This is a genomic window from Mucilaginibacter sp. RCC_168 (genome assembly GCF_041355315.1).
Taxonomy (GTDB): domain Bacteria; phylum Bacteroidota; class Bacteroidia; order Sphingobacteriales; family Sphingobacteriaceae; genus Mucilaginibacter.
The window spans coordinates 1-172,177 of the sequence record NZ_JBFUPN010000018.1 but is presented as its reverse complement, the minus strand read 5'-3'; the positions used below and the strand labels follow the sequence as shown (position 1 = coordinate 172,177).

Below are 172,177 nucleotides of genomic sequence, written 5' to 3'. Positions count from 1 at the left end.
CAGATCGTTCGTGTTAATACGCATAACTTTAAGTTACACTAATCTGTCCTCGAATTATCTGACCTTTACAATTGCGAGGAGGGACGACGAAGCAATCTCGTAACTATTCTTATTCAATACGCGAGGAAATTGCCAGGCTTCGTTCGCAATGACATATTTTATAAGTTGCGCATGCTCTTTCATTTTACTTTTCAATCTGCACATCTCAAATCCGCACACCTGCACATCTACCTTTTGTCATACTTACCTAACAATTTGCTTTAGTATCTGGCAAACCAAACTTTTAATAATAATTATCCGTTTCTTTATGTAAGAAAGGACACGATATGCGCGGTTTTGGATTTTCCAAATTTAAGCCAAACCAGATCCCCAAAGGTGGATTTGACGAATTATTAAAATTATTCCTGGAACTGCTCAACTATACATCGGGCGATGCAGGCGAAGCTTTAGCCTGGCTTAACGAACTCGATAAACAATACAACCTTACCAATGATGATTATGGTATGGGTGACTTTATCGATGAACTAAAACAAAAAGGTTATCTGGACGAGGATCGTCAGAACGGTGGTTTTAACATCACCGCCAAAACAGAACAAAGCATCCGGCAATCAGCACTGGAAGAGATCTTCGGCAAGCTCAAAAAATCGGGTAAAGGCAATCACCGCAGCCCACAATCAGGTCAGGGTGATGAAAAAAATGCCGAGCGCCGGGAGTTTGAGTTTGGCGATAGTTTGGATCAGATAGACATGACCCAATCTATTCATAATGCACAGGTTAATCATGGCATTGGCGATTTTATGATGACCGAACGCGATCTGGAAGTAGAAGAAATGGATTACAAAACCCTTACCTCTACTGTGTTGATGATTGACATCTCGCACTCCATGATCTTATATGGCGAGGACAGGATAACCCCCGCTAAAAAAGTGGCTATGGCTTTGGCCGAACTGATCCGTACCAAATACCCAAAAGACACATTGGATATTGTTGTTTTTGGTAACGATGCATGGCCCATCACTTTGCAGGATCTGCCTTATTTACAGGTTGGCCCGTACCACACCAATACCTATGCCGGTTTGGAACTGGCTACCGATCTGCTCCGTCGGCGTAAAACACACAACAAACAGATCTTTATGATCACCGATGGTAAGCCTACCTGTTTAAAGGAAGGCACCCGGTACTATAAAAACAGCATCGGGCTCGACAGAAAAGTGGTGAATAAAACACTGAATATGGCCGCCCAATGCAAACGCTTAAAAATACCCATCACCACTTTTATGATAGCTAAAGACCCCTATTTGCAGCAGTTTGTTCGTAAATTTACGGAGACCAACGGTGGCAAGGCTTTTTATAGTTCTTTGAATAATTTAGGGGAGTATATTTTTGAGGATTATGCCAGAAACAGAAGAAAATCGGTGAGGTAAGATCAGATACAAGAAGTTAGAGTCAGGAATCAGGACAAAGACAATCGGTGAAATCAAAAAAGCATCAGTGAAATCAAAGAAATGAAGATTGATCGTATAGATCACCTGGTTTTAACCGTAATAGACATAGAAGCAACCTGCATGTTCTATGCTAACGTATTAGGCATGGAAATTGAAACATTTGCCGGGGGTAGAAAAGCGCTAAAATTTGGCAATCAAAAACTCAACCTGCATCAAAAGGATAAGGAGTTTGAACCGAAGACACATATGCCAACTCCGGGAGCCATTGATATTTGTTTTATCGCAACAGACACTATTGAACAGCTTAAAGCAGAACTCGAAAATAAGAACATACAAACACAGGGAATATTTGAACGTACCGGTGCTACCGGCAAAATACGGTCAATCTATTTCCGGGACCCTGATCAAAATCTGATCGAGGTTAGTAATTACCTATAACAAAGCATTTAGATGAATAAACTACTGGATATAAAAACGCTCGGTGAGTTAAAAAAAACGGATTACAAAAGTCGATCGGTAAAAGATGAATTACGTGCCAACCTGATTACCCAATTAAAAAAACGCGAAGGCGGCTTTGAAGGTATTGTTGGCTTTGAAGATACCGTTATACCCGATTTGCAAACCGCTATCTTGTCAAGACACAACATATTATTGCTGGGTTTACGCGGTCAGGCCAAAACCCGTATAGCACGCCTGCTGGTGAATCTGCTGGATGAATATATACCTTATATTGAAGGATCGGACTTGTTTGATGATCCGTATAACCCCATTTCATGGTATGGCCATAATGCCGTAACTCAGTTGGGCGATGCTACACCGATAGGCTGGATTCATCGTTCAGAACGTTATACCGAAAAATTGGCCACGCCTGATGTTACCGTTGCCGATCTGATCGGTGATGTCGACCCTATCAAGGCTGCCACACTAAAACTAACTTATTCAGACGAGCGGGTTATCCACTTCGGATTGATCCCACGCGCACATCGCGGTATTTTCGTAATCAACGAACTTCCCGATCTGCAGGCCCGTATCCAGGTATCGTTATTTAATATCCTACAGGAACGGGACATCCAGATCCGTGGTTTTAAACTGCGTTTACCATTGGATATTCAATTTGTATTTACTGCCAACCCTGAAGATTATACCAACCGCGGCTCTATCGTTACGCCTTTGAAAGACCGTATCGAAAGCCAGATATTAACGCATTATCCCCGCACGGTTGAAATTTCACGTAAGATCACCCAGCAGGAGGCATCTCTTACTGACGAGCAAAAAGCCAACATTGAAGCCGATAGCCTGGTAAAAAACCTGGTAGAGCAGATTGCTTTTGAAGCGCGCAATTCCGAATACATCGATAAAAAATCGGGCGTATCGGCACGTTTAACTATTTCGGCATTTGAAAACCTGATCAGCAATGCCGAACGCCGCATGATCATTAATAACGAAACCAACACTTTTGTACGTATCACAGACTTTTTAGGCGTTATTCCGGCCATTACCGGCAAAATTGAACTGGTATATGAAGGCGAACTGGAAGGCCCTGGAAAAGTAGCTAATATCCTCATCGGCAAAGCCATCAAAAGTTTACTGCTGGAGTTTTTCCCTGATCCGGAAAAAGCGAAAAAAGCAAAAGGGGTTAACCCCTATGCCAGTATCATTAACTGGTTTGGCGAAGGCAACAACCTGGCATTAGTTGATGACCTGTCTTTACAGGATTATAAAAAAGCACTTAACGAAGTTGCAGGCCTTAAAGACCTGGTTAAAAAGATACATCCGCGCCTAACCGAGAATCAACAGCTGTTATTGATGGAATTTGTGCTGCATGGCCTATCTGAATTTTCGCAGCTCAACAAAGGTTTCCTGGATAACGGCTTCGCATTCTCCGATATGTTTAACAGTTTGTTTAACTTGCAGCCTGATGACGAAGACGATCTTGATTTAGATGATGATCGTTATTAATTAATTGAAAAAGTATCAAGTTGTTATTTTAGTATCAAGTAATTAGTATCAAGTATCACGACAGCTACAAAATTTTCATTACCAATCAAAAATCTTGATACTAATTACTTGATACAAACTACCCGATACTAAAAACAAAATGAGAGAACAGGTTCTCAACATTATACTGATCATTGCGATACTGCTGCTTATTGACCTGTACGTATTGCACGGCATACGCGGCGCGTTTAAAAAATGGAGGTTGCCTCACTCGGGCGACTTTACTTTTTTTTACTGGTTTATTTCTGTTTCGTTAATAGCCGGTTTACTATTGGCTGTTTATGTCAATGTAGGCATGGGTGCCCGTGCCGCATTTTTACTGGGATTTTTCCTGATCTTTTTAGGCAAAATATCTTTTTTGCCCTTCCTGATGATCGACGATCTCAGGCGGATGCTGGTGCTGAGGCGCGACCGGTTAAAAAGAAAACCCGAAGACATCAGCATACCACCTAAAGAACATGCCATACCCCGCTCGGAGTTTTTGATGAAAGCTGGTTTACTCGCTGGCTCTATACCCCTGGCGGCTATCAGGATCAGCATGCCCAAAGGTTTGTATGATTATCATGTAAAATATCAAACAATGTACCTACCCAATTTACCAAGAGCCTTTGATGGCATCAAACTGGGGCAGATATCTGATATTCACTCAGGTAGTTTTTACAATAAAAAAGCAGTACTTGGCGGTGTTGAACTATTGTTGAAAGAAAAACCCGATCTCATATTCTTTACAGGCGACCTGGTTAATGGCCAGGCCTCTGAAATGAAAAATTACCAGGACATTTTTTCTAAAGTAAAAGCCCCGCTTGGTGTTTTCAGTTCATTAGGCAATCATGATTATGGCGATTACGGCAAATGGGACTCATTGGCAGATAAAAAGAAAAACCATGACGATCTGATAGCCACTCATAAAAACATGGGTTGGGATCTGCTGCTTAATGAGCATCGCCGGCTGAAGGTAGGAGGTGAAGAGATAGGTATTTTAGGTGTCGAGAATTGGGGCGAACTTAATATGTTCCCCAATTACGGCCGGATGGAGCTGGCTACCAAAAATACGGATGACCTACCCGTGAAACTGCTGCTATCCCATGATCCGTCACACTGGCGCGGCGAGGTGTTACCTCAGTACCCTCAAATAGATGCCATGTTTTCCGGACATACTCATGGCATGCAGTTTGGCGTACGCACCGAGCATTTTCAGTGGAGCCCTATCAAATATGTTTATAAAGAATGGGCAGGTCATTACCAGGAAGGCAAACAACAATTATATGTAAACGTAGGTTACGGTTTTGTTGGTTTGGCCGGCAGAGTTGGAATATTACCGGAGATTACGATATTTACATTAAAAGCCGGCCAGGAACCTTCGGGATACCGATCCTAACAGATTAAATGCAGGCGGATATTCATAACAAATGAAAAAAATATTTCAACCTGTTTTTGATTTTCTGCTATTCAGTAATATTTTCATGTCGCTCTGTGCTGTTTCGCAGGCCTTGCTCACCTTTCAACTCATCGGTGAAAAACCAATGTTCCCGGTTTTGGCATTGTTATTTACATCAACCCTGGGTATTTACAACTTTTGTATACTTGTAACAAGGCCAAAGCAGCCCGAGTCATCCCCATATAAACGCGTACGCTGGTTTTTTGCGCACTACAGGCTCATGGTAACTTTTACCATTGTGTCTTTATTATCCCTCGTGCCCTTATTCTTTTTAATTACTACCGAATCAAAAATATTGCTCATTTTCCTGGGCTGCCTGTCATTTACCTATGGCCTGCCATTATTCACTATTGGCGATCATAAATTTGGCCTCCGTAATATACCTGGCTTAAAACCATTCCTGATCACGCTGGTATGGACATTAAGTTGCGTACTGTTCCCGGTATTGGAGCTATTACACCAGCATACCAATGATATCTCCATGCACGATATTACCATACTGATTGCCAAGCGCTTTCTGTTTATCGGGGCGCTTACCATTCCTTTTGATATTCGCGATTTGTTTGAGGATCGTAAGCAGGGGTTAAAAACTATACCGGTTGCCTGGGGCGAAAAAAATGCCTACCTGTTTTGCCAGGTTCTGCTTGCCGGCTATGTTGTTTTATTGTTTCTGTTCAAGGCCAACGGCTTTAGTACTGATTTTTGGGCCTTAACCGCTACCGTTATTTTAACAGGCTGGCTCATATTTAAATCGGCCTGGGAAAAGAATGAGTATTACTATTTCTTTTACATGGACGGCGTGCTCATACTACAGTATGTGATCCTGATGGCATTCCGGTTCCTTTTTGGCCATTAAAGCAATGGCGGCTAACTTCAACAATTCAGCCTTGTTTTATGACCGTCTTTCCCGGTTGATATATGGCCGTGCGTTGATAAACGCTCAATTATATCTGCTGCATTTTATTGAGCCTGGCTCCCGGGTACTTATTGTGGGCGGCGGAACCGGATGGATATTGGAGGAACTTGCAAAAATACATTCCTCTGGTTTGCATATCACTTACGTGGAAGTCGCAGCAGCGATGATGGACTTATCAAGAAAAAGAGACACGGGCAGCAACGAGGTACACTATATTCAAAGCGCCATTGAACAGGTAAACCTTACGCCTGATTTTGATGTGGTGATCACCCCTTTCCTGTTTGATAATTTTACGGAGCAAACCTTGCATACTGTATTCACTCATATCCATACTTTACTAAAAACAAGGGGTTTATGGCTCAATGCAGATTTTCAGCTTACCGGCAGATGGTGGCAGCAGTTCTTATTGAAAAGCATGTTTATTTTTTTCAGGCTGGTTTGTGGCATTGAAGCCAGCCGGCTACCAGAGATAAAGATGCATTTCATCACTAATAACTATGCTATGGTAGATGAAAAAACTTTTTTTACTGATTTTATTGTGGCGAGTGCGTATAGAAAAAGTCCCTAACCCCCTAAAGGGGAACAACGAATTCAATTTATTAGCACATAAACTCCGGCTTGCATTTAAAACCACTCTGAATCTTTCACAAAGTATCTTCGCAATAAATTTGGGCTGGAAATCCCCCATCTCCAAAGGAATAAATAACATGGTTTACAGTGTAGGCCCACTTTTATATTATCTTATTTTCAGATATATATAAAAATATTAACCATAAAAAGTGTAAACCATGTAAACCCATTAATTAGCAAAGAAGCTCCCCCTTTAGGGAGTCGGGGGGCTACTGATTATATACAAACTTATATCCAATTCCCCTTACCGTTTGCAGATATTGCGGCGAGTCGGCATTGGTCTCTATCTTTTTACGCAAACGTACAATGTGCATATCAAGGGTACGGGTATTTACATCGGCATTGTAACCCCAAACCTCCATCATCAGCTCTTCGCGGTTAATCACCTTGTTTTTATTTTTCAGAAAATAAAGCAATATCCTGTTCTCCAGTATAGTCAGTTCAATTTTACGGTTATCCCTGATCAATAAATGCGTATTGGGCAAGTGCTCCATATTGGCAAAGCGATACGATTCCGATTTCTCACTATTTAATGAGAATTTGATCTTATTGTCGATCATCGCTACCAGTACATCCATATTAAATGGCTTGGTAATATAATCGGATACGCCAAAGTTGTAAGCCTCTATCTTATCCACATCCTGGGCTTTAGCCGTCATCATAATGATCAGCTTATCATAGCCTTTTTCTCTAATGCTGCTGCATACCTGTGATCCAGGTTTGCCGGGCAACATCCAGTCGAGCAATACAATATCCGGTTGTTCATCCAGTATAATGCTTTCAGCATCATCGCCATTATCCGCTTCCAGTACTTTATATCCTTCTGACTGTAAACGTTCTGCCACCAGGAAACGCAGGTTTTCATCATCTTCAACCAGCGCGATTTTAATTTCTTTGTTCATATTTTAATTTTCATATGGAAGCGTAACTATAAACTCCGAACCTTCATTAACTTTACTATGAACCACTATATCGCCATCCATAAAATTAACCAGTTCTTTACAAAAAGCCAAACCCAAGCCCACGCTTCCGTTTTGGTTATATTGATTTTCTATCCTGTAAAATTTCTTAAATATATTATTTAACTCCTCTTTAGGTATACCTATACCCCTGTCGATAAATGAAAATACAATATCACCCTTTTTATGCGCAATATTTATATTCAGTTCCTTTTTTTGTGGATGCGAGTACTTATAAGCGTTTTCGATCAGGTTTTGGAACACACTGCCTAACAATACAGGGTCGGTATAAAAAGTATCCACACCGTTTATTTTACAATTTAATTTAAAGTCGGGATACTTTATTTTAAACGTCTCGGTATACCGGCTTACAAAATCATCCATCACTATTTCTTCCTTTTTGAGGGTGATGGATTTATTTTCCAACTGGGTAAAGGACAGCAGCTTATTCATCAGATCATTAAGTTTATCGGCTTCTTCATCCAGTATTTTGCCATAATGCTTACGCTGCCTTTCGGTAAGCTCCCCGTCGCCGCGCAGGTTTGATCCCGCAATTTTTATAACACTTACAGGTGTTTTAAACTCATGCGTGAAATTATTGATAAAGTCATACTGCAATTTAAACAGTTTGATATTGACATTTAAATTGCGGTAAATAAGCCAGCCGATCAGCACCAAAAAAAGTGATATCAGTAAAATGATCGCTCCAATGGGCATAAAACGCTTGTTAATTTCATTAGCAAGATAACCATGCTCCGAACTAAAAAATAATTTATAATCAGAAAACGAAACAGGGAGCGAAACTTCGGTTATCAACTTATCACCTTCGCTGTCAACAGGATCATAAACAACAGGTTGTATGGATACACTCTGGTACAACTCATGCCTGGTGTTTTTTATCTTTAACCGGTAGGGGTCAAGATGAAAAGTCATCATGTTTTGTTTGTACGATGCCTTGACGGTATTGCGTTGCTGTAAATCACGGTATATTTTAATATCCTCTCGCCGCAATATATTAGTGTAAGTGATTTTATTTGGCTTTACATCCCAAAATGTCTTGAACAACTCATCAGTGTTGGATACACGGGTTGTATCAGAAAAAGCGATATAATTATTGAGCTTAACCGCCATTTCTTTAAAATCAGATTCATCAGACGGACTGATCCTTTTAGCCCCAAACACCTTCCCTTTTTTATACCAATATTCATATATCGCTTTGACAGAGATATCCAGATTATTTCTGCGGATAGTGATAGGAGCTTTACTGCCTATCAGTACATCATAAAAAACGATACTTCTCACAAATGCATAATCATGAAAAACCGATGCAGCATATTTAGCTGCCGAAGCGGAGTCTAAAAAACCCTGGTAAGAGGTGATCTCAGGTATTTTATTCTGATAAAAATCATAATAAGGTTTTATAGTTTGCTCCAATACCTCTATCTTTTTTGAACCAAATTCATTCTCCACATATTTTGCCGTAAGGTTATACGATACAAAAAGCGCTACAACAAAAGTTACCGATATGAGCACCAAAAATATGATGATCAGCAAAAAACTTTTGCGGTAAGCATTTTTATGTACAGGCATATTTTAAATGTCGGATTTCGGATTTGTTTTGATTTATTATTCTGTTAATTTTTAAGTTCTGCTTCAGAAAAATTCCGAAATCGAACATCCGAAATCAAAATAAAGATATTAGGGTTTAACCCGCATGTTATAATCCAGGAACTTTTCAATCTCGGTGTACATTTCCATGCGGTTATGTTCATTTTTGAAAAAAGCCCGTTCATTGGGTTTTAAAAAGTATTTAACATCAACATTTCGTTTACGCAGTTCACGCACAAACTGGTTCAGCTCGCTGATGTTGGCCCGCTGATCCTTGGCTCCCTGGAAAATAATTAATGGGGCCTTTATCTTATCGGTATGAAACACCGGCGAAATAGCCCGTAGCTGATCAGCATCTGTTTCGGGATTACCAACCATTTCATATATCATTTTTAAATAGGGCTTTAAAAATGGCGGTGCATCCTTAATAAAAGTAAAAAAGTTAATGAGCCCGTTTTGTACAACGGCACAATTATAAAGCTCGGGATGAAATGATATACCATACAAAGCCGAGAAACCACCAAAGCCATTACCAAAAATGGCTATCTTTTTGGGGTTGGCTATTTTTTGCGCTATAAGCCAGTGTACACCATCGGTTATATCATCCTGTATTTTACCGCCCACCTGCTTAAACCCGGCACTCCTGAAAGCTTTCCCATATCCCGTTGAGCCACGGTAATTCACCTGGAAAACAGCATATCCCCTATTAGCTAAAAACTGTACACGCTCATCATATCCCCAGGAATCCCGGTTGCGCCAAAGCTCATCATGCGGTATAACCACTACAGGTAAATTTGTATGTTTACTACCTTTGGGCAATGTTAAATATCCGTTTAGCAGCAAACCATCGCGCGCTTTGTAGGATATAGCTTGCATGGAGCAAAGCTTTTCCCGTGTTAAAAACGGGTTAACATCACCCAATTTGGTTAACTTATCGGTGTTTTTTTCATACAGGTAATAAGAGCCGGGGTTACGATCAGTATAAGTATTCAGTATAAATTTGTTTTCGGCGCTGTCCCTATCTATTATTCTTATCTCATTACCCTTCAAATCGGGCCGTTGCAGCAGGCTGTTATATATTTGCTTAACAGCAGGAATCAGGAAGTGCTTATGCGGTATCGAATCCTCCCAGGAGGCAAACTCAGCCCGGTGCTTATTTCTGGAGTATTCTACATTCAATATGTCGGCCTTGTTACAGCTAAAAATAGTTTTTTGCTCTTTACCATCTTCAGCATTGATCTCAACCAGAGCCATTTTGTCGCGGTTAACGTTCGATAGGGCGTAGAAATAGTTTTTTATCCCTGTAAACGCAATTGGTCTTACTGAGTTTTTAAAGTTATTTTCAATAATAGGCTTAAAAGGGGCATCATCCCCGGTTCGGTAGGAGATCGTTTCATTTACACCGTCTGATGATTTAACCAGGCGTATCTTACCATCGGCATCAGGAAACCACTCTGTTATATTACCCGGATTGATGAGATAAGGCTTTAATTCGCCAGTTTTTATATTGAGACGATAGATATCAAAATTCGCGGGATCGCGCTTGTTCATTTTGATAGTGATCACATCAGGTTCGCTCTTACTGCGGTTAAGCATGCCTACCTTTACCCTGTTCAATGTCAGTACAGTACGTAGCTTTAGGGATTCCACGTCAATGGCATACATCTCAAAGCTGTCAAAATCAATCGCTTCATGGCTAAAAACCAATTGATTATTATAGGTCCAGAAATAATCAGAGCGTACAGAAAAATCATCAAAAGAGGTCAACATATGCTCTTTACCATCGCTAAGTGATTGTACAAAAAGATTCCTCTTCTCTTTATACGATTTCAGATAAGACACGTACTTGCCATCGGGCGATAGCTTATAAACCATCTTTTCCGGGGCCTTAAAAAAATCGACAATAGGAATTGGCCTTACTTTATTCTTGCAGGAATATAAGGTTAGTACAAAAACAATTAACAATAGATGTCTTACTCGACCCAACATGGTAATCACCCCAATTTTATTATTCTGGTCAAATTAGCTAAATAACTTAATGTTATCAAAATGTCACTACAATTTTACCCACCTGTAACGTTATATAATATTAAAATAAATTCCCCGAAACATAGTAATTATTAATTGACTATTTTTGAGCAAATGAGGGCTTTATTAAATACTGTTATTATTGTTTTGGTGATAACCACCCAGCTTTTTGCGCAGGATAATGACCTGCAATTAGCTAAACAATACGCCACCAATGGCGAACCTCAAAAAGCCCTGGAAATATACCAGAAACTATATAAACAGAACAACGAAGGTTATTACTCCTACTATGTGAACACCCTGCTCAGCCTCAAAAAATTTGATGAGGCCGAAAGTGTGGTAAAAAAGCTGGTACGCAAGCACCCAAACGAACATCAGTACCAAATTACACTGGGCACAGTTTATACCCAACAAGGCAACCTAAACAAGGCCGACGCCATTTATGACGACCTGATCAAAAATCTGCCTGCTGATCGTAATGAGATATCCATGCTCGCCAGTCAGTTTTATCAGAGTTCTAATCTGGATTATGCGATAAAAATATTTCAGCAAGGCCGCAAAACGCTCAATAATAACGAAGCGTTTACTTATGAGCTCATTAATCTTTACCGTTTTAAAAGAGACAAGGTAAACCTTACAGAAGAATACTTGAATTTTTTACCGGCAAACCCCAATTTTATTTCTCAGGCCGAAAACGCATTCTCAACCATTTACGAAGGCGGTCCCGATTATAATATGCTAAAATCGAACCTGCTGCGACGCATACAAAAAGATCCGCAGCAAACGATATATGCTGAGCTGCTTACCTGGCAATTTATGCAACAAAAGGAGTTTGATCAGGCCCTGAACCAAGCCTTAGCTTTAAGCCGCAGGCAAAATGACGATGGCACCAACATTTTTGAGCTTTGCCGCACCCTAAACTCCAATGAAGCTTATGATGCCGCTATCCGTGGATACGAGTATATTATTAGCAAGGGTAAAACATCGCCCATGTACATACCCTCCAAAATCGAGCTCATCAACACGAAGAATTTAAAAGTAACCTCGGGCAAATACCTTCCTGCTGATCTGACCAGTCTGGAGCAGGATTATACCGATCTGATTACCGAATTCGGGCGTAACAACAGTACCGTTTTTGCCATGCAGAAACTGGCTAACCTACAGGCTTTTAAACTGCATAAACTTAGCGAAGCCCAAAAGCTTCTTGAAGACGCGGTAAACATTCCCAATATCAGACCTGAGTTATTAGCTTCCTGCAAGCTCGACCTGGGCGATATATACCTCATCAATAAACAGCCTTGGGAAGCTACCCTCTTATACAGCCAGGTTGAAAAAGATTTCCCCAATACCGATATTAACCAGGATGCCAAATTCCGGAATGCCAAGCTTGCTTACTACACGGGCGATTTTACCTGGGCTAAAGGGCAGCTTAATGTGTTAAAAGCTGCCACATCGCAATTAATTGCCAACGACGCCCTTAATTTACAGCTGTTGATTAATGACAATACCGCTGCCGACAGTGTAGGCAATGCTCTGAAAATATACGCCCGGGCTGATCTGCTGATATTTGCCGAACAATCCGATAAGGCGGTGATGACGCTGGACAGTATCGACAAAAAATTCCCGAACAACAGCCTGGGCGACGATATCCTGATGTCAAAATCAAGGATACTGATACAGCAGAAGAATTATTCCGCCGCCGTACCTCTGCTGAAAAAAATAGCTGAGGATCACCCAAACGACCTCTGGGCCGATGATGCCGTTTTTATGCTGGGCGATATTTATGAAAACCGCCTCGACGACAAAGCCAGCGCCAAAGTCTGGTATGAAAAGATCGTTAAAAACTACCCTGGCAGCCTCTGGATCAACGAGGCTCGCAAACGTTTCAGGCTGTTGCGGGGCGATAATGCGGATTCGTAATTAGTTTATTGGTTCATTAGTTCATTAGTTGAACTCCTATTATCCCAAATGAGCTATTTACCAATAAACTAATGAACTAGTGAACTAATGAACCAATTAATTACTTTTGCACCATCATGATTGTATACAACGATACTATAATAATTGAGGAATCCATTCACGATGAGTGGCTTAACTGGATCAAGACCGTTCATATACCTGCTATAATGGCTACGGGCTGTTTTCAATCCTACAAGATACTAACGGTTATTGATTCGCCGAATGAGGGGGTTACCTATTGCATCCAGTATAATGCTGAAAGTATTGAGCAGTTTCAGCAGTTCTATATGAACCACCTGCATAAATTCCAGGCTATCCATCAGCAGCAGTTTGATGAAAAGTTTGTGATGTTTAATACCCTGATGAAAGAGATGTAATAAAACTTTTTAAACCTTAATTTTTAACACTTTTCGGCCCGAAAATGAGCAAAAATCGCTCGAAAAATACTTAAAAACCATCGTTTTAACATTTTTTAACAAATTTTAATACAGTTTTGAGCAGTTTCAAAAACTTTAAAAAGTATTAATTTATTAATCTGTTTGTGACTATTTTTCCTCTTAACAGAATAGCCCGGCTCTCTAAGATAAGAGCGCTGGGCTATTTTTTTGTATAAATACGCAATGTTCATGGCAGTTCAAATAGCAACGCGAGGAGATTGCTTCGTCGTTCCTCCTCGCAATGACATATTTTTATACATGCGCCCTTCATTCCCCCTTCAGGGGGTTAGGGGGTTATTTGGTGATCAAATTATACAGCTCATCTAATCGTGGAGTGAGCACAATTTCGATGCGCCTGTTTTTGGCGCGGGCCTCGTTGGTTGGGGCCGGATCGATGGGCTGAAACTCGCTTTTGCCGGTGGCTGTTAACCGGTGCGGATCAACTTTTTCAACTTCGGTTAAGTAGCGGGTAACCGAGGTGGCGCGCAGTACGCTCAGGTCCCAGTTATCTTTGATCTGCCCCAGGTTAATTACCTTTTTATCATCGGTATGACCTTCAATAGCCATGTTAATATCGGGTTCTTTGTTCAGTACAACGGCCAGTTGTTTCAGGGCGGCTTTACCTTTATCGTCAATAACAATACTACCCGATGGAAACAGCAGCTTATCGGCCAGCGACACATATACTTTGCCGTTACGGATATCAACCGTTAAGCCGCTCTGCTGAAAGCCCAGCAAGGCCTGTTGTAATTTATTTTTGAGCGCATTGGCGGCTTCATCGCGTTTACGCAAAATATCTTCTACCTCTTTTAAACGGGCCTCGCGTTTTTCCAGATCGGCGGCCAGACGTTTTAATTTTGACGAGCTTGTGTTCAGGTTACTGTTCAGGGCGCTGTTATTATTGCTTAAACTGGCCAGCTCACGGTGCAGGCGCATGGTATCGGCCTTGAGCTGAAAAACCTGGGTTTCCAGTGTTTCGGTTCGGGTGGTTAAGGAATCTCGCTCGGCAATCAAAGCTTTGTAAGCCTTTGGCGACATGATCTTACAGGAGGAGTAAAAAGTAAGACTCAAAGCCAGGGCTAACAGGTAGTAGGTGATCTTCATTGTGATTATGTTTATTTCGGATTTTTAACAGTTATTAATTTTTAATGGTGTTAAAGAGGGGCTTCGCCGTTTCGGATGTTCAAATTCGGATTTATCCTAATTTAGGATTTAGAGCTTAGTATTTAGAATTAAAAAAAACAACTACGCCATCGCATTCCTTAAAAAAACGTTAAGCGGATAGATAAGCTTACAGTCCTGGGCAATTTGTGCCGCCGCGTTCTTCTTAACGATATCTTTATCACTTATCTTATGCCAGGCTATAAAACTTTTAAGCTTCAGCAGATCGATATTTTCGTTATCGGGACTGTACCCCTGCGGAGCGGTTTTTAATTGCTCCTGCGCCCTGAAATCGCCAAACAGCTTAACAAATTCCGGGGAGTCAATGATCTGTTTCAGATCATGCGCGTTGTAATCAATTTCCTGACGTATGGCTTTTAAGTGCGCGGCTTCGGGCATCCAGTATCCGCCGGCTATAAAGGAGTTACCACCAGGCTGGATCTGCAAATAATATTCAGCTCCGCCAAGCTTTGTACCCTGTGTGGGCAGACTGATGCCAAAATTAATTTTATAAGGTGTTTTATCTTTCCGGAAACGGATGTCGCGGTAAATACGCATCACGCATTTTTTGGGATCGAGTGTTTCATCGATCGCCGGGTCTACCCGGTGCATTTCGGTCAATAGCTCAACTGTAAATTCAATTACATTTTCGCGGGCTTTTTCATAGCGCCCTTTGTTTTCTAAAAACCATTCCCGGTTATTGTTTGCTGCGAGATCCTTTAAAAATTCAAGACTTTCCTGGTTTATCATCGGTATCTAAATATGGCTGGTAATGTATCTTGGGTGATAACCAATATAACAATAGTACCCGCGAATATCTGAAATTTATAGGTGCCAATGCAAAGCAACCCAAAATTATGACACTTAGATACAACCAGGGCGAATCGGCATTATGGGTGATGAGAAAGGTGAGCCAGGCCAGGCCCAAAGCTTCGCCTACATTTAAGGCATAGCTTACGTACATAGCGGCATAAAAGTATCCCGGCTCAATTTCAAAGTGTAAATTACAATGCGGGCAATTGAGGTTTATTTTATTAGAAAAGCTGTAGGCACCTCCCTGGAACATATCCCCCCTGCGGCAACGCGGACATTTACAGTGAAGCATAGCCCATGATTTGGGAGTTGGAGGCATGATGATTTGTGTGTTGTGTGGGTCGGGGTTCGAGGAACGAGGTTCGGGGAATGTCAAACATTACACGCGACCCTCGCAACACGAAACGCGCACCTTAATTCAGATGCAGTTTTTCCTTACGGATATTAAGATCGACGTTTTTACGGCGATATTTTTTGTACCAGATAAAACCAACAACGCCGGCTGCCAGGTAAGGCGCCCCTAATAAAAACAAAATACCATTGTTTAAACCTTTGGCAGCATTACCACCGTTTTTGGCATTGGTTTCAACCGTGGCGGCGCATTGCGCGCATTGAGCTTTTACAGGTTGCCTGCTGCAAACCATAAGGCCCAGGGCAAATACAAACAATATAATTTTAAAACCTGTTTTCATACGGGCAAATTTAACTAATTATTCATGTCGCAGCAAGTGGTTTATCAGTATCAAGTAGCGAGTATCAAGTATCAAGACTTTTTACTTTAGCGTATTGATATTTTCATCTTTTCTTTATGCACAATGTTTAAAATCGCGGATCTCCTGTCTTGATACTTGATACTAACTACTTGATACCATCCGATCAAAAATGATAATAAGGCCGTATCATTAAATAAACAATAACGCCAGATGCGGTTACATACAACCATATCGGGAAAGTCCAGCGTACCAGTTTTTTGTGTTTGGCCACCTGCATCTGTAAGCCCCGGTGAAAGCTGAGCAAAATAAGCGGCAATACACCTGCCGCCAGTATAATATGCGGGGTAAGGATACACAGGTACAAAGTACGCATGCCACCGGCAGCGGCTCTTTCTGAATCAGACAGCAAGCCATCGCCATTGATATCGCCGTATAAGATCTCGTTACGCATGAGGTAGTGAAACAACACGTACGATATCAGGAATAATGCCGACAGGCTAAAAGTGAGGATATTCAGATTTTTATGCACTTGGATATTCCCCTGCCTGATAAAGTACAGCGATACCAGTAACAGTATGGTACACGTGCCATTCAACACGGCATTAAGCATGGGCAAATAAGGTGTAAACGATGGCGCAACGGCAGGGCCCGGTATCAAGTGCCTGTTGAGCAAAACAACCAGCGCTATCACTACTATGGTAATCACCGCTACAAAGCGGAATATAAATTTATCAGACATATTATAAATTGTAAATTCTAAATGCTAAATCCGAAGCACTAAACTCTAAATACTAAGAACTAAACTCTAAATACTAAATCCTAAACGACGAAAGCTTCTTTAACACCGGCAAAAATCCGAAATCGAACATCCGAAACGGCGAAGCTCTCTTTAACACCATTAAAAATTAACAAAAGTAAAAAATCCGAAATCAATACAACGGTTTATCAACTTTGCGTAGTTCCTCGGCTATTAATACTTTAATCTCGTCGGTAAGGCGGTTGATATCGTTGGTATTGGCGCCCTTGTAATAGCCGCGGATGCGTTTCTCGGAATCAATCAGTACCAGGTTATCGCTATAAATAAAATCGTCGTCACTTTCCTTCAACGCGTTTACCAGGAAACCCTGGCGGGCAAGTCTGTAGATAGACGTGGTATCGCCGGTTAAAAACAGCCAGCGGTTTGAGGCCGGCTTAAAGCTGTCGGCATATTTTTTCAATACCGATACCGAATCGCGCTGCGGGTCGACAGTGATCGAAGTAAAATATACCATCTTATTTTTACGGTAGGTATCCACCAAATAACTCATATTACGGTTAATGGTGCTGCATACCGCCGGGCAATGGGTATAAAAAAATCCGGCTACAAATATTTTACCCTTAAAGGTTGAATCACTTACCGGTTTACCATCCTGCGCGGTAAGCTTAAAGGCGGGCAGCTGGTGATAGATGGTATCGGGTATGTACTTACCGTGAAATTTGTGCCCGGTTTTGGCCACTATTTTTTGACCGTAAATAGCCAGTGGCTTATACCTGTTCTTACCTTTAGCGGTAAGTAAATAATACAAAAATCCTGGTACTGCTAATATGAGCACCAGGATTACAATTTTTTTCGCTATTGCGGCCATTATCCCCTCAGTGTAATCCAGTGATGGCTTTCGTTAGTCAATACCAGGATCAAACCTATAATAAATAGTATCGGCACAATGATAGACAGGGCTAAACCCACTTTTTCAAACTTTAAGTGCATGAAGAAAGCAACAATATAAAACGCTTTAAACAATGTTAAAACAATGTATACCGGGTTTGCATACTGTATGGCTAAAATTCCTTTTGGCACCAATATTAAAGCGATGATAAACTCTACTGCAGTAATAGCCGATAAGATAAGAGCCACTTTAATGATTCTTCCTTTGGTCATTGTTGCGTGTTCGCCTTCTTCGTGGTGAACTTCTTGTGAATCTGATGACATATAAATATTTTTTATACTAAGTAAAAGAATGTAAATACGAATACCCATACCAGGTCTACAAAGTGCCAGTAAAGGCCCACTTTTTCAACCATTAGATAGCTACCGCGTTTTTCGTAAGTACCCAACAGTACATTAACGGTAATAATGATATTGATGATAACTCCGGTAAATACGTGGAAACCGTGAAAACCAGTGATGGTAAAGAATAAGTTTGCAAATTCCTGCGCCGTTAAATGACGCGTTGCATCAGTACCTGCACCTTCGGTAAAAAACTCTTTTAATTCATGTAATGCTGGAGTACTTCCCCACCAGAAACCTTCATGATGTAAGTGAGCCCACTCCAAAGCCTGGCAACCCAGGAACATAAAACCACCTATAACAGTAGCTATCATCCACCAGATCACTTCTTTTTTAGCGTTACGATGACCTGCTTCCACAGCTAATACCATGGTAACAGAGCTCAGGATCAGGATGAAGGTCATGATACCTACGAAAACCAGTGGCGCGCCATGGTCAATCATACCTGGTACCGATTGGAAAACCTTATCAGCCGCCGGCCATACGCTTGCGCTGAAACGTAATGCACCATAAGAAATCAATAACGATGAAAAGGTAAATGCATCCGAAAGGAGAAAGAACCACATCATTATTTTTCCGTACTCCACATTGAAGGGTGATCTCCCTCCAGACCATGGAGTTGTTTTTATTTCATCAATTTGTGATACTGCTGTACTCATTTGTACTTAATATATGGGTGTATTAATTTTGGTTCAAAAGTAAAAAAACATACAGATAAATCCATATAATTCCGAGAAAATGCCAAAAAATAGAGGTCATTTCCATTTTAAACAGGTTACGCACCTGCGGAATGTTCTTATAGGTACCTATAAGGGTATTCAATAATAACAATATAGCTGCAATTATGTGTAATAAGTGCATCCCCGTAAATATATAAACAAATGAGCGGGACGCGTTTGGATCTGTAAGATACACATTCATTTTGTAGGTTAATACATACCAGGCATAAACCTGTATAGCAAAAAACGCTACACCCAGCGCAAACGTAAGCCATAAAAATAGCTGCTGTTTGGCAAACTGTAATTGTTTGGCGGCTTTGGAGGCCAAAAACAGGGTAATACTGCTGATAATAATTACGGCAGTGCTGTATTTAAACGCATCGGGCATAATTACATTAAGGCCATGCCCCTTCCCACCACTATAAACGATAAACCCGCTGGTTAAAGCCGCAAAAAACATAAACGACGTGAATATAAATATCCACATGTTGAATTTTTTGGGAGCCAGATCAAGCCTGTCGTTATCTTTTTGAATCTGAGCCATCATTTCACTTTTCCTATAAAATCAAACAAAAACATTAACTGCACTACAGGTAAATACATAAAGGAGCCGAACATTAATTTACGGGCTGTCTCTATGGTCTGTGCGCGTAACAGGCCAAAAGCCTGGTATAAGAATATTAAACTGCAAATTAAGGATACCCCGCCTACATAGTAACCGCCATAACCGTAAAAGGTTGGCAGTAAACTTACCGGCAGCAATATCAATGCAAATATAAAGGTAATTATGGCACTTCCTGCATTACGGTTACCGGTTGGTAATAGTCTGAAGCCGGCCAGTTTATAATCATCATCCAACACCCAGGCAATAGCCCAAAAATGCACAAACTGCCATACAAACTGTATCCCGAACAGGATTAGGGCGATCTCATCAATTCTTTCGTGAGCTGCTACATAGCCAATCAGTGGTGGCAATGCACCCGGAATAGCGCCAACAAACACCGCTATAGGCGATTTACGCTTTAATGGTGTATAAGCAAAGGCGTATAACAAAATAGAAAATACAGATAGCAAACCGGTTAGCAGGTTAAGGCTGCCTAACAAATAAGTACCAGCCATGCCCATACCCAAACCCAAAACAAGGGCCTGACCGGTATTCATTTTTCCAGACGGAATCGGGCGATCCATGGTACGCTTCATGAGCTTATCCAGGTCTTTCTCGATGATCTCGTTAAAGCAATTTGCCGCCGAGGTTACCAGAAAACCGCCTACAATTAATTTCACCCAGTTGATCCAGTCGATATGACCGTTAACCTTACTCCCAATCAAAAAAGATATAGATGCCGAAAACACCACCAAAAGGGTGAGCCGCATTTTTACCAGTTTTGAAAAATCCTTCCAATTCATCGGCTTATCCCCCTAACACTAACTGGTTTATATAAATTTAACAGCAAATAAAATTGTGCCCCGAAAATAAGGCTCGCTAACACAATGTGTGCGGCTTGCGCCGCTGGTGGCAAAGCCCAGTATGACAATAATATACCGGTTACTATTTGCAGCATGATCATTAAAAAAGTAAAGCTCATCAATTGCTGATGTACAGAATGACGACCGAAATTCTTGCGTATTAAAGCGTATAGCATTATGTTGAGCACCAATACTAACACGGCCATATCGCGGTGGTGAGTAAAAATATCACCCACGCTGCTGATCCAGTTATTACGATACCCTCCCTGAAAGTGAGCAGCCACCGCATCAACTTGTTCGCGTACCTCGGTGCCAAAAGCTATCTGGAAAATACTGGCCAGTAAAGCAAGTAATGTGATAACGTATACCAGCGTACCGGTATTTATTTTTTTTGTATCCAGTACTTTCGCTCTGTGATAAGTATAGATCAAAATAGCTAATATAGCCAGCGCCAGCAGCATATGTACGGTAACTATCCACGCTACTAAATTGGTAGAAACCACGATAGAACCTAACCATGCCTGAAAACCTACCAGTACAAAGTTAAACAGGCTTAAAAGAGCTATTCGCTTGCTTTGGCTCCAGTAGCTGAAAGCGTATACAGCTGATAAAAACAGGAATAAGCCGGATATGGCACCGATAAGACGGTTGATGTATTCTGTCCAGGTTTTTTCGGCGTTAAATTCTTCGGGAACTAAGATCGATTTATCCTCACGGATCCGTTTGGCCAGGTCGCTGTAACCAAATACATCCAATGTTTTAGCAAAACGTTGATTTTTGGCTAAACGCTGGTCTACATATTTCTGCTTGTAATCTTTTGGCAGATCGGCGCTGCTGGTGGGTGGGATATATCTTCCGAAGCATTTGGGCCAGTCGGGGCATCCCATTCCTGAGCCTGAGCTACGCACAACTCCACCGGCCAGTATCAAAACAAAAAGGATAATGATTGTTGTGAGCGTGACTTTCTGGAACCGGATTTTTGATGCTGATATACCCATTGAAATAGTAAGTGGTGAATAGTGAGTGGTGAGTAGTGAGCGGGAGCGGTGAGCAGTGAGTTTCAGATTAAAACTCACCACTCACTACTCATAACTCAATCACTATTCACTGCTCACTACTCACCACTCCTCAATAAATTATTTTACTTGTTCGTTTGCTTTCAGCGTGCTGTTAAACTTGTTCAGTTCTTCTAAACCTTTAGGGTTATCTTCAAAGTCATGAGGTAAGTTCGAGCTCATGGTTTGCGAGAAAGGAACTGTTTGAGGGATATAATCCTCTTCGGCACCTGGCTTGCTATAATCATATGGCCAACGGTAAACAGTTGGTATTTCGCCAGGCCAGTTACCATGTAAATGTTCAACAGGTGTTGTCCACTCCAGGGTATTTGCTTCCCATGGATTCTGAGTGGCTTTTTTACCGATGAAGATAGAAGATATAAAGTTATACAGGAAAGCTACCTGTGCACAAGCCGCCATAATAGCCGCCCATGTAATAAAGGTATTTACGGTTAACCAGCGTTGCATGCTTACAAACTCGGTAAAGGCATAGTAACGACGTGGTACACCATCCAGACCCATAAAGTGCATTGGGAAAAACACCAGGTAAGCACCGATAAAGGTTAACCAGAAGTGCAGATAGCCCAATTTCTCGTCCATCATTTTTCCAAACATTTTAGGGAACCAGTGATAAACACCCGCAAGCATGCCAAATATAGCTGCCGAACCCATTACCAGGTGGAAGTGAGCAACCACAAAGTAAGTATCATGCAGGTTAATATCCAGTGCGGCGTTACCCAGGAATATACCTGTTAAACCACCTGATATAAAGAATGACACCATACCAATGGCAAACAGCATAGCAGGTGTAAACCTGATGTTACCGCGCCATAAGGTGGCCAGCCAGTTAAATGTCTTTACCGCCGATGGCACCGCGATGATCAGCGTAGTGATCATGAACACACCACCCAGGAACGGATTCATACCCGTAACAAACATGTGGTGACCCCATACGATAAATGATAATACGGTGATACCTATAAGAGAGTAAACCATCGCATGGTAACCGAAGATCGGTTTACGTGAGTTTACTGACATGATCTCTGATGAAATACCCATTGCCGGCATAATTACGATGTATACCTCCGGGTGACCGAGGAACCAGAACAAGTGCTGGAACAGGATTGGGCTACCACCTTCATAAGGTTGTTGTACACCGTTCAGCACAATGTCTGACAGGTAGAAACTGGTACCAAAGCTGCGGTCAAATATCAGTAACACCACACCTGCTACTAATACAGGGAATGCCAGGATACCTAATATGGCGGTAAGGAATAAAGCCCAGATAGTTAAAGGCATTTTCCAAAGGTCCATACCTTTTGTACGCATGTTCAATACGGTACTTACATAGTTAATACCACCCATTAATGAAGATGCTACGAACATTACCATACTGATGAGCCAAAGGGTCATACCTTCGCCCGAACCCGGCATCGCTTTTGGTAGTGCCGATAATGGCGGATAGATCGTCCAGCCACCGCTGGCGGGCCCTTTTTGAACCAGGAACGATGACAACATCACCACACTGGCTAAAAAGAAGAACCAGTAGGATAACATGTTCATGAACGGAGATGCCATATCACGTGCACCCACCTGAAGAGGTATCAGCAAGTTGGCAAAAGTACCGCTCAAGCCGGCTGTTAACACAAAGAATACCATGATGGTACCATGAATGGTAACCAGCGACAGGTAAAAATCGGCGCTTATACGACCGTTAGGTGCAAAACGACCCAACAATGTGGTTAACAATGGGAAAGTTTTTTCAGGGTATGCTAACTGGATCCTGAACAAAATAGACAATATCATTGCAATAACTGCCATGGTGATCCCTGTGATCAGGAATTGCTTGGCAATCATTTTATGATCCATACTAAATACATATTTAGACAGGAACGATTGGTTATGATGATGTTCGTGACCGTGATCGTCGTGATGTGCTACTCCGTGGTCGTGAACTGCTAATGTTGACATATCGCTTCTCTTTCTATATTAATTATTTAACGCTAACCTATTTTGTGACTCTTTTTTTGGCTGATCCGCAGCGGCAAAATGTAATTCCTTTCTTAAAGCATCGCTCAAGTAAGGTTTTTGTCTTGACAGCCAGGCCTGATATTCGGCTTCGGTAACCACACGTACAACTTTTTGCATGTTATAGTGACCGCCACCGCATATTTTGTTGCAATAAACCAAGTATTCAAATTTAGGATCGTCAAGCTGGGTGCGCATTTGCGCGGTAGTAATAGTTGGGGTAAACTTAAAGAAGGTTGGTAATCCCGGAACCGCGTTAAGCTGAACCCTGAAATGAGGCATGTATACAGAGTGTATTACATCTAACGCCTGGATATTTAACCTAACTGATTTATTAACCGGAAGATACATGGTATCAACCTGCAAGTCATCAAAGCTGCTGCGTTTTTTAAAGTTAACACCTAATTTGTTGGCGGCAGTTACCAGCCTGAAATCTTTAGGCCCTAACTTGCCGTCTTTGCCGGGGTAACGTAGTTCCCAAGCAAACTGATGACCGGTAATGTCAACATTGATAGAAGCAGGTTCACCTTTGGCATCGGTGTTATCCATAATTTTTTGCCAGGTGAAAAAGCCAAACACAACCAGTATAGTTAAAACGATGGCCGGTGCAATTGTCCAGATCTTTTCAATGGTATTGTTATGCGGCAGGAAGTGAGCCCGGCGCTTATCAGAATGCCTGTATTGGAATAAAAATCCAAACAACAATATCTGGGTTACGAAAAACACGATCATGGTTAAAACTGTAGTGACGGTGAACATCTCATCAATTTTAACACCATGTACAGAAGCAGCCTCTGGCAGGGTCATGCTACCTTGTACTGTAAACGACCAGTAGGCACCGTATAAACCTGCTATCAGGAACACCAGGCAAACTACGGCCATAACCGTGTTCCATTTCATGCCTTTTTTGCCTTGTATTTTAAGTGTAAGATCGTATATCTTCAGAATTTTACCTATTACAGCTACGCCAAGGCATACCAGGAAAAATAAAAGCAAATAGTACGCAACACCGGTCCAATCAACCTGAGGTGCATCCGGTTGTCCTCCGGTATTTGCTGTAGCTTCTGTTTGCGCCATCAGCAGGTTTGTGCCCAAAAGCATAAACGCTGTGATAAACGATAGTAATGTTTTAGACTTTATAAGTTTTCTGAATCCCATTTTAATGTCAGTTTGGTATTCTGTATTTTGTTGCAAAAATAACAATTATTATATGTGATGATGAAGGCTCTCCTGCAGGAACGGATGTTTTTTAGGAACAAGCGACTTGAACTTGCTTAAAGCATTCAACATCAAGTAAGTAAACAAACCGGCAAATCCTATGGCAACACCAATTTCAATAGGCGTTATCTGAGACCACCATTCGCCATGCGCACCTATAGTACCCGGCATAATCATGATAAAATAATCAAGCCAGTGACCAACGATCAAAATGATACAGGTAGCTTTCAATACGCTTGTAGCACGTTTTGAATCACGTGACATGATGATCAGCAACGGTGCCATAAAGTTCAGGATAATGGTTAACCAGAACCATGGTTTAAATTCAGGCTCCCATCTTCTCAGGAAGTAAACACTTTCTTCGGGGATGTTAGCGTAGTAGATCAGCAGGAATTGTGCAAACCATACATAGGTCCAGAATATCGAGAAACCAAACATTAACTGGCCCAGGTTATGCAGGTGATCCTGTGTGATCCATTGCATGTAACCGCTCTTTCTTAATAATATAATGGTTAAAGTGATAATTGATAAAGTACTTACCCACATGGCAGCAAAGTTATACCAGCCAAACATAGTGGAGAACCAATGTGCCTCTAATGACATTACCACGTCAAATGAAAATACCGGTTGAGTAAAACCAAAGATTACCAGGAATGCAGCCGAAATAGTGAAGCTCTTTTTGTAATAGAACAAACCACCCAATTCGTCTTCAGTTTCAGAATATTTAGCCAGTAACCAGCCAAATATGGCATAGGCACCTAAAAACACAACTATACGGATCAAAAAGAACGGCATGTTCAAAAACCCGGATTTACCTGCCAAAACAGGATCATAGTTTTCACTGCCCGGAGTAGTAACCCCCTCTAAGTGCCATAATTTATATAAATAAGGGGCCACAGCTTCCTTACCTTCTCCAACTTCGGTATGGTGAGTTAAATTTAAACCCGCTATGATGATAACAAGTAATATTACCGCAGCTATTGGCAATACCCTGGCAAAGGCTTGTGGTACACGCAACAAAGATGCCGACCAACCTGCTTGCGCTACATACTGCAGGGCGCAGAAAAATACACCGGCCGTGCAAACGCAGGCAAAGTAATAACCACACAGCAATAAATTAGCAAATGTGCGCTCACCATGACCGAGTAAAAAACCACCGGCTATGGTTATTACACCAACAACTATGGCAGCTAAACTCCATGTTTTTGCCTTACCGGTAAAAACAAATTGCTCGTCTAAACTATTATGAGTATTCATTCAGTTCTAATTCTTATAAAGTTTGTAAATGGTGAACATACATGATCACTTTCCAGCGTTCTTCCGGGGCCAGCTGTGAAGCGTATGAACCCATTGCATTTACACCGTAAGTAATGGTATGGTATATTTTACCGTCTGTTAAGTCTTTCATGGCACCACCACGTGATGATTGTCCTTTTGAATAGGATGGCGGCGGCGGATAACCATGCTGTGTTACCAAACCATCACCCTGACCATTAACACCATGACATGGAGAGCAAAAATGTTCAAACAAAATTTTTCCTTCTTTATAGTTTGCCTGGGTTTGGGCCAGTACACTTTTTACTTCAACGCTTGCCAGTTCATATCCATCTTTTGTGTTTGGATAATCAAACTTGGTAAAACCTACCGGTATAGTTCCGGCTGGCGGTACCTGCGCGGTTTTGCCATCCTTAAAATTCGGGTTCTTTTGATCCGGATCGTATGCGATATGCTCGTACATATTAGGCGCGTACTCCCATCCGGTACTCCTTTTATCTTTGCACGACGTTACTACAATCGAAGCAGCGATAATGATAACTATTGTTCCTAATATTCTAAATTTATTCATAGCTAACATATTTTCTGTCGTTATGCTTAACTTCACTTGCCCCTGCTTCTTTTAATATTGTGTTGATATCCTCGTGTGGAACATTTCCTTTTGCGTCAATAGCTATCACAAACTTGTCGTTGGTAGCTCTCAGGTCCATTACTCTTGGTGCACGACCCGGGAAAAGGTGCGTAGCGAAAAAGAAGGTAAAGGCCATACCGTATGATGCGAATAATACTGTCCACTCAAAAGTTACGGGGATAAAATCGGGGATAGCGAAAAAGTTTTTACCGCCGATATCCATTGGCCAGTCATGTACCAGGAAGTAATAAACCAAAGTAAAAATGGTTGTACCGCCCATACAGCCGAACATAAAGGCCGCGTAACCTAATCTGGAATCCCTGATACCCAGTTTAGCGTCGATACCGTGGATAGGCATTGGCGTGTAAACATCGTAAATAGGAACACTATTTTTTTGTAGTTTGTCAATCCCGTGCATCAGATCATCGGGATCATCAAAAATGCCTAATATATATTTGGTGCTACTCATCTTTATTATGCTTTTTCGTATTCAGAATGGTCAATACTATCAAATTTGATCAGGTTCTCTTTGTAGAACTCTACATGGGCCGGATCAAGGTGACCTTCGGCAATTTGTTTCTTCTTAGCCTGCTCACTCGCGCTCTTCAGCAGTAATTTCACTTCCGCAATCGCTACAGAAGGCATCACCCGGATGAACAACAGGAACATGGTAAAGAATATACCGATCGATCCAACAAACACACCTACGTCAACCCAGGTTGGGTAAAACATGGCCCAGCTTGAAGGAATGTAATCGCGGTGTAAGGAAACAACGATGATCACAAAACGCTCAAACCACATACCTATATTTACAATGATAGATAGTACCCATGAAATTGGGATATTGGTTCTAACTTTCTTTGACCACATCATCTGGGTCATCAATACGTTACAGCCATACATCATACAGGCAGCCCACCAGTACGGACCGATAAACCTGTTTAAGAAGGTGTATTGCTCATATTCGCCACCAGAATAGTAAGCGATAAAGAACTCCGTGATATACGCCACACCTACTACCGAACCTGTTACCAGGATAATCTTGTTCATCGATTCGATGTGGAACATGGTGATGTAGTTTTCCAGACCTAATACTTTACGGGTTACCAGTAACAGCGTTTGCACCATGGCGAAACCTGAAAAGATAGCTCCCGCAACGAAGTATGGAGGGAAAATGGTAGTATGCCATCCCGGTTCAAGGGATGTGGCAAAGTCCATAGATACGATGGTGTGTACCGAAAGTACCAGTGGTGTTGATAAACCTGCTAATATTAATGATACGGTTTCAAAACGCTGCCAGGTTTTAACTGAGCCTGTCCAGCCGAATGAAGCTACCGAATAAATACGGCGGCGGATACCGGTTGCGCGGTCACGGATAGAAGCCATATCCGGCAATAAACCTGTGTACCAGAATACCAGTGAAACCGAGAAGTAAGTTGATATCGCGAATACGTCCCAAATCAGCGGTGAGTTAAAGTTAACCCATAATGAGCCGTACTGGTTTGGTAAAGGCAATGAATAAACAGCCATCCACGGGCGGCCCATGTGAGCGCCGATATAGGTGGCCGCGCAAATTACCGCGAAGATAGTCATCGCTTCGGCCGAGCGGTTAATAGAGTTACGCCAGTTTTGACGGAATAGTAATAACACAGCCGAGATCAGCGTACCGGCGTGACCGATACCTACCCACCACACGAAACCGGTAATATCCCAGGCCCATCCTACTGTTTTATTTAATCCCCATGACCCGATACCGTACCAGAAGGTGTAGCTGATGGAGAATACCCAAAGTAATGCTCCGAGTGAGGCTACCGTAAAACCGATCCACCAAGCTTTACTTGGCATATTTTCTACGGGACGTAATATATCGTCAGTGATCTGACCATAGGTAATGTCATTACCCGTTATTAACGGTTCCCTTATTATTGATTCACTATGAGATGCCATATATTTTAATCTCTGTATATAAAAATTTTAAGCCTCTAATTCAACTGCGTTTCTAACCTTTACCTGGTAACCGATACCTGGCTGTACGTTTAACTCTTCCAGCACGTAGTAAGTTCTTTCGCTCTTCAGTGCTTTTGAAACTTCTGAATTAGGATCGTTTCTGTTACCAAAAACAATAGCGTTTGCAGAACATGTTTGCTGACAAGCCATTTTGATCTCGCCGTCTTTAAGCGGGCGTTTTTCAATTTTAGCTTTCAGTTTACCAGCTTGTATACGTTGTACGCACATAGAGCATTTTTCCATTACACCGCGGAAACGGGTAACAACATCCGGGTTTAACACCAGTTGAGTATGCTCATTGTTCAGGTAGTTATCAAAACGTGAATCGTTCCAGTAGTTGAACCAGTTAAAGCGGCGTACTTTGTAAGGGCAGTTATTTGCGCAATAACGGGTACCCACACAACGGTTGTATGCCATCTGGTTTAAACCTTCTGATGAGTGTACGGTTGCTAATACCGGGCAAACTGTTTCGCAAGGTGCGTGGTCACAGTGCTGACAAAGCATTGGCTGATGCACTACGGTTACGTTATCAAAGGCATCATCCTTTAATTTGTCTATTTCGTACTCCTCGGTAATGTTTTCACCTTTTTCTTCGTAGCTGTAATAACGGTCGATACGAATCCAGTGCATTTCGCGGCGGCGGCGTACCTCGTCTTTACCAACTACAGGAATGTTATTCTCCGCGTTACAAGCTACCACGCAGGCACCGCAACCGGTACAGGCGTTCAGGTCGATAGCCATAACCCAGTCATAAACCGGGCGATCGTGGCTTGGTACATCCCATAAGCTCTCTTCGTCATAGTTCTTATGGCCTTTTTCATTACCACTGTGAACAGCTGGGTTCTTTTTGTATTCGGCAAATTTAGCTTCGCGGATTACACTACGACCCTCGTAAGAGTGGTGCGTTTGTGTTTGCGCAAGCGGTGATTTGATACCTGTTGGATTAAATTCGGTAACTACAGCGGTAGTTTGGAAAGTTCCGTTACGGAAGCTGTAGAAAGGGAACGCGTTTTTACCTACGTTATCACCTACCGGACCGGCATTGGTACGACCATAACCAACAGCTATAGATACAGTACCTTGCGCCTGACCAGGTTGGGCCAGTACAGGTAACTCAACAGTGTAACCGTTAGCGGTTATTTTGATCACATCACCTTCGCTCAGTTTTAATTTTTTGATATCGGCAACAGAAACAGCTACAAAGTTATCCCAGGTAACTTTCGAAACCGGGTCTGGCAATTCCTGTAACCATGGGTTGTTGGCACGTTTACCATCGCCTATGGCAGGTGATTGATAAACCTGCAATTCAAACTTACCATCACCAGCCGCGATTGAAGCGCTGTGTGTCAGGATAGTTTGCGCTACAGCATTCAGATCACGGTTAAAAGTGTAAGTACCTGCAGTGTTCGGTGTAGTTTTGATCATACCGGTCTGCAACAGGGTTTCCCAGCCTTTTTGGCCAGATAAACCACCTTTGGCAAGCAGGTTATCGTTCCAGTTGTTACGAACGAAGGTATAGTAATCTTTAACCGGGTTTTGTGCCCATACCAGTAAGCTATGCTCGGCCTGGCGGGTGTTATATACCGGGTTAATGGTTGGCTGTATAACAGTATAGTAACCTTCAACGGCGTTAGCATCGCCCCATGACTCCAGGTAATGGTGGTTTGGCGCTATTACATTGGATACTAAAGCGGTTTCATCATCATGATCGGCAAAGGATACTCTCAAACGTGCCTTAGCCAGCGCGTCTTTAAATTCTTTCGCTTTAAAGTAATCGTAAGCCGGGTTAACGTTCAGGAATAATACACCTGCAACTTCACCTCTGCCCAACTCATTTACAAACTCAACAAACTCAGCATCGTTACCGGCGTATTGTTTTGATGGATTATCCAGATCGATAGTAGTACCGTAGCTGCCCAGCAGGGAGTTGATGGCATTTACTAAAACCTGTGTAGCTACATCATTTGAACCTGCTACTACCAAAGCTTTTCCTTTAGCGGCAACCAATTCTTTAGCGGCAATAGTAATAGCGTTCTCCGCTGCTTTGCTGCTTAATTTTTTTGAACCAGGTAAAGTAGTACCAGAAATAGCATTGTATAAGTTGATGATAGCGATACCTTCTTCTGATGGTTTGATCGCTAAACGGTTATCGGCATTGGTACCGGTAAGGCTCATACCGCTTTCAAACTGGATGTGACGTGACATCTTTTTGCTTTCCAGCGATTTGTTATTACGGTTTGATACGTACTGACGGGTAAACTCTTCACCAGAGATCCAGGTTCCCAGGAAATCGGCGCCAAAGCTTACAATTACATCTGCTTTATCAAAGTTGTAATGTGGTATTACGGCTTTACCAAAGCTGTTTTGGTTGGCTTGTATAATGCCTGTGTAGGATACGGCATCGTAAGTAACATGTTTAGCAGTTGGATATTGCTTAATAAATTCGGCAATTACAGCTAAAGTAGAAGGGCTGTTGATGCTTGATGTTACCAAACGGATGTTTTTACCGGCTGCTTTGATAGCGGCCAGTTCTTTGATCACAAAAGCATCGATCTCAGACCACCCGGCTTCACCGCCGTTCAGTTTTGGATCTTTTAAACGGTTTACATCATACAGATCCAAAACCGAAGCCTGAGCCTGCGCGCTTAAGCCGCCTTTTGAAAAAATATCGTTAGGGTTACCCTCAACCTTAATAGGGCGACCTTCACGTGTTTTAACTAATATGGCCTGTCCCTCGTAACTTGAAGAATAGTAGTTTGCTACGCCCGGTGTAACCTCTTCAGGTTTGATCAGGTAAGGGATTGATTTATGTACAGGTACACGCTGACAAGCTGCCAGGGTAACCGCTCCTACACCAAACCCAAGCGCCTTTAAAAAGTCGCGACGTGGGGTTTTAGCAGATAAACCATCTCCGCTGAGTATTTCCTCAATTGGAATAGGCTCGGCAAATTCGTTTTTATTTTTCTCAACAAATTCTGGTGTTCTGTTTAGTTCTTCTAAACCTTTCCAGTATTTTTTATTGCTGTCCATTTAAGTTATATAAACTGTAATGCTAAAATTCTTATTTATTAATAGTGGCACTTGCCGCACTCGATACCGCCTAACACTGCGGCTGTAACTTTCTCGCCCTTCTTGATCTTATCGTGAGCAGCAAGTATGCTATCGTAGTAAGCGTTTCCTTTACCGTTAACTTCTGTACGTTTGTGGCACTGGATACACCATTTCATAGTTAATGGCGAATACTGATAAACCTCTTTCATGGTTTGAACCGGGCCATGGCAGGTTTGGCATTTGATGCCGCCAACCTTAACGTGCTGTGAGTGGTTAAAGTAAGCCAGATCCGGCAGGTTGTGAACGCGTATCCACTGGATAGGTTTAGCCTGGGTGCTGTCATACTTTTGAGTTTTTGGATCATAACCCAAAGCATCGTATATTTTATGTATCTCCGGCGACTCGGTTTTAACAACCTTGTGGCAGTTCATACAAACGTTAAGCGAAGGAATAGAAGCGTTCTTTGATTTGTAAGCGCCTGAGTGGCAATACTGACAATCAATTTTCATGGTACCTGCGTGTAACTCATGTGAGTATTTAATAGGCTGTACCGGTTGGTAACCTGTGTGCACGTTAGTGTTCCACAAGGTAACCCATCCCCAGCTGCCCATAGCAAGTGTACCGCAAAGGATAATGAAGAATACCAGCTTCTTATTTTTAAGGATCCTTTTGATCAGGTCTTTTTTCTTAGCCTCGGCTACTTCTTCGGCAGTTGGTTCAGCTTCTTCGTCAATTACAACACCTTTACCTTTTAACAGCAGGCGCTCTAAAGTGGCTACAACCCTGTTTAATACCAGTATTACAATAAATGCAATAATGATAACAGCTACCAAACCCCAGATAACCATACTGCTTGGACCGGTTTCAGCAGCCGCAGTTTTACCATCGCCGGCACCTGGTTTTGGAGCAGACTGCATGGTTTTCCATTCAGTACGCACATAATCTATAACGTTAGTTACATCAGCGTCAGAAAGTTCGGTAAATACCGTCATCCCTGCCTGATTGAACTTGTTATAGATCGCCAAAGCTTTAGGATTCTTGGCAGCGATCAAAGCCTGGTTGTTCTGGATCCATTTGATCAGGTACTTGTCGTCCGTTTCTTCAGTAAGCTGCGGACCCAAAGCAGGGCCAATTAATTGCTGATCGATCTTATGACAGGCAGTACATTTGGATTTGAAGATGGCTTCGCCTTTAGCCGCGTCGGCCTGAGCATAAGCATTTGAAAAACCCCAAAAAGCAAACCCGGCAATTAGAAGAACCGACCTTGAGAATTGTTTAAAAATCAATGAGAAATTTCTCATAAAGTGTATTTATGCTAAATAATTTTTATATTAATGTTTGAAACCGCTGTAAAGATGTACGCTCCATCTCATTATTTCAGGCACAAAAGTAAAATTTATTACAGTATCGCTGACACATAAATGACAGTAACCTATAATTTATAATCGTTCTAAATAACTACAAAAAGCCTTTTAAACAACGCAGGGAGGCTTTTTGGCCAACAATGCAATTTTTCAAACACCAAACTGCATTGCCGGCATATTTGAATTTTAAATTATTGTTTTAATATCCAGGCAAATATCAATGGTGCAACAATGGTTGCGTCGCTTTCTACAATAAACTTAGGGGTATGTATATCCAGCTTGCCCCAGGTTATTTTTTCGTTGGGTACCGCCCCTGAATAAGAGCCATACGAGGTAGTTGAATCTGATATCTGGCAAAAGTAGCTCCAGAACGGGACGTCATGCATCTCCATATCCTGGTAAAGCATCGGTACCACGCATATCGGGAAGTCGCCGGCTATGCCGCCGCCTATCTGGAAAAACCCTATTCCCTTGCCCGATGAGTTTTTGGTATACCAGTCGGCAAGCCAGGCCATATACTCAATACCGCTCTTCATGGTTGAGGCTTTGATCTCACCTTTGATCACATAGGAGGCAAAGATGTTACCCATAGTACTGTCTTCCCATCCTGGTACAACAATAGGCAGGTTTTTTTCGGCAGCGGCCAGCATCCAGGAGTTCTTTGGATCTATTTCATAATACTGCTCCAATTCGCCGCTTAATAATATCTTGTACATGTATTCATGCGGAAAATAACGCTCACTGCTGTTATCAGCATCTTTCCATATTTTATGGATATGTTTTTGTAAACGACGGAAAGCCTCTTCCTCAGGGATACAGGTATCGGTAACACGGTTATAATGGTTCTCTAGCAGATCCCACTCTTCCTGCGGACTCAGGTCACGATAGTTAGGCACTCTTTTATAGTGTGAGTGCGCCACCAGGTTCATGATATCCTCTTCCAGGTTGGCGCCTGTACAGGAAATAATGGCGATTTTATCCTGACGGATCATTTCGGCCAGCGAAATGCCCAGTTCGGCCGTACTCATGGCACCGGCAAGGGTAACCATCATTTTGCCACCTTCGTCAAGGTGTGTTTCATATCCTTTTGCCGCGTCCATTAATGCTGCCGCGTTAAAATGCAGATAGTTTTTTTCAATAAACTGCGAAATAGGTCCTCTTGTGATGCTCATAGTATATCAATAAAATTTCGGCACAAAAGTAGGGATTTTTATAATGTGCAGATGTGCAAATTTCAGATGTGCAGATGAGTTAATGATGTGTTGATGAAATATTGATGTGCAGATATGCGAATTTCAGATGTGCGGATGTTTTATTGATGTGCGGATGTACAAATTTCAGATGCGCAGATGAAAATATTGATTAAATGTACACATCACCAAAATTTGCACATCTGAAATTTGCACATTTGCACATCTGAATACCATATATGAAAAAACTTATTACCGTTCTCTTTATATTGATCAGCGTTCCATCCGCGTTTTCGCAAACACATCTCCTGCCCAAATTTATCAGGAAAATGTATTTTGATAAAGATACCACCAAGAAAAGCAGCTTTGTTATTTTACCGGTGTTAAGTTCCGCTCCCGAAACCGGGCTTGAGGTGGGCGGTGCAGGCTTATATTCTTTTTACACCGATACCGTAAGCCGTAATACCCGGGTATCCAACATTTTCGGATATGCTACCATAACTACTAAGGGACAAAACAGGCTAAGCCTGAGCACCAGTTATTGGACTCCGCAAAACAAATATCATTTTACAGCAGGTATTGGTTATATTAACTTTCCTTTTGATTTTTATGGCATTGGCAATAATACCCTCAAAGCAAATACCGACCGGATTGGCCAGAAACGTGTTAAACTAAACTTCGCCGCTGAAAAAAAGGTAGCCGATAATTTTTATGTGGGTTTGGTTGCCGGTGGCGATCACTACAGTTTTAGCGACGGACAACCCAACAGTATTTTTTATACCGCCCCTCGCGTACAGTTCCGAACCGGTGGCACCAGTGTTTACATAGGCCCAAGCCTTATTTTCGATAGCCGCAACAACAACACTTACACTACCCGTGGTGCATTGATCTCCACTTCCTTACAGTTAACCAAAGGCTTATCCGGTTTTGATTACAAAGGGGGCTTTTTTAATATTGAGTACAGTCAGTTTTTCTCGCTGAGTAAAAAATTGGTATTGGGGATAGACATACAGGATCAGAGCCTGATAGGCGGCCAGTCGCCATTTTTTATGATGCCGACTTTGGGTAATGACGAAATTATGCGCGGCTATTACAATGGCCGTTACCGTGATCGTAACCTTACCGTTGGGCAAACCGAGCTGCGTTACCGCCTCACTGAGCGGATCGGCGTAGTAGGTTTTATAGGGACAGGCGAGGTGTTTAATAAAGATTTTAGTTTTAGCGACCTGAAACCAAACTACGGCGGCGGTCTCCGTTACTTTTTCGACATAGAAAAAGGCCTGAGCATACGTGCCGACTATGGCATTGGTCAAAAAATTGCCGGCGAAGCCAGACAAAGTGGATTTTATGTAGGATTAGGGCAGGCGTTTTGATTTTTGAGTAAGGATTTTTGGAACAAAGAGCAAGGATTTTGTATCCTTTGTCTTGTTCATTGCTCCAAAAATATTTATTCTTCCAGTCCTTGCTCTTTGTTCCAAAAATCCTTGCTCCAATCAGTACCTAATCAAAAAATGCTCCTTCTCGGCTCTGCCTGATTTGAAGAATACCAGTCCGATCCAAAACAGATCAACCGTTACGGTAACCTGCGGATGCGCTTTGATCTGCGTCCAGGCTTCCTTCATACCTTCGCTCCAGTAAATATCATCAAATATCAGCAGAGTATCTTCATGCACTTTTGGCAGGCACCATTCAAAATATTTCAAAGTGGCATCTTTTTGATGGTTTCCGTCTACAAACACAAAGTCGAGCTGGTCGAGCTGGCTGATAATGCCCGGTAGGTTGTCATCAAAGTTGCCGGTGATCAGTTCAATCTCATTAAAACCAGCCTGCGTAAATGTTTCTTTAGCTACCCCGGCCGTTTGCGGACAGCCTTCCATGGTATAAATATGGGCGCTGGGGGCACCCTCCTGCAGGTAAAGCGTGGTGATACCCAGGCAGGTACCCAGTTCAATAATATTGCGTGGTTTAAAGCGGGCAACCAGCCGGTAAAGCAGTTGCGCCAGCTTGGGTTGCTTTAAAGCATTGGCGGCAATGTCACCAATTCGCTTTTGGCGGTTATTATTCAAATGTGATCCTGCGCCCAGATCAGTCACGGTGATCACACGATTGTCAACAAGTAATTTTTTGCGGATATTTTCGATCTCGTGGTATGTTTTTTGGGCGGTATGATCGTAAATAACTGAATCAACCAGCTGATAAACAAACGGAGAGTGTAAGCCGTGCCTGTTTTTAGCCCGGATGCGGTGCAACAGGTAATCCTTAACAAACCTAAAATTTAACATCGCTGTAAAAATAAATAAAGGTTTAGTATTTTAGCATTACGGCGTATGATTAATCCAACTGAAGTAAATTCCCTGATCCGCTTACTTGACGACCCTGATAGTGAGATATATGAGCATGTGCATGACAAACTATTGGCATATGGCGTGGAGGCCATCGCTTATTTGGAAAGCGCTTTTGAACAAGCTTTTGACGCGATACAGCAAGAACGTATAGCCAACCTGGTTCATGAAATCCAGTTCATTACTCTAAAGAACGACTTAAAACTCTGGCATCAGAGCGGAGCGTTTGACCTGTTGCAGGGTATTCTGATTATTAACCGCTATCAGTACCCTGATCTGGACGAGCAAAAGATCATTAACCAGATAGAAGGCATTAAACGCGACATCTGGATACAGATGATGCACGAAGCCAGCCCCAAAGAGCAGATCAAGCTGATCAACCATGTGTTTTATAATATCTATGGTTTTAGCGGCAATACCTCTAATCACCTCGATCCGCAGAACAGTTATATAAGCCAGGTGCTCGACATCAAGAAGGGTAACCAGATATCGCTGGCCATCATTTATTCTATAGTGGCTCAAAAGCTGGATATACCGGTGTATGGTGTAAATCTGCCGCAGCATTTTATTTTAGCGTATCTGGATGAAAGTCAGCAAAGTGAATTTGAAAGCGGCATCCTGTTTTACATCAACGCTTTTAACAAAGGGTTTATATTTGGTCGCCGCGATGTGGATATGTTCCTGAAACAGCTAAACCTGAAAGCTGACAAGCAGTTTTATGAGCCCTGCTCCAATACCGATATCATCCGCAGGGTGATCCGCAACCTGATCAGCGCGTACGAGAATTTAGGCTCGGCAGAAAAGGTTGATGAGATGAACGAGTTGCTGTTGATTTTGGAATAATCAAATCCCCTACCCCCATTGATGCATACACCATTGGATGATATCATTACTCCGCGATTGATACTTCGCCTCATGAGCAGTGATGTTGTTGAAGCTTGTTTGGCCGGTAATTTACGAAGCGCCGGGCGATTGCTTGGAGCCAGCATTCCCAAAGAACTGCTGGAACACACCAGCAGTTTTGAATATGGTCGGCGACAGCTCAACAATGATCCGGACTATTTCCCCTGGTCGGCCCGGGCTGTTATTTTACCCGAAGAACAGGTGATGATCGGCCTGATCCGTTTCCACAGCCGCCCAGATCCGGAATACCTGCATGCTTATGTTCGGGATGCGGTTGAATTAGGCTACCGGATCTTTAAAGGTTACCAAAGGCTTCGTTATGCTACCGAAGCTATAACCGCCATGATGACCTGGGCACAAACCGAGTTTGGTGTTACTAAATTTGTTGCTTCTGTATCCCCGGAGAATATACCATCCATGCAATTGGTAACCCGTTTAGGTTTTACAAAAATTGGTGAGGCGATGGATGATGTGGATGGTTTGGAGTATGTGTTGTTATATGAAGCACAAGAGGTATTATAGGCTGGATTATAAACTAACTACTTCATATCCCCTACTTATCACAAACCCTTCAACTCCTGTGGAAGTATGAATGGAATAGTATTTTAAATCTTGGTCTATCCTGATACTTTCAAGAAAACCCGGATTAAAATAATTGCGCATTCGCTCTAAGTATAATTTTTGTTCGACCGAAAAATCATCGAAGCTTTCGGATTCGGTTATATCAAATACAATATTGTCTTGCTGAAAACTGCTAAACTCCTGTAAAACTACGCCATAAAAGCTGAGCTTACGCTTAATAGTTAAGCCGTTAGGTCTATCGTTTTCTAAAAGATAATTTTCTAAGGTTAACGCCGTAATCTTCTTGCGAAGACCTATGCAGATGTCCTGAATAATACCGTCATGAAAATTCTCTGGAATCGATTTTATCATCCTGTTTACTTTCCCTTCAAAAACCCATTTTCGTCCAACCAGTTGGTGGCCCAGTCAAACCATTTGCCTTTGTTTTTGGAATTGTTTAGGCCAAAGCCGTGACCGCCTTCCTGAAACAGGTGCATTTCGGCCTTTACGCCATTTTTAAGCAGGGCATCATAAAACAGCAGACTGTTTTGCACAGGTACGGTTTTATCATCTTCGGCATGTATTAAAAATGTTGGTGGGGTATTGGTTGTAATTTGTTTTTCATTGGAATACAGATCGACCTGTGCCGCTGATGGTGTTTTACCGATCAGGTTCTCGCGCGAGCCTACATGAGCCTGCTCACCAAAAGTGATCACCGGGTAAATCAGCATCATAAAATCCGGACGAACACTAATCCCGTTATTTTCAATAACAGGTTTATCAAAATGAGTCCCCGCGGTAGAGGCCAGGTGCCCCCCTGCCGAAAAGCCAATGATACCGATCTTGTTGGGATCGATACCCCATTCTGCCGCCCGTTTGCGCACCATCATAATAGCAGTTTGCGCATCCTGCAGCGGACCAATGGATTTGTCCTGCATAATCTGGTCACTGGGCAGGCGGTATTTTAACACAAAAGCTGTAACACCTATTTTATTAAACTCCTGTGCAATGGCCATACCTTCATGTCCCGAAGCCAGGCCCGAATAACCACCACCCGGAATAACTATTACTGCCGCCCCATTAGCTTTATCTTTTGGCAAAAAACAAGGTGTAAGCGTTGGTTGGCTTACATGGTCTATCCAGGATCGCTGATCAGTTTTTTCGACATAAGCGGCAGGAGTGGGTTTGGAATTGGGTACGCCTTTGGGATATAAGGCGATTGCCTTTTCCTGGCTATAAGCCGCCGTTGTTGCTATCATTAAAATAAAGGCTGATAAAATGGTTTTCATAAATAAAGTTTGTAAATGGGTTTGGCAAGTTACAATTTCTGTTTAAAACAAAAAACGGTGCTTTCAATTATGAAAGCACCGTTGAATTTTTAATGCGACATAGGGACTTGCATATGCATTACTTAACTTTTAGGCCCGCCAAATTCCATCAGATAAGCTTTTAAAAATTCGTTAAGCTCACCATCCAGCACGGCCGCGGCATTGGATGTTTCATGATCGGTACGCAGATCCTTCACCAGTTTGTATGGGTGTAGTACGTAGTTTCGGATCTGTGAGCCCCATTCAATTTTCTTTTTGTTGCCTTCAATGGCGTTGGTGATCTCCATGCGTTTACGCATCTCAATTTCATACAGTTGCGATTTGAGTAAGCGGATAGCATTATCCTTATTTTGTAGCTGCGAGCGCGACTCCTGGTTTTTAATAATGATGCCTGATGGCTTGTGGTATAAACGCACGGCGGTTTCCACCTTGTTCACGTTCTGGCCGCCGGCACCGCCAGAGCGGAAGGTTTCAAACTCAATATCAGCCGGGTTAATATCAATTTCGATGGTATCATCAACCAAAGGATAAACATATACCGACGCGAATGAAGTATGGCGCTTAGCATTGGCATCAAACGGCGATACCCGCACCAAACGGTGAACCCCGTTCTCGCCCTTTAAATAACCATAAGCAAAATCACCTTCCAATTGCAGGGTTACGGTTTTTACACCGGCTACATCACCTGGCTGATAATCCTGCTCGGTAACTTTGTAGCCGTTTTTTTCGCCCCACATAATATACATACGCATAAGCATGCCCGCCCAGTCGCAGCTTTCGGTACCGCCGGCACCTGCTGTAATTTGCAATACGGCATTAAACTGGTCTTCCTCGGCCGAAAGCATGTTTTTAAATTCCAGCTCTTCTACTACCTTAATGGCGGTGTTATATTGCTCCTGCATTTCTGCTTCGGAAGCATCACCACTTTGATAAAATTCAAAAAGCACGCCGGTATCATCAATTACCGATGATACTTTCTGAAACTCATCTGTCCATACTTTTTTGGTTTTGATGGATGCCAGTACTTTTTCGGCTTCTTTGGGCTGATCCCAAAAATGGGGGCCTACGGTTATTTCCTGTTCTATTTTTAATTGGTCAAGCTTCTTGTCGATGTCAAAGATGCCTCCTCAGGGAAACTAATCTATCCCTTAAATCCTGAATCTGTTCTTTAGTCATTTGGCAAATATATACAATTTGATAATCGGCATAAATAAAAAAAGGGGCATTTTAGATTGCCGCATAGTAGACTCACTCTGTCATCGCTGCGCTCATCATCCCTCTCTCTGCCCACGGCGCAAAGAGGGCGTTTAAAAATTGATCAAAGATAAAAGGACAGAGGAGCAAAGACTTTTCCCCCACCTTCTTTCCAGCGAAGCTGAAGAGAGGGTCGTCCAGCGAAGCCCAAACGGGGTGAGTCGATACCGAGCTACAATTTGATAATCGGCATAAAATAAAAAAGTTCCGAAGCTATACTTCACCGAGAGCATGAAACATGATTCTTAAGCAGACGGGCTATTTTTCTAAAAAGACGGTTAACATGGTTTACACTTTTCATGGTTAACACTTGCCCTTAAAATAGTGTAAATCATAATTTCGGCATTTACCTCAACAAAAAAGACCCGCAAATTTGCGGGCCTCATCAGGGGTTATTATTTTATTAAGCCACCATCAGTTTATCAAGCAATAAACTCAGGTCGGCTTTGTTACCATTTAGTTTGGTAAGCATATTAGTTAAGCCAAATTCTTTAATCTGTTCGCTTTTTGATGCCTTTACCAACTCCTGCATCACCTGAGGTATCAGCGCGTTTGCTGTGGCCAATGCTTGTACCGGGTCAATATGATAAAAAGTATTCAACCGGTTGGCAAAGCGGTTTACGATGCTTGACACTAAAGAATGATTGTAAATACCCGACGACTGAAAGTACTTGATCAGCTCTTTCAATTTTCCATTTTCCATCTGGCCTTTTAAAACCTCAATGATGGAACTTGATGCTTCGATCATCACTGCTTCGCGGTGCTTTGCAGGTATTACAGGGTTGTTAACAACAGCCGTCCCGGCGTTATTTTTTATAAGCAAAAAAAGTTTTTCAAACATGACCTCTTTTATTTTTACTTTTAAATTTACAAATTGATGATAAATTACTCATTTGATTACCAACAAGACAAATATATCAAATAATCATTTGAAATATCCAAACGATTGTCAAATATTTTTAAAATTTTCGTAATTTTTAGGTGTAAAACAAACACTATGTAAACAGTGTTAAAACAACACTAAGAATTGTTAGTTTCATATTTAATATCCACCTAACAATTAACTTGTTACTTTTGTTAAAAAACACTTCAATTATGCTGCCAAACATCGATTTTACCACCACCCAGAGTTATAAATATTTAACCGATCATTACATCGACATCGTATCGAAAAGCCTGAAAGAGCTATTTGACACTGATAAAGAGCGTTTTAAGAAATTCTCTATCCAGTTTGAAGACATTTTGTTTGATTATTCCAAAAACCGGATAGACGAGCAAACTATCGCTTTATTGATACAATTGGCCAAGGAATGTTCAGTAAATAAGGCAATTGAAGCCATGTTCTCGGGCGAAAGGATCAACGTTACCGAAGACCGCCCGGTGCTGCATATTGCCCTGCGTAACCGCAGCAACAAACCTATTTACGTTGACGGTAAAGATGTGATGCCCGATGTAAATAAAGTGCTTGACCACATGAAAGATTTCAGCCACGCTATTATATCCGGCGACTGGAAAGGCTATACCGGCAAACCGATCACCGATGTGGTGAACATTGGCATAGGCGGATCTGACCTGGGTCCGGTAATGGTTACCGAAGCATTAAAGGCTTACAAGAACCATTTGACCCTGCACTTTGTATCTAACGTTGATGGCACCCACATTGCCGAAACCCTGAAAGTTGTTGATCCGGAAACTACTTTATTCCTGATCGCTTCAAAAACTTTTACTACACAGGAAACTATGGCGAATGCGCATAGCGCCCGTGATTGGTTCCTGGCTGCCGGCGCAAAAGAGGCCGATGTGGCTAAACATTTTGCTGCCCTGTCAACCAATTCTGCCGCTGTAGAAAAATTCGGTATCGACACCAAAAACATGTTTGAGTTTTGGGATTGGGTTGGCGGCCGTTATTCTTTATGGAGCGCTATCGGTCTGTCTATCTCTTTAAGCATTGGCTTTGATAATTTTGTAAAACTGCTGGAAGGCGCCCATGCTACCGACGAGCATTTCCGCACTACCGAGTTCGACCAGAACATCCCGGTGATACAGGCCTTAATTGGCATTTGGTATAATAACTTCTTTGAATCAGAAACCAATGTGATATTACCATACGACCAGTACATGCACCGCTTTGCCGCCTACTTTCAACAAGGCGATATGGAAAGTAATGGTAAACATGTGGATCGAAATGGGAAAGAGGTTGATTACTCTACCGGCCCGATCATCTGGGGCGAACCAGGCACCAACGGTCAGCACGCTTTTTATCAGCTGATACACCAGGGTACTAAACTGATCCCTGCCGATTTTATAGCGCCCGCGCAATCGCACAATCCGCTTGGCGAACACCATAACATGTTACTGTCAAACTTCTTTGCACAAACCGAAGCTTTAATGAACGGTAAAACCGAAGAAGTAGTGATCGACGAGTTAAAAGCCGCCGGTAAATCTGAGGCAGAAATAGCGGAGATAGCTCCTTTCAAGGTATTTGAAGGTAACCGTCCTACCAATTCATTCCTGCTTAAAAAGATCACTCCGCATAGCCTGGGTTCGTTAATTGCGATGTACGAACATAAAATATTTGTACAAGGCATTATCTGGAACATTTACAGCTTTGACCAATGGGGTGTTGAACTGGGCAAACAACTGGCCGGCAAAATTCTTCCAGAACTGAAAGATAACAGCGAGATCAGCAGCCACGATTCATCAACCAATGGTTTGATCAATCAGTATAAAGCCTGGAGGTAACCTCCAGCCCCAGCCAATTGGCGGAGGAGCTTTTGATTTGCATATTCATTTTATAATAAAAGAGCCCACAATTGTGGGCTCTTTTATTATAAAATTCTTCACTGTTCGAAGTCTCTGACTTCGGACGACTATGTCTGTAGTTTAAAACTGCAGACAGTTGGCTGGTTCAATGTTTTCCTGTAGTCTGAAGACTACAAGCATAATGGTTCGAAGTCAGAGACTTCGAACAGCGCGAGGGCGTTTTTTTATTTTTTCCTCGCTTAAACTTTAGCGCTAAAATAGTCTCTATACCTGTATAATTTAAGAGCAATTCATATGACCAAACCTTTTAAACCTATCATAATAGTACTGTTGACTGTTATGCTTGCATCATGCGGCGCAATCCGTGAAAGCCTGGATGCAGCGAGACCTGTAAATCTGAGCGCACTAAAATTAGGGATGAGCAAAGATGAAGTACAGCAATATTTAAACAAAAAACCAGATAATACCATAGCCGCGAAAAACTACCCTGATACTAAAACTTTTATTGAGGTAGTACAATATAGCCAGCAATACTATCAAAATGGCGATACAAACCGGCCCGTTCGTGACGCTTACTGGCTATATTTTGTAAACGATAAGCTCGACAAATGGGAAAAGGCCAGCCCACATCACACGCCCTGGATTTAGCCCCAAGCACCTCGCTGTTCAAAGTCTCTGACTTCGACGACTATGTCTGTAGTTTAAAACTATAGACAGCTGTTAATAGCCTATAAAAGGATTATTAGTAGAAAGGTGGGCTGTCACCCTGAGCTCCGTCGAAGGGTCGAGCGCAAAGGCCTGCCACCGTGCTTCGACGGAGCTCCATGAACACCCTTTTTAAACAAAGTCTTTTAATAAGTTATTACTCCCTTTAGAAGCTATTGCTTCACAATCTTTATCTGGTACAAATGCGGCCACTTTTTGCCGGTTACAAACAGGCGTTTGGTAGCGGCATCATAGGCTATACCATTAAGTACATTATTTCCCCAATCCCGGTCTTGCGGGCGACTGGCCATAGGATAAAGGTTTTTCATATCTATCTTTTGTAATACCGCGCCTGTGTTAGGGTTAATTATTAATATATCATCTGTTTGGTATACATTCGCATACAATTTACCATCAATATACTCTAATTCGTTTACAGAATCTATCTTAGCTTTATCATCATATACATCGATAAAACCTGTTTGTTTGTAAGTGTCCTTATCCAAAAACCAAATACGGTTGGTGCTATCATCCATATATAGTTTTTTGCCATCGAAACACATGCCCCAGCCTTCTACCCCCACATTATTGGTAAATGTGCTTAGCAGCTTTAATGAATTTTTATCATATACAAACCCAACCTTTTCCCGATAAGTAAGCTGCACAACCTTATCACCTATAACAGATAGCCCTTCTCCAAAATATTGCGATCCAAGTTTGGTTTCTTTTAATATCTTTCCAGTCTGCAGATCAACTTTTCTGATGGTAGAATGACCCGGCTCACCGGTACTTTCGTACAGAACACCATCTGCATACTGCAGGCCTTCGGTATAGGCGCTGGTATCATGCGGAAATATTTTTTCAACCTTATAGGTCAGCATCTCCGGTGCTTTAGCAGCCGTTAAAATAATATTAGTGGTTACATCCTCGCTTTTACCGGCCGTATAAACTTTAGCGGTGATCACTTTAATACCCAGCGGAATGGTATCTGTTTTCAAACTGATACCGGTTGAATCTTTACCCACGCCTAACTTCAGCGCATCCAGCATATATACGATGGAATCGGGCTTTGCATCCGCAGGCAGGCTCACTTTAACTTTTACTTCATCACCAGATTTGTAAGAGGTACCAGCTTCGGGGCTGATGGTATAGTCAGCGCCGCTTTCTTTTGGTTTATTATTGCAGCTACAGCCAAACGCCAATAAGGCGCAGGCGGCAAAAAGTATTTTTATTTTATTATTCATAAGTATATTAGGTGGCCGAAGGCCAAAACGCATCTTCAATGTGGTTTAGTATATAATTTTTATCCCTGTCAAACAAAATGGCGATAATATCAAACCGCACATCACCCTGGTGGTTCATGAGGTAAATATATTCATCTGCGGCATCAGCCAGTAATTTTTGTTTACGGGCATCCACAAAATCTTCGGGTTCACCAAAACCGTTACCGGTACGGGTTTTTACTTCGGTAAATATAATAACCTTGTCTTTATATGCAATCAGATCTATCTCGGCTTTTCCGTGGGTCCAGTTCTCATCCAGTATTTCATAACCGGCATTTTCCAGGTGGGTTTTAGCTAAAGCTTCGCCGGCGCGGCCCAGGTCAAGGTGTGTGGCCATTATTTAGAGTTAAGAGTCAAGAACCAAGAATTAAGACAGTAGCAAAACAAGGTAACAAGAGCGTAGCCAAATGGATTTGCTTTGTGCTTATCTTGATTCCTGACTCTTATATCTTGATTCCTATTTTGCATTATTTGATAATTACCGAGCCTAAAAAGTCGGAGATCATTTTCTCGACCTTTTTCATGCGGATATACTGATTCAGTAATATTTCCTGGTCGGCTTCGGTCTCGGCCTTTTGCAGCTCATTGCGCAGGTTTTCGAGCATTTTACCCACCTTATGTTTCTTGAGATGGAATATGGCGCCTAAAATGGCAGCCTTCATGTTATCCTGCTCATCATGTATCATGATCCTGTGCATCTCGTACCAGTTTTCGCTCAGCGTATACTTGGAGGCCAGCATGGTTACCGTGAGGTCAACAATCCCTTTATCCTGATGATGAATAAAATAGGTATCATCGGGCAGCACACCATTTTCTACTTCCTGCCGGTATATATCCGTAAACATTTTACAAACCGGGTGTTCAAAAGTAACATCTCCCAGTTCGGCTATCATAAACGGACCAATATAGGTATTGGCGATGCCATCCCAGTCGATCATTCTATTGCCGTACAAGAGCAACAGCCTAATGATCTCTTTTTCCTGCGCACTCTCATCTTTTGCTTCCTGAACCTCAGGCTCGTCAAAAAAATTGGGCTCGTCTGGTGGTTGCTGCGGCGAGTACCTGGTGTTTTGCTGCTGTTGACCATCCTTTTTGGCTTTGGCCTGCCGCATTTTATTGAGTTCGGACAGTAACGACCGCTCATCTATCTGTAATAGATAGCTACACTCCTTAATGAAAACCGAAGCCTTGATCGAGTCGGGAATCTTGGCAATACTCTCTACGATTTCACGGATGATCTCGGCTTTCTTTATCGGATCGTTACCTGCATCTTTTAAAAGCAGGTTGGCTTTATAAAGAATAAAATCTTTTTTATTTTCCTCTATATGCTTTTTGAAAGCGCTGGTACCTACCAGGCGCACGTACGAATCCGGGTCATGTCCGTCGGGAAAAGAGACCACTTTTACGTTAAGTCCCGCTTCCAGTATCATATCCAATCCACGCAAAGATGCTTTGATACCAGCCGCGTCGCCATCATACAAAATGGTAATATTCTGCGTAAAACGACTAATCAACCTGATCTGTTCGGTAGTTAACGAAGTACCAGATGATGCTACCACATTTTCGATGCCGGCCTGGTGTACCGACAGCACATCGGCATAACCTTCTACCAGGTAACAATTATCTTCATCACGGATCGCTTTTTTGGCAAAATACAAGCCGTAAAGCACGTTTGATTTATGGTAGATCTCGCTCTCGGGCGAGTTAACATACTTGGGTACGTTTTTATCTTTTTTGAGCGTACGACCGCCAAAAGCTATCACACGACCGGTAAAACTATGTATCGGGAACATCACCCGGCCCCGGTACCTATCATACAGCGTACCATTATCGCGTTTAACCGATAGCCCACTTTCTTCTAAAAACTGCTGCTGATAACCTTCACTGATGGCAGTACCGGTAAAAGCCTCCCACTGATCGGGAGAATAACCAAGCTCGAACTTTTTAATCGTTTCGGTACTAAAGCCGCGCTCTTTAAAATAGCTCAGGCCTATATTCCTGCCTTCTTCGGTATCCAGCAAACTTTCATGAAAAAATTTGGCAGCAAAGGCTGTCACGATCATGAGGCTTTCACGGCGCAGGTCCTCTTCCTTATTTTCGGGATGATCAACGGTTTCTTCAACCTCAATACCGTACTTTTTGGCCAGCCATTTTAAAGCTTCGGGATAGCTGAATTTCTCCAGCTCCATTAAAAAAGTGACCGCAGAACCACCTTTGCCTGTCGAGAAATCCTTAAAAATGCCTTTCGCCGGCGATACCGTGAACGATGGGGTACGCTCATTGGCAAATGGCGACAAGCCCACGTAGTTTGCACCGCGCTTTTTTAACTGCACAAACTCCCCTATCACCTCCACAATGTCGGTGGCTTCCATAATACGGTCGATAGTGGATTTTATGATCATGCGCTAAAATGCAAAGGTAGAGTATCGGGTATCAAGTATCAAGTAGTTAGTATCAAGTATCATGGGTTCTTTTATAAAAAGAATTGCGTTTGTCTTGATACTTGATACTAACTACTTGATACTAACCGATTGCTTTCCTTTTAAAAATGTAACAGCTATACCGGCAAGCACAATCACGCTGCCTATTATTTCTTTCAGCTGTAGGCTTTCGTGCAGTAAAATTACGGCTATAATACCGGCAAGTACTGTTTGCCCTAAAAGTGCTATAGCCACCTTGGTACTCTCCAAAAATCGCAGTGAATAGTTAATGGTTATCCAGCCGGTTAACTGGCAAAGCAAACCCATTCCCAAAAAACAAAGCCAGCTGTTTAAAGAAAAACTAACCAAATCATTACCCTGCCAGCAACTGATGATCAAGAGGAAAACACAGGCCGCAAGCATATTATAAAACATGAACGACAGGGTGCCAATCCGCTGTAAAATATTATTGGTTATCACAATGTAAACCGAATAAAACACACTGGCTAAAAGTGCCAGCACAATGCCAATATTAAATTTAAGGCCCAGGATATTTTGATAACCCACTAAAATAACCATTCCTGCCATGGCAATGGCCGTACCCACCCAATACAGCATCCCCGATTTTTTGCGCAAAATAAAAAAACTGATGAGCCCAACCCAAACCGGAGCCAGGTTAGCCACCAGGGTTGATACAGTAGCACTGATATGCTCTAAGGAAATATTCCACACGGCAATATCCGAGGCAAAAATGAGTCCGCCCAGGAAAGCGGTTAGCAGGTCTTTAGTAGCTATTTTAAGCTTAACTTTCCAGAAACACCACGGAGCCAATACCAGCCAGGCCAAAAACACCCTGTAAAAAGCCGCAGTAATTGGAGGCGCCCCGCAAAGTTTTACAAATATGGGCGAAAAGGCGATACATAAAATACCAATGGCAAGACTTATTCTGGGATTCATAGGGGTAACAAATGAGGGCCAAATTTAGTTAAATAGCTTATCATTAAGGCCAAAATTACCCGTACCGTTACATAAATAATTGTATTTTTGCGGCTCTAAAAATATATTTATATGAGTCAGCGAGTAAAGATTAAAGCATTGCTGCAAAGTCAGCAAACCGACATTGATGTAACTGTAAAAGGATGGGTGCGTGCATTCCGTTCCAATCGTTTCATTGCTTTAAATGATGGCTCAACAAATAATAACATCCAGATCGTTGTCGACTTTGAAAATACTGATCCGGCCTTGTTAAAACGCATTACCGTGGGCGCTGCGTTAAGCGTTGGGGGTAAATTAGTTGCGTCACAGGGTAAGGGTCAAACCGTTGAAGTTATAGCTACCGATATTGAGATACTGGGCGACAGCGATCCTGAAAAATACCCTATCCAGCCAAAAAAACATAGTCTGGAATTTTTGAGGGAGAACGCCCACCTGCGTTTCCGTACCAGTACTTTTGGAGCGATTTTCCGGGTGCGAAACAGCCTGGCCTTCGCGGTACACCAGTTTTTTCAGGAGCGTGGCTTTGTTTACCTGCATACTCCTGTGATTACCGCATCTGACGCGGAAGGGGCCGGCGAAACTTTCCATGTAACCAATTTCGACCTGGATAACATCCCGAAAACAGATACCGGTGAAATCGATTTTAAGCAGGACTTTTTTGGCCGCCCAACCAATCTTACCGTATCCGGACAACTGGAAGGTGAGCTTGGAGCAATGGCCCTGAGCGATATTTATACATTCGGCCCTACTTTCCGTGCCGAAAACTCCAATACCACCCGCCACCTGGCCGAGTTTTGGATGATTGAACCGGAAGTTGCCTTTAGTGACCTGAATGATAACATGAACCTGGCAGAGGACATGCTGAAATACGTGATCAGATACACCCTGGACAAAAACGCCGATGATATTGAGTTTTTAACCCAGCGCCTGGCCGAGGAAGAAAAACAAAAACCGCAGAACGAACGCTCAGAGATGACTTTGCTCGAAAAGCTGCAATTCTGTTTAACCCATGATTTTGAACGCCTTACTTATACCGAGGCTATCGAGATATTGAAGGAGTCGACTCCGAACAAAAAGAAAAAATTCCAGTACCCTATCGAGGGCTGGGGAACTGATCTGCAAAGCGAGCACGAGCGTTACCTGGTGGAGAAACATTTCAAAAAACCGGTGATCCTGACCGATTATCCAAAGGAGATCAAGGCATTTTACATGCGCCAGAACGACGATGGCAAAACCGTAGCCGCCATGGATATCCTGTTCCCCGGTATTGGCGAAATTGTAGGCGGCTCACAGCGTGAAGAGCGTTTGAGCAACCTGGAACAACGCATGGACGAAATGAGTATCCCTAAAGATGAACTTTGGTGGTACCTGGATACCCGTCGCTTTGGCGCTTGTCCGCATGCTGGTTTTGGATTGGGATTTGAGCGCCTGGTGTTGTTTGTAACCGGCATGGGCAATATCCGCGATGTGATCCCTTTCCCAAGGTTCCCAAAAAATGCTGAGTTCTAAACAAAATTACAGGATTTACTTAGATTGACAGGGTTTTGAGGACTGCATTATTCAACCATGAAAATCATATCAATCACTAACGAATCCTCAAGTTGTGCTGCGAACGTATTGCATTTTCAAATAGGACTACATAATTTTAGATAGATTAACAGGACCTCCGCTGAATCAATGATGCAGCCTCAAGAAATCCTGTTAATCTTTAAATCGTGTCATTGTGCCTGTAATTGAATTAGCTACCCACATCAACGCGCCCATCGGAAAATGTTTCGATTTGGCCCGGAACATTGATGTGCACGTGGCCTCAACCCGGCATACCGGCGAAACGGCAATTGCCGGCCGCACCAGCGGACTCATTGAACTGGGTGAATGGGTTACCTGGCGCGCCAAACACTTTGGCATTTGGCAAACCCTCACTTCAAAGATCACCGAGTTGGAATATCCCAACCATTTCACTGATGAAATGGTTCAAGGGGCCTTCAAAAACTTCAGACATGATCATTACTTTTTTGCGATAAAAGAAGAAACCCTGATGAAGGATATTTTCCGGTATGAATCGCCTTATGGCACTATATTCGACCTTGTTATTTTGCAAAATTATATGCGCCGGCTTTTGCAAAAACGCAACCTGGTGATCAAAGAAATAGCCGAGGCCCCCAGCCCCCTGAAGGGCGAACAGTTAGTAATTTAAAGTAAAAATATCGTATTTCGAATATCGAACACCGAAGTACTTCGAAATTCAAGATTCGGTGTTCAGTATTCTTATTTAAAGCATTTACTATGACCTTTAACTCAACTATTCTTATCCATCCTGGATTGGGCAACTCCGGTCCGGCGCATTGGCAGTCGCTTTGGGAAAAGCAATTTAATTTTGGTCGCATTGAACAGCAGGACTGGGAAACCCCGGTTTGCAGCGACTGGATAACAACGCTCAACAGCTATGTGCAGCAATATGATTCCAAAAACGTAATTCTGGTTGGTCATAGCCTTGCCTGCACCACAATAGCCTATTGGGCACAAGCGTATAATATCAAAATTAAAGGTGCCCTATTAGTTGCCCCAAGCGATACCGAAGCCGATACTTATCCCCCTGGTACCAGCGGTTTTACGCCCGTACCACTGATAAAACTGCCTTTCAAAAGCATCACCGTAGCCAGCAGCAACGACTATTATGTAACCAGTGAACGAGCCCGGTTATTTGCCGACAGCTGGGGAAGCGAACTGGTAGAGATAGGTGATGCCGGCCATATTAACCTGGCTTCAGGCTTTGGCGAATGGGCACAGGGATTGGAGTTGCTGAAGCAATTGGATAATCTTTATTAAATGTGCAGATTTCAGATGTGCGGATATGCAGATGATTGTCCATACATTGGTTAATCATCTTTACCTTTATAATTTGCATATCGCAACTCATTTGTATATCTGAAATCTGCATATTTGCACTTCTAACCTCATATATCATGCTGGTAAGCCCATCCACCCTCCGCGTTTTTACCGAAAATATTTTCAAGGCCATTGGCTGCAGTACGGAGCATGCCACGCTTGCCGCTGATGTTTTGCTGCGTTCTGATCTGCAGGGAATAGACTCGCATGGGGTAGCCCGCCTGAGCGGCTATGTGCGCCTCTGGGAAAAGAACCGTATTAATGCCACACCCAACATCCGGATAGTACACGAAACACCCACCACGGCCACCGTTGATGGCGATGCAGGTCTGGGACTTGTGGTAGCACCCTTTGCCATGCAGGTAGCTATCAAAAAAGCCGAATTATATGGTTCGGGTTGGGTATCAGTACGCAATTCCAATCATTTTGGCATTGCCGGTTACCATGCCCTGATGGCCGTGGAAAAAGACATGATCGGCTTTGCCATGACCAATGCCAGTCCTCTGGTGGCGCCTACCTTCTCAAGCGAGCGCCTGTTGGGTACCAATCCTATGTGCTACGCCTTTCCGGCAGGACATTATCCGCCTGTGGTGGTTGATCTGGCTACTTCGGCAGCGGCCAATGGCAAGCTTGAAATTGCCCAGCGCCTGGGAAAACAAGTGCCTGAAGGCTGGATACAGGACCAGCATGGCCATTATACCACCGATCCTCATGCTCTTAAAACCGGTGGAGCACTGTTACCCCTGGGTGGCGACCGCGATCATGGCAGCCATAAGGGCTTCGGATTGAGTGCCACGGTGGACATTTTGTCGGCAGTGCTATCTGGTGCCAATTATGGGCCCTGGGTGCCTCCTTTTGTGGCTTTTCTTGATCCGCCGGCTAACCCGGTAGGGCAAGGTATAGGGCATTTTGTGGGCGCTATGCGGGTTGACGGCTTCCGCCCGGTGGATGAGTTTAAGAGCCACCTGGATAACTGGATAGCCCGGTTCAAGACCTCGGCAACTGTCGACCCCACCCAGAAGGTCATTATCCCCGGTGAGCCCGAGCTGGAGGCCGAACACCATCGTGGTACCCACGGCATCCCCCTGGTTGACGCCGTGGTTGCCGACCTTCATATTTTAGCCGAGCGTTTTGGTGTGGAACCCTTGCAGGGTTTGTAATTACTTTTTAAACCTTAAATTTTAACACTTTTCGGCACGAAAGACGGGTAAAACAGGCTTAAAAATTGCTGAAAAGCCCTCATTTTAACACTTTTTAACAAATTTAAATGCCGTTTTAACGCGTTTTCAAAACTTTAAAAAGTATTAGCTTATTGATTAAATAAATGCATTACCAAACGGTCGATTTTTGGCTTGGTTTTGGTTTTAAACAAACAGCCCGGTTTTCCTTTTTGCAGAAAAACCGGGCTGGTATTGACATGAAGATACGAAAAGTTTGTGACAATAGCTAACCTCATGCCAAACATGTTGTTTCAGCATACCATAAGCCAGGTTTACAGCATGCTGCTTAACCTGTCCTGAGAGATCATGAAACAAGTTCAGGACGACTTTTCTTTTCTATTAACTCCCCAAGTTTTTAACTCGTAGGACGCATGGTCTCAGCTTTCGGCTGAAACTGTAAGCCGGAGGCTTTGGCCATGCCAGCCACGGGATCCGCTGCGCTAATCTCGCGGTAACGAATAGCTAAGCTTCATCAAGCTAAAGCGAATTCAGACCCAGGATTGTCATATCATTATGCCGTGCTGCTTTAGGCAGCAAGGCGGCCACACCTTTTGTTATTTTAATACCACCTGCCACAGTAATTAACGCTGAGGTAAGGCCTATGAAAACCGGCCTGCTGTTAGGTGTTCCAAATAATGCTCCCGGACGAATTAAAAGAGCCCCAAATCCAAACAACGAAAAAAGAATTGACCACAGATCAACGCCGCTATCCTTATCCAGGGCAACGTAAATTAAAGCCAGTATTCCTTCTGCTCCGGTTAATACGCCCGTAGCCGCAATTTTATATTTCTTTTCGTTCATTGATGAGTTAGTGTCGAAAAAATTATAGCTCAGTATGATAACATCGCCCAATAAACCTGCTGTAGAGATTCCCCATAAAAGTGTATTAAAAACAAGCAAATTAGGCTTATTATAGTTCGCATAAATATCCAGAGCAAGCAATATCGAACGAATCACTCCACCTACTACCAATGTAATTCCAATGCGCACCTGCTGAAAAGTCGTTTTCCCGGTACCCGGTATGGCTTCATAAGCCATCGCCTCAGCACCAAGTAACGCACTAAAACCGGCCCATATTATTTCGCCAACACCACTGGCTATTGATAATATCGGCGCTACCTTAGAAGAAGCATCTGAAGTTTTTGATAGTGCAGGTGTAGCGTTATAAGTTGAGGGCGACACAAGCTTTACAATAAGCTGTGTGGGAATGGCTATCAGCAGGCATACCAGATCCAGCATTGTAAGCACATCGCCCTGTGGCTTTTTAGGTGTAATTGTAATATACCGGTACAGATCAGAAATGAAGGGAATGTTTGGAAGATGCTGAGTGATGTAACCTTGCAGTACAACGATCAAACCTTTCAATAAAATCATGATTGTATCAAAAACTGCCTGTACTATGTCAATCGCTATATCCACCGCTCCACGCAACAGTTCGATAAAGAATTTCATGGTGCTGGAGAACAGGTCGCCGACATTTCCGAAAATATTGCTCTGGATCTCTTCCAATGTTTTTTTTGCATCGCCGGTTACCTTTTTTTGGAGTTCCTTTAACAGCTTTTCCATTTCATTTGATAAGCTGTCAGGCAATTTAATTTCAGGAAACATCGCTCCGCTGAGTTGCCCGGAATTGTCCAGCAACCTCGCCTGTTTTTGGATGGCTTCACTGGAGATCACCTGCTCATTTAATTTGGCCTGAAGCCAGTTTGCATTTGCTCCACCTTGCGCCGGGTTTGCCATACCCGATTTTTTGGCCATCTCATCCTGCGTTGATTTACCCGAATAATTACCGATCTTATCCTCTAAACTTTTGAGGCCACTATCCACCTTTGATTTTAAGCCGGTGAAAACACTATCGCCCTTTTCCTTCATCTCATCAAAGAGGCTTTTTTTCCCTTTGCCTGCCGGTTTTAAAAGCGTGTCCAGCGCATTGCTAACCTGCAATTTCAGCATATCTTTGGTTTCCAGAATGTCCTGCCATTCAAAAAGGAAGCTGAACATTTCAATCACCTTATTGATGGCTCCTGCAATGGTATTAAATATCCCCTGGGCTACCAAAATGGCTTTTTCCAGGGTATCGATCACCAGGTCGATAGTATGTTCGATGTTATTGATAATAGCCGATATCCTGGCCTGAACCTTTTTTGCTGTATACACAATGGCATCGCTTATGGCGGCCGCACCACTTTTTACAGCATCCCAAAAATCGTCCCACCCCATGGGCGCCGGATCTGTTGTGAGAGGATGATCGTTTAGCCATTGTTGCACCTGGGCATCTGTCAGCTGGTCGGCAAAAGCCGGGTTATCATTTCTTTTGGTACTATTGCCCAGATCAAAAGAAAAATTATTGGTGCATAGCACCGGGCAATGGTAATTACCATCGGCACAACAACAAATAGTATCCATATTACATCCTTTTGCCAGGTAACGCTGCCCGCCGGCTGACAATAATTTATTTTTATGCTCAACAGATTGTTTCACCATTACTGCCGTTGTGCTGATGGCTTTAGCAACGTCCGTCATTGCACCATCGTTATTACGGTACTCCTTCTTTACCACAGGGTTGCCATTAAAATCTTTCCCGTTAACCAGTGTATCCTTAGTAACACCGGCCAGTACATCATGCAGTTGCGCCTCGGGCCGTATCAGGATGCTCAGGTCGCTCGCCATAAATGTGGTAAACATGGTTAATCCCGGGCATGCCAAACCATCATGAAATTTGCCCTTACTATCAGTATAACCAGGTTTCATGGAAAGCCTGATGCGGCCATTGGCATCAGTGGTGATATCTGCGTAGGTTGATGGCCCTACCGTATAATCGATACCCTGGCATTGCAATATCGCAGGACCGGTAGCTCCAAAACGCACATGCTGCAATAACCTCGGGCTCCCGGATTCATCAAACAAGGTGATCTCGGTAATCACCCGTGCTTTTTTTACTGGTGCTGTTACAACACCAGTTTTCTGTCCCGGAAATTCCATTTCCTGCATCAGTATGGTCTCGGCATAAAACTCACGCGCTAAAGTTGACATCCGCACGGAGTGTATAGCATAAAATAAATCGCCATATTGATCTGTAGTTTGATCAACATAATAAAGTACGCCGTTATCAATGGCCAGCAATATCGGAAAAAGACCAGTTTTCATTTTTACCATGATCCCGGTTTGCAGGTTAATGGCGTACACACATCCAGCGGTTGCGCTCTCTTCAACGGCTACATACAGGATGCCTTCCTGCTGCAATACTTGTTTTTGGATGGCACCTCCAAGTTCAAAGGGCCCTACCTGTTTTCCGTTATATTTTGCCTGATCGCCTGTAAAGATATCAAGTACCATTAAGGAGCCATTTACCAAAGGAACATAACAATATTGTTCGTCGGTTAAAAGTGCGCTACTTTCATTTACAGACACTTTAAGCGATGTTGTCCATAAAACCTTGGGCTTATCTCCGGTTGAGATGGCTGAAATGGTCTTGTTGGGTTTCTCTTTATTGGTAACCACACAAACCACTTGCCCGGCACATGATGATCGAATACCCGGAATGCCATTACCACTTAATTTAAGGGAGTGTTGCTTATTCAAAGTAGCCTGGTCATATATATTCAGTTGCTTTCCCTTTGCCCAATATATCCCTTCCGAACCTAAAACAGGGTATGGGGGCGTACCCTTTTCAATACCGCCAATAATAGCGGGTTGATTTTCAGTTTTAGCAGGCAGTCGCATCAAACCGTTCTTAGTAGAATATGCATATACGGATCCAAAACGGGCTTCCATCCAAAGTACGGAATCATCGGCTTTAAGTGAAGCGACGTGTACCGGAACAGGAGGAGTTGCACTTAGATCGATGTAATAAAAGCCAGCATCGCTACAGGCAACCAGAACACCTTCTTCAAACGGTTGAACATATTGCACCACCGTACCTTCTTTGTTACCGAAAGTGACAAAGGAATGCTGCTGTAAGCCTGTAAACTGATCGAAACCATACAGGCCTCTCGCCGAGCAATACCAGATTTCATGATTAGCAATGCATGAGGAAAAGAATGGGCCGATGGGGTCGGTGGTTGACCAATTCTTGATCAATGATGGTGATACATCGTTTTTTTGTGTTTTTGTAAGTTTTGGATGAGGAGAATTAGGTTTATTTTTCATAGCCGTGTTTTTTATGCGCCGGTATCATGAAGCTGTTTTCTGCGTATTACCTGCGCTACCATAAATAGATATATAATGAAAAACTGATACGCTTAATCAACAAGCAGCTGCCACATACATGTTTATTTTGAATGGGCTGAATAAATTTATTAAATTAACTAATAATATAAAATTAAATTAATAAATAATATTACCACAATATCATAAGGCCTATTACATTATTATTTCTGATCTTAAAAAAACTAAGAATGTTTAATAACCCCACAAAAAAGCCTGCCCGGTTTACCGGACAGGCTAAGCAATTTTTTTATTCTCCCGCCGGCTGGCGGGGTTAAGGGCTTAATGGATAATGTTAAACAACCGGCTCCATCTGATCTTGTTCAGGAAGCTGGCGCTATCGTCAATACTCATCCAGATGAACAGGGCCTTGCCTACAATATGGTCTTCGGGTACAAATCCCCAGAAACGGGAATCTTCGGAGTTGTGACGGTTATCGCCCATCATAAAGTAATAGTTGAGCTTAAAGGTGTAGCTGTCTGCTTTTTTCCCGTTGATCAGGATCTCGTTTCCAGATACCTGTACTTTGTTGCCTTCATAAATTTCAATAGCACGACCGTAAACGGGGAAGGTTAAACTATCCAGTTTCACGGTCCATCCTTTTTTAGGTACGATGATAGGGCCGTAATTATCCACGTTCCATTTATAATCCGGGAATTTAGGCGTGATCTTATAAGCGGGGAATTTTACCGGGTAAACATCATTCAATGGGTCGCGCATGCCGGCCGGTGTGATGTTTGGTGTAACCGATTTGATATTGGAATAACCCCTTAAAGTATTGGCCGATGCCAGGGTTGTATTGGTCGTAAATTCAGCGCCTGCTCCCTGCGGAATATCAGATAGGTGGAGCTCGTTAACCAGCTGCGGGTTAATTTCGCTGCCGTCTGATCTTACCAGGTAGCTCATTTCGCCATGCGGTGGTGTAATGGCAGGCTTACCGTTAATAACCACCTGCGCGTTAACTACACTCAGCGTATCGCCGGGTGTACCCTGGCAGCGTTTAATATAGTTTTCGCGTTTATCAACCGGGCGGTACAATGGCGAATCGGCATCCATAGGGTAGTTAAACACCACCACGTCGCCTTTTTTCACATCGCTTAAGCCGGGTAAACGGTAATACGGCAGTTCGATGCCATCCCAGTACGCTTTAACCGGGATCAACGGCATGGTATGGTGCGCAAATGGAAAAGCCACCGGTGTCATGGGCAAACGGGCGCCGTAGTTCACTTTACTTACAAACAGGTAATCGCCAATGAGTAAGGAGCTTTCCATGGAAGCGCTGGGAATCACGTAAGCCTCAATAAACAGCGTACGGATCAATGTGGCAGCTATCACCGCGAAAATAATGGCATCGGCCCATTCACGGGCGGCAGTCTTTTTCAGCGCTATTTTATATTTTTCCCTGAACTCCGGACTTGCCGATTGACCCAGGTATTTGGTATCCTTATCAAAGCCCCATTTAGGTAAAAATATAAATGGCAGGGCTACGCCCAAAATATGATCGAGCAAACTGAATTTACCAAACGACTTGATAAAATCAACCGTAAGGCCAATCATTACCAGTATGTTCAGTCCCGGTATCAGTACCAGCACAAACCACCAGGCGGGCCTGCCGCTCAGCTTAATCATGCCGTAAATATTGTATAAAGGTATTACGCCTTCCCAGCCTGGTCTGCCGGCTTTTTCAAACAATTTCCATAACCCTACGTAAGGCAGTATAACCAGTAGTATAATAGCAAGTATAATGTTCACTTTTTTGTATTTAAATTCTAATTATCAATGTATTACTAATAGTTTCTCAATCGGTGGCAGTTCAAAAGGCTGTCATGCTGAGCTCCGTCGAAGCATGGTGGGCAGGCCTCTGCGCTCTACCCTTCGACGGAGCTCAGGGTGACACCCTCCTTTATGAACACAATCAATGTATCCCTCTAAACAACCTGTTCCAGCGGATCTTATTTACGAATGAGGCGGTGCTGTCTACACTCATCCAGGTAAATAAGGCCTTGCCTACTACGTGGTCTTCGGGTAAAAAGCCCCAATAACGCGAATCTTCGGAGTTATGGCGGTTATCGCCCATCATCCAGTAGTAGTTGAGTTTAAAAGTGTAAGTATCGGCTTTTTTATCGTTTATGTAAATATCCCTACCCACAACTTTTACTTTATTGTGCTCATAAATTTCAATAGCCCTGCCATAAACCGGGAAGGTTAAACTATCCAGCTTCACCGTCCAGCCTTTTTTAGGGATAATAATGGGACCGTAATTATCCACATTCCAGGTATAATGCGGAAAATTTGGCGTGTTCTTATACCTTGGATATTTAGCGGGATAAACCGGGTTCAGATCGTCGGCGATGCTTTTAGTAGCAATATCCGCAGTAACCGATTTTATATTGGAATAACCTTTTAATATTTTGGCAGATTCAACCGTGGTATTGGTTTTAAATGTGGTACTGTCGATAATACCGATGTCGCTTAAATGGAGCTCATTGATGAGTTGAGGGTTTATCTGGCTGCCATCGGTTTTTACGATGTAAGCCATTTCGCCTTTGAGTGGAGTAGTTTCGGGTTTGCCATTGATATAAACCTGGGCATTCACCAGGCTCAGGGTATCGCCGGGAGTTCCCTGACAGCGTTTGATGATATTTTCGCGTTTATCAACCGGACGAAAATAAGGCGAGTCGGCTTCTATCGGTGCGTTAAACACCACAATGTCGCCTTTTTTAATATCGCTGAAACCCGGCAGGCGGTAATAAGGCAATTGGATACCATCCCAATAGGCTTTGGCATTGGTAGTATACGGTATGGTATGGTGCATAAATGGTATAGCCACTGGGGTTATAGGCATACGGGCCCCATAGTTAACCTTGCTTACAAATAAATAATCGCCAATGAGCAGGGAGCTTTCCATCGATCCGCTGGGGATAACATAAGCCTCAATAAAAAGGGTACGTATTAACGTGGCCGCAATTACCGCGAAAATGATAGCATCGCCCCATTCACGCAGGGCGCTTTTTTTCTTTTTGGTTTTGCTTTTATCTTTTTTCCAGAATTTCCAGTTCATATGTTTCTGATGTGCAGATTACGCAGATGTGCAGATTTCAAATGTGCAAATGTGCAGATTTTTTAAATGTATGTATTTATTTTTTATTCCCTATGACTACTGTGTAAGCTATATGTTACTAAAAACTGATGTGCAGATATGCGGATGTGCAAATGTGCAGATGATTCATTGATGTGTGGATGATTTTATTTGCACATCTGCACATTCACACATCTATTTGCACATCTGCATATCTGCACAGTCACACATCTATTTGCACATCTGCATATTTGCACATCTGCACATCTGAAATCCATCTACCTAATTATTCTCATCAGCCTGCTCCACCTGATGTGGTGGGTTTCGGCGTCCCAGCTCATCCATACAAACAGGGCCTTGCCTACAATATGGTCTTCGGGCACAAAGCCCCAAAAGCGCGAATCTTCGGAGTTGTGGCGGTTATCGCCCATCATAAAATAATAATTGAGCTTAAAAGTATAGCGATTGACTGCTTTGCCGTTGATACTGATGTTATTACCGGTTGCCTGCAGCTTATTGTGTTCATAAACCTCGATAGCACGGCGATAGATAGGCAGGGTTAGGCTATCAAGTTTTACCGTCCAGCCTTTTTTGGGGATAATGATGGGACCAAAATTATCTACATTCCATCTGAAGTGAGGATCATGCGGAAATACCTCCGGGTCATAAACCCCATTGAACCGGATGTTTGGCCTTACCGATTTAATATCCGGCTGTTGCTTTAACAAAGCAGCCGACCGGGCCGTGGTGTTCAGCATAAAATCCTGGTTGGTAAACTGCTGAATGTCTGACAGGTGCAGATCACGCGCCGCTTGCCGGTTAAAACTACTGCCATTGTTACGCACCATGTATTCCATTTCGCCATTTGGCGGTGTAATGGCGGCCTTACCATTTATATATACCCGTGCATTAAGCAGGCTCAGCGTATCGCCGGGGGTTCCCTGGCAGCGCTTGATATAGTTTTCGCGTTTATCAACCGGGCGGTACAAGGGCGAGTCGGCATCCATGGGATAGTTAAACACCACCACATCTCCCTTTTTCACATCGCCAAAACCGGGCAGCCTGAAATATGGTAGTTTAATGCCGTCCCAATACGCTTTGCCACCGGTAAGCGGCATGGTATGGTGGGCAAAAGGAAAGGCAACGGGTGTCATGGGCAGGCGTGCCCCATAATTTATTTTGCTCACAAACAAAAAGTCGCCCACAAGCAGGGAGCTTTCCATAGATGGAGTGGGTATAGTGTAAGCTTCGATAAAAAGTGAACGGATAAGCGTAGCGGCGACTACCGCGAAAATAACGGCCTCTGTCCATTCGCGGGTGCTGGATTTTTGAAGATTGTCCTGGTGTTCTTCATAAAAATCGACACTTGCCGATTGACCCAGGTAACGGGTATTTTTGTCAAAACCCCATTTAGGCAGATAAATAAACGGCAGCAGGGTAACCGCAGCGTTCTGGCTCATTTTGAATTTACCGTATGATTTGATAAAATCGATCATGATACCCAACCCCACAATAAGGTTGATGCCCGGTATAAGCAACAGCAGCAGTAACCACCAGGGCCTGCCGCTGAGTTTAAGGATGATATACGTATTGTAAACCGGAATGAGTGATTCCCAGCCGGGGCGACCGGCTTTTTCAAACAGTTTCCACAAGCCTATAGTAACTAATACTAATAAAGGACCTGTAATTAAGTAAAAACCTATATAGCCTGCTATATCCATTTAAAATAGCGCGGCTATTTAAAATCAAACATGGCATCAACCGAATAGAAACCTTTTTTTCCGATCACCCACTCGGCAGCCAGTACGGCGCCCAGCGCAAAGCCGTTGCGGTTGTGGGCGGTATGCTTAAATTCGATAGTATCCACTTCCGAATCATAGATAACAGTATGCGTACCTGGTACGCTGTCAATACGTAAAGATTCAATGAGCAGCTGGTTGTTTGAAACGGTGTCGTCATCGTGCTTGTCATCGGTAGTTAACACATTAACCCATTCAGATTTGGTTTCGAGGTTATCCAGGATACCTTCGGCAATGGTGATAGCGGTACCGCTGGGCGAATCGAGCTTTTGGGTATGATGAATTTCTTCAACCTGTACATCATAATACGGATAGCTGTTCATTACTTTGGCCAGCAGGCGATTAACATGAAAAAATATATTTACACCCACGCTAAAGTTTGATCCGTATAACAGGGTATTGTTGCTTTGCTCACAAAGTTGCTTTATTTGAGGGATTTGATCATACCAGCCTGTGGTACCTACTACAATGGGTACACCTGCATCAAAGCAATGCTTAATGTTGCCCAATACCGATGCCGGCATGGTAAAGTCAATAACCACATCGGCTTTCTGCAGGTTTTCAACCGTCAGATCATCCAGCGTGTCGTGATCAATCGTTAATACAATTTCGTGTTTGCGGCTAATGGCGATCTTTTCGATGATCTTACCCATTTTTCCATAACCCAGTAATGCTATTTTCATTCTTTTTAGTATCAAGTAGTTAGTATCAAGTATCAAGACAGCTGCCCCTTTTATATATAAATAGCGTGTATCAAAGCGCTCTCAATTGTTTAATCTCTTAAAAAATCTTGATACTTGATACTATCTACTTGATACTATCTAAAACGTAAAGGTAATTTTTATCGACGGAATATAAGAAGAATTAGCACTTTGCGCGTAAAGCGGCTGGTTTATTAAACCGGGAGTGACCTTCATATTCATGCCCAGGTTATTGTCAACCGTATAGGAGTGTATAAACTTGGCATCGATATAGGCATCAATGGTTTGGATACCCCAGGCAGCTAAAATACCCAGGATACTCAGGTCCCGGTTACGGCGATAGCCATCCATTTCGCTGATGATACTGGCATCGGGTACGTTATATTGGGCGTATAACTGGTATTCCTTATAATACGCCTGGCCTTGTGTAGGGGCTATACCCTGCTTTCGGTAATTGTATATCGCTATATCCTGGTTATAATATTTCTGGTTAAATATCACCGCCGAAACCAAAAGACCTATACCGCCATAAACGATAGGCACTTTCCACCAGCGGTGGTTGTATAACTGGCCCCATCCCGGCACCATTAAAGAGTGCATAACCGCCTTGTGCGGACTATGTAAGCTATCGGGGTGATAAACTTTTTCTTTTTTAATAGGCGGTGCAAAAGAACCAGGGGCCGTATTCGACGCTTTTTTTAAAGTATCACCTTTACCACTCTTCGCGGTATCCGGCCCAAGCCCCTGCGCTTTTACCGTTAAGGCAAATACCGAAACCAAACCAATAACAAGCAGGAATTTATACATCATTTAATATAATTTATATGTATCAAGTAGCTAGTATCAAGTATCAAGACCGCTACCCAAATCGAGAATCAAAGTTTTCAAAAATCTTGATACTTGATACTAGCTACTTGATACTAAATTCTGATACTAAAATCCGATACTAAAACTTACCAATCCAGCATCTCGAGGATACGGCCCAGATCATCATCTGAAAGAAAAGGAATTTCGATAACACCGCTTCCTTTGCTGCCTACCTTGAGTTTTACCCTTGTACTAAATTTTGAAGCCAGATCGTCCTGTATTTTTTGCAGCTGGTATGATACCGGTTCGGGTTGTTTACCTTCCTTCTTTACCGGCGGCTTCTGCATATCGCGAGCCAGTTCTTCAGCTTTACGAACGGATAAACCTTGCTGAATGATATGTTGATGTAAATATAATTGTTTGGCGGGGTCGTTAATAGTGATCAAAGCCTTGGCATGGCCCATAGTAAGGGCTCCATCGCGGATGGATGCCTGTATACTTGGCGGCAATCTTAACAAGCGCAGATAGTTGGTTACAGTTGAGCGGTTTTTGCTCACACGGTCGCCCAGTTCTTCCTGTTTCAGGTTACACTCTTCAATCATGCGCTGAAAGCTGAGGGCCACTTCAATGGCATTCAGGTTTTCGCGCTGGATGTTCTCGATGAGGGCCATTTCCAGCATTTGCTGGTCGTTGGCAGTACGCACATAGGCAGGCACCTGTGTTAGGCCGGCTATTTTTGAAGCACGGAAACGGCGCTCGCCCGATATGAGCTGATATTTATGCGCGTTGATACGCCTTACCGTAATGGGTTGTATCAGCCCCTGCAGTTTAATGGAGTCGGCGAGTTCGGCCAGGGCCTGTTCGTCAAAATCGGTACGGGGCTGAAAAGGGTTCACCTCAATTTCGGCCAGCTGTATCTCATTTACCGAGCCCAGACTGTTAACCTCCACAGCTGATGTGGAGGCTTCTTTATCTTTGTCCTTAGTTTTATTATACGGTTGTACGTTTACAGAGTCATTCAACAGCGCACTTAATCCTTTGCCCAGGGCATTTCTTCTTTCACTACTCATGGGTTACACTGTTGCTGTCGCGGCTTCCGACTCGTTCTTGGTGAGGCCGTTCTTTTCAATAATTTCGCGGGCCAGGTTTAAATAATTGATGGCACCCTTACAGGTGGCATCGTGCATAATTACCGATACACCAAAACTTGGCGCTTCGCTTAAACGGGTGTTACGCTGAATGATAGTATCAAAAACCATGTCCTCAAAATGCGTTTTTACCTCGTCAACCACCTGGTTGCTCAAACGCAGACGCACATCGTACATGGTAAGCAATATACCTTCAATTTCCAGCTGCGGGTTAAGGCGCGACTGTACAATTTTGATGGTATTGAGCAATTTACCCAAACCCTCTAATGCGAAGTACTCGCACTGTACAGGAATGATTACCGAATTGGCTGCTGTTAACGCGTTAATAGTGATCAAACCTAATGAAGGCGAGCAGTCGATAATAATAAAGTCATACTCGTTTTGTATGGCTTCAAATACCTGTTTCATTTTATACTCGCGGCCGCTCAGGTTGATCATTTCGATCTCGGCACCTACCAGATCGATGTGAGCTGGCAGCAAGTCCAGATTAGGGGTATCCGTTTTCTGGATAGCCTCATGCGGGTCAACCTGGTTAATGATGCACTCGTAAATACTGTTCTTGATGTTACGGGGGTCGAAACCTATACCCGATGTTGAATTAGCCTGCGGATCCGCATCAACCAACAAGGTTTTAAAATCTAATACGGCCAAACTTGCGGCCAGATTTATAGATGATGTAGTTTTTCCTACGCCACCTTTCTGGTTGGCTAAAGCAATTATTTTACTCATTCTATATCCTTACAAAATTTATATTACAATGATTTATAACAACGAAAAATAGATTCAGAAATTTCTACTTTCGTAAAGTTTTTGTCCGGTGATAAAGATACGGATTTAAAACTATTCCGAAATCCACAGGTTTTGGCAATTTACAAACAAATTTCAATTAGTGAATTAGTGATTTAGCGAATTAGAGATAGCCTTAATGGCTGATTATCAATACCCAAGACGTTGAATTTATTATTAATTAAAAAATCACCATTTCAACAAAAAAAATAATTCACTAAATCACTAATTCAATAATTCACTAATTAAAAACATGGTTACTATTATATCATCAACCAACCGTCCCGGGAGCCATACGCTTAGGCTTGCTCAATATTATCAGCAAAAATTGAGTGAAAAAGGCGTTGAGGCGGGTATATTTTCACTCTCCGATCTGCCGGCTAACGTGATACAGACCGATCTGTATGGCAAACGCAGTCCAGAGTTTCTCCCCATACAGGATCTCATCAATCGCACGGACAAATTTATATTCATCATTCCCGAATATAATGGCAGCTTTCCCGGTGTGTTGAAAGTTTTTATGGATGCCTGCGATTTTCCGGGTACATTTTATGATAAGAAAGCCGCGCTGGTAGGTCTGTCATCTGGCAAATACGGCAACATCCGGGGCATTGATCATTTTACAGGGGTTTGCCATTATATGCACCTCAATATCATGTCACTGAAAATCCATATCTCTTCCATTAATAAAGAAATGGACAAGGAGGGCAATCTTTTAAATGCCGATACTTTGAAGTTCACTAATGAGCAAATAGATAAGTTTATTAAATTCTGATCATCATTTAACCGTAGAGACGCATATTTGCGTCTCCAAACAAGTCAAGCAATCGGGAGACGCAAACATGCGTCTCTACGTAAGAATATTATCCGCTGATCAGCTTGGCCATGCCAAATGCCGCAGCGGCGGCCAGGGCTCCTATCAACAATACTTTCAGCGCTCCTTTAATGGCAGGCTGCCCGGTTACCCTGCTCTTGAAATAGCCAAACACAAACAAACAGATCATCGTAATGCCGCAGGAGTAATACAAAGCCTGAGTTGAATCGGCAATAAAAAAATAGGGCGACAGTGGTATAATACCACCAACAATATATGATAAACCTATGGTGATGGCGCTTTGAGTAGCCCGGTTGGCTTTGGGCTCTTCCAGTCCCAGCTCGTAACGCATCATAAAATCTACCCATTTATCTTTGTCTTTAGCCATTTCTTCGGCAACCTCAGTCTGTAACTTTTCCGAAAGACCAAAGGCAGCGAACACTTCCTTTACTTCCGCTTTTTCCTGCTCGGGTACTTTTTCAACCTCCTCATATTCCCGTTTCAGCTCGGAGGCATAATGGTCTGCTTCGGTACGCCCGGCTAAAAAACCACCCAGGCCCATAGCAATGGAGCCCGCTACAATTTCGGCTATACCGGCCGTAATCACAATACTTGATGAGTTTACGGCCCCGCTTAAACCTGCGGCCAGCGCAAAGGGTACTGTTAACCCATCAGACATGCCAATAACAATATCCCTGATGGTGTCTGAACTTTGTAAATGATGTTCGTGATGCATAGGATAAATGTACCTGCATTAAGGTTAGTAATCGGTATAAATAGCTATTTGTTATTAGTTTGAATTAATTTTCCCCTGTAACCTCAACTCCATATCGTATGGCCGCTTCCAATATATCCATGTTGATATCTTTTAGCTTTTTGAACCTGATGCAATACCCGGTCACGCTTGCCTTGCCTATTTCTTTCCCATACGTTTGGGGCAGGTACGTCTTATCTTCAATACCGAGGATGTAGACAGAGATCCCGCTTTTGTTTACACTCAAACCAATTTGAAAAAAATCCCTCGTCTTTCCATCAGCATATTTTATAGTGTGAAATCCATAGCCTATAGTAGGATTAGCGACCGTTTTACCTTCGCTGTTTTTACCATCATCAAACCACAGTTTACAACCGGGTAAAACCTGAAGTGTGCGATTGTGCAAGGCCTGCATATCAATACGCTTTGGTTCAGGCTGACTGACGATATATCCGTTGATTTGTTCTTGCAAGTTCATACGCAATATTGATTATGGTTTACTCAAGCTGTTTTTTCAAATTTCGCTTTATTTTTAATTATACCCTAATTCATTCTTTTCCCTTCATCTTTACTGTTTTTGAATGCACCAGGTGGTCATACAACGCAGGTTTTGCACATTGGTAGTTTTAATGGGTTCATAAAGAGAGCCGTCAAGTTCGGCAGTGTAGCGGAGCAGCGTTTGTTCGTTCACCAGGAAACGTTCGGAACCATCAGGTAGCAGGTAGTTGCCGTTACCGGTACTTACTACCAATTCCTCGATACCGATATCCGATGCCAGTCGCGCAAACAAATAGCCGCCGGGTTTCAGTACCCGCCACAGGGAGCGCACCATGCTATCAAAATGCTGTTCGTTTTTAGCAAAATGCAATACGGCGCTGCAGATCACCAGGTCGAAAAAATCACCTGCCCAGGGCATGTCCTCCACTCCCGATACCCGGAACTTATTGAGCGCATGTGTTGATGAAAGTTTGACCGAGAGCTGCCTTACCGCCTCAATAGCTTCTGCGTTTTGATCTATGCCGTATACATCAAAGCCGTTTTGCATAAAATATACCAGGTTGCGCCCGCCACCGCAGCCGGCATCCAGTATGGTTTCGCAATGATCAAAGCGTCCTTTCAATAACTGATCGAACAAATAGATATCAATATTGCCAAAGCTTTGCTGCAGGTTGTTTTGCATGTGGTGATTGTTTAGAGGGGAAAATTAAGGAATTTTATAAGACAGTTTAGGCAATTGTGGCAGGCAGGCTAAGGAGAATCTATAAAACCACGTCATTGCGAGGTACGAAGCAATCCCCGATTAGCAGGTTTGCTCTGTATAGTTTGGGATTGCTTCGTACCTCGCAATGACGCGTAACTAAGAAAGGTTTATAATTCCCCTGTAACATTTCCTGCCAAAATAAATCTCATAGGTATGGAAACCTTCATCTACCTCAGCACAAGAATTATCTCGGTATGTTGTCTGGCTGTAATCGCCTTTACCTCCGTTCCATTTGGCAATCTCCTGAAATGTTCGCGGGAATAATAGTTCCATCCTGTTTTCTGCCATAAAACCACTAATTTTAACCCAATGATTTTTGATTTCAGGTTAAAGGTTTTTTATACGGTTGCTCAGAGGCTCAGTTTTACCAAGGCTGCCCATGAGCTGTACATTACCCAACCGGCGGTTACCAAACATATTAAAGAGCTGGAACAGCAGTTGAACATACAGCTGTTTAAGCGCAATGGCAATAATATTGCGCTTACCGTAGCAGGCAAGGTATTGGTGCAATATGCCGAAAAGATCTTCCAGACTTATACCGAACTCGAAACCGAACTGGCCCAGCTTAACAATATGGAGGCCGGTACGCTGCACATCGGCGCCAGCACTACCGTGGCCCAAACCATTTTACCCAAGATCCTGGCGCTTTTCAAAAAGACCTATCCCGATGTTACCTTCAACTTTATACAGGGTAATACCGATCATATTTCGCAGCTGATCCTCGACGAAAAAATTGACGTGGCCATTGTTGAAGGTGCAGCGCATTCGCCCCAGCTGGCCTACGCCCCTTTCGCTAAGGACGAGATTGTGCTGGTAACCCGGGCCAACAATAGGTTATCTAAAAAACAAGAGATCAATCCCAAACAATTATTGGAGATTCCCTTAGTGCTGCGTGAAGCCGGTTCGGGCACATTGGATGTGATCTTTAATGCCCTGGCCGATATACAGATCAACCCCAAGGACCTTAACATCGAGATTCAGCTGGAAAGCAGTATTGCCATAAAACAATACTTATTATACTCGGATACCGCAGCCTTTCTGTCTATCCAGTCGGTATTAAGTGAACTGAAATACAATGAGTTGAGTATTATTGAAATTAAGGGAATGGAAATTTTCCGCACTTTTCAATTCATCCAATTACACGGCAAAAACAGCAAATTGATCGATCTTTTTAAGCGTTTTTGCCTTGCCAACTATAACTTAAAGTAATTATACATTACTAAATATCATTTGATTTTTGAATGACCTATTACCATATTTGAGTGCTTAGTAAAAAGCATTTTTATGGAACACATCAATACCGATATTTGCATTATAGGCGCAGGGCCTGTTGGTTTATTTGCTGTTTTTGAAGCGGGTTTACTCAAGATGCGCTGCCATTTAATTGACGTGCTGCCGCAGGTTGGCGGTCAGCTTTCTGAAATATATCCTCATAAACCTATTTACGATATTCCGGGCTATCCGGATATCACCGCACAGCAGCTGGTTGACCGGCTCATGGAGCAGGGCGCACCCTTCCATCCTACTTTTAGTTTAGGTGAACGGGTAGAAACATTAACCAAAAACGACGATGGCTCTTATTTTATAAAAACCAACGACGGTACCACCGTAAATTGTCAGGTAGTAGTAATAGCCGGCGGACTGGGCTGTTTTGAACCCCGCAAGCCAGAAATTGACCGCTTACTGGAGTTTGAAGGCAAAGGTGTGGCCTATATGGTTAAAAACCCGGAAGCTTTACGCGACCGCAAAGTGGTGATTGCCGGTGGTGGTGATTCGGCTTTGGACTGGACTATATTTTTGGCCGATGTGGCCGAACGTGTTACGCTGGTGCACCGGGGCGATACCTTCCGTGGTACACCCGATGCTGCCGAAAAGGTTTTTGAACTGGCCAAACAAGGCAAGATCGACCTGGTACTGAAATCAAACGTGGTAGCATTAACCGGCGAAGGGCACCTGCAGGAGGTCACTTTATTGGATCGTAATAACAATGTAAGCCATATTGCTGCCGATAACCTGATACCATTGTTTGGCCTGAGCCCTAAGTTAGGACCAATTGCCAATTGGGGCCTCAACATTGATTTTTCGGCTATAGTAGTAAACACCCGCGATTACAGCACCAGCGTGGAACGTATTTATGCCATTGGCGATATCAATACTTATCCGGGTAAATTAAAGCTGATCCTTTGCGGTTTCCACGAGGCCGCGCTGATGGCCCAAAGCGCCTTCAAATACGTTTACCCCGAACAAAAACTAAGTTTTAAATACACCACCGTTTACGGTGTAACCGAGTTTTAGCCATGATCAACTTAATTATTGAAGACCGCGAAGGCAATCGTGCACCGGTAGAGATCCCCGAGGGCATCAACCTGAGTTTAATGGAGGTGCTCAAAGCGTCGGAATATGAGATACTGGCTACCTGTGGCGGCATGGCCCTGTGCGCCACCTGCCATGTACAGGTGGTGGAAGGTCCCGAACAATATTTTACCCCAACAGATAATGAGCTCGACATGCTGGATACCCTGCCCAATGCCGGTCCGGACAGTCGCCTGGCTTGCCAGATCCACCTGAGTGAGGATATGGACGGGATGGTGTTTAGATTACTTTAAGTTATGCGCAAAATTTTGATACACTAAGTAAATTTAACTCATTTTAACAATTTAAGGGATCAAAAAGATCGCTTTTTGATGTAAAAACGTTCAAAAATGGGCCATTTTAACACTTTTTAACAAATAGGGGAAAATAGGTGCAAAATTGATACACTAAGTTATCGCAGTAAAAAGCGGGAGATTTGTCCTGACCGTGAAGACTCACCAATCTTGCGCTCGTTTGCAACGAGTGCTTAACATGGGTTTGCGTTTAAAACGCAAGGGCGATGCAATCGCCGCACCACAATAAGCACTCGTTGCAAACGAGCGCAAGTAGAGTCTTCAAAAAAAATATTTTAAAGTCCTCTCCTTTGGAGAGGGTTGGGTGAGGCTCTCCCCCACACTTCATCCCAACCCGAAATATTCCTCATCAAACTACGGTACCTTTGATCTGTAACATCATCTAAAACCAAAACAAATAAAATGGTAGCCGTAATTTTTGAAGTGATGCCAGCGGAGAACAAAAAGCAGGAATACCTGAACATAGCCGCCGATCTGAAACCAACGCTGATAACTATTGATGGCTTTATTTCGATAGAGCGGTTCCAGAGTTTGACCGATCCGGGTAAAATATTGTCCTTATCCTTCTGGCGCGATGAGGAAGCCGTAAAGCAATGGCGCAATGTGGAAGTTCACCGGGATGCCCAGGCCAAAGGCCGCGATCATGTATTTAAAGACTATCATTTACGGATAGCCCATGTGGTACGTGATTATGGTATGTTTGATAGAAAGGAAGCACCTCAGGATAGCAGGCAGGCTCATCATGGATAACGAAAAAGGCCCGTCAGTCTGAGCTTGTTGAAGACGCGTGCGCAGAGGCCCGCCCTACGCGCCCCGTGGGGAGGGAATTAAAATGAATTCTTAATCAAAAGCTTTTTGCTTTTATCTAAAGCTCAGCATGACATCCCTCCTTCATGTTCATGATGACGCAAAGCTGATCAAACTCCGCAAGTTCCGGGTTTCATGAAGGCGCATCATTTGGCAATTTTGAATAAGCAAATAAGCGTATTTAACAATTACCAAAATGTATCATTATGCATAAAATAAGCGAACCCGCCATCCTGTACTTCGGTACCCCGGTAGTGCTCATTAGTACGTTGAACGAGGATGGAACCTATAATTTAGCGCCTATATCGTCTGTTTTCTGGCTAGGCTGGCGTTGTATCATCGGTATGGCTACCACCTCCAAAACGGTGCAAAATCTGCGGCGTACCGGGCAATGTGTTTTAAACCTGCCATCGGTAAATGAGGTGCAGGCCGTTAATAACCTGGCCCTTAAAACCGGCATGAACCCGGTACCTCAGGCCAAACAAGGCAGGGGTTATTACTATGAACCCAATAAATTTGGTGTTGCCGGATTAACACCTGTGCCATCGCAAAAAGTGGCCGCACCGCGGGCCATGGAATGCCCGGTACAAATGGAAGCCCATGTAGCCGAGATCCACCCCATTGGCGAAGACAATGAGCAACAACGCGGCCGCATTGTGACCATGGAACTAAAAATAGTACAGGTTTACTTAGAGGAATCCATCATCATGAATGGCGACCCTAACCGTGTTGACCCCGACAAATGGCGCCCGCTTATCATGAGTTTTCAACAGTTTTATGGTCTTGGGAACAGGTACATGACTCATCGCTGGCCAGCATTCCGGAGTATAAATACCGGAGTCCGGATATAGAGATAGCCCGGAACATGAAAAATATCATGGACCCGGTAGATGCCTTGACATAGCCTCAGGATCATCTTCGAGAGACCCTGAGGGGATGAGACGAAAAAGGCCTGTCAGTCTAAGCTTGTCGAAGACTCGCGCGCAGAGGCCTGCCCATCATGCTTCGACAGTGTTCAGCATGACATCCATCAAAAGAACCAAGGCCTTGTGCGATTCCTTCCCTTGGGAAGGGGGAGGAAGGGGTTTATGGAACAGGATGATCATCGCGCGTAGAAACCCCTCCCTGCCATTACACCTGCCCAACGCGCCCCTCCCGTGGGGCTACTGTGTGGACACATCTTTTAATGTGCCCTGTAGGGGCTGAATGTCGGTAGAAGAAGGATCAAAAGAAATTTTTACGTGCCGTAGGTACGTCACTTTTTAACTTCGTGGGGCAAATAATAATGCATTAATAGACCCTAAGTCGGTTAGTGTAGTACCTATGGCACTAAAAGAGGTTAACTTTTATTATTGCTACCGACATTTTGCTCCTCTGGAGCAGCTCTTTTTAACTATTAGTGCATTGAAAAGATGTGTACACACAGTAGCCCGTGGGGAGGGAATTAAAAATCCTTTGCTTTTATCATAGAAATCACGATGACACCTGAACCATGATAATCTAAAGGAAATGACAGATTTTTTGAACTATTAAAGACACCATTTCGCAAGATAATCCATAGTCCCTACCTTCACCCTTATGGAAAAAATACGGGAATACTTTGAGCGCATAGTTCCCCTGAGCGATAGGGATTGGCAGCTGTTTTCGTCGAAGTTGACCAGGCATGAATTTCCGAAGAAAGCGGTGCTTTTAAAAACCGGACAAACGGAGAATCACCTATCGTTTATAGAAACGGGCATCGCGCGTTATTATATCCCTAAAGACGAGAATGACGTAACCTTTACCTTTGCTTTTGCCGATAGCTTTATCAGCGCCTACGACTCTTTTTTAACCCGGCAGCCATCGCGCTATCAGATCCAGGCATTGACTGATACCACATTATGGCGATTAACTTATGATGATCTGCAGGCTATTTATAACGATACAGAAGCTGGCCAAACCATCGGTCGCCATGCCAGCGAAGCTATCTTTCTGAGCAAATCCAAACGCGAGCTATCCTTGTTAAATGATAGTGCCGAACAACGTTATCTGAATTTATTTACCGAGCAGCCGCAGCTCATCAGGCAAATCCCGCTAAAGTATATCGCCTCCTACATCGGCATTACACCACAGGGGTTAAGCCGAATCCGTCGGCGTATTACTTAACTTAGGTTCATTGTTTGTTGCCCGGGGTATATCCACATTTGTATCAAACAAAACACACACATGAAAGTATTGATCATATTGCTCGGCACCTTTGGCATAGGCCTCGTAGTTACTAAATTATCCGGTGATTTTAGCATAAAACTATCCGCCCAGATAGCTATGGCCGTGATGATGGCGTTTACCGCACTCGGGCATTTTAAATTTACCCGAGGCATGGCCATGATGCTGCCCTCATTTATCCCCTACAAAAAACAAGTGGTATATATTACGGGGGTGATAGAAATAGCAGCAGCCGCAGGTTTGCTTATTCCGGCTACACGTACACTGACGGCCTGGTGCCTTATCCTGTTTTTTATTGTGCTTACCCCGGCCAATATCAATGCTGCTATGAAACATATCAATATGGAAAAAGGTACGTTTGACGGCCCCGGGCCAGCATATTTGTGGTTCCGCATCCCCTTACAGCTTTTGTTTATGGCCTGGGTTTCCTGGAGCTGTTTGTTGTAATTACTTTTTCACAAACTGCTTTAATACTTTGCGTTCCATACGGCTATCGGGCCACATCGTTATTTTATAGTGATCCTGACCTTCGTCGCCCTCCGGATCCACATTGCTTAAAGCGGACGAATAAACCCTTACGCGATATTTGCCAGGTTTGATGATGAGCTTGAGGTATGATTTATAATCCGGAAAGTTAAGTACCTGCAACAAACCCGATTGAATGGTGATGCCAGCTTCGACCACATGATCATACTGGCTGAAATCTGTTTGAGGATCGGCACTGTCCAGTATTTCCAGTTCGGCTTTTACATGGCCGTAACTTTCAATACCGATGCCCAGGATATCGTAATCAACACCCAGTCTGTCGTGATAAGCCTCAGGCGTCCAGAAAGTATCGGAACCGGTATTACTTTTATAAGCAGAATCGCAGAGGTAAAACTGGTTATGTTTGGTAAAAAAATCGAGCCGGTATTTACTGGAAGGTTTTGTGGTGAATGCCAGGTTGGAGAGTGATAAAAGAATAAGGATGCAAGGAACCAGGAGAAAAGCCCGGTACTTTATTTTTCCTGATCTTTTACTCTTAATTCCTTGCATCTGTTTTTAATTTCTGATTTTCAAAATAGTCCTTTTGTTCCTTGATCCAAAGAGTCTTTGCTCCCCCTACAAAGGGGAATAGCCCATGAAAAGACAGCATCTATACTAATTCAAGAGGTGTAGCCCCTAATGGGGCAAAAAACCTTTTGGTTCTATTTCTACAAATATGTAGTCCCTACGGGACATGAAATACAGCCACATTTGCAGCTTAAATTGTTGCTCTATGTCCCGTAGGGACTACATATTTGTAGAAAATAATTGTAAAAATTTGGTGTGCCCCGTAGCGGGCTACCCCTCCTGTCATTTGATGGGCTATTACTCTCCCAAGGGGAATAGCCCATCAAAAATCAAACGCGCGGTATCGACTCACCCCGACATCGCTGCACTCGTCACCCCTCTCTCCGCTTTGCGCATAGAGGGGTTTTCTTTCTTTTTTTCTTTACCCTCTTTGTGGCGAAGCCGGAGGGTGGTCCAGCGAGGCGCAGACCGGTGAGTGTTGACTCACCCCGACATCGCTGCGCTCGTCACCCCTCTCTCCGCTTCGCGCATAGAGGGGTTTTCTTTCTTTTTTTCTTTACCCTCTTTGCGGGGCAAAGCCGCAGAGAGGGTGGTCCAGCGAAGCGTAGACCGGTGAGTATTGACTGCTACTACCTCTACAAAGCTCCCGCCCTGATCTCATCGACAACAGCCGGATCAAGCAACGTTGAAGTATCACCTAAATTAGAGGTATCGCCTTCGGCTATTTTACGCAATATGCGGCGCATGATCTTGCCTGAGCGGGTTTTGGGTAATCCGGTTACAAACTGGATCTTATCGGGTTTGGCAATAGCGCCGATAATGCGCGCTACGGTCATCATAATATCTTTACGCGTCAGGTCATCATCTGCATGATGTTTAGGGCATACTACGAAGGCATAAATACCTTGTCCTTTAATATCATGCGGATAACCCACTACAGCCGATTCAACCACGCTGCTGTGCATGTTAATAGCATTCTCCACCTCGGCAGTACCAATACGGTGACCGGATACGTTCAGCACATCATCCACACGGCCGGTTATGCGGTAATAACCATCCTCATCGCGCAGGCAGCCGTCGCCGGTAAAATACAGGTTTTCGTACGTGGCGAAATAAGTGGTGCGGCAGCGCTCATGATCGCCATAAGTAGTGCGCAGCATACCCGGCCATGGGAATTTGATACACAGGTTACCGCTTACGCCGTTACCTTCTATCTCTTTACCGTTCTCGTCAACCAAAATAGGCTGAATGCCTGGTAATGGTAAAGTGGCATAACCTGGTTTGGTTGGTGTTACGTTACAGATAGGCGATATCATTAGGCCGCCGGTTTCTGTTTGCCACCAGGTATCGGCAATAGGGCAATTACCGTGACCAATTTTTTCATCAAACCAGTGCCAGGCTTCTTCGTTGATAGGTTCGCCTACCGATCCCAGTTTGGTGAGCGAGCTCAGGTCTTTACCTTTCAAAGGCTCCTCGCCGAAACTCATCAGTGAGCGGATGGCCGTTGGCGCGGTATATAATATGTTTACTTTATACTTATCAACTATTTCCCAGAAGCGGCCCGCATCAGGATAGGTAGGCACCCCCTCGAACATTAAAGTAGTGGCGCCTTGTGACAGCGGACCATAAGCTATATAAGAGTGCCCGGTGATCCAACCGATATCGGCGGTGCAAAAATACACCTCGCCTTTATTATATTGGAATACGTTGGCAAAAGTATAGCCGGCATATACCATATAACCGCCACAGGTATGAACCACCCCTTTTGGTTTACCCGTTGAGCCGGAAGTATACAGGATAAACAGCATATCCTCGGCATCCATTATTTCAACGGGGCATTGCGGATTACCTTGCGTTTCTACCTTTTTCACTTCATCTTCCCACCAAACGTCACGACCTTTGATCATAGATACCGGCGTGCGGCTGCGGGTTAATACAATTACTTTTTGTACCGATTTACACTGTACAAGAGCGTCGTCTATCACATTTTTTAATGGGATATCTTTATTACCGCGGAAACCGCCATCGGCAGTGATCACGATATTACATTCGGCATCATTGATCCTGTCGGCAATAGACTGGGCCGAAAAACCACCAAATACTACCGAGTGAACGGCGCCGATACGCGCACAGGCCAAAACGGCGATGGCCAGTTCGGGCACCATTGGCATATAAATACAAATACGGTCGCCTTTTTTGGCGCCGTTATTTTTAAGCACATTGGCAAACTGGCAAACCTTATCATGCAGCTGACGATAAGTTAATACGCGATGATCTTCCTGCGGATCATTTGGCTCCCATATAATAGCGGGTTTATCGCCCTGTGTTTCCAGGTGACGGTCCAGACAGTTTTCGGTAATGTTGAGTTTAGCGCCCTGGAACCATTTTACGCTTGGTTCTTTAAAATTCCAGTCCAGCACCTTATCCCATTTTTTGTGCCAGTAAAAATTATCGGCAATGCCGGCCCAAAACTGCTCAGGCTGTTCAACACTTTGCTGGTAAACCTGCTTGTATTCGTCAAATGATGTAATCTTCATAATGGTTTAATGGAGGGCGTAAATTAGTAATTTATGTGTTAAGTGTAAATTAAAAACGCCACTTATTAAAAAAATTTAATAAGTATTTTCATTACAGTTAACAGGTTGGCGTCAAAGCGAATGCCTGCTTTTAAAAAGAATTTGAAATATTTTAAAAACACCCTTGAATATTTGATTTAAAAGTCTGATATTTGCAAACTCTTTTTGAATAAAGGGTTGATAATTAAAAATATTTGTCATGTCAAGAATTTGTGATCTAACAGGAAAAGGATCTATTGTAGGTAATAACGTTTCTAACTCAAACGTTAAAACAAAACGCAGGTTTCATCCTAACTTAAAACTTAAAAAGTTTTATATCCCTGAAGAAGATAAATGGATTACCTTAAAGGTATCTACATCAGCTGTTAAAACCATCACTAAAAATGGTATAACTGCTTGTATCAATAAATTTGTAAAAAAAGGATACATTTAGTAGGCTGTACGTTTGAGGTTTTACGTTATACGTAAGGCATAAAGCGTACATATATAATTTGAAAAATTGCGTAAGCCGTGAGGCTACACGTACAACATAAAAAGAAAATGGCAAAAAAAGGCAACAGGGTTCAGGTAATTTTAGAGTGTACTGAACACAAAACAAGCGGTATGCCAGGCATGTCTCGCTATATTACCACCAAGAACAAAAAAAATACAACTGAAAGGTTAGAATTGAAAAAATTCAACCCGGTTTTACGTAAAGTAACCGTTCACAAAGAAATTAAATAATTAGTTGATTCAATTGATGGTTGATTTAAGTTTAAAGCTGAAATCACTAATTCAATAATTCACTAACTCAATAATTAAACAACATGGCAAAGAAAGTAGTTGCAACACTGAAAGTAGCAGGTAAAGGCAAAGAATATTCAAAAGTGATCACCATGAATAAATCACCAAAAACCGGTGCTTATTCATTCAAAACACAAATTGTCCCTAACGATTTTGTTAAGGATGCAATTGCAGGTAAAACACTGTAATAACTGCCGATCAAAATATAGAAGCCGTCTTGTTTTTACGAGAGGGCTTTTTTTGTTATGCCTCACCCCGGCCCTCTCCAAAGGAGAGGGAGTAAAAAGTGATGGCGGTAAAAGAGTTAATAATTTAATTTTAAACTATTAATAAAAGTCCTCTCCTTTGGAGAGGATTTAGGTGAGGCTTATGGGATTATTTGATTTTTTTAAGAAAAAGGAAAATACACAGCAAGAGCAGCAAGCCCTTGATACCGGGTTAGAAAAAACCAAGGACAACTTTTTTTCAAAGATCACCAAGGTAATTGCCGGTAAATCAACCGTTGACGATGACGTTTTGGATGAGCTGGAAGAAGTACTGGTAACATCTGATGTTGGCGTAAGTACTACCCTCAAAATCATAGAGCGGATCCAGGCCCGTGTAGCCCGCGATAAATACGTAGGCACCGGCGAGCTGAACAACTTGCTGAAAGACGAGATCCAGCAATTACTGGCCGAAAACAACAGCAACGATTTTCGGAACTTTGAGTACGGTAACCACAAGCCTTATGTAATTATGGTGGTTGGCGTTAACGGTGTAGGTAAAACCACCACCATTGGCAAGCTGGCCCATAAGCTAAAGCAGGCGGGAAACCAGGTAGTTTTAGGTGCGGCGGATACCTTTCGCGCGGCAGCTGTCGACCAGATCAAACTTTGGGGCGAGCGTGTTGGTGTAAAGGTAGTGGCGCAGGCTATGGGATCCGATCCGGCATCAGTAGCCTATGATACCCTGCGTTCGGCAGTGGCAGCAGGTGATGATGTAGCTATTATTGATACGGCTGGCAGGTTACACAATAAAGTTGGCCTGATGAACGAGCTGACCAAGATCAAAAATGTAATGCAAAAGGTAATTCCCGGCGCCCCGCATGAGATATTGCTGGTGCTGGATGCCTCAACCGGGCAAAACGCCATAGAGCAGTGCAAACAATTTACCGAAGCTACCAATGTTAACGCCCTGGCTTTAACCAAATTGGATGGTACAGCCAAAGGCGGTGTAGTGATCGGAATCTCAGATCAGTTTAAGATCCCGGTAAAATATATAGGTGTGGGCGAAGGTGTAGAACATTTGCAGCTGTTTGACAGGACTGAGTTTGTAAATAGTTTATTTAAACAATAATGAATTAAAAACGCGTCATTGCGAGGCACGAAGCAATCCCCGGTTTACAGAGCGGATCTGCACAGTTGGGGATTGCTTCGTGCCTCGCAATGACGATTTGATAGCGTATGAGGACGAAAGAATTAGATAAGCCAACAGCCAAACCGGTTAAACAACGTGTAAACGTGGTTACATTGGGCTGTTCCAAAAATATATACGACTCGGAGATATTGATGGGGCAGCTTAAAGGCAATCAGTTTGACGTGGTACATGAGGCTGATAAAGTTGGTAAAAACGATATTGTGGTGATCAATACCTGTGGCTTTATTGATAATGCCAAACAGGAATCTATCGATACCATTCTGCAATACAGCGAGTTAAAAGAACAAGGCAAAGTAGGAAAAGTAATTGTGACAGGTTGCCTGAGTGAGCGTTACAAACCCGAGCTGGAAGCCGAGATCACCAATGTAGACGCTTATTTTGGTACCAACGATCTGCAAAATTTATTAACCTCCGTAGGAGCCGATTATAAGCACGAACTCATTGGTGAGCGTTTATTGACGACTCCATCACATTTTGCTTATTTTAAAATTGCCGAAGGCTGTAACCGTCCATGCTCGTTCTGCGCCATTCCGCTGATGCGCGGCAAGCACCTGAGCACTCCTATCGACCAACTGGTTAAAGACGCGCAGGCCCTGGTTAAAAACGGTACTAAGGAATTGATCCTGATAGCCCAGGACCTCACCTACTATGGTCTTGATCTTTATGGCAAACGCAACCTGGACGAATTACTGCGCCGCCTGAGTGATGTGAACGGTGTAGAATGGATCAGGCTGCAGTATGCTTATCCTTCTGGCTTCCCTATGGAGATTCTGGATGTGATGAACGAGCGTGATAACATTTGCAAATACATGGATATGCCTTTGCAGCACATCAGCGATAATATGCTGAAATCTATGCGCCGCGGGCTTACCAAACAAAAAACTATCGACGTAGTGAACGAGATCCGCGACAGGGTGCCGGGTATTGCTATGCGTACCACCCTCATCACTGGTTATCCCGGCGAAACCGAGCGCGATTTTGAAGAAATGATGCAATGGGTGGAAGAAACTAAGTTTGACCGTCTGGGCTGCTTCACCTACTCGCACGAAGAAAAAACACATGCGTTCTCTCTGGTTGATGACGTTCCTGCCGAAGTAAAACAGGACCGCGCCGATGCCATTATGGAAATTCAGCAAGGTATTTCGTTTGATAAGAATCAGGAAAAAGTTGGTCATACATTTAAAGTATTGATCGATAAAAAGGATGGTGATTACTTTGTAGGTCGTACCGAATTTGATTCGCCAGAGGTGGATAACGAAGTATTGATCGATGCCAGCATCGATTACGCTACTGTCGGAAGCTTTGTAAATGTGAAAGTTAACAGCGCCGAAGACTTTGACCTTTATGGACAAATTGTAAAATAATGTTAATTTGTGGCGCATTACCACTAATGATTTTACATTTGGCCTCCGTACGTTTTTTAGCGGAGTTAAATCGCTAAATCACTAACTCACTAATTCAATAATGCTTACAGATGGAAGCCTCCTGTACAAGTTATAAAGACACCGGATTTTTTTCGCCTACGGTTATTGATTACCTCGAGAACCGGGCCGATCTGAAACCGTTTTACAGTTACCGCCCGGATATGGCCGGGTTTGCCGAACTGTTGAAAAACAAGAAAGTTGTTGCGGATCGGGAGATTTTGCACCGTGTACTGTCAAAGCAATATGGAATTGAGTCCGGAAGTCTGGAAGTCGGAAAATCCGGAAGTAATGAAGCTAACGTAGAACTTACAACGTATAACGTACAACCTCCTGTTGCTCAAAACTTACAACTCCTAAAACTCGATAATACTTATACTATAACTACCGGTCATCAGCTTAATATTTTTGCTGGTCCGCTATACTTTCTTTATAAAATTGCTACCGCCATAAAATTAGCCCGGCAATTAAAAGCGGTTCATCCCGATAAAAACTTTGTGCCTGTTTATTGGATGGCCAGTGAAGATCATGACTTTGCCGAGATCAACTACACTAACATTGGCGGTAAAAAAGTACACTGGTGGTACGAAGCCTCGGGCGCTACCGGGCGTATCAATCCGGATACTATGCGCCAGGCCTTAAACCAATATAAAGGTGTTTTAGGCATGGAAGGTCATTCCAAAGAACTGGCCGAAATTGTAGAGACCGCCTATACCCGCTTTGATAAACTGGCCGATGCTACCCGCTACCTGGTAAACGCGCTGTTTGGCCAATACGGCCTGGTGATCATTGATGCCGACGACCACGAGTTTAAGCAGCAATTCGCCCCCATCATGGAGCAGGATATCATCCATCAAAACAGCTTTAAAAATATAACCACCACCAACGAGCAATTGCAAAAGTTGGGTGTGCATATACAGGTTAATCCACGCGAGATCAACTTTTTTTACCTGAAAGACCAGCTGCGTGAGCGTATCGTTTTTGAGCAGGACAGCTACCAGGTGATGAATACCGATATCCGCTTTACCGAAGCCGAACTAAAAGAGGAAATTGCTACATCGCCGGAGCGTTTTAGTCCGAATGTGGTGATGCGCCCCCTTTACCAGGAATGCATCTTACCCAACATCGCCTACATAGGTGGTGGCGCTGAAATAGTGTATTGGCTGGAACTTAAATCCAACTTTGATTTTTACAAGATTGACTTCCCTATCCTGATCTTGCGTAACTCGGCATTGGTGGTTCGTAAGGAACAAGCGGCCAAAATTGAGCGCATGGATCTGGATGTAGCCGCGCTGTTTAAGCAAACAGATGCCCTGCAAACCGAATGGATAAAAAAACACAGCGACCATAACCTTTCCTTGGAAGGCGAATGGCGAGAATTGACCGCCGTTTTTGAAAAGATAAAACTGCGCTCGTATAAGATCGACCCGACACTAGCGCCATCAGCCGCGGCTGTACAGGCCCGTCTGAAACATGCGATTGATAACCTCGAAAAGAAATTGATCCGCGCCGAAAAACGCAACTATGAGGTAAGGCTGGAGCAGTTATCCGTAGTAAAAGCTGAACTCTTTCCGAAAGACAGTTTGCAGGAACGTACCGAGAATTTTGGCCTGATGTATGTAAAATGGGGACAATCCTTCATCGATGAGCTCATCCGCCATTTTGAACCGCTTGATTTTGAGTTTACTATTTTGACGGAGGAGTAAGACGGCTAACAGTTAAATTCATTTGTCATTCTGAGGAACGAAGAATCTATTATTGAATAAGCATAGCGGTAAGCAGATTCTTCACTGCGTTCAGAATGACAAAGTTTATTGGGGTTAACGTTTAAAGCTTCTTTAACCATCGTCTGTGTCCTCACAGGCGATTTGCATTGTTGCCTGTGAGGACACAGGCAACCGGGGAAAGAGCGAATTGCTTAGTATTAGGGACCTGCCTAAGTAGAGATTGCTTCGCGCCTCGCAATGACGTGAGGGATACACCTCCCCCTTTTTTCTCCCCCACATCCCCCAAAATATCAGTAATTTCGCAGCATGAATAATGCGAAACCAACCATACTTGTTGTAAACGACGATGGGATAACCGCCCCTGGTATAAAAGTGCTGATGGAAGCCATGAGCGAAATTGGCCGTGTAGTAGTGGTAGCACCGGATAGCCCGCAATCAGGCATGGGACACGCCATTACCATAGGCAAACCATTGCGTTTAGATAAGGTAGATCTTTATGAAGGCATTGAAATGTACCGCTGCTCAGGCACCCCGGTTGATTGTGTAAAGCTGGCCGTAAATAAAATATTCAAAGGCCAAAAGCCAGATCTGTGTGTATCCGGCATCAACCATGGTTTAAATAATTCTATCAATGTGTTATACTCCGGTACCATGTCGGCCGCTGTTGAAGGTGCCATTGAGGGTATCCCATCCATCGGCTTTTCTTTGGATGATTATACGCTTCAAGCCGATTTTAGTCATTGTGTTAAATATATTAAAGAACTGGCTTTGCAGGTTTTGGCTAACAATCTTCCACCGGCTACGTTGCTCAATGTGAATTTCCCCAATACTCCTGATATCAAAGGTATCAAAGTGTGCCGTCAGGCGGCCGCAAAATGGGCCGAGGAATTTGACGAAAGAATCGATCCGCATAAACGGCCCTACTATTGGCTTACCGGTGTTTTTCAATTAAATGATGGCGGCGAAGATACCGATGTTTGGGCCCTGGAGCACAATTATGTATCGGTTGTACCCGTTCAGTTTGATATGACGGCACATCATGCTATTCCTTATTTAAATAATTGGAAATTTAATGTTTAAGCACAATACGGTAACCGCAGGCACAATTTACGGAGCTATATTACCTGCCATAAGTCTGTTCATTTTTCTGTACCTGTTAAAAGGCAATTTTTTATTGTTTAATAAACCAGGCACACCTTACCTGGTGGCTATTGGCCTCAATCTTATAATTATCCGCTGGTATGGTAAAAATAAGATGGATAAAGCGGTGATCGGTATAGCCGCGGTTACCTTTATATTTATGCTCGCCATATTTGTATTTAAATTGCAGCCCATACGATGAAATATTACCTGGTAGCCGGCGAAGCCTCGGGCGATATGCATGGGGCCAATTTAATGAAAGCACTAAAAGCCCTTGACCCCGATGCCGAGTTCCGTTTTTTTGGTGGTGACCTGATGCTGGCAGAAGGTGGTACCCTTGTAAAACACTACCGTGAAATGGCTTACATGGGCTTTGTAGAAGTGATCGCGAATCTGCCAGCCATCCTTAAAAACATCAAACAATGCAAACAGGATATTCATTCCTGGCAGCCGGATGTGCTTATTCTAATCGACATCCCCGGCTTTAATCTCAAAATTGCCGCATACGCGCAAACCATCGGTTTAAAAGTAAATTACTACATCTCGCCCAAGGTTTGGGCCTGGAATCAAAAAAGGGTGTTAAAGATCAAAAAGGTAGTGAACCACCTTTTCTGCATTCTGCCTTTTGAGGTTGATTTTTACAAAACCTGGGGAATGGATGTGGATTATGTAGGCAATCCGCTGCTTGACGCCATCGCCGCATTTAAACCAGATCCCGATTTTTTGCAGCAGCATCAGCTTATTGGCAAAAAGATCATTGCGCTGTTACCCGGCAGTCGTAAACAGGAGATCAGCAACCTGCTGCCCGATATGATAAGCATTGCTGAACGTTTTCCGGAGCATCAATTTGTAATAGCCGGCGCCCCATCTTTTAAACAGGATTATTATGATCAGTTTTTAAATGGCGAAAATATTCCGGTATTATTTGATGCCACTTATAATCTGTTAAGTCATGCCCACGCGGCTGTTGTAGCATCAGGTACCGCCACTCTCGAAACGGCCTTGTTTCATGTACCGCAGGTGGTTGTTTACAAAGGCAACACGCTCACTATTGCCATAGCGCGCATGCTGGTTAAATTAAATTTTATATCGCTGGTTAACCTGATTATGAACAAAGGCGTGGTAAAGGAATTGATCCAGGAAGATTGTACCACAGCCAGGATCAGTGAAGAGGTTGATCTGCTGATCAATAATAAAGAGCATCGTCAAAAAGTACTAACTGATTATGCTGAACTGGACATACGTATGGGCCAGCCCGGCGCATCTGCCAAAACCGCCGCTCTCATTGTAAAATACGCTGCAAATAAATAAAGCCCTGTTTTTGCAGGGCTCTATCGTTTTCATAGGTGTGATGTAATATATATTGATCAGGCTGCAGACAGTGTTTGCTGTGCAACAACCCGTTGATTGCTTGGTTTAAATCTGTTCTTCGCTCTGAAATTTCTAAGGTCTTCCAATAAAATATCTAACAACTGATTATCAAAGCGGGCTATTAATTTGCTTGCAGATGGTGTTTTATAGGATTTCATAATGTAATATGTTATAGGTTAATGTTGTAGTTTGTATACAATTAGGCTGCTGTTGGCAATAAAGGTGTTTTGCCTTTAATCGCTTTCAGGTCATTCATGATAATTCTTTTCAACTGGTTATCAAAATTAGCTACTAATTTGCTGATCGATGGTTTTTTGGTGCTTTTCATAGTTTTAGTTTTTGTATATTTTATTTTCTTTTAGTCTTTCCTTTTATCGTCGTCGTCTTCGGTCAGGTTATCTTTCCTTCGCTTGGCTTCCTTGTATTGCCTTAGTATCTGTTCTTCATCGCGTTCATCTGATGTTTTTGTCGGCTCTACCGGATTGTCCCATTCTTTCTCTTCTTCCTTAATGGTTTTCTTTGTAGCTTTCATGACAGTTACATTTAATAACTATTATTCCAAATCAGTGCCAAAAAATTAATTTCGCGCCAAAAAAGTCATTAAAATCTGTAAAAAGATTACAATTAAATGTAAGTGACTGTATTTGAGGTGCTTTTATGCGGATAAAAAAATCCATTTTTTTAGACAGTAACCGGTATGCATCATTGCAAAAACGTACGCTAACTGAACAAATATGTACAGTACCGCTAATTCCGGACATTTCGTTTATAGTTAATGAAGTGTGCTGCTAACGCGATAAGTGCTAATCCGCCGCCAATAGCACATACGCCTGCCCATCCATAATTTTTCCAGAGCAGGCTGGCCAGGAATGTTCCGGATGCGCCACCTATAAAATATGATACCATGTATACCGTGTTGAGCCGGTTGCGGGCCTCTGGTATCAAGGCAAAAATGATAGACTGGTTGGAGATATGGGTAGCCTGTACGCCCATATCTAAAACAATTACGCCAACAATGAGCCCGGCAATGCTGCTGCCGGAGAAGTAAAAAATAATATAAGAGATAAGCACCAGTAATAAAGTATAGCCCGACAGCTTATAAGGATTCATTTTATCGCTCAGGCGGCCCATCAATCCCGCTGCCAGCGCACCAAAGGCACCCACCAATCCAAAGGCGCCGGCTGCCGCGCTTCCTTCGTTAAACTGAGGCTGCTTTAACAAAAATACCAGGGTAGTCCAAAAAGCACTGAATCCGGCAAAGCACAAAGCCCCTCTGAAAGAAGCCATACGCAGTTTGGGCTGTGTTTTTATTAGATGAATGAGCGAGTGCATCAATTTTTTATAGTTGCCTTTATAATCGGGCTCCACCTCGGGCAAAAAGAAAAAGATCATCAGCCACATAGCTGCCATTAAGCCCGTAGCTATATAATACATGCTCCGCCAGCCAAAATGCTGACCAATAAAACCGCTTAGGGTACGCGAAAGCAATATCCCGATCAGCAATCCGCTCATCACAAAACCCAGCTTTTTACCCCGCTCATGCGGTTTGGCCAGGTGAGCGGCCATAGGTATAAGTAATTGTGGTATAATAGAAGATAAACCCAATAAAAAGCCGGCAATGGTTAATACTAATATAGATGGAGCAAGTGCGCTGATGAGCAATGCAAAAATAACCAGGATAAAATCTAACAATATCAATTGCTTACGCTTTACCATATCTGCCAGGGGCACAATAAACAACAAACCGCTGGCATAACCAATTTGTGTAAACAGGGATAGTTGCTGAGCTTTTTTATCCGTTATACCAAAAGTGTGCGCGATATCTGCAAGCAGGGGTTGATTGTAATAGATATTGGCCACCACCAAGCCGGTGGCGATTGTCATGATCCATAAGGTAAGCGGCGTTAAATGCGGATGTTCTTTAGAAGTATCGGGAGCTGTCATGAGCAATAAAATATAAAATCTGCTGCAAAAGTGACAAAGCATTTTTAAAATGATGCCTGTTTAAAGTAATTTTTCTTTCACAATAAACAATAAGATGGAATTTATGGAGTTTTATATTTTGATAAAAAGAATTGATTTACAATTACTTTTTTGAAAAACAGGCTCATTAAAATAGGTTTTTTAATAATTTATTGGTTTTTTAATGAAAAACCCAGTTAAAAATGAAATAATTTCTATTAAATATGGGTTTTAACATTTTTTTAACAAAAAAATGTACTAAAATTAATTTTATTATATAAAATAAAAGTAGTTTATTAAATAATTAACCTATCAATTTATTACTAATACAAATTTCAATAAAAAAATTAAAAATTTATCACATTATTAAAGTTTTATTAGTATTTTTGATAATCAAATGCAAAATGAATGAGTATTTGGTAAATGTTACAAAAAAATTACAAAATAAAATTGGTGAATCTGAAAACTTAGTGTTACTTTTACACCATAACAAAAACGATAAAAAAGTCTTCTCATAATTTAGGTTTATAATTGGTTAGTAAAGGCCCCTGCCCATCAGGGGCTTTACTTATTTTAAAGGGGCGGTTTCCCTGTTACAATCACCTTAACTTTATTATTTGTGAGGATTCGCCAATGGTGATATTATTGCTATTGACAGTAGGTGATAAAAATTATTAACAAGAGATTTTGTTTTACTGCATAATGTGATATATTTGCAGCCCAATCCGGGGGATTAGCTCAGCTGGCTAGAGCGCTTGCATGGCATGCAAGAGGTCATCGGTTCGACTCCGATATTCTCCACAATAATAAAAGGGCCTTACAAAAATGTAAAGCCTTTTTTATGATACCAATCTTAATATCACCCTCTTTTTAACCATAAACAATACCATTGAGTTTTATATAAATAAGCTAACTTTGTGGCAGATGAAATATTTAGCCATCATCATATGCTTATACGTTTCCCTCCTCTCGGTAATGCCGTGCCAGGATAGGGATGATGCTGTATTGGCTCAATCGCACCTAACCATCAGGCAGGCGCATGATGGTAATCAAGATTGCACCCGCGAGGCTTGTACCCCACTTTGTTCCTGCTCCTGCTGTTCAAGCGTCAGGGATATTGATTTTCAGGTACATGTTTTATCATTTCGGCAAAATACTTTTATTCCATATCCCGATCTGATCATTCCTGCCTTATCTGAGCAGGACATCGCCATTTGGCAGCCGCCACAATTAGGTTAATACGATTTCCTTTTAATTTTTTTGCCCGTCATCACGTATGGCGAGGCATGGATTGTCGCATTAATTTAATAAAATTTCATGTTTGATCATATTATCGCGTTCTCTATCCGGAACAAGGTAACTATCGGGATCATGACGCTGTTGCTGGTGATTGCCGGGATCTATTCCGCTGCCAATTTACCGGTCGACGCGCAACCCGATATTACCAATAACCAGGTACAGATCATTACGCAGGCACCCAACTTGGGTGCGCAGGAAGTGGAGCAATTTATTACCGCTCCTATTGAATTATCCATGGCAAATATTGCCGGGATAGTCGAAAAACGGTCTATCTCCCGTTCGGGTATATCCGTTATAACCCTAGTTTTTAAAGACAATATTGATATATACTGGGCACGCCAACAGGTAACAGCCCAATTAAAAGAAGCCGAAAGCAGTATCCCTACAGATCTTGGTCAGCCCACGCTGGCGCCAATAACAACCGGGCTTGGCGAAATTTACCAGTATGTGATCCATCCCCAAAAAGGCTATGAGCAGAAATACACGGCTACCGATCTGCGCACCATTCAGGATTGGCTGGTACGCACGCAGTTAGCCGGTACTGTAGGTGTTGCCGAAGTAAGCGGCTGGGGTGGTTTTGTTAAGCAATACGAAGTGGCACTGGATAACGATAAGCTCAATTCATTGGGGCTTACCATTCCGGATGTTTATACCGCTCTGCAAAAAAACAACGAAAACACAGGTGGCTCGTATATCGAGCAACTTAATAACGCCTACTTTATCCGTGGCCTGGGGCAGGTGAAATCGCTGGATGATATCAAAAAGATAGTTGTTAAAAATGTAAAAGGTTCACCTGTTTTGATACGTGATATTGCCATAGTACAATTTGGCAGCGCTACCCGCTATGGCGCGGTAACCCGGAATGGCCAGGGCGAAGTTGTTGCCGGTGTAACCCTGATGCTGAAAGGCGAAAACTTTAGCCAGGTGATTAAAAACGTAAAAGAGCGCATGGTGCAAATCAAAAAATCCTTACCAGAAGGCGTGACTATCGAACCTTTTATTGATCGTACTGAACTCGTCGACCGGGCTATCGGCACCGTAAAACGCAACCTGCTGGAGGGCGCGCTCATCGTCATTTTTGTGTTGGTGCTCCTGTTAGGCAACTTCAGGGCAGGTTTGGTGGTAGCCTCTGTTATTCCGCTGGCCATGCTGTTCGCGTTTTTAATGATGCGGCTGTTTGGTGTTTCAGGAAATCTGATGAGTTTAGGAGCTATCGACTTTGGACTTATTGTGGATGGCGCCGTAATTATTGTGGAAAGCGTAGTGCATCACATTACGAGCGGCCGCTATCAAAAGGATGCCATCGAAAAGCTGAGTACCGAACAAATGGACATCGAGGTACAAAGCAGCGCCGGTAAGCTCATGAAATCAGCAGCTTTTGGGCAGATCATTATCCTCATCGTCTATCTCCCGCTGTTATCGCTTATCGGTATTGAAGGTAAAATGTTCAAACCGATGGCGCAAACCGTGGCCTTTGCTATTTTGGGTGCTTTTATACTCTCGCTCACTTATGTACCGATGGCCAGCGCCTTGTTCCTGAGTAAGAAAACAGTATACAAAATCAATATTTCTGATCATATTATCACCTTTCTACAGCGCATTTATCAGCGTGCGCTGGTGGCTGTTTTGAAGGTAAAGGTGCTGACGGTGGCGGTAGTTTTTATATTATTTGGCATCTCGATATGGGCCTTCAGCCGCATGGGCGGCGAGTTTATCCCTACACTGGAAGAGGGCGACCTCACCGTGGAGATCTCAATGATGCAAGGCACCTCGCTTTCTGAAGTAGTTAAAACTTTCGGAAAAGCGGAGAAATTATTGAAGGACCGTTTCCCGGAGATTAAACAAGCGGTTACCCGTATCGGCAGTTCTGAAATTCCGACCGACCCTATGCCCATTGAGCGGGCAGATATGATGCTGGCGATGAAACCCAAAGCTGAATGGAAAAGCGCCACGACCAGGGAGGAAATGTCTGCCAAAATGGAAGCAGCGCTGGAGGAGATCCCCGGCATCCACGCCTCCATTTCACAGCCCATGCAAATGCGTTTTAATGAATTGATGACGGGCATCAGGCAGGATGTGGCCATTAAAATATATGGTGAAGACCTGGATGTGCTGGCCGATGAAGCCAACAAGATAGCAAAGGAGATCTCGACGGTAAAAGGTGTAACCGAGCCCTATATCGAAAAGGTGATCGGCCTGCCACAGATCCAGGTATCCTATAACCGCGACAGGATGGCCCAATATGGCTTAAATATCAGCGATGTGAATCTAATCCTAAAAACAGCCTTTGCCGGTAATGTGGCCGGTGTGGTATTTGAGGGAGAGAAGCGTTTTGATATGGTAGTTCGCATGGATCGCAACCTGCGCGAAAACATTGCCAACGTGGAAAACCTGCTGATCCCTCTCCCATCGGGCAATAAAGTACCGCTAAACCAGGTAGCCGATATCGGTATCAAAGATGCCCCGGCCCAGATATCCCGTGAGGACGGCAGGCGCCGGATCTACGTAGGTTTTAATGTAGAGGGCCGCGATGTGGAATCCACTGTAACCGAAATACAAAACAAACTGGCTAAGCAGATAAAACTACCCGGTGGTTATTACATGACCTATGGCGGGCAGTTTCAAAACCTGCAAGCGGCAAAAAGTCGGCTGGGTATAGCAGTTCCGGCGGCATTGCTGTTTATCCTGATATTGCTGTATGTCACCTTTCGCTCGGTTAAGGAAAGCCTGCTTATTTTTACGGCTGTTCCATTAGCTTCCATGGGTGGTATTGCAGCTTTATTGCTTCGCGGTATGCCTTTTAGTATTTCAGCGGGGGTTGGTTTTATTGCTCTGTTTGGGGTTGCGGTATTGAATGGCATTGTGCTCATTGGCTACTTCAATCAGCTAAAGGAAGAGGGCATGAGCAATATTTATGACCGCGTACTGGAAGGCACTAAAACAAGATTGCGCCCGGTACTTATGACCGCCTCTGTTGCTTCGCTGGGTTTCCTACCTATGGCCCTGTCATCAAGCGCCGGTGCCGAAGTACAGAAGCCGCTGGCTACCGTAGTCATAGGCGGCTTAGTTACCGCAACATTTTTAACCCTGTTTGTATTACCATGCCTGTACCTATTATTTAACCGGAAAGAGGTAGGCAAAATAAAACTCCCTAAAGCGGTAATAGCTATATTGATCACAGGCATGCTGGCAATGGCTGGTACATCCCGAGCAAATGCGCAGCAAAGCGTACCATTAACGCTGGATAGCGCGATAGCCAAAGCATTAAGTCAAAACCTGAATGTGCGCTCAGCCGGACTATCAATTGAGCAGGCCCGGGCATTACAAAAATCATCGACTGATCTGCCCAAGACCGAATTTCTGCTTACCCAGGACCCAACAAGTGGCGGCAATATTGATAACAGCATTGGCATAACGCAAAACATTGCCTGGCCGGGCTTTTATAAAAACCAGCGAAAATTATTGAATCAGCAAACCCGGTTGGCCGAAAGTTCGGGTGCGGTCACGAAGGCTGATATCATCAGGCAGGTACGCAGCGCCTGGTATGCTTACCTTCTGAACCGGGAAATGCTAAAGGTTTTGGACCATCAGGATAGTATTTATTCCGGCTTTGTAAAAAAGGCCGAGGTACGACGTAAAACAGGTGAAACATCCGCTTTGGAAGTGATCAGCGCCCGTAATAAGTACCAGGAAATTCAAGCCCTGCGGATAGGTACACAAGCCGACCTTCGCAGTAATGAGCTTGCCCTGCAGCAATTATTGAATATGGATGAACCCGTAATTGTGAACGAAAGCGCTCTACCTATATTGCTTGATCTCCGGTCTGACACGACCGATGTAGCCGATAACCCGCAGATAGGTATGGGTCTCCGGCAAGTGGAAGTGGCCAGGGCAAAGGTGGCTGTTGAAAAGTCGCGGCTGATGCCCGATTTTACTTTAGGATATAACCAGCAGTTGCTCATCGCAGGGTTCAATCCGGCCAACATCAACCGGAGCTACTCGCCGGGCACGCGCATAGGCGGTTTCCAGGTGGGCATTTCCGTACCTGTTTTTAGCAAGGCTTACACGGCACGGATCCGTTCAGAAAGAATAGCCACCCAGGTGGCCGAGATCAATTACCGCCAAACCCGTCAGCAGCTCCACACCCAATATGAACAGGAGTTGCAGCAATATCAAAAACTCAAACAGGCGGTAGAATATTACACCTCTGGCGGCGGATTAAAACAGGCCGATGAGCAGTTAAGAATAGCGCAAGTATCTTTCAATCTGGGAGAGATAGGTTATATCGAATACATCCAGAATACCACAGCAGCCATACAAACCCGGCTTGCTTACCTCGACGCGGTAAGCCGCTTAAATCAATCGGCCATACAAATTCAATATATCAAAGGAAAATAAAATGCAGATTCAAAAATATAAATACGCTATCCCGGTACTGATTTTGGGTATCGGCATACTGGCCGCCTGTTCAGGTGGTTCGGCAAAAAAAGAAAGTGATAGTCCACAGGAAGCGGCCAATGTAAAAACCGCGAAGCCGGACAACCTTACGCTTACAGAGGCGCAAATGAAAAATGTAGGTATTGAGATAGGCCCAATCGCTCAAAAGAATCTTGATGCTGTGATCAAGGCAAACGGACAGCTGGCCGTTCCGCCGCAAAATAAGGCCGATGTAAGTATCCTTTCTGGCGGGGTGATCGGTCATATCAGCGTGCTCGAAGGGCAGCAGGTTAAACGGGGGCAGGTATTGGCTACCATCAGCAACCAGGACCTCATCAAAATACAGCAGGATTACCTGGCGGCAAAAAGCAACTTCACCTATATACAGGCAGAGTTTAACCGGCAGCGCCAGTTGCAGGATGCAGGCGCCGGAACCGGCAAATCATTTCAATCGGCACAGGCTACCTATAATGCGGAGCTTTCGCGGATCAAAGCCTTTGAAAGTCAGCTCAGGCAATTAAGTATCAGTCCAGATCGTATTAACAGTGGCCATATTGTTTCCAGTTTTCCGGTAGTTTCACCTATTACCGGTACTGTAGGTAAAATCTCAGCCAATACAGGCGCATTTGTACAGCCAGGCACATCCATTATGGAGGTGGTGGATAATTCCAAGATCCATTGCGATCTTACCGTGTTTGAAAAGGATCTGATGCAGGTAAAGCTTGGCCAAAAAGTAAATTTTCAGCTCACCAATCAGGGCGATATGATGATCACCGGAAAGATCAATGGTATCAACAAATCTTTTGAAAATGAAAGCAAGGGCGTTATTGTTCATGCTGAGATCGACAACCGGCAGCATAAAAATCTGATCCCGGGGATGTATGTTACCGCCCTCATCAACATAGGCAACCACATGGTACCAGCCGTCCCGGTTGATGCGGTGGTTCGTTCCGGCGGCAGACAATATATCTATATAGTGACCGATGAGCAAAATGGACCTAATAAAACAACCAGCTACAGCTTTAAAAAGGCCGAGGTTACAACCGGTGTGATGGAACTGGGTTATGTAGAAATTAAACCCATGACCGATTTACCAGCCAACGCCAAAGCAGCGCTAAAGGGAGCATTCTACCTGGAATCAAAAGCCGAAGGCGGCGCGGATGATGATTAATTATTTGATTTAATAAAGCATGTCATTTCCGAACGAGGCACAAGGAGAAATCTTTTAAGCTTAGTTTAACCGTGATGTAAGGTGCAAAAGATTTTTCGCTGTGCTCAAGCGATAATTTCTCCTTGTACCTCGTTCGAAAAGACATTGGGTTTAGATTAAACCGGTTGCAAGATAAATTAGCGGTTAAAGTGTATCCGGATTGGGGATAAAATTCATGAAAGCCTGGAATTTGGCGTAGTAATTCTGCATGTTGAGTTGGTAGTAATATGCCCCTCTTTTTGAGCCTGCTTTATCCTTATCAGCCAGCTTAATGAGCAGGCCGGTTGCCAGTACTCTTTTGCTGAAATTACGCTTATCAATGGTGGTATTAAAAACACATTCATAAAGCGTTTGCAGTTGGGGGATGGTAAATTTGGTAGGCAAAAGCTCAAACAATATAGGGTGCATGGCTGCCTTATAACGGATACGTTTTTTGGCCTGCTCCAGCATCTCCTGCTGATCAAATATCAACTTGGGTGTACGTTTGAGCTGGAACCACTCGGCATGGTAATCTGAACTGATCTGGGTTTGATACTTTTGTATATCAATAAGCGCGAAGTACGCTACAGAAACGGTACGTTCCATAGGGTCGCGGTTAGGGTCGCCAAAGGTATAAAGCTGTTCCAGGTATACTCCCTCAAGCCCGGTTAATTGTTTTAGGATGCGGTTTGCTGCCTGATCAATACTTTCATTACCCTGCACAAAACCACCCATCAGGCTCCAGTTCCCTTTCTCGGGCTGAAATCCTCTTTTGATCAGTAATAGTTTTAAAACATCTCCGTCAAATCCAAAAATAATGCAGTCAACAGCCAGTAACAACCTGGTCTGTTTAGAGTATCTAAGCATCTTATATAATCCGAATTATAATAAAAAACAAATATAAAATTACATTCGATATAAGCATAAATAAAAGGAATTCCAAAAAAATTAAAAGACAGATATCGATTGACGAAGTAAAGTAGCGAAAAAATTTGATCGGGATTATACAATTGTAAAAAAAACAGTTAAAAGGCGGGACTTGAAACTACTTTTTCCTTTTTTTGGATGGCTTCGCGACCTTGTTAAACTGCAGGCAGAGACCTATCCAGTGATCAAGATCCTTTGCTGAGCGAAGATTTTCCGCTTCCACAAAAACAAAATCTTTCATCACCCGGCTGCCCATTATCATCTCGCGGCAATTATCATTTTCCAACGCGATAACGGCCTGCTCATTGCCTATACGGCATAACATGTCCTTGTCGCGAATGCAAACACACATTTTATCATTAACCATAAAACACAAACCCTGAAACATCTTTACTTCATCTACCTGTTCTTGTTCGCTAAGGGTCTCGCGTATCCGGTTAGCTAATAATTCGTCATATGCCATAATTGAGAATCAAAATATTAGAGTCAGGAATCAAGATTAAAACCAATGACTATCATCATTGTGTGCTCATTCAAATCAGCTCTTAATTCCTTACTCTAATATCTTGATTCTTTTTTAAAATTACGCCAGTTTTTGCAGATCCTTACGGATCCTGTTCTTTTCGGTGCTTGTTTTTGCTTGTTTCAGCGCGGCTTGTAAATGTTTTACGGCCTGCTGCTGATCAACGCCGGTATATAAATTCCCCAGTAAAACATGATATAAATGATTATCATTCAGCTGCAGCTTTTCGGCTTCAGCTATGGCCTCCCGTTTCCCTCTGGCCCTGGAAATTGCGTAAGTGCGGTTAAGCGCGGCAATGGGCGAATAAGCAATTTGCAACAGACCATTATATAATTGTAATATATTCTCCCACTTTTGAGGTGTATCGGCATTAATGGTATGCCAGTAAGCTATGCCTGCTTCCAGATGATATTTACTTAATTGGTCGCCCTGCGATGCCCGGTTCAGGTAATCATTACCCCTTGCTATCAACTCTGCATTCCATAAGCCGGTATCCTGTTCATCATAGCGTATCATTTCACCATGTTCATCGGTACGGGCTTCAAAACGCGAAGCGTGAAAGCACATGAGGGCAATAAGCGCATTGGTATCGGGCAAATTGGTGCTTTTATTTTCGGTTAATAAAACCGCCAGGCGCAGGGCTTCCAGGCAAAGGTCTTTACGCAGGGTAGTATCCTTGCTGCTGGAATAATAACCTTCGTTAAACAACAGGTACAGCGTAGTTAAAACCGATTGTACTCTTGTACCGATCTCGGCAGACGGCGGAAACTCGATCTTCACCTTTTGCTCGCGCAGTTTTTCCTTCGCCCGGAATAACCGCTTATTAATATTTTCCTTGTTTGATAAAAAGGCATCGGCTATTTCGTTGATGCCAAAACCGCAAAGGATCCGGAGCGACAAACCTATCTGAGCTTCGGCGGGTAATATAGGCTGGCAAATGGCGAACATCAGTTGGAGCTGACTATCCCTGATGTGCTCGTCAGACAGATCGATCACCATTTCTTCTGTACCTTCGTAAGTTGCCTGCAGGCTGCCGGTGATCTTTTGTGTAAATAGTTTATCGCGTCTCAGATAATCTTTTGCTTTATTGCGGGCTACCGTATATAACCAGGCCACCGGGTTATCGGGCAAACCTTTTAAACTCCATACTTCTGATGCGGTTAAAAAAGTGTCGCTTGCTATATCTTCGGCAATTTCTGGGTATTCAAAACCAAAGTGCTTATAAAGTACCGAAACTATTTTACGGTATTCGGTACGGAACAAATGAGGTAATAACTCTTGTTTATTAATATCGGCAGCCATATTGGTTTATCATGACGCTAATATAAATGTATTTTGTGCAGACTGTTTAAAAAAGCCCCCAGAGACTGGTAGTTTTGCCTATTTAACGGAGCCGTTAGCGATCAAAAGAAACAAAAAATCATTGAACCCAAAGTAGTAAAGCTGTGCCTGATAACCCTATTTATTGGTGAGATTTATTTATGATTGAGCCGGTTATAAAAATGGGTGTTATTTGGAGAAGTGTTGCGTATATTTGTTTATTCGCATGGATGGCTTTCGCTTATTTCTATCTAATTCCACGAAGAGTTAAAAAGCAACGTGCCGGGCGAGCAACTATTACCGAAAAACTACAAACTATTAACGATCAGCTAACTCAAACCAGATACCTGGAATGATGTACGGCCGATATTGATAAATTATTAATTTATTAGGTTTAAGTTTGAAACAAATTCAATATTTTAACATCTAAAGGGGTATGGAAGGCAATAAAATAATACAAGCAATTACAAATTTGTTCAATAGCGTTGATGCCCGTGACTGGCAATCAGTGCACAACGTAATGGCGGAAACTGTTTTGTACGACTATACTTCAATGGTGGGCGGTGAACCTTCTGTACAAACGCCTCAGGAAATTACAGATCTCTGGTCGCATTTTATGCCGGGTTTTGATTCCACCCATCATCAGATCTCGGAGTTCAGAGTAAAACTGCACGGCAACCAGGCCGATGCGGATTATGTGGGCAAGGCCGACCATTTTTTGGATGATGACGTATGGACAGTTTCCGGATCGTACCATACCAAACTGGAAAAGCAAAACGGCGTTTGGCTCATCACTCATCTTCAATTGAACTACGATAAGCAAAGCGGCAACACGGGCTTGCCTCAACGGGCCAAAGAGCGGTTAGCCAAGCTGCAATCTTAATGTAAAGATTTATGGTGATGACCGCATATTCATTTCGGTCATCTTCCCGGTTATTTGAATTTCATAACTTTGATCATGCAGCCTACTGAAACAATCGAAGAATTTTATGAAGGTCATCCTGCCATGAAGATGAAACTTCCGGGCGATAACCAACGTGGTGCCGGGCACTTTAATGTGCACCCACGTGGCGAGATCTGTCATAACCTCACCAGTTACCATCGTCGCGATTTTTATAAGATATCGCTGAGCATTGGCGGCGGCACTTTGTATTATGCCGATAAGGGTATCACCTTTGATAAATGCGCCCTGGTGTTTTCGAACCCAACCATACCCTATTCCTGGGAAGCTGCCCCTGTTGAACAAACCGGTTATTTTTGTCTCTTTACCGAGGATTTTATCAGCAGCAACAACCGCAGCGAAAGTTTTATTGATTCGCCTTTGTTTAAGGTGGGTGGCAGCCCGGTCTATTTTGTTAATGATGAACAGGCGAAGATCATCAGCGATATATTTGGTAAAATGCTGGATGAGATCGATAGCGACTACATATATAAGTACGATCTGCTGCGTAATTATGTAAACCTTATTGTGCACGAGGCGCTTAAGTTAAAACCCGCAGACACTTTTTTTAAACACAGTAACGCTTCATCGCGCATAGCCAATTTATTTATGGAGTTGCTGGAGCGCCAGTTCCCTATTGATTCGCCCAATTACGCGTTAAAACTGCGCACCGCTGCCGATTATGCCAATCGTTTATCAGTACATGTAAACCACCTTAACCGGGCCGTGAAAGAGATCACCGGCAAAACTACCAGCACGCATATTGCCGAACGTATTGCAAAAGAAGCCAAGGCCTTGCTGCGGTACACCGACTGGAACGTGTCCGACATTGCCTATAGCCTGGGCTTTGAATACCCGGCCTATTTTAATAACTTCTTTAAAAAACAAACCGCGCTCAATCCAAAAGCCTACCGCGTTTAATTGTTTGAAAGCCTCACCCTGCCAAAGGTAGTAGAATAAAACAGGGGGTGTCACCCTGAGTTATAAAATCCGCTGGATTCTGAAGGTGAAATGACGGATCTGGCGCTGATGCCAGACTTACAAAGTTTCAAAAACTTCGTAAGTCTTTACCCAATTTACTAAACACGTCATGGGTAGCTCCGTCGAAGGGTAGAGCGCAGAGGCCCGCCCACCATGCTTCGACGGGCAGCATGACATCCTTTTCCAATTGTTTGAATTTTATAGGTTTTGGTTTGATAAGTATAAACGGCACGATCCGTGCGTACTATATATTTGTACTATCAAAACAGAAACACTATGGAATACAGAAATTTAGGAAACACCAATGAGAAACTATCGGCTATTGGCCTGGGTTGCATGGGCATGAGCTTTGCCTATGGCCCTGTGGATAATGAAGAATCAATAGCTACCCTTAACCTGGCGCTCGACCTGGGTATTAACTTTTGGGATACCGCCGATATGTACGCCGCTGGTAAAAACGAAGAGCTGATATCAAAAGTATTGAAAACCAACCGCGACAAAGTATTCATCGCTACTAAATTCGGTTTTCGGTATCGTGATCCTGATGCGCCCTACGCCGGCAGCGGAAATTCAAATATTTATTTCGACGGATCTCCCGCGCATATCAAAAACGCGGTAGAGGGTAGCCTGAAACGTTTAGGCATCGATACCATCGACCTTTACTACGCCCACCGCATTGATCCTAACGTGCCCGTTGAGGAAATGGTTGGCGCTATGGCCGAGCTGGTTAAAGCAGGGAAAGTGCGTTACCTGGGCTTGTCAGAAGCATCCGCCGCCAGCATCCGTAAAGCACACGCTGTTCACCCGATAGCCGCCCTCCAAAGCGAATACTCTTTACTGAGCCGCGATGTGGAAGGTGATATCCTGTCTACCCTGCGCGAATTGAATATTTCACTGGTACCTTACAGTCCGCTGGCCCGTGGCCTGGTCACCAATACAGTAAGCAAGGACGAATTAGCTGCTGATGATTTCCGCAGGCTGCTGCCCCGCTTTAGTGATGATAACTGGGATAATAATCAAAAACTGGCTTATGCCTTTGCCGAGATTGCCCAACAAAAAAACGCTACCCCGGCGCAATTGGCTTTAGCCTGGGTATTGGCTCAAGGCGATGATATTATACCTATTCCTGGTACCAAAAAACGCAAATACCTGCAGGAAAATGCCGGAGCTGTTGATGTAAAATTATCCGCCGCCGATTTGCAGGAAATAAGCGACCTGCTATTAAAATACCCCGATACCGGCGGCCGTTATAACGAAGCCTCTTTAAAACTGACTAACCTGTAATGAAAGCTCTCTATTTTGAAAAAATGGGTGATCCTCAAAGCGTGCTGTTATTAAAACAGTTTGATAAACCCACACCCCAGGCAAATCAGGTAATTGTAAAACTACTGGGCAGCCCTATAAACCCTTCAGATTTTTTCTTCATCGGGGGTAGTTACCGGATTAAGCCCGAGTTACCGCAAATAGCGGGACTGGAAGGGGCCGGCATTATTGAAAGTACAGGCCCAGGTGTCAATCTGCCGGTCGGCACCCTGGTATCCTTTTTCAGCAGGAATGCATGGGCCGAATATGTGGCACTGTCAAAGGATGATGTACTGGTGTTGCCTAATGATTTTCCGGTAGATAAAGCGAGTCAGTTTGCGCTGAACCCGATTACCGCCTGGGGTTTACTGGAGAGGGCCGATCTGAAGGCCGGCGACTGGCTATTGATTACCGCGGGTAATTCTGTCGTATCAAAACTGATTATACAAATAGCCAAAATACGTGGCATTAAGGTGATAGCTACTGTAAGGGATGATAAAAACACAGCTACCCTAACATCCTATGGCGCCCATGTGATCAATGTAAATAAAGATAACTTGATTGAATATGTTCAGCAAATAACTGAAGGCAAAGGCGCTCGTGTGGCTTTGGACGCGGTTGGCGGCCAAACCGGCAGCGATGTTTTAAAATGCTTGCAATCCGGCGGACGGTTAATCATTTACAGCCGCTTAAGCCCCGATCCGATACAGCTTTACAGTGCCGATGTGCTATATAAAAATATCTCCATCAACGGATTTGGCATCAGGGCATACCTGGAGAGTAAAACTGCCGAACAAAAGGCCGGTATTATAAATTCGCTGGTAACTATTATTGGTGATCCTGAATTTAAAATGGAAGTTGCCGCAAGCTTTCCGCTTGATAATTACCAGGAGGCCATCAAAACCGCCGTTGAAGCAAAAAAAGAAGGAAAAGTGCTGCTTAAATTTTAAACATATTAATTAAAAAAACTTGTCAAAATAAATTCCGCAGACTCATCGCTTTCATAGTCGACTCACCGGTCTACGCTTCGCTCGACCACCCTCTCTGCGACGAGTCGCAAAGATGGTAAAAAGCTTTTCCAGACCCTCTTTACCGCTTGCGGTTGAGAGGGTGGTCGAGCGAAGCAACGACCGGGTGAGTATTCGCCATCATACTGGCTTTGGCAGATATTATTTTGAAAATTACATTAACCATATGCTTAGCAAAGATCTTGTAGTAATAAATTATACATTATCCCGGCAGGCCATGGGATACTTAAGGAATTTTTCTTCAATACCGATCTGGGGGCCGATAACCCTCAGATGATCCATTCGCCGCTTTGTATTTATTTACTGGATACCAGCGATGGACCAATTTTGATAGATACAGGCTTTGCCGAAGTTTTCCTGAACAATCCCGATTTTTACAAGGGCACCCCGCTTGATGGAGCCCTGTATATGTATATGGAGGAGGAACACCGCCTCCCCAATCTGCTTAAACGTGCCGATTTGCAACCGGAAGACATCAAACTGGTAATAGCTACACATTTTCACAGCGACCATTCTGGTGGGAACCCTTATTTCGTTAAGACGCGGACACCCATTTTGGTACAGCAAAACGAGCTGGCCATTTTAGATGATGAAAATTATTCACCACCGGCATGTCGCATTAAGAATATGAACTACCAGGTAATTGATGGCGATTATCAGCTTTGCGATAACATCCGGTTGATATCAACGCCGGGCCACTCACCTGGTCATCAGTCAGTACTGATCAATACGGTAAGTTCCGGTTATGTGCTACTTTGTATTGATACGGCCTTAACAGAGGCTAACTTCAGAAATAACGTTCCTTATGCCGCCGCCGATCCGGAACTGGCAGCCGCTTCATTAAAAAAGATACAAACCATCGCCGCTGAGTATAACGCATTTCCCATTTTTGGACATGATGAAAAGCAGGCCAAAACCATCAAGGTATATCCCGGGTTCTATTGACCAGAACCAGGATTATCGATAAAATTTATACGTTTAAACAAGCAAAATAGACGTACCACTACATTGCCACAGGTAAATAATAACCATGATAATTACCGTGTTAAATCAATAAGTTTTTGTCATTAAGAAGTAACAAAATGCTAAAAAATTTATCTAAACTAAGTTAGTATAATATTTATCCATAATTTAGTTTTATGCCTTTTGTACGAATAAGCTTGTTGAAAACATTGGCTGCTGATGCCAGGGATAAAATATCCAGGGCGGTACATGAATCATTAATGGCTGAATTTAATGTGCCCCCGGATGATTATTTTCATGTTATTGAAGAACTGGAGGCCCCGCAACTATACTATCCAAAAAGCTATCTTGGTATAACACACAGCGGCAATATGGTGTACGTGCAGATAACGGCAGGCTCAGGCCGCACTTATCAGCAAAAAGAAAAACTATATGCCTCCATTGCCGGTAAAATAGCAGCCCAAACCCCAGTGCTGATCAACGATGTGATCATTACCCTGGTAGAAAATGGCGGCAAAGAAAACTGGTCGTTCGGTGAAGGTAAAATTCAAAACCTGAGCCATATAAAAACTGCAGAGTAAAACTATCCCGTATAATAACGGTCGCCATCGCTCAGCCGTCGTTTTTATACAATTTATTACAATAAAACACCTGTAGTTTTGTAAAGAACGGATAGTTTGTTTATTGTATCACCTGGCAATTATCCTGCGTAATAAACTTAAGGTTATGACAAAAGAACCACAAATTTTACCAAGAATAGCGGTCCGCAGTATTGGCGGAGGGTTATTACTTATGGCGCTTTTTACCATGATGTGGGCGGGTATAGCACAGGGTGGCCTGCAACAGCACGACCACTATGCCGTGTTGATCCTTTTTTCTATTTTCAGTGTCATATTTGTGATATACGGCATCACGGTGTTAATAACTGCGCAAAGATTCCCCAAATTTACCAGCGACAGCGATGCTGCTAAAGGTAAAATGATGACTACCCGGTTCGGGATCATTTTTGGTATTGAAGGGACAGCCATACCCATTGTTTCGGTGATATTGCTTATATTAGGGTACCGGGAGTTTACTTTACCCGCCATCGCCCTGATTGTTGGTTTGCACTTTTACCCTATGGCAAAGGTGTTCAACAGAAAATTTGACTATTATTTGGCCACCTGGACCTGCCTTGCTGCTATAAGTGCCATCATCATGATGGCCGGTCACTATTATACACAGGCACTTACTTTAACTATTATGGGTATTGGGGTGGCTATGGCCACTTCTGCTTATGGCTTTTACATGCTGGTTAACGGATACAATTTAATTAAAAAACAATAGCAGGAAACGGGTTTGAGACCTGCTAACCCTACTTTATATTACATCTATGAAACCATCATGAGCTACCGCTCACACCGGAATGAATAATCGGCTCATGATAGCTTCATTGCCATTAAAAAACAAATTATCTAATGAAAAATCATCATTATCAAACAACCGTAACCTGGACCGGTAATACAGGTTGCGGAACAAAAGATTACCGGGCTTATGAACGATGCCATGAGATCAACATTGATGGTAAAGAGTGCATCTTAGGTTCATCAGACCCGGATTTTCGCGGCGACAGATCAAAGCACAGTCCCGAGGATCTGCTGGTTGCCGCGGTTTCTTCCTGCCACATGCTGTGGTATCTGCATTTGTGCACTACAGCAGGTATTGTGGTAACCGCTTATGAAGACAACGCCGAGGGTGTAATGCTTGAAAACACAAACGGAAGCGGTTGTTTTACGGTGATCTTGTTAAGGCCGGTGATTACCATTACCGATGGAGCGATGATTGACAAAGCCAATGAACTGCACAAGGAGGCTAATAAAATGTGTTTTATTGCCAACTCCTGCAATTTCCCGATACTGCATGAACCGCGTTACCAGATAGTGGAGGAAGAGGATTTAGCTTTATAAATCATGAGCAAACTAAAAGATAAAGTTGAGGCTTTTAACCGGCTTATTACTACCGATCAGACCATAAAAGCCATGGAGTTATTTTATAGCGATGAGGTGGCGCTTCAGGAAAACGAAGCTGCCGCTACCACCGGGAAACAAAATTGCATAGCCCGAGAAAAATTTCTGCTGGACAAATTTGGTTTGGCATTGGTAATAACCAAACAAGCCATTGATGAGGTGAACCAGGTGGTTTTTAGCGAATATGAAATGACCATTACCAACCGGGAAGATCAAAAACTGATGTATAGAACCGAAATTTCGGTACAGCAATGGGAGAACGGCCTGGTGAAAAAAGAGAAGTTTTATTATAATGAGACTAAGCCGCAATAAACAGAAAAATGAATATCACCAACAACCAACCTGACGAATGCCAGGATATGACCGATATACGGCGGGAAATTGACGCCATAGACCGGCTGGTGATCGCATTGATAGGCCGGCGGTTCAAATATGTGCAGGCGGCAGCAAAATTCAAAAGAAACCCTACCGATGTTGCCTCTCCCGAACGGTTTAAAGCCATGCTTGCAGAAAGAAGGTCATGGGCTCAAGCCGAAGGACTTTGCCCAGACGCGATAGAAAAAATGTACGCCGACCTGGTAAAACATTTTATAGCCGAGGAATTAAAAACCTGGAAGGCCAACCATTAAAGATTTGTTTTTGTAGAGACGCATTATATGCCCCCCTCCCAAAACAAAGCCATCGCAAAAAGACTTAAAATTATTAAACAGTATGTATCCCCACCTCGGTAGCAGGTTTGCGCTTTAAGATCACTGCGGCTATTAAAGCGATAACCAGACCTACGGGTAAAATCTCTATATAGGTGAGTACAATTACCCCCAACGGATTTTTATACATACTGACATAGCCCGCCATTTGTTGTTTTTGTCGGGCTATCTCGGCTTGGCTGGCACCACCGGCTTTTGCTTTGTCAATAACATGAGCCACGTATTTATCCATAAAATCGGGCATAAAACAATAATATGCAACCAACCAGGTGAGCACATATATGGTTGAGCCTATCAGCACAATATAAAGCCCCATTTTTAAAGCCTTCCCAAAGGAGATAGTGCCATTGTTATACTTATCTCTGAAATTTTTTACCGCGACAAAAATAAAGGAAAAGGCTACGATCATGGACGCGTAGCCCATCCACATGCTGCCTTCAAAATTTGGATTATTGTAGTGCCCAACAACTGCAACCATCATCCATCCTGCTGTGATGATTCCCGCGATTGCTCCAAAAACAAGTACATTTTTTTTCATGATGTTTATTTTAATGGTTAACGAGAACAAATTTGGGCGATCACGAACTCATTTTGGTCATACTTTCGGGTGATTTTGAAAAATGTAGTATCATTTCATACCAAAGTATGGGCTTTATTACGGTATAATACACAATCTTTTAGCCATTTCAATAGCCTGCGTGCGGCGCTTTACTTCCATTTTATCAAACAGGTTTGATGAATGCGTTTTAATGGTATTGAGCGATACGAACAAACGCGCCGAGATTTCCTGGTTACTTAAGCCTTCGGCCATCAGCTCCAATACTTCCAGTTCACGCCGGCTCAGGTTAAGGCGTTCCAGTTCACGCAGATTAGGTGAAAAACCAGACACATCATTGATATAAACCGGTTTTTCAACAACTATGGTTTGTACTTTGGGCTTAGTCAGTTTCAGAGCAAGCCAGATACCAAGCAAAGTAAAGAACAGGGCTATGGCGCCTATGTAAACCTCATAAGCATTATTGATAATAATAAAATGAAACTCGAGCCATTTCAATAAAAACAAAAGTACAGCCAGCGCAGCACCATATAGTATAACGCGTTTGTTTTTGGTGAATAGCCTGGATGTCATAGCTATGCTTAATTTATGATTTATCTTAAAAATAAGACATTTTAATAAGATTAAAGATGTTTAGAACTAATAATTAAGGAAAGGATAATGATGATCCTGTTCTCTCCTCGCCTGTGTCTAAACAGGCAATGAGCAGTTCCATATGGCAACCCACAACCCACGGTTTTGATATTGTTAAAAACCTAAATCCATTTCCTGTTGTTATTAAAATACATCTAAATAAAAACATCATGGACAAATTAGAATTAAAGGGTGGTTGGAACGAGTTAAAAGGAAAAATAAAACAAGCCTACGGCGATCTGACAGATGACGACCTGGTACACGAAGAAGGAAAGGACGATGAACTACTGGGAAAACTTCAGCAAAAAACCGGCAAATCACGCGACGAATTGGTGAAGTGGATCAATAGTTTATAAAAACAAAGCAGGCTCCTGAAAACGGAGCCTGCTTTGTTTTATTCCTTTTTATAATCCTTATGCACAATTAAAAAACTGGCACGTTCTTCTTTATGGAATGGGATATTCCAGTTGCCCTGGTAGGTTATTTTGGTCGGCAATAACTCTCCCTCGAAACTATTCAGTTCGATATTCATCTGCACATTAAAATCAACAAACATATTGCTGAATTTCATGTCGATATAGCGGCCCAGGATCTGAAAGGTACGCTCATCAAATATGGTGGTCATTTCCTTAATCATGGTATCCCCATCTGAGGTGCTTGGCTTGCACCGCACCCTGAAACGGTAAACCGGGATAGTATCCAGGTACTTACCCCGCGCAAATTCATAGTAATAATAACCGCGCATATCGCCCGCAAAAATCTCGGTTTTACTGCTGATGAAAGGGATCCCTTTTACCCTCCGTCCCGGTGTAAAAATAAGCGTCTTGAGCTTGTCCTTATACGATTCATTTTTTCCTCCCGAACCCGGCAGGGCATCACCCTTGGTAAAATCAGAGTTATAGGCGTTCATGAAAATATAATCGAACATCTCTACGGTATATAGCTGGTATTTGCCGTTCTTTTTAAACATGTTGCCACTATCTGTTTTGGCCACATATTCTATCCGGTGCTTCCCGGCCGCGTTGCTGTGAATGATCTTTCGGTAGATCTTACCATCTACCTTGTTCTTTTTATCGTAGGTAAAAATGCGGTTCTCGGCGGTAAAACCGTAACGCTTCATATTTTGAAAAGCCTTATAAAAACTGGTATCGGCCAGTACGGCATCAATAAAATCCTGCGCGTTTAATTTGTGCGATTTGATATCAACCAGCGAGTCGATAACAATAGTACGTATAGTATCGGGATTAAAACGCTTGATCTGCTGCGCGAAAGAAGAACTCGAGGTAATGATTAATACCAGCGCTATGATTGTTTTTTTCATCAAGGTATTGATGTTATTTGGCCATAATTGTTATACCATGTCATTGCGAGCGCAGCGTGGCAAGAGCCCCCTCTAAATCTCCCCCAAAGGGGGCGACTTCAAAAAGTATTTTAAAGCCCTCTCCTTTGGAGAGGGTTGGGGTGAGGCTCTTGCTTCGTCGTTCCTCCTCTCGCAATGACATGGCTTTATTGACGTCTCTTTTGATTAATTTCCTAATTGCTTAATAGCCAGATAAGCCATCAGGCCTGTGCTGATCTTAAAGGCGTCCTCTTCCACATCAAAGGTTGGTGTATGCACCGATGAGGTAATGCCACGGCTTTCATTACGGGTACCCAAACGGTAAAAACAGCTGTCGGCTACCTGCGAATAATAGGCAAAATCTTCGGCAGCCATCCAGATGTCCAGATCAAGCACGTTTTCTTTACCCAGGTAATCTTCCGCATGACCACGGGTCGCGGCGGTTAACACTTCTTCGTTGATCAGAAAGGGGTAACCACGCATAATGTTAAAATCGCAGCTACCACCCATGCTTTCGGCAATACCTTCGGCCATCTTTTTCATGCGTTTATGGGCCTCTTCGCGCCATTTTTCGTCCATGGTGCGAAAAGTTCCTTCCAGGTAAACCTCATTCGGGATCACGTTGGTGGCGCCATTGGCAATCACCTTACCAAATGACAATACCGACGGACTTTTAGGATCGGCAAAACGGCTTACTACCTGTTGCAATGCCGTTAATATATGAGCGGTAATAATTACCGGGTCGATGTTTTGTTGCGGCTGCGCTCCGTGCCCTCCTTTACCTTTTACGGTAACATAAAGCTCATCGGTTGATGCCATATATTTGCCTGCGCGGAAACCCACTTTACCCGCATCGATCAATGGCATTACATGCTGCCCTAATACGGCCTGCGGTTTTGGATTTTCCAGCACACCCTCTTTGATCATGAGGCTGGCTCCACCAGGCAGCTTCTCTTCGGCGGGTTGAAATATCAGCTTTACTGTACCGGCGAACTGACTTTTTAGTTCGGTTAATATACGAGCAGTGCCTAATAACGACGAAGTATGCGCATCATGACCGCAGGCATGCATTACGCCAACGTTTTGCGATTTGTAGGGCACATCATTAGCCTCGGTAATCGGCAACGCGTCCATATCGGCACGAAGGGCTACTACCTTATCAGATGGCAAATCGCCTTTGATTAAAGCAACCAAGCCGGTATCAGCCATTTTTTCGTAAGTTAAACCCAGCTCATCTAACTTGCCGGCTACAAAAGCAGATGTTTTTTGTTCGTGAAATGACAGCTCAGGATTGGTATGCAAGTGCCGGCGATTGGCCACTACATCGTTAAATATTTTGTGGGATAATTCCTGTATTTGTTCTTTAATCATTGGTATCCGTTTTGGGTAGATTTATTTTTTCTGAGATGATGAACAGGCTCGAGAAGGAAGCCCGCAATTCCTGCATCAGCTTCTGCGCTTCCAGGCGAGTCCTGAAATCGCCGGCACGAACTTTAAAATTGGGTTCGTTATATATAATGTAGGTGCGCAGCTCCGGGTATTCGCTTTGCAGCCTGGCCTGGGCATTATAAGCATCCTTGCGGTTTGAGCCGCTGAAGATCTGCACCCGGTAACCGTAAGATGAAAAGGCGGCAGGAACGCCGGCGGCATTGCTCATTTCATAACGTTTGGCTATCAGCGTATCCACAAGGGGATCCCTGACAACTTCAACCCTGCCGCGTGTTTGCTGTGCAAAAGCATGGGTTGATGCTATGATCAGAACAAAAAAAATGCAGTATTTGATAAAGGCTGGTTTAGCTTGATGATCAAATACTGCTTTTTTCATTGGTTTGCTCTATTAAAACCGTCATTGCGAGGTACGAAGCAAGAGCCTCACCCAACCCTCTTCAAAGGAGAGGACTTTAAAACACGTTTTTGAAGTCTCCCCCTTTGGGGGAGATTTAGAGGGGGCTCTTGCTTCGTTCCTCGCAATGACGTACTGTATATTCTTAATTCTGCCCTACGCCGTGGCAGTTTTTATATTTTTTGCCGCTTCCGCATGGACAAGGGTCGTTACGGCCGATCTTGTTTTCAACCCTAACCGGGGTGGCTTTCTGCTGCTCGCGGAAATCATCCATTGGTATGCCATTGCTTTCGCTAACCAGCTCGGCTTTGGTGGTTTTCATTTTGCGCAGATCAAGCTTTGGCTCTGGTCTGGCTTCCCTTACCTCATCAGCTTGCTGCTGAACCGGTATACCGCCCCTGAACAGAAAGCTCACGATCTCTTTATTCACATTGGCCAGCATCCCTCTGAATAGTTCAAAAGCTTCAAACTTGTAAACCAACAGTGGATCCTTTTGCTCATAAACCGCGTTCTGTACAGATTGTTTTAACTCGTCCATTTCGCGCAAATGCTCTTTCCAGGCATCATCAATCAGGTACAGGGTTACGTTCTTTTCAAACGATTTAAACACCTCTACCCCATGGTTCTCTACCGCTTTTTTCAATGGCACAGAAACCTGGATGCCGTGGATACCATCGCTAAACGGAACCACTATATTTTCCACATACTGGCCGCGGGTATCAAATACATCTTTCAATACCGGGTAAGCTTGTTGTGCCACCGCTTCTTGTTTACGTTTGTAAAAGTCCATTACCGTTTGGAAAGTCCTGTCGGTAAGGGCAGTGATATTTTTAGACGCGAACTCATCAATGTCCAGCTCAATATCAACTGAGAACAAACGGATCACTTCCAGCGTAAAGCCTTCGTAATTGTTTGCTTCTTTGTATTCGGTCACAATATCTTCAACAACATCAAATATGGTGTTGCTCAAATCAACGTCCAAACGTTCGCCAAACAAGGCATTTTTACGTTTGGTGTAGATCACCGTACGCTGTGAGTTCATCACATCATCGTACTCCAGCAAACGCTTACGAATACCAAAGTTGTTTTCCTCTACCTTTTTCTGTGCACGCTCAATAGATTTGGAGATCATCGAGTGCTGTATTACTTCGCCCTCTTCAATACCCATACGTACCATCAGGTTCGAGATCCGCTCTGACCCGAATAAACGCATCAGGTTATCCTCTAACGATACGAAGAACTGAGACGAACCTGGGTCACCCTGACGACCGGCACGACCACGTAGCTGCCTGTCTACCCGGCGCGACTCATGGCGCTCTGTACCTACAATGGCCAAACCACCCGCATCCTTAACACCGGGACCTAATTTTATATCCGTACCACGACCAGCCATGTTGGTAGCAATGGTAACGGTGCCTGTTTTACCGGCTTCGGCCACAATATCGGCCTCTTTCTGGTGCATCTTGGCGTTCAGTACATTATGTTTAATACCGCGCAGTTTCAGCATACGGCTCAGCAATTCAGAAATTTCAACCGATGTTGTACCTACCAGCACCGGACGACCGGCCTCTGTCAGTTTCACGATCTCATCGGCAACCGCATTATATTTTTCACGAACGGTACGGTAAACCAGATCCTGCCTATCTTCACGACTTGCCGGCGTATTGGTTGGTATCTCTACCACGTCCAGTTTGTATATTTCCCAAAACTCACCTGCTTCGGTAACGGCAGTACCCGTCATACCGCACAATTTGTGGTACATACGGAAATAGTTTTGCAGGGTAATAGTAGCAAATGTTTGTGTCGCGTCCTCTACCTTAACATTCTCTTTTGCCTCGATAGCCTGGTGCAAACCATCAGAGTAACGGCGGCCGTCTAACACACGACCGGTTTGCTCATCCACAATTTTCACCTTGCCTTCGTCAAGGATATACTCTGTATCTTTTTCAAATAAAGTATAAGCTTTCAACAATTGGTTTACCGAGTGGATACGTTCAGATTTGATAGAGAAATCACGCATCAGCTCATCCTTACGGGCAATTTTTTCTTCGGCGCTCAGGCTCGATTTTTCGATCTCGGCAATTTCGGTACCTACGTCAGGCATCACAAAAAAGTGAGGATCTTCGCCCGATGAGGTGATCAATTCGATACCTTTTTCGGCCAGTTCCACCTGGTTATTTTTTTCGTCGATCACAAAGTAAAGCTCCGCGTCAACTTTTGGCATATCCTTACCCTGATCCTGCATGTAGTGATTTTCTACTTTCTGCAAAATCGTCCGGTTACCGCCTTCACTCAAAAACTTAATTAAAGCCTTGCTTTTTGGCAAACCTCTAAAGGCACGCAATAGAGCTAAACCTCCCCCTTCAACATCCGTATTACCTTCATTAATGGCTTTTTTAGCTTCGTTCAATACACCATTCACATAAGCTTTCTGCGCATTAACCAAACGCTCAATACGTGGTTTTAACTCATAAAACTCATGCTCATCACCGCGAGGAATGGGGCCAGATATAATTAAAGGTGTACGGGCATCGTCAATTAATACTGAATCGACCTCATCCACCATGGCATAGTGCAGTTTGCGTTGTACCAGTTCTTCCGGGCTACGTGTCATATTGTCACGCAGGTAGTCAAAACCAAACTCGTTGTTGGTACCAAAAGTAATATCAGCCAGATAAGCTAAACGGCGTTCCTCAGAATTTGGCTCATGTTTATCAATACAATCAACCGATAAACCGTGGAATTCATACAAAGGCCCCATCCACTCGCTGTCACGACGGGCCAGGTAATCATTCACCGTTACGATGTGCACACCCTGACCGGCCAGCGCGTTCAGATAAGCAGGCAGCGTGGCTACCAGTGTTTTACCCTCACCTGTGGCCATTTCTGATATTTTACCCTGGTGCAATACAATACCACCAATAAGCTGTACATCATAGTGTACCATATCCCAGGTAACCTCATTACCGGCAGCAAGCCAGGTATTATGGTGTATAGCCTGGTCGCCTTTAATAATCACGTTGTTCTTGCGTGCGGCAAGCTCACGATCAAACTGGGTGGCAGTAACTTCAATGGTTTTATTACCGGCAAAGCGGCGGGCAGTTTCTTTAACAACCGCGAATGCTTCGGGCAATATATTTAACAATATATCTTCCAGCTCTTTATTGCGGTCTTTTTCCAGCTTATCCAACTGGGTATAAAGCTCCACTTTTTCGCTTACATCCATATCCAGCTCATTCTCGGTACGGTCTTTAATAGCTTGAATCTCGCTATCAATGCCGGAAAGCCCCTGGGCAATGGTTTCTTTAAAATTTATGGTTTTAGCTCTAAGCTCATCATTGCTGATGTTTCCGAGTTTTGCAAATTCAGCCTTAATTTTTTCAACTATAGGCTGTATCGCTTTTACATCCCGTTCTGATTTGCTTCCAAAAAGCTTACTGATAAAATCTAACATATTATTTTGATATGAACACATAAACTCAACAATTGCGCCAAGGCAACTGACAGAGCCATATTGACAGGTAAAGGTACAATTTTAGTTGAAAACCTGGGAAGTTAGTTATGAGTTTTGAGTGAAGAAGGCATTACCAAGTTCAAGAGTCGACTCACCCGACCGTCGCTGCACTTGGTCACCCTCTCTTCGCCTTTGGCGGAAAGAGGGATAGGAGGACTTGTTTTTAAATATCCCTCTTTTCAGCGAAGCTGAAGAGAGGGATGTCGAGCGTAGCGATGACAGGGTGAGTCTATTAAATATGCTCAGTTATAGCAACCTCAACACATCTTCCTTATCCCTTGCCAACTGCACTTTAAGTTCATCAAGGGAGGCAAATTTAACGTCGCCACGCACATAATGGTGAAACTCCATGCGGATAGCCTGGTTATAGATCTCCTGGTCGAAATCAAAAATATTCACCTCGATGTTCCGCGTAAGGCCATTAACCGTTGGCCGGCTGCCAATATAAGCCATGCCTTTATACGTATTGCCTGCAACGGTTACCGTTACGGCAAAAATACCATCGGTCGGGATGAGCTTATATTTTTCTTCTACCACGATATTAGCTGTAGGATAACCCAATTGCCTGCCGATCTGGTCGCCGCGGATCACGGTGCCGGTGATAAAGAATGGATACCCCAAGAAAGAATTGGCCAGGTCTATCTCCCCATTCAATAAGGCGTTACGGATGCGGGTAGAGCTGATCGCTACTTCGTTAATGTCCTGCTCGGGTATTTCAACCACATCAAAACCATAAACGGGACCAAGTCGTTGCAGATCTTCGAAGCCACCCTGGCGGTCTTTCCCGAAGCGGTGATCATAACCAATCACAATTTTTTTAGTGCCTATTTTATTCACCAGCACATCCCGGATATAACTCTCGGCGGTTTGGTTCGAAAAATCTCTTGAAAACGGGGTGATGATCAAATGGTCGACGCCCAGATCTTCCATCAGTTGCGCTTTCTCGGTAATAGTGGTGATCAGTTTCAGGCTTTCATCCTCCGGGTGCAGTATCATACGCGGATGGGGGAAGAAGGTCAGGATCACCGTTTCGCCGCCTATGCTATCCGCTATTTCCTTTATCCCCGATATAATTTTACGGTGACCGATGTGTACCCCATCAAAAGTACCAATGGTTACCACCGCGTTTTTTACCGCTGTAAATTCGTCAATATGATTGTAAACCCTCATGATATGCGTAAAAACACAAAGTTAATTTTTTGACCGTTAAGACTATAAAAGTCAATTATTTTGACGTTCGGATGTAATTGTTGGGTTGCCCCCCTTGCAGTCGCTCGGCTCCTGTTGGGAAGTTCAAAAGCGGAGGGCTGTGCGATTCCCCTCTTGAGAGAGTAATTGCCCATCATTAGACATTTATTCAAAAAAGGGGCTGTCACCCTGAGCTCCGTCGAAGCATGGTGGGCAGGCCTCTGCGCTCGACCCTTCGACGGAGCTCAGGGTGACAGCCCCTTTTTGATATTATTTGTCCGTTATGTCTACTCATGGGCAATTACTCTTGAGAGGGGTATAGGGGTGTGTTCTTCTACTTCATGAACACACCCCTGCTACTACGCAGCCCCACGCACCCCCTCTCAAGGGGAATAGCCCATGAAAAGACAGCATCTATACTAATTCAAGAGGTGTAGCCCCTAATGGGGCAAAAAACCTTTTGGTTCTATTTCTACAAATATGTAGTCCCTACGGGACATGAAATACAGCCACATTTGTAGCTTAAATTGTTGCTCTATGTCCCGTGGGGACTACATATTTGTAGAAAATAATTGTAAAAATTTGGTGTGCCCCGTAGCGGCTACCCCTCCTGTCATTTGATGGGCTATTACTCTCTCAAGAGGGGAGCATGATCGGAAAAACACTACTCTTTCCAACCGAACGACTGCCAGAAATGACAAGCCCGAGAACAGTTGTTATATTTCAGGTGCGCCGCCGCTGGTCTTTAACTCCCTAATCATGGTTACCAATTCCATTACTTCCCAGGCATCAGCTACCTGGAAATTACCACTGCGTGTGCGCCTGAGTTTGGAAAGATAAGCCCCGTTATTGAGCGCAGCTCCAAAATCATTTACCAGTGACCGGATATACGTTCCCTTGCTGCACACCACCCTGAAATCAACTTCGGGCAATTCAATACGCGTGAGTTCAAACTCGCTAATGGTCACACTGCGCAAACGCAGTTCCACCTCTTCGCCCCTGCGGGCTTTTTCGTACAGACGCTCGCCGTCAATTTTGATGGCCGAATGTGCCGGCGGATACTGTTGTATATCACCGGTAAACTGCCTGCAGTTATTACGCAGCTGCTCTTCGGTAAGTTGGCTAATGTCGAATTTATTGTCGGGCTCGGTTTCCATATCATAGGATGGCGTGGTGGCGCCCAATGTCATGGTACCAGTATATTCTTTTTCTTCGGCCTGGAAAGTATCGATTTGCTTGGTCATTTTGCCAGTGCAGATGATCAACAAACCAGTAGCCAGCGGATCGAGTGTACCGGCGTGGCCTACTTTGAGTTTAAGCGGCTTAAACGCGTTGCGGATCTTGCCCACCACATCAAAGCTTGTCCATTTGTATGGCTTATTAACCAGCAGTAGCTGTCCTTCTGCAAATTCCTGTATATGGGTATATGTTTTCTTCAATGAATGCTATTAAAGCGGCAAAGGTAGGGAAATAGTCTGAATGTGGATTTCAGTTTCTGAACCATGATTTATAGGATAAAGGGATTGAAGGATAAATCATGATAATCCTCAAATCATATAGATCATGGTTCAGACAAAGATAACTTTACAATATCTGCAAAGGATGCCCGCTCAAAATTAAACCGATAATAACAGCGCCCACAACAATACGGTACCAGCCAAATATCATAAAACCCTTACGTTCTAAAAAAGTAATAAATGTTTTGATAGCCAGCATAGCTACTATAAACGCGATCACATTACCTACAGCCAGCAGTTTAATTTCTTCGCCGGTAAATATGTGGCCTTCTTTATGAAAATCATACAGCTTTTTGGCGGTTGCTGCAAACATGGTAGGTACGGCTAAAAAGAAAGAGAACTCCGCTGCCGCGGTACGGGTTAGTTTTTGCGACATCCCACCAACAATAGTTGCTGCCGAGCGCGAAGTACCAGGAATCATGGCCAGACACTGAAAAAAACCGATTTTAAGGGCTGTCAAATAGCTGATATCTTTTTCGGCTTTTACGGTTGGTTTGTTGAACCATTTATCAACAAATAGTAATATGATACCGCCTGCAAATAAAGTAATGCCCACGGTTAGCGCGCTCTCCAGCAGGGCATCAATCTTTTTGCTAAACAACACCCCAAATACGGCTGCGGGTATAAAGGCCACCAATAACTTAATGTAAAAATTAACCGACTGCAAAAATCTTTTGTAGTATAAAACCACTACCGATAATATAGCGCCAAGCTGTATAGCAATGGTAAAAAGCTTAACAAAAGGGTCGGCAGCAATGCCCATTACTGATGACGCAATGATCATATGTCCGGTTGATGATACGGGCAGAAACTCTGTTATCCCTTCAATTATAGCCAGGACAATAACGTGAATGATGTTCATTAGGGGTAGATTAGGATTGGATCAGCTATGGTAATTAATTGGTTGCCGGCTTTTTTAATATAGCGAAAAAGCCAAGCGCAAATCCTGCTAATACTACAATGGGCGCTATTACAATTTTGGTAGTACTGTAAATATCAGTTGTGCCCGCCATTAATACAAAGCCAAAAGCTACTACAGCAACGCTGATGATGAGCCATCTGTAATTGCTTTTATCAAATATGAATTGTACCGGTTCGGTACCTGTTGCTTTTGATGCCGGCTTAGCTGCCTGTGTTGTTTTTACAGTTGAAACTGGTTTAACTGGTTGTGCCATATCTTTTTAATGACTGAATTAGTGAGTTATTGAATTAGTGAATTTTCGCGACCTGATGGTTTTGACTTTTTTAATTTTGAATTACCTATACAGGTCGTATATTTTTAAACGTAAAAATTTATTAACTGCCAAAAACGTACTGAAGCCTGATATAAAGATGCCCAAACCAATCACTCCTAAAAATACAATACCAAATTCGGTGTAGTTTTGGAGGAAAACCAGGTCTGGAATATTTCTATAAGCTACATACAGTGTACCCACCAGTAAAATAATAGCGATCAATCCACCCAAAAGGCCGTGCCATATGCCATACAGCAAAAACGGCTTGCGGATAAAGCTTTTGGTAGCTCCAACCAACTGCATGGATTTGATCAGGAAACGTTGTGAATAAATAGCCAAACGGATAGTGTTATTGATCAGCGCTACGGATAATACAACAAATATACCTGCAAAAATAAGGATGATTAAACTGATGGAAGTTACATTCTGATTCATTTGGTCGACCAAGGATTGCTGGTATTTAACCTCTTTGATCAGCGGGTTTTTCAACAACTCGGCTTTGAATTTTTCAATATCCTTATTGTTAGTATAATCTGCCTTCAGGTAAACGTCGATAGATTGCGACAGGGGGTTATAACCAAGAAATTTCACAAAATCTTCGCCCAGGTCTTTTTGCAGGTTACGCGCAGCCAGTTCTTTACTTACATATTGGGTTTGCTTTACCATCACATTACTTTCCAGTTGCTTTTGCAGCTGTAGTACATCGGTTTCATGCGCGGCATCATCAACAAAAATGTTCAACACTATATTTTCTTTTACATAGCGTGATATATTATTGGCATATACCAAAAACAGGCCTAACAACCCTATCATTAACAATACCATAGCAATACCGAATACGGTTGATATGTATATGGTTTTTGTTTTTTTTGCTGATGCGCTTGCTTCAAATTCTTCCATATGTGAGATCTGAGACACGAGATATGAGGATATGAGACAAAGACAGCTAATTCTTGAAGCTCATCTAACATCACATACCACATATCTCACATCTATGTATTTGTGCGAAATTAACAAACCTGCATTAAAGGTAAAAGTTTATTAGTTATAAATATGGTTTATTAACCAGTTATACCCATAGTTTTAACATTTATTAACGTCTGCAACTTACAAATTAAACAAAAACCTTGCTCCTGTTGTTCCATTTAGTATGACAAAGCCAGCAAATTCACCCAACAAACCTTCGCCTTCTGATACACCATCTAAAAGGCCGAACGATAATGGCGGTAAAAGCAAAGTACGCAAAGAAGACAAGCGATATCACGCCGATAAGCCACATGGCGGTAACATTGCTAAAAAGCACGAGAAAGAAGAACAGCCTGTTGAACCGATAAAAAATCCACCTAAGGAAAAGGGAATGGAAAAAGGCAAGGTACAACCGTAATCAGGTCTTAAGTTCAAGGTTTTAAGTCATAAGTTGCTTGCTAAGCCCTCTACTCTATGAATAGGGTAAAACAGAGCGAAGTCGGCTTTACACTAAAGACCTAAGACTCAGAACTCATCTCGCTATTCCCGCCGAATTAAACTGCAGATCATACAGCTTACGGTAGTGGCCGTTCTCAATTTTCAGAAGCTCCTGATGGGTACCACTTTCCATGATCTCTCCATGATCGAGCACTATAATACGGTCGGCGTTTTGTATGGTAGACAGGCGATGGGCTATCACAATAGCTGTACGCCCTTGCATGAGTTTATTGATGGCATTCTGGATCAGCATTTCAGTTTCGGTATCAACGGATGAAGTAGCCTCGTCCAAAACCAATATGGCAGGATTATATACCAATGCTCTGATAAATGAGATCAGCTGCGATTGCCCTGCCGATAGCGTAGAGCCTCTTTCCATTACATTATAATCGTATCCCCCAGGCAAGCGTTCAATAAATTCATGCGCCCCAACATCTTTTGCCGCAGCTATGATCTGCTCACGGGTAATGGATTGATTATTCAGACTGATGTTATTAGCAATGGTATCGGTAAATAAAAACACATCCTGTATCACAGTAGCAATCTGCGAGCGTAAAAACTCTACCTGGTAATCGCGGATATCATGCCCGTCAACTTTTACGCTGCCTGCCCCTATCTCGTAAAAACGATTCAGGATATTGATAGTTGATGATTTACCCGCACCTGTGGCACCAACCAACGCCAACGTTTCGCCGGGCTTAATATGAAAATTGATGTCCTTTAAAACCCAGTTCTCGTCGTTATAGGCAAACCATACTTTGCTAAACTCGATGTCGCCTTTTAATCTGCCGGTACTGATCTGGCCGGTATCTATGGCAACCTCATCGGTATCCAATACCTTAAATATCCTGTCGGCACCAACCATACCCATTTGCAGGGTGTTAAATTTATCGGCCAGTTGACGGATCGGCCTGAACAACATATTGAGCAATACAATAAAGCCCGTAATAACACCAGGAGTAATACCGCCCGGCCTTGCCGAAATAGCGGCCAGTTGACTATCAGATAACATCCTTTTACAGCCGTACCATACCAGCAATCCCATACAAATGGCAAACAAAATTTCGACCACCGGGAAAAATATGGAGTAATACCAGTTGGAGCGAATGTTGGCGTCGCGATATTTCAGGTTAACTTCCTTAAACTTCCGCATCTCCTGGTCTTCACGGGCAAACAGTTGAATGATGCCGATACCCGAAATATGTTCCGCCAAAAAAGTATTCAACCGGGCTACCTGTGTACGCACATCCTGGAATGATGATTTAATAGCTTCTTTAAAAACATAGGTCGACGCGAACAGAAATGGCATCGGGATCAGCGTGATGAGGGCCAGTTTCCAGTCTTCATATAACATAAAGCCGATCACCGCGAATACCAGCAGCATATCGCCCATGATCGAGATCAACCCTTCCGAAAAAATATCGGCAATGGTTTCCAGATCAGATACCGTACGGGTAATGAGCATACCAATAGGCGTACGATCAAAATATTTAAGGCGCAAACTGGTAATATGGTTAAAGATATCAATCCGCAAATCGCGGATAACGGATTGCCCCAGGGCATTGGTTAAATAGGTTTGATAATACTGGGCAATGGTTAGTACAATGAGCTGGGTTATCATCAACCCTACCATAAAAAGTAAACCATCGTAATTATCATTCAAAATGTCCTTATCTAACGTTCGTTGTATAAGGATGGGTTGCAGCAATGCACCAGCCGCCAGGAAAATGGTTAAAAATGCCGAAATTACAAACGTGCTGTTATACGGCTTTACATAGTGCATTACCCGTTTTAACAATTTCCAATCAAGCGCTTTTCCGGTTACCTCAGACATAGTATCAAGTAGTTAGTATCAAGTATCAAGACTTTAGCTTAGCAAATATCGAATAAAAAATAGATCAATAGTGTTTGAAGATTGCAACATAGTAGTTATAAGATAAAAGTATCGTGATACTTGATACTAACTACTTGATACTAAAAACGGATATTTTACCTCCGTTAAATATAGGCCGCATGCTGGCACGCTGGTACCGGCGTTTGAGCGGTTTTTACTTTCAATAATGGCACGAACGGCTTCAGGCTCTATTTCGTGCTTGCCCACCATTATCAGGGTGCCCACAATAGCCCTCACCATGTTACGCAAAAATCTATCAGCCGAAATATGGAAAACAATGCCCTGCTCTGTTTTTACCCATTCGGCCCGGGTTATTTTACAATTATTGGTTTTAACCTGAGTATTCGACTTACTGAAACAGCTAAAATCGGTATACTCCATGATAATGGCAGCCGCCAGGTTCATCAGCACCATATCGGGCACATCACGAACCATCCAGGAATAACCATGTAAAAACGGATCTTTATGAAAATGGATATGATACTGATAGGACCGCTGCGTAGCATCAAAACGTGCATGAGCATCGTTATGAACCGGGATGATATTTTTTATGGCGATATCAGGCGGAAGAAGTGAATTGAGGCCGCGAAGTTGATGGTTTATGGTTGATGGTTCATTGCCTCCTATCTTTTTACTATGATCTACGGTCCATGATCCATGATCTTCATCCACATCAAAATGGGCAAAAAACTCGCGGGCATGTACACCCGTATCCGTGCGACCACAGCCGGTAGTTTCAATAGGTTGACGCAAAATAGTAGCCAGGGCATTATTTAATAGCTTCTGTACACTCACAGCATTTTGCTGTATCTGCCAGCCGTGATAATGAGTACCATCATAAGCCAGTTCAATAAAATAACGTTGTTTAGCGGTCACGCGGCAAAGTTACTAATTGCCAGGGAAGGGTGTTCATTATTTGGTCATAAGTATTGATGAGCCACCTTGATCAGGAAGCCGGCTCGCTGATGTACTCTTTGTAAATAGATTCAAACATGATCTTATCTTCCAAGGCCTGGTTAAATGGCTTATCCAGAAAAGTATTGCTATATCCTATAGCTTTAGCCAGATTACGCAATACTTTAAAATAAGTTACTTCAATGCCTTCTATTAATTGCAGATAAAAAACAATAAAAACATCGCGTTCCATGGGAGTTTTGCCCGCTTTAATGGCCGATATATAAGCCTCTAACGTCATGGCTTTCATACCCAGAACACTAATTTTTGACTGGTCTTCATTAATGGAATTAAATATACTATCCAAATGCTGTAATTGATCCTGGGCATCATCACAACATTCCTTTATCGCGTTCTTTAAAAACTGCAATGTTGCCAGTCCTTCAATTTCATCAAAAAACTGTATCAGGTGTTGCTTGCCGCAATAAATACTGTTCAAATGCTCCAGAAATATCTTTTTCAAATGAGCATCATCAAATTTTACATCCTGGGGCGATAGGTTGTTAACAGGGGGTTTGGCCATCTCAACAATTAATTAAGAAAATAATTATAAATATAATGCATTAGTTATCATAAAAAGAAAATTAACAGCACAATAAAATGCCATAAGGCAACCATTAAAACATTTATATTTGCCTTTATAATTTTAATATCATGCTGCAACGTATTCAAAGCATTTACCTATTGTTTGCGAGTCTTGTGCTGTTCGCGCTTTTCTTTTTTCCTTTAGCTCATAACGTTTATGTTTCCGGCAAACCGGTGAGCATTATGGTTACAGGCATATTTCAGGATGTAAATGGCGCACAGCAAAGCGCAGAATCTTTCACAGCACTTACTGCAATAACCGCCATAGTAGCTCTGCTACCCCTGGTAATTATATTTTTATACAAAAACCGCAAACAGCAAATAGCCATTTGCTATAGCGCCATACTGGTACTAATTGGTTATAGTTTTTGGATGGCCCAAACCGTTAAAAAAGCAATAGGCAGCGTACAGCTTGATACGCATACCATGGGCATAGGCATATTCCTTACCTCGTTAAGTATTGTATTGCTGATACTGGCTGCTAAAAGTATCCAGCGCGACGAAAAACTGGTAAAATCTGCAGACAGACTGAGATAATTTTGGACTAAGGATTTTGGGGAACAAGGATTTTTGGAGCAAGGAGCAAGGATTTTTTTGTCCTTAATCTAAAAATCCTTACTCTTTGTTCCCTTCTATCTTTAATCTAAGACTCCTTACTCTCCATTAAGAATAGTCAAAGCTTCCTTTTTTGAATGGCAGTTTAAAAAATGCTGTTACCACATTGGCTATATGCTTTAAGCGGTATCTCAGATTCTTTTTAACTTTTGCCATACCATGTGCCTCCAGGTTCATCGGCGGAGTTTTGATGGTTCCGGTTTGTGATGATGTGGGCTGTGGTGTTGGGCGTTTTTCCACTACTACAATCGAATCATAATAATGTACCGAATTTACCGAACGTGTGAAGGAGCTAACCGGCAATGATCTTTCGACCGAATGGTAAGCATTTAATTGGTCAATGAAGTTTTTTGAGTATTCAATAAAGCTACCGCGTCTTTTATGTCCGCCTCCATATTTCAGCCAGTAAGAAGTGTGTACATCCTCGCACAGATATACACCATCGGGTTTAACATGATCAAAAAGCTCTTCGTACGAAACAATTTGCTGTAACATGGTATGCCCCCCATCGTCAATTAAAATATCGATCGGTGGGATCTCCTTCTTCACTTGTCTTAAAAATTGACGGTCTGTTTGTGAACCTATCAGCACTTTAATATTTTCTTCCTCAACCGCTTTACAGGCCGGGTTAATATCCATGCCATAAATTTTTGCTTTATCGCCAAAATAGTTTTTCCACATCTGCAAGCTGCCGCCATGCAGGGTTCCTATTTCCAAAATCACAATATCTTTGCCGCGGTACTTACTAAAATGCCGTTCATAAACATCAAAGTAATGGGCCCATTTATATATTACCCGCTTATCATTATTATTAAAATATAACTCCAGATCGTTCATTTCAGCTTAATTAACGGCTTTAAACCTACATAAAAAAAATTGACTGACAAATTGAAATTCAATTAGCAAGCCACTCCATTACGCCATTGCTATCTAACTCTCAAATTATCAAAAAGTTACCATATTTTTAAAAATTCAACAAGCTATTGTTTTTAAAAAATATAAACTCTATCTTTGCGCCCGATTTGGCGATGTTGCCAAATTCGTTATTTTAATTCATGAACCCATTTATTCAACTGGGAATCCGTCATGATATTGTTAATGCCATCTCTGAGTTAGGGTTTGAAAACCCAACGCCAATCCAGGAACAGTCAATTCCGGTATTGTTAACAGGCAGCAACGATTTTGTCGGATTAGCCCAAACCGGGACCGGTAAGACTGCTGCCTTTGGCCTACCATTATTAGAGCTGTTGGATTTCGAAGAAAATCATCCACAGGCACTTGTTTTATGCCCCACACGTGAACTTTGTTTACAGATCACGAACGACATTAAAAATTACGCCAAGCAAATGAACAACGTACACGTTGTTGCTGTGTATGGTGGTGCAAGTATTTCTGATCAGTTACGCCAGATTAAACGCGGTGTACAGATCGTTGTGGCCACACCAGGCCGTATGCTTGATATCATCAACCGCAAGGCGATAGATTTTTCGCAGGTAAAATTCGTAGTATTGGATGAAGCTGATGAAATGCTCAACATGGGCTTTCAGGAAGACATTGATAATATCTTATCTACCACGCCCGACGAGAAAAAAACCTGGCTGTTCTCAGCCACCATGCCTGCCGAAGTTAGGCGGATCGCCAAAAAATACATGGAGAATCCGTTTGAGCTTACTATGGGCACCAAAAACACCGGCAATGCCAACATTGAGCACGAGTACTATATAGTACGTGCCCGTGACAAGTATGCCGCGTTTAAACGTATTGTTGACTTTAACCCCGATATTTTTGGTATCGTTTTTTGCCGCACCAAGATCGAGACCCAGGACATTGCAGAAGCGCTGATCAAAGACGGTTACAATGCCGATTCTTTACACGGCGACTTGTCACAACAACAACGTGATAAGGTAATGAAACGCTATCGTGAGCGTAACCTGCAGCTATTAATAGCTACAGACGTTGCCGCCCGTGGTATCGACGTTAATGATGTTACCCACGTAATCAACTATTCGTTACCAGACGAGATCGAGAACTATACCCACCGTAGCGGTCGTACAGCCCGTGCCGGTAAAACAGGTGTATCCATCTCTATTGTTAATGGTAAAGAGTTAGGCAAAATACGCCAGATTGAGCGTGTAATTGGTAAAAAGTTTTCAAAAGCCGAGATCCCTACAGGTTTTGACGTTTGCGAAAAACAATTGTTCTCCATTGTACATAAAGTACATAACGTTACCGTTAACGAGGAGCAGATTGAACAATACCTGCCACGTATCATCGAAGAGTTTAAAGATATCAGCAAAGAGGACTTTATCAAACGTTTTGCTTCTATCGAGTTTAACCGCTTCCTGGATTATTACAAAAACGCCCCAGACTTGAACGCGAGCGTTGAAGAAGGCCGTATCCGCGAGGATCGTGGCGAACGCGCTCCAGGTGGCAAATCAGCTTACACCCGTTTATTTATAAACTTAGGTTCTGTTGATGAATTTAACCGCGGCGATTTGCTGGGTTACATCTGCAACACTACCAAAATAAGCGGTCGTACCGTAGGTAAAATTGATGTAAAAGGCGTTTATTCATTTTTCGAAGTTCCGCATGAGGATGTAGAAAAAGTAATGACCGCTTATAAAGAAATAGAATATAAAGGACGCCCGGTTAGGATAGAAATATCTGGCGAAGGCACCAGTGATAATCGCAGCAGCGGCGGTGGATACCGTGGTGGTGGCGAACGCCGCGAAGGTGGCTATCGTGGTGGCGAGCGCCGTGAGGGCGGTGGTGGTTACCGTGGTGGCGAACGTCGTGAAGGCGGTGGTCATCGTGGCAGCAACGAAAGAAGCAGCACCGGTGGTGGTTTCCGTGATTTCTCTGGCAAAAGCCGTGAAGACCGTCCGGAACGTCGCAGAAGATTCTAATTTAAAGAGTCAAGAGATCAGAATCAAGAGTCAAGACACTGACCTGTTATTTTATATAGCGAAGCTTGTCTTGATTCTTGACTATTACTTCTTGATTCTAAAAAGAAAATAGTTTTTCATGGCTTCTCTGGTAAAGAAGCATTAGTTTTAGTTTAGTTTTGTTAACAAAGCCTTCAGCCGCATCAGCAGCATGAAGGCTTTTGTTTTTAGCGGTAAGAATCGAGCCGAACAAGGCAAAAACTATATTTTTATTTTCTTGTATCTTGATTCTTATCTCTTGCCTCTTCTTTAACGACTAAACTCAACCACGTCAGAGTCGGGGTAAAACAGGGTGAGCTTATGATCATCCAGGTTTTTGATCAGGAATTTGGTAAACGGCCTGCTGCCCTGGTACGATGTAAAAATGGTATCATTCGTTACAAAATAGTCTTCCGTAACAGGTTTACCATCGTCCATCGTAAATCCTTTATCAGTTATTTCAAGCTTGGTTTCACCATCTTTTGATTGCCATTTGCCTACCAGTTTTTTGTTAACCGGGTGCTCAGGAGCCCTATTACAGGCAAAAATCAATAGCATCAATCCAACTGCCGGGATCAATAAAGCTTTATGTTTCATATTTAATTTTTATACCCTGTGCTACTTTGCCTGGTTTGTTACTTTTTCTCAACAGGTTTATCTTTCAATTTGGCTTTGCTAACATAAACATGTTTCCCTTTTTTATTTACATAAAAGTAGTGAGAGTTTTTGTCAATGTAAATGGTTTGTCCACCTGGTCCCACTTTGTCGGCATATTTTTTATCAGCTACACCCGCTGCACCTTTGGATACAATTTCGGCTGTTTTATGCCCAACTGATGTAGCAACTTTACCTGTTTTGTCACCAACTTTTTTAAAGAAGCTGGTATCCTTTTTTGTTTTTGTTTTAGTTTGTGAAAAGGCTGGTGATATTACAAATGTACACACAGCAAGTAACGCGATTTTGAATAGATTTTTCATAAGGAACGGTAATTAAGTTTATCACTAATATAATAAATAATCAACTCAATTTTTCGGCCAAGTTCTTCATTTCCAATGCGGGGGGGCTTTTCCGATATAAAATGGCATAAACGGCATCACATATAGGCATATCTACATTGTATTGTTTATTCACCTCATGTAGGCAATTTACTGCATAATATCCTTCAGCTATCATATTCATCTCTAACTGGGCCGATGTTACCGTATATCCTTTACCTATCATGTTGCCAAAAGTTCGGTTACGGCTAAATTGCGAATAAGCTGTAACCAACAGATCGCCCAGATACGCCGATTCCTTGATATCCCTGTTGATGGGATGTACCACGTCAACAAAGCGTTCCAGCTCACGTATGGCGTTTGATATGAGCACCGCCTGAAAATTATCGCCATAACCCACACCATGACAAATGCCACTTGCAATAGCGTAAACGTTTTTTAACACTGCTCCATATTCCGTACCATATATATCATCGGATACGATGGTTTTGATGTAACGGGTGTTGATCATCCCTGCAAACTCAGTAGCCAGTTCAGTATCGCCTGACGCGATGGTGAGGTATGACAGTTTTTCAAGGGCTACTTCTTCCGCGTGGCAAGGGCCGCTGATCACCATAAAATCATCAAACGAAATATCCATTTTTTGATTCAAAAAGTCGCCAATGATCAGGTTTTCATCGGGCACAATTCCTTTTATGGCCGATACTATTTTTTTCCCCGCCAGGTCGGCAGGTGCTATTCCGGTTAAGGCGTCTTTTAAAAATGCTGCCGGTACATTAAGCAAAATAATATCTGCATGCTGTATGATCTCTTTCAGATTAACCGAGATGTTTTGCCTGGGCAATTTAATTTCAACCGAACTTAAATAATGTGGATTATGCCCGAATTTATGCAGATGCTCAACCGCCTGTACATTCCGCATCCACCAAAAAATTTCCTTTTCTGTAGTATTATCAGCCAGCATTTTAATATTGGCTGTAGCCCAGCTCCCTCCGCCAACAACCGCGATCTTCTTTTTATTTTTTTGCATTAAATAGTATTGCCAGGTTTTAATTGACAAAGCAAATTAATGAAAAATTGAGGGAAAAGGAGAAAGGATTTTTGGTGAATGGAGCAAAGAGCAAGGACTTTTAGAGCAAGGATTAAAGACTTTTGGAATAAACCATAATCCCTCAACGGGCGGGCCATCTTGTTACAAAGTGGATTTACATGGTTTACACTTTTTATGGTTAAAATTTATTTATATAATTGACAATCAGATTTCATTTTGCCAGAAAACAGTGTAAACCCACATTTTGTTAAGCTTAAGTCCTTTACGGGTCTCCTAAAGAGACTATAACTGGGAACTATTTATCCTTATTCCAAAAGTCCTTAATCCTTGCTCCAAAAATCCTTTTTCCAAAATCCGTCCTTCTTGCTCTCCCAACCTCACTCTAAAAATCTTTGTTCCTTGCTCCTTAAATAGTTAAGTTTGTTTTATACCCTATACCTATGGATCCATCAGCCAGAGCAATTTTTAACCAGCATTTTACGACAGAAAAGTATGGGACCTTTTTAACCTGCCTTAATGATGGCTTGCGCAATCCTGTACTTTTTCGCGTGGCCGAAACACCAGTTTTCCTGACCGATGATTTTCGCGATAAACTGGTAGCCGCTGGCGAGGGCATTATCGCTACCATTTTGCAGCCTGGTTTTAAGGAACTTACGGAGCGCTCCATCCCTCCTAAATGGCGCCTGCCTAATGAAAATACTCATCCTCATTTTATCGCCCTTGATTTTGGGGTTTGTAAGGATGCGGATGGCAGCATAGTGCCCAAGCTGATCGAACTGCAGGGCTTTCCCTCCTTGTATGGTTTCCAGGTTCATTTGGGTAACACCTATCGCGAAGCTTTTGATATTGATACTGATAAAACCATCTATTTTAACGGCCTTGATCAAGAATCCTATCTTGATTTACTAAGAAAAACCATCCTCGGCCCCTACCAACCCTATGAGGTGGTATTGATGGATGTAAACGCTCCCGAACAAAAAACTTCGGTCGACTTTTATATCACCCAGCGATACCTGGGCATTCCTGTTATTTCGCTGAGTGACCTGCAGCAACAGGGCGATCAGCTCTTTTATGAGGCAAATGGCGACAAAAAACGCATCAAGCGTATTTACAACCGGCTCATATTTGATGAGATTGACAGTGATGACCATACCTTTGACAAGGTAGTTGACATACGCCAGCCGCTTGATGTGGAGTGGATAACACACCCCAACTGGTTTTACCGCATCAGTAAGTTTACCATGCCTTACCTGCATGGCGATTATATTCCCAAAACACAATTTTTACACGAGATAACTCAAATACCTGCCGACCTGGAGAATTATGTACTTAAACCCCTGTTTTCTTTCGCCGGCCAGGGAGTCATCATTGACGTTAAGCCGGATGACATCAAAAACATTACTGATCCTGAAAACTGGATACTACAGCAAAAGGTAAACTATGAACCGGTGATACAGGCTCCGGATGGTGGCGTAAAGGCCGAGATACGCCTGCTGTATTTATGGCCAGATGGTGATGCTAAACCCACACTGGCCATTAATCTGGCCAGATTAAGCCGCGGAAAAATGATAGGTGTACGCTATAACAAGGATTTTGACTGGGTAGGCGGAACAATTGCCTTTATGCAGCGTTAAACTTTATACTAACCGGAACGTCTATACGTATAATAGGGTATATATTAAAAATGTAGTATTTTTGTGACATGAATATTCAAACCATTATAGTAATTATTCTTTTTGCCGGCGCAATCTTTTATATCGGTCGTATGATGTATAAGAGTATAACCGCAAAAAAGGGATGTGGTGGTAATTGTAAATGTGGGGTTGATTTTTCAGGTATCGAATCAGGGAAAACGCATAAATAATCAACAATACCATTCATAAAATCTTCATTTGTAACCCGTACTTTTAAATTTAGAAGTAAACTCACTTAATGTCTTCAAATAAGCAAGTTTTTCAAGCCGATTCGCCAGGTAGATGGAATAAATTCAAGTGGCTCAGCCGCATACTTCTTGCAGTACTCGTTATTGGGATAATAGCCGTTATAGTTACCATTAAATCTACCTATTACCCTGATCTGCCAAACCTGAACCCGGCACCAAAAAAAATGTCGAAAGAAGAACTTGACCAGTTAAAAAGGTCAACCAAGTTCAAGTACTTCAATATACAAAAATCCGAGATTGAGGCCATGGAGCGAACCCGGCGTTTGCACCAGCTTAAACACCCCAATAATAAAGACCGTATTAACGCGGCCTTTTACCTGGCCTGGGATCCGCAGGCCTATAACTCACTGATCACTAATCTGGGTCACCTGGATATGGTTGTAAGTGAAGGTTTTTCCATAGCTCCCAAAGTTGATACCGTAATTACTAAAATTGATACCGGGCTTACCCGTATTAATAAAAAGTTTAATAAACCTGTATTGATCATGCTATCCAACTACGTTAATTATAACAACGTAAGCGGTGGTTTTGATACTAAAGATGTTGAGCGGATCATCAAAAGCAAAAAACTCCGTACCGGTTTTATTAACAGTGTTATCCACAGCCTTACCAAAAATAAGTTTCAGGGTATTAATGTCGATTTTAATGAAATTAAAGACCGCAACAGCAAAGAGTACCTTACTTTTTTACAGGAGCTTTATAAAGCATTGCACGCTAAAAACTTTCTGGTAACCCAGAATGTAATTGCCGATGATGAAGCTTATGACCTAAAAAAGTTACAGCATTATAACGACTTTTTGTTTGTGATGGCTATTGATGAGCATTATGATGCTACCAATGCCGGCGACCTGTCAAACCAGCATTGGGTTGAGCAGATACTGGATGACGTTTGCAGCCAGATACCCAGCGAAAAGGTTATTTTAACTTTTGCTGCCGGCGGATATGACTGGCCCGAAAAGAGTGTTGGCCACGCCATAGGTTACCAGCAAGCCATCAGTACCGCGCAGGAAAAACAAAGCAAGATCATTTTTGATCCCCTGTCTGCCAACCTGCATTTTAATTATGTAGACCAGGATAGTCTTGACCATACCATTTATTTTACCGATGCCGCCACCAATTTTAATGTGATCCGCATGGCCGATGATTGGGCTACCGGCGGTGTGGCCTTATGGCGTCTGGGATCCGAGGATCCACGTTTATGGTCATATTTCCAAAAAAACCTTTCGATCGATTCTTTAAGAAAAACAGGCATCGATCTGAAAAAATTAACCACAGTAGGCTTAAATAACCGCGTCAATGTTGACTATGACGGAGAAGGGGAAGTACTTGACTTGATCACCTCCCCTACTACCGGTCAGATAGATGTAAAACTGGACACCAGCAACTTTACAATAACCAATCAACAGTATATTAAACTGCCTACCAAATATGTGATACGCCGTTACGGCTATGCACCCAAAAAAGTAGTTTTAACTTTTGATGATGGCCCTGATCCGGATTTTACGCCGCGTATTTTAGATATCCTCAAAAAAGAAAATGTTCCTGCGGCTTTCTTTGTTGTAGGCGCTATGGCCGAAAAGAACATGCAGTTAGTACGGCGCGAGTATGAGGAGGGTTATGAAATTGGCAACCATACCTTCTTCCATCCCGATATTTCAACCATCAGTCTTGACCGTGTTATTTTAGAGCTTAACTCCACCCGTAAGCTCATTGAATCTATAACCGGGCGAAGCACCATCCTGTTCAGACCGCCATTTAATGCCGATGCTGAGCCGCAAACGCTGGCTGAGGTTATCCCGGTTGCAGAAAGCCGCAGACAAAGTTATATCACCATTGGCGAATCTATTGACCCCTGGGATTGGCAGCCTGGTGTAACAGCCGACAGTATTATTGCCCGCACCATCAGGCAAAAAGACAACGGATCAATGATATTACTGCATGATGCTGGTGGCGATACCCGCGAAGAAACGGTAAAAGCATTGCCCGAAATTATCCATTTCTTTAAATCGCACGGTTACCAGTTTACTACCATTGCCGATGTGCTGGGCAAAACCAAAGCCGATTTGATGCCGCCTATTCCAAACGATCCGCACACCGGTATTTTTGGGCCGGTATATGATGCCGCGGTGCATGGTTATTACTATATCAACTGGGTACTCATTTATATATTCCTATCGGCTATTTTCCTTGCTATTGGTCGTATTGTTTTAATTGGCGTACTGGCTGTAAGACAGCATGGTGAAAATAAAAAGATGATAAAGGCACGTGGCGACAATTTCCCATTACCACCCGTGAGCATCATTGTGCCGGCCTATAATGAAGAGGTAAATGCTGTTGCTACCATCCAAAGCTTATTAAAAACTGAATATCCCTCATTCGAGATCATTTTTGTGGATGACGGATCAAAGGATAAAACATTCGAAGTGGTTAATTCTGCCTATGCCGGCAATCCGCTGGTGAAAATATTAACCAAGCCCAATGGAGGTAAAGCATCGGCCCTTAACTATGGCATTACTCATGCCCAAAGCGATTATGTAGTTTGTATTGATGCTGATACACAGCTAAAAACAGATGCTATTTATCATTTAATGACCTATTTTACTGATGAAGAGATAGGCGCGGTTGCAGGTACTGTAAAAGTAGGTAACGAAACCAATATCATTACCCGCTGGCAATCCATAGAGTATATTACAGCTCAAAATATGGATCGCCGGGCATTTGATCTCATTAATAGTATTACGGTGGTACCCGGTGCAATTGGGGCATTCCGCAAATCAGCCATCTTTAAAGCAGGCGGCTTTACCTATGATACCCTTGCCGAGGATTGCGACCTCACCATGCGCATATTAAAACAAGGGTATATAGTAAAAAATTGCGCCGATGCGATTGCCTATACCGAAGCGCCAGAAACGGTAGGTATGTTATTGAAACAGCGTTTCCGCTGGAGCTTTGGCGTAATACAAAGCTTCTGGAAAAACCGCGACGCGCTGTTTAACAAAAAGTATAAGTTCTTCGGAATGGTGGGCATGCCAAATATTTTGATCTTCCAGATCATATTGCCGCTGTTTTCGCCACTGGCCGATCTGATGATGATATTTGCTCTTTTTGGCGCCAAGCCCGAGAAAATGCTGTTCTACTATGTAGCCTTTGTTTTGATCGATTTTATTGTGGGCATCATCGCCTTCCGTATGGAAAAAGAGGATTACCGCAAACTCATTTACATTATCCCACAACGCTTTATGTGGCGCCAGCTGATGTATTATGTGTTATTTAAATCTATCAGAAAAGCGCTGAAAGGTGAGCTTAGCGGCTGGGGTGTACTTAAACGTACGGGTAACGTAAAGGTGGAGAAAGAAAAGGAAAATCAGGTTTAAAAGTATATTGGGAAAAGTCCCCTCTTTGGAGAGGAACAGCCTATGAAAAGGCATAAAGCGAAAATTAAGCATCTATCGACTCACCCCGACGTCGCTGCGCTCGTCACCCCTCTCTGCCCTTTGGGCAAAGAGGGGATTTCTCTTTTTTCTTTCCCCTCTTTGCGGCAAAGCCGCAGAGAGGGTGGTCCAGCGAAGCGCAGACCGGGTGAGTAGGCTATGCGACTTGTTTTTAACCTTGTAAGTTTCAACTTCGCCTTTCCATGGGCAATCTCTCTTTGGGAGGGTTGGGTGAGGCTCTTACTTTTCCCTTCCCAATGACGCCTCCGTTAAAGTTATTACGGCCATACGATCATATAAATAGCCCAAAGGAGATCATTATGTCAATTGAGTTTATAGTTATGCTCAATTTTGCCACTAAACCGGTTAAAAATTAAGCGATATTGGTCGGTACCAATTTTTAACCGATGACCAGTAAAACACCTGCAATAGCCCATTCATGGTTCTCGTACTTGTTGATTTTATGTTTTAGTATATCCGCGTTAACAACCACTGCGCAAGATAAAGGCGATGAGGATAAAACCATGGCCAACCATGTTAAAACACGTGATCAAAAAGCTATTGACGAGGCTATGCATAGCTGGTGGCCTGCATCCATGAAAACCCGGGATGCCCGGTTAAACTGGTGGCGCAATGCCCGTTTTGGAATGTTTATACATTGGGGTATATACTCCTTACCAGCCGGGGAGTGGGATGGCAAAAATACCGGCGGTTATGCCGAACACCTGATGCGTAAGGCAAAAATACCACGTTCAGCCTACCTGGAACTGGCACACCGGTTTAATCCTGTAAAATTTAATGCCGATAAATGGGTACAGGCCGCCAAATATGCGGGTATGCGGTATCTGATTATTACGGCTAAACACCATGATGGCTTTGCCATGTACAATTCGCAGGTATCCGACTACAACGTGGTTAAACAAACCGCCTGGAAACACGACCCTATGGTTGATCTGGCAGCAGCATGTAAAAAATATGGTATTAAGTTCGGCTTTTATTATTCGCATGCTTTTGACTGGGAGCATCCTGACGCACCGGGCAACGATTGGGATTACCAAAACCCGGGAGGCGATCTGAATTTATTCGGCGGGCGCGATTGGTATGATGTGCACCCGGAGTTATTACCTAAAGCGGTTAATTATGTAAATAAAAAGGCCATCCCTCAGATAAAAGAACTCATCACCAAATATCATCCGGATATATTGTGGTTTGATACCCCGCAAAAACTACCGCTATCAGAAAACATCCGCATTCTGAAAGCTATCCGTGAAACCGACCCTAATATTGTAGTGAACGGACGGCTGGCACGGGGCAGTGGCAATTTACAGATGGGTGATTATAAAAATACCGGCGATCGCCCTGCAGAGTTTTTTCCGGCCACCGGCGACTGGGAAGCCATCCCTACAACCAATGAATCATACGGTTATTCGAAATTTGATAAGAGCCATAAACCTGTTAGTTTTTTTATCCGCTTATTAGCCAAAGCAGCTTCACGCGGAGGTAACCTGCTGATGAATATAGGCCCCATGGGCAATGGAGAATTTGCACCGGAAGATACCGCCAGTTTGCAGGGTATAGGCCGGTGGATGAACAAAAACTCGGCAAGTATCTATCAAACTACTAAAACCCCGTTACCTTATCAAAGTTGGGGCGTATCAACAAGAAAAAACAACCTGCTTTATCTGCATGTATTTAACTGGCCCCAAAATGGCAAATTAATAGTTGGCGGTTTAAAAAGTAACATTAATAAAGTATGGCAGCTGGCTGATAAAAAAGAGTTAAAGTTTACCCGGATCGATCCGCTTGATATGGCTATCCATTTACCTGCTCAAGCGCCTGATACCAGTAACACGGTTTTGGTAATGGAAACCTCCGGACCAATAGAAACCGATACTTTGCGCCTATTGGCAAGCCATGAAACAACCAATCGTTTATTGGCATTTGACGCGCGTCTGGGAGGTAAAGGCTTTGGTTTTGGGGATGGAAAAACCAGCAGCTATTATGTAGATGGCTGGAAAAACATCCGTCAATCCGTAAACTGGGACTTCAGATTAATTGAACCGGCAACTTATAAGGTACTCTTAAAATACGTGGCAGATACTGTCGATGAAGGTTCCTATGAGTTAAGTATTGGCCATTTTAAAGTAAAAGACAGCATTGGTGACCTACCCAAAGGCTCACAAGTTAAAGAACATTCATTAGGTACGGTAACCCTTGAACCGGGCACACATAGTTTAACCATTGTGCCGGTTGAAATAAAGGGGGCTGGTTTAATGAAAATATTAGAAGTAGAGCTAATACCAGTGAGCGCGCTTAAATAGATATAAGTACTAATCGCGTTCAATAAGGCAAACCGCGTAAGCTACTACCCCCTCTTCGCGGCCAATAAAGCCCATTTGTTCGTTAGTGGTTGCTTTAATGGATATATCCTCCTCGCTAATGGATGCGGCTTCGGCTATATAGGTTTTCATGGCCGGTATATGCGGGTTTATTTTAGGAGCTTCCAGGCATACCATGGCATCTATATTACCAATACTGAAACCCTTTTCTTTAATCAGCGCTACCACATGCTGCAACAGCACCAGACTGCTGATCCCTTTCCAGCGGTTATCGGTATTGGAGAAATGAAAACCGATATCGCGTAAGTTCGCGGCACCCAACAGGGCATCGCAAATAGCGTGTAACAATACGTCAGCATCAGAATGTCCGTAAGCACCGGAATGGTGCTCTAACTTTACGCCGCCTAAAACAAAGGGATGCTGCTCTTTTAACTGATGTACATCAAACCCAAAACCTACTTTTATCTTACCCATTATCTTCTGCCCACGTTTGATATTCCACCAAAATTTGCCGACAAGGTAAAGCGCAGCGTATTTGCCAAAGGACTATTTTGCTGGCTGGCTGCCAGATATGAAAAATCGAAATTAAAAATATTATACCTCATACCTAAACCCAGGGTAAGGTAGTGCCTGTCGCCCTTATCCGGGTTTTCATAAAAATATCCGGCCCTAACCGCAAACTGATGATTATACCAGTATTCAACACCCGGAGAAAAGCTAATTTCTTTCAACTCTTCGCTAAAACCACCAGGAGCATCGCCAAATGACTGGAAGATACCAGCTGGTACAGATACATCGTCGTCATGCCCTTTGATGATATTTCCATTCACATCACGTATGGGTGGTGTAGGCACTAATAACTTATTAATATCAAAAGTGGCGGTGAGTTCATTGGTTTCATCCAGCTCCCAGGTATTGGCTACACCCAGTTTTAAATTGGTTGGTAAAAAGTACTTCGGTCCCACATCACTGTAACCTATTTTTGTACCGATGTTGGATATATGCGCGCCAAAGGCAAAAAGATTGGCGCTGCCGTATGGCTTTTTGTAATATAACGACACATCTGCAGCAATCGCGTTACCTGGTTTGTTAACCTGGCCTGATCCCTGAGCAAAGGATATACTTGATATGCTTGAGCGTATATACCGAAGTGTTAATCCCAATGAAAGGTTCTCACCAAATTTACGGGCGAATGAACCATCTATCGAAAATTCGTTAGGCGTATAAGTACCCTGGTCATTTGACTGGTCATCCGTTAATTGTACCGAACCGTAATTAAAATAACGCAGAGACGCTCCTATAGTATTACGATCATTTAACTTATGTGCATAGCTCAGGTATGAAAGGCTGATATCGGGCACCAAATGCCTTAACCAGGGGCTATAAGATAGTGAAAGCGCATCGTTACTCTCCAGAAATGCAAGCTTAGATGGATTCCAGAAATTGGCGTTAACATCTGGCGAAATAGCCACGCCGGCATCACCCATAGCGCCTGAGCGCGAATCAGGAGATATATTTAAGAAAGGTACCTGCACAGGTATCGCCCTGATATTGCTGCCATCGGTACTTGTACCGGTTGGGGTTTGTGCAATAGCCGAAACCGGCAGCAAAAAGAGCACGGAATAAACAAAATAACGAAAGGTAGAAAACTTCATTAGGTGCAATTTAGCTTTTATAATTTAATTCATATACAGGTACGCCCAAAATTCACTCATCATTTTTAAAGAACTATTGCAATAATTGCTCCATCAAAAAAAGCAAACCGGTGCAACTAATTTCAACAAATTTTCGTTCAAATGCCTGATAATAGTTTGAATTATTTTGAATAATGGTTGATGCGCTGTAGCATTATATCCATTTTTTTCTAAATTTACCCTATAATATAACCGTAAAAATATGAAAATACTTTTTACTAAAACTGCTTTCGTGCTGTTGGCTGTAAGTGCCGTGGTAAGCAGCTGCAGTAAACAACACGAAACTTCGCAAAAAACCGGGATCACTTATAACGACAAAAACAATGGTGGTTATGTGCGGTTCAGGCAAACCCATCCCTCACCAGGGCCTGGTCTGGTACCCATTGAAGGCGGTACTTTTGTGATGGGTGGCAGCGCTGACCAGGATGTTGCTTACGACTATAATAATGTGAAGCGCAGAGTAACTGTCCCATCTTTTTACATGGATGAAACCGAGGTATCTAACCAGGATTGGCTCGATTATCTGCATTGGACGGCTATTACTTTTCCGAATGACAGGGAGTTATATTACGATGCTTTGCCCGATACCCTGGTATGGCGCAAGCCCCTATCGTACAATGAACCTTATGTAGATAACTATCTGCGTCACCCGGCGTTTCAGGACTATCCTGTAGTGGGTGTAACCTGGGATCAGGCGCAGGACTATTGCCAATGGCGTACCGACCGCACCAACGAGAATATCTTACGTGAATCAGGCCGCATGGTAGCCTGGAAGGATTTGAATGGCGGCAAAAACGGGCAACCGGCTGCATCAGCAGAACCTTACAATAACGACATGTACCTTAACGGACAGCAAAGAGGACCTGGTTTTGACGGAAAGAAAATGATGCCAGACCTGAGTCCTAATGCACAGGCCGGCACAGGCAAAAACGGCAAACCGGTAAGGCCTGTACGTATGGAAGATGGTATATTAAAACAAGGTTACCGCCTGCCTTCGGAAGCTGAATGGGAATACGCTGCATTGGCTTTGGCAGGTAACACCCAGTTTGAAAATATCGACGACGGTAAAATGTACCCATGGAATGGCCTGGGTGTACGCTCTGCCAAGAGTAAAACCCGGGGTTTAATAATGGCCAACTTTAAACGTGGTGCCGGCGATAACGCAGGTGTTGGCGGCTACCTGAATGACAAGGCCGATATCACCGCGCCTGTACGTTCATATGCACCAAACGATTTTGGTTTATACAACATGGCCGGTAACGTAAACGAATGGGTTGCCGATACCTATCGCCAAACCTCATTTGAAGAGTTTGATGATTTTAACCCCTTCCGTGGTAACGAATACACCAATAAACGTTTAGCCGATCCATCAAAAGGCCTGTACGCTAAGGACAAATACGGTCGCCCGATCAAAGATCCGGCAAAAGCCAATAGAAAATTAAAATACAGCGAGCTTTTAGCCTTACAAGGCCAACGCCCTGATTCAACCAATGCAACACAGGCGGCTCCGGTTGCTAATGGAAGTGTGGCTGCTGCTAACGCGGCGAGTGCTAATGCACAATTAGCTGTCCGCAATTCAGGTAAAGCATTCAACCCCGATCTTAGAGGCGATAAAGACACCGTTAACCTGGCCTTGTACGGAAATACTACGTTGGTTAACAACCGTTCAAAAGTTTATAAGGGTGGTTCATGGAATGATATGGCTTATTGGTTAAATCCGGCTACCCGTCGTTTTATGGATCAGGATGAAGCCAGTGCCGAAGTTGGTTTCCGCTGTGCGATGACTCTGGTTGGCGCACCTGAAATTTATCCTACCGGCAAACCGCATTACGGCGTTAAAAAAGCAAAAGCTTTTAAATCAAGATAAAAAGCATACAGGCCACTTCATAAACAAAAGATGCCGCTCAATAACTGAGCGGCATCTTTTGTTTGTAAACCACTATAAATTCATTAAACAAATAATATCCTATCCTCAAGCGCTTCCACCTCGGAAAAAGTCGGTAGCGCTGAATTTCATTTTATAACATTACGACTAACTACTATCTCTATGGTAAAAGGTTATCAGAGTCTATAATCTGCTTGTTTTATTTTTTTATTCGTGAACCAAGTATGATAACCCGATAAATCTCTCTTTTTAAATAATAAAAAACGGCCTATTATAAGGCCGTTTTTTTATTATGCTTTATAAATTGGGTTAATTAATAACCATCATTTTGTTTCAGGTTCTTGTTGGCATTTATTTCAACCAAAGGTATTGGGAATACCAGTTTTGGTGAGTTATAAGGTAAGGCGCCTACGTTTTGTTTCAAACGTTTGGCGTCATGCAAAAAGAAACCACCTTCAAAAGCCAATTCCAATCGTCTCTCTTTTAAGATATCCGCAAGAACAACAGAGGAAAGTGCGGTTAAGCCTGCACGGGCTCTAATCACGTTGACATCGTCAACCGGTGCGGCGCCTGTTGATGTGTTCAGACGAAAATTAGCTTCTGCCCGTATAAGGTATAGTTCTGCCAGGCGTATTACGTGTACATTGCCGTATAAATTGTCGAATTTATCAACCTGCAATGAGCCGCCCGAATCCTCGTTATACACAGCAAGCCGGCCGTCGCCTTCCTCAAACTCATCGAGGAAAGTTGACCTGACTGAGATATCACCACGGCCAGCATAATCAGACGAAGCATAAAATGTGTTCAGGTCATTTACACCTTGCTGGGCGGTTACCTGTATGGCAAAAATATCTTCTTTTGTATTGTCAACGTGCACCGCGTTTTGGTTAGGAAACGGAAATTCATCAGCGTAGTTGGTAACCAGGCTGTATTTACCACTCTGTATAACGGTATCTGCTTCGGCAGCAGCTTTTGCATATTGTCCTTGCTGCAAATAAATCCGGGCAAGAATAGCCCCGGCAGAATAACTATTCGCAAAAAAAGTAGGGTTAAAGTCGTCAACTTTTGCTTCTACTCCTTGTAGCTTTGCTTTAGCCGTAATAAGGTCTGAGATAGCCTGGGCGTATACTTGCGCTACAGTTGACCGCGATGGATAGGAATCAGCCCCGATAATCGTTGTTGGTTTCAATACAATCGGTACCGCTAAATTAACATTAGGGTCTCCATCATTCCATGATTTACCGAATAAGCGGGCCATATCAAAATACATTAATCCACGCAAAAATTTGGCTTGGCCTTCATATGAGTTTTTATTAGCTGCCGTTGCCTTATCCAGATTAGCCAATACGTAATTAGCCTGATTATTTACCCGGTAAGCATCTAACCAGTAATTATCAACATAACCATTGTTTATAGTAACTGCCTGGTTTACCATTTGGGTAAGGGCCTGAAAAGTACCGTTCCATTTGACTACGCTTTGGCTCGCCATCAGATCGGGCATTAAAAACACATCGCCCCCATAAATATATGATAACCCAGCCCGGTTATATGCGCCTATCAGGTTACTTTGTACATCTTTATCTGTTGTAATAGCATCAGTAGCGTCTATCTGGTCGTGTGGTTTTAAGTCTAACTGTTTTTTACAAGCGGTTAATGCGGTTATGGCGCTAACAACCGTAATGATTTTTATATATGATCTAAGTTTTTTCATCTCTACAATTATTAAATATTACAATCCTACGTTAACACCAAAAGTAATTGTGCGCGGTTGCGGAGCCGAGTAAAAGTCAACACCCTGATTGATGGTACTTGCCTGATAATCGGCGTTAACTTCCGGATCCCAGCCTTTATACTTGGTTATCAGGAACAGATTGTACGCGTTAACAAATACCTTTGCTCTATCCAGCTTGATTTTTGACAACACACTTTTAGGGATGTTGTAGCCAAAAGCAACCGTTTTACAACGCACATATGAACCGCCAGACAGGTACCTGCTTGACGGACTGGTACCATTAGGATAAAATAAACGTGGTTCAGGTATATTAGTGATATCGCCGGGTTTATCCCAATACTTTAATTGGTCAACGGTTTGGTTATCAAATCCATTACTGCCACTGGCGCTCATGTACTGACCTCCACTATTGTAGATCTTATTTCCGAATGAGCCCTGAAAGGTAACAGCCAGATCAAAACCTGCATAGCTAAAGGTGTTAGTTATACCACCTGTAACATTTGGGGTTGGATTTCCTAAAACAACAGCAGACGCCTCGTTGTAATTATTGGTTTTACTACGATCAATTACTTTGCCGTTGGCATCTTTGGTATTTTTATAATACAAGGCATCGCCATTAGCCGGGTCTACACCTGCATATTCCGGTCCATAAAATACGCCTATCTGTTGTCCTTCAATTACCCTGTTTAAATCATTTGTACCAATAATTTGGCCATTTACATTGGTAACCACATTTTTGTTGTAAGCCAGGTTAAACGCGGTTGTCCATTTAAATTTGCCAACAAAATTGTCTGATGATACGGTTATCTCGTAACCCCGGTTATATAACTTACCCAAATTTTGTGTCTGCGTAGCAATACCCAATGTTTGAGGTACGTTCACATCAAGCAGGAGGTCGCGGGTACTTTTGTTGTAATAATCAAACGTAGCATTTAAACGGTTATTAAAAAATCCCACTTCCAAACCCAAATCAAGTTGTGCTGTAGTTTCCCATTTCAGGTTGGGATTGGCCAGTTGGTAAAAGCGCTGTCCCGGTACGCCATTGTAACCGGCATCGCCATAAAATAAGCCTAATGAAGCATAATTACCAATATCACCGTTACCCGTTAAACCATAGCTGGCTTTCAACTTTAAATTACTGAAGGTTTTGGAGTCCTTCAAAAAATCTTCCTGGCTCAGCACCCAGCCGGCAGACGCAGCAGGGAAATAACCATAACGGTTTTTTTCGCTGAATCTGGAAGATCCTTGAGCTGTAGCACTTACTGTTAACAAGTATTTGCTCTTGTAAGCATAGTTGGCCCTTGCAAAATAGGACACAAAACTATACTCAGACCGTTTGGAGTAACCTCCGGATTTTACGGCCGCGTCAATAATTTGCTTATACGCGTCTGAAGGAAATTGCTGACCCTGGATATCGTTACCCGCATTATTATAATACTCATAACTTGTACCTGCCGTTGCATCCAGGGTATTATCTGCCCCAAAAGTATCCTTATAGGTAAAGTAATTGTTCACAGTAAAATGCGACACAGTGGTTTGGGTATTTTCACCAAATCCATTTGGCTGTCCGGTGTTTCTCAAAGTAGCTGTACCCGAGTAAGAATCTTCATTCTGGTTAGTTTGATCTACACCAAATTCCGACCGGAATGAAAGTTTTTTGAGGATCTGCCAGTTTCCATATACATTACCCAAGGTGCGGTAAACATTGGTGTGAAAATAAGCATTATCAACATTGATCAAAGGATTATAATAAACCGGATAATTACCTGACTGCCCTGGAGGGGTACCGCTTATTAAACCACTTCTTGGATCAATGATAGGCGTGATTGGCGATAATGCAACAATTTGTAGTGGCGTACCAAACGAGTTATCATTATCAATACGCTGGTTTAAAGTGTGGGTAAAGTTTAAATTCATGCCCACATCCAGGTTTTTATACACCCTGGTATTCAGGTTTATACGGCCCGACATCCTGGTGAAATCATTCCCTTTAAGTATACCTGTCTGATCAAGATATTGACCACCGATGTAATAGGTTGTTTTTTCGTTACCGCCAGATATGTTCAAGTCATAAATGGATTGCGGAGCATGTTGAAAAGCCTGTTTCTCCCAGTCGGTATTGGTTTTTCCCCAATCCTTACTGCCCGCTGCATACCGGGTAAACCTGCTTTCCACAAATGCTTTTTCGTCAGCTATGGCATCTTCAACATTATCATAACCGAAGTCCGGATTTAAAAAGTCCAGTTTACCAGCGCCAACAGCCGCGCGCTCCATTAAAGCCATCCATTGTGTACTATTTAAAAACTCGCGATGGCGCGAAGGATTGCTTGTACCCCATTGAGCCGAAAAGTTAACCTTGGCATCGCCTGCTTTACCTTTTTTGGTGGTAATAAGTAATACGCCATTTGATGCCCGTGCACCATATATAGCAGTAGCCGAAGCATCTTTCAGGATCTGAACGGATTCAACATCATTAAAGTTGATATCCGCGAGCGGATCGGTACCAGCGCTTGTAGTTGAAATATCATTACTTGTGGTAACAATACCATCAATTACTACCAAAGGTTGTGTACCGGCCGAAATGGAAGCAGTACCACGGATGCTTATTTTTATACCCTGTCCGAGTTTGCCATTATTGGCCTGGATATTTACACCTGCAGCTTTACCCTGTATAGCCTGCTCAAGCGTGGTTACTGGAGTATTCTGTATATCTTTTGATGATACTGTAGCGATAGATCCGGTTATGGCTTGCCTTTGTTGTGAACCATAACCTACTACTACCACTTCGGTAAGTTGTTTGGAATCTGACTCCAGCTTTACATTTAACGGCTTTCCATTAATAGGAAGTTCGGTTTCTTTAAATCCAATAAATCTAAAAACCAGCACCTTTGCAGTAGCAGGAACCGTAAGGCTGTATGTTCCATTTACACCGGTTTGAGTGCCTGTTCCCTGGGCTCCCTTCACAGTTACACTTACTCCCGGTAAGGGCGAACCGTCTTTCTGGTCTGTTACTTTACCTGTAATTACACGGCTTTGTGCTAAACCAAATGTAATACAAGAAAATAACAATAAAATTGTTAGTAGATTTTTCTTCATATGATCAGTTATTAAGTTAAGAAAAGTAAGCTAATAAAAATTGGGCGCAAAAACAATAAGAATCCCAAAAAAGCGTTGCTTTTGTTGCAATTCATATCAAATAATGCACGAAAAGTAAGTGAGATTATTAAAATCCTATCAGAATTTGTCCTTTTTCTACTTTATCTCCGGCTTTTACTTTTATGCTTTTTATAGCAACACCAGCCGGCGATTTGATGATGTTTTCCATTTTCATGGCTTCCAACACCAACAGATTATCGCCCTTCTTGACTTCGTCACCTTCAGAAACAAAAACTTTAAGTACCATGCCCGGCATCGGAGCTTTTATTTCGCTCACCCGGGCGCTGTTCAAACTACTTAAACCCAATTTATCCAACAATACATCAAATTGATCTTTGGCGGTTATAGTATAAGTATTGGCATTTATTTTAATCTCGGCAGTTTTATCAGAGCTGTTAAAACTAACCACTTCTACACGGTGTGATCTGTTGTTTTCAATAACGTGGTATATCCCTTGTCCAATATGTTTAATATCAGCCTCAATTTTGGTATTGTTTATCAACAGGCTCTCACCGGTCCTGCTAACTTCAATATCATGCCGATTATTTATCTTGAGTTGATACATACGTTTTGGGTATTTAAGAAATAAAGTAGTTAAAGCTGTTTTTAGGAAACAACCATTATAAAGTTATCAATTTTATCGTCAATAACAATTATACAAAACACCATCTGGCGGTTTATTGCGTAAATATATATTGGATAAGATTTGCGCCCATTTTCAAGGCTTTTAAGCGGGCTTCCTGGGTATCGCCGGCATAGGTGCCATAATCTTCCCAACCATTGCCCAAATCGCATTCATAGGTATAAAAACACACCAGCCGGCCTTTATAAATAAGACCGAAACCCTGCGCCCGCTTACCATCGTGTTCATGAATTTTAGGCAGGCCATTTGGAAAGGGATATTTCTGATGATAAATGGGGTGATTAACCGGTAATTCTACAAAATCAAGCTCTGGGAAAACCTTTTTCATCTGCGGACGGATAAATTTATCAAAACCGTAATTATCGTCGATGTGCAAAAAGCCACCACCGGTTAAATACTTGCGCAGGTTGCGTGCCTCCTGATCAGTAAATATCACGTTACCATGACCGGTCATAAACGTAAAGGGATAGTTAAATAAGGATGCGCTGCCAACTTCTACTACATCATCATCGGTCTCAAAATTCGTTTTCAAATTTTCGTTGCAAAATTTAATCAGGTTAGGCAATGCGGTACGGTCGCCGTACCAGTCGCCGCCCCCATTATATTTAAGCCGTGCAATTTTGTACGCAGGGTTACTAAAACCGCTCATAACGATGACGGCAGCAATTGCAAAACAAAAATTTTTAGCTGTTTTCATACACGGTTTAAAAAGTTCACCTCAAAACAGGCTTCAAGCGCTGCCGTTTCGGTACGCAGACGGCTTTCACCTAAAGTTATGGGTTTAAAACCGTTTTGCAAAGCGCTTTCAATTTCGGCAGGGGTAAAATCACCTTCGGGGCCTATCAATACCAGGTAGCGGCCCTGTAATTGTAATTCATTACGCAGGGTAAGTTTCTCACCGGGTTCGCAGTGGGCTATAAACTTTTGTCCACTAAAGGGGCGTGTCAACAGCTCATTTAGCTTCACGGGTTCATTCAAAAGCGGGTGGTAAGCTTTGAGGGATTGCTTTATTGCGGCGGTAATGATCTTGTTTAAACGATCAACCTTAGCTTCTTTGCGTTCTGACCGCTGACTGATGAACAATGATATCTCATCGATACCGATCTCAGTGGCTTTTTCTAAAAACCATTCCAGGCGTTCTATATTTTTGGTAGGGGCTACTGCCAAATGCAGGTAATGGTTACGTTTATTGAAATCTGTTGTAACCGAAGTGACGCTCAATATAGTGCGCTTGGGATGCGCATCCTGTATAACCGCGTTGTAAAAGCCACCCCGGCCATCAATTAACTGAACTTCGCTTCCCACCTCCAGTCGCAACACACGGATAGCATGCTTGCTTTCTTCTTCACTAAGAAAATACTGCGGGTGCGAGGGTGCTATATCGGGTGTATAGAAAAGGTGCATTTATTTAGTATCAAGTAGTTAGTATCAAGTATCATGACAGCTGCATTTGCTTCAGGTAGCTTAAAAGATCTTGATACTTGATACTAACTACTTGATACTTGTTATTAATGTAAATCTACCGTATCTTCTTCATTGATCAGCAACTCTAACTTAACTGATTCAATATTTTGATCGGATTTACGCAACACGGTAATATTATATCCGTTTGATTCCTTTTGTTCGCCTACGTCAGGGATCTTACCGAATATATCTCCCAGCCATCCCGATACAGTATCAAAGTCGCCATCTTCCGGAAGATCATGAGGCAAATGTTCATTCACATCATATATAGGTGCAAGCGCATTCACGATAAATTCCCGGTCGTTCACTTTTTCAACAATAGGCTTTTCTTCATCGTACTCGTCCTGTATCTCACCCACCAGTTCTTCTACAATATCCTCCAACGTAACCATACCCGCGGTGCCGCCAAATTCATCCAGCACTATGGCTATCTGAATACGTTTTTGTTGCAGCTCGGCCATCAGATCGTTAATCTTCTTGGTTTCAGGAATAAAATAGGGCTTGCGGATAATATTTTTCAGGACGATCTCCTCATTACGGGCCAGCAGTGGTAAAATATCTTTGGCGTGTACAATTCCAATGATCTTGTCGATCACATCGTCATAAACAGGCATACGCGAATATCCCTCGGTGATGATCATATCCAGCAATTCCTCTTTGGTAGAACTGATGTCAATGCCTGATATTTTTGTACGGGGCACCATGATGTTCTTAACCACACGCTCATTAAAATCAAACACGTTCTGTATCAACTCATGTTCGTTTGAATCCAAAGCGCCCGATTCTTTTCCTTGTTCAAGCAGATATTGCAATTCCTCGGAACTATGGTGGGCCTCCCCACCTTCCAAAGTATTAATACCTAAAAGCTTCAAAATAAAATTAGCGAACCCATTTAACAACCATATCAAGGGTTTGAAAAACACAAAGAAAAACCTAAGCGGAAGAGAAACTGTCAGCACGGTACGTACGGATTTTTGAATGGCTATTGATTTGGGAGCAAGCTCACCAAATACAATATGTAATACCGTAATAGCGGTAAAAGCTAAAATATGACTGGCTGTAATAAAACCACTGGAAAGCGTTATCCCAATGGACAGAAAGCCCCTGATCACAATATTAGTGGCTACTTCCTCTCCCACAACACCCAATGCCAGTGATGCTATGGTAATGCCTAATTGCGTTGCAGCCAGGTAACCATCCAAGTTATGTAATATACCACGCGCAACCTTGGCAACCCCGCTTCCCGATTTTGCCTTTATTTCAATTTGTGAGCCCCGTACCCTTACCATGGCAAACTCCGCGGCTACAAAAAAGCCGTTGAGCAAAACCAGTAACACGGTTGCAATTAAATAAAGGGGGCTTATTTCGTAATGCGCGGGGTCCATCTATTAATTATTGCGTAACAGGAAAAGTAGTCTTATACAATTCCAAACTTTCTTGTATCACTTTATGTGCGTAACGAACACCAAGCAAATGCTCGATGGTTACGTTTTTACCTTCCAGTTTTTTGTAATCTTTAAAGAAACGAACGATCTCGGTCATGGCATGCGGGGGCAGCTCATTCAAGTCGTTGATATAATTTACCGACATATCATTTTTGGCTACCGCGATGATCTTATCATCCTGCTCACCATTATCAACCATGTGCATCACACCTACAACTTTGGCCTCGATGATCGACATCGGGAATACGTCAATAGAGCATAACACCAGGATGTCCAACGGATCTTTATCATCACAATAAGTTTGTGGGATAAAACCATAGTTTGCCGGGTACATTACCGAAGAAAATAAAACACGATCAAGCTTTAATAAACCTGAATCTTTATCAATTTCATATTTGGCTTTTGAACCTTTGGGGATCTCGATGATTGCATTAACAATTTCAGGGATATTTTCGCCAGGAGAAACCTGGTGCCAGGGGTGTTGTGTACTCATTTAGTATATTCTATTTATATTATTTATTTTCTTTTGCTTCTAATATTTTCTTTCTTACATAAGCTACTATCAACGGAATAGAAGTAGCTATGATCAATCCTAAAACAATGTATTGCAGATAATCTTTTAACTGCGGAAAGCGTTTCCCCAGAAAAAAGCCGCTCAGGGTAAATGCGCATACCCAGGTTACACTGCCTATGAAGTTAAATAAAGTAAATCTCTTTATATCAACCTTTACTACACCTGCAAATATAGGGGCAAATGTTCTAACTATAGGGAAAAATCTGCCTAAAATCAATGCCATGCCGCCATACTTATTATAAAACTCGCTGGCCAGGGTTACGTATCGTTTTTTAAAGAACAGGGAATCATTCTTATTGAACAAGACCGGCCCCGTTCGATATCCGAACCAATAGCCGGCAAAGTTACCTAATACTCCGGCACCAATAAGCGATAAAACCAATGTGGATATAGTTACATCAACCTTCCCCGCCGCGCACAGCAGGCCTGCCATGAACAGCAGATAATCTCCCGGTAAAAAAAAACCAAAAAACAGGCCGGTTTCAGCAAACACAACAACAAGCAAGAGATAAAAGCCCCCCCTGCTTATAATGGATTGAGCGTCCGTTAAATTTTGAAGGTATTCCCAAAAACTTTCCATTCACTATATCTGTAAAACTACAAATATTAAATCAATTTGCAGTTATCCAGTTATTGATTAAATGAACCTGGCAATAAAATCCGGATAAACACCGATAAGAATAGTTACCAGCGCCGAAATGATAAATACTATTTTATAATAGGCAGGCACCACCAGCTCGGTACGATCTGCCGTGCGGAAATACATGGCGATAATAACCCGGAAATAATAAAAAATACTAATAATGGCGTTTACTACCGCTATAATAACCAACCAAACATGGTATTTGGCCAATGCTCCGGAAAACATGAAGAACTTACCCATAAAGCCCGCAGTGAGCGGTATACCCGCCAGCGAAAGCATGGCAATAGTTAATACCAATGCCAGGAAGGGGTTACTTTTTGCCAGACCGTTAAAGCTTTCAAAATTATCGCTGCCACTTTGCTGCTGTACCAGTATCAAACTGCCAAAAGCAATGATCGAAGCTATAGAGTATGCTGTCGCGTAAATAAATACCGAATTAGCAGAGCCTGAGCCTAAAGCTACAATAGCAAAAAGCAGGTAACCTGCGTGTGATATGCTCGAAAAAGCCAGCATGCGTTTAAAGCTTTGCTGATACAGGGCGGTGATGTTACCGATAAACAAAGTAATAACAGTGATAACCAATATGACAGGTACCCAAAAATCAGACAATGGCGCAAAACAGGCCGAGAAGAGGCGCAGGAAGGCGGCAAAGCCCGCAGTTTTAACTACGGTTGACATGAACGCCGTGATCAGCGTTGGCGCTCCCTCGTACACATCCGGTGTCCAGAAGTGGAAAGGGGCAGCACCTACTTTAAAGCAAAGACCAACAATGATCAGCGCTATGCCGGTGTAAAACATTGGGTCGGCATGTGGATGGGCCAAAACCCAGTCGCGGATCACTTCCAGGCTAAATGAACCTGTAGTTCCGTACAATAGCGTGATACCAAACAACAGGAAGCCTGTTGAAAAAGCCCCCATCAAAAAGTATTTTAAAGCCGCCTCGTTCGATGCAAAATCGCTTTTCTTGATACCTGCCAGTATGTATAAACTTACTGACATGATCTCGATACCGATAAACAGCATCACCAGGTTATAGAAGGATACCATCACAATGATACCAGCCAATGAAAACAGAATAATAGCGTAGTACTCGGCCACGTGTTTACTTATTCTATCAAAATATCCTTTTGACAACATCAGGATAAGTATAGTCGCAACAATGGTGATCCCCGAAAAGGCGATTGCAAAATTATCAAACATCATCATACCGTGGTATATAGGCAAGGCAACATTATTCCATTGGGCAATGGCTAAACCTAAGGCCGCCAGCAAACCAATAATAGTAACCGGTAATAATGATTTTGTAGCCTTATACAAGCCGAGGTACAAAAGCACTATTGGTAAAACAGATATGATGATTAAAGTATTCATTTATGTGAAATTCTAAATCCTAAATTCTAAGCTCTAAATCCTAAGTCCTAAATCCTAATTTCTAAGCTCTAAATCCTAAGCCTTAAATCCTAATTTCTAAGCTCTAAATCCTAAGCCTTAAATCCTAATTTCTAAGCTCTAAATTTGAACTTTTTAGTTGTGATTATTTTTTAATTAGTGTTCTTCAATTTTTCAAGTATCGCTCCAAAAATTTTCATCAATTCCGTTGCTTCCTGAATTAACGAATCTCTTTTTAGTGCCTGCGGTTCATTTACGTCAATCAATTTGAGCCACAATATACTTTCTTTTGCTTCCTTCCGGCAAATCTTTACCCGGTGTGAAAAATCATTGCGGCTAAAAACTCTCATTAGCTTCAATAAAGTTTGCCGCTACTGAGCCAGACGAACGAATAAGCTGCTTATAATATTCAACGTTATGTATATTTCTATCTATTGTTTTTAAAAATTCTTTACAACTATTAGCAAAGTCAAATGTCCTGCTCTCTAAGTTATATTTCTTGACACTATTTCCTTCAGTATCCATTCCAAAGCTTAAAATTTAATCATCCTCTTTTTAGAGTTTAGAAATTAGGGCTTAGAATTTTCTTTAATAAGTTTTAATGTTTATAGTATGTATTAAATTATTAACAGCAGCCTCTGATATATGCAGAATAGGATGCGGGTAAACACCTATTGCGATGATCAGTACGCAAATAATACATAAGGTTAGCTTTTCAGATCCACTAATATCAGTAAAAGTAGCGGTTAGCTCGTTGGTTTCGCCCTGCATTACATTTTTGTACATGCGCAGCATATATACCGCGCCAAAAATGATAGTTAAACCGGCAACTCCTCCCAATGCAATATTGAAATAATGATAGGCGCTGTACTCAAACACGCCATTAAGCAGTAAAAACTCACCCACAAAGCCATTGGTTAAAGGTAAACCTACCGTACCCAATACTATAATTAAAAAAGCTATGGAAAATTTTGGTGCAACTTTAGCAATACCACCAAGCTGGCTAATATCGCGGGTATTTAACCTCCGGCTAATGATATCCCAGATAAAGAACATACCTACCACGTTGATTCCGTGGCTAAGCATTTGGATCATAGCTCCCTGAACACCTACCGCTGTCCAGGCAAATATCCCCGCAGCTATTAAGCCAACGTGTGCTATGGACGAATAGGCTACTAAGCGTTTACCGTCTTTTTGATTAAAGGCGATCAGTGAAGCATATATAATACCGATCACTGCCAGTATCATGACCAGGGCTTGCCAATGTGCAAAGCCAAGTGGTGCATTTGGTATTAACCAGCGGATAACACCATAGATACCCATTTTAAGCATAATACCAGACAACATCATCGTACCCGCTGTAGGTGCTTCGGTGTAAGTATCTGGCTGCCAGGTATGGAACGGGAACAAAGGCATTTTGATAGCGAAGGCCAGGAAAAATGCCCAAAACACCAGCGACTGATGTTTGGCATCCATACTCATATGAACGTTGTAAAACTCATGAATATCATAGGTTTTTCCCGGCGACTGCAGGTACAGGTAAATGATACCTACCAGCATAAATAACGAACCGGCAAACGTGTATATAAAAAACTTAATGGTAATGCGGATGCGGTTTTCACCGCCCCACAGGGCACATATAAAATAGATAGGAATCAATGCGGCTTCCCAGCCGACGTAGAACAAAAATCCATCTAAAGCTGTAAATACAACCAACAAACCGGCCTGCATAAACAATATCAAACCATAAAAAGCGCCCTCGTTGTTATACTTGTGCTGATAGGTTGATAAAACAATAAGCGGTACAAGCAATGTGGTCAACAATACCATGATCATGCTGATACCATCGATACCGGCGCTAAAGTAGATACCAAATTTTGGTATCCATGGTACGTCAATAGCAAATTGGGTACTTGCATCGGGTATAAACTTGCTTAAAAATAAGCCGGCAATTACCAGTTCGGCAACTGAGAAAAATAATGCAGCGTGCTTAGCGGTCCCATTTTTTAATAAGGCTACTATAACTGCGGCAACTACTGGTAAAAATATTAATATACTAACGGTCATGTTATATGGTAAACGCTTATCGTTTATATTTTAGTTAATCCAAATATGCTATACGCCAATACAGCAATAATTCCAAGTACCATGATAAATATGTAGAAACCTACATTACCGGTTTGCAGTAAACGCAAACCTTTACTGGTTTCAATAGTACCCTTGCCTAATCCGTTCACCAAACCATCAATACCCAGGCGTTCCACAACGTTATAAAAGAAAGTGGACAGAAAATCCAAAGGTTTACGGATGATCAGATCATACAGCTCATCGATATAAAATTTGTTGTAGGATATGCTGGTCAATGCCGGGCGCTCCTCGGTATCTGCAACCGGTATGCTGCCTCCTTTTCCGTATTTAACATATGCATAAACCAGGGCTATCAGCGCTACGGCTACCGAAATACCCATCAGCAGAAATTCTGTAGAAGCTGACATTTCATGTTCGCCCAGTATAGCTGTTGATTTTTCAAACACCGGTGCCAGGAAATGTTCCAGCTCATGGTGACCGCCCAATACTTTAGGTACGCCGATGAAACCGCCTATAGCCGAAAGAATGGCCAGCACAATCAATGGAATAGTGATGGTTGCCGGCGACTCATGTACATGATGTTCCTGCTCATGTGTACCACGGAACTTTCCGTAAAAAGTAAGATACAGCATCCGGAACATATAGAATGAAGTTAACATGGCCGTAAATACACCGATCACATAAAATGTGGTGCTGTGAGCATAAGCATGAGCCAGAATTTCGTCTTTTGAAAAGAAGCCGGAGAATGGCGGGATACCTGCTATGGCAATAGTACCTATCAGCATAGTGGCAAAAGTTATTTTAATCTTACCTTTCAGTCCGCCCATTTTTCGCATATCCTGCTCGCCGCTCATAGCGTGGATCACCGATCCCGCCGCCAGGAATAATAATGCTTTAAAGAACGCATGAGTTAACACATGGAAGAAAGCACCCGTGTAAGCACCAACACCCAAACCTAAAAACATATATCCCAATTGCGATACAGTTGAATAAGCCAATACCTTTTTAATATCAGTTTGTGTTAACGCAATTAATGCAGCGAACAATGCCGTTGCCAAACCGATGATGGCTACCAACTCCATAGTAAACGGAGACAGGGTGTAGAAAATATTGGAACGCGCTATCATGTAAATACCGGCAGTAACCATGGTGGCCGCATGTATCAGTGCCGATACCGGCGTTGGGCCTGCCATTGCATCGGGTAACCAGGTAAACAATGGCAATTGCGCCGATTTACCTACAGCGCCCACAAAAAGCAGTAAAGTAATAGCCGTTAAGGGTACTGCCTGACTGGCAGTTAAAGTAGCCGCTTTAGGGAATATGGTAGCAAAATCAATGCTGCCAAAAATATGGATGATCAAAAATATACCTAACAAAAAGCCAAGGTCACCTATACGGTTCATGACAAAGGCTTTCTTCGCAGCATCGGCATAACTTGGATTGGTATACCAAAAACCGATAAGCAGGTAAGAGCATAAACCTACACCTTCCCAACCGATAAACATGATGAGGTAATTGGAACCCATCACCAGTAAAAGCATAAAGAACACGAACAGATTGAGATAGGCAAAGAATTTACCAAAACCATTATCATCGTGCATATAACCTATTGAATACAGATGGATGAGGAAACCAACACCCGTAATGATCAATAGCATGATAGCGCTCAATTGGTCAACCAGGAACGCGAAAGGTATTTTTAGTGTGCCAACAGAGATCCAGTCGAAATAAGTAACATTAATGGGGTGACCGCTTGATTTGATCTGGAAAAAAACCGCCAGACTTAAACCAAAAGACACCAGCACCAGCAGGCTGCCAATAAAGCCAATTACGTTTTTTGATAATGAATTGCGGCCAAGTCCGTTAATAATAAAACCGGCTAACGGTAATATAGGAATAAGCCAGATGTATTGATTCATGTTTTATACGTTGTACGTTTTATGTTGTACGTGATACGTTAATATTCTACGTAACGCGTTTATATTTTTATAGATTGTAAATCCGAAATCGAAATTCCGAGATCCGAAATCACTCTACCATTTCAGCCTGTTCAGCACGTTGATGTCAATCGAATTAGTATTCCGGTATATCATCACGATGATGGCCAGTCCTACCGCAACTTCCGCGGCGGCCAATGCCATAATAAAAAATACGAAAACCTGTCCGCTGGCGTCGCCACGATAAACCGAGAAGGCAGTAAGCAACAGGTTAACCGCGTTAAGCATCAGCTCAACCGACATAAATATTACGATAGCATTACGGCGTATCAGTACCCCCATTACACCTATCGAAAAAATAATGGCGCTTAATAATATATAGTGATTAAGCGGTACCGCGTGTAAGGTATTTGTTAAACTTTCCATTATGTGGTTTTAGGGTCCTTAGTAGCCAGCAAAACAGCACCCACCATTGCCGATAACAGCAATACAGACGATACTTCAAATGGCAGTAAAAATTCATTAAACAATACTTTACCCAGATTTTTCACCAGTCCCAGATCGGGATTTTTTAAGATCACCGGGTTTGATGTGGCTATCAGCTTTAATGATGATGCCAAAGCAACCACCAAAATGCCACCACCAAATACACCCGCTATTTTCACCATAAAAGGCTTAACCGGTTCGCTTTCTTTATTCAGGTTGATGAGCATCAGCGTGTACAGGAATAGTACCAGGATAGCGCCCATATACACGATAAAATTAACAACGGCCAGGAACTGGGCATTCAATAAAATATAATGAATGGTGAATGTAAAAAAGGTAAGTATCAGGTAAAGGATACTATGTACCGGGTTTTTGGCCGAGATAACCAGTATCGAAAAGAATATGGACAAAAACGCGATGAAGTAAAATGTACTCATGTTTATATTTACAAAATACCCTTGCCCGCTCAAAGAGTTGGGCAAAGGTATAAAACTTCTTTATTGATTTAAGGGGGCCTCTACTAATTTGTCTTTACCGTAAATAAAATCCTTCCTCAAATAGTCGGCAGGCACAATATCTCCATCAAGGTAAATAGCTTCTTTGGGGCAAGCCTCTTCACACAATCCACAGAAAATGCAGCGCAGCATATTTATTTCATAAACAGCAGCATACTTTTCTTCACGATACAAGTTCTCCTCGCCTGGCTGGCGCTCTGCCGCCGTCATGGTAATGGCTTCGGCCGGGCATGAAAGTGCGCACAGCCCGCAGGCGGTGCAACGCTCTTTACCGTTCTCATCACGTTTCAGGGAGTGCATACCACGAAAATTCTCAGAAAATTCGCGCTTCTCTTCCGGATAACTGATCGTAACCGGTTTCTTGAAAAAGTGCTTCATGGTAGTAGCCAGGCCACTAACAATAGCCGGTAGATAAGCACGCTCCATAAAATTGAGCGGCTTTACTTCCAGTACTTTTTTCTTATTACTTAATGATTCCATTTCAATTAATATCCAAAGTGTGTAAGTAGTGTACTACCTATACCGGTAAGCACAATGTTGGCAATGGCCAATGGTATCAATATTTTCCAGCCCAGATCCATCAACTGGTCATAGCGGAAACGCGGAATTGTCCAGCGAACCCACATGAAAAAGAAGATGAACATGAATATTTTGATAAAGAAAATCCCCATACCAATAAGCGGACCTATAGTTGGGCCGGTATGAGCAAGCACCCAGTCCATTCCTGGATAGTTATAGCCGCCCCAATACAAGGTAGCCATAACAGCCGATGAGATAAACATATTGATATACTCTGCAAACAGGTAAAAGCCCAGTTTCATAGAAGAATACTCTGTATGATAACCACCCACCAACTCTGTCTCACACTCGGGTAAGTCAAATGGCGTACGGTTAGTTTCGGCAAAGGCACATACCAAAAACAAAATAAAGCCAAACGGCTGACGCCAAACATTCCAGGAAAAACCATGCTGCTGAATGGCGATCTCTTTTAAGCTCAGGGTGCCGGTTAACATCAATAAAGCGATGATGGATAAACCCATCGAAATTTCATAACTGATATTTTGTGATGCCGCACGGATAGCGCCAAGCAATGAATATTTATTGTTTGATGCCCAGCCGCCTATCATTACGCCGTATACACCTAATGATACCACACCAAAAATGTATAGGATACCTACGTTGATATCCGTAACCTGCAGATCAAATGTACGACCGCCGATAGTGATAGCCTGTCCCCATGGGATAACCGCCGAGCCTATGCATGCTGTTAATATAGCTAACGACGGCCCTACAATAAACAGGAAACCTGTAGCGTTGGTTGGGATGATCTCTTCTTTCAAAAACATTTTGCCGCCATCAGCCAGGGGTTGTAAAATACCCCACGGACCCGCGCGATTAGGGCCAATCCTGTCCTGGAAAAACGCGGCCACCTTACGCTCGGCATAAGTAGAGTACATGGCCACAACAAGACTGATAGCGAAAATGACCACTATCAATACAATCCTAAATATTAAGTCGGCAGTTTCCATTATAAGCGGGTGTTCCTTTCAAATTGTTCTTTGTTCGCTTCCATCAGTACCGGGTTGGTTTTAACCACCGGCAGCGGTGTAAATTCGTAATGATTGGAGCTGATCACCGATTTATGTGATATCTTGCGCGGACCTTCGATAACCCAGTCGGCTGTTTTCTTTTTATCAAAACGGCAGGTATTGCAAATAAACTCCTCTACCTCGCCATAAACATCTTTACGGCCGGTTACCCTGATCACGTCCTCGCCCTTGTACCACAAAGTTGTTTTACCACAGCATTTATCGCAATCACGATGCGCGTCAACAGGTTTGGTGAACCATACCCTGTTTTTAAAGCGGAAAGTTTTATCGGTTAACGCTCCTACCGGACAAACGTCGATCACGTTGCCGGAGAAATCATTATCGATAGCTTTTGATATATAGGTAGAGATCTCGGAATGATCGCCCCTGTTCAGGATGCCATGTAAACGGGTATTGGTGATCTGATCGGCAGTGAATACACAACGGTAGCAAAGGATGCAACGGGTCATGTGCAGCTGGATCTTATCGCCAATATCAATTTTCTCGAACGTACGACGGTCGAACTCGTAGCGGGTTTTAGCCGCGCCATGCTCAAAGCCAAGATCCTGCAGATGACATTCGCCAGCCTGATCACATACCGGACAATCCAACGGGTGATTGATCAACAACATTTCCACCACACCTTTACGAGCCTCGATCACTTCGGGCGAGGTAATATTCTGCACTTCCATGCCATCCATTACCGTGGTACGGCATGAGGCTACCAGTTTAGGCATAGGGCGCGGATCTTTTTCAGAGCCTTTGCTTACTTTAACCAAACAGGTACGGCATTTACCACCACTGCCTTCCAGCTTGGAGTAATAGCACATCGCAGGCGGAACAATATCGCCCCCGATCTGCCTTGCGGCATTCAGGATAGTTGTTCCCGGTTCTACTTCAACGGGAATCCCGTCTATGGTTACTTTCATTGACATTTTATATAACGTCCTTGTATAAACTCTAAATTCTAATTTCTAAACTCTAAGGTTTAGAAACCTATCTTTATTCTTTGATATGTCATTGCGAGCGTAGCGTGGCAATCTCCTCAACTTGTATGCGAGGAGATTGCTTCGTTCCTCGCAATGACATATTTTATTTAAGCTGTAGCTGATTCCAGTTTCGGCAACGGATCTGCGTAATGTGCTAAACCGTAATTCCTTGTTGTTGCTTCTGAAGCATTAGTCACGTGCCATTCAAACTCATCCCTGAAGTGGCGGATAGCGCTGGCCACAGGCCATGCTGCCGCGTCACCCAGCGGACAAATCGTATTCCCTTCAATTTTTTTGGAGATATCAACCAGCAGGTCCATATCACTTTGTTTACCATGACCGTACTCTAAACGGTGCAATACTTTTTCCATCCACCCGGTACCTTCACGGCATGGCGAACATTGTCCGCAGCTTTCATGATGATAAAAACGGGCGAAATTCCAGGTATTGCGTACAATACAGGCATCCTCATCATAAGCTATAAAGCCACCGGAACCTAACATAGTACCGCTTACAAAACCACCATCGCTCAATGATTCATAGCTCATCAGGCGCGGCTCGTTATTAACAGTTTTCAGGATAAGATTGGCTGGTAAAATTGGTACCGATGAACCACCGGCGACAACCGCTTTCAGGCGTTTGCCATTGGCAATACCACCGCAATATTCATCAGAATATATAAATTCTTCAACTGGTAAACCCAGGTCAATTTCATAAACGCCGGGCTTTTTCAGGTTACCACCGGCTGAGATCAGCTTGGTTCCTGTGCTTCTGCCGATACCCAGTTTAGCGTATTCGTCACCGCCTTCGTTGATGATTGGTACTACTGCAGCAATGGATTCTACGTTGTTTACCACCGTTGGGCAACCATATAAACCTGCAATAGCCGGGAATGGTGGTTTAATACGCGGGTTACCACGTTTGCCTTCCAGTGATTCCAGTAAAGCGGTTTCTTCGCCGCAAATGTAGGCGCCGCCGCCTGGCTGTACATAAAGCTCCAGATCGTAACCTGAGCCCAAAATATTTTTACCTAAAAAGCCTTTTGCTTTTGCTTCGGCGATAGCTTTTTCCAGGATCCTGATCTGCGGCATCATTTCGCCGCGAACATAGATGAACGAAGTATTGGCACCCAGTGCAAAGCTCGATACGATCATTCCCTCAATTAATAAGTGAGGAATGTAGGTCATCAGGTAACGGTCTTTAAAAGTACCGGGTTCAGACTCATCGGCATTACAAACCAGGTAACGTGCTACACCTTCGGGCTTGGCCAAAAAGCTCCACTTCATACCGGTTGGGAAACCTGCGCCGCCCCGACCACGTAATCCGGACTTCTTTACCTCTTCCACGATCGCATCTGGCGACATGGTTTTGATAGCTTTTTCAACAGAAGCGTAACCACCCTTGGAGCGGTAAACATCAAAGGTATTGATGCCGGGTACGTTTATATGTTCTAATAATAATTTGCGACCCATTTGTTTAAATTCTAATCTCTAAATTCTAAAAGCTAAATACTAATCTCTAAATTCTAAACTCTAATTACTAAATTCTAAAACCAGATTTTTAGTCTTTAATCCTTTGTCTTTAAATCCTTAATCTCTTTTTCCTGCTTTTAAATCACTGATCAATTTATCTACCGAATCGTTAGTTAAATTCTCGTAAAAAGTATATTCAGGGCCAATTTGTAAAACCGGGCCAAAGCCGCAGGCTGCCAAACACTCTACACCGCGCCAGCTAAACAGGCCATCGGCAGTAACTTCGCCTTCTTTTACACCCAGCTTTTGCTCAATATGATCCATGATCTTTTCGGCGCCTACCAGGCAGCAACCGCTGGTACGGCAAACCTCCAGTACATATTTACCCTGCGGGCGTAAAAAGTACATAGTATAAAATGAAGCTACTTCGTATACTTCAATAGGTAATATATCCAGGTAAGCGGCTACTTTATCCATTGCAGGTACACTCACCCAGCCAAACTCCGCTTGTACCAGGTGTAGTATCGGCAGCAAGCCCGATTTTTGTTTTCCCTGCGGATAACGGCTTACGATATCATCAAATTTACTGATCAGTTCCGGCGAAAAATCAACCGGTACCTGAGTATCTTCCACTTTAAGCATCTAACTCTCCGGCTATAACGTTTAAACTACTCATGTTAATAATAGCGTCTGATAACAACATACCGCGGCTCATGGGTGCATACATCTGGTAATTGATAAAGCTTGGTCTGCGGAAATGCAAACGGTATGGGCTGCGTCCGCCATCATTCACCAAGTAAAAGCCCAGCTCGCCATTGGCGCCTTCTACCGAATGATATACTTCGGTATTTGGTGTTGGAATTTCGCCCATCACTATTTTAAAGTGATAGATGAGTGCTTCCATGTTATTATAAACTTCCTCTTTTGGAGGCAGGTAAAACTCTGGCACATCGGCATGGAAAATGTCTGATGGCTCTTTTTCCAGTTTTACCAGGGCCTGCTCTATAATGCGCAGGCTTTGCCACATCTCTTCGTTACGTACCAAAAAGCGGCTGTAAACATCGCCATTGGTACCTACGGGCACTTCAAAATCAAAATCTTCGTATGATGAGTAGGGGTTCATGGCCCTTACGTCATAATCAACACCGGCTGCACGCAGTAACGGACCTGTCCAGCTGTAGCTTAACGCGGTTTCGGCAGTAACGGCGGCCACATCTTTGGTGCGGTCAACAAAAATACGGTTACGGTTAAACAGCGATTCAAACTCTTTCAGTGTAACCGGGAAATTCTTCAGGAAGGCACGCAGCTTAGCAAAAGCGATAGTATTAAAATTACGCTCAAAGCCACCTATGCGGCCAATATTGGTAGTGAGGCGCGATCCGCAGATCTCCTCATATATTTCATAAATAGATTCGCGGTGCTCCATCATGTACAGGAAACCTGTAAACGCGCCGGTATCTACACCCAATACACCATTGCAGATGATATGGTCAGAGATACGGGCCAATTCCATGATGATCACTCTCAGGTAATCCACACGTTTTGGGGTTTGAATGCCCAACAGCTTTTCAACCGTCATGTGCCAGCCCATATTGTTAATGGGCGATGAGCAATAGTTTAAACGGTCGGTAAGCGGGGTTATCTGATAAAATGGTCTGTGTTCGGCAATTTTTTCAAACGCGCGGTGTATATAACCAATAGTTGATACGCCGCTTACAATTCTTTCCCCGTCAAGCTGCAGCACGTTTTGGAACACACCATGCGTTGCCGGGTGCGTTGGCCCAAGGTTTAGGGTCGAAAGCTCGTTTTGCGGATCGTTGTCTGTATATACAGGATGATTTTGCATCAGTATAGTTGTTTAGTCAGTATCGAGTAGTTAGTATCAAGTATCAAGACTATTGCCGTGTACTTTTTGAGTATTTCAGAAATCTTGATACTTGATACTAACTACTTGATACCAAATTCTATATATGTTATCTTCCGAAGAAATAATCCTTTTTATCAACACGGTTTGGATCCTCCAGCGGAAATTCTTTTCGCATCGGGAAAGCCGTCATGTCGTCAACATTCAATATACGGCGCAGGTCTGGGTGGCCGTCAAATATAACCCCAAAAAAGTCATATGTTTCGCGCTCCATCCAGTTGGCGCCTTCCCACACTGTAGTAGCCGTAGGAATGTGTACATCACCATCGGCTAAAAACACTTTAATACGGATACGGGTATTGGTGGTTAAACTGTGCAGGTGATAAATAATACCAATCTGCTTTTCCTGCTCCGGGTAATGTATAGCGGTAATATCTGTTAAAAATATAAACCGGAGAGCATCGTCGGTCTTTAAAAAGGTTAACAGATCAATGATCTGCTCACGGCCGGTTTCCACCGTAAGTAAACCATAGGGTTCGCCCACAAGGGTTACCTGCTGGTCAAACTTTTCAGCAATTCTTTTTAAGAGCTCTTCGTTAGGGATCTGGGCCATTATTGGATTCCGTATTTAGCTAACAATTCCTGGTACTTAGGTTCGTTTCTTCTGCGAAGCGATTCTGTTTGCACCAGTTTTTGAATATTTATAAAGCCATCAATAATAGCTTCGGGGCGTGGCGGACAACCGGGCACATAAACGTCAACCGGGATCACTTCATCAATACCCTGTAAAACGGAGTACGTATCAAATATACCACCGCTTGAGGCACAGGCGCCAACAGCCATCACCCAACGGGGTTCGGCCATTTGCAGATATACCTGTCTTAATACAGGAGCCATTTTTTTGGCAATAGTACCCATTACCATCAACAGATCGGCCTGGCGAGGTGAAAAACTTAAACGCTCGGCACCAAACCTTGAAAGGTCATAATGAGAGGCCATAGTTGCCATGAATTCGATACCACAGCACGAGGTGGCAAATGGCAGCGGCCATAATGAATTTGAGCGTGCTATACCTATTACTTTATCAAGCGAGGTAGCAAAAAATCCGGCGCCTTCTACTCCAGCAGGAGCGTCAACTAATTGAATATCACTCATTGAACTATTTTAATAGAAATCCATTATCCGGAAAAGACGGATAATGAGGGCAAATTTACAATAATAACCATGTAAAAAGTACACGATGGCTACCCCGAAGCTATATTTAGAACGATTCTAAAAAAGCCCTTGGGGCTTTTTATTAGATGTGCGGATGTGCAGATTTCAAATGTGCAGATGATTATGTCTGAACCAGAATTAACAGAATTTAAGAATTAACGGAATCCTATCATCTGCACATCCGCACATCTGCATATTTGCACATCTATCATCTGCACATCTAAACTTAATCCCAGTCTAAAGCTTTCTTTTTTATTACGTATATAAAACCCAATAAAAGCGTGGCCATGAAAATGAACATTTCGACCATGCCCTTGGCGCCCATTGCTTTGAAATTAACTGCCCAGGGATACATAAATATTACTTCCACATCAAACAGCACAAACAATATGGCTACCAGGAAATATTTAATGGATATGGGGGTACGGGCGTTACCCACTACCTCAATCCCCGATTCAAAGGGAGTCAGTTTGTCTTTAGTTTTACGCTTAGGACCAATTTTATGCGTTACAAACATGGTGGTTACCACAAACCCTAAAGCCACTAACATTTGAATAATGATGGGCAAATAATTAAGCGGTGTACTTTGTAATTCCATGCTGCAAATATACTAATGGAACTATAATAAAAAAGGCCTCTTTTACAAGAGACCTTTTTATTTTTTAAGCTTTAAACAGCAAACGATAACATTGCTGCATCAGCCTATTATAAAACATTATTTGCCTTTACTGGCTCCGCCTTTACGAGCAAAGAAAGCGACCACCTGCTTATTAGTAGGGTCGTTATCTCTGGCTTTGGTATAATTATCAGTGGCTTTGGTCAAGTCTTTTTCCTTAAACTCGGCATAATTGGCCAAATAAACATAAGCTTCGGCTAAATTCTTTTTGCCCCTATCATCGGGTGCACCTTTAGCATTTAATAATTCAATGAATTTTTCGTAAAATGGCTTTGCAAAACCTTCGATATTATTCCGGTCTTTTTCTTTTAAATCAGCAACCCGGGCACGATACAGGTAAGCATCAGGAGTATTTGGACTCTTTTGCATAACATAACTGAAAGCCGAATCCGCTTTTGTCAATAATGAATCAGCATTAGGTTTCTTTGAATCATAACCAAAGTAGTAGCTGATTCCCTCGTAGAAATAGTCGGTAAGCTTTACATTATGCCCTCCCTTTTCTGTTACCAGTTTATAAGCATCCCCAGCCTGAACATACTTTTTCTGTCCATACAAGGATTTGGCAATTTCCCCATAAACATCTGTCTGGGTTGAATCAAGAGCCAATGCTTTCTTCAGCGTATTAATACCTACCGAATCCTGACCACCGCACATTTGTAAACGGCCCAGGTATAAATAATCACGTGGCAGGATACGTTTAGGATCGGCTTTCTGGAACCAGGTGTTCATCGCGGTTAAACCGGCAGGGCAATCCTTATTCTCATAAGCTGCATAAGCCAGGTAACGGTATGCTCTCGCATTGGTGTTTGCTGATTTTGAAAGATCAGCTGCTACTTGTTGCAGCGTTTTATAATCACCGGCCAACAGCAAGAAGTCGGCATAACGCATTTGCGATTCAATAGAAAGATCTGTTAAGCTTAAATATTTCTTATATTCTTCGGTAGCTTGTTTAATTTTAGCAGAAGCCATTTTAGGATCTGTAAATGACCAACGGAGGTCAGTTTCAGCCCATTCGCGGTAAGCCGGACCATAATTAGGGTCGATAGCTAAGGCATCCTGAAATTGCTTTTCAGAATCCTCAAAGTTATTGGCAAATTGCCATAAAACACCTGTAGCTACTTTTGCTGCCGGGTTTTTTGGATCGATGGTTGACGCATCAGAGTAAGCCTGGTAAGCTTCGTTGCTCTTTAATTGTGAGCGGTAAGCATTACCCAGGGTAATTAATAATTCCGCGTCTTTAGGATTTACTGCTTTACCTTTTTGTAAAACGGCTATCGCTGCATTAGCATCAGCCGGCGCTACTTTTGCACCAGGTGCAACCAATAAATAAGCTTCGCCTACATACTGATATGGTTTTGAGCTTTTACCAGCCAGTGCAATGGCCTGGTTAAAGTTGTTGGTTGCTCCGGCGTTATCCTTATCTAAACGGGCGGCAGCGCCTAAACCAGCGTAATTTAAAGCTGATTTGGAATTTACAGCAATACCTTTATTAAAAGCTGCTTTTGCAGAGTCGGCATAATCTTGTTTAATATACACCCAACCCAGGTAAAAAAAGTTCTCATCCTTATCGGCCTGAGTGGTCGTAAGGTTTTTTAGCATCGATTTAGCTTTCTGATACTGTTCGGCGTCAATAGCTTTTTTGGCGTCGGCTAGACTTTGCGCAAAAACTGATGAACCTCCTAATAACAGTCCTAATGATGCCGTGGCTATTTTACTGATCATTTTCATCTTTAATTAAAATTTATTTTTTATACTAATCTCTCTCGTTGGTATAGAATCAGGCAACAGGCCTGATTTTAATATGATACGCTGGCCTGGCTGACTGCCCAAAAATTTAGCGAAACCCATGCCCAGGCCTACCTTGCTTGTACAATTGATTATATAAAGCCCTCTGCTTAAGGGATACTGTTTTAAGACAAGCGTTTCTTGTGAGGGTTTAAAATAAGTGTCCGGGTATTGTTTATTTGACTCATCCCTGACACCCACTATCTTAACCTTTTCCACATATCCGGCATAATCCTTATCCGGGTCATTAAGCCAGCTAAAACCGGTTATGCCCAAAGCGTCAGGATGCTCGCTCACATATTTTAAAACCTCTTTATTTGATTTAAGGGCATAAATATTTTTCTGTGTAAATCCTTTGCTTCCGGTAAAGTCCTTCAAATACCTTACCAAACTTGAATTTGGGTTGTCAAAAACAATAGTTCTGTTTAAATCGCCCTGTCCGGTGAGCAGTTTTTTCAATTGCCCTACAGTAATGGTAGTATCATTAGAGGCGGTGTTAACGATGAGCGCTACAGCATCAATTGCAAAGCGTACCGTTTCTGCAGATAATGTCCTTTTAGTGATCACGGCGCGTTCGTCGGCTGTAAGATCGCGCGATAATATCGCTACGCGCACGCTATCGTTTAGCAATGCATTTACGGCTTCGTTCTCCGTTTTATATAAAATATTGATTTTGGCATTGGGAGTTAAATTGGAATAAACATATAACTCCTGATCTAAGATGGGTGAGAAAGAAGCATCGGCCGCAAATGTTGCTGTGCCCGATTTAGCGTCATTATCAACAGTATATTTTGAGGTTTTTTGTTTACAGGCCTGTAAGCCTGCTATTAAAAACAATGCGAAAAATAAAAATTTACTCTTAAAATTAATCTTCATACTGATCCTTCTTAAACAACCTCGAAAACCGCAGAATGGAATAGGCAATAACAAAGCCGCCAAAAAGCAGGCGCTGATATCGCGGTAACTGTAGGGGCAGCTGATCCCAAAACATGATCATTAAGCCTAAAACGACAAAACAAACAAAGGTGACAGCGCCTATAATAAACAAAAACCGCCTTTTGGGCGATTTTTGTTCTTTATTAAAATTAAGTGGCATTATTCGCTCGCTAACGTAAAGCTGATTGGAACGCTATATTGTACACGTACCGGACGACCATTTTGTATACCTGGTTTCCATTTCGGTGAGTTTTTCAATACACGAACCGCTTCCTCATCGCAACCGCTTCCGATACCTCTTGTAACCTTAATATCGGTTAAAGAGCCATCTTTTTCAACTACGAAGGTAACAATTACACGGCCTTGAGTTCCGTTTTCACGGGCAACAGCCGGATAACGGATAGCTTTACCCAAATAGGCGCCGAATTTATCCAAACCTCCCGGGAATTCCGGAACCTGCTCTACCGAAGTAAAGATCTGGTTAGGGTCGGCCTCTACTACTTGTTTAACATCCGAGTTACCTACCGGCTCATCAATTCTGATGTCGGCGTTAGGGTCACCTTTTTGGTCCTTCTGACCAGGATCGGCAACAGCAAGTTCTTTTATTGTTGGTGGATCCTTCTCCTTAACCTCGTTATCTGGTTTCACAACCGGAGGTGGGAAACGTACCTGGTCAACCTTTGGTTTTGGCGGTTCAGGTGGCGGCGGAGGTGGTTTTTTAGTTTGATCCACGGGTGGTGGAGGTAACAGCACTACGTCTGTTATCTTCACTTTTTGATCAGCTTTAGGGATAAGTCCCTGAATCCTGTTGATGATAGTAGGTAAAGCAACAACAAATACAAACACGATGATTGCTATAATAAGCGCTCTCGACGTATTTTTGGAGTTATCCCTTCTCAGCTCATAAGCCCCGTAAGACTTATTTCTGCTACTAAAAACAACGTCGATCCATTTCTGATCTAATATGTCTAATTTCGATCCAAACATCTTTTAAGATTTAATGGGTATTAATAACGTTATTTTAAATTATTTATTACTGGTATAAACCGTCTTTTTTAAGTAGATCGATCTCAACTGGTGAAATATCAACTATACCATAACTGTCGATATTGGTGATATTCATCTCATCAAGCGCGGCAACTACATTTTTGTATGTTGATTTATCACTTGGCTTAATTACAACAAATATGGCTTTACCTGTTTTTTCCAAAACTTCCTTCTTTTTTTCTAAAAGGGTTTTGCGTAAACCGTCTTTGCTGTAATTATCAATGGTTGGTGCTGATTTACCAGGTTCACCAAGGTACCACTCCAGCTTATCGCCACTGCCCAATAATAGGGTTAGTGAACGTGAAGCCGCAATAGCCAATTGGTCTTTGGTTTTTTCATCTTTATCGGGCATTGCAAGGTCCATCGCTTTTGGCTTGGCCAATGTGGTTGTCATGATAAAGAAAGTGATCAGCAAGAAAGCCAGGTCAACCATCGCTGTTAAATCTACGCGGGTGGATTGCTTTTTACTGCGAACCTTGCCACCCTTATGCTTGCCTCCCCCGGAGGTATCTAATTCTGCCATGATCTTTTATTTTTTAGGAGCAGTACCACCGCCGCCTAAGTTTGTTATTAAACTAAACTTGTTAACCTTTTGCTTTTGCAAAATGCCTATAACATCCTTAATAACCGGATATTCCTCTTTGCTGTCACCTTTTATAGCTATACGCAACTGCACATTGTGCAATGCCACAGTAGCTTTACGGGCTTCACGGATCCAGTTAAATAATTCGTTACTTACAGAATCGCGGGGGATACCTGGTTTGTTATATTTTTTTTGATCATCAGCTGATAATGCAATAAACTGATGTATTTGGTTAAAGGGAACGCCTATTGATGTAATAGTAGAAAACCTGTTTAACTCATCGGGGGTAAACGTTGTTTTATAAAGTTCGCCCATTTGAGTTAAGGTTTGCTTACGCAGATCAACACCCTCCATTCCAAAAAATGCTTTCTGTGAACCCACAGAAACGGTAGCGAAGTCGTTCTCCGGAATCGGCTGTTGTATCGATGATTTTGGCACATCGATAGGAACCGGGTCCTCGGTACGTACTTTCGCGGTCATGATAAAGAAAGTAAGCAGCAGGAAGGCCACGTCGCACATGGCGGTCATGTCAATCGCTGTACTCTTTCTTGGAACTTTTATCCTTGCCATATTTGATTTTTTTTAAAATATATAGAATTCAATAATTATAACATCCACGCATTATTCCTGGTTATATTATATAGGACAAATGGGGGGACGAAAGCTAATTAACCTATATATTTATTATCTGTTGGCATTTTTGTGTGATGCAGCAAATGTTTGTACAATGCTGAATCCGGCTTCGTCAATTGCGTAAGTTAACTTGTCAATTTTTGATGTAAATACGTTGTACATTACGATAGAAACAGCAGAAGTACTGATACCGAATGCAGTGTTGATCAACGCTTCAGAAATGTGTGAAGATAGTTCGATCTGGTTTGGTACACCTGATACCGCTAATGAAGAGAAGGCTTTGATCATACCCACAACCGTACCTAACAGACCGGTTAATGTACCGATAGATACCAAAGTAGCGATGATAGTTAAGTTTTGCTCTAACATTGGCATTTCCAAAGCAGTTGCTTCTTCAATATCTTTTTGAATAGCTAATACTTTTTGATCAACGTCAAGACTTGGTTCAGATTCCATTTCAGCGTATTTTTTCAGTGCTGATTTGATAACGTTTGCTACAGAACCTTTTTGTTTGTCGCATTCTGCTGATGCGCCAGCAATGTTACCGGCATTCAGTTGTGATTGGATCTTTCTAACAAAAGCATCTACACTGCCTGTACCAGAAGCTTTTCCGATTACCACGAAACGCTCGATAGAGAAAACGATAACCATTAACAAAAAGGCCATGATCACCGGCACGATTACACCACCGCTATATACTGTTCCGAAAATATCTACTGGAAAAGCAGTTTTGTCGCCGCCTTTGAAGTGGCTTGGATCGCCCAGAACAAATATAAAAATAAGCGTAGTAACAATCAGGCAGATTGGAATAGTTAAGGATGCAAACAAGCCAGATGCACTTGAGCTTTCTTTGTTAACAGGAGTAGTTGGTTTTGTTGGTGCGTTTGCCATTACTTTTAAATTTTAGTTTTAGTTTTTGTTTATATTATAAGTTTGTTAAATGTGCTTTTAATTTGCGAATAACAAAAATAGAATTTTAATGAAATAAAAAAATCTTTTATGTTATTCTTTACAATTTTTTAATACCGAATTACATTTTGCGCCTAATTGGTCATTATTAACGTAACAATGCTTGAATATTGTGTGTTGCCACGACAATTATTTGCAATGAAAACCATTTTTTTTTAGATTATCAAGCATTAACTGATAAAAATTGTGTTATTAATATGTTACAATATTGGTTTTAAAGCCATTTCATAGCGGCCGGGAGTAGTATAACGCCAAAAGTTTTTTTTTATTTTAGTGTATGTTATACGCTTAGCTGTTTTATTATCCGGCGTATATGCCTTTATTATCCTCCTGCCTTTTTTGCCTTGTATCCATCGGTTTGCAGCAGGGTTAATATTTTATCCCTGAAATCGCCCTGTATCAGTATCTCATTATCTTTTACGGAACCGCCTACCCCGCATTTTGTTTTTAGCTTCTTGCCGATAAGTTCCAGATCGGCATCGGTGCCGATAAAACCGGTAATCCGGGTAACCAGCTTACTGCCACCCTTACGGTCAAGATAAATTTTAAGGTTTTGCTGCTGCGGGGGCAATGTTTGCACGGCGCCCCCCCCGTTTTCCTGGTACTGAAAATCAGGATCTGTTGAGTATACTACCCCGGTGAAATTTTTCTTAGCCATAACATTTTTTTGGAGCGGGGAGCGTGTTGCCGGAACTGAATACTTGAAATCAGACACCCGCACCCCGCACCCGCTCTCTTTACTTAATTCTTTTTATACGTTGGGCCTACAATAACTTTTAATGAACTGGGCACTATACTAATATGTATAGCAGTACCCATTACCTGCGGTTCGCCGTCAAGATGAATGGGGCCTTTGGTTTGGCGGGTAACATTAATCTGCTTACCGCGTATAATTTCAACATAACTGGTACTCTCTGATGTTTTGGTCAGCATCCGGATACCCATTTCCGGGAAACGCCATAACGGGAACTTCCTGATCAAACAGATATCGAGCAAACCATCTTGCACGGATGCCTTGGGCGATATATGCGCGTTGTTACCATATTGCGATGAATTGGCAATGCTCAGCATAAACGCTTTACGCTCATAAACCTTGCCATCAATTTCAATATGATATTGCTGTTCATCATAGGTAGATATTTCCTCTATAGATGATTTGATATAGGATACAAAACCGCGCTTTTTGCCGTGCGAAAACACCTCGCTGATGTGCGCGTCAAAACCCATACCTGCCATATTAAAAAATGGCTGGCCATTCACTGTACCCGAATCAATACTTTCCACATGACCTTTTACCAAAGCCCGTATGGCCTGGTTGGGATTCATGGGGATGCCCAAAAAACGAGCCAGGCCATTGCCCGATCCGTAGGGCACTATGCCCAGGGCCGTACCACTGCCTACAATAGCCGATGCTATTTCATTTACCGTACCATCGCCGCCAACAGCCACAATCATATCGTATTTACCTACCGCCTCCAGCGCAATGATACGCGCGTGCGATACCCCATCACTAAAAACAACGGTTGCGTCAAACACTGCCTTATCAATATTTTGATCAATAAGATCAGGCACCCCGTCCTTCTTCTTCCCACCCGATATAGGGTTTATTATAAATAACGCTTTACGTTTCAATTATCTGTATTATTTCAGCTTCAAAAACTCTAAACTTTAAATTCTAAATCCGAAACTCTAAATTCTAAAGGCGTAGCCCTCTTTAAACTAACAACGGTTAAAAATCCGAAATTGAACATCCGAATTCCGAAATCAATTATTTCAGCCCCCAAAAGTAAATGTATTTTCGGCTTTGTGAAATTTGTTTTATTTTTACCACCCGAAAGTGGACTGATTTAATTGCCCGTCAATTGACGGGCTGGATTGCAACCACGTAAAAAAGTGCTAAAACCAACGCTTCTTTTTACCTCGATCCGTTAAAACTCGCTCCTTTCGGCTTTATTTAATTAAATCTTTTATCAAACTTATATGCCATACTTATTTACCTCTGAATCCGTATCAGAAGGACATCCGGATAAAGTTGCAGACCAAATATCAGATGCCCTCATCGACCATTTCCTGGCGTTCGACGAAAATTCAAAAGTTGCCTGTGAAACTCTGGTAACCACCGGACAGGTAATTTTAGCCGGCGAGGTAAAATCAAAAGCTTATTTAGATGTACAAAAAATTGCCCGTGAGGTGATTAATAAAATTGGTTATACCAAAGGAGAATATATGTTTGATGGCAGCTCCTGCGGCGTACTATCGGCTATTCACGAGCAATCGCCGGATATTAACCAGGGTGTCGACCGTCAGGCCAAGGAAGAGCAGGGCGCCGGCGACCAGGGTATGATGTTTGGTTATGCCACTGTGGAAACCGACAACTATATGCCCCTGGCATTGGATATTGCCCACGCGCTTTTAATTGAGCTGGCAGCTATCCGCCGCGAAAACAGCGAGATCAAATACCTGAGGCCCGATGCCAAATCGCAGGTAACTTTAGAGTACAGCGACGACAACAAACCGCAACGCATCGATGCCATTGTAATATCAACCCAGCACGATGATTTTGATGAGGAAGGTGCTATGCTGGCCAAGATCAAACAGGACATCATCAGCATCCTGATTCCGCGTGTTGAAGCTAAATATCCAAAATACGCCCACTTCTTTAATGACCAGATCAAGTATCACATCAACCCAACCGGTAAATTCGTTATCGGCGGGCCGCATGGCGATACCGGCTTAACCGGTCGTAAAATCATTGTAGATACTTACGGGGGTAAAGGCGCGCATGGTGGCGGTGCATTCTCGGGTAAAGATCCTTCAAAGGTTGATCGTTCGGCGGCTTATGCAACCCGCCACATCGCCAAAAACCTGGTAGCTGCCGGTGTTTGCGACGAGGTACTGGTACAGGTATCATATGCTATTGGCGTAGCACAGCCAATGGGTATCTACGTAAACACTTATGGCACAGCCAAAGTAAACCTGCACGATGGTGCAATAGCCCAAAAAGTAGAAGAAGTGTTTAACATGACCCCATATGCTATTGAAACCCGTTTTAAACTGCGCAATCCTATTTACAGCGAAACCGCGGCTTACGGTCACTTTGGCAAACCAAGCGAAACGGTAACCAAAACATTCATTGCCCATGACGGCAGCGAACTGAAACGCGAAGTAGAACTGTTTACCTGGGAAAAACTGGACTATGTTGACAAAGTAAAACAGGCTTTCGGTTTGTAAAAACGGGTACTCCTTATAATTTAAAAGCGACAAGAAACTTGTCGCTTTTTTGTTTCATCCCTGCGGCGCTTTAGATTTTTTTAACATCATTTACTATCTTTATCTATAAAAAACTACGTCGATGGGGCACAAGAATGTTTGCTTAAATTGTAAAATAGCTTTTAATATGATAGCTACTGAAGTGAGAGATACTACATGCCCTCATTGTGGAAAAATCATGACTTACATGTCTTACAATTTTAGGCCGCCCAGAAAATCAGATAACGCTAAATGGGAAACAGTAAGGTATCTTGTAGCTCATGGGTTTATATATAATCATATTTACGAGCCTATTCCTGATAACTCTAACGGAGCCACAAGAACAGCTATCTATCCAGAAACCTTACGAGAGGCAAAAGAGTTTGTCGAGAAGCATAAGAAAATAGGTGAACGTTATCTGGAATATCAACGTCAGCCGTAATTAGCAATGTATGTAGAGACGCATCACATGCGTCTACCCCACTTCCTTTTTACCACCCACAATAAGCACTCGTTGCAAACCACAGGTGTTGGGAAGACGAATGGATAACCTTAACTTTAGGGGTATATGCGAG

Annotated in this window: 164 protein-coding genes and 1 tRNA gene; 59 read left to right on the top strand and 106 right to left on the bottom strand. The window is 42.8% G+C overall.

The window, feature by feature from the left end; translation table 11 throughout:
* The first annotated feature begins 326 nt into the window (after positions 1-326).
* From AB6735_RS18260 to AB6735_RS18235, 6 genes are all read left to right on the top strand, one after another.
* The gene (locus tag AB6735_RS18260; protein WP_076378770.1) at positions 327-1,424 is read left to right on the top strand and encodes a VWA domain-containing protein; all 1,098 of its coding nucleotides are present in this window, start codon (positions 327-329) and stop codon (positions 1,422-1,424) included.
* 81 nt (positions 1,425-1,505) lie between these two features.
* Positions 1,506-1,883: a VOC family protein gene (locus AB6735_RS18255; protein WP_370997279.1), complete on the top strand. Its 378-nt coding sequence runs from the start codon at positions 1,506-1,508 to the stop codon at positions 1,881-1,883.
* A gap of 12 nt (positions 1,884-1,895) precedes the next feature.
* On the top strand, positions 1,896-3,404 hold the full coding sequence (locus AB6735_RS18250; protein ID WP_370997278.1) for a sigma 54-interacting transcriptional regulator: 1,509 nt from the start codon (positions 1,896-1,898) through the stop codon (positions 3,402-3,404).
* 139 nt (positions 3,405-3,543) lie between these two features.
* On the top strand, positions 3,544-4,821 hold the full coding sequence (locus AB6735_RS18245; RefSeq protein ID WP_370997277.1) for a metallophosphoesterase: 1,278 nt from the start codon (positions 3,544-3,546) through the stop codon (positions 4,819-4,821).
* 31 nt (positions 4,822-4,852) lie between these two features.
* Complete coding sequence (locus tag AB6735_RS18240; protein ID WP_370997274.1) at positions 4,853-5,737, top strand: hypothetical protein; 885 nt, start codon at positions 4,853-4,855, stop codon at positions 5,735-5,737.
* Positions 5,738-5,741: 4 nt separating this feature from the next.
* Entirely contained in the window at positions 5,742-6,365 is a 624-nt protein-coding gene (locus AB6735_RS18235; protein WP_370997272.1) for a class I SAM-dependent methyltransferase, read from the top strand.
* A gap of 271 nt (positions 6,366-6,636) precedes the next feature.
* Here the strand turns inward: AB6735_RS18235 and AB6735_RS18230 are convergent, their stop codons facing one another.
* From AB6735_RS18230 to AB6735_RS18220, 3 genes are all read right to left on the bottom strand, one after another.
* Complete coding sequence (locus AB6735_RS18230) at positions 6,637-7,329, bottom strand: response regulator transcription factor (protein WP_370997271.1); 693 nt, start codon at positions 7,327-7,329, stop codon at positions 6,637-6,639.
* Between the two features lie 3 nt (positions 7,330-7,332).
* Positions 7,333-8,976, bottom strand: a complete 1,644-nt coding sequence (locus AB6735_RS18225; RefSeq protein ID WP_370997269.1) for a sensor histidine kinase — start codon at positions 8,974-8,976, stop codon at positions 7,333-7,335.
* A gap of 108 nt (positions 8,977-9,084) precedes the next feature.
* Complete coding sequence (locus AB6735_RS18220; RefSeq protein WP_370997268.1) at positions 9,085-10,869, bottom strand: alpha/beta hydrolase family protein; 1,785 nt, start codon at positions 10,867-10,869, stop codon at positions 9,085-9,087.
* Positions 10,870-11,136: 267 nt separating this feature from the next.
* Here AB6735_RS18220 and AB6735_RS18215 point away from each other — a divergent pair, with 267 nt between their 5' ends.
* Complete coding sequence (locus tag AB6735_RS18215; RefSeq protein WP_370997266.1) at positions 11,137-12,942, top strand: tetratricopeptide repeat protein; 1,806 nt, start codon at positions 11,137-11,139, stop codon at positions 12,940-12,942.
* 116 nt (positions 12,943-13,058) lie between these two features.
* Positions 13,059-13,358 carry a DUF4286 family protein gene (locus AB6735_RS18210; RefSeq protein ID WP_370997264.1) on the top strand — a complete coding sequence of 100 codons (300 nt, stop codon included), beginning with the start codon at positions 13,059-13,061 and terminating at the stop codon, positions 13,356-13,358.
* Positions 13,359-13,712: 354 nt separating this feature from the next.
* On the opposite strand, the gene AB6735_RS18205 is transcribed toward AB6735_RS18210, so the two are convergent.
* The 20 genes from AB6735_RS18205 to AB6735_RS18110 all read right to left on the bottom strand — a co-directional run bounded on the left by AB6735_RS18205 (position 13,713) and on the right by AB6735_RS18110 (position 34,139).
* A complete protein-coding gene (locus AB6735_RS18205) occupies positions 13,713-14,522 on the bottom strand; it encodes a flagellar motor protein MotB (RefSeq protein WP_370997262.1) in 810 nt (269 codons plus the stop codon).
* A gap of 141 nt (positions 14,523-14,663) precedes the next feature.
* A complete protein-coding gene (locus AB6735_RS18200; RefSeq protein ID WP_370997261.1) occupies positions 14,664-15,329 on the bottom strand; it encodes a DUF2461 domain-containing protein in 666 nt (221 codons plus the stop codon).
* Positions 15,307-15,711 carry a DUF983 domain-containing protein gene (locus AB6735_RS18195; protein ID WP_370997259.1) on the bottom strand — a complete coding sequence of 135 codons (405 nt, stop codon included), beginning with the start codon at positions 15,709-15,711 and terminating at the stop codon, positions 15,307-15,309. The genes AB6735_RS18200 and AB6735_RS18195 overlap by 23 nt, the downstream gene beginning before the upstream one ends.
* 94 nt (positions 15,712-15,805) lie before the next feature.
* Positions 15,806-16,084 carry a hypothetical protein gene (locus AB6735_RS18190; RefSeq protein WP_370997258.1) on the bottom strand — a complete coding sequence of 93 codons (279 nt, stop codon included), beginning with the start codon at positions 16,082-16,084 and terminating at the stop codon, positions 15,806-15,808.
* A gap of 184 nt (positions 16,085-16,268) precedes the next feature.
* Positions 16,269-16,844 (bottom strand): DUF420 domain-containing protein, encoded by a 576-nt coding sequence (locus AB6735_RS18185; protein WP_370997255.1) that lies wholly within the window; start codon positions 16,842-16,844, stop codon positions 16,269-16,271.
* 190 nt (positions 16,845-17,034) lie between these two features.
* A complete protein-coding gene (locus AB6735_RS18180) occupies positions 17,035-17,730 on the bottom strand; it encodes an SCO family protein (protein WP_370997253.1) in 696 nt (231 codons plus the stop codon).
* A complete protein-coding gene (locus tag AB6735_RS18175; protein WP_370997252.1) occupies positions 17,730-18,074 on the bottom strand; it encodes a cytochrome C oxidase subunit IV family protein in 345 nt (114 codons plus the stop codon). The genes AB6735_RS18180 and AB6735_RS18175 overlap by 1 nt, the downstream gene beginning before the upstream one ends.
* 11 nt (positions 18,075-18,085) lie before the next feature.
* Complete coding sequence (locus tag AB6735_RS18170) at positions 18,086-18,811, bottom strand: cytochrome c oxidase subunit 3 (protein ID WP_370997251.1); 726 nt, start codon at positions 18,809-18,811, stop codon at positions 18,086-18,088.
* A gap of 22 nt (positions 18,812-18,833) precedes the next feature.
* Complete coding sequence (locus tag AB6735_RS18165; RefSeq protein WP_370997249.1) at positions 18,834-19,418, bottom strand: heme-copper oxidase subunit III; 585 nt, start codon at positions 19,416-19,418, stop codon at positions 18,834-18,836.
* Positions 19,415-20,278, bottom strand: a complete 864-nt coding sequence (cyoE, locus tag AB6735_RS18160; protein ID WP_370997248.1) for a heme o synthase — start codon at positions 20,276-20,278, stop codon at positions 19,415-19,417. The genes AB6735_RS18165 and cyoE overlap by 4 nt, the downstream gene beginning before the upstream one ends.
* Complete coding sequence (locus AB6735_RS18155) at positions 20,275-21,336, bottom strand: heme A synthase (protein WP_370997245.1); 1,062 nt, start codon at positions 21,334-21,336, stop codon at positions 20,275-20,277. The genes cyoE and AB6735_RS18155 overlap by 4 nt, the downstream gene beginning before the upstream one ends.
* A gap of 138 nt (positions 21,337-21,474) precedes the next feature.
* Positions 21,475-23,364, bottom strand: a complete 1,890-nt coding sequence (locus AB6735_RS18150; protein ID WP_370997244.1) for a cbb3-type cytochrome c oxidase subunit I — start codon at positions 23,362-23,364, stop codon at positions 21,475-21,477.
* A gap of 18 nt (positions 23,365-23,382) precedes the next feature.
* Complete coding sequence (locus tag AB6735_RS18145) at positions 23,383-24,579, bottom strand: cytochrome c oxidase subunit II (RefSeq protein ID WP_370997243.1); 1,197 nt, start codon at positions 24,577-24,579, stop codon at positions 23,383-23,385.
* Between the two features lie 48 nt (positions 24,580-24,627).
* Positions 24,628-25,896, bottom strand: a complete 1,269-nt coding sequence (locus AB6735_RS18140; RefSeq protein WP_370997242.1) for a quinol:cytochrome C oxidoreductase — start codon at positions 25,894-25,896, stop codon at positions 24,628-24,630.
* A gap of 13 nt (positions 25,897-25,909) precedes the next feature.
* Positions 25,910-26,494, bottom strand: a complete 585-nt coding sequence (locus AB6735_RS18135) for a cytochrome c (protein WP_370997240.1) — start codon at positions 26,492-26,494, stop codon at positions 25,910-25,912.
* On the bottom strand, positions 26,478-27,014 hold the full coding sequence (locus tag AB6735_RS18130) for a DUF3341 domain-containing protein (RefSeq protein WP_370997239.1): 537 nt from the start codon (positions 27,012-27,014) through the stop codon (positions 26,478-26,480). Before AB6735_RS18130 ends, AB6735_RS18135 begins: the two co-directional genes overlap by 17 nt.
* Positions 27,015-27,019: 5 nt before the next feature.
* Positions 27,020-28,492, bottom strand: coding sequence for an NrfD/PsrC family molybdoenzyme membrane anchor subunit (gene nrfD / locus AB6735_RS18125; protein ID WP_370997238.1), 1,473 nt, complete (start codon positions 28,490-28,492; stop codon positions 27,020-27,022).
* Positions 28,493-28,519: 27 nt separating this feature from the next.
* Positions 28,520-31,582: a TAT-variant-translocated molybdopterin oxidoreductase gene (locus tag AB6735_RS18120; RefSeq protein WP_370997237.1), complete on the bottom strand. Its 3,063-nt coding sequence runs from the start codon at positions 31,580-31,582 to the stop codon at positions 28,520-28,522.
* 38 nt (positions 31,583-31,620) lie between these two features.
* On the bottom strand, positions 31,621-32,904 hold the full coding sequence (locus tag AB6735_RS18115) for a cytochrome c3 family protein (RefSeq protein ID WP_370997236.1): 1,284 nt from the start codon (positions 32,902-32,904) through the stop codon (positions 31,621-31,623).
* A 254-nt stretch (positions 32,905-33,158) separates the two neighbouring features.
* Positions 33,159-34,139 carry a deoxyhypusine synthase family protein gene (locus AB6735_RS18110; RefSeq protein ID WP_370997235.1) on the bottom strand — a complete coding sequence of 327 codons (981 nt, stop codon included), beginning with the start codon at positions 34,137-34,139 and terminating at the stop codon, positions 33,159-33,161.
* Between the two features lie 257 nt (positions 34,140-34,396).
* Here AB6735_RS18110 and AB6735_RS18105 point away from each other — a divergent pair, with 257 nt between their 5' ends.
* A complete protein-coding gene (locus AB6735_RS18105) occupies positions 34,397-35,530 on the top strand; it encodes a BamA/TamA family outer membrane protein (RefSeq protein ID WP_370997234.1) in 1,134 nt (377 codons plus the stop codon).
* A gap of 120 nt (positions 35,531-35,650) precedes the next feature.
* Here AB6735_RS18105 and AB6735_RS18100 read toward each other — a convergent pair whose 3' ends face one another.
* Positions 35,651-36,439 (bottom strand): O-methyltransferase, encoded by a 789-nt coding sequence (locus tag AB6735_RS18100; protein WP_370997232.1) that lies wholly within the window; start codon positions 36,437-36,439, stop codon positions 35,651-35,653.
* A gap of 45 nt (positions 36,440-36,484) precedes the next feature.
* Between AB6735_RS18100 and AB6735_RS18095 the strand changes: the two genes are divergently transcribed.
* Both AB6735_RS18095 and AB6735_RS18090 read left to right on the top strand, forming a co-directional pair.
* Positions 36,485-37,342, top strand: a complete 858-nt coding sequence (locus AB6735_RS18095; RefSeq protein WP_370997231.1) for a transglutaminase family protein — start codon at positions 36,485-36,487, stop codon at positions 37,340-37,342.
* 21 nt (positions 37,343-37,363) lie between these two features.
* The gene (locus AB6735_RS18090) at positions 37,364-37,924 is read left to right on the top strand and encodes a GNAT family N-acetyltransferase (RefSeq protein WP_370997229.1); all 561 of its coding nucleotides are present in this window, start codon (positions 37,364-37,366) and stop codon (positions 37,922-37,924) included.
* A gap of 6 nt (positions 37,925-37,930) precedes the next feature.
* Here AB6735_RS18090 and AB6735_RS18085 read toward each other — a convergent pair whose 3' ends face one another.
* The 4 genes from AB6735_RS18085 to AB6735_RS18070 form a co-directional block, all read right to left on the bottom strand.
* Positions 37,931-38,335 carry a hypothetical protein gene (locus tag AB6735_RS18085; protein ID WP_370997227.1) on the bottom strand — a complete coding sequence of 135 codons (405 nt, stop codon included), beginning with the start codon at positions 38,333-38,335 and terminating at the stop codon, positions 37,931-37,933.
* Positions 38,336-38,340: 5 nt separating this feature from the next.
* Positions 38,341-39,252 (bottom strand): alpha/beta hydrolase, encoded by a 912-nt coding sequence (locus tag AB6735_RS18080; protein WP_370997226.1) that lies wholly within the window; start codon positions 39,250-39,252, stop codon positions 38,341-38,343.
* Positions 39,253-39,374: 122 nt separating this feature from the next.
* A protein-coding gene (prfB, locus tag AB6735_RS18075; RefSeq protein ID WP_370997224.1) for a peptide chain release factor 2 occupies positions 39,375-40,467 on the bottom strand; the annotation gives its coding sequence in 2 pieces (ribosomal slippage) (positions 39,375-40,406 and positions 40,408-40,467; 1,092 coding nt in all).
* Positions 40,468-40,948: 481 nt separating this feature from the next.
* Positions 40,949-41,386, bottom strand: a complete 438-nt coding sequence (locus AB6735_RS18070) for a hypothetical protein (protein WP_370997223.1) — start codon at positions 41,384-41,386, stop codon at positions 40,949-40,951.
* Positions 41,387-41,640: 254 nt separating this feature from the next.
* Here AB6735_RS18070 and pgi point away from each other — a divergent pair, with 254 nt between their 5' ends.
* Positions 41,641-43,287: a glucose-6-phosphate isomerase gene (gene pgi, locus AB6735_RS18065; protein WP_370997221.1), complete on the top strand. Its 1,647-nt coding sequence runs from the start codon at positions 41,641-41,643 to the stop codon at positions 43,285-43,287.
* A 315-nt stretch (positions 43,288-43,602) separates the two neighbouring features.
* On the top strand, positions 43,603-43,956 hold the full coding sequence (locus AB6735_RS18060) for a hypothetical protein (RefSeq protein ID WP_370997220.1): 354 nt from the start codon (positions 43,603-43,605) through the stop codon (positions 43,954-43,956).
* A 230-nt stretch (positions 43,957-44,186) separates the two neighbouring features.
* Here AB6735_RS18060 and AB6735_RS18055 read toward each other — a convergent pair whose 3' ends face one another.
* The 4 genes from AB6735_RS18055 to AB6735_RS18040 all read right to left on the bottom strand — a co-directional run bounded on the left by AB6735_RS18055 (position 44,187) and on the right by AB6735_RS18040 (position 48,673).
* Complete coding sequence (locus AB6735_RS18055) at positions 44,187-45,257, bottom strand: glutaminyl-peptide cyclotransferase (RefSeq protein ID WP_370997219.1); 1,071 nt, start codon at positions 45,255-45,257, stop codon at positions 44,187-44,189.
* A gap of 7 nt (positions 45,258-45,264) precedes the next feature.
* Complete coding sequence (locus tag AB6735_RS18050; protein ID WP_370997218.1) at positions 45,265-45,633, bottom strand: YraN family protein; 369 nt, start codon at positions 45,631-45,633, stop codon at positions 45,265-45,267.
* A gap of 130 nt (positions 45,634-45,763) precedes the next feature.
* Positions 45,764-47,698: a DNA primase gene (gene dnaG, locus AB6735_RS18045; protein ID WP_370997217.1), complete on the bottom strand. Its 1,935-nt coding sequence runs from the start codon at positions 47,696-47,698 to the stop codon at positions 45,764-45,766.
* Positions 47,699-47,809: 111 nt separating this feature from the next.
* Positions 47,810-48,673: a DMT family transporter gene (locus AB6735_RS18040; protein WP_370997215.1), complete on the bottom strand. Its 864-nt coding sequence runs from the start codon at positions 48,671-48,673 to the stop codon at positions 47,810-47,812.
* A gap of 111 nt (positions 48,674-48,784) precedes the next feature.
* Here AB6735_RS18040 and asnS point away from each other — a divergent pair, with 111 nt between their 5' ends.
* From asnS to AB6735_RS18020, 4 genes are all read left to right on the top strand, one after another.
* A complete protein-coding gene (asnS, locus tag AB6735_RS18035; RefSeq protein ID WP_370997214.1) occupies positions 48,785-50,221 on the top strand; it encodes an asparagine--tRNA ligase in 1,437 nt (478 codons plus the stop codon).
* A gap of 214 nt (positions 50,222-50,435) precedes the next feature.
* Positions 50,436-50,909: a cell division protein gene (locus tag AB6735_RS18030; protein ID WP_370997212.1), complete on the top strand. Its 474-nt coding sequence runs from the start codon at positions 50,436-50,438 to the stop codon at positions 50,907-50,909.
* A gap of 89 nt (positions 50,910-50,998) precedes the next feature.
* Positions 50,999-51,541, top strand: coding sequence for an RBBP9/YdeN family alpha/beta hydrolase (locus AB6735_RS18025; protein WP_370997211.1), 543 nt, complete (start codon positions 50,999-51,001; stop codon positions 51,539-51,541).
* A 137-nt stretch (positions 51,542-51,678) separates the two neighbouring features.
* The gene (locus AB6735_RS18020; protein WP_370997209.1) at positions 51,679-52,761 is read left to right on the top strand and encodes an Ldh family oxidoreductase; all 1,083 of its coding nucleotides are present in this window, start codon (positions 51,679-51,681) and stop codon (positions 52,759-52,761) included.
* Between the two features lie 537 nt (positions 52,762-53,298).
* Here the strand turns inward: AB6735_RS18020 and AB6735_RS18015 are convergent.
* The 8 genes from AB6735_RS18015 to AB6735_RS17980 all read right to left on the bottom strand — a co-directional run bounded on the left by AB6735_RS18015 (position 53,299) and on the right by AB6735_RS17980 (position 65,290).
* On the bottom strand, positions 53,299-56,970 hold the full coding sequence (locus AB6735_RS18015) for a hypothetical protein (RefSeq protein WP_370997207.1): 3,672 nt from the start codon (positions 56,968-56,970) through the stop codon (positions 53,299-53,301).
* Between the two features lie 339 nt (positions 56,971-57,309).
* On the bottom strand, positions 57,310-58,779 hold the full coding sequence (gene lepB / locus AB6735_RS18010; RefSeq protein WP_370997206.1) for a signal peptidase I: 1,470 nt from the start codon (positions 58,777-58,779) through the stop codon (positions 57,310-57,312).
* 163 nt (positions 58,780-58,942) lie between these two features.
* Positions 58,943-60,088 carry a signal peptidase I gene (gene lepB, locus AB6735_RS18005; protein ID WP_370997204.1) on the bottom strand — a complete coding sequence of 382 codons (1,146 nt, stop codon included), beginning with the start codon at positions 60,086-60,088 and terminating at the stop codon, positions 58,943-58,945.
* 296 nt (positions 60,089-60,384) lie between these two features.
* Entirely contained in the window at positions 60,385-61,827 is a 1,443-nt protein-coding gene (gene lepB / locus AB6735_RS18000; RefSeq protein ID WP_370997202.1) for a signal peptidase I, read from the bottom strand.
* 14 nt (positions 61,828-61,841) lie between these two features.
* Positions 61,842-62,588: a 4-hydroxy-tetrahydrodipicolinate reductase gene (dapB, locus tag AB6735_RS17995; protein WP_370997201.1), complete on the bottom strand. Its 747-nt coding sequence runs from the start codon at positions 62,586-62,588 to the stop codon at positions 61,842-61,844.
* 138 nt (positions 62,589-62,726) lie between these two features.
* Positions 62,727-63,416: a DUF5683 domain-containing protein gene (locus tag AB6735_RS17990; RefSeq protein ID WP_370997199.1), complete on the bottom strand. Its 690-nt coding sequence runs from the start codon at positions 63,414-63,416 to the stop codon at positions 62,727-62,729.
* A 143-nt stretch (positions 63,417-63,559) separates the two neighbouring features.
* Positions 63,560-64,483, bottom strand: a complete 924-nt coding sequence (locus AB6735_RS17985) for a ParB/RepB/Spo0J family partition protein (protein ID WP_370997198.1) — start codon at positions 64,481-64,483, stop codon at positions 63,560-63,562.
* A gap of 3 nt (positions 64,484-64,486) precedes the next feature.
* The gene (locus AB6735_RS17980; RefSeq protein WP_076376030.1) at positions 64,487-65,290 is read right to left on the bottom strand and encodes a ParA family protein; all 804 of its coding nucleotides are present in this window, start codon (positions 65,288-65,290) and stop codon (positions 64,487-64,489) included.
* Positions 65,291-65,600: 310 nt separating this feature from the next.
* Here AB6735_RS17980 and AB6735_RS17975 point away from each other — a divergent pair, with 310 nt between their 5' ends.
* A complete protein-coding gene (locus tag AB6735_RS17975) occupies positions 65,601-66,122 on the top strand; it encodes an NADPH-dependent FMN reductase (RefSeq protein ID WP_370997197.1) in 522 nt (173 codons plus the stop codon).
* 88 nt (positions 66,123-66,210) lie between these two features.
* Here the strand turns inward: AB6735_RS17975 and AB6735_RS17970 are convergent, their stop codons facing one another.
* The 4 genes from AB6735_RS17970 to AB6735_RS17955 form a co-directional block, all read right to left on the bottom strand.
* Positions 66,211-66,897 (bottom strand): VIT1/CCC1 transporter family protein, encoded by a 687-nt coding sequence (locus AB6735_RS17970; protein WP_370997195.1) that lies wholly within the window; start codon positions 66,895-66,897, stop codon positions 66,211-66,213.
* Between the two features lie 64 nt (positions 66,898-66,961).
* Positions 66,962-67,393: a hypothetical protein gene (locus tag AB6735_RS17965; RefSeq protein WP_370997194.1), complete on the bottom strand. Its 432-nt coding sequence runs from the start codon at positions 67,391-67,393 to the stop codon at positions 66,962-66,964.
* 90 nt (positions 67,394-67,483) lie between these two features.
* Complete coding sequence (locus tag AB6735_RS17960) at positions 67,484-68,095, bottom strand: class I SAM-dependent methyltransferase (RefSeq protein ID WP_370997193.1); 612 nt, start codon at positions 68,093-68,095, stop codon at positions 67,484-67,486.
* A gap of 177 nt (positions 68,096-68,272) precedes the next feature.
* Positions 68,273-68,464: a hypothetical protein gene (locus tag AB6735_RS17955; RefSeq protein ID WP_370997191.1), complete on the bottom strand. Its 192-nt coding sequence runs from the start codon at positions 68,462-68,464 to the stop codon at positions 68,273-68,275.
* Between the two features lie 21 nt (positions 68,465-68,485).
* On the opposite strand from AB6735_RS17955, the gene AB6735_RS17950 reads away from it, so the two are divergent.
* The 7 genes from AB6735_RS17950 (at position 68,486) to AB6735_RS17920 (ending at position 74,301) form a co-directional block, all read left to right on the top strand.
* Positions 68,486-69,385 carry a LysR substrate-binding domain-containing protein gene (locus AB6735_RS17950; protein WP_370997190.1) on the top strand — a complete coding sequence of 300 codons (900 nt, stop codon included), beginning with the start codon at positions 68,486-68,488 and terminating at the stop codon, positions 69,383-69,385.
* Positions 69,386-69,460: 75 nt separating this feature from the next.
* Complete coding sequence (locus tag AB6735_RS17945) at positions 69,461-70,471, top strand: NAD(P)/FAD-dependent oxidoreductase (RefSeq protein ID WP_370997188.1); 1,011 nt, start codon at positions 69,461-69,463, stop codon at positions 70,469-70,471.
* Positions 70,472-70,473: 2 nt separating this feature from the next.
* On the top strand, positions 70,474-70,782 hold the full coding sequence (locus tag AB6735_RS17940; protein ID WP_370997186.1) for a 2Fe-2S iron-sulfur cluster-binding protein: 309 nt from the start codon (positions 70,474-70,476) through the stop codon (positions 70,780-70,782).
* A 462-nt stretch (positions 70,783-71,244) separates the two neighbouring features.
* Positions 71,245-71,592, top strand: a complete 348-nt coding sequence (locus tag AB6735_RS17935) for an antibiotic biosynthesis monooxygenase (protein WP_370997185.1) — start codon at positions 71,245-71,247, stop codon at positions 71,590-71,592.
* A gap of 263 nt (positions 71,593-71,855) precedes the next feature.
* Entirely contained in the window at positions 71,856-72,500 is a 645-nt protein-coding gene (locus AB6735_RS17930; RefSeq protein WP_370997183.1) for a flavin reductase family protein, read from the top strand.
* A 727-nt stretch (positions 72,501-73,227) separates the two neighbouring features.
* Positions 73,228-73,794: a Crp/Fnr family transcriptional regulator gene (locus AB6735_RS17925; RefSeq protein WP_370997181.1), complete on the top strand. Its 567-nt coding sequence runs from the start codon at positions 73,228-73,230 to the stop codon at positions 73,792-73,794.
* A gap of 60 nt (positions 73,795-73,854) precedes the next feature.
* Positions 73,855-74,301 carry a DoxX family protein gene (locus AB6735_RS17920; protein ID WP_370997179.1) on the top strand — a complete coding sequence of 149 codons (447 nt, stop codon included), beginning with the start codon at positions 73,855-73,857 and terminating at the stop codon, positions 74,299-74,301.
* On the opposite strand, the gene AB6735_RS17915 is transcribed toward AB6735_RS17920, so the two are convergent.
* Both AB6735_RS17915 and acs read right to left on the bottom strand, forming a co-directional pair.
* Complete coding sequence (locus tag AB6735_RS17915) at positions 74,302-74,889, bottom strand: hypothetical protein (protein WP_370997177.1); 588 nt, start codon at positions 74,887-74,889, stop codon at positions 74,302-74,304.
* Between the two features lie 653 nt (positions 74,890-75,542).
* Positions 75,543-77,444 (bottom strand): acetate--CoA ligase, encoded by a 1,902-nt coding sequence (acs, locus tag AB6735_RS17910; RefSeq protein ID WP_370997175.1) that lies wholly within the window; start codon positions 77,442-77,444, stop codon positions 75,543-75,545.
* Between the two features lie 238 nt (positions 77,445-77,682).
* Here acs and rpmB point away from each other — a divergent pair, with 238 nt between their 5' ends.
* The 9 genes from rpmB to lpxB all read left to right on the top strand — a co-directional run bounded on the left by rpmB (position 77,683) and on the right by lpxB (position 85,281).
* Positions 77,683-77,916 (top strand): 50S ribosomal protein L28, encoded by a 234-nt coding sequence (gene rpmB / locus AB6735_RS17905; RefSeq protein WP_090473485.1) that lies wholly within the window; start codon positions 77,683-77,685, stop codon positions 77,914-77,916.
* 107 nt (positions 77,917-78,023) lie between these two features.
* Entirely contained in the window at positions 78,024-78,206 is a 183-nt protein-coding gene (gene rpmG / locus AB6735_RS17900) for a 50S ribosomal protein L33 (RefSeq protein ID WP_022830075.1), read from the top strand.
* A gap of 83 nt (positions 78,207-78,289) precedes the next feature.
* Positions 78,290-78,454, top strand: coding sequence for a DUF4295 domain-containing protein (locus AB6735_RS17895; RefSeq protein WP_076376000.1), 165 nt, complete (start codon positions 78,290-78,292; stop codon positions 78,452-78,454).
* Positions 78,455-78,635: 181 nt separating this feature from the next.
* Positions 78,636-79,601 carry a signal recognition particle-docking protein FtsY gene (gene ftsY, locus AB6735_RS17890; RefSeq protein ID WP_370997174.1) on the top strand — a complete coding sequence of 322 codons (966 nt, stop codon included), beginning with the start codon at positions 78,636-78,638 and terminating at the stop codon, positions 79,599-79,601.
* A gap of 107 nt (positions 79,602-79,708) precedes the next feature.
* Positions 79,709-81,046: a 30S ribosomal protein S12 methylthiotransferase RimO gene (gene rimO / locus AB6735_RS17885; protein WP_370997173.1), complete on the top strand. Its 1,338-nt coding sequence runs from the start codon at positions 79,709-79,711 to the stop codon at positions 81,044-81,046.
* Positions 81,047-81,156: 110 nt separating this feature from the next.
* Positions 81,157-82,809: a bacillithiol biosynthesis cysteine-adding enzyme BshC gene (gene bshC / locus AB6735_RS17880; RefSeq protein WP_370997172.1), complete on the top strand. Its 1,653-nt coding sequence runs from the start codon at positions 81,157-81,159 to the stop codon at positions 82,807-82,809.
* Positions 82,810-83,136: 327 nt separating this feature from the next.
* A complete protein-coding gene (gene surE, locus AB6735_RS17875) occupies positions 83,137-83,910 on the top strand; it encodes a 5'/3'-nucleotidase SurE (RefSeq protein ID WP_370997171.1) in 774 nt (257 codons plus the stop codon).
* Positions 83,903-84,172 (top strand): hypothetical protein, encoded by a 270-nt coding sequence (locus tag AB6735_RS17870; protein ID WP_370997170.1) that lies wholly within the window; start codon positions 83,903-83,905, stop codon positions 84,170-84,172. The genes surE and AB6735_RS17870 overlap by 8 nt, the downstream gene beginning before the upstream one ends.
* A complete protein-coding gene (gene lpxB, locus AB6735_RS17865; protein ID WP_370997169.1) occupies positions 84,169-85,281 on the top strand; it encodes a lipid-A-disaccharide synthase in 1,113 nt (370 codons plus the stop codon). Before AB6735_RS17870 ends, lpxB begins: the two co-directional genes overlap by 4 nt.
* 56 nt (positions 85,282-85,337) lie before the next feature.
* Here lpxB and AB6735_RS17860 read toward each other — a convergent pair whose 3' ends face one another.
* From AB6735_RS17860 to AB6735_RS17845, 4 genes are all read right to left on the bottom strand, one after another.
* Positions 85,338-85,499: a hypothetical protein gene (locus AB6735_RS17860; RefSeq protein WP_370997168.1), complete on the bottom strand. Its 162-nt coding sequence runs from the start codon at positions 85,497-85,499 to the stop codon at positions 85,338-85,340.
* A gap of 41 nt (positions 85,500-85,540) precedes the next feature.
* Positions 85,541-85,669, bottom strand: a complete 129-nt coding sequence (locus AB6735_RS17855; protein WP_370997166.1) for a hypothetical protein — start codon at positions 85,667-85,669, stop codon at positions 85,541-85,543.
* Between the two features lie 30 nt (positions 85,670-85,699).
* Positions 85,700-85,873: a hypothetical protein gene (locus tag AB6735_RS17850; RefSeq protein ID WP_370997165.1), complete on the bottom strand. Its 174-nt coding sequence runs from the start codon at positions 85,871-85,873 to the stop codon at positions 85,700-85,702.
* 215 nt (positions 85,874-86,088) lie between these two features.
* A complete protein-coding gene (locus AB6735_RS17845) occupies positions 86,089-87,285 on the bottom strand; it encodes an MFS transporter (protein ID WP_370997164.1) in 1,197 nt (398 codons plus the stop codon).
* Between the two features lie 745 nt (positions 87,286-88,030).
* Between AB6735_RS17845 and AB6735_RS17840 the strand changes: the two genes are divergently transcribed.
* The 4 genes from AB6735_RS17840 to AB6735_RS17825 all read left to right on the top strand — a co-directional run bounded on the left by AB6735_RS17840 (position 88,031) and on the right by AB6735_RS17825 (position 94,210).
* Positions 88,031-88,104: transfer RNA gene (locus tag AB6735_RS17840), tRNA-Ala, on the top strand.
* Positions 88,105-88,227: 123 nt separating this feature from the next.
* Positions 88,228-88,542, top strand: coding sequence for a DUF6660 family protein (locus AB6735_RS17835; RefSeq protein ID WP_370997163.1), 315 nt, complete (start codon positions 88,228-88,230; stop codon positions 88,540-88,542).
* 78 nt (positions 88,543-88,620) lie between these two features.
* Complete coding sequence (locus tag AB6735_RS17830) at positions 88,621-93,000, top strand: CusA/CzcA family heavy metal efflux RND transporter (RefSeq protein ID WP_370997162.1); 4,380 nt, start codon at positions 88,621-88,623, stop codon at positions 92,998-93,000.
* Between the two features lies 1 nt (position 93,001).
* Positions 93,002-94,210, top strand: a complete 1,209-nt coding sequence (locus AB6735_RS17825) for an efflux RND transporter periplasmic adaptor subunit (protein ID WP_370997161.1) — start codon at positions 93,002-93,004, stop codon at positions 94,208-94,210.
* Between the two features lie 183 nt (positions 94,211-94,393).
* Here the strand turns inward: AB6735_RS17825 and AB6735_RS17820 are convergent, their stop codons facing one another.
* The 3 genes from AB6735_RS17820 to AB6735_RS17810 form a co-directional block, all read right to left on the bottom strand.
* On the bottom strand, positions 94,394-95,095 hold the full coding sequence (locus tag AB6735_RS17820; RefSeq protein ID WP_370997160.1) for an NUDIX domain-containing protein: 702 nt from the start codon (positions 95,093-95,095) through the stop codon (positions 94,394-94,396).
* Between the two features lie 178 nt (positions 95,096-95,273).
* A complete protein-coding gene (locus tag AB6735_RS17815) occupies positions 95,274-95,618 on the bottom strand; it encodes a TfoX/Sxy family protein (RefSeq protein ID WP_370997159.1) in 345 nt (114 codons plus the stop codon).
* Positions 95,619-95,738: 120 nt separating this feature from the next.
* Positions 95,739-96,980, bottom strand: coding sequence for an RNA polymerase sigma factor (locus AB6735_RS17810; RefSeq protein ID WP_370997158.1), 1,242 nt, complete (start codon positions 96,978-96,980; stop codon positions 95,739-95,741).
* A 454-nt stretch (positions 96,981-97,434) separates the two neighbouring features.
* Here AB6735_RS17810 and AB6735_RS17805 point away from each other — a divergent pair, with 454 nt between their 5' ends.
* The 10 genes from AB6735_RS17805 to AB6735_RS17760 all read left to right on the top strand — a co-directional run bounded on the left by AB6735_RS17805 (position 97,435) and on the right by AB6735_RS17760 (position 104,847).
* Complete coding sequence (locus tag AB6735_RS17805) at positions 97,435-97,881, top strand: nuclear transport factor 2 family protein (RefSeq protein ID WP_370997157.1); 447 nt, start codon at positions 97,435-97,437, stop codon at positions 97,879-97,881.
* Between the two features lie 75 nt (positions 97,882-97,956).
* Positions 97,957-98,859 carry a helix-turn-helix domain-containing protein gene (locus tag AB6735_RS17800; RefSeq protein WP_370997156.1) on the top strand — a complete coding sequence of 301 codons (903 nt, stop codon included), beginning with the start codon at positions 97,957-97,959 and terminating at the stop codon, positions 98,857-98,859.
* A 336-nt stretch (positions 98,860-99,195) separates the two neighbouring features.
* Entirely contained in the window at positions 99,196-100,203 is a 1,008-nt protein-coding gene (locus AB6735_RS17795; RefSeq protein ID WP_370997155.1) for an aldo/keto reductase, read from the top strand.
* Entirely contained in the window at positions 100,203-101,171 is a 969-nt protein-coding gene (locus tag AB6735_RS17790) for a zinc-dependent alcohol dehydrogenase family protein (protein ID WP_370997154.1), read from the top strand. The genes AB6735_RS17795 and AB6735_RS17790 overlap by 1 nt, the downstream gene beginning before the upstream one ends.
* A gap of 351 nt (positions 101,172-101,522) precedes the next feature.
* Entirely contained in the window at positions 101,523-102,194 is a 672-nt protein-coding gene (locus AB6735_RS17785; protein WP_370997153.1) for an N-acyl homoserine lactonase family protein, read from the top strand.
* A 194-nt stretch (positions 102,195-102,388) separates the two neighbouring features.
* Positions 102,389-102,793 carry a tautomerase family protein gene (locus AB6735_RS17780; protein WP_370997152.1) on the top strand — a complete coding sequence of 135 codons (405 nt, stop codon included), beginning with the start codon at positions 102,389-102,391 and terminating at the stop codon, positions 102,791-102,793.
* 145 nt (positions 102,794-102,938) lie between these two features.
* A complete protein-coding gene (locus AB6735_RS17775; protein ID WP_370997151.1) occupies positions 102,939-103,538 on the top strand; it encodes a hypothetical protein in 600 nt (199 codons plus the stop codon).
* A gap of 131 nt (positions 103,539-103,669) precedes the next feature.
* Positions 103,670-104,158, top strand: coding sequence for an OsmC family protein (locus AB6735_RS17770; RefSeq protein ID WP_370997150.1), 489 nt, complete (start codon positions 103,670-103,672; stop codon positions 104,156-104,158).
* Between the two features lie 3 nt (positions 104,159-104,161).
* Complete coding sequence (locus AB6735_RS17765) at positions 104,162-104,530, top strand: hypothetical protein (protein WP_370997149.1); 369 nt, start codon at positions 104,162-104,164, stop codon at positions 104,528-104,530.
* An 8-nt stretch (positions 104,531-104,538) separates the two neighbouring features.
* Positions 104,539-104,847: an isochorismate lyase gene (locus AB6735_RS17760; protein WP_370997148.1), complete on the top strand. Its 309-nt coding sequence runs from the start codon at positions 104,539-104,541 to the stop codon at positions 104,845-104,847.
* A gap of 73 nt (positions 104,848-104,920) precedes the next feature.
* On the opposite strand, the gene AB6735_RS17755 is transcribed toward AB6735_RS17760, so the two are convergent.
* Together AB6735_RS17755 and AB6735_RS17750 are read right to left on the bottom strand one after the other, a co-directional pair.
* A complete protein-coding gene (locus tag AB6735_RS17755; RefSeq protein WP_370997147.1) occupies positions 104,921-105,463 on the bottom strand; it encodes a DUF4199 domain-containing protein in 543 nt (180 codons plus the stop codon).
* Between the two features lie 117 nt (positions 105,464-105,580).
* Positions 105,581-106,054: a response regulator transcription factor gene (locus AB6735_RS17750; protein ID WP_370997146.1), complete on the bottom strand. Its 474-nt coding sequence runs from the start codon at positions 106,052-106,054 to the stop codon at positions 105,581-105,583.
* 230 nt (positions 106,055-106,284) lie between these two features.
* Between AB6735_RS17750 and AB6735_RS17745 the strand changes: the two genes are divergently transcribed.
* Positions 106,285-106,470: a CsbD family protein gene (locus tag AB6735_RS17745; protein WP_370997145.1), complete on the top strand. Its 186-nt coding sequence runs from the start codon at positions 106,285-106,287 to the stop codon at positions 106,468-106,470.
* Positions 106,471-106,508: 38 nt separating this feature from the next.
* Here AB6735_RS17745 and AB6735_RS17740 read toward each other — a convergent pair whose 3' ends face one another.
* The 9 genes from AB6735_RS17740 to AB6735_RS17700 form a co-directional block, all read right to left on the bottom strand.
* Entirely contained in the window at positions 106,509-107,435 is a 927-nt protein-coding gene (locus AB6735_RS17740; protein ID WP_370997144.1) for a hypothetical protein, read from the bottom strand.
* Between the two features lie 204 nt (positions 107,436-107,639).
* A complete protein-coding gene (locus AB6735_RS17735) occupies positions 107,640-108,824 on the bottom strand; it encodes a M20 family metallopeptidase (protein WP_370997143.1) in 1,185 nt (394 codons plus the stop codon).
* The gene (locus AB6735_RS17730; protein ID WP_370997142.1) at positions 108,817-109,278 is read right to left on the bottom strand and encodes an SPOR domain-containing protein; all 462 of its coding nucleotides are present in this window, start codon (positions 109,276-109,278) and stop codon (positions 108,817-108,819) included. Before AB6735_RS17730 ends, AB6735_RS17735 begins: the two co-directional genes overlap by 8 nt.
* A 163-nt stretch (positions 109,279-109,441) precedes the next feature.
* Positions 109,442-112,750, bottom strand: coding sequence for a preprotein translocase subunit SecA (gene secA / locus AB6735_RS17725; protein WP_370997141.1), 3,309 nt, complete (start codon positions 112,748-112,750; stop codon positions 109,442-109,444).
* 306 nt (positions 112,751-113,056) lie between these two features.
* Positions 113,057-113,980 (bottom strand): bifunctional riboflavin kinase/FAD synthetase, encoded by a 924-nt coding sequence (locus tag AB6735_RS17720; protein ID WP_370997140.1) that lies wholly within the window; start codon positions 113,978-113,980, stop codon positions 113,057-113,059.
* A gap of 734 nt (positions 113,981-114,714) precedes the next feature.
* Positions 114,715-115,437, bottom strand: a complete 723-nt coding sequence (truB, locus tag AB6735_RS17715) for a tRNA pseudouridine(55) synthase TruB (RefSeq protein WP_370997139.1) — start codon at positions 115,435-115,437, stop codon at positions 114,715-114,717.
* A 145-nt stretch (positions 115,438-115,582) separates the two neighbouring features.
* Positions 115,583-116,377, bottom strand: coding sequence for an undecaprenyl-diphosphate phosphatase (locus AB6735_RS17710; RefSeq protein ID WP_370997138.1), 795 nt, complete (start codon positions 116,375-116,377; stop codon positions 115,583-115,585).
* A gap of 34 nt (positions 116,378-116,411) precedes the next feature.
* Positions 116,412-116,690 (bottom strand): DUF3098 domain-containing protein, encoded by a 279-nt coding sequence (locus AB6735_RS17705; RefSeq protein WP_370997137.1) that lies wholly within the window; start codon positions 116,688-116,690, stop codon positions 116,412-116,414.
* A gap of 81 nt (positions 116,691-116,771) precedes the next feature.
* A complete protein-coding gene (locus AB6735_RS17700) occupies positions 116,772-117,650 on the bottom strand; it encodes a cell division protein FtsX (RefSeq protein ID WP_370997136.1) in 879 nt (292 codons plus the stop codon).
* Positions 117,651-117,900: 250 nt separating this feature from the next.
* Between AB6735_RS17700 and AB6735_RS17695 the strand changes: the two genes are divergently transcribed.
* A complete protein-coding gene (locus AB6735_RS17695; protein WP_370997135.1) occupies positions 117,901-118,134 on the top strand; it encodes a hypothetical protein in 234 nt (77 codons plus the stop codon).
* A gap of 114 nt (positions 118,135-118,248) precedes the next feature.
* On the opposite strand, the gene AB6735_RS17690 is transcribed toward AB6735_RS17695, so the two are convergent.
* The 3 genes from AB6735_RS17690 to AB6735_RS17680 form a co-directional block, all read right to left on the bottom strand.
* Positions 118,249-120,048, bottom strand: coding sequence for an ABC transporter ATP-binding protein (locus tag AB6735_RS17690; RefSeq protein ID WP_370997134.1), 1,800 nt, complete (start codon positions 120,046-120,048; stop codon positions 118,249-118,251).
* A gap of 126 nt (positions 120,049-120,174) precedes the next feature.
* A complete protein-coding gene (truA, locus tag AB6735_RS17685) occupies positions 120,175-120,984 on the bottom strand; it encodes a tRNA pseudouridine(38-40) synthase TruA (protein WP_370997133.1) in 810 nt (269 codons plus the stop codon).
* A 70-nt stretch (positions 120,985-121,054) separates the two neighbouring features.
* Positions 121,055-121,585, bottom strand: a complete 531-nt coding sequence (locus tag AB6735_RS17680) for a DUF892 family protein (protein WP_370997132.1) — start codon at positions 121,583-121,585, stop codon at positions 121,055-121,057.
* Positions 121,586-121,716: 131 nt separating this feature from the next.
* On the opposite strand from AB6735_RS17680, the gene AB6735_RS17675 reads away from it, so the two are divergent.
* Complete coding sequence (locus tag AB6735_RS17675; RefSeq protein ID WP_370997131.1) at positions 121,717-122,184, top strand: DUF4293 domain-containing protein; 468 nt, start codon at positions 121,717-121,719, stop codon at positions 122,182-122,184.
* A gap of 126 nt (positions 122,185-122,310) precedes the next feature.
* On the opposite strand, the gene AB6735_RS17670 is transcribed toward AB6735_RS17675, so the two are convergent.
* Positions 122,311-123,099, bottom strand: a complete 789-nt coding sequence (locus AB6735_RS17670; protein WP_370997130.1) for a class I SAM-dependent methyltransferase — start codon at positions 123,097-123,099, stop codon at positions 122,311-122,313.
* 218 nt (positions 123,100-123,317) lie between these two features.
* On the opposite strand from AB6735_RS17670, the gene AB6735_RS17665 reads away from it, so the two are divergent.
* Positions 123,318-125,168 carry a DEAD/DEAH box helicase gene (locus tag AB6735_RS17665; RefSeq protein WP_370997129.1) on the top strand — a complete coding sequence of 617 codons (1,851 nt, stop codon included), beginning with the start codon at positions 123,318-123,320 and terminating at the stop codon, positions 125,166-125,168.
* A 288-nt stretch (positions 125,169-125,456) separates the two neighbouring features.
* Here the strand turns inward: AB6735_RS17665 and AB6735_RS17660 are convergent, their stop codons facing one another.
* Genes AB6735_RS17660 through AB6735_RS17650 form a run of 3 tightly spaced genes read right to left on the bottom strand, consistent with a single transcriptional unit; the run spans position 125,457 to position 127,211 of the window.
* Positions 125,457-125,783, bottom strand: coding sequence for a hypothetical protein (locus AB6735_RS17660; RefSeq protein WP_370997128.1), 327 nt, complete (start codon positions 125,781-125,783; stop codon positions 125,457-125,459).
* A gap of 38 nt (positions 125,784-125,821) precedes the next feature.
* On the bottom strand, positions 125,822-126,163 hold the full coding sequence (locus AB6735_RS17655; protein WP_370997127.1) for a hypothetical protein: 342 nt from the start codon (positions 126,161-126,163) through the stop codon (positions 125,822-125,824).
* A gap of 40 nt (positions 126,164-126,203) precedes the next feature.
* Positions 126,204-127,211, bottom strand: coding sequence for an NAD(P)H-dependent glycerol-3-phosphate dehydrogenase (locus tag AB6735_RS17650; protein ID WP_370997125.1), 1,008 nt, complete (start codon positions 127,209-127,211; stop codon positions 126,204-126,206).
* Between the two features lie 461 nt (positions 127,212-127,672).
* On the opposite strand from AB6735_RS17650, the gene AB6735_RS17645 reads away from it, so the two are divergent.
* The 4 genes from AB6735_RS17645 (at position 127,673) to AB6735_RS17630 (ending at position 134,926) form a co-directional block, all read left to right on the top strand.
* Positions 127,673-128,866 (top strand): hypothetical protein, encoded by a 1,194-nt coding sequence (locus tag AB6735_RS17645; RefSeq protein ID WP_370997124.1) that lies wholly within the window; start codon positions 127,673-127,675, stop codon positions 128,864-128,866.
* Positions 128,867-128,934: 68 nt separating this feature from the next.
* Positions 128,935-129,096: a FeoB-associated Cys-rich membrane protein gene (locus tag AB6735_RS17640; RefSeq protein WP_370997123.1), complete on the top strand. Its 162-nt coding sequence runs from the start codon at positions 128,935-128,937 to the stop codon at positions 129,094-129,096.
* A gap of 68 nt (positions 129,097-129,164) precedes the next feature.
* Positions 129,165-132,548: a glycosyltransferase gene (locus AB6735_RS17635; RefSeq protein ID WP_370997122.1), complete on the top strand. Its 3,384-nt coding sequence runs from the start codon at positions 129,165-129,167 to the stop codon at positions 132,546-132,548.
* 464 nt (positions 132,549-133,012) lie between these two features.
* Complete coding sequence (locus AB6735_RS17630) at positions 133,013-134,926, top strand: alpha-L-fucosidase (RefSeq protein ID WP_370997120.1); 1,914 nt, start codon at positions 133,013-133,015, stop codon at positions 134,924-134,926.
* Positions 134,927-134,935: 9 nt separating this feature from the next.
* On the opposite strand, the gene ispF is transcribed toward AB6735_RS17630, so the two are convergent.
* Both ispF and porV read right to left on the bottom strand, forming a co-directional pair.
* A complete protein-coding gene (gene ispF, locus AB6735_RS17625) occupies positions 134,936-135,418 on the bottom strand; it encodes a 2-C-methyl-D-erythritol 2,4-cyclodiphosphate synthase (RefSeq protein ID WP_166091114.1) in 483 nt (160 codons plus the stop codon).
* Positions 135,418-136,599: a type IX secretion system outer membrane channel protein PorV gene (porV, locus tag AB6735_RS17620; protein ID WP_370997119.1), complete on the bottom strand. Its 1,182-nt coding sequence runs from the start codon at positions 136,597-136,599 to the stop codon at positions 135,418-135,420. The genes ispF and porV overlap by 1 nt, the downstream gene beginning before the upstream one ends.
* A 241-nt stretch (positions 136,600-136,840) precedes the next feature.
* On the opposite strand from porV, the gene AB6735_RS17615 reads away from it, so the two are divergent.
* Complete coding sequence (locus AB6735_RS17615) at positions 136,841-138,505, top strand: SUMF1/EgtB/PvdO family nonheme iron enzyme (RefSeq protein ID WP_370997118.1); 1,665 nt, start codon at positions 136,841-136,843, stop codon at positions 138,503-138,505.
* Positions 138,506-138,836: 331 nt separating this feature from the next.
* Here the strand turns inward: AB6735_RS17615 and AB6735_RS17610 are convergent, their stop codons facing one another.
* From AB6735_RS17610 to AB6735_RS17450, 33 genes are all read right to left on the bottom strand, one after another.
* Positions 138,837-140,234 (bottom strand): RagB/SusD family nutrient uptake outer membrane protein, encoded by a 1,398-nt coding sequence (locus AB6735_RS17610; RefSeq protein ID WP_370997117.1) that lies wholly within the window; start codon positions 140,232-140,234, stop codon positions 138,837-138,839.
* A gap of 18 nt (positions 140,235-140,252) precedes the next feature.
* On the bottom strand, positions 140,253-143,351 hold the full coding sequence (locus AB6735_RS17605) for a SusC/RagA family TonB-linked outer membrane protein (RefSeq protein ID WP_370997116.1): 3,099 nt from the start codon (positions 143,349-143,351) through the stop codon (positions 140,253-140,255).
* Between the two features lie 127 nt (positions 143,352-143,478).
* A complete protein-coding gene (locus AB6735_RS17600) occupies positions 143,479-143,976 on the bottom strand; it encodes a biotin/lipoyl-containing protein (RefSeq protein WP_370997115.1) in 498 nt (165 codons plus the stop codon).
* A 112-nt stretch (positions 143,977-144,088) separates the two neighbouring features.
* The gene (locus AB6735_RS17595; protein ID WP_370997281.1) at positions 144,089-144,703 is read right to left on the bottom strand and encodes a DUF4159 domain-containing protein; all 615 of its coding nucleotides are present in this window, start codon (positions 144,701-144,703) and stop codon (positions 144,089-144,091) included.
* A gap of 44 nt (positions 144,704-144,747) precedes the next feature.
* A complete protein-coding gene (locus AB6735_RS17590; RefSeq protein ID WP_370997114.1) occupies positions 144,748-145,458 on the bottom strand; it encodes a 16S rRNA (uracil(1498)-N(3))-methyltransferase in 711 nt (236 codons plus the stop codon).
* Positions 145,459-145,562: 104 nt separating this feature from the next.
* Positions 145,563-146,903 carry a hemolysin family protein gene (locus AB6735_RS17585; protein WP_370997113.1) on the bottom strand — a complete coding sequence of 447 codons (1,341 nt, stop codon included), beginning with the start codon at positions 146,901-146,903 and terminating at the stop codon, positions 145,563-145,565.
* Between the two features lie 7 nt (positions 146,904-146,910).
* A complete protein-coding gene (locus tag AB6735_RS17580; protein WP_370997112.1) occupies positions 146,911-147,456 on the bottom strand; it encodes an inorganic diphosphatase in 546 nt (181 codons plus the stop codon).
* A 19-nt stretch (positions 147,457-147,475) separates the two neighbouring features.
* A complete protein-coding gene (locus AB6735_RS17575; protein ID WP_370997111.1) occupies positions 147,476-148,117 on the bottom strand; it encodes a DedA family protein in 642 nt (213 codons plus the stop codon).
* Between the two features lie 57 nt (positions 148,118-148,174).
* Positions 148,175-149,551, bottom strand: a complete 1,377-nt coding sequence (locus AB6735_RS17570; RefSeq protein ID WP_370997110.1) for an NADH-quinone oxidoreductase subunit N — start codon at positions 149,549-149,551, stop codon at positions 148,175-148,177.
* A gap of 170 nt (positions 149,552-149,721) precedes the next feature.
* The gene (locus AB6735_RS17565) at positions 149,722-149,919 is read right to left on the bottom strand and encodes a four helix bundle protein (RefSeq protein WP_370997109.1); all 198 of its coding nucleotides are present in this window, start codon (positions 149,917-149,919) and stop codon (positions 149,722-149,724) included.
* On the bottom strand, positions 149,906-150,094 hold the full coding sequence (locus tag AB6735_RS17560) for a four helix bundle protein (protein WP_370997108.1): 189 nt from the start codon (positions 150,092-150,094) through the stop codon (positions 149,906-149,908). The genes AB6735_RS17565 and AB6735_RS17560 overlap by 14 nt, the downstream gene beginning before the upstream one ends.
* A gap of 63 nt (positions 150,095-150,157) precedes the next feature.
* A complete protein-coding gene (locus tag AB6735_RS17555; RefSeq protein WP_370997107.1) occupies positions 150,158-151,636 on the bottom strand; it encodes a NuoM family protein in 1,479 nt (492 codons plus the stop codon).
* Between the two features lie 23 nt (positions 151,637-151,659).
* A complete protein-coding gene (gene nuoL / locus AB6735_RS17550) occupies positions 151,660-153,576 on the bottom strand; it encodes an NADH-quinone oxidoreductase subunit L (RefSeq protein WP_370997106.1) in 1,917 nt (638 codons plus the stop codon).
* 114 nt (positions 153,577-153,690) lie between these two features.
* Positions 153,691-154,020, bottom strand: a complete 330-nt coding sequence (gene nuoK / locus AB6735_RS17545) for an NADH-quinone oxidoreductase subunit NuoK (protein WP_370997105.1) — start codon at positions 154,018-154,020, stop codon at positions 153,691-153,693.
* The gene (locus AB6735_RS17540) at positions 154,020-154,517 is read right to left on the bottom strand and encodes an NADH-quinone oxidoreductase subunit J (RefSeq protein ID WP_370997104.1); all 498 of its coding nucleotides are present in this window, start codon (positions 154,515-154,517) and stop codon (positions 154,020-154,022) included. Before AB6735_RS17540 ends, nuoK begins: the two co-directional genes overlap by 1 nt.
* Positions 154,518-154,577: 60 nt before the next feature.
* Positions 154,578-155,075: an NADH-quinone oxidoreductase subunit I gene (locus tag AB6735_RS17535; protein WP_076375866.1), complete on the bottom strand. Its 498-nt coding sequence runs from the start codon at positions 155,073-155,075 to the stop codon at positions 154,578-154,580.
* A 5-nt stretch (positions 155,076-155,080) separates the two neighbouring features.
* On the bottom strand, positions 155,081-156,124 hold the full coding sequence (gene nuoH, locus AB6735_RS17530; protein WP_370997103.1) for an NADH-quinone oxidoreductase subunit NuoH: 1,044 nt from the start codon (positions 156,122-156,124) through the stop codon (positions 155,081-155,083).
* A complete protein-coding gene (locus AB6735_RS17525) occupies positions 156,124-157,113 on the bottom strand; it encodes a 2Fe-2S iron-sulfur cluster-binding protein (RefSeq protein ID WP_370997102.1) in 990 nt (329 codons plus the stop codon). The genes nuoH and AB6735_RS17525 overlap by 1 nt, the downstream gene beginning before the upstream one ends.
* Positions 157,114-157,280: 167 nt before the next feature.
* On the bottom strand, positions 157,281-158,645 hold the full coding sequence (nuoF, locus tag AB6735_RS17520; RefSeq protein WP_370997101.1) for an NADH-quinone oxidoreductase subunit NuoF: 1,365 nt from the start codon (positions 158,643-158,645) through the stop codon (positions 157,281-157,283).
* 117 nt (positions 158,646-158,762) lie between these two features.
* Entirely contained in the window at positions 158,763-159,287 is a 525-nt protein-coding gene (nuoE, locus tag AB6735_RS17515; RefSeq protein ID WP_370997100.1) for an NADH-quinone oxidoreductase subunit NuoE, read from the bottom strand.
* Entirely contained in the window at positions 159,280-160,491 is a 1,212-nt protein-coding gene (locus AB6735_RS17510; RefSeq protein WP_370997099.1) for an NADH-quinone oxidoreductase subunit D, read from the bottom strand. Before AB6735_RS17510 ends, nuoE begins: the two co-directional genes overlap by 8 nt.
* A 127-nt stretch (positions 160,492-160,618) precedes the next feature.
* The gene (locus AB6735_RS17505) at positions 160,619-161,122 is read right to left on the bottom strand and encodes an NADH-quinone oxidoreductase subunit C (RefSeq protein ID WP_166091090.1); all 504 of its coding nucleotides are present in this window, start codon (positions 161,120-161,122) and stop codon (positions 160,619-160,621) included.
* Entirely contained in the window at positions 161,122-161,664 is a 543-nt protein-coding gene (locus AB6735_RS17500) for an NADH-quinone oxidoreductase subunit B (RefSeq protein WP_076375850.1), read from the bottom strand. The genes AB6735_RS17505 and AB6735_RS17500 overlap by 1 nt, the downstream gene beginning before the upstream one ends.
* A 286-nt stretch (positions 161,665-161,950) precedes the next feature.
* Positions 161,951-162,322, bottom strand: coding sequence for an NADH-quinone oxidoreductase subunit A (locus tag AB6735_RS17495; RefSeq protein ID WP_370997098.1), 372 nt, complete (start codon positions 162,320-162,322; stop codon positions 161,951-161,953).
* 117 nt (positions 162,323-162,439) lie between these two features.
* Positions 162,440-164,122: a tetratricopeptide repeat protein gene (locus AB6735_RS17490; protein ID WP_370997097.1), complete on the bottom strand. Its 1,683-nt coding sequence runs from the start codon at positions 164,120-164,122 to the stop codon at positions 162,440-162,442.
* 12 nt (positions 164,123-164,134) lie between these two features.
* The gene (locus AB6735_RS17485) at positions 164,135-165,061 is read right to left on the bottom strand and encodes a PstS family phosphate ABC transporter substrate-binding protein (protein WP_370997096.1); all 927 of its coding nucleotides are present in this window, start codon (positions 165,059-165,061) and stop codon (positions 164,135-164,137) included.
* Positions 165,051-165,281 carry a hypothetical protein gene (locus tag AB6735_RS17480; protein ID WP_370997095.1) on the bottom strand — a complete coding sequence of 77 codons (231 nt, stop codon included), beginning with the start codon at positions 165,279-165,281 and terminating at the stop codon, positions 165,051-165,053. The genes AB6735_RS17485 and AB6735_RS17480 overlap by 11 nt, the downstream gene beginning before the upstream one ends.
* Positions 165,281-166,108 carry an energy transducer TonB gene (locus AB6735_RS17475; RefSeq protein ID WP_370997094.1) on the bottom strand — a complete coding sequence of 276 codons (828 nt, stop codon included), beginning with the start codon at positions 166,106-166,108 and terminating at the stop codon, positions 165,281-165,283. The genes AB6735_RS17480 and AB6735_RS17475 overlap by 1 nt, the downstream gene beginning before the upstream one ends.
* Before the next feature lie 46 nt (positions 166,109-166,154).
* The gene (locus AB6735_RS17470) at positions 166,155-166,691 is read right to left on the bottom strand and encodes an ExbD/TolR family protein (RefSeq protein WP_370997093.1); all 537 of its coding nucleotides are present in this window, start codon (positions 166,689-166,691) and stop codon (positions 166,155-166,157) included.
* A gap of 6 nt (positions 166,692-166,697) precedes the next feature.
* Positions 166,698-167,321, bottom strand: a complete 624-nt coding sequence (locus tag AB6735_RS17465; RefSeq protein ID WP_370997092.1) for an ExbD/TolR family protein — start codon at positions 167,319-167,321, stop codon at positions 166,698-166,700.
* 114 nt (positions 167,322-167,435) lie between these two features.
* Positions 167,436-168,275: a MotA/TolQ/ExbB proton channel family protein gene (locus AB6735_RS17460; RefSeq protein WP_370997091.1), complete on the bottom strand. Its 840-nt coding sequence runs from the start codon at positions 168,273-168,275 to the stop codon at positions 167,436-167,438.
* A 400-nt stretch (positions 168,276-168,675) separates the two neighbouring features.
* Entirely contained in the window at positions 168,676-169,011 is a 336-nt protein-coding gene (locus tag AB6735_RS17455) for a translation initiation factor (protein WP_370997090.1), read from the bottom strand.
* Positions 169,012-169,094: 83 nt separating this feature from the next.
* On the bottom strand, positions 169,095-169,985 hold the full coding sequence (locus AB6735_RS17450) for a diacylglycerol kinase family protein (RefSeq protein WP_370997089.1): 891 nt from the start codon (positions 169,983-169,985) through the stop codon (positions 169,095-169,097).
* A 348-nt stretch (positions 169,986-170,333) separates the two neighbouring features.
* Between AB6735_RS17450 and metK the strand changes: the two genes are divergently transcribed.
* Positions 170,334-171,584 carry a methionine adenosyltransferase gene (gene metK / locus AB6735_RS17445; protein ID WP_370997088.1) on the top strand — a complete coding sequence of 417 codons (1,251 nt, stop codon included), beginning with the start codon at positions 170,334-170,336 and terminating at the stop codon, positions 171,582-171,584.
* Between the two features lie 166 nt (positions 171,585-171,750).
* Positions 171,751-172,044 (top strand): hypothetical protein, encoded by a 294-nt coding sequence (locus AB6735_RS17440; protein ID WP_370997087.1) that lies wholly within the window; start codon positions 171,751-171,753, stop codon positions 172,042-172,044.
* Positions 172,045-172,177 lie beyond the last annotated feature (133 nt).

What these genes read in the sequence shown, in the direction of transcription:
- AB6735_RS18260 (WP_076378770.1), top strand. Translation starts at nt 327, where the DNA reads ATGCGCGGTTTTGGATTTTCCAAATTTAAGCCAAACCAGATCCCCAAA.
- AB6735_RS18255 (WP_370997279.1), top strand. Translation starts at nt 1,506, where the DNA reads ATGAAGATTGATCGTATAGATCACCTGGTTTTAACCGTAATAGACATA.
- AB6735_RS18250 (WP_370997278.1), top strand. Translation starts at nt 1,896, where the DNA reads ATGAATAAACTACTGGATATAAAAACGCTCGGTGAGTTAAAAAAAACG.
- AB6735_RS18245 (WP_370997277.1), top strand. Translation starts at nt 3,544, where the DNA reads ATGAGAGAACAGGTTCTCAACATTATACTGATCATTGCGATACTGCTG.
- AB6735_RS18240 (WP_370997274.1), top strand. Translation starts at nt 4,853, where the DNA reads ATGAAAAAAATATTTCAACCTGTTTTTGATTTTCTGCTATTCAGTAAT.
- AB6735_RS18235 (WP_370997272.1), top strand. Translation starts at nt 5,742, where the DNA reads ATGGCGGCTAACTTCAACAATTCAGCCTTGTTTTATGACCGTCTTTCC.
- AB6735_RS18230 (WP_370997271.1), bottom strand. Translation starts at nt 7,329, where the DNA reads ATGAACAAAGAAATTAAAATCGCGCTGGTTGAAGATGATGAAAACCTG.
- AB6735_RS18225 (WP_370997269.1), bottom strand. Translation starts at nt 8,976, where the DNA reads ATGCCTGTACATAAAAATGCTTACCGCAAAAGTTTTTTGCTGATCATC.
- AB6735_RS18220 (WP_370997268.1), bottom strand. Translation starts at nt 10,869, where the DNA reads ATGGTTTATAAGCTATCGCCCGATGGCAAGTACGTGTCTTATCTGAAA.
- AB6735_RS18215 (WP_370997266.1), top strand. Translation starts at nt 11,137, where the DNA reads ATGAGGGCTTTATTAAATACTGTTATTATTGTTTTGGTGATAACCACC.
- AB6735_RS18210 (WP_370997264.1), top strand. Translation starts at nt 13,059, where the DNA reads ATGATTGTATACAACGATACTATAATAATTGAGGAATCCATTCACGAT.
- AB6735_RS18205 (WP_370997262.1), bottom strand. Translation starts at nt 14,522, where the DNA reads ATGAAGATCACCTACTACCTGTTAGCCCTGGCTTTGAGTCTTACTTTT.
- AB6735_RS18200 (WP_370997261.1), bottom strand. Translation starts at nt 15,329, where the DNA reads ATGATAAACCAGGAAAGTCTTGAATTTTTAAAGGATCTCGCAGCAAAC.
- AB6735_RS18195 (WP_370997259.1), bottom strand. Translation starts at nt 15,711, where the DNA reads ATGCCTCCAACTCCCAAATCATGGGCTATGCTTCACTGTAAATGTCCG.
- AB6735_RS18190 (WP_370997258.1), bottom strand. Translation starts at nt 16,084, where the DNA reads ATGAAAACAGGTTTTAAAATTATATTGTTTGTATTTGCCCTGGGCCTT.
- AB6735_RS18185 (WP_370997255.1), bottom strand. Translation starts at nt 16,844, where the DNA reads ATGTCTGATAAATTTATATTCCGCTTTGTAGCGGTGATTACCATAGTA.
- AB6735_RS18180 (WP_370997253.1), bottom strand. Translation starts at nt 17,730, where the DNA reads ATGGCCGCAATAGCGAAAAAAATTGTAATCCTGGTGCTCATATTAGCA.
- AB6735_RS18175 (WP_370997252.1), bottom strand. Translation starts at nt 18,074, where the DNA reads ATGTCATCAGATTCACAAGAAGTTCACCACGAAGAAGGCGAACACGCA.
- AB6735_RS18170 (WP_370997251.1), bottom strand. Translation starts at nt 18,811, where the DNA reads ATGAGTACAGCAGTATCACAAATTGATGAAATAAAAACAACTCCATGG.
- AB6735_RS18165 (WP_370997249.1), bottom strand. Translation starts at nt 19,418, where the DNA reads ATGATGGCTCAGATTCAAAAAGATAACGACAGGCTTGATCTGGCTCCC.
- cyoE (WP_370997248.1), bottom strand. Translation starts at nt 20,278, where the DNA reads ATGAATTGGAAGGATTTTTCAAAACTGGTAAAAATGCGGCTCACCCTT.
- AB6735_RS18155 (WP_370997245.1), bottom strand. Translation starts at nt 21,336, where the DNA reads ATGGGTATATCAGCATCAAAAATCCGGTTCCAGAAAGTCACGCTCACA.
- AB6735_RS18150 (WP_370997244.1), bottom strand. Translation starts at nt 23,364, where the DNA reads ATGTCAACATTAGCAGTTCACGACCACGGAGTAGCACATCACGACGAT.
- AB6735_RS18145 (WP_370997243.1), bottom strand. Translation starts at nt 24,579, where the DNA reads ATGGGATTCAGAAAACTTATAAAGTCTAAAACATTACTATCGTTTATC.
- AB6735_RS18140 (WP_370997242.1), bottom strand. Translation starts at nt 25,896, where the DNA reads ATGAATACTCATAATAGTTTAGACGAGCAATTTGTTTTTACCGGTAAG.
- AB6735_RS18135 (WP_370997240.1), bottom strand. Translation starts at nt 26,494, where the DNA reads ATGTTAGCTATGAATAAATTTAGAATATTAGGAACAATAGTTATCATT.
- AB6735_RS18130 (WP_370997239.1), bottom strand. Translation starts at nt 27,014, where the DNA reads ATGAGTAGCACCAAATATATATTAGGCATTTTTGATGATCCCGATGAT.
- nrfD (WP_370997238.1), bottom strand. Translation starts at nt 28,492, where the DNA reads ATGGCATCTCATAGTGAATCAATAATAAGGGAACCGTTAATAACGGGT.
- AB6735_RS18120 (WP_370997237.1), bottom strand. Translation starts at nt 31,582, where the DNA reads ATGGACAGCAATAAAAAATACTGGAAAGGTTTAGAAGAACTAAACAGA.
- AB6735_RS18115 (WP_370997236.1), bottom strand. Translation starts at nt 32,904, where the DNA reads ATGAGAAATTTCTCATTGATTTTTAAACAATTCTCAAGGTCGGTTCTT.
- AB6735_RS18110 (WP_370997235.1), bottom strand. Translation starts at nt 34,139, where the DNA reads ATGAGCATCACAAGAGGACCTATTTCGCAGTTTATTGAAAAAAACTAT.
- AB6735_RS18105 (WP_370997234.1), top strand. Translation starts at nt 34,397, where the DNA reads ATGAAAAAACTTATTACCGTTCTCTTTATATTGATCAGCGTTCCATCC.
- AB6735_RS18100 (WP_370997232.1), bottom strand. Translation starts at nt 36,439, where the DNA reads ATGTTAAATTTTAGGTTTGTTAAGGATTACCTGTTGCACCGCATCCGG.
- AB6735_RS18095 (WP_370997231.1), top strand. Translation starts at nt 36,485, where the DNA reads ATGATTAATCCAACTGAAGTAAATTCCCTGATCCGCTTACTTGACGAC.
- AB6735_RS18090 (WP_370997229.1), top strand. Translation starts at nt 37,364, where the DNA reads ATGCATACACCATTGGATGATATCATTACTCCGCGATTGATACTTCGC.
- AB6735_RS18085 (WP_370997227.1), bottom strand. Translation starts at nt 38,335, where the DNA reads ATGATAAAATCGATTCCAGAGAATTTTCATGACGGTATTATTCAGGAC.
- AB6735_RS18080 (WP_370997226.1), bottom strand. Translation starts at nt 39,252, where the DNA reads ATGAAAACCATTTTATCAGCCTTTATTTTAATGATAGCAACAACGGCG.
- AB6735_RS18070 (WP_370997223.1), bottom strand. Translation starts at nt 41,386, where the DNA reads ATGTTTGAAAAACTTTTTTTGCTTATAAAAAATAACGCCGGGACGGCT.
- pgi (WP_370997221.1), top strand. Translation starts at nt 41,641, where the DNA reads ATGCTGCCAAACATCGATTTTACCACCACCCAGAGTTATAAATATTTA.
- AB6735_RS18060 (WP_370997220.1), top strand. Translation starts at nt 43,603, where the DNA reads ATGACCAAACCTTTTAAACCTATCATAATAGTACTGTTGACTGTTATG.
- AB6735_RS18055 (WP_370997219.1), bottom strand. Translation starts at nt 45,257, where the DNA reads ATGAATAATAAAATAAAAATACTTTTTGCCGCCTGCGCCTTATTGGCG.
- AB6735_RS18050 (WP_370997218.1), bottom strand. Translation starts at nt 45,633, where the DNA reads ATGGCCACACACCTTGACCTGGGCCGCGCCGGCGAAGCTTTAGCTAAA.
- dnaG (WP_370997217.1), bottom strand. Translation starts at nt 47,698, where the DNA reads ATGATCATAAAATCCACTATCGACCGTATTATGGAAGCCACCGACATT.
- AB6735_RS18040 (WP_370997215.1), bottom strand. Translation starts at nt 48,673, where the DNA reads ATGAATCCCAGAATAAGTCTTGCCATTGGTATTTTATGTATCGCCTTT.
- asnS (WP_370997214.1), top strand. Translation starts at nt 48,785, where the DNA reads ATGAGTCAGCGAGTAAAGATTAAAGCATTGCTGCAAAGTCAGCAAACC.
- AB6735_RS18025 (WP_370997211.1), top strand. Translation starts at nt 50,999, where the DNA reads ATGACCTTTAACTCAACTATTCTTATCCATCCTGGATTGGGCAACTCC.
- AB6735_RS18020 (WP_370997209.1), top strand. Translation starts at nt 51,679, where the DNA reads ATGCTGGTAAGCCCATCCACCCTCCGCGTTTTTACCGAAAATATTTTC.
- AB6735_RS18015 (WP_370997207.1), bottom strand. Translation starts at nt 56,970, where the DNA reads ATGAAAAATAAACCTAATTCTCCTCATCCAAAACTTACAAAAACACAA.
- lepB (WP_370997204.1), bottom strand. Translation starts at nt 60,088, where the DNA reads ATGAACTGGAAATTCTGGAAAAAAGATAAAAGCAAAACCAAAAAGAAA.
- lepB (WP_370997202.1), bottom strand. Translation starts at nt 61,827, where the DNA reads ATGGATATAGCAGGCTATATAGGTTTTTACTTAATTACAGGTCCTTTA.
- dapB (WP_370997201.1), bottom strand. Translation starts at nt 62,588, where the DNA reads ATGAAAATAGCATTACTGGGTTATGGAAAAATGGGTAAGATCATCGAA.
- AB6735_RS17990 (WP_370997199.1), bottom strand. Translation starts at nt 63,416, where the DNA reads ATGATGTATAAATTCCTGCTTGTTATTGGTTTGGTTTCGGTATTTGCC.
- AB6735_RS17985 (WP_370997198.1), bottom strand. Translation starts at nt 64,483, where the DNA reads ATGAGTAGTGAAAGAAGAAATGCCCTGGGCAAAGGATTAAGTGCGCTG.
- AB6735_RS17980 (WP_076376030.1), bottom strand. Translation starts at nt 65,290, where the DNA reads ATGAGTAAAATAATTGCTTTAGCCAACCAGAAAGGTGGCGTAGGAAAA.
- AB6735_RS17975 (WP_370997197.1), top strand. Translation starts at nt 65,601, where the DNA reads ATGGTTACTATTATATCATCAACCAACCGTCCCGGGAGCCATACGCTT.
- AB6735_RS17970 (WP_370997195.1), bottom strand. Translation starts at nt 66,897, where the DNA reads ATGCATCACGAACATCATTTACAAAGTTCAGACACCATCAGGGATATT.
- AB6735_RS17965 (WP_370997194.1), bottom strand. Translation starts at nt 67,393, where the DNA reads ATGAACTTGCAAGAACAAATCAACGGATATATCGTCAGTCAGCCTGAA.
- AB6735_RS17960 (WP_370997193.1), bottom strand. Translation starts at nt 68,095, where the DNA reads ATGCAAAACAACCTGCAGCAAAGCTTTGGCAATATTGATATCTATTTG.
- AB6735_RS17955 (WP_370997191.1), bottom strand. Translation starts at nt 68,464, where the DNA reads ATGGCAGAAAACAGGATGGAACTATTATTCCCGCGAACATTTCAGGAG.
- AB6735_RS17950 (WP_370997190.1), top strand. Translation starts at nt 68,486, where the DNA reads ATGATTTTTGATTTCAGGTTAAAGGTTTTTTATACGGTTGCTCAGAGG.
- AB6735_RS17945 (WP_370997188.1), top strand. Translation starts at nt 69,461, where the DNA reads ATGGAACACATCAATACCGATATTTGCATTATAGGCGCAGGGCCTGTT.
- AB6735_RS17940 (WP_370997186.1), top strand. Translation starts at nt 70,474, where the DNA reads ATGATCAACTTAATTATTGAAGACCGCGAAGGCAATCGTGCACCGGTA.
- AB6735_RS17935 (WP_370997185.1), top strand. Translation starts at nt 71,245, where the DNA reads ATGGTAGCCGTAATTTTTGAAGTGATGCCAGCGGAGAACAAAAAGCAG.
- AB6735_RS17930 (WP_370997183.1), top strand. Translation starts at nt 71,856, where the DNA reads ATGCATAAAATAAGCGAACCCGCCATCCTGTACTTCGGTACCCCGGTA.
- AB6735_RS17925 (WP_370997181.1), top strand. Translation starts at nt 73,228, where the DNA reads ATGGAAAAAATACGGGAATACTTTGAGCGCATAGTTCCCCTGAGCGAT.
- AB6735_RS17920 (WP_370997179.1), top strand. Translation starts at nt 73,855, where the DNA reads ATGAAAGTATTGATCATATTGCTCGGCACCTTTGGCATAGGCCTCGTA.
- AB6735_RS17915 (WP_370997177.1), bottom strand. Translation starts at nt 74,889, where the DNA reads ATGCAAGGAATTAAGAGTAAAAGATCAGGAAAAATAAAGTACCGGGCT.
- acs (WP_370997175.1), bottom strand. Translation starts at nt 77,444, where the DNA reads ATGAAGATTACATCATTTGACGAATACAAGCAGGTTTACCAGCAAAGT.
- rpmB (WP_090473485.1), top strand. Translation starts at nt 77,683, where the DNA reads ATGTCAAGAATTTGTGATCTAACAGGAAAAGGATCTATTGTAGGTAAT.
- rpmG (WP_022830075.1), top strand. Translation starts at nt 78,024, where the DNA reads ATGGCAAAAAAAGGCAACAGGGTTCAGGTAATTTTAGAGTGTACTGAA.
- AB6735_RS17895 (WP_076376000.1), top strand. Translation starts at nt 78,290, where the DNA reads ATGGCAAAGAAAGTAGTTGCAACACTGAAAGTAGCAGGTAAAGGCAAA.
- ftsY (WP_370997174.1), top strand. Translation starts at nt 78,636, where the DNA reads ATGGGATTATTTGATTTTTTTAAGAAAAAGGAAAATACACAGCAAGAG.
- rimO (WP_370997173.1), top strand. Translation starts at nt 79,709, where the DNA reads ATGAGGACGAAAGAATTAGATAAGCCAACAGCCAAACCGGTTAAACAA.
- bshC (WP_370997172.1), top strand. Translation starts at nt 81,157, where the DNA reads ATGGAAGCCTCCTGTACAAGTTATAAAGACACCGGATTTTTTTCGCCT.
- surE (WP_370997171.1), top strand. Translation starts at nt 83,137, where the DNA reads ATGAATAATGCGAAACCAACCATACTTGTTGTAAACGACGATGGGATA.
- AB6735_RS17870 (WP_370997170.1), top strand. Translation starts at nt 83,903, where the DNA reads ATGTTTAAGCACAATACGGTAACCGCAGGCACAATTTACGGAGCTATA.
- lpxB (WP_370997169.1), top strand. Translation starts at nt 84,169, where the DNA reads ATGAAATATTACCTGGTAGCCGGCGAAGCCTCGGGCGATATGCATGGG.
- AB6735_RS17860 (WP_370997168.1), bottom strand. Translation starts at nt 85,499, where the DNA reads ATGAAATCCTATAAAACACCATCTGCAAGCAAATTAATAGCCCGCTTT.
- AB6735_RS17855 (WP_370997166.1), bottom strand. Translation starts at nt 85,669, where the DNA reads ATGAAAAGCACCAAAAAACCATCGATCAGCAAATTAGTAGCTAATTTT.
- AB6735_RS17850 (WP_370997165.1), bottom strand. Translation starts at nt 85,873, where the DNA reads ATGAAAGCTACAAAGAAAACCATTAAGGAAGAAGAGAAAGAATGGGAC.
- AB6735_RS17845 (WP_370997164.1), bottom strand. Translation starts at nt 87,285, where the DNA reads ATGACAGCTCCCGATACTTCTAAAGAACATCCGCATTTAACGCCGCTT.
- AB6735_RS17835 (WP_370997163.1), top strand. Translation starts at nt 88,228, where the DNA reads ATGAAATATTTAGCCATCATCATATGCTTATACGTTTCCCTCCTCTCG.
- AB6735_RS17830 (WP_370997162.1), top strand. Translation starts at nt 88,621, where the DNA reads ATGTTTGATCATATTATCGCGTTCTCTATCCGGAACAAGGTAACTATC.
- AB6735_RS17825 (WP_370997161.1), top strand. Translation starts at nt 93,002, where the DNA reads ATGCAGATTCAAAAATATAAATACGCTATCCCGGTACTGATTTTGGGT.
- AB6735_RS17820 (WP_370997160.1), bottom strand. Translation starts at nt 95,095, where the DNA reads ATGCTTAGATACTCTAAACAGACCAGGTTGTTACTGGCTGTTGACTGC.
- AB6735_RS17815 (WP_370997159.1), bottom strand. Translation starts at nt 95,618, where the DNA reads ATGGCATATGACGAATTATTAGCTAACCGGATACGCGAGACCCTTAGC.
- AB6735_RS17810 (WP_370997158.1), bottom strand. Translation starts at nt 96,980, where the DNA reads ATGGCTGCCGATATTAATAAACAAGAGTTATTACCTCATTTGTTCCGT.
- AB6735_RS17805 (WP_370997157.1), top strand. Translation starts at nt 97,435, where the DNA reads ATGGAAGGCAATAAAATAATACAAGCAATTACAAATTTGTTCAATAGC.
- AB6735_RS17800 (WP_370997156.1), top strand. Translation starts at nt 97,957, where the DNA reads ATGCAGCCTACTGAAACAATCGAAGAATTTTATGAAGGTCATCCTGCC.
- AB6735_RS17795 (WP_370997155.1), top strand. Translation starts at nt 99,196, where the DNA reads ATGGAATACAGAAATTTAGGAAACACCAATGAGAAACTATCGGCTATT.
- AB6735_RS17790 (WP_370997154.1), top strand. Translation starts at nt 100,203, where the DNA reads ATGAAAGCTCTCTATTTTGAAAAAATGGGTGATCCTCAAAGCGTGCTG.
- AB6735_RS17785 (WP_370997153.1), top strand. Translation starts at nt 101,523, where the DNA reads ATGATCCATTCGCCGCTTTGTATTTATTTACTGGATACCAGCGATGGA.
- AB6735_RS17780 (WP_370997152.1), top strand. Translation starts at nt 102,389, where the DNA reads ATGCCTTTTGTACGAATAAGCTTGTTGAAAACATTGGCTGCTGATGCC.
- AB6735_RS17775 (WP_370997151.1), top strand. Translation starts at nt 102,939, where the DNA reads ATGACAAAAGAACCACAAATTTTACCAAGAATAGCGGTCCGCAGTATT.
- AB6735_RS17770 (WP_370997150.1), top strand. Translation starts at nt 103,670, where the DNA reads ATGAAAAATCATCATTATCAAACAACCGTAACCTGGACCGGTAATACA.
- AB6735_RS17765 (WP_370997149.1), top strand. Translation starts at nt 104,162, where the DNA reads ATGAGCAAACTAAAAGATAAAGTTGAGGCTTTTAACCGGCTTATTACT.
- AB6735_RS17760 (WP_370997148.1), top strand. Translation starts at nt 104,539, where the DNA reads ATGAATATCACCAACAACCAACCTGACGAATGCCAGGATATGACCGAT.
- AB6735_RS17755 (WP_370997147.1), bottom strand. Translation starts at nt 105,463, where the DNA reads ATGAAAAAAAATGTACTTGTTTTTGGAGCAATCGCGGGAATCATCACA.
- AB6735_RS17750 (WP_370997146.1), bottom strand. Translation starts at nt 106,054, where the DNA reads ATGACATCCAGGCTATTCACCAAAAACAAACGCGTTATACTATATGGT.
- AB6735_RS17745 (WP_370997145.1), top strand. Translation starts at nt 106,285, where the DNA reads ATGGACAAATTAGAATTAAAGGGTGGTTGGAACGAGTTAAAAGGAAAA.
- AB6735_RS17740 (WP_370997144.1), bottom strand. Translation starts at nt 107,435, where the DNA reads ATGAAAAAAACAATCATAGCGCTGGTATTAATCATTACCTCGAGTTCT.
- AB6735_RS17735 (WP_370997143.1), bottom strand. Translation starts at nt 108,824, where the DNA reads ATGATTAAAGAACAAATACAGGAATTATCCCACAAAATATTTAACGAT.
- AB6735_RS17730 (WP_370997142.1), bottom strand. Translation starts at nt 109,278, where the DNA reads ATGAAAAAAGCAGTATTTGATCATCAAGCTAAACCAGCCTTTATCAAA.
- secA (WP_370997141.1), bottom strand. Translation starts at nt 112,750, where the DNA reads ATGTTAGATTTTATCAGTAAGCTTTTTGGAAGCAAATCAGAACGGGAT.
- AB6735_RS17720 (WP_370997140.1), bottom strand. Translation starts at nt 113,980, where the DNA reads ATGAGGGTTTACAATCATATTGACGAATTTACAGCGGTAAAAAACGCG.
- AB6735_RS17710 (WP_370997138.1), bottom strand. Translation starts at nt 116,377, where the DNA reads ATGAACATCATTCACGTTATTGTCCTGGCTATAATTGAAGGGATAACA.
- AB6735_RS17705 (WP_370997137.1), bottom strand. Translation starts at nt 116,690, where the DNA reads ATGGCACAACCAGTTAAACCAGTTTCAACTGTAAAAACAACACAGGCA.
- AB6735_RS17700 (WP_370997136.1), bottom strand. Translation starts at nt 117,650, where the DNA reads ATGGAAGAATTTGAAGCAAGCGCATCAGCAAAAAAAACAAAAACCATA.
- AB6735_RS17695 (WP_370997135.1), top strand. Translation starts at nt 117,901, where the DNA reads ATGACAAAGCCAGCAAATTCACCCAACAAACCTTCGCCTTCTGATACA.
- AB6735_RS17690 (WP_370997134.1), bottom strand. Translation starts at nt 120,048, where the DNA reads ATGTCTGAGGTAACCGGAAAAGCGCTTGATTGGAAATTGTTAAAACGG.
- AB6735_RS17680 (WP_370997132.1), bottom strand. Translation starts at nt 121,585, where the DNA reads ATGGCCAAACCCCCTGTTAACAACCTATCGCCCCAGGATGTAAAATTT.
- AB6735_RS17675 (WP_370997131.1), top strand. Translation starts at nt 121,717, where the DNA reads ATGCTGCAACGTATTCAAAGCATTTACCTATTGTTTGCGAGTCTTGTG.
- AB6735_RS17670 (WP_370997130.1), bottom strand. Translation starts at nt 123,099, where the DNA reads ATGAACGATCTGGAGTTATATTTTAATAATAATGATAAGCGGGTAATA.
- AB6735_RS17665 (WP_370997129.1), top strand. Translation starts at nt 123,318, where the DNA reads ATGAACCCATTTATTCAACTGGGAATCCGTCATGATATTGTTAATGCC.
- AB6735_RS17660 (WP_370997128.1), bottom strand. Translation starts at nt 125,783, where the DNA reads ATGAAACATAAAGCTTTATTGATCCCGGCAGTTGGATTGATGCTATTG.
- AB6735_RS17655 (WP_370997127.1), bottom strand. Translation starts at nt 126,163, where the DNA reads ATGAAAAATCTATTCAAAATCGCGTTACTTGCTGTGTGTACATTTGTA.
- AB6735_RS17650 (WP_370997125.1), bottom strand. Translation starts at nt 127,211, where the DNA reads ATGCAAAAAAATAAAAAGAAGATCGCGGTTGTTGGCGGAGGGAGCTGG.
- AB6735_RS17645 (WP_370997124.1), top strand. Translation starts at nt 127,673, where the DNA reads ATGGATCCATCAGCCAGAGCAATTTTTAACCAGCATTTTACGACAGAA.
- AB6735_RS17640 (WP_370997123.1), top strand. Translation starts at nt 128,935, where the DNA reads ATGAATATTCAAACCATTATAGTAATTATTCTTTTTGCCGGCGCAATC.
- AB6735_RS17635 (WP_370997122.1), top strand. Translation starts at nt 129,165, where the DNA reads ATGTCTTCAAATAAGCAAGTTTTTCAAGCCGATTCGCCAGGTAGATGG.
- AB6735_RS17630 (WP_370997120.1), top strand. Translation starts at nt 133,013, where the DNA reads ATGACCAGTAAAACACCTGCAATAGCCCATTCATGGTTCTCGTACTTG.
- ispF (WP_166091114.1), bottom strand. Translation starts at nt 135,418, where the DNA reads ATGGGTAAGATAAAAGTAGGTTTTGGGTTTGATGTACATCAGTTAAAA.
- porV (WP_370997119.1), bottom strand. Translation starts at nt 136,599, where the DNA reads ATGAAGTTTTCTACCTTTCGTTATTTTGTTTATTCCGTGCTCTTTTTG.
- AB6735_RS17615 (WP_370997118.1), top strand. Translation starts at nt 136,841, where the DNA reads ATGAAAATACTTTTTACTAAAACTGCTTTCGTGCTGTTGGCTGTAAGT.
- AB6735_RS17610 (WP_370997117.1), bottom strand. Translation starts at nt 140,234, where the DNA reads ATGAAAAAACTTAGATCATATATAAAAATCATTACGGTTGTTAGCGCC.
- AB6735_RS17605 (WP_370997116.1), bottom strand. Translation starts at nt 143,351, where the DNA reads ATGAAGAAAAATCTACTAACAATTTTATTGTTATTTTCTTGTATTACA.
- AB6735_RS17600 (WP_370997115.1), bottom strand. Translation starts at nt 143,976, where the DNA reads ATGTATCAACTCAAGATAAATAATCGGCATGATATTGAAGTTAGCAGG.
- AB6735_RS17595 (WP_370997281.1), bottom strand. Translation starts at nt 144,703, where the DNA reads ATGAGCGGTTTTAGTAACCCTGCGTACAAAATTGCACGGCTTAAATAT.
- AB6735_RS17590 (WP_370997114.1), bottom strand. Translation starts at nt 145,458, where the DNA reads ATGCACCTTTTCTATACACCCGATATAGCACCCTCGCACCCGCAGTAT.
- AB6735_RS17585 (WP_370997113.1), bottom strand. Translation starts at nt 146,903, where the DNA reads ATGGACCCCGCGCATTACGAAATAAGCCCCCTTTATTTAATTGCAACC.
- AB6735_RS17580 (WP_370997112.1), bottom strand. Translation starts at nt 147,456, where the DNA reads ATGAGTACACAACACCCCTGGCACCAGGTTTCTCCTGGCGAAAATATC.
- AB6735_RS17575 (WP_370997111.1), bottom strand. Translation starts at nt 148,117, where the DNA reads ATGGAAAGTTTTTGGGAATACCTTCAAAATTTAACGGACGCTCAATCC.
- AB6735_RS17570 (WP_370997110.1), bottom strand. Translation starts at nt 149,551, where the DNA reads ATGAATACTTTAATCATCATATCTGTTTTACCAATAGTGCTTTTGTAC.
- AB6735_RS17565 (WP_370997109.1), bottom strand. Translation starts at nt 149,919, where the DNA reads ATGAGAGTTTTTAGCCGCAATGATTTTTCACACCGGGTAAAGATTTGC.
- AB6735_RS17560 (WP_370997108.1), bottom strand. Translation starts at nt 150,094, where the DNA reads ATGGATACTGAAGGAAATAGTGTCAAGAAATATAACTTAGAGAGCAGG.
- AB6735_RS17555 (WP_370997107.1), bottom strand. Translation starts at nt 151,636, where the DNA reads ATGACCGTTAGTATATTAATATTTTTACCAGTAGTTGCCGCAGTTATA.
- nuoL (WP_370997106.1), bottom strand. Translation starts at nt 153,576, where the DNA reads ATGAATCAATACATCTGGCTTATTCCTATATTACCGTTAGCCGGTTTT.
- nuoK (WP_370997105.1), bottom strand. Translation starts at nt 154,020, where the DNA reads ATGGAAAGTTTAACAAATACCTTACACGCGGTACCGCTTAATCACTAT.
- AB6735_RS17540 (WP_370997104.1), bottom strand. Translation starts at nt 154,517, where the DNA reads ATGAGTACATTTTACTTCATCGCGTTTTTGTCCATATTCTTTTCGATA.
- AB6735_RS17535 (WP_076375866.1), bottom strand. Translation starts at nt 155,075, where the DNA reads ATGGAATCATTAAGTAATAAGAAAAAAGTACTGGAAGTAAAGCCGCTC.
- nuoH (WP_370997103.1), bottom strand. Translation starts at nt 156,124, where the DNA reads ATGGAAACTGCCGACTTAATATTTAGGATTGTATTGATAGTGGTCATT.
- AB6735_RS17525 (WP_370997102.1), bottom strand. Translation starts at nt 157,113, where the DNA reads ATGAAAGTAACCATAGACGGGATTCCCGTTGAAGTAGAACCGGGAACA.
- nuoF (WP_370997101.1), bottom strand. Translation starts at nt 158,645, where the DNA reads ATGGGTCGCAAATTATTATTAGAACATATAAACGTACCCGGCATCAAT.
- nuoE (WP_370997100.1), bottom strand. Translation starts at nt 159,287, where the DNA reads ATGCTTAAAGTGGAAGATACTCAGGTACCGGTTGATTTTTCGCCGGAA.
- AB6735_RS17510 (WP_370997099.1), bottom strand. Translation starts at nt 160,491, where the DNA reads ATGCAAAATCATCCTGTATATACAGACAACGATCCGCAAAACGAGCTT.
- AB6735_RS17505 (WP_166091090.1), bottom strand. Translation starts at nt 161,122, where the DNA reads ATGGCCCAGATCCCTAACGAAGAGCTCTTAAAAAGAATTGCTGAAAAG.
- AB6735_RS17500 (WP_076375850.1), bottom strand. Translation starts at nt 161,664, where the DNA reads ATGAGTGATATTCAATTAGTTGACGCTCCTGCTGGAGTAGAAGGCGCC.
- AB6735_RS17495 (WP_370997098.1), bottom strand. Translation starts at nt 162,322, where the DNA reads ATGGAATTACAAAGTACACCGCTTAATTATTTGCCCATCATTATTCAA.
- AB6735_RS17490 (WP_370997097.1), bottom strand. Translation starts at nt 164,122, where the DNA reads ATGATCAGTAAAATAGCCACGGCATCATTAGGACTGTTATTAGGAGGT.
- AB6735_RS17485 (WP_370997096.1), bottom strand. Translation starts at nt 165,061, where the DNA reads ATGAAGATTAATTTTAAGAGTAAATTTTTATTTTTCGCATTGTTTTTA.
- AB6735_RS17480 (WP_370997095.1), bottom strand. Translation starts at nt 165,281, where the DNA reads ATGCCACTTAATTTTAATAAAGAACAAAAATCGCCCAAAAGGCGGTTT.
- AB6735_RS17475 (WP_370997094.1), bottom strand. Translation starts at nt 166,108, where the DNA reads ATGTTTGGATCGAAATTAGACATATTAGATCAGAAATGGATCGACGTT.
- AB6735_RS17470 (WP_370997093.1), bottom strand. Translation starts at nt 166,691, where the DNA reads ATGGCAGAATTAGATACCTCCGGGGGAGGCAAGCATAAGGGTGGCAAG.
- AB6735_RS17465 (WP_370997092.1), bottom strand. Translation starts at nt 167,321, where the DNA reads ATGGCAAGGATAAAAGTTCCAAGAAAGAGTACAGCGATTGACATGACC.
- AB6735_RS17460 (WP_370997091.1), bottom strand. Translation starts at nt 168,275, where the DNA reads ATGGCAAACGCACCAACAAAACCAACTACTCCTGTTAACAAAGAAAGC.
- AB6735_RS17455 (WP_370997090.1), bottom strand. Translation starts at nt 169,011, where the DNA reads ATGGCTAAGAAAAATTTCACCGGGGTAGTATACTCAACAGATCCTGAT.
- metK (WP_370997088.1), top strand. Translation starts at nt 170,334, where the DNA reads ATGCCATACTTATTTACCTCTGAATCCGTATCAGAAGGACATCCGGAT.
- AB6735_RS17440 (WP_370997087.1), top strand. Translation starts at nt 171,751, where the DNA reads ATGATAGCTACTGAAGTGAGAGATACTACATGCCCTCATTGTGGAAAA.